The sequence below is a fragment of the Nocardia sp. NPDC004568 genome (genome assembly GCF_040609955.1).
In the GTDB taxonomy this organism is placed as follows: Bacteria; Actinomycetota; Actinomycetes; order Mycobacteriales; family Mycobacteriaceae; genus Nocardia.
Genome location: NZ_JBEXLL010000002.1, coordinates 1 through 215,594, shown reverse-complemented (window position 1 = coordinate 215,594; position 215,594 = coordinate 1). Strand labels below are relative to the sequence as shown.

Annotated in this window: 188 protein-coding genes, 4 pseudogenes and 1 riboswitch; of the genes and pseudogenes, 92 read left to right on the top strand and 100 right to left on the bottom strand. The window is 69.4% G+C overall.

The features are described from left to right. Nucleotides 1-47: 47 nt before the first annotated feature. Together ABZV91_RS01930 and ABZV91_RS01925 are read right to left on the bottom strand one after the other, a co-directional pair. Nucleotides 48-926: a serine hydrolase gene (locus tag ABZV91_RS01930; RefSeq protein WP_355233953.1), complete on the bottom strand. Its 879-nt coding sequence runs from the start codon at nt 924-926 to the stop codon at nt 48-50. Between the two features lie 53 nt (nt 927-979). Further along, nucleotides 980-1,192, bottom strand: a complete 213-nt coding sequence (locus ABZV91_RS01925; RefSeq protein WP_355233951.1) for a hypothetical protein — start codon at nt 1,190-1,192, stop codon at nt 980-982. 322 nt (nt 1,193-1,514) lie between these two features. Here ABZV91_RS01925 and recC point away from each other — a divergent pair, with 322 nt between their 5' ends. The 3 genes from recC to recD are packed head-to-tail and all read left to right on the top strand — an operon-like array spanning nt 1,515 to nt 10,262. Beyond that, complete coding sequence (recC, locus tag ABZV91_RS01920) at nt 1,515-4,943, top strand: exodeoxyribonuclease V subunit gamma (RefSeq protein ID WP_355233949.1); 3,429 nt, start codon at nt 1,515-1,517, stop codon at nt 4,941-4,943. Nucleotides 4,944-4,977: 34 nt separating this feature from the next. Then, entirely contained in the window at nt 4,978-8,337 is a 3,360-nt protein-coding gene (locus ABZV91_RS01915; protein ID WP_355233947.1) for a UvrD-helicase domain-containing protein, read from the top strand. Further along, nucleotides 8,334-10,262, top strand: a complete 1,929-nt coding sequence (gene recD / locus ABZV91_RS01910; protein WP_355233945.1) for an exodeoxyribonuclease V subunit alpha — start codon at nt 8,334-8,336, stop codon at nt 10,260-10,262. Before ABZV91_RS01915 ends, recD begins: the two co-directional genes overlap by 4 nt. A gap of 102 nt (nt 10,263-10,364) precedes the next feature. Here recD and ABZV91_RS01905 read toward each other — a convergent pair whose 3' ends face one another. Next, nucleotides 10,365-11,072: a TetR/AcrR family transcriptional regulator gene (locus ABZV91_RS01905; protein ID WP_355233943.1), complete on the bottom strand. Its 708-nt coding sequence runs from the start codon at nt 11,070-11,072 to the stop codon at nt 10,365-10,367. A gap of 179 nt (nt 11,073-11,251) precedes the next feature. On the opposite strand from ABZV91_RS01905, the gene ABZV91_RS01900 reads away from it, so the two are divergent. Both ABZV91_RS01900 and ABZV91_RS01895 read left to right on the top strand, forming a co-directional pair. Beyond that, the gene (locus ABZV91_RS01900; protein ID WP_355233941.1) at nt 11,252-12,823 is read left to right on the top strand and encodes a succinic semialdehyde dehydrogenase; all 1,572 of its coding nucleotides are present in this window, start codon (nt 11,252-11,254) and stop codon (nt 12,821-12,823) included. Nucleotides 12,824-12,864: 41 nt separating this feature from the next. Continuing rightward, nucleotides 12,865-13,692, top strand: a complete 828-nt coding sequence (locus ABZV91_RS01895; protein WP_355233939.1) for an SDR family NAD(P)-dependent oxidoreductase — start codon at nt 12,865-12,867, stop codon at nt 13,690-13,692. Here ABZV91_RS01895 and ABZV91_RS01890 read toward each other — a convergent pair. Next, nucleotides 13,676-14,473 carry a putative protein N(5)-glutamine methyltransferase gene (locus ABZV91_RS01890; RefSeq protein ID WP_355233937.1) on the bottom strand — a complete coding sequence of 266 codons (798 nt, stop codon included), beginning with the start codon at nt 14,471-14,473 and terminating at the stop codon, nt 13,676-13,678. The genes ABZV91_RS01895 and ABZV91_RS01890 overlap by 17 nt on opposite strands. A 59-nt stretch (nt 14,474-14,532) precedes the next feature. Continuing rightward, nucleotides 14,533-15,156, bottom strand: a complete 624-nt coding sequence (locus ABZV91_RS01885) for an NUDIX hydrolase (RefSeq protein WP_355233971.1) — start codon at nt 15,154-15,156, stop codon at nt 14,533-14,535. A 608-nt stretch (nt 15,157-15,764) separates the two neighbouring features. Between ABZV91_RS01885 and galT the strand changes: the two genes are divergently transcribed. Next, the gene (gene galT / locus ABZV91_RS01880; protein WP_355233935.1) at nt 15,765-16,919 is read left to right on the top strand and encodes a galactose-1-phosphate uridylyltransferase; all 1,155 of its coding nucleotides are present in this window, start codon (nt 15,765-15,767) and stop codon (nt 16,917-16,919) included. 53 nt (nt 16,920-16,972) lie between these two features. On the opposite strand, the gene ABZV91_RS01875 is transcribed toward galT, so the two are convergent. Beyond that, the gene (locus ABZV91_RS01875) at nt 16,973-17,851 is read right to left on the bottom strand and encodes a YdcF family protein (protein ID WP_355233933.1); all 879 of its coding nucleotides are present in this window, start codon (nt 17,849-17,851) and stop codon (nt 16,973-16,975) included. A gap of 264 nt (nt 17,852-18,115) precedes the next feature. On the opposite strand from ABZV91_RS01875, the gene ABZV91_RS01870 reads away from it, so the two are divergent. The 3 genes from ABZV91_RS01870 (at nt 18,116) to ABZV91_RS01860 (ending at nt 20,801) form a co-directional block, all read left to right on the top strand. Next, nucleotides 18,116-18,967, top strand: coding sequence for a bifunctional 5,10-methylenetetrahydrofolate dehydrogenase/5,10-methenyltetrahydrofolate cyclohydrolase (locus tag ABZV91_RS01870; RefSeq protein WP_355233931.1), 852 nt, complete (start codon nt 18,116-18,118; stop codon nt 18,965-18,967). Between the two features lie 150 nt (nt 18,968-19,117). Continuing rightward, nucleotides 19,118-19,600 (top strand): TrkA C-terminal domain-containing protein, encoded by a 483-nt coding sequence (locus ABZV91_RS01865; protein ID WP_355233929.1) that lies wholly within the window; start codon nt 19,118-19,120, stop codon nt 19,598-19,600. A gap of 10 nt (nt 19,601-19,610) precedes the next feature. After that, on the top strand, nt 19,611-20,801 hold the full coding sequence (locus ABZV91_RS01860; RefSeq protein WP_355233927.1) for a cation:proton antiporter: 1,191 nt from the start codon (nt 19,611-19,613) through the stop codon (nt 20,799-20,801). A gap of 13 nt (nt 20,802-20,814) precedes the next feature. Here ABZV91_RS01860 and ABZV91_RS01855 read toward each other — a convergent pair whose 3' ends face one another. Next, on the bottom strand, nt 20,815-21,045 hold the full coding sequence (locus ABZV91_RS01855) for a hypothetical protein (protein WP_355233925.1): 231 nt from the start codon (nt 21,043-21,045) through the stop codon (nt 20,815-20,817). A gap of 1,085 nt (nt 21,046-22,130) precedes the next feature. On the opposite strand from ABZV91_RS01855, the gene ABZV91_RS01850 reads away from it, so the two are divergent. From ABZV91_RS01850 to ABZV91_RS01840, 3 genes are all read left to right on the top strand, one after another. After that, nucleotides 22,131-23,474 carry a cytochrome P450 gene (locus ABZV91_RS01850; protein WP_355233923.1) on the top strand — a complete coding sequence of 448 codons (1,344 nt, stop codon included), beginning with the start codon at nt 22,131-22,133 and terminating at the stop codon, nt 23,472-23,474. A 25-nt stretch (nt 23,475-23,499) separates the two neighbouring features. Continuing rightward, the gene (locus ABZV91_RS01845; protein WP_355233921.1) at nt 23,500-24,600 is read left to right on the top strand and encodes a terpene synthase family protein; all 1,101 of its coding nucleotides are present in this window, start codon (nt 23,500-23,502) and stop codon (nt 24,598-24,600) included. A 110-nt stretch (nt 24,601-24,710) separates the two neighbouring features. Next, on the top strand, nt 24,711-25,160 hold the full coding sequence (locus ABZV91_RS01840) for an SRPBCC family protein (protein ID WP_355233919.1): 450 nt from the start codon (nt 24,711-24,713) through the stop codon (nt 25,158-25,160). Nucleotides 25,161-25,383: 223 nt separating this feature from the next. On the opposite strand, the gene ABZV91_RS01835 is transcribed toward ABZV91_RS01840, so the two are convergent. Beyond that, a complete protein-coding gene (locus tag ABZV91_RS01835; protein ID WP_355233917.1) occupies nt 25,384-25,734 on the bottom strand; it encodes a hypothetical protein in 351 nt (116 codons plus the stop codon). 321 nt (nt 25,735-26,055) lie between these two features. Between ABZV91_RS01835 and ABZV91_RS01830 the strand changes: the two genes are divergently transcribed. From ABZV91_RS01830 to ABZV91_RS01820, 3 genes are all read left to right on the top strand, one after another. Beyond that, entirely contained in the window at nt 26,056-27,624 is a 1,569-nt protein-coding gene (locus ABZV91_RS01830; RefSeq protein WP_355233915.1) for an AIM24 family protein, read from the top strand. Nucleotides 27,625-27,664: 40 nt separating this feature from the next. Next, on the top strand, nt 27,665-29,230 hold the full coding sequence (locus ABZV91_RS01825; RefSeq protein ID WP_355233913.1) for an NAD(P)/FAD-dependent oxidoreductase: 1,566 nt from the start codon (nt 27,665-27,667) through the stop codon (nt 29,228-29,230). A gap of 131 nt (nt 29,231-29,361) precedes the next feature. After that, the gene (locus ABZV91_RS01820) at nt 29,362-30,813 is read left to right on the top strand and encodes a three-helix bundle dimerization domain-containing protein (RefSeq protein WP_355233911.1); all 1,452 of its coding nucleotides are present in this window, start codon (nt 29,362-29,364) and stop codon (nt 30,811-30,813) included. Nucleotides 30,814-30,861: 48 nt separating this feature from the next. On the opposite strand, the gene ABZV91_RS01815 is transcribed toward ABZV91_RS01820, so the two are convergent. Continuing rightward, nucleotides 30,862-31,782, bottom strand: a complete 921-nt coding sequence (locus ABZV91_RS01815) for an LLM class F420-dependent oxidoreductase (RefSeq protein ID WP_355233909.1) — start codon at nt 31,780-31,782, stop codon at nt 30,862-30,864. A 55-nt stretch (nt 31,783-31,837) separates the two neighbouring features. Next, nucleotides 31,838-32,056, bottom strand: coding sequence for a hypothetical protein (locus ABZV91_RS01810; RefSeq protein WP_355233907.1), 219 nt, complete (start codon nt 32,054-32,056; stop codon nt 31,838-31,840). Nucleotides 32,057-32,380: 324 nt separating this feature from the next. Here ABZV91_RS01810 and ABZV91_RS01805 point away from each other — a divergent pair, with 324 nt between their 5' ends. After that, entirely contained in the window at nt 32,381-34,465 is a 2,085-nt protein-coding gene (locus ABZV91_RS01805) for an AMP-binding protein (RefSeq protein ID WP_355233969.1), read from the top strand. A gap of 216 nt (nt 34,466-34,681) precedes the next feature. Beyond that, the gene (locus tag ABZV91_RS01800) at nt 34,682-36,055 is read left to right on the top strand and encodes a metallophosphoesterase (protein WP_355233905.1); all 1,374 of its coding nucleotides are present in this window, start codon (nt 34,682-34,684) and stop codon (nt 36,053-36,055) included. A 90-nt stretch (nt 36,056-36,145) separates the two neighbouring features. Here ABZV91_RS01800 and ABZV91_RS01795 read toward each other — a convergent pair whose 3' ends face one another. Next, complete coding sequence (locus tag ABZV91_RS01795) at nt 36,146-37,387, bottom strand: hypothetical protein (protein ID WP_355233903.1); 1,242 nt, start codon at nt 37,385-37,387, stop codon at nt 36,146-36,148. Nucleotides 37,388-37,538: 151 nt separating this feature from the next. On the opposite strand from ABZV91_RS01795, the gene ABZV91_RS01790 reads away from it, so the two are divergent. Next, nucleotides 37,539-38,315 (top strand): siderophore-interacting protein, encoded by a 777-nt coding sequence (locus ABZV91_RS01790; RefSeq protein WP_355233901.1) that lies wholly within the window; start codon nt 37,539-37,541, stop codon nt 38,313-38,315. A 17-nt stretch (nt 38,316-38,332) separates the two neighbouring features. Here ABZV91_RS01790 and ABZV91_RS01785 read toward each other — a convergent pair whose 3' ends face one another. Next, complete coding sequence (locus tag ABZV91_RS01785; RefSeq protein WP_355233899.1) at nt 38,333-39,109, bottom strand: M50 family metallopeptidase; 777 nt, start codon at nt 39,107-39,109, stop codon at nt 38,333-38,335. Between the two features lie 236 nt (nt 39,110-39,345). On the opposite strand from ABZV91_RS01785, the gene ABZV91_RS01780 reads away from it, so the two are divergent. Next, nucleotides 39,346-39,813, top strand: a complete 468-nt coding sequence (locus ABZV91_RS01780; protein WP_355233897.1) for a hypothetical protein — start codon at nt 39,346-39,348, stop codon at nt 39,811-39,813. Between the two features lie 3 nt (nt 39,814-39,816). Here the strand turns inward: ABZV91_RS01780 and ABZV91_RS01775 are convergent, their stop codons facing one another. Beyond that, complete coding sequence (locus ABZV91_RS01775; protein ID WP_355233895.1) at nt 39,817-41,034, bottom strand: helix-turn-helix domain-containing protein; 1,218 nt, start codon at nt 41,032-41,034, stop codon at nt 39,817-39,819. A 165-nt stretch (nt 41,035-41,199) separates the two neighbouring features. Continuing rightward, nucleotides 41,200-41,724, bottom strand: coding sequence for a DUF3558 family protein (locus tag ABZV91_RS01770; protein ID WP_355233893.1), 525 nt, complete (start codon nt 41,722-41,724; stop codon nt 41,200-41,202). A gap of 426 nt (nt 41,725-42,150) precedes the next feature. Here ABZV91_RS01770 and ABZV91_RS01765 point away from each other — a divergent pair, with 426 nt between their 5' ends. Further along, nucleotides 42,151-43,590: an MDR family MFS transporter gene (locus ABZV91_RS01765; protein ID WP_355233891.1), complete on the top strand. Its 1,440-nt coding sequence runs from the start codon at nt 42,151-42,153 to the stop codon at nt 43,588-43,590. Here ABZV91_RS01765 and ABZV91_RS01760 read toward each other — a convergent pair. The 5 genes from ABZV91_RS01760 to ABZV91_RS01740 form a co-directional block, all read right to left on the bottom strand. Continuing rightward, nucleotides 43,574-44,557: a hypothetical protein gene (locus tag ABZV91_RS01760; RefSeq protein ID WP_355233889.1), complete on the bottom strand. Its 984-nt coding sequence runs from the start codon at nt 44,555-44,557 to the stop codon at nt 43,574-43,576. The genes ABZV91_RS01765 and ABZV91_RS01760 overlap by 17 nt on opposite strands. A gap of 255 nt (nt 44,558-44,812) precedes the next feature. Continuing rightward, nucleotides 44,813-45,364, bottom strand: a complete 552-nt coding sequence (locus ABZV91_RS01755; protein WP_355233887.1) for a hypothetical protein — start codon at nt 45,362-45,364, stop codon at nt 44,813-44,815. Between the two features lie 262 nt (nt 45,365-45,626). Continuing rightward, entirely contained in the window at nt 45,627-47,048 is a 1,422-nt protein-coding gene (locus ABZV91_RS01750) for an FAD-dependent oxidoreductase (protein WP_355233885.1), read from the bottom strand. Then, entirely contained in the window at nt 47,023-47,430 is a 408-nt protein-coding gene (locus ABZV91_RS01745; RefSeq protein ID WP_355233883.1) for an FAD-dependent oxidoreductase, read from the bottom strand. The genes ABZV91_RS01750 and ABZV91_RS01745 overlap by 26 nt, the downstream gene beginning before the upstream one ends. A 13-nt stretch (nt 47,431-47,443) precedes the next feature. Next, nucleotides 47,444-48,829 carry an NAD(P)/FAD-dependent oxidoreductase gene (locus tag ABZV91_RS01740; protein WP_355233881.1) on the bottom strand — a complete coding sequence of 462 codons (1,386 nt, stop codon included), beginning with the start codon at nt 48,827-48,829 and terminating at the stop codon, nt 47,444-47,446. A 268-nt stretch (nt 48,830-49,097) separates the two neighbouring features. Here ABZV91_RS01740 and ABZV91_RS01735 point away from each other — a divergent pair, with 268 nt between their 5' ends. Beyond that, complete coding sequence (locus tag ABZV91_RS01735; protein ID WP_355233879.1) at nt 49,098-49,763, top strand: TetR/AcrR family transcriptional regulator; 666 nt, start codon at nt 49,098-49,100, stop codon at nt 49,761-49,763. Here ABZV91_RS01735 and ABZV91_RS01730 read toward each other — a convergent pair. Continuing rightward, a complete protein-coding gene (locus tag ABZV91_RS01730) occupies nt 49,718-50,338 on the bottom strand; it encodes a TetR family transcriptional regulator (protein ID WP_355233877.1) in 621 nt (206 codons plus the stop codon). The genes ABZV91_RS01735 and ABZV91_RS01730 overlap by 46 nt on opposite strands. A gap of 90 nt (nt 50,339-50,428) precedes the next feature. Between ABZV91_RS01730 and ABZV91_RS01725 the strand changes: the two genes are divergently transcribed. From ABZV91_RS01725 to ABZV91_RS01715, 3 genes are all read left to right on the top strand, one after another. Next, nucleotides 50,429-50,896, top strand: a complete 468-nt coding sequence (locus tag ABZV91_RS01725) for a DUF4334 domain-containing protein (RefSeq protein ID WP_355233875.1) — start codon at nt 50,429-50,431, stop codon at nt 50,894-50,896. A 2-nt stretch (nt 50,897-50,898) separates the two neighbouring features. After that, on the top strand, nt 50,899-51,987 hold the full coding sequence (locus ABZV91_RS01720) for an NAD(P)-dependent alcohol dehydrogenase (RefSeq protein ID WP_355233873.1): 1,089 nt from the start codon (nt 50,899-50,901) through the stop codon (nt 51,985-51,987). Between the two features lie 386 nt (nt 51,988-52,373). Then, entirely contained in the window at nt 52,374-52,679 is a 306-nt protein-coding gene (locus ABZV91_RS01715; protein WP_355233967.1) for a hypothetical protein, read from the top strand. 501 nt (nt 52,680-53,180) lie between these two features. Here ABZV91_RS01715 and ABZV91_RS01710 read toward each other — a convergent pair. From ABZV91_RS01710 to ABZV91_RS01685, 6 genes are all read right to left on the bottom strand, one after another. Continuing rightward, nucleotides 53,181-53,732, bottom strand: coding sequence for a TetR family transcriptional regulator (locus ABZV91_RS01710; protein WP_355233871.1), 552 nt, complete (start codon nt 53,730-53,732; stop codon nt 53,181-53,183). Continuing rightward, nucleotides 53,729-54,052 (bottom strand): multidrug efflux SMR transporter, encoded by a 324-nt coding sequence (locus ABZV91_RS01705; protein ID WP_355233965.1) that lies wholly within the window; start codon nt 54,050-54,052, stop codon nt 53,729-53,731. Before ABZV91_RS01705 ends, ABZV91_RS01710 begins: the two co-directional genes overlap by 4 nt. A gap of 116 nt (nt 54,053-54,168) precedes the next feature. Beyond that, the gene (locus tag ABZV91_RS01700; RefSeq protein WP_355233869.1) at nt 54,169-54,840 is read right to left on the bottom strand and encodes an SRPBCC family protein; all 672 of its coding nucleotides are present in this window, start codon (nt 54,838-54,840) and stop codon (nt 54,169-54,171) included. Beyond that, complete coding sequence (locus ABZV91_RS01695) at nt 54,837-55,361, bottom strand: (2Fe-2S)-binding protein (RefSeq protein ID WP_355233867.1); 525 nt, start codon at nt 55,359-55,361, stop codon at nt 54,837-54,839. Before ABZV91_RS01695 ends, ABZV91_RS01700 begins: the two co-directional genes overlap by 4 nt. Beyond that, complete coding sequence (locus ABZV91_RS01690) at nt 55,354-56,229, bottom strand: xanthine dehydrogenase family protein subunit M (RefSeq protein ID WP_355233865.1); 876 nt, start codon at nt 56,227-56,229, stop codon at nt 55,354-55,356. The genes ABZV91_RS01695 and ABZV91_RS01690 overlap by 8 nt, the downstream gene beginning before the upstream one ends. Then, nucleotides 56,226-58,562 carry a xanthine dehydrogenase family protein molybdopterin-binding subunit gene (locus tag ABZV91_RS01685; protein WP_355233863.1) on the bottom strand — a complete coding sequence of 779 codons (2,337 nt, stop codon included), beginning with the start codon at nt 58,560-58,562 and terminating at the stop codon, nt 56,226-56,228. The genes ABZV91_RS01690 and ABZV91_RS01685 overlap by 4 nt, the downstream gene beginning before the upstream one ends. A gap of 276 nt (nt 58,563-58,838) precedes the next feature. Between ABZV91_RS01685 and ABZV91_RS01680 the strand changes: the two genes are divergently transcribed. Beyond that, complete coding sequence (locus ABZV91_RS01680) at nt 58,839-60,005, top strand: XdhC/CoxI family protein (protein WP_355233861.1); 1,167 nt, start codon at nt 58,839-58,841, stop codon at nt 60,003-60,005. On the opposite strand, the gene ABZV91_RS01675 is transcribed toward ABZV91_RS01680, so the two are convergent. The 4 genes from ABZV91_RS01675 to ABZV91_RS01660 all read right to left on the bottom strand — a co-directional run bounded on the left by ABZV91_RS01675 (nt 59,936) and on the right by ABZV91_RS01660 (nt 62,665). Continuing rightward, nucleotides 59,936-60,496 carry a nucleotidyltransferase family protein gene (locus ABZV91_RS01675; protein ID WP_355233859.1) on the bottom strand — a complete coding sequence of 187 codons (561 nt, stop codon included), beginning with the start codon at nt 60,494-60,496 and terminating at the stop codon, nt 59,936-59,938. The genes ABZV91_RS01680 and ABZV91_RS01675 overlap by 70 nt on opposite strands. Nucleotides 60,497-60,516: 20 nt before the next feature. Beyond that, entirely contained in the window at nt 60,517-61,122 is a 606-nt protein-coding gene (locus tag ABZV91_RS01670; RefSeq protein WP_355233857.1) for a QsdR family transcriptional regulator, read from the bottom strand. 77 nt (nt 61,123-61,199) lie between these two features. Then, nucleotides 61,200-61,997, bottom strand: a complete 798-nt coding sequence (locus ABZV91_RS01665; protein ID WP_355233855.1) for an ATP-binding cassette domain-containing protein — start codon at nt 61,995-61,997, stop codon at nt 61,200-61,202. Beyond that, nucleotides 61,994-62,665 (bottom strand): FCD domain-containing protein, encoded by a 672-nt coding sequence (locus ABZV91_RS01660; protein WP_355233853.1) that lies wholly within the window; start codon nt 62,663-62,665, stop codon nt 61,994-61,996. The genes ABZV91_RS01665 and ABZV91_RS01660 overlap by 4 nt, the downstream gene beginning before the upstream one ends. 176 nt (nt 62,666-62,841) lie before the next feature. On the opposite strand from ABZV91_RS01660, the gene ABZV91_RS01655 reads away from it, so the two are divergent. Continuing rightward, complete coding sequence (locus ABZV91_RS01655) at nt 62,842-64,599, top strand: 2-isopropylmalate synthase (RefSeq protein WP_355233851.1); 1,758 nt, start codon at nt 62,842-62,844, stop codon at nt 64,597-64,599. 12 nt (nt 64,600-64,611) lie between these two features. Here the strand turns inward: ABZV91_RS01655 and ABZV91_RS01650 are convergent, their stop codons facing one another. From ABZV91_RS01650 to ABZV91_RS01630, 5 genes are all read right to left on the bottom strand, one after another. Beyond that, on the bottom strand, nt 64,612-65,130 hold the full coding sequence (locus ABZV91_RS01650) for a DinB family protein (RefSeq protein ID WP_355233849.1): 519 nt from the start codon (nt 65,128-65,130) through the stop codon (nt 64,612-64,614). Between the two features lie 60 nt (nt 65,131-65,190). Next, the gene (locus ABZV91_RS01645; RefSeq protein ID WP_355233847.1) at nt 65,191-66,987 is read right to left on the bottom strand and encodes an acyl-CoA dehydrogenase; all 1,797 of its coding nucleotides are present in this window, start codon (nt 66,985-66,987) and stop codon (nt 65,191-65,193) included. Nucleotides 66,988-67,445: 458 nt separating this feature from the next. Beyond that, nucleotides 67,446-68,411 carry an alpha/beta hydrolase gene (locus tag ABZV91_RS01640; protein ID WP_355233845.1) on the bottom strand — a complete coding sequence of 322 codons (966 nt, stop codon included), beginning with the start codon at nt 68,409-68,411 and terminating at the stop codon, nt 67,446-67,448. 38 nt (nt 68,412-68,449) lie between these two features. Continuing rightward, nucleotides 68,450-69,169 (bottom strand): alpha/beta hydrolase, encoded by a 720-nt coding sequence (locus ABZV91_RS01635; protein WP_355233843.1) that lies wholly within the window; start codon nt 69,167-69,169, stop codon nt 68,450-68,452. A 106-nt stretch (nt 69,170-69,275) separates the two neighbouring features. Beyond that, complete coding sequence (locus ABZV91_RS01630; protein ID WP_355233841.1) at nt 69,276-70,292, bottom strand: GlxA family transcriptional regulator; 1,017 nt, start codon at nt 70,290-70,292, stop codon at nt 69,276-69,278. Between the two features lie 78 nt (nt 70,293-70,370). Here ABZV91_RS01630 and ABZV91_RS01625 point away from each other — a divergent pair, with 78 nt between their 5' ends. Then, nucleotides 70,371-70,964 (top strand): TetR/AcrR family transcriptional regulator, encoded by a 594-nt coding sequence (locus tag ABZV91_RS01625; protein WP_355233839.1) that lies wholly within the window; start codon nt 70,371-70,373, stop codon nt 70,962-70,964. A gap of 379 nt (nt 70,965-71,343) precedes the next feature. On the opposite strand, the gene cysC is transcribed toward ABZV91_RS01625, so the two are convergent. Genes cysC through ABZV91_RS01610 form a run of 3 tightly spaced genes read right to left on the bottom strand, consistent with a single transcriptional unit; the run spans nt 71,344 to nt 75,058 of the window. Next, nucleotides 71,344-73,182 (bottom strand): adenylyl-sulfate kinase, encoded by a 1,839-nt coding sequence (gene cysC, locus ABZV91_RS01620; protein ID WP_355233837.1) that lies wholly within the window; start codon nt 73,180-73,182, stop codon nt 71,344-71,346. Beyond that, on the bottom strand, nt 73,182-74,114 hold the full coding sequence (cysD, locus tag ABZV91_RS01615; protein WP_355233835.1) for a sulfate adenylyltransferase subunit CysD: 933 nt from the start codon (nt 74,112-74,114) through the stop codon (nt 73,182-73,184). The genes cysC and cysD overlap by 1 nt, the downstream gene beginning before the upstream one ends. 32 nt (nt 74,115-74,146) lie before the next feature. Next, nucleotides 74,147-75,058, bottom strand: coding sequence for a helix-turn-helix domain-containing protein (locus ABZV91_RS01610; protein WP_355233833.1), 912 nt, complete (start codon nt 75,056-75,058; stop codon nt 74,147-74,149). Nucleotides 75,059-75,139: 81 nt separating this feature from the next. On the opposite strand from ABZV91_RS01610, the gene ABZV91_RS01605 reads away from it, so the two are divergent. From ABZV91_RS01605 to ABZV91_RS01595, 3 genes are read left to right on the top strand one after another with little or no spacing between them, the layout of a single operon-like run. Then, nucleotides 75,140-76,303, top strand: a complete 1,164-nt coding sequence (locus tag ABZV91_RS01605; RefSeq protein ID WP_355233831.1) for a hypothetical protein — start codon at nt 75,140-75,142, stop codon at nt 76,301-76,303. After that, entirely contained in the window at nt 76,303-77,079 is a 777-nt protein-coding gene (locus ABZV91_RS01600) for an SDR family oxidoreductase (protein WP_355233829.1), read from the top strand. The genes ABZV91_RS01605 and ABZV91_RS01600 overlap by 1 nt, the downstream gene beginning before the upstream one ends. Nucleotides 77,080-77,092: 13 nt before the next feature. Next, nucleotides 77,093-78,265, top strand: a complete 1,173-nt coding sequence (locus ABZV91_RS01595; protein WP_355233827.1) for a sulfotransferase — start codon at nt 77,093-77,095, stop codon at nt 78,263-78,265. Between the two features lie 111 nt (nt 78,266-78,376). Here the strand turns inward: ABZV91_RS01595 and ABZV91_RS01590 are convergent, their stop codons facing one another. Beyond that, nucleotides 78,377-79,045: a PaaI family thioesterase gene (locus ABZV91_RS01590; RefSeq protein ID WP_355233825.1), complete on the bottom strand. Its 669-nt coding sequence runs from the start codon at nt 79,043-79,045 to the stop codon at nt 78,377-78,379. 223 nt (nt 79,046-79,268) lie between these two features. Between ABZV91_RS01590 and ABZV91_RS01585 the strand changes: the two genes are divergently transcribed. From ABZV91_RS01585 to ABZV91_RS01575, 3 genes are all read left to right on the top strand, one after another. Further along, nucleotides 79,269-79,523, top strand: a complete 255-nt coding sequence (locus ABZV91_RS01585) for a hypothetical protein (RefSeq protein WP_355233823.1) — start codon at nt 79,269-79,271, stop codon at nt 79,521-79,523. Then, nucleotides 79,499-80,944 (top strand): serine/threonine-protein kinase, encoded by a 1,446-nt coding sequence (locus ABZV91_RS01580; RefSeq protein ID WP_355233821.1) that lies wholly within the window; start codon nt 79,499-79,501, stop codon nt 80,942-80,944. Before ABZV91_RS01585 ends, ABZV91_RS01580 begins: the two co-directional genes overlap by 25 nt. A 99-nt stretch (nt 80,945-81,043) precedes the next feature. After that, the gene (locus ABZV91_RS01575; RefSeq protein WP_355233819.1) at nt 81,044-81,865 is read left to right on the top strand and encodes an IclR family transcriptional regulator; all 822 of its coding nucleotides are present in this window, start codon (nt 81,044-81,046) and stop codon (nt 81,863-81,865) included. A gap of 33 nt (nt 81,866-81,898) precedes the next feature. Here ABZV91_RS01575 and ABZV91_RS01570 read toward each other — a convergent pair whose 3' ends face one another. The 3 genes from ABZV91_RS01570 to ABZV91_RS01560 form a co-directional block, all read right to left on the bottom strand. Beyond that, nucleotides 81,899-83,599: an FAD-binding dehydrogenase gene (locus ABZV91_RS01570; protein WP_355233817.1), complete on the bottom strand. Its 1,701-nt coding sequence runs from the start codon at nt 83,597-83,599 to the stop codon at nt 81,899-81,901. 68 nt (nt 83,600-83,667) lie between these two features. Then, complete coding sequence (locus ABZV91_RS01565; RefSeq protein ID WP_355233815.1) at nt 83,668-84,354, bottom strand: biliverdin-producing heme oxygenase; 687 nt, start codon at nt 84,352-84,354, stop codon at nt 83,668-83,670. A gap of 137 nt (nt 84,355-84,491) precedes the next feature. Then, nucleotides 84,492-86,543 (bottom strand): threonine/serine exporter family protein, encoded by a 2,052-nt coding sequence (locus ABZV91_RS01560; RefSeq protein ID WP_355233813.1) that lies wholly within the window; start codon nt 86,541-86,543, stop codon nt 84,492-84,494. 249 nt (nt 86,544-86,792) lie between these two features. Between ABZV91_RS01560 and ABZV91_RS01555 the strand changes: the two genes are divergently transcribed. Continuing rightward, on the top strand, nt 86,793-88,724 hold the full coding sequence (locus ABZV91_RS01555; protein ID WP_355233811.1) for an acyl-CoA dehydrogenase: 1,932 nt from the start codon (nt 86,793-86,795) through the stop codon (nt 88,722-88,724). A gap of 21 nt (nt 88,725-88,745) precedes the next feature. On the opposite strand, the gene ABZV91_RS01550 is transcribed toward ABZV91_RS01555, so the two are convergent. From ABZV91_RS01550 to ABZV91_RS01535, 4 genes are all read right to left on the bottom strand, one after another. Beyond that, nucleotides 88,746-89,525, bottom strand: coding sequence for a phosphatase PAP2 family protein (locus ABZV91_RS01550; RefSeq protein WP_355233809.1), 780 nt, complete (start codon nt 89,523-89,525; stop codon nt 88,746-88,748). Between the two features lie 252 nt (nt 89,526-89,777). After that, on the bottom strand, nt 89,778-90,668 hold the full coding sequence (locus ABZV91_RS01545) for an NERD domain-containing protein (protein ID WP_355233807.1): 891 nt from the start codon (nt 90,666-90,668) through the stop codon (nt 89,778-89,780). An 87-nt stretch (nt 90,669-90,755) separates the two neighbouring features. After that, nucleotides 90,756-92,159 (bottom strand): DUF2252 domain-containing protein, encoded by a 1,404-nt coding sequence (locus ABZV91_RS01540; protein ID WP_355233805.1) that lies wholly within the window; start codon nt 92,157-92,159, stop codon nt 90,756-90,758. Between the two features lie 71 nt (nt 92,160-92,230). Beyond that, entirely contained in the window at nt 92,231-93,913 is a 1,683-nt protein-coding gene (locus ABZV91_RS01535) for a GMC family oxidoreductase (RefSeq protein WP_355233803.1), read from the bottom strand. A 112-nt stretch (nt 93,914-94,025) separates the two neighbouring features. On the opposite strand from ABZV91_RS01535, the gene ABZV91_RS01530 reads away from it, so the two are divergent. The 7 genes from ABZV91_RS01530 to gcvP all read left to right on the top strand — a co-directional run bounded on the left by ABZV91_RS01530 (nt 94,026) and on the right by gcvP (nt 101,246). Next, a complete protein-coding gene (locus ABZV91_RS01530; protein WP_355233801.1) occupies nt 94,026-94,727 on the top strand; it encodes a CDP-alcohol phosphatidyltransferase family protein in 702 nt (233 codons plus the stop codon). Nucleotides 94,728-94,770: 43 nt separating this feature from the next. Next, nucleotides 94,771-95,169: a glycine cleavage system protein GcvH gene (gcvH, locus tag ABZV91_RS01525; protein ID WP_355233799.1), complete on the top strand. Its 399-nt coding sequence runs from the start codon at nt 94,771-94,773 to the stop codon at nt 95,167-95,169. Between the two features lie 150 nt (nt 95,170-95,319). Continuing rightward, complete coding sequence (locus ABZV91_RS01520; protein WP_030520553.1) at nt 95,320-95,805, top strand: FHA domain-containing protein; 486 nt, start codon at nt 95,320-95,322, stop codon at nt 95,803-95,805. A gap of 62 nt (nt 95,806-95,867) precedes the next feature. Further along, the gene (locus ABZV91_RS01515; protein WP_355233797.1) at nt 95,868-96,671 is read left to right on the top strand and encodes a MerR family transcriptional regulator; all 804 of its coding nucleotides are present in this window, start codon (nt 95,868-95,870) and stop codon (nt 96,669-96,671) included. A gap of 200 nt (nt 96,672-96,871) precedes the next feature. After that, nucleotides 96,872-97,345: a bifunctional nuclease family protein gene (locus ABZV91_RS01510; RefSeq protein ID WP_355233795.1), complete on the top strand. Its 474-nt coding sequence runs from the start codon at nt 96,872-96,874 to the stop codon at nt 97,343-97,345. Nucleotides 97,346-97,529: 184 nt separating this feature from the next. Continuing rightward, entirely contained in the window at nt 97,530-98,099 is a 570-nt protein-coding gene (locus tag ABZV91_RS01505) for a MerR family transcriptional regulator (protein WP_355233793.1), read from the top strand. Between the two features lie 100 nt (nt 98,100-98,199). After that, nucleotides 98,200-98,299, top strand: a riboswitch (glycine riboswitch). 151 nt (nt 98,300-98,450) lie between these two features. Then, entirely contained in the window at nt 98,451-101,246 is a 2,796-nt protein-coding gene (gcvP, locus tag ABZV91_RS01500; RefSeq protein WP_355233792.1) for an aminomethyl-transferring glycine dehydrogenase, read from the top strand. Between the two features lie 161 nt (nt 101,247-101,407). On the opposite strand, the gene ABZV91_RS01495 is transcribed toward gcvP, so the two are convergent. Further along, nucleotides 101,408-102,760 carry a cation:dicarboxylase symporter family transporter gene (locus ABZV91_RS01495; protein WP_355233790.1) on the bottom strand — a complete coding sequence of 451 codons (1,353 nt, stop codon included), beginning with the start codon at nt 102,758-102,760 and terminating at the stop codon, nt 101,408-101,410. A 125-nt stretch (nt 102,761-102,885) separates the two neighbouring features. On the opposite strand from ABZV91_RS01495, the gene ABZV91_RS01490 reads away from it, so the two are divergent. Both ABZV91_RS01490 and ABZV91_RS01485 read left to right on the top strand, forming a co-directional pair. Next, complete coding sequence (locus tag ABZV91_RS01490; protein WP_355233788.1) at nt 102,886-104,439, top strand: ATP-binding protein; 1,554 nt, start codon at nt 102,886-102,888, stop codon at nt 104,437-104,439. Further along, nucleotides 104,436-105,149: a response regulator gene (locus ABZV91_RS01485; protein ID WP_355233786.1), complete on the top strand. Its 714-nt coding sequence runs from the start codon at nt 104,436-104,438 to the stop codon at nt 105,147-105,149. Before ABZV91_RS01490 ends, ABZV91_RS01485 begins: the two co-directional genes overlap by 4 nt. A gap of 7 nt (nt 105,150-105,156) precedes the next feature. On the opposite strand, the gene ABZV91_RS01480 is transcribed toward ABZV91_RS01485, so the two are convergent. The 3 genes from ABZV91_RS01480 to ABZV91_RS01470 form a co-directional block, all read right to left on the bottom strand. Continuing rightward, complete coding sequence (locus ABZV91_RS01480) at nt 105,157-106,830, bottom strand: VWA domain-containing protein (protein ID WP_355233784.1); 1,674 nt, start codon at nt 106,828-106,830, stop codon at nt 105,157-105,159. Between the two features lie 108 nt (nt 106,831-106,938). Next, nucleotides 106,939-107,187: a WhiB family transcriptional regulator gene (locus ABZV91_RS01475; RefSeq protein ID WP_355233782.1), complete on the bottom strand. Its 249-nt coding sequence runs from the start codon at nt 107,185-107,187 to the stop codon at nt 106,939-106,941. Then, nucleotides 107,184-107,768, bottom strand: coding sequence for an HNH endonuclease (locus tag ABZV91_RS01470; protein ID WP_355233780.1), 585 nt, complete (start codon nt 107,766-107,768; stop codon nt 107,184-107,186). The genes ABZV91_RS01475 and ABZV91_RS01470 overlap by 4 nt, the downstream gene beginning before the upstream one ends. 566 nt (nt 107,769-108,334) lie before the next feature. Between ABZV91_RS01470 and ABZV91_RS01465 the strand changes: the two genes are divergently transcribed. The 4 genes from ABZV91_RS01465 to ABZV91_RS01450 all read left to right on the top strand — a co-directional run bounded on the left by ABZV91_RS01465 (nt 108,335) and on the right by ABZV91_RS01450 (nt 114,247). Further along, nucleotides 108,335-110,524, top strand: a complete 2,190-nt coding sequence (locus ABZV91_RS01465; protein WP_355233778.1) for a malate synthase G — start codon at nt 108,335-108,337, stop codon at nt 110,522-110,524. A gap of 121 nt (nt 110,525-110,645) precedes the next feature. Further along, the gene (locus ABZV91_RS01460) at nt 110,646-111,497 is read left to right on the top strand and encodes an NAD(P)H-dependent oxidoreductase (protein WP_355233776.1); all 852 of its coding nucleotides are present in this window, start codon (nt 110,646-110,648) and stop codon (nt 111,495-111,497) included. Nucleotides 111,498-111,563: 66 nt separating this feature from the next. Beyond that, nucleotides 111,564-113,258, top strand: a complete 1,695-nt coding sequence (locus ABZV91_RS01455; protein ID WP_355233774.1) for a hydrogenase maturation protein — start codon at nt 111,564-111,566, stop codon at nt 113,256-113,258. Nucleotides 113,259-113,413: 155 nt separating this feature from the next. Next, entirely contained in the window at nt 113,414-114,247 is an 834-nt protein-coding gene (locus ABZV91_RS01450) for an MHYT domain-containing protein (protein WP_355233772.1), read from the top strand. Between the two features lie 307 nt (nt 114,248-114,554). On the opposite strand, the gene ABZV91_RS01445 is transcribed toward ABZV91_RS01450, so the two are convergent. Beyond that, nucleotides 114,555-114,989, bottom strand: a complete 435-nt coding sequence (locus tag ABZV91_RS01445; RefSeq protein ID WP_355233963.1) for a PaaI family thioesterase — start codon at nt 114,987-114,989, stop codon at nt 114,555-114,557. A 93-nt stretch (nt 114,990-115,082) separates the two neighbouring features. On the opposite strand from ABZV91_RS01445, the gene ABZV91_RS01440 reads away from it, so the two are divergent. Together ABZV91_RS01440 and ABZV91_RS01435 are read left to right on the top strand one after the other, a co-directional pair. Beyond that, entirely contained in the window at nt 115,083-115,568 is a 486-nt protein-coding gene (locus tag ABZV91_RS01440; protein ID WP_355233770.1) for a helix-turn-helix domain-containing protein, read from the top strand. A 165-nt stretch (nt 115,569-115,733) separates the two neighbouring features. Further along, nucleotides 115,734-116,243: a hypothetical protein gene (locus ABZV91_RS01435; RefSeq protein WP_355233768.1), complete on the top strand. Its 510-nt coding sequence runs from the start codon at nt 115,734-115,736 to the stop codon at nt 116,241-116,243. Nucleotides 116,244-116,277: 34 nt separating this feature from the next. Here the strand turns inward: ABZV91_RS01435 and ABZV91_RS01430 are convergent, their stop codons facing one another. Both ABZV91_RS01430 and ABZV91_RS01425 read right to left on the bottom strand, forming a co-directional pair. Then, the gene (locus ABZV91_RS01430; protein ID WP_355233766.1) at nt 116,278-117,855 is read right to left on the bottom strand and encodes a hypothetical protein; all 1,578 of its coding nucleotides are present in this window, start codon (nt 117,853-117,855) and stop codon (nt 116,278-116,280) included. A gap of 289 nt (nt 117,856-118,144) precedes the next feature. Continuing rightward, a complete protein-coding gene (locus tag ABZV91_RS01425; RefSeq protein ID WP_355233764.1) occupies nt 118,145-119,002 on the bottom strand; it encodes a helix-turn-helix transcriptional regulator in 858 nt (285 codons plus the stop codon). Nucleotides 119,003-119,016: 14 nt separating this feature from the next. On the opposite strand from ABZV91_RS01425, the gene ABZV91_RS01420 reads away from it, so the two are divergent. Both ABZV91_RS01420 and ABZV91_RS01415 read left to right on the top strand, forming a co-directional pair. Further along, the gene (locus ABZV91_RS01420; RefSeq protein WP_355233762.1) at nt 119,017-119,298 is read left to right on the top strand and encodes a hypothetical protein; all 282 of its coding nucleotides are present in this window, start codon (nt 119,017-119,019) and stop codon (nt 119,296-119,298) included. Between the two features lie 398 nt (nt 119,299-119,696). Beyond that, nucleotides 119,697-120,320: a GNAT family N-acetyltransferase gene (locus ABZV91_RS01415; protein ID WP_355233760.1), complete on the top strand. Its 624-nt coding sequence runs from the start codon at nt 119,697-119,699 to the stop codon at nt 120,318-120,320. Nucleotides 120,321-120,357: 37 nt separating this feature from the next. On the opposite strand, the gene ABZV91_RS01410 is transcribed toward ABZV91_RS01415, so the two are convergent. Then, nucleotides 120,358-122,253 carry a hypothetical protein gene (locus ABZV91_RS01410; RefSeq protein ID WP_355233758.1) on the bottom strand — a complete coding sequence of 632 codons (1,896 nt, stop codon included), beginning with the start codon at nt 122,251-122,253 and terminating at the stop codon, nt 120,358-120,360. Nucleotides 122,254-122,645: 392 nt separating this feature from the next. Between ABZV91_RS01410 and ABZV91_RS01405 the strand changes: the two genes are divergently transcribed. Next, nucleotides 122,646-123,290, top strand: coding sequence for a methyltransferase domain-containing protein (locus ABZV91_RS01405; RefSeq protein WP_355233756.1), 645 nt, complete (start codon nt 122,646-122,648; stop codon nt 123,288-123,290). A gap of 181 nt (nt 123,291-123,471) precedes the next feature. Here the strand turns inward: ABZV91_RS01405 and ABZV91_RS01400 are convergent, their stop codons facing one another. The 7 genes from ABZV91_RS01400 to ABZV91_RS01370 form a co-directional block, all read right to left on the bottom strand. Beyond that, nucleotides 123,472-124,371, bottom strand: a complete 900-nt coding sequence (locus tag ABZV91_RS01400) for a 3-methyladenine DNA glycosylase (protein WP_355233754.1) — start codon at nt 124,369-124,371, stop codon at nt 123,472-123,474. Beyond that, nucleotides 124,368-125,432 carry a hemolysin family protein gene (locus ABZV91_RS01395; protein ID WP_355233752.1) on the bottom strand — a complete coding sequence of 355 codons (1,065 nt, stop codon included), beginning with the start codon at nt 125,430-125,432 and terminating at the stop codon, nt 124,368-124,370. Before ABZV91_RS01395 ends, ABZV91_RS01400 begins: the two co-directional genes overlap by 4 nt. After that, nucleotides 125,425-126,819, bottom strand: a complete 1,395-nt coding sequence (locus tag ABZV91_RS01390) for a hemolysin family protein (protein WP_355233750.1) — start codon at nt 126,817-126,819, stop codon at nt 125,425-125,427. Before ABZV91_RS01390 ends, ABZV91_RS01395 begins: the two co-directional genes overlap by 8 nt. Before the next feature lie 260 nt (nt 126,820-127,079). After that, on the bottom strand, nt 127,080-128,516 hold the full coding sequence (locus ABZV91_RS01385; RefSeq protein ID WP_355233748.1) for a GuaB1 family IMP dehydrogenase-related protein: 1,437 nt from the start codon (nt 128,514-128,516) through the stop codon (nt 127,080-127,082). 49 nt (nt 128,517-128,565) lie between these two features. Continuing rightward, nucleotides 128,566-129,840 (bottom strand): DEAD/DEAH box helicase, encoded by a 1,275-nt coding sequence (locus ABZV91_RS01380; RefSeq protein ID WP_355233961.1) that lies wholly within the window; start codon nt 129,838-129,840, stop codon nt 128,566-128,568. Between the two features lie 76 nt (nt 129,841-129,916). Further along, nucleotides 129,917-130,855, bottom strand: a complete 939-nt coding sequence (locus ABZV91_RS01375; protein ID WP_355233746.1) for a M56 family metallopeptidase — start codon at nt 130,853-130,855, stop codon at nt 129,917-129,919. A 55-nt stretch (nt 130,856-130,910) separates the two neighbouring features. Then, a complete protein-coding gene (locus ABZV91_RS01370; protein ID WP_083872702.1) occupies nt 130,911-131,285 on the bottom strand; it encodes a BlaI/MecI/CopY family transcriptional regulator in 375 nt (124 codons plus the stop codon). 268 nt (nt 131,286-131,553) lie between these two features. Here ABZV91_RS01370 and ABZV91_RS01365 point away from each other — a divergent pair, with 268 nt between their 5' ends. Together ABZV91_RS01365 and ABZV91_RS01360 are read left to right on the top strand one after the other, a co-directional pair. Continuing rightward, nucleotides 131,554-132,261, top strand: coding sequence for a hypothetical protein (locus tag ABZV91_RS01365; RefSeq protein WP_355233744.1), 708 nt, complete (start codon nt 131,554-131,556; stop codon nt 132,259-132,261). A 186-nt stretch (nt 132,262-132,447) separates the two neighbouring features. After that, nucleotides 132,448-132,894 (top strand): PaaI family thioesterase, encoded by a 447-nt coding sequence (locus ABZV91_RS01360; protein ID WP_355233742.1) that lies wholly within the window; start codon nt 132,448-132,450, stop codon nt 132,892-132,894. Between the two features lie 81 nt (nt 132,895-132,975). Here ABZV91_RS01360 and ABZV91_RS01355 read toward each other — a convergent pair whose 3' ends face one another. Then, nucleotides 132,976-133,740 (bottom strand): SDR family oxidoreductase, encoded by a 765-nt coding sequence (locus ABZV91_RS01355; protein WP_355233740.1) that lies wholly within the window; start codon nt 133,738-133,740, stop codon nt 132,976-132,978. Nucleotides 133,741-133,931: 191 nt separating this feature from the next. Here ABZV91_RS01355 and ABZV91_RS01350 point away from each other — a divergent pair, with 191 nt between their 5' ends. Both ABZV91_RS01350 and ABZV91_RS01345 read left to right on the top strand, forming a co-directional pair. Then, nucleotides 133,932-135,563 carry an ABC-F family ATP-binding cassette domain-containing protein gene (locus tag ABZV91_RS01350; protein WP_355233738.1) on the top strand — a complete coding sequence of 544 codons (1,632 nt, stop codon included), beginning with the start codon at nt 133,932-133,934 and terminating at the stop codon, nt 135,561-135,563. 82 nt (nt 135,564-135,645) lie between these two features. Next, entirely contained in the window at nt 135,646-135,879 is a 234-nt protein-coding gene (locus tag ABZV91_RS01345) for a helix-turn-helix domain-containing protein (RefSeq protein ID WP_030520514.1), read from the top strand. Nucleotides 135,880-135,962: 83 nt separating this feature from the next. On the opposite strand, the gene ABZV91_RS01340 is transcribed toward ABZV91_RS01345, so the two are convergent. The 4 genes from ABZV91_RS01340 to ABZV91_RS01325 all read right to left on the bottom strand — a co-directional run bounded on the left by ABZV91_RS01340 (nt 135,963) and on the right by ABZV91_RS01325 (nt 138,446). After that, on the bottom strand, nt 135,963-136,925 hold the full coding sequence (locus tag ABZV91_RS01340) for a hypothetical protein (protein ID WP_355233736.1): 963 nt from the start codon (nt 136,923-136,925) through the stop codon (nt 135,963-135,965). A 12-nt stretch (nt 136,926-136,937) separates the two neighbouring features. Further along, a complete protein-coding gene (locus tag ABZV91_RS01335; RefSeq protein ID WP_355233734.1) occupies nt 136,938-137,378 on the bottom strand; it encodes a hypothetical protein in 441 nt (146 codons plus the stop codon). A gap of 198 nt (nt 137,379-137,576) precedes the next feature. Continuing rightward, entirely contained in the window at nt 137,577-137,993 is a 417-nt protein-coding gene (locus tag ABZV91_RS01330; protein ID WP_355233732.1) for an acyl-CoA thioesterase, read from the bottom strand. A gap of 39 nt (nt 137,994-138,032) precedes the next feature. Then, entirely contained in the window at nt 138,033-138,446 is a 414-nt protein-coding gene (locus tag ABZV91_RS01325; RefSeq protein ID WP_355233959.1) for a cupin domain-containing protein, read from the bottom strand. Nucleotides 138,447-138,601: 155 nt separating this feature from the next. On the opposite strand from ABZV91_RS01325, the gene ABZV91_RS01320 reads away from it, so the two are divergent. After that, nucleotides 138,602-139,108 (top strand): MarR family transcriptional regulator, encoded by a 507-nt coding sequence (locus ABZV91_RS01320; RefSeq protein ID WP_355233731.1) that lies wholly within the window; start codon nt 138,602-138,604, stop codon nt 139,106-139,108. Between the two features lie 30 nt (nt 139,109-139,138). Here ABZV91_RS01320 and ABZV91_RS01315 read toward each other — a convergent pair whose 3' ends face one another. Together ABZV91_RS01315 and acnA are read right to left on the bottom strand one after the other, a co-directional pair. Next, nucleotides 139,139-139,705, bottom strand: a complete 567-nt coding sequence (locus tag ABZV91_RS01315) for a helix-turn-helix domain-containing protein (protein ID WP_355233729.1) — start codon at nt 139,703-139,705, stop codon at nt 139,139-139,141. Between the two features lie 235 nt (nt 139,706-139,940). Further along, on the bottom strand, nt 139,941-142,745 hold the full coding sequence (acnA, locus tag ABZV91_RS01310) for an aconitate hydratase AcnA (protein WP_355233727.1): 2,805 nt from the start codon (nt 142,743-142,745) through the stop codon (nt 139,941-139,943). Between the two features lie 348 nt (nt 142,746-143,093). Here acnA and ABZV91_RS01305 point away from each other — a divergent pair, with 348 nt between their 5' ends. From ABZV91_RS01305 to ABZV91_RS01275, 7 genes are all read left to right on the top strand, one after another. Next, on the top strand, nt 143,094-143,693 hold the full coding sequence (locus ABZV91_RS01305; RefSeq protein WP_355233725.1) for a DUF6676 family protein: 600 nt from the start codon (nt 143,094-143,096) through the stop codon (nt 143,691-143,693). A gap of 342 nt (nt 143,694-144,035) precedes the next feature. Continuing rightward, nucleotides 144,036-145,196, top strand: coding sequence for a MoxR family ATPase (locus tag ABZV91_RS01300; protein ID WP_355233723.1), 1,161 nt, complete (start codon nt 144,036-144,038; stop codon nt 145,194-145,196). Nucleotides 145,197-145,228: 32 nt separating this feature from the next. Beyond that, entirely contained in the window at nt 145,229-146,182 is a 954-nt protein-coding gene (locus ABZV91_RS01295) for a DUF58 domain-containing protein (protein ID WP_355233721.1), read from the top strand. Further along, nucleotides 146,179-147,180 carry a VWA domain-containing protein gene (locus tag ABZV91_RS01290; RefSeq protein ID WP_355233719.1) on the top strand — a complete coding sequence of 334 codons (1,002 nt, stop codon included), beginning with the start codon at nt 146,179-146,181 and terminating at the stop codon, nt 147,178-147,180. The genes ABZV91_RS01295 and ABZV91_RS01290 overlap by 4 nt, the downstream gene beginning before the upstream one ends. A gap of 224 nt (nt 147,181-147,404) precedes the next feature. Next, entirely contained in the window at nt 147,405-148,121 is a 717-nt protein-coding gene (gene fabG1 / locus ABZV91_RS01285; protein ID WP_039825413.1) for a 3-oxoacyl-ACP reductase FabG1, read from the top strand. 113 nt (nt 148,122-148,234) lie between these two features. Then, a complete protein-coding gene (inhA, locus tag ABZV91_RS01280) occupies nt 148,235-149,068 on the top strand; it encodes an NADH-dependent enoyl-ACP reductase InhA (protein ID WP_063128790.1) in 834 nt (277 codons plus the stop codon). Nucleotides 149,069-149,092: 24 nt separating this feature from the next. Beyond that, complete coding sequence (locus ABZV91_RS01275; RefSeq protein WP_355233716.1) at nt 149,093-150,151, top strand: ferrochelatase; 1,059 nt, start codon at nt 149,093-149,095, stop codon at nt 150,149-150,151. Nucleotides 150,152-150,414: 263 nt separating this feature from the next. Here the strand turns inward: ABZV91_RS01275 and ABZV91_RS01270 are convergent, their stop codons facing one another. Then, nucleotides 150,415-151,203, bottom strand: coding sequence for a GTP-binding protein (locus ABZV91_RS01270; protein ID WP_355233714.1), 789 nt, complete (start codon nt 151,201-151,203; stop codon nt 150,415-150,417). Nucleotides 151,204-151,308: 105 nt separating this feature from the next. Here ABZV91_RS01270 and ABZV91_RS01265 point away from each other — a divergent pair, with 105 nt between their 5' ends. Together ABZV91_RS01265 and ABZV91_RS01260 are read left to right on the top strand one after the other, a co-directional pair. After that, entirely contained in the window at nt 151,309-151,764 is a 456-nt protein-coding gene (locus tag ABZV91_RS01265) for an OB-fold domain-containing protein (RefSeq protein ID WP_355233713.1), read from the top strand. Continuing rightward, complete coding sequence (locus tag ABZV91_RS01260; protein ID WP_355233712.1) at nt 151,748-152,950, top strand: lipid-transfer protein; 1,203 nt, start codon at nt 151,748-151,750, stop codon at nt 152,948-152,950. Before ABZV91_RS01265 ends, ABZV91_RS01260 begins: the two co-directional genes overlap by 17 nt. A 300-nt stretch (nt 152,951-153,250) precedes the next feature. Here ABZV91_RS01260 and ABZV91_RS01255 read toward each other — a convergent pair whose 3' ends face one another. Together ABZV91_RS01255 and ABZV91_RS01250 are read right to left on the bottom strand one after the other, a co-directional pair. Next, nucleotides 153,251-154,066, bottom strand: coding sequence for a hypothetical protein (locus tag ABZV91_RS01255; RefSeq protein ID WP_355233711.1), 816 nt, complete (start codon nt 154,064-154,066; stop codon nt 153,251-153,253). A gap of 64 nt (nt 154,067-154,130) precedes the next feature. Then, a complete protein-coding gene (locus ABZV91_RS01250; protein ID WP_355233709.1) occupies nt 154,131-154,958 on the bottom strand; it encodes a DUF3097 domain-containing protein in 828 nt (275 codons plus the stop codon). Between the two features lie 102 nt (nt 154,959-155,060). Between ABZV91_RS01250 and ABZV91_RS01245 the strand changes: the two genes are divergently transcribed. From ABZV91_RS01245 to ABZV91_RS01225, 5 genes are all read left to right on the top strand, one after another. Then, entirely contained in the window at nt 155,061-155,492 is a 432-nt protein-coding gene (locus ABZV91_RS01245) for an NfeD family protein (RefSeq protein WP_030520494.1), read from the top strand. Continuing rightward, complete coding sequence (locus ABZV91_RS01240) at nt 155,492-156,724, top strand: SPFH domain-containing protein (RefSeq protein ID WP_355233707.1); 1,233 nt, start codon at nt 155,492-155,494, stop codon at nt 156,722-156,724. Before ABZV91_RS01245 ends, ABZV91_RS01240 begins: the two co-directional genes overlap by 1 nt. 119 nt (nt 156,725-156,843) lie before the next feature. Next, complete coding sequence (locus tag ABZV91_RS01235; protein ID WP_355233705.1) at nt 156,844-158,127, top strand: ABC transporter substrate-binding protein; 1,284 nt, start codon at nt 156,844-156,846, stop codon at nt 158,125-158,127. Further along, nucleotides 158,124-159,926 (top strand): hypothetical protein, encoded by a 1,803-nt coding sequence (locus tag ABZV91_RS01230; RefSeq protein ID WP_355233703.1) that lies wholly within the window; start codon nt 158,124-158,126, stop codon nt 159,924-159,926. Before ABZV91_RS01235 ends, ABZV91_RS01230 begins: the two co-directional genes overlap by 4 nt. After that, nucleotides 159,923-161,608: a tetratricopeptide repeat protein gene (locus tag ABZV91_RS01225; protein ID WP_355233701.1), complete on the top strand. Its 1,686-nt coding sequence runs from the start codon at nt 159,923-159,925 to the stop codon at nt 161,606-161,608. Before ABZV91_RS01230 ends, ABZV91_RS01225 begins: the two co-directional genes overlap by 4 nt. Here ABZV91_RS01225 and ABZV91_RS01220 read toward each other — a convergent pair. The 4 genes from ABZV91_RS01220 to ABZV91_RS01205 form a co-directional block, all read right to left on the bottom strand. After that, nucleotides 161,599-164,277: a glycosyltransferase gene (locus ABZV91_RS01220; protein ID WP_355233699.1), complete on the bottom strand. Its 2,679-nt coding sequence runs from the start codon at nt 164,275-164,277 to the stop codon at nt 161,599-161,601. The two genes, ABZV91_RS01225 and ABZV91_RS01220, sit on opposite strands and share 10 nt — an antisense overlap. Beyond that, a complete protein-coding gene (locus ABZV91_RS01215; RefSeq protein ID WP_355233697.1) occupies nt 164,271-165,047 on the bottom strand; it encodes a hypothetical protein in 777 nt (258 codons plus the stop codon). The genes ABZV91_RS01220 and ABZV91_RS01215 overlap by 7 nt, the downstream gene beginning before the upstream one ends. Before the next feature lie 373 nt (nt 165,048-165,420). Then, the gene (locus ABZV91_RS01210) at nt 165,421-167,397 is read right to left on the bottom strand and encodes a hypothetical protein (protein ID WP_355233695.1); all 1,977 of its coding nucleotides are present in this window, start codon (nt 167,395-167,397) and stop codon (nt 165,421-165,423) included. A gap of 160 nt (nt 167,398-167,557) precedes the next feature. After that, entirely contained in the window at nt 167,558-168,253 is a 696-nt protein-coding gene (locus tag ABZV91_RS01205; RefSeq protein WP_355233693.1) for a TVP38/TMEM64 family protein, read from the bottom strand. A 462-nt stretch (nt 168,254-168,715) separates the two neighbouring features. Here ABZV91_RS01205 and ABZV91_RS01200 point away from each other — a divergent pair, with 462 nt between their 5' ends. The 5 genes from ABZV91_RS01200 to ABZV91_RS01180 are packed head-to-tail and all read left to right on the top strand — an operon-like array spanning nt 168,716 to nt 176,149. Further along, complete coding sequence (locus ABZV91_RS01200) at nt 168,716-170,590, top strand: methylmalonyl-CoA mutase family protein (protein WP_355233691.1); 1,875 nt, start codon at nt 168,716-168,718, stop codon at nt 170,588-170,590. Then, nucleotides 170,590-172,875 (top strand): methylmalonyl-CoA mutase, encoded by a 2,286-nt coding sequence (gene scpA, locus ABZV91_RS01195; protein ID WP_355233689.1) that lies wholly within the window; start codon nt 170,590-170,592, stop codon nt 172,873-172,875. Before ABZV91_RS01200 ends, scpA begins: the two co-directional genes overlap by 1 nt. Continuing rightward, a complete protein-coding gene (gene meaB, locus ABZV91_RS01190) occupies nt 172,872-173,864 on the top strand; it encodes a methylmalonyl Co-A mutase-associated GTPase MeaB (RefSeq protein ID WP_355233687.1) in 993 nt (330 codons plus the stop codon). The genes scpA and meaB overlap by 4 nt, the downstream gene beginning before the upstream one ends. Nucleotides 173,865-173,919: 55 nt before the next feature. Further along, entirely contained in the window at nt 173,920-174,555 is a 636-nt protein-coding gene (locus ABZV91_RS01185) for a TetR/AcrR family transcriptional regulator (RefSeq protein ID WP_355233685.1), read from the top strand. Between the two features lies 1 nt (nt 174,556). Then, on the top strand, nt 174,557-176,149 hold the full coding sequence (locus ABZV91_RS01180; RefSeq protein ID WP_355233683.1) for an FAD-dependent monooxygenase: 1,593 nt from the start codon (nt 174,557-174,559) through the stop codon (nt 176,147-176,149). Between the two features lie 76 nt (nt 176,150-176,225). Here ABZV91_RS01180 and ABZV91_RS01175 read toward each other — a convergent pair whose 3' ends face one another. The 3 genes from ABZV91_RS01175 to ABZV91_RS01165 form a co-directional block, all read right to left on the bottom strand. After that, nucleotides 176,226-177,128, bottom strand: a complete 903-nt coding sequence (locus ABZV91_RS01175; RefSeq protein WP_355233681.1) for an amidohydrolase family protein — start codon at nt 177,126-177,128, stop codon at nt 176,226-176,228. 43 nt (nt 177,129-177,171) lie between these two features. Next, the gene (locus ABZV91_RS01170; protein WP_355233679.1) at nt 177,172-178,239 is read right to left on the bottom strand and encodes a nucleoside hydrolase; all 1,068 of its coding nucleotides are present in this window, start codon (nt 178,237-178,239) and stop codon (nt 177,172-177,174) included. Nucleotides 178,240-178,343: 104 nt separating this feature from the next. Further along, a complete protein-coding gene (locus ABZV91_RS01165; RefSeq protein WP_355233677.1) occupies nt 178,344-179,111 on the bottom strand; it encodes an MHYT domain-containing protein in 768 nt (255 codons plus the stop codon). A gap of 427 nt (nt 179,112-179,538) precedes the next feature. Between ABZV91_RS01165 and ABZV91_RS01160 the strand changes: the two genes are divergently transcribed. The 6 genes from ABZV91_RS01160 (at nt 179,539) to ABZV91_RS01135 (ending at nt 186,055) form a co-directional block, all read left to right on the top strand. After that, complete coding sequence (locus tag ABZV91_RS01160; protein ID WP_355233675.1) at nt 179,539-179,769, top strand: hypothetical protein; 231 nt, start codon at nt 179,539-179,541, stop codon at nt 179,767-179,769. A gap of 56 nt (nt 179,770-179,825) precedes the next feature. Next, nucleotides 179,826-180,728 carry a Sir2 family NAD-dependent protein deacetylase gene (locus ABZV91_RS01155; RefSeq protein WP_355233673.1) on the top strand — a complete coding sequence of 301 codons (903 nt, stop codon included), beginning with the start codon at nt 179,826-179,828 and terminating at the stop codon, nt 180,726-180,728. Nucleotides 180,729-180,739: 11 nt separating this feature from the next. After that, nucleotides 180,740-181,153 (top strand): secondary thiamine-phosphate synthase enzyme YjbQ, encoded by a 414-nt coding sequence (locus tag ABZV91_RS01150; RefSeq protein WP_355233671.1) that lies wholly within the window; start codon nt 180,740-180,742, stop codon nt 181,151-181,153. Between the two features lie 28 nt (nt 181,154-181,181). Continuing rightward, nucleotides 181,182-182,270 (top strand): Gfo/Idh/MocA family oxidoreductase, encoded by a 1,089-nt coding sequence (locus ABZV91_RS01145; protein ID WP_355233669.1) that lies wholly within the window; start codon nt 181,182-181,184, stop codon nt 182,268-182,270. 138 nt (nt 182,271-182,408) lie between these two features. After that, on the top strand, nt 182,409-184,613 hold the full coding sequence (locus ABZV91_RS01140) for a molybdopterin oxidoreductase family protein (RefSeq protein WP_355233667.1): 2,205 nt from the start codon (nt 182,409-182,411) through the stop codon (nt 184,611-184,613). Between the two features lie 449 nt (nt 184,614-185,062). Further along, a complete protein-coding gene (locus tag ABZV91_RS01135; protein WP_355233665.1) occupies nt 185,063-186,055 on the top strand; it encodes an oxygenase MpaB family protein in 993 nt (330 codons plus the stop codon). A gap of 36 nt (nt 186,056-186,091) precedes the next feature. Here ABZV91_RS01135 and ABZV91_RS01130 read toward each other — a convergent pair whose 3' ends face one another. Next, complete coding sequence (locus ABZV91_RS01130; RefSeq protein WP_355233663.1) at nt 186,092-186,715, bottom strand: TetR/AcrR family transcriptional regulator; 624 nt, start codon at nt 186,713-186,715, stop codon at nt 186,092-186,094. Nucleotides 186,716-186,857: 142 nt separating this feature from the next. Between ABZV91_RS01130 and ABZV91_RS01125 the strand changes: the two genes are divergently transcribed. Continuing rightward, a complete protein-coding gene (locus ABZV91_RS01125) occupies nt 186,858-187,814 on the top strand; it encodes an oxygenase MpaB family protein (RefSeq protein WP_355233661.1) in 957 nt (318 codons plus the stop codon). 70 nt (nt 187,815-187,884) lie between these two features. On the opposite strand, the pseudogene ABZV91_RS01120 reads toward ABZV91_RS01125, so the two are convergent. Continuing rightward, a pseudogene (locus ABZV91_RS01120) lies at nt 187,885-188,682 on the bottom strand (hypothetical protein); the annotation flags it as partial. Between the two features lie 122 nt (nt 188,683-188,804). Here ABZV91_RS01120 and ABZV91_RS01115 point away from each other — a divergent pair. Beyond that, nucleotides 188,805-189,026: pseudogene (locus tag ABZV91_RS01115) on the top strand (hypothetical protein); the annotation flags it as partial. Here ABZV91_RS01115 and ABZV91_RS01110 read toward each other — a convergent pair. Together ABZV91_RS01110 and gndA are read right to left on the bottom strand one after the other, a co-directional pair. Next, nucleotides 189,004-189,180, bottom strand: coding sequence for a hypothetical protein (locus ABZV91_RS01110; protein ID WP_355233973.1), 177 nt, complete (start codon nt 189,178-189,180; stop codon nt 189,004-189,006). The pseudogene ABZV91_RS01115 and the gene ABZV91_RS01110 overlap by 23 nt on opposite strands. Nucleotides 189,181-189,261: 81 nt before the next feature. Continuing rightward, nucleotides 189,262-190,707 carry an NADP-dependent phosphogluconate dehydrogenase gene (gndA, locus tag ABZV91_RS01105; protein ID WP_355233659.1) on the bottom strand — a complete coding sequence of 482 codons (1,446 nt, stop codon included), beginning with the start codon at nt 190,705-190,707 and terminating at the stop codon, nt 189,262-189,264. A 360-nt stretch (nt 190,708-191,067) separates the two neighbouring features. Between gndA and ABZV91_RS01100 the strand changes: the two genes are divergently transcribed. The 4 genes from ABZV91_RS01100 to ABZV91_RS01085 all read left to right on the top strand — a co-directional run bounded on the left by ABZV91_RS01100 (nt 191,068) and on the right by ABZV91_RS01085 (nt 194,100). Then, nucleotides 191,068-192,009: an alpha/beta hydrolase family protein gene (locus ABZV91_RS01100; RefSeq protein WP_355233657.1), complete on the top strand. Its 942-nt coding sequence runs from the start codon at nt 191,068-191,070 to the stop codon at nt 192,007-192,009. Nucleotides 192,010-192,169: 160 nt separating this feature from the next. Beyond that, complete coding sequence (locus ABZV91_RS01095; protein WP_355233655.1) at nt 192,170-193,351, top strand: lipase family protein; 1,182 nt, start codon at nt 192,170-192,172, stop codon at nt 193,349-193,351. Nucleotides 193,352-193,484: 133 nt separating this feature from the next. Next, the gene (locus ABZV91_RS01090) at nt 193,485-193,895 is read left to right on the top strand and encodes a hypothetical protein (protein WP_355233653.1); all 411 of its coding nucleotides are present in this window, start codon (nt 193,485-193,487) and stop codon (nt 193,893-193,895) included. Between the two features lie 49 nt (nt 193,896-193,944). Next, nucleotides 193,945-194,100: a DUF6131 family protein gene (locus ABZV91_RS01085; protein WP_085995414.1), complete on the top strand. Its 156-nt coding sequence runs from the start codon at nt 193,945-193,947 to the stop codon at nt 194,098-194,100. Nucleotides 194,101-194,217: 117 nt separating this feature from the next. On the opposite strand, the gene ABZV91_RS01080 is transcribed toward ABZV91_RS01085, so the two are convergent. The 13 genes and pseudogenes from ABZV91_RS01080 to ABZV91_RS01020 form a co-directional block, all read right to left on the bottom strand. Further along, nucleotides 194,218-195,003 carry an MHYT domain-containing protein gene (locus ABZV91_RS01080; protein WP_355233651.1) on the bottom strand — a complete coding sequence of 262 codons (786 nt, stop codon included), beginning with the start codon at nt 195,001-195,003 and terminating at the stop codon, nt 194,218-194,220. 490 nt (nt 195,004-195,493) lie between these two features. Then, complete coding sequence (locus tag ABZV91_RS01075) at nt 195,494-195,727, bottom strand: hypothetical protein (protein ID WP_355233649.1); 234 nt, start codon at nt 195,725-195,727, stop codon at nt 195,494-195,496. A 79-nt stretch (nt 195,728-195,806) separates the two neighbouring features. Beyond that, on the bottom strand, nt 195,807-196,547 hold the full coding sequence (locus ABZV91_RS01070; RefSeq protein WP_355233647.1) for an NAD(P)H-binding protein: 741 nt from the start codon (nt 196,545-196,547) through the stop codon (nt 195,807-195,809). 229 nt (nt 196,548-196,776) lie between these two features. After that, a complete protein-coding gene (locus ABZV91_RS01065) occupies nt 196,777-197,700 on the bottom strand; it encodes a hypothetical protein (protein ID WP_355233645.1) in 924 nt (307 codons plus the stop codon). Continuing rightward, nucleotides 197,697-198,359, bottom strand: coding sequence for a hypothetical protein (locus ABZV91_RS01060; RefSeq protein ID WP_355233643.1), 663 nt, complete (start codon nt 198,357-198,359; stop codon nt 197,697-197,699). Before ABZV91_RS01060 ends, ABZV91_RS01065 begins: the two co-directional genes overlap by 4 nt. 188 nt (nt 198,360-198,547) lie before the next feature. Further along, nucleotides 198,548-199,375 carry an enoyl-CoA hydratase/isomerase family protein gene (locus tag ABZV91_RS01055; RefSeq protein WP_355233957.1) on the bottom strand — a complete coding sequence of 276 codons (828 nt, stop codon included), beginning with the start codon at nt 199,373-199,375 and terminating at the stop codon, nt 198,548-198,550. A gap of 31 nt (nt 199,376-199,406) precedes the next feature. Then, a complete protein-coding gene (locus ABZV91_RS01050; protein WP_355233642.1) occupies nt 199,407-200,177 on the bottom strand; it encodes an SDR family oxidoreductase in 771 nt (256 codons plus the stop codon). Nucleotides 200,178-200,342: 165 nt separating this feature from the next. Continuing rightward, nucleotides 200,343-200,771: pseudogene (locus tag ABZV91_RS01045) on the bottom strand (helix-turn-helix domain-containing protein). 153 nt (nt 200,772-200,924) lie between these two features. Continuing rightward, nucleotides 200,925-201,554, bottom strand: coding sequence for a class I SAM-dependent methyltransferase (locus ABZV91_RS01040; protein ID WP_355233640.1), 630 nt, complete (start codon nt 201,552-201,554; stop codon nt 200,925-200,927). Nucleotides 201,555-201,606: 52 nt separating this feature from the next. Beyond that, entirely contained in the window at nt 201,607-202,323 is a 717-nt protein-coding gene (locus ABZV91_RS01035; protein WP_355233638.1) for an MBL fold metallo-hydrolase, read from the bottom strand. 189 nt (nt 202,324-202,512) lie between these two features. After that, nucleotides 202,513-203,103 (bottom strand): hypothetical protein, encoded by a 591-nt coding sequence (locus ABZV91_RS01030; RefSeq protein ID WP_355233636.1) that lies wholly within the window; start codon nt 203,101-203,103, stop codon nt 202,513-202,515. A gap of 446 nt (nt 203,104-203,549) precedes the next feature. Further along, nucleotides 203,550-204,350, bottom strand: a complete 801-nt coding sequence (locus tag ABZV91_RS01025; protein ID WP_355233634.1) for an SGNH/GDSL hydrolase family protein — start codon at nt 204,348-204,350, stop codon at nt 203,550-203,552. Next, nucleotides 204,347-205,750: an MFS transporter gene (locus tag ABZV91_RS01020; protein WP_355233632.1), complete on the bottom strand. Its 1,404-nt coding sequence runs from the start codon at nt 205,748-205,750 to the stop codon at nt 204,347-204,349. The genes ABZV91_RS01025 and ABZV91_RS01020 overlap by 4 nt, the downstream gene beginning before the upstream one ends. 105 nt (nt 205,751-205,855) lie before the next feature. Here ABZV91_RS01020 and ABZV91_RS01015 point away from each other — a divergent pair, with 105 nt between their 5' ends. Next, nucleotides 205,856-206,455 (top strand): TetR/AcrR family transcriptional regulator, encoded by a 600-nt coding sequence (locus ABZV91_RS01015; protein WP_355233630.1) that lies wholly within the window; start codon nt 205,856-205,858, stop codon nt 206,453-206,455. Between the two features lie 36 nt (nt 206,456-206,491). On the opposite strand, the gene ABZV91_RS01010 is transcribed toward ABZV91_RS01015, so the two are convergent. From ABZV91_RS01010 to ABZV91_RS01000, 3 genes are all read right to left on the bottom strand, one after another. After that, the gene (locus ABZV91_RS01010; protein ID WP_355233628.1) at nt 206,492-207,625 is read right to left on the bottom strand and encodes an NAD(P)-binding domain-containing protein; all 1,134 of its coding nucleotides are present in this window, start codon (nt 207,623-207,625) and stop codon (nt 206,492-206,494) included. A gap of 97 nt (nt 207,626-207,722) precedes the next feature. Further along, nucleotides 207,723-209,369, bottom strand: a complete 1,647-nt coding sequence (locus ABZV91_RS01005; RefSeq protein ID WP_355233626.1) for a HAMP domain-containing sensor histidine kinase — start codon at nt 209,367-209,369, stop codon at nt 207,723-207,725. Then, nucleotides 209,362-210,039, bottom strand: a complete 678-nt coding sequence (locus ABZV91_RS01000; protein ID WP_355233624.1) for a response regulator transcription factor — start codon at nt 210,037-210,039, stop codon at nt 209,362-209,364. The genes ABZV91_RS01005 and ABZV91_RS01000 overlap by 8 nt, the downstream gene beginning before the upstream one ends. 120 nt (nt 210,040-210,159) lie before the next feature. Here ABZV91_RS01000 and ABZV91_RS00995 point away from each other — a divergent pair, with 120 nt between their 5' ends. Both ABZV91_RS00995 and ABZV91_RS00990 read left to right on the top strand, forming a co-directional pair. Next, nucleotides 210,160-210,537: a PepSY domain-containing protein gene (locus ABZV91_RS00995; protein ID WP_355233622.1), complete on the top strand. Its 378-nt coding sequence runs from the start codon at nt 210,160-210,162 to the stop codon at nt 210,535-210,537. Between the two features lie 169 nt (nt 210,538-210,706). Then, the gene (locus ABZV91_RS00990) at nt 210,707-211,408 is read left to right on the top strand and encodes a dienelactone hydrolase family protein (protein ID WP_355233620.1); all 702 of its coding nucleotides are present in this window, start codon (nt 210,707-210,709) and stop codon (nt 211,406-211,408) included. Between the two features lie 565 nt (nt 211,409-211,973). Here the strand turns inward: ABZV91_RS00990 and ABZV91_RS00985 are convergent. Together ABZV91_RS00985 and ABZV91_RS00980 are read right to left on the bottom strand one after the other, a co-directional pair. Then, a complete protein-coding gene (locus ABZV91_RS00985) occupies nt 211,974-212,138 on the bottom strand; it encodes a hypothetical protein (protein ID WP_355233618.1) in 165 nt (54 codons plus the stop codon). 297 nt (nt 212,139-212,435) lie between these two features. After that, a pseudogene (locus tag ABZV91_RS00980) lies at nt 212,436-213,799 on the bottom strand (DUF4158 domain-containing protein); the annotation flags it as partial. Nucleotides 213,800-214,317: 518 nt separating this feature from the next. Between ABZV91_RS00980 and ABZV91_RS00975 the strand changes: the two are divergent. Next, nucleotides 214,318-215,454, top strand: a complete 1,137-nt coding sequence (locus tag ABZV91_RS00975; RefSeq protein WP_355233955.1) for an IS110 family transposase — start codon at nt 214,318-214,320, stop codon at nt 215,452-215,454. Nucleotides 215,455-215,594: the final 140 nt, after the last annotated feature.

Below are 215,594 nucleotides of genomic sequence, written 5' to 3'. Positions count from 1 at the left end.
GCCCCCGGTACGAACCGGGGGCCGGAGCCGTTTCGTTCCTGGCGGGGTCAGCGCCCGGCCAGCAGTTTCTCGGCGATCGTCGTATCGGTTTCGGCGCCCTCCTGGTAGCCGCCCTCACCGTTCATCGCGGTCATGATCGCGAGCGTGTAGCGCTCACCCGGTCCGGCGAAGCCGACCGAGTTCACCACCCAGCCGCCCTGCTCATCCGACCAGCCGTTCTTCAGGCCCGGCCGCATGGCCGAGCCGGCTCCCCACACGCCCCAGTGCTGGTTGGAATCGACCCGGCGCATCAGATCCAGCAGGTAGCCGCGATCGTCGGGGTGCATCCGGTCCAGCACATTGGACATGAGCCGGTCCAGATCGGCCGCGGTGGTCTTCTGGAAACCCCAGTTCGGGCGCCCGTTGGGCGACGGCTCGGGCCGCAGGCTGGTCATTCCGTTCGCGCGGAACGCGTTGTTGAACGCCTGGCCGTCGAGACCGGAGTACTTGTTCCACAGGATGTCGGTGGCCTGGTCGTTGGAGGTCGCCATCATCTGCTCCATGAGCTGACGATCCTCCGGCGGCAGGGCGATGGCCCCGACCCGGGCACGGTTGAGCAGATCCGAGGCGATGGCCAGCTTGATGGTGGACGCGGTGAACACCATGTCCTCCGCGTGCGGGCTGGCGTATACCGCGCCGGTCTGGCGGTCACGGACGACGTAGCCGGTCACGCCGGGGCGGGAGTCCAGATACGCGTTCACGGATTCGATGCGGGCGGCCAGATCGCAGTCGAAGCCGTGCGCGCAACCCTGGGTATGGGCGTGCGGTACGGCGTCGGCTGCGGGCAGGCCGGCGGGCACACCGGCGAACAGGATCGCGGCGGCGGCCAGGACAGTGGCGGGTGCGGCCACGCGGGGAGCCGCACCGGTGAGCAGGGGGTAACGCACGAGGAAACACCTTGTCATATCGGCGCTCCGCGCGCACGTTTTCCCCCGGACCGCTAATGGACCCGCGCGGTGGCCTTCAGTGCCGCGGCGGTACGGCCGTTGAGGCGATAGCAGTGCTCGAATGCTTCGGTATGCGCCTCGCGCGGCCACGAGTGCAGGACGACGGTGCGTCCGTAGTGCCGGGTGTTGACGAGCTCCCACCGGTCACCGGACCGGCGGACAGTGAATCCGTCCTTCGGTATCAAGGGCACAACCAGCGCTTTCATCGACGCGAACCAGCCTTTCGTGCGGTAACCGTTCCTCCCGGGGTTGCACTGTGACACAGCGCGTCCGCGAGATCGCGGCCATACGACCGCGTGTCGGTGACTCATGTGCGCTAAATCACTGTGCGCTGGGTGTCGATATCCGGTAAAAGCCATTGGCGCTAGGGACATTCGGGGATGATCTCCTGTCCCGGGGTTGTCCGCTACGTCGTGGGGCCTTGGCGACGGTGTCGGAGGGCGGGCGTATAAACGGGTGGACGATACGCCCGCCCGAGCAGTGCGGACGTGACGAAGGATGGTGATCGGACCGAGCGAAAGGGCGGAGATGTCGTTGCGCATCCACCGTGCCGAACGCGCGGACGCGCTGGTCACCGCCCTGGCCGGCATGCTCGCCGAACCGCTGCCCGATCCGTTCGACGCCGAGGTGGTGGCGGTCCCCGCCAAGGGCGTGGAACGTTGGCTGACGCAGCAACTCTCGGGGGTGCTGGGCGCTTCGGCGTCCGCCGGTGACGGTGTCGCGGCCAATATCCGGTTCCCCGCTCCGGCCGCACTGGTCGAGGAGATATCCGGCGCGATCAGCGGTTTCGTCCCGGCCGAGGACCCGTGGTCGCCCGATCGGGTGGTATGGACGCTGCTGCGCGTGATCGACGATTCGGTGCGCGAACCGTGGTGTGCCGTGCTCGCCCGCCATCTCGGATCGGACGCCGAAGATCCGGTATCCGCCGGAGCCGAGACCGTGCCCCCCGCCGGCCCCGAACACCGGCGCGGCCGCCGGTACGCGACCGCCGCCCGGCTGGCCGCGCTGTTCGAGAGCTACACGGTGCAGCGCCCGGCTCTGATCACCGAGTGGTCGCGCGGCGACGACACCGACGGCACCGGCCGGCCGCTGCCCGACGATCTGAACTGGCAACCGGCCTTGTGGCGGCGGCTGCGCGAAGCGGTCGGCGCCCCCGACCCGGCCGAGCGGCTGCACACCACCTGCGCGCGGTTACGGGAGGAGCCGGGAGCGGTGGACCTACCCCCGCGCTTGTCCGTCTTCGGCGCGACCCGGCTGCCCGCCGCGCACCTGGCGGTGCTCACCGCCGTGGCCGAGCATCGCGATCTGCATCTCTGGTTGCCCCATCCCAGCCCGGCCATGTGGGAGGCGCTGGCCGGGCTCGACCCGGAACCGCGCCGGGCCCGCGACGATTCGGCCACCCGGGTACGGCACCCGCTGCTGGCGGGCCTGAGCCGCGACCTCCGCGAACTCCAGTTGCGCCTGCCCCCGGCCGCCACCGACGTGCGGTATCCGGCCCGGGTGGGCGCCGGGCCGCGGGCCGGGGCGCCGGCAGTGCCCCCGGACGACGCTCCCGGCCGCGACGATCCGCCGGCGACCCTGCTGGCCCGGGTCCAGCGGCATCTCCGCGACGACCACTGGCCGCCCGCCCCGGGGGATCGAGGTGCGGACGGCAGCGTGCAGGTGCACGCCTGCCACGGTCCGGTCCGGCAGGTGGAAGTACTCCGGGAGTGCCTGCTCGGCCTCTTCGTCGCCGACCCGACGCTGGAACCCCGCGATGTGCTGATCATGTGCCCGGAGGTCGAGACCTTCGCTCCGCTGCTGCGCGCCGCGTTCGGGCACCCGGGCCAGAGCGCGGAACACCGTGCCGAATCCGGGCATCCGGGCCACCGGTTGCGGGTGCGGCTCGCCGATCGCGGCCGGGCCGTCACCAACCCGCTGCTCGGCGTGGTGGTGACGCTGCTGGAACTGGCCCGCAGCCGGGTCACCGTCACCGAGGTGCTGGACCTGGCGGCCGATGAACCGGTCCGCCGCGCCTGCGGTTTCGACGACGACGATATCGAGCGGTTGCGGGAGTGGGCGGTCGAGGCCGGCGCCCGGTGGGGCCTCGGCCGGCGGCAGCGGCAGGCGTTCGGGCTCGGTGATTTCGAGCAGAACACGGTGAACGCGGCGGTGGACCGGATCCTGCTCGGGGTCACCGCCGACGAGACCTCCGGGGGCTGGCTGGACCGGGTGCTGCCGCTCGACGATGTGGACAGCAACGATATCGACCTGGCCGGCCGGTTCGCCGAATACGTCGACCGGCTCGCCTCGGTGCTGCGGGATCTCCAGGGACCCGGCCCCGCGGATCAGTGGTCCGCGGTGCTGGACCGGGCCCTGGATCTGCTGACCGATGTGCCGGAGTCACAGGCCTGGGTCCGCACCGAGGCGCGCCGGGAGCTGACGGCTGCCACCGCCCACGCCGGTGATGTCGAGCTGCGGCTGGCCGATCTCACCGGCCTGCTGCAGGAGCGCCTGGCGTCCGCCCCGTCCCGGGCCAACTTCCGCACCGGCGAGCTCACGGTGTGCGGCCTGTCCCCGATGCGTTCGGTGCCGCACCGGGTGGTGGTGCTGCTCGGCGTGGACGACGAGATCTTCCCGCGCGGTGCCGGTATCGACGGTGACGAGGTGACGGCCCGCGAGCCGCTACTGGGTGAACGCGATCCGCGCTCCGAGGACCGGCAGCTGCTACTGGACGCGATCACCGCCGCCCGCGACACCCTGGTGGTCGTGCACTCCGGCGCCGACCCCGTCACCGGCGCCTACCGGCCGCCCGCCGTGCCCATCGCCGAACTCCTCGATGTGCTGCGTGCCCATGTCGGTGCCGCGGGGATGGCCGAGGTGCTCACCCGCCATCCACTGCAGGCGCACGATCCACGCAATTTCGCCGCCGGGCGGCCGTTCGGTTTCGATACCGTCGCCTTCGCGGGCGCCCGGGCCATGGGCGCGCCACCCACGGCGCCGCCGGAACTGCTCACCCGCACCCTGCCCGGTGCCGAGACCACCGAGATCGGGCTGGCGGAGCTGATCTCTTTCCTGGAGCATCCCGTGCGGGGTTTCCTGTGGCAGCGACTCGGTGTGCGGGTCCCCGACCAGGACGACGATATCGCCGACCGGCTGCCCATCGAGTTCGGCGGACTCGAGACCTGGGCGCTGGGTGAGCGGATGCTCGCCGCGCGGCTGGCCGGCGCCGACCCGGCCGAACTGCGGGCCGCGGAATGGCGGCGCGGGATCCTGCCACCCGCCGAACTCGGCCGGGCCGTACTGAACGACGTGGAACGCACCGTCGAAACCCTGGTGCGGGCAGCCGGTGCCGACTACACCAGACCCCCACGCGATATCGATATCTCGTTCGATCTCGGCGACGGGCGTCGCCTCACCGGCACGGTCGCCGAGGTACGCGGAGACCTGCTGGTGCGCACCACGTATTCGCGGGTGGCACCCAAACATCGGCTCGCGGCCTGGGTGTCGCTCCTGGCGCTGTCGGTCACCGACGAACGGTCGTGGCGGGCGGCGGTCACCGGCCGGGGCCGTTACCCGACGCCGGCCTGGCGCGCCGAACTCACCGCGCCCGGCGCGGCCGAGGCGACGACGATGCTGCGCACCCTGGTCGCACTACGCGATGCCGGTCTCACCGAACCGCTGCCCATCTCCACGGCCACCACCGCGGCCTACGCCGAGGCCCGGTACCGGCGGCTGCCCCCGGAGGAGGCGATCGCCGCCGCCGACCGCGAGTTCGGCGGCGGGGACAGGACCCGGGATTTCGCCGAGCACACCGACCGGAACCTGCGGTATGTCTGGGGTCCGGCACCCGACCTCCGCGACCTCACCGCCGCCCCCGCGCCGGCCGGGGAACCGGTCGAGAACACCCGCTTCGGGTCGATCGCCCGCCGGCTGTGGGTGCCGCTGCTGCGTGCCGAACAGCAGGGGGCACCGTGACCGCCGTCGCGTGCCGCCGTGGAACGGAGCAGTGGTGACCACGACAGCGCCCGCCCCACCGGCCGAGCCGGGCAACGCGTTCGAACTCTGCGGCCCGCTGCCGCAGGGCACCACCGTCCTCGAGGCGAGTGCCGGCACCGGCAAGACCTACGCCATCGTCGGGCTCGCCGTTCGCTATGTCGCCGAGGCCGGGGTGGACATCTCGCGATTGCTCCTGGTCACCTTCAGCCGCGCGGCGACCCAGGAACTCCGCGAACGCACCCGCGACCGGTTCGTCGCCGTGGCCGCCGCGCTGGCCGATCCCGACACGGCCCGGACCGCCTCCGACGAATTGATCCGCCATCTGGCCGACGCGGAACCCGAGCAGGTGCGAGCGCGCCGGACCCGGTTGCGTGCCGCACTTTCGGATTTCGACGCGGGGGTCATCGCCACCACCCACAGCTTCTGCCAGCGCATGCTGGCCGAACTCGGCCTGGCCGGTGATCTCGAGCCCGGCGCGCGCCTGGTGGAGGAGGCCGACGACCTCATCCGCACCGTCGTCGACGATCTGTATCTGAGCCGCTTCGCCCGGACCGCGGCGCCGTTCTCGGTGAAACAGGCGCAGCGGTTCGCGCTCGCGGCGGTACGCGACCGGCAGGCCCGGCTCGCGCCCGATACCGATGAGGCCTCGGCGCAGCGGGTCGCCTTCGCGGCCGCGGTCCGCGCCGAAACCGAACGCCGCAAAAGGCTGGCGGGATTGCGGGACTTCGACGATCTGCTGGTGCTGCTGCGCGATATCCTCGCCGACCCGGCGCGGGGCCCGGCCGCGTGCCGGCGTATCCGGGACCGCTACCAGGTGGTCCTCGTCGACGAATTCCAGGACACCGACCCGCTGCAGTGGGAGATCCTGCGCCGGGCCTTCCACGGTCACCACCCGCTGGTGCTGGTGGGCGACCCGAAACAGGCGATCTACGCGTTCCGGGGCGCCGAGGTGCTGAGTTACCTGGACGCGGTCGGGCATGCCACCGCACGCCGTGAGCTCACCACCAACCGGCGCAGCGACGCGGGGCTGCTCGCCGCGCTCGAACATCTGCTGGGCGGAGCGGCTCTGGGCCACGACGAGATCGTGGTGCCCGCCGTCACACCCACCCAGCCGTGGAGCCGGTTGCGTGGTCCCGCCGAGCTGATCACCCCGCTGCGACTACGCTGCCTGCCGCGGACCGGCGCGGGCCCCCGGGGCGCCTCCGGGTTCCCGAACATCCACCGGCAGCGGGCCCGGGTGGCGGCCGACGTGGCGGCCGATATCGTCGCCCTTCTCGAATCCGGGACGACCATGACGGATTCGCCGGGGACCCGGGCGCGGCCGGCCGGTGCGGATGCCGCGACCGCCGATCTCCGGGAACGAGTGGTCGGCCCCGGGGATATCGCGGTGCTGGTCCGTACCCACACCCAGCTCGAGGTGGTGCGGGCCGCGCTCGAGCGCGCCGGTGTCCCGGTGGTCCTGACCGGCGGCAGCAGTATTTTTGCGACCCGTAGCGCCACCGATTGGCTGTGGGTGTTGCGCGCGCTGGAGCAGCCGCATCGCGCCGACCGGGTCCGGCTGGCCGCGCTCACCCCGTTGTTCGGGTACACCGCCGCCGAGCTCGACACCGGGGGAGCGGATCTCGTGGGCCGGGTCAGTGCCGAACTGCGCGACGCGGCCCGGGTGTTCGCCCGCGCCGGTTTCGCCGCCGTGTTCGACGAACTCGCCACCGGGACCCGGTTGGCGCCGCGGTTGCTCGCGGTTGCACACGGCGAGCGCAGGCTCACCGATATCCGGCATCTCGCCCAGTTGCTCGACGAGATCTCGGTGACCGAGGGCCTCGGTCTCACCGCGCTCACCCGATGGCTGGCCGACCGGGTCCGCGATCCCGCGTCGGGGTCGGTGCCGGGCCGCAGCCGCCGGCTCGACCGGGATATCGCGGCCGTGCAGGTCGCGACCGTCCATGCCAGTAAGGGGCTCGAATTCCCGGTCGTCTATCTCCCGTTCGCCTGGGACAGTTCCGCCGACCCCAAACCCGCCACGTTGCTGATGCACGAGGACGACGCGCGGGTGCTGGATATCGGGGGACCGGACGCCCCGGGGTACGCGGCGCGCAAGGAACGCGCCGACAGCGAATCCGCGGGAGAGGAGCTGCGCCTGTGCTACGTGGCGCTGACCCGGGCGTGCTGCCAGGTGGTCGCCTGGTGGGCGCCCTCGTTCGGCACCGCCACCGCACCGCTGCACCGGTTGCTGTTCGGCCGGGCGCCCGGGACGGCGCGACCGAGCGCGCGGGCCGCGGTCGCCGAGGACGCCGCGGTGATCGAGCTGCTCCGGGCCCGGGCGGCCGGCGCGGGTGAGTCGATCTCGGTGACCGCCGCCGATCCCGCCGCGGACCCCCCGGCCTACCGCCCGCCGGCCGATGCGCTGTCCGCCGCGGTGGCCGTCGCCGCCTTCGATCGTGAGATCGACGAGCACTGGCGGCGTACCTCGTATTCGGCGCTCACCGCGGCCGCTCATCCGCCGGTCCCGGAGTCCGGGCCGGCGGAGGCCCCGGACCCCGGTGACGAACCCGAGACTCCGGCACCGCTGGCCGAACCCGGACCCGGCGCACCGTCGTTGATGAACGAACTGCCCTACGGCGCCGAATTCGGCACCCTGGTGCACGGTGTTCTGGAGCATGTCGACACCGGGGCGCCGGACCTGGTCGCCGAGGTACGGGCGCGGTGCGCCGAAGCGATCGGTGAGATGCTCTCCACCGCCGACCCGGAACTGCTGACCACGGCCTTGGTGGCGGTCCTGCGCACCCCGATCGGTTTCGGCACCCTCGCCGACGTCTCGGGCCGGGACCGGTTGTGCGAACTCGAATTCGAACTACCCCTCGCCGGCGGTGACATCCCGGCCGGCGCGTCCGCCACGCTGTCCCGCATCGCCGCCACCGTGCGCGCGCAACTGCCCGCCGACGACGAATTCCACGCCTACGCGGACGCACTCGACACCCTCGACGACATTCCGCTGCGCGGATACCTCACCGGCAGTATCGATGCGGTGCTGCGCACACCGGACCAGCGGTACGTCATCGTGGACTACAAGACGAACCGGCTGGGTACCGGCGACCTCACCGTCGCCCATTACACCCGCGAACGGATGGCCGCGGAGATGGTCCGCTCCCACTATCCACTGCAGGCGCTGCTGTACTCGGTCGCGCTGCACCGCTATCTGCGCTGGCGGCTGCCCGGTTACGATCCCGCCGTCCACCTCGGCGGTATCCGCTACCTCTTCGTACGCGGCATGATCGGGCCCGCGACACCCGCGGGCGCCGGAGTGTTCGACTGGACGCCGCCACCGGAGTTGATCGTCGCCCTGTCGGATCTACTCGCCGGAGGTGCGCGGTGATCCCCATCCGGGTGGCGCAGCGGGGGACCGGGCTCCTGCGCGAGTTCAACGAGGCGGGGGTGCTCTCGGCGGCCGATGTGCACGTGGCCGAACGACTGGGCAGATTCGGTGGGGAGGACCGGGAACTGGTCCTGTTCGCCGCCGCGCTGGCAGTGCGCGCCGTGCGGTCGGGGTCGGTGTGCCTGGACCTCACCCGGATGCGGGATATCGGTGTGGACGCCGAGGAGGAACGGGCGGAGCTGCTGGTCGCACCCGCGGACCTGCCGTGGCCCGACGAGGCACGAGTCGTCGAGGCATTGCGGGAGAGCCCGCTGGTGCTGGGCGGTCCCGCCGGGCCGTTGCGCCCGCTGCGGATCACCGAGCCGTCCCGGGCGGGTACGGGCCCGCTGCTCTATCTGGATCGGTACTACCAGCAGGAGCAGATCATCCGCCGGGTGCTCACCGCCCGCGCCGCCGACCATCCGCGGACCGATCCGGCGGTGGTGCGACGCGAACTGGATCGGTTGTTCGGCCCGCCCGACGGAATCGTGGACCGGCAGCGCGTCGCCGCCGCGCTCGCCGCCACCCATTGGACCACGGTCGTCGCCGGGGGGCCCGGTACAGGCAAGACGCACACGATCGCCCGTATCCTCGCGTTGCTCGTCGCCCAACACGCGAGTGCCGCACCGCCGCGGATCGCGCTGGCCGCGCCCACGGGGAAGGCGGCTGCCCGGTTGCAGGAGGCCGTCCGGGACCAGGCGCCCGCCCTCGGCCTGCCGGAGCTGTCCGCCGCGACCCTGCACCGGCTGCTCGGCTGGCAACGCGGCCGCACCACCCGATTCCGCTATCACGAACACAACCGGCTGCCCTACGACGTGGTGGTCGTCGATGAGACGTCCATGGTCTCGCTGACCATGATGAGCAGGCTGCTCGCGGCGCTGCGCCCCGATACCCGGCTCGTGTTGGCGGGCGATCCGGATCAACTCGCCTCGGTGGACGCGGGCGCGGTACTGGCCGATATGGTGGCCGCCCCGTTTCCCGGGACCGCCGACCCGACATTCGAGGAGGTGCTCGGTGGCGAACTCGCGGCGGCCCAGGAGTCCGGAACCGCCGGCGCCGACCCGGCCGATGACGAGGCACTCACCGACACGGAACGGAACCGGTTGCGCGGTGGCATCGTCCGGTTGACCCGGGGCCGACGCTTCGGCGGCCGGATCGCCGATCTCGCCGTCGCCGTCCGGGCCGGCGATACCGAGTCCGCGCTCGAGCTGCTGCGGGCCGGCGGCGAGATGCTCGAGCTGGCCGGCCCGGACGATCTCGCCGCTGTTCGCGCCGATACCGTCACCACGGCGCAGCGGGTCACCGCCGCCGCCCGCGCCGGTGACGCGGCGGCCGCGCTCGCGGCCTTCGAATCGCATCGGCTGCTGTGCGCCCACCGTCGCGGTCCGTACGGGGTCGAACACTGGGACCGTTCCGCCGCCGAATGGGCCGCGGCCGCGGGGTCCGGGCCCGAGAACCACTACGGCGCCTGGTATCCGGGGCAGCCTCTGCTGGTGACCGCCAACGATCACGAGGCCCGGATCTACAACGGGGACACCGGGGTGGTGGTGTGCCGGCCGGACGGGTCACTGCGGGTGGCGTTGCAGCGCGGTGACCAGCCGTTCCTGGTGCATCCCACCCAGTTCCCGGCCGTCGTCACGGTTTTCGCCATGACCATTCATCGCAGCCAGGGCAGTCAGTACGACGCGGTGACGATCGTGCTCCCGGAACCGGGTTCGAGTCTGCTCACCCGCGAACTGCTCTATACCGCGATCACCCGTGCCCGCCGGCACGTACGCATCCTGGGTACCGAAGAGGCCATCCGGGCGGCGATCGATCGGCACGTCCTGCGCGCCAGCGGCCTCAGCCTGGACGACGCGAGCGTGGAGTCCGGCCCGCGACTCTGACTCGCCGGCCGCGTCGGCGACCCGGTCGATCGGTCGGCGCCCGGCGCCGGCGAAGCGGGTCGCGGTGGGAAGCCGGGCGCGGGCCGGCCGCCGGTATCGCGGTCAGTTGCCGGGAGAGTCGGCCGGGGCGGATGGGAAGATCCCGGGCAGGCTCATCGCGTAGTGCACATCGTCGGTAGTGCCGAGGGTGGCCAGCACCACGCGGATCATGGTCGTCCGAGCCGCCGCCACGGTGCCGGGGTCCGGTTCGCCGCCCGGTGCGGCCGCGGCCGATATCCGGTAGACCACGTACTCGCACACGTGCAGGGCCGCATCGAGATCGAGCGGTGCGGGAACCGGGCGGCCCAGTTCGGTGAACTTGGTGCGGACGATCGCGCGGATTCCGTCCAGCGCGTGGTTGCGGTACGCCGATACCGGCGATCCGGGGTCGTGCAGTTCGGCGAACAGCGGCCGCAGCATGGGGCCGTGCCCGCGCGCCCAGTCGAGATAGGCGTCGATGAGCCGGATCCCGAGTTCCACGCCCTCGCCGGACGCCTCGAGCGCGGCGGCGATCCCGCCGACGAGTTCGGCATTGGAGATATCGAGGATCGCGTTGAGCGGTTCGGTGGCGTTGGCGAAGTAGCGGTAGAAGGTCGGGCGCGACAGGCCCGCCTGCTCGATGATCTGCGCGACGCTCGACCCGCGCGACCCGTTGCGGGTGAACACCTCGGCGGTGGCCCGCACGATCCGGGCGCGCACTCGATCGGCCTGTTCGGGCGTCTGCGGTGGCCGGCCGCGCCGCGGTGTCCGCTCGGTGTCCGAGCCGCTCACGACGCGGCCTCCCGTGGGTCTGTGAGATCCCACAGCCCCCGAGGGTGCGGGACTGTTGCGCGAAACGGAGCCCTTGACACGGCGTACGGCACGAGGATTACCCTAACACCACTGTTTAATTAATCATTTCCGCTGTGGTTCTGCGGCCGCGGCGCGCGAACACCAGGAGAACGCCGACGATGACGACCGCCCAGCGTCCCACTGCCACCGGCGCGCTGACCCCGGATCTGGTGCAACCGCTGCTCGCGCGGGCCGCGGCCGGCGGCGCCCCGGCCGTCACGGTGCACGCGCCGGCCACCGGGGAGCCGATCACCGAGTTGCCGCAGTCCTCGGTCGCCGATATCGAGGCGGCGTTCGACCGCGCGCGGACCGCGCAGCGGCAGTGGGCGCGGGTCCCGGTCCGCGAACGGGCCGCGGTGCTGCGGCGTTTCCACGATCTGGTGCTGGCCGAACAGGACACCATCCTCGATATCGTCCAGACCGAAACGGGTAAATCGCGGGCGCACGCCTTCGACGAGGTCGGGGATGTCGCGGTCAACTCCCGCTACTACGCCGCCACCGCGCCGAAACTCCTGGCGCGCCGCAATCCGCGCGGCGTGCTGCCGGTGCTCACCGATGTGCAGGTGCATCAGCGGGCCAAGGGCGTGGTCGCGGTGATCTCGCCGTGGAACTATCCCCTCGCGCTGGCCGTTTCCGACGCGCTGCCCGCCCTGGTCGCGGGAAACGCGGTGGTCGGCCGCCCCGACAATCAGACCGCGCTCACCGCGCTGTGGGCGGTGGACGCGGCGGTCCGCGCCGGGCTCCCGGAAGACCTCTGGCAGATCGTGCTGGGCCGTGGGTCGGTGATCGGCGGTGAGGTGATCGACCGTGCCGACTACGTCGACTACACCGGTTCCAGCGCCACCGGCCGCACCATCGGCCGTCAGGCCGGTGAACGTCTCATCGGCTGCTCGCTCGAACTCGGTGGCAAGAACCCGCTGCTGGTGTTGTCGGACGCCGATCCGGTCGCGGCCGCCCGCACGGCGGTCCGGGCCAGTTTCGCCTCGGCCGGCCAACTCTGCGAATCCATGGAACGCATCTACGTCCACGAGGCCGTGCACGATCGTTTCGTGGACGAATTCGTCTCGGCGGTCAAGGCGTTGAAGCTGGGCTCGCCGCTGGACTACTCCACCGATATGGGGTCGCTGACCTTCCCGCGGCAACTCGATACGGTCCGCGCCCATGTCGACGACGCCGTCGCCAAGGGGGCGACGGTGCTCGCCGGCGGTGTCCACCGCCCCGATCTCGGCCCGTACTTCTACGAACCCACCGTGCTCACCGATGTCACCGCCGAGATGACGGTGTACCGCGAGGAGACCTTCGGCCCGGTCGTCTCGATCTACAAGGTGGCCACCGACGACGAGGCCGTGACCCAGGCCAACGACACCCCGTACGGGCTCAATGCCAGTGTCTGGACCCGTAGCGCCGCCCGCGGCCGGGAATTCGCCGCGCGGATCAACGCGGGTTCGGTGAACGTGAACGAGGGTTTCATCGCTGCCTGGGGTAGCGCCGACGCGCCGTCGGGCGGGATGGGTATCTCCGGAACCGGCCGCCGGCACGGCCCGGAAGGGCTGCTGAAGTACGTGGACACCCAGACCATCGCGGTCCAGCGGATGCTGCCGATCGCGCCGTTGCCGGGGATGTCGGAGGCGATGTGGGCGAAGACCATGACACTCTACTTCCGGGTCATGAAGACGCTGCGCCAGAAGTAGGCCACTGCCTCAGCTCACTGCGACGACAAGGATCCGAACCGATGAAACTGGATACGGTGGCCGGTAAGAAGGTGCTGATCACCGGGGCCGCCATGGGCCTGGGCAAACTCTTCGCCGCCCGGGCGGTGCGCGAAGGCGCCGCCGCCGTGGTGCTCTGGGATATCGACGACACCGCTCTGCGCGAGACCGCCGCCGAATTGACCGCCGCCGGCGGCGCCGTGCTCACCTGTACGGTCGACGTCTCCGACAGCGCCGCGGTCGCCGCGGCCGCGGCCTCGGTGCGGGTCGAGATCGGTGATATCGACGTGCTGGTGAACAATGCCGGCATCGTCCGCGGCAATACCTACTTCTGGGAAACGAAGGACCGCGGCGATATCGACCGGACCATGGCGATCAATTCGCTGGCGCCGATGTATGTGACCCTGGAGTTCCTGCCGGCCATGGTCGCCGGGACCACCGAGGCCCGGGTGCTCACCATCGCCTCCTCGGCCGGGCTGGTACACAACCCCCGTATGAGTGTGTACGCGGCCTCGAAATGGGCGGCACTCGGCTGGTCGGATTCGGTGCGCATCGAACTCGAGCAGGCCGGTCACGACCATGTCAAGGTCACCACCGTATGCCCGACCTATATCGACACGGGCATGTTCGAGGGCGCCAAGGGCTTCTGGCTCACCCCGATCCTGGACCGGCACAAGGTTGTCGAGACATCCTGGACCGCGATGAAGAAGGGCACGCCGGTCGTGATCCTGCCGTGGACCTCGCGCCTGAACAAGGCGCTGTCCGGCGTACTGCCGCTCAAGCTGCGGGATCTGTTCCTGAACACCGTGGGCGTGTACCACTCGATGGACGAGTTCACCGGCCGGAAGTGACCGGCCGGCGGCCCACGGCGATGGTGGCGTCGAGGTCCGGCGAGCGCGCGATCCGGGCGGTGAGCCCGCCCGCGGTGAGCAGTTCGATCGCGGCAGGCACCTGATCGACACCTATCTCGATCAGCAGACTTCCGCCCGGCGCCAGCCATCCGGCCGCCGTCGCCGCGGTGCGCCGGGCCAGCGCCAGGCCGTCGGGTCCGCCGTCGAGGGCTACCTGGGGTTCGTGCTCGCGGGCCTCCGGCGGCAGCCGCGCGATCAGGGCGGAGGGTACGTACGGGGTGTTGGCGAGCAGGAGATCGATCCGGCCACGCAGGTCGGCCGGTAACGCGTCGAACAGATCGCCCTGATGAACCCGGCCGCCGACCGCCGCCAGATTGTCGCGGGCGCAGGCCACCGCGACGGGGTCGATATCGGCGGCCACCAATTCCACCGGGTGCGGATCGAGTGCGGTGAGCAGGGCCAGGCCCAGTGCTCCGGAGCCGCAGCACAGGTCGACCACCGTGCGTACCGGATGAGCCGCGGCCAGCGCCAGCGCCTCGTCCACGAGCAGGGCCGAACGCTGTCGCGGGACGAACACGCCGTCCCGGACGCCGATCCGGATCCCGCGGAACCGCACCCACCCGAGCAGGTGCTCCAGCGGGCTGCCCGCGATCCGGCGGGCCAGCAGGCCCGCCAATTCCTCGTCGGAGGCCGCCGCGTCGATCAACAGCTGCGCTTCCTCCTCCGCGAACACGCATCCGGCGGCGCGGAGCTGCCGGGTGATATCGGCGGTGTCGGTCATGGGCACAGTCTGTCGGCTGCGCGCGCGACGCGCACCGGAAATACGGGGCGCGCGGGCGGTCAGCGGTCGGCGAAGGACCAGACGGCGGCCGGCCGGCCGGTGGCCTTGGTCCGGCGACGCTCGTCGGTCTTGTGCAGCCCGGGGATACCGGCGAGGGTGCGGTTCAGGTTCGCCGCGTCGGGCCGGGCGCCCAGTAGGGAGGTGGTGAGATCGACCGCACGGGTCGCCGGGAACTCCTCGCCGAGCAGGGCCCGGGTCAGCGCCGGGTCTTTCCAGAGCAGCCCCGAGAGCAGGCCGCGTGCCGTGGTCACGATGCTGTCGTGATCGAAGGCCAGGGCGGGTGGTTCGTCGAACGACGCCCAGTGCGCGGGACCGTCGTGCCGGCCGGTCACCGCCCACATGACGATGGACAGCGTGGGTCCGCGGGGGTCGCGACTGGGTTCGTCGAAGGTCACCAGCTGGCCGACCGGGCCGATGGCGTCACCGGGTACGCCGAGTTTGGTGTGCACGGCCCGGCGCGCCGCCTGGGCGAGGCGTTCGCCGCGCCCCAGCAGGACACCGGGTAGGGCGACGTGCCCGGCAAAGGGCTCGTGCGGCCGGGCCGCGATTCCGAAGGTGGCCGCGGTGTCGTCGGCCCAGAACCGCAACGCTACGACATCCACCGATACCGCCGATTGGTCCACAACACCCATACTGCCGTATCCACCGCGCGGCCCCGGCGGCGTGATCTTTACATTCTCTGAATAGAGAATCGAATTCTCGCGGAATCGGACAGCGGGTGCGCGGGTCGGGACGCGCCCGGGCCCGCGGGTGGGCGAACCGGCCGATATCGCCGCGTCGGTGGACTTCCCGCTCTCCGGCGACGGTGCCTGAGCCGGCGGACAGGTCATCGCTGTCGACGGAGGCACGATAGCCCCGGCCCGCGCGGTGCGGGATCACGCTGTCCGCGCGGGCGTCGCGGTAGAGGCCGGGGGACCCGACCCGCTCCGGCTCAGCAATGCCTCGAAGGATTGGGTGGCCCGCCGGGCGCGGCGGTCCGGGCCGTCCGCGGTGAGTACCGCCGCGACGCCGAAATGGTGGTGTACCCGATCCGGGCCGTCCGCGGGGAGGTCGGTGTACAGCGGGGTGGCGGCCGCGAGAATCGCGGTCAGATCCCGTTGCTGCCCGAGGCCCTGCCAGGGGCCCGGTCCGGCCCGCGGGCGAACCTCGGCGCACCGTGTGCCGCCGCCGCGACAGGCCCGCCGGCGCCGCGCGGAAGCGGCGCTCGCGCGCGGCTGGTTATCGTGAACGGGTGCCCAGCCGCATCGTGAAGCGCACCGCGAAACTGGCCGACGGCCGCGATCTCATCTACTACGACGACGCCGACACCCGCCTCGGACCCGAACGCCGTATCGACACCCGCCGCCTGGAACCCCGGCCGCCGACCGCGGTGATGCGCCAGGACGTCCTCACCGGCGAATGGATCTCCATCGCCGCGGCCCGGCAGAGCCGGGTGGTGCTACCGCCGGCCGAGCGTGACCCGCTCGCTCCGCAGACCCCGGGTAACCCGTCGGAGATACCCGATCAGTACGACGTCGCGGTGTTCGAGAACCGGTCCCCGTCCTTCGGTCCCACGCTGGCGAACGGGGCGGCCGGCGCGCTGCCGGTCCCGGCCGGACTCGACGATATGGCCGCCCTCGGTTTCGACCGGGAACTGGTGGCGGTCGGGCGCTGCGAGGTCGTGTGCTTCAGCCCGGCGCCCACGGGGTCGTTCGGCGACCTCACCCCCGGCCGGGCCCGCACCGTGATCGAGGCCTGGGCCGATCGCACCGCCGAACTGTCCGCGCTGCCCGGCGTGGAGCAGGTGTTCCCGTTCGAGAACCGCGGCGAGGCCATCGGCGTCACACTGCCGCATCCGCACGGCCAGATCTATGGCTACCCCTATGTGACACCGCGGACCGCCCGGGTGCTCGACTCCGTGCGACGGCTGGGTCCGGACCTGTTCCAGCGCATCCTGGACAGGGAGAGGGCGGGCGGACGCGTCGTCCTGGCCGGGGAGCGGTGGACCGCCTTCGTCCCGTTCGCGGCCCGGTGGCCGATCGAGGTCCATCTGCTCCCGCACCGGCACATCCCGGATTTCGCGGCCACCGACGAGGCGGAGCGGGACGAACTCGCCACCCTGTACCTGCGGCTGCTCCGCGGGATCGACGCCCTCTACGACGATCCGACCCCCTATATCGCCGCGTGGCATCAGGCGCCGGTGCACACCGGCCGCGATACCGTACGCCTGCATCTGCAGCTGACCTCGATCCGACGCGGTCCGGACAAGATCAAATACCTGGCCGGGTCGGAGTCGGCGATGGGTGCCTTCATCGCCGATATCCCCCCGGACGCGGCGGCGGACCGGATCCGGGAGGCCGTGGCGTCGGTCCGAGTGCCCGGTCCTCCGGCCGGACCAGGCGGGTAGCGGGAACCGCCCCTCGGCTCGCCGAACCGAGGGGCGGTGCGCACGCGAGGGGGTCAGCGGCTGGTGCTCAGCTGGAACGTGCGCGTCGCATCGAGGTAGATGCTGTACTGCGCCTGTTTGCCGGGCGGCGGCAGCTGGGAGACCAGCTGGTTCAACGAGGTGGTAGCGCCCACCACCGGGATCCCGGCGACGTACAGATCGGCGACCGCGCGCCGGATATGGTTCGGTGAGGTCACGGCCACCGCGGTCCGAGCGCCCAGACCGTGCAGGATATCGGCACTGAACAGCGCGTTCTGGACCGTCGAACCGGCTCGGTTCTCCACGTGGATCCGTTCGGCCGGGATACCACGGTGGATCAGCCAGCCGGCCATGGCCTGGGCCTCGGTGATTCCGTTGCTCGGATTGTTGCCGCTGACGACGATCGGCGAGAACGGTGAGGCGATGGCCTGCAGCCAGGCGGCCTGCAGGCGGTCGGCGAGTTCGGGGCGGGGCGTACCGTCGGGGAGCAGCCCGAAACCGAAGACCACGATCCCGGTCTGGGGCCCGACCAGGGCCGGCAGTGGGTTCGGGAGGGTGGCGATACCCGCGCCGACCGCGTGCAGGACGCCGTCGGTCCCGGCGGCCATCGCGCTGTCGACGGCGCGCAGGCGGCCCATCGCATCGTGGAGGGCCGGGATATCGCCCGCGTAGTGGGACCAGATCGCCTGAAGGGAGAGCGCCTCGGCATCGGTGGGATCCCGCCCGATCAGATCCTGGAGGGCGGCCCGGCCGGCCACGGAATCGCCGTCGGTGAAATGGCGCTGAGCGGAGTTGTACAGGGCGTCTGTATCAGGACTGGCCTGGGCCGGCGCGCCGGCGAACCCGGCGAGCGCGATACTCGTCGCGGCGGCCGCGGCCGCCACCAGGTACTGCAAACCTCTTCGACTGTGCACTACGGCGACACCTTTCCACGGGTGGAGTGGGGTTCTCGCAGATGATTCGTTCGATGAAATTCGGGTGCGGTATGTGGCAACCCACCATAGGTCCGGTATCGGCCGGAACCCGGTATTTGCGGCTGTCCGATCGGGGACATGTCCCGTGAAACCCCTGGCTACAGCTCTGCGGGGCGTATCGGTGCCATCGACACTCTAATATCCGGCGCTGTGCGGAGCCGCGGGTGGGGTCCCCTCGGCCCACAACCGTTAGGGTGAACATCCGTGGATACCGCATCGCTGACCGGGAAAGACCTCGCTGCCGCCATCAACGCCGACACCACCGCGCGAGCCCAGGCGCTGACCGAGCACGCGGGCCGCGCCCCGCGCCTGGCGTTGGTCGTCGCGAACGACGATCCGGCCAGCGCCTGGTACGTGAACTCGCTGAAGAAATCGGCCGCCAATCGCGGAATAGATTGCGAGACCGTGGATCTCGGCGCGGACGCCTCCGCCGACGCGCTGCGCACCGAGCTCGCCGTGCGCAGCGCCGACCCCGATACCGACGCCATCATGCTGCAGACGCCACTGCCCGCCGGCGTGACACTCGACGAGGTGTCCCCCGCGATCGTGGCGACCAAGGATGTCGACGGGGTGAGCCCGCTGTCGCTCGGACTGCTCACCGCGGGATCTGCCGGGTTCGCGCCGGCCACGGCCGAAGCGGTGGTGGAGCTGCTCGAGCATCACGACATCGCACTGGCCGGGCGGCACGTCGCCATCGTGGGACGGTCCAATGTCGTCGGCAAACCGCTGGCACAACTGCTGCTGGCGAAGAACGCGACGGTCACCGTCTGCCATTCCCGGACCACGAACCTGCCCGCGGTCACCGCGGTCGCCGATGTGGTCGTCGCCGCCGCGGGCCGGATCGGGCTGGTGACCGGCGCGAATGTGCGCGAGGGCGCCGTGGTGATCGATGTGGGCACCAACGAGGCCGCCGACGGCAAGATCGTCGGCGACGTCGACGCGGAATCGGTCCGCGGTATCGCGGCCGGGCTGAGCCCGGTGCCGGGCGGCGTGGGCCCGGTGACCACGGCGCTGCTCATGCGTCATGTCGTGCTCGCCGCCGAACGGGCCCGATGAACGGCGCCTGACGGGCGCGTGGCACCGCGGTCGGAACCTGCCGCTACCGGCCGATCCCGACCGCCGGAAAGGTTCGGGACCGGGCCCTACGGGGTAGCGCTAGTGTGTGCGGCTATCGGTCCGCGCTCGCAGTCGAGTTAAGGTGACATCGTGAACGTCGAAGTGACACCCTTGCCGGGAATAGGCGTCCGCAAGGATTTTCCGCTCACCGCTGTACGCCGGCGGATCGGGGTCGTCGATCACAAGGACGGGACGATCGATCTGATCTTCACCAGGATCGGCGATCCCGACGCCACCACGCAGATTCCGATGACCGAGGCCGAGGCGGGCACGCTGGCCAATCTGCTGGGTGCCCCGCAGCTGGTGGGCCAGCTGCGCAACGAGCACCGGGACATGGACGGTGTGAACACCCGGCAATTGCCGGTCGGTGATAATTCACCCTACGACGGGCGGACCCTGGGCGAGACCCGGATGCGGACCCGGACCAAGGCATCGATCGTGGCGGTGATGCGCGCCGGCCAGGCGATGCCCGCCCCGGGGCCGGACTTCGTGTTCACCGGTGGTGATGTGTTGATCGTGGTGGGCACCTCGGAGGGCCTGGACAGCGCCGCGGATATCTTGAAAGACGGCTGAACCTGTAGCGATGAATGCGACCACGCTGGCGATGATCCAGCTGGGGGCGGTGTTCTTCGGGCTCGGAGTGCTCGGACGCATCGCAGCCCGGATCGGCATGTCCCCGATCCCCCTGTATCTCGTGGGTGGATTGGTGTTCGGGGAAGGAGGTTTCTTCGGACTACACGAAGCCGACGAGTTCATCCATCTCGCCAGCGAGATCGGTGTGGTGCTGCTGCTGTTGCTGCTGGGTCTGGAATACAGTGCGGCCGAATTGTTCACCGGGATGCGAAGATCCTGGATGGCCGGCCTGCTGGACCTGATCCTGAACACCACGCCCGGTGTGGTGGTCGCCCTGCTGCTGGGGCTGGGCCCCACCGGGGCGCTGGCGATGGCCGGTGTCACCTATATCTCGTCGTCCGGGATCATCGCGAAGGTCCTGAACGACCTGGGCCGGCTCGGTAACCGGGAGACCCCGGTGATCTTGTCGATCCTGGTCTTCGAGGATCTCGCGATGGCCGCCTACCTGCCGGTGCTGACCGCGGTACTGGCGGGCCTCGGATTCGTGGCCGGCCTGCAATCGCTGGGCATCGCGCTGCTCGCGGTGACCGTCGTGCTCGTGGTCGCGTTCCGGTACGGCAAATACGTCTCCGCCGTGGTGGCCAGCGACGATCGCGAGATCTTCCTGCTCAAACTGCTCGGTTCGGCGCTGCTGGTGGCCGGCGTGGCCTCCGCGCTACAGGTGTCGGCGGCGGTCGGCGCGTTCCTGCTGGGTATCGCGATCTCCGATACCACCGCGCACAACGCGACCAAGATCCTGGAACCGCTGCGAGATCTGTTCGCGGCCATGTTCTTCGTACTCTTCGGCCTGACCACCGATCCGCGCAGTATCCCGCCGGTGCTGGGCTGGGCGGTCCTGCTCGCCGTGATCACGACGATCACCAAGATCGCCACCGGTTGGTGGGCCGCCGCGCACGCCGGCTCCTCGCGGCTGGGTCGTGCCCGCGCCGGTGCGGCACTGGTGGCACGCGGTGAATTCTCCATCGTCATCGCCGGCCTGGCAGTGGCCGCGGGCGCGGTACCCGATGAATTCGCCGCGCTCGCCACGACTTACGTGCTGCTGATGGCCTCGGTCGGCCCGATCGTGACGCGTGTGGTGGAGCCGGTGCTGCGGATCGTCACCCGGCAGCCGAAACCGGAACCCGATATCGCCGACGAGTAGGCCCGGGATCGGATCAGAGGATGGTGTAGCAGCCGTCGACCAGATATCCGGCCTCCGGGACGAACCAGGCGTCCGCGGACAGCGGGAACGCGACCACCGTGGCGACTTCGTCGGCGGTAAGGCCGTGGCCCTCCCGCTCCCGGATCCCATGCCGGTGACGCCCACCGAGGCGGCATATCCACCATCCAGCTATGGGATCAATCGGCTTTCCGAAGGGCGGGCCGCTCAGGATCCTCAACAGCACGGGGTGGGGATGCCGTACGATCCCGTGCGCAGGTCGAAAGCTCTGTGCCATATAGCGTTTCGGTGACGAGTATTCTGGACGTGTTTTCGAACGAACCACAGGGCAAAGAGAAATATGGGAAGGCGTTGCGGGACAGAGTTTTCGTAGGTGCGGCGACGAAGTGAGTGATCCCTGCAGTCTACGCCGATCGGAAGCAGCAAGGCATCTGCGGTCGAATCTATCGAGTTCGCTACAATATTTCGTTGTTGCGAAACTCCCGATAACTTCGCGGGTGTATTCGCGGCCCGATGCTCTTCGGTCCCGCTCGAAATGTTGATAGCCTGTGCGCATCACGTCGGCGTGCACGAAAATGCCACGCGGTAGCCGATGGCTCCTGGGTCGGGTTCGGCCCCCTCCGCTCCTCGGCAAGAGAACAGAATCGCCCACTCGGACGGCTGTGGAAACGCCAGCGTTGACTGTTCCACGAAGCTGACACGAGACACTGATTCCGTGCGCGCGGGCACGGGTCGGCCAGTTCGACCGATTCGGTTTTCCCCCTGCGGATTCCGAGGATTGAGGTCGTAGGACAGGGGCGCAGTTTATTTCACGGTGGGCCAATGCTGCCGTCGGAACTGCCGGGCCTGCTCTCGAACGCCAGGGCGGCGCGGCTGCGGTCGGGCTGATGGGCGGCCAGGGTGTCGGCCATCGACATCTTCAACCATGCGAACCGATGAGCTGGCACCGGACGGTGTTTCCGTGGCCCCCAGATGACTCTCCCCGCCGGACCTGGAATATTCGGATTCGTCGGCGAAATATTGGTCCAGCACCGCGCCAGTTGGCTTGTTCCTCCGCGTGGAGAGCCACGGAACCGGTATCTCGTTGTCCTGCTTGGATTCTCTGCTATTTTCAGAAGCTCCCAGACGTTCCGGCGGATCGGAAGATCATTGTGGTGGCCACGCCCCGAGCCTTGATCTGAATCGGGATACATTGTCACGTGACACGCGAGGTGCTACTGTCCTAGCGGAGCAAAAATGATCTCGCGGTCGCTATATCGATTCACGAAATAGATATAGGTCGACGGCCCACTTTCGGAATGAAGTTATGCTATGAAAACCTTGACCACCATTCCCGCGGCACCACGAGAATGGTGGATTCTAGGTCATATTCCCGCACTGCTCCGCGAACCTCTGGCTTTCTTCCGACTACTTCCGGCCTGTGGTGATCTGGTGCGAATCCGACTCGGCCCCGCCCAGGCTGTCGTGGTGTGCGATCCAGAGTTGACCTGGCAAGTATTGAGCCACGATCGCCTCTTCGATAAAGGGGGGCTGTTCATCGAGCGCGCACGAGAGGTTTTCGGCGACGGACTCGGAACCTGTCCGCACAGTGTGCACCGGCGGCAGCGACGTCTGGTGCAACCGGCGTTCCATGCGGATCGTCTGCCCCGTTATGCACAGGTCATGAACGACCGGATCGATGAGGTGGTCGGCTCCTGGCGACCAGGTCAGGTACTCGACGTACTCGCCGAGATGACCACGATCACCTCCACAACAACAGCTGCCATGATGTTCACCGACGCCCTGCCCACGCAGCTGCGCCGGCGGGCGCTCGACGATCTCACCACTGTGCTGTCCGGCATCGTCGAACAGATGCTGATACCACCTGCGCTCGGCAAGTTCCCCACACCGAGGTGGCGCCGCTACCGACGAGCCAGAATCCGGCTACGGCGAACTCTTCAGACGATCATCGTCGATCGGCGGACCGAATACTCCGGCCGGGACGATCTACTGTCCGTGCTGCTGTCCACCCGCGACGGAGAAGCGGATAGTCGCGGTCTGAGCGACAGCGAGATCCTCGATCAGGTCGTATCGTTCTTCTTCGCCGGAACCGATACCACGGCCTCCACACTGGCGTGGGCATTTCACCTACTGGCCGGACATACCGAGATACGTGACCGGTTGCACGCGGAAGTCGACGAAGTCCTGGCCGGGCGTCCCGTGACCTATGCCGACCTGCCTCGCCTGGAATTGACCCGCCGCATCATCGCCGAAACCCTACGGCTGTGGCCGGCGGGATGGATGTTCACCCGTACGGTCACCGCCGAAACCCGCCTCGGCAACCATCTCCTTCCTGCCGGTACCACGGTCGTCTACAGCGCCTACCTCCTGCATCATCATCCAGGCATCTTCGAACAGCCCGATCGTTTCGACCCCGACCGCTGGTTACCGGAACGAGCTCGATCGATCTCACGTCACGCCTATATCCCCTTTGGCGGGGAGCCCGGAAATGCCTCGGTGACGCGTTCGCTCTCACCGAGGCTGCTCTCGCCTTGGCCGGTATTTCCGCCCGATGGCAGCTACAGCCCCTGCCGGGTCAGCGAGTTCGTCCCGGAGTGGCCGCGGTCATCCGCCCGAGAGGCTTGCATATGCGTGCCGTGGCGCGTTCGTCCGTGACTCGGTGCTCGGCCGGTGGCGAACGATGAATCGATCCCGTTGTAACGAGGCAGCCGGACCGTCCGCCGTCGACGCGACGGCGAAAATGGCACTGGAAGTGATCGAGTCGTTCGGCGTGCCGTGCGGTCAGGTGTCCAGCGCCCGTAACGGGCACGCCGAGCAGGCACACATGATGACCCGGAACTGGGCGAACCAGTACGGACTGCTCGGCGATCCGCATCGACAGGAGATGTTCGACCAGCTCCGATATGCCGACATGTTGGCCTATGGATGTACCACGGCGCCGCCCGAACGACTGGCACTGTTCGCACAGTGGTTCACCTATTACTTCCTGCTGGACGACCAGCAGGACCTGGCAGTCCTCACCGGACGCACCGAAGACTTCGTCGCCTTGCAGAAGGATCTCCACTACGTCTTCCATTCACGTGGTGTAGATGGTTCCGCTCGAACTCGCAATTTCTCGGCCGCGGTGGCGGATCTGTGCCGCTGCACCGCGCCGCATGTATCGGACGAGTGGTGGGACAGGTACGTCTCTCATGCCGATGAAGTGTTCGCCGCGCAACGCGCGGAGAACGTACTCCGGTTGACGGGTACCTTTCCCGACCCGGAAGAATTCAAGGTCATCCGCCGTCGGGCAGGTGCGGCGGACATGGTGTTCGACATCATCGAAGCGTGCGAAGGTATGGAGATACCGGAATCGATCCGGTACGGTTCCGCATGCTCTCGGTATGCCGATGATCTCAACGACTTCACGACATGGACCAACGATGTGTTGGGCGTCGACCACGATGCCGCCAACGGCGACCCCAACAACTACGTGCTGATCCGCGAGCATGCCGGTGGTCTCGACCGTCGTACGGCGATCGAGACGGTCACCGCCGAAATCGTGGAACTGGTAGCCAACCTACCGATTCGTAGGGAGGACGTTCGCCGCTCCATCGGTAAATTCTCGGTGCCGCAACAGATTCGAATCGAACGGTCGCTTGATGCCTGGTTCGACTGGGCGATGAACGTCCCGATTCACTACATGCGAGCCCATGGCCGTCTCGCCCAGATGGACCGGGCACGCCCAGGCGAGCCACCAGCCTTCACCGAGGATTTGCTGAATCGTCGTTCGACGGCGTAACACGACCGCGGCGGGCTGTTACGACAGCACTTCCGCCGCCACGAGGACCGTACAAGGCCCCGACCGGACGAGTCCGCGGTACCACCGCCACTCCGGTCGGCAACGAGGAAATGGTGATCTATATGAGCCGTGCTTACGTGAGCTCCATCCTGGATGCTCCGGTATCGCGGGTGTGGTCTGTGCTGGGTGATTTCCACAGCCTGGCGAGGTGGGTGGCGATGATCGCCACCTCGGAGCCCGAAGGTGGCGAAGGGATCGGTTCCGTGCGCCGCGTGACCCTGGTCGACGGCCGTGTCGTCGGCGAGCGGCTTGTCGCCTACGACGGACCTCACCGGAGCTACGCCTATGAATTCGACGATGCACAGGCTCCGTTCCCAGTGGGGTCGTACCGGGGTACCGTTCATGTGCTGCCGGTCACCGATTCGGAACGGACATTCGTCGAATGGTACGGCGACTTCGACTGTGAGGCGGACGCCGTCGATCTACTTCGTGAGACGTTCACCGGCATCTACAGCGAGTTCATTGCCGATCTTCGGAAACATCTGAGCACACCCTCATAGAACCGCCCCAGCAATTTCGGCATGTGGGGGCCGTACCTCGACGACCCGTCATACGGGCGGGTCCGCAGCCTCCGTGGCGGTGGCGATCGGGTTCCTTGCTGGTCTGCTCGCTGCCCTGCTGAATACTTGCAGGAACCGTCCGGGGGCGTGACCCATGACTGCCACACAGATCCGCCGGTCGGCCTCGCGCGAAGAGGTCGATCGGCGGATCGGTGGGCCGCCCTCAGGCCGCGGCGGCGTGGCGGAGGGAACCTATCGCGGTGGCGAGGTCGTCGACGTCGACCACCAGGCGGGTGTAATCGTGTCCCCGCAGGTCGATGCGGACGGCATTCCCGCCGAAGAGGGTGTCCCAGTATTCCTTCCGGCCCTTGCCGCGGAAGGTGCCCGCGGCGATCGCGCCGGGGAAGAACACCCCGGGGGCCCGCACCCAGGGGGGCCGGCGGTCGATTTCGGCCGGTTCGACGGCCACGATATTGGTGAGGTCGAAGGTGATGTGGTCACACAGCGACAGCACTCGGTGCGCGCCGCGGACGTGAACAGTGACGGTGGTGCCGGTGATCTCGAAGTCCACCATGGGTTCCTCCCTGATGCCGAGTTCCGCTCGTCTGATTCCAGGATGCCGCCGTGGCCTGGCCGTTGGCTGTGCTGCGGCTGTGAAAATTCTCAGGTTCGGCGGCGGTTCACCGGAGTCATCGTCGCCGGGTGCCGTGGCGTTTCGTCGCAGGTGGTGTGCTCGCGGGCGGCGTGTCGAATACTGCGGTGGCGCGCCGCGGGCGCTATCGGTCAGACTCGTCGGTGTGGATCAGAAGTCATACGGGTGGGCGGCCGGGGGCCGGGTCGCCCGGGAGACCGGGCTATACCCGGTCCGGTACCTATCGGGTCGGGGTGATACGAGGTGACCGCGCTCGCGCCGGGGGAGAACCGGCCCGCGCCGGGTGACCGGCTGACAGTGACGGTGACCTGCTCCGCGCCGGTCGATGTTTCGGCGCTGCTGCTCGCCGCGAACGGAAAGGTCAGGTCCGACGGCGATTTCGTGTTCTTCAACCAGCCCGCCGGGCCGGGGGTGACCTACCGGCACGGGCAGGGCGCCGGCGATGTCGTCGACGTGCAGACTCCGGCCGTTCCCGGTGATATCGACAAGGTGGTGGTCACCGCGAGTCTGGACGGCAGTGGGCCGCCCACCTTCGGTTCGGTGGGGTCGCTCACCGCGACGGTGACCGGGCAGCAGGGCACGCTCACCTTCGCGGTGTCGAAGCTGAGCACCGAGACCGCGGTGATCTGCGTGGAGATCTATCGCCGGGCGGGCGCGTGGAAGGTGCGTGCGGTCGGGCAGGGGTACGACAACGGCCTGGCGGGTATCGCTACCGATTTCGGGGTGAACGTCGACGACGATCCGGTCCCGCCGGCCCCCGCCCCGGCACCGCCCGCGTCTCGTACGGATCCCACCATGGTAGCCAATCCGGTTGCGGCGCAGCCCCCTTCCGCTCCGCAGTATCAGCCCCCGCGGTCTCCGGCGCCGCAGCATCAGGCGCCGCAGTACCCGCAACATCCCGGCCCGCCGCCGGTGCCGCCCTCCGGGTACCCCGCCGCGCCGCCGGCGGCCGGATACCCGCCGGCGCCCGGTTATCCGCCCCAGCAGCCTTATCCACCCGGGCCGGCCCATCCGGTGCCGCCCGCCCCCGCGCACCAGCCCCCCGCATATTCTTCCCAGCAAGGAGCTCAGCCGATGCACAGCGAGCTGTTCGACCCGCGTCATGCCGAAGTGTCCGGGATGGGCATCCAGAAGCAGGGCAGCAAGATGATCAAGGTCGGGGTGAACGGCGAAACGCTGGTCCGCTCCGGATCCATGGTCGCCTATCAGGGCGATCTGCATTTCCAGGCGCTCGGCTCCGGGGGGATCGGGCGGGCGATCCAGCAGCGGCTCACCGGCGAGGGCGTCCCGCTGATGAAAGTATCCGGGCGCGGTGATCTGTTCGTCGCCAACGGCGCGGCCGATGTGCACATCATCGATCTGGACGGTACCGACGGGCTCACCATCAACGGGTCCAATGTGCTCGCCTTCGACCCGACCCTGGGTTACGACATCCGGATGGTGCAGGGCGCGGCCGGTTTCGCCAGTAACGCCGGCCTGTTCAACTGCGTGTTCACCGGCCGCGGCCGGATCGCCATCACCAGCCACGGCGGCCCGGTCGTGCTCAATGTCGATCAGCCCACCTATGCCGATCCGCAGGCGGCCATCGCCTGGTCGTCGAGCCTGCAGACGAGCGTGAAACGCAACGATTCCTTCGGGCTCGGCCGACTGATCGGCCGCAGCACCGGTGAGGGCATCACCTTGTCGTTCGCCGGCCGGGGTTTCGTGATCGTGCAGCCCTCGGAGTTGCCGCCCGGCGGGATGCTCGGCGGGACCGGTGGCGGGCAGGAAGCCGGACAGAGCGGCGGGTTGCTGGGCGGTCTGCTCGGTTAGCCTCACCGCCGAGGCCGCGGGAGTGTGGTATCGACGTCCTATGGCGATGCGGTCCCGGTACGACGTAGTGATCGTGGGCGGCGGGCACAACGGCCTTGTCGCGGCGGCGTATCTGGCCCGCGCCGGGCAGTCGGTGCTCGTGCTGGAACAGGCGGCGGCGACCGGCGGCGCGGCCGTCTCGGCCCGGGTGTTCGACGGTGTCGACGTCCGGTTGTCCCGCTACTCGTATCTGGTCAGCTTGCTGCCGGATCGGATAGTCGGCGATCTGGGCCTGCGCTTCCGCACGCGTAAGCGGCGGATCTCGTCCTACACGCCGGTCGGATCGTCGGGGCTGCTGGTCGACAACCGGTCCCCGGCGGCCACCCGGGACAGTTTCGTGCGAGTCACCGGATCGGACCGTGAGTTCACGGCGTGGCAACGGTTCTACGCGATGACGGGGGAGGTGGCACGGGCGGTTTTCCCGACGCTCACCGAGCCACTGCCGACCGCCGACCGGCTCCGGCAGCGGGTGGGCGGCCGGGTGTGGGCGGACCTGTTCGAGCGGCCCCTCGGCGAGACGATCGAAGAGTATTTCGCCGACGACGTGGTGCGCGGCGTGGTGTTCACCGACGCCCTCATCGGCACGTTCACCCATGCGCACGATCCATCCCTTGCCCAGAACCGCTGTTTCCTCTACCACGTGATCGGCGGCGGCACCGGCGACTGGGATGTGCCGGTGGGCGGTATGGGTGCGCTGACCGACGCGCTGGCCGACGCGGCCCGGGCCGCGGGAGCGGAACTGGTGACCGGTACGGAGGTGACCGGCGTGGCGACCGACGGGCGCACCGCGGCGGTGGAATTCGCCGGGGCGGCGACCGGGACCGTGGCGGCACGGTATGTGCTCGTCAACGCCTCGCCCACCGAGGCGGCGCGGCTGCTGGGCGAATCGGTGGACGGAGAACCCGAAGGCGCGCAGATGAAGATCAATATGGTGCTGGAGCGGTTGCCGCGCCTACGCGACCCCGCGGTGACCGCGCACGACGCGTTCGCCGGGACCTTCCATATCGCTGAAACCTATGAGCAGTTGGCGCGGGCGTACCGGGAGGCGGCGGCGGGACGGCTGCCCGCGATCCCGCCCGCGGAGATCTACTGCCACACCCTGACCGACCCCGGTATCGCCGCCGATTCGTCGCTGCACACCCTCACGCTGTTCGGATTGCACACTCCGAGAAGTCTTTTCGAGTCGGATCCGGAAGCCGCGAAACAGGCCGTGATCACCGCGAGCCTCGACGCGCTCGACGCCGTGCTGGCCGAACCCGTCCGGGACTGCCTGGCCCGCGATGCCCACGGCGCGCCGTGTCTGGAGGCCGCCACACCGGTGGATCTGGAACGCGCGCTGCGATTGCCCGGCGGGCACATATTCCACGGTGATCTGTCTTTCCCCTATCGGACCGGGCCCGCGGACACGCTGGCCCAACGCTGGGGCGTGGCGACCGCGCACGCGAATGTGCTGCGCTGCGGAGCGGGCGCGGTGCGTGGGGGCGGAGTGAGCGGAATCGGCGGGCACAATGCGGCCATGGCCGTTCTCGAGGAAACCGCCGCCCAGCATCCGGGAAATGCCGGATGAATTCTGGTCGGAGAATCGGCGGTCACGCTCACTGGTGGGAGTATCCGAATACTTTGTGGCGGTAGGGTTGTCGGCTGTGGATCGGCCCGGCGGGTCGTTTCGATTCCATGCCCGGCGCCGAGGAGATATACGTGGCACTCGATACCGTCCCGAAAAGCAGGGCCCCCGAGGACAAAACGGCTCGGGAGCAGAAAGCGATACGCGAACTCGCGGGCCGACTGGCCGCCGCCTATTCCGAGGATCATTCACCCGACGAGGTGAACGTCGCGATCCGGACCGCACACGAACGGTTCGCCGCGAGCACGGTCCGTGATTTCGTTCCTATTCTCGTGGAACGGGTGGTGCGCCGGGAATTCGAATCCGCCGAGGAGGCCGGTGCCACCGAGGCGGTCGGCGCCCCGGGCGTCGGCCCGGTCGCGGTGTCCGAGGGCGCACCGGCCGCCGCGACCGAACCGGACGATACCGATCGTCGGCTGCGGACCGACCGTCGCGGACTGTTCGCGCTGGCGGGGGCCGCGGGTGTGGTGGCCGTGGGCGCCACGGCCTGGGCGGTGTCGCGACCCGATTCCACTCGCGCCCCGGCGGTACCGGTCGCCGGGGCGCCGCTGACGAAGGTCACCGGGGTGGTCGGTTCGGAGAAGACGGCGTTCTTCGCCGACGAGCGGGTCGCCCGGGTGTTCGCCGCGCACGGCTACGACGTGCGGGTCGAGGCGGCCGGATCGCGGGAGATCTCCACCTCGGTGAACCTGGACGGCCGGGCTTTCGCGTTCCCGTCCAGCCTGCCGGCGGCCGAACGGCTGAAACGAGAGGTGGGGGTGAGCACCCAGTTCGTACCGTTCTATTCGCCCATGGCGATCGCCACCTTCACCCCCATCGTGCAATTGCTGGACGCGGCCGGTGTGGTGAAGTTCGACGGTCCGGCGCCCAGCCTGGATTTCTCCGCCTATATCGATCTCGTCCAGCGCGGCGTGCGGTGGGACGAGCTTGCCGGTAACACCTCCTACCGGGTGGGTAAGAACATCCTGGTCAGCACCACCGACGCCCGGACTTCGAATTCGGCGGCCATGTACCTGGCGGTGGCCAGTTACGTGGTCAACGATCACGCGGTCGTGCGTGGGGCCACCGCCGAACGGCATGTGCTGCCCACTCTGCAGCGCCTGTTCCTGGCGCAGGGGTACACCGAGGGCTCCAGCACGGGCCCCTTCGAGGAATACCTGACCGCGGGTATGGGGCCGACCCCGATGACCTGGATCTACGAGGCGCAGTATGTGGCGGCCGCGGTCGAGGGCCGCCTGCGGCCCGATTCGGTGTTGCTGTACCCGTCGCCCACCGTGCTGTCCCGGCACACCGTCGTCCCACTCACCCCGGAGGGGGAGGAGATCGGTGCGCTCCTGCACAACGATGCCGAGTTGCAATCGCTGGCCGCCGAACACGGTTTCCGGACCGGGGATGTGGCCCGCTTCGACGAGGTGGTCACCGAACACGACGTCCCGGTGTCCCCGGACCTGGTGGATATCGTCGATATCCCCGCCTACGAGACGCTCGAGCATCTGATCGACGGGGTGGCTGCCGCGTACCGGTGATCCGGCCGCCGGGCGGACGGAGCCCGCGGCCCCGTCCGCCCGCCGGACTCACAACTGTGCGGCGACCTCGCCGGCGATGAGCTCCAGATGGTCGAGGTCGGCGAGGTCCAGGATCTGCAAGTAGATCCGCTGGGTGCCGATCTCCCGGTAGCGCCCGATCTTGTCGACGACTTCCGCGGGGGACCCGGCCAGTCCGTTGGCCCGTAGTTCGTCCACCTCGCGGCCGATCGCGTCGGCGCGGCGCGCGATCTCCGCTTCGTTCGCCCCCACGCAGGCGACCAGCGCATTGGAGTACACCATGCTGTCGGCCGCGCGGCCTCCCGCGGCGACCGCGGCGCGCACCCGGTCGAACTGGGCGGCGCTGTCGTCCACCGAGACGAACGGGGCATTGAACTCGGTCGCGTATCGCGCGGCGAGGCGCGGGGTGCGTTTCGGTCCCTGGCCGCCGACGATCACCGGGACCGGCTGCTGGACAGGCTTGGGCAGGGCGGGGGATTTCACCAGCTCGTAGTACTTGCCGGTGAAGTCGAAGGTGTCACCGAGCCGGGTTTCCCAGAGCCCCGTGATCACGGCCAGCTGTTCTTCGAAGCGGCCGAATTTGTCGTCCGGGAACGGTATCCCATAGGCAGTGTGCTCATCGGCGAACCAGCCGGTGCCGAGTCCGAGCTCCACCCGGCCTCCCGACATCTGATCGACCTGGGCCACCTGGATGGCCAGCGGTCCCGGCAGCCGGAAGGTGGCGGCGGTGACCAGGGTGCCGAGACGGATCCGGCTGGTCTCCCGGGCCAGGCCGGCCAGTGTGATCCAGGCATCGGTGGGGCCGGGCAGTCCGTCGACCGAGCCCATGTGCAGATAGTGATCGGAACGGAAGAATGCCCCGAAGCCGAGGTCCTCGGCGGCGCGGGCCACGCTCAGCAGCGTCGGGTAGTCGGCGCCCTGCTGTGGTTCGGTGAAGATTCGCAGTTCCATGGACCTCATCGTGCCGCACCGGTGTGGCGGCGGCCGCGGGCGGCATACCCGTGGGTCAGGCCGCGGGGCCGGTCATCTTCGTGGGCGATACCCGATCGGACCAGCCGCAGGGTAGCGAGCAACTGGCGATCACGAGTGTCTCGATCTCGCCGTTGTCGAATACGCGCCGGGTGGATTCGGCGCGGGCCGGATATCCGCAGGACGCGCATTTGCCGAAATAGTCGAGAATCTCGTCGATGTGGGTGATGGCCACCCGGCGTCGGCTCTGGTGCATCGTGGTCCTCCGGGTCGCGAGCTGGCGGTACGCGGCCGAATGTAGTTCGCGCACAACAGCTGTGCTGGTGGAGTGCGCGGTCGCTGGGAGTTCTCACACCGGGGCGGCCGTCCGGCTTGGGCAAGCTCCAACAGGCGGGTTCGGCACCTGTGGTGAACGCCGGGCAAACGGCTTCGTGACCTGTCACAGACCATTGCTACTCGCTGGTAACAACTGCGGCGCCGGGCTATTGTGAGAGAGATTACAGATGGGTTACCCCGCCGACCCGGTTGTTCGTTGCGGGCCGACGAGAAGTTGCGGGAGTTGGTTACCGACGTCATAGATATGGTCGCGGAGATTCCCGCGGCGCGTGCCGCTGTCTGGGAACTGCTCCTCGACCCGCAGACCTATCCGCGGGTGTTCACCGGTATCGGTGCCTGCGCCGGGCTGGACCGGCCCGGCGCGGAGCCGGTGTTCGAATTCCGGCTCGGTACGCCGGAAGCCGGTATCCGGGTGCTGCGCGTGCGCGTGGTCACCGGCCGGTGGTACGAGAGCCTGGAACTGCACGCGCCGGAGATCGGCAGTTTCGCGGCCCTGCGAATGTACGGCGAGGGCGACCGCAGCACCGTATCGATCACCTTCTTCGCGCCGGGGCGGGTGCATCGGCACCTCACCGACCTGTCGAATTCGGCGATCCAGGACTGGACCGCCAAGGGTCTGCGCCGGATCGCCGATATCCTGCGCGGCGCGCGGACGTCCACGGTGGTCAACGGGGAGGGTTCGCTGGTACGCCGCCAGCTCGAGGTGCTGCGTCAGGTCACCGTCAGCGGGGTGGTCCGCACCCGGCCCGATACGGTGGTGAAACAGCTGCTGTCCCTGAACAAGTGGGGATTCAATCTGGCGGGCGGGTACGCGGCCGGAGCCGCGTACGCTCCGGCCCGGCTCGCCGTGATCGACGATCAGGGGTCGCGCACGTTCGCCGAGATGGACCGGCGCAGCACCCTCCTGGCCGGTGCGATGGCGGCCGTGGGACTCGGCGCGGGTGACGCGATCGGACTACTGTCCCGCAACCACGCCGGAATGGTCGAAACCATGGTGGCCGCCGGTAAACTCGGCGTGGACGTCGCGCTGCTCAATGCCGGACTGTCCGCGCGCACCATCGAGCAGATCGTACAGCGGCACCGGCTCTCGGCCCTGTTCGTCGACGGCGACCTCGAACAACTGGTGCAGTATCTGCACGACGATCTGCCTCGGTTCACTACCGACCAGCGGCCGCCCTCTCCCGGGCGGTACACCCTCGAGGATCTGATCGAGACGGGGGAGACGGAGTTCCGTCGGCCCGCACATCCCGGTCGGCTGATCGTGCTCACCTCGGGCACCAGCGGCGTGCCGAAAGGCGCGCGGCGGCCACATCCCAAAGGATTCGGCACCATCGCCGCGTTGCTGTCGCGGATCCCGATGGAGATGGAATCGACGATGCTCATCCCGGCGCCGCTGTTCCACACCTGGGGGCTGGCCGGGTTGCAGCTGAGTACCGCGCTGCGGTGCACGGTCGTGTTGCCGGAACGCTTCGATGCCGAGGACTGCCTGCGCGCGGTCGCCGAGCACCGGGTGGCCACTGTGATCGTGGTGCCCACCATGGTGAATCGGATACTGGATCTGCCCCCGGCGGTACGCGCCCGCTACGACACCTCGAGCCTGCGTCAGGTGATCAGTTGCGGGGCACCGCTGGCGGGTGCGACGGTGCTGCGGTTCATGGACGCCTACGGCGACATCCTCTACAACGTCTACGGATCCACCGAGGTCTCCTGGGCGACCATCGCCACCCCCGCCGATCTGCGCTTCGCGCCCACCACCGCCGGGCGGCCGCCGCTGGGCACCCGGGTCTCGGTGCTCGGACCCGACCGCAAACCGGTGCCTGTCGGCGCCACCGGGCATATCTTCGTCGGCAACCACATGCTGTTCGACGGCTACGTCAATTCCGCGCCGCCCGACGAAGCGCACGGCATGCTCGACACCGGGGACCTCGGATACTTCGACGTCAACGGCCGGTTGTTCGTCGCCGGCCGGGACGACGAGATGATCATCTCCGGGGGCGAGAACGTTTTCCCGCGGCCGGTGGAGGAGGCCCTGGCGCATCTGCCCCAGGTCAGCGAAGTGGCGGTGGTGGGTGTCCCGGACCCCGAATTCGGCCAGCGGCTCGCGGCGTTCGTGGTGAAACACGAAGGGGCGGGACTGGATTCGGATATGGTGCGCACCTATATCCGGCATCGACTCAGCCGTTTCTCGGTGCCCCGGGACGTGACCTTCCTGTCGGCGCTGCCGCGCGGAGAAACGGGAAAGATCTTGAAATGGCTGCTGGCCGGACGACAGGACGGGGAGCTTCCACCGTCCGGTCCGTTCGGGCTGGGGGTCACCGGGTCGGTGTGACACCGGCCGCGGGCGCCGCGGCGGCGCGAATGCCGGTGTGATGCCGAAGGACCCGATGATCACGGCGACATGCTGTTATCCGTGGTTGCCGGACCGGTCGCGCCGGCCCGCGTGTGACCGCGGTGCGGGGTAACGGGTGCGGGGGCCACGGAGGACCGGGCGGCGAAGGGTAGATTCATCAGCCGCACAATCAATCGGTCGGGAGAGGCATCCTCCGTGGTAGTAGTTTCCGTGCTCACAGGACTGGCCGTGGCGTGGTTGATCGCCGGGCTGCACTGGTACCTGTGGCGGCGGCTCGTTCGCGACACCACGCGGGACGGATCTCGCTGGCGGATACCCGGCGGTATCGTGCTCGGGGCCGGCGCGATCGCCATGTGTGGTGCTTTCGGCGTGATGTTCGCCGAGGTGGACCGGGCCGACTGGCGCTGGTTGACCTGGCCCGGCTTCCTGTGGGCAGCGCTGTTCCTCTATCTGCTGCTCGGCGTGCTGGCCGGGGAGGTCATCCGGCCGCTGCTGCTGCGCGGCCTGGTCCGGCGCGACGCCGGCACCGCGGCACCGGCCGGGGGGAGCGAAACCCGCGTCGTGGCGGACGCGGCGCCCACGGCCGGGTCGGACGTGACCCCGCAACCGGTCGGCGCCGCGGTAGGGGACGCGTCCGGTACCGGCGCGACACGGTCGGGCCTTCCCGGCGTGGCGGGCCCCGCGGGGTCGGACCCCGCCACCGCGGTATCCGCCGAGGCGCCGCCTCCGGTGGCCCGGACCCTGTCGCGACGCCTGCTGGTTTCCCGGCTGGCCGCCGGGGCCACCGTGATCGCGGCCGGTGCGATCGTGGGGACCGGTACCTACGGAGTCCTGGACGGGCCGGCGGTGCGGCGGGTGACCGTACCGCTGGCGAAACTGCCCGCACAGGCCCACGGTCTGCGGATAGCCCTGGTCAGCGATCTGCATCTGGGGCCGGCGCTGGGCCGCGCGTTCTGCGAACGGGTGGTGCGCACGGTGAACGACACCCGCCCGGACCTCATCGCGGTCGTCGGCGATCTCGCCGACGGGACGGTGGACGATCTGCGGGCCGAAACCGAACCCTTGGCCGGTCTCACCGCACCCCTGGGCGCCTATTACGTACCGGGCAACCACGAATACTTCGCCGACGCCGACGCGTGGCTGGCCCGAGCCGCGGAACTGGGTATGAAGGTGCTGCTCAACGCGCGGGTGTCGCTGCCGTACTTCGATCTCGCCGGGGTCGACGATCCCAGGGGAACCGCTATCGGCCGGGGACCCGATTTCGCGGCGGCGCTGGACGGCCGGGATACCGGGCGAGCCTGTGTCCTGCTGGCCCACCAGCCGGTCGTGGTCCACGAATCCGTGGCCCACGGGGTCGATCTGCAATTGTCCGGGCACACCCACGGGGGACAGTTGTGGCCGGGCAATCTGATCGCGCGCCTGCCCAACCCGACCGTGGCGGGGTTGGAGCTGTACGGGGCGACCGCGCTGTACGTGACCCGCGGGGCCGGCGCCTGGGGGCCGCCGGTGCGGGTGGCGGCTCCGTCGGATATCACGGTGCTCGAGCTGGCCTCGCTCCAGGGAGTCTGAGTCACCGGTCCGTCCGTGCTGCCGGCCGTGCCCGGTCTCGGGGCGGCGATCGCTCGGCCACGGTGTGCCGGGACTTTCGCGCCGGCGAGGTCAGAGGTGGGTGAGCAGGTTCTCCAGCCGTTCGATCCGGGGGGTCTGCACCGGAGTGAACTCGGGGGGATGGTGGATCTCGACGCTGAGACGGTCGTCGTAGGTGGTGATGATGCTGGTGCCGCCGCCGGCCTGTGGGGGGCGGCGTCCGGTCGGATCGGGTTTCGCGATCATGGTGGTGCGGAAGTCGTGGATTCGGAGCGTAGGCACCGACAGCCGGGGTAATCGCCCCCAGTTCGTGGTCATCACCGTGTCGAACGGGTTGGCCGGTGGGGCGGCCAGGGTGTCGGGAAGCTGGAGCGGGGTCTGCTGGATGTAGCCGGAGGCGAGGTCGGTGCGCAGCGCGTGGAAAACGCCGCGGGCCAGCGCCGTGAGAGTGGCCTCGGTACCGGGCACCGGCCGGTACCCGGCGAATCCCAGCACATTCGTTCCCTCGGTCGGGCCGATGGGCGGCCGGACCCGACGCCGCAGATCCACCGAATACGAACACAGCAGTTCGTCGACCGGCAGCTGCCGGGCCTCGGATTCGGTGAGCAGCAGGGCGGCCGCCACCAGACTGTGCACGGTCACTCCCGCCCGGTGCCCGTATGCGACGAGCGCGCCGGTCTGCTCCCGGCTCAGCCGGCAGCGGGTGGTGAGCAGGGGCGGGTACGGGTGTTCGTTCGCGCTCAGCGCATCCGCCGGGGGTAACGGCGGTGCGGCCCGCTGCGGTTCGGTACCGCCCGAGACGGGCCGGCGCACGACTCCCCGGCCGGCCAGCAGATCCTCCACCGGCATCGGCTGCCGGGTGGGCGGGAGTGTGGGGCCTCGCCCGGCCGCGGCGGCCACGTAGCAGTGCCACAGCTGCTCGAGCAGGTGCAGGCCGTGGGTGGCGTCGGCGATACTGTGGTGCACCAGCAGTGTGACGCTCGCGGTATCGCCCGACCGCACCACGTGCAGTGTGCCCAGCGCGCGGCGCTGATCCGGGTCGGCGCCGGTCAGCAACTGTTCCGGGTCGCCGTCGGCGACGGTCAGCACGACCTCGGGCGGTCCGGAGGTGACCAGGGTGTGGCCGACCGGCTCGGTGGGCGCGAGCTGCGCCCCCAGGATGGGGTGGGCCGTGACCAGGACCTCGAAGGCGGCGGCCAGTGCGCTGAGGTCGATCCGCCCCGACATTCGGGCGCAGTATCCGACGAAGACCTCGCTGAATGCGAAGATCTGTTCGCTGGGCGCCAGCGGGCGGATGACGGTTGCCGCGGTCATGATTGGTGCCTTCGTCCGGAAGTTTGTGTGAGATTAACCCAAAAATGGTTCCTTGCCGGATATTTCGGTCGGTACGAGACGGACGCTACACAACCGGTCCGATACGGCTGGTACGTTCGCTTAGGTAAACCTAATTAGTGAAGGAGGCCGGATGGCCAGAAAGCGCACGACCATGACCGTCAGCCGGACGGAGTGGCTCGGCCCACATATCGTGCGGGTGTACCTGGGTGATCCCGGATTCGACGACTTCGACGCGAACGAATTCACCGACGCGTATGTGAAACTGCTGTTCGATCGCCCCGACGGCGAGGTGATGCGCACGTACACGGTCCGTTCGGTGGACACCGCGGCCCGCGAGATCGCCATCGACTTCGTGGTGCACGGCGACGAGGGCGTCGCGGGCCCGTGGGCCGCCGCGGTACGGCCGGGCGAGCAGGTCACGTTCTTCGGCCCCGGCGGAGCCTACGCCCCGCGCGCGGACGCCGATTGGCATCTGCTCGCCGGTGACGAGGCGGCGCTGCCCGCCATCTCCGCCGCCGTGGCGGCGCTGCCCGAGGGGGCGCCGGCGAAGGTGTTCATCGAGGTCGCCAGCCAGGCCGACGAGATCCCCTTGACCTCCGAGGCGCTGGTCGACGTCACCTGGGTACACCGCGGCGGCGGCGCCCACGAGGTCGGCGACGACCGCGCCGGTGACAACGCGCCCCTGATCGGCGCGGTACGGTCGGCGCCGTGGTTGCCGGGCCGGGTGCAGGTCTTCATCCACGGGGAGGCGCAGGCCGTGATGCACAATCTGCGCCCCTACATCCGCAAGGAACGCGGTGTCTCCGCGGAGTTCGCATCCATTTCCGGGTACTGGCGCCGGGGGCGCACCGAGGAGAGCTTCCGGGCCTGGAAGAAGGAACTCGCCGCGGCCGAGAGCGTCGGCTGAGCGCGCGCCCGGCGGGATCAGCTCGCCGGGCAGTCCGCGCCGTTGGGGACCGGCAGGCAGATCCCCGCGGTCGCCGACAGGAGCAGGCCCGCCCCGGCTACGAGTGCGCCGAGGGCGACGGCCAGGAAGACGACCACCCAGAGCAGGCCCGGCAACCGGGTGAGCCGGGCCAGCTGGTCGGCGTCGGTGGTGCCGTCACGCATCCGGGAGCGGGTGCGCTGCAGTTCCAGTACCGGGCGGCTGCCGGCCAGCAACAGCAACCAGGTCGCGAGATAGGCGAACCCGGCCTGCAACGCATCGGAGCCGAACCACGACACCGCGAAAACCAGTGCGCCGGTGGTCACCACGGAGACCACGCCGTACACGTTCCGGATCATCACCAGCATCACGGCCAGCGCGGCGATCGCGATCCACAGCATGAGGGTGATGCGCCCGGCGCCCAGCAGCGCGGCGAATCCGAGTCCGACCAGGGGTGGCGCCGGGTAGCCGGCCAGCGCGGTCAGGATCATGCCGAGCCCGTAGGGTTTTCCGCTGGACACCGTGAGTCCCGAGGTATCCGAATGCAGGGTGATGGCATTGAGCCGACGTCCGCTGAGCAGCGCCACCAGCGCGTGTCCGCCCTCGTGCGCGATGGTGACCACATTGCGGGTGATCCGCCACAGCGGGCCGTAGGCCACCAGGAGCAGCGCCGCCACCGCGGTGGCGAGTACCAGCCACGACGGCGGCGCCGCCTGGGTCGTCGTGAGCCGCTCCGCGATGGAACTGCTGCGGTCTATCAGATCACCGGTATCCACCGCCGCACCTTAACCGGGGGCAGCGGCGTGGCGCTCGTCGTGGTCCGGGCACAGCGACCGGTTCCGCCGGTGGGCGACCGCACGAAACGGAAGTATCTGTTGATGGGACGTCTCACTATCTTTGCCGACCCGAGTTCCGAGGTGGACCGAAGTCCGGGCGATGTGTCGGCCGGAGAAAGGTGGGTAACTATACGTTTGTCCATATCGGTTGCCGGTCGCTGGTGGAGGGAGCACGTATGTGCACGGGTGAGCAGTACGACCGTGAGCCGGAGCAGCCCCGGGACGAGACATTCGAGGTCCCGGATCCGGCGGAGCTGATGTGGATCTGGTCGGCCGACAGCGCCCGTCCGGCCGCGCGCGAACGGCCCGGCTCGGATTTCGAGACGGCCTTCCGAGTGGGACTGGGCATGGCGCTGGCACTGCTCGACGATTCGGATCCGTCCGGACGCCAGGTGCTGGCCCGGCTCGAGGTGGCCGCCGCGCGCTGGGCGCGTGAGGACGTGCCGCTCGAGGTTATTCAGCACGCCCTGCACGAAGGGGTGAAAAGCGGCCTGGGTCTGCGTAGTTCGACAGCACGGCAGACCGTGGGCGCCGCGGCCGAGAGCGTGGACGGATGTTTCGTGGTCGATGTGCTCGATACGCTGACCGCGGCCGTGTCGCGCGCCTATGTGGCTCAGGTACGCAGCGGTCAGGGGCGGGCGTGAGGGTCAGCTCGCCCGGTAGCTGCGCGCCACGAGAGCGGACCGCAGGTACCACAGGCCCGACGGCTGAGTGGGATCGAAGCCGGTGAGCTGGGCGACCCGCTTGAGCCGATAGTCGATGGTATTGGTGTGGATGTGCATCAGCCGGGCGGTGCGCTGCCGGTTCAGGTTGTTGCTGATATGACGCTGCAGAGTTTCCAGCAGCTCCGGATGATCGTCGAGCGGATCCAGAAGCGATCCCAGGTATTCGCGGCCGGGGCCGGGCCGGGTCAGCTGGTATTCCAGGGCCATATCGTCGAACCGGTACAGTCCCGGCACACAGTCGAGCCGCTGCACCATATCCAGCAGTTCGTGGGCCTGATCCGCCGCCGAGGGGACCTCCGCGGTGGGCGCCTCCACCACCGCGGCGCTGATCGGCACCTGGGCCGCCCGCGACAGCTGCGCGACCAGTTCGTCGAGCTGCTCGCCGGTCAGGATCTCGGCGGGGAGCAGGACCGTCCCTCCGTCCACGCTCAGCAGCGACAGCGCCGAATCCTCGCAGCGGGTCGCCAGTTCGGCCTGGACCCGGCGTAGTTTGCGGCGCGCGACCACCTTGCCGTCCAGCGCCGGGACCGCTTCGTCCGGGTGGGCCGGAATGGCCATCGCCAAAACGGTGTAGGCGGGGGCGATCTCGATGCCGCACTCGCGGGCCATGGTGGAGGTGCTGTGCCCGCCGAGCAGCGCGGAGGTCAGGGTGTGCACGGCGGTGTGGTGTTCGCTCACCACCGACCGTAGTTCGCGGACGTAGGCCATGGAGATACAGACGGTCATCGTGTCCAGCATCTCGACGACCAGCTTGGCCCCGTCGACCAGCGCCGAGTAGTCGGTGACGGTCGCATTGGACACCACCAGGTCCAGGCCGAGCCGGAAACCCTCGTGCACGGCATGGTGGATGGTGTCGATCGGGACGCCTTCGCGCGCCCAGCCGGCTGCGGCGTTCTCCAGCCGCCGGGTCTTCTCCGGAATGTCCTTGCCGTCGAGCATGCTGACCGCGAGTTCGAGGCAGGTCCGGGTGATGGTGGTGACATCGCCGTGGATGGCGTCCCCGGGCAGCGTCCCGCAGGGGACCACGTTCTCCACGAAATGGCCCACCATGCGGCGGGACAGTTTGCGCACATCCTGTAATGGGGCGGACATGGGCTGGCCGGATAGCGTCAGCTTGGTTCTGGTCGTGTCGACGGTCATGCTGCTGACTCCTTCTACCCCTGGGTGGCGAGACTGCGGCTCCACAGTAATGATCATGTGTCCTGTTCCGGGTGGCTTTGCGAACTCGATTGGACGACCGTGCAGGCACCGACCTTCCGGCTTGTGACCGGTCACAGTGGTCCGAGTTGTGGTCGAACCCGCTGATCAGGCCGGGAACGCGGGTGCAAGGGCGCTTGCCGCGCGTTCGGCCCGAGGGCAGGCGTTCTCGGTCGCGCCCACGGCGCTGTCGACCCGGACCCGCACCACGCCGCCGTCGGCGGTGGGCAGGGCGACGGTACAGGTCGTCGCGGTCTCGGCGGCGCCGGCGTGCAGTAGCCGGCCGGTGCGGTCCGCGAGGGTGACCTCGGTCCGGGTGTCGCCGGCACCGGCGACCTCGTCCGGCGACCCGTCGGCGGAGAACAGGACGCGCAGCGCCGCCCGCTCACTACTCCATCCGCAGCCCGCCCAACCCGGTTCGGTGGCCACATCGCGCCGAATCGACCCCGGCGCGAACCCCGATGCGGTGAGCAGCCCGGCCGGAAGGCCGCACGGGTCCCAGATCGCCGCGGGGTCCGCCGGTTCCGCCGCACCACCACAACCGGCGGTGAGGATCACGAATGCGGTGGCCGATCCACCGAACAGGATACGGGCGCAAACCCCCGGTCGGCGCGAGCGTGGAAGAGCTGTCATGGCGCGGATGCTAGCCACCGGTTCGGCTGTGCCACAGCCGCTCTGTGCGGGCTCACAGCAGTTCGGGAAGCAGTGTTGCTCTGCGGCACAAGCCACGCACTCCGCGGTGTGCGCCTTCTCGCGATGATCGGTGTTCGTCGTCGGGCACGCCCGGTCTCGGAGCGACCGAGCGTATGCGCGGAGCTGTCCACAGTCCGGCGACCATCAGGACTTGCCGGATGGTGATCCGGTCCGGGCCTGTCGGGCACGCGTCCGCCGATCTCGTCCGTCTACTCCGGAGGGTGGGCCCCGGTCGGCGCCCGAGGCCTCGCGAACAGATCCAGCCGTCTCATCATGTGGAAATGCGGCGGCGCCCGCGGTGGCGCGGGGAATACGGTGACCCGGCGATCGTGTTGACGTGTCCGGTCCGGAGAAAGAGGTGCGACAGTGGTGGCGGAGACGGTGCGAACCGATGTGGGGCTCCGCTCCGAACGAGGCGCGATCCTCGGATCGCTCATGCTGGCCACCGGTCTGATCGCACTCGATTCCACCATCATCGCGACCGCGGTGCTCACCATCACCGAGAGCCTGGGCGGTTTCGCCCAGTTCCCGTGGTTGTTCTCCGTCTATCTGCTCGCCCAGGCCGTCACGGTGCCGGTGTACGGCAAGATCGCCGATACCGTGGGCCGTAAACCGGTGCTGTTGTTCGGGATCGCTGTCTTCGCTGTCGGCTCGCTGCTGTGCGGGCTCGCGGGCAGCATGCTCTGGCTGATCGTGTTCCGGGCGGTGCAGGGTATCGGTGCGGGGGCCATCCAGCCCATGACCATGACGATCGCCGGCGACCTGTACACCCTGGCCGAACGCGCGAAGGTCCAGGGCTATCTCGCGGGTGTCTGGGCCTTCTCCTCGGTCTCGGGTCCGCTGCTGGGTGGTGTCTTCGCCGAATACGTCGGCTGGCGCTGGATCTTCCTGGTCAATCTGCCGTTGTCGGCGTGGGCCGGGTGGATGTTGCTGCGCCATTTCACCGAAACCCCTTCCCGGCGACGCCGTCAGGTGGATTACACCGGTGCGCTGCTGCTGACCTCCGGCGCGGGGGCGATCATCCTGGGGTTGCTCGAGGGCGGCCGCGCCTGGGCCTGGACCTCGCCGACCAGTATCGCGATCTTCGCCGGCGGCGCCGCGGTGCTGGTGGTGTTCGTCCTCGTGGAACGCCGGGCCGCCGATCCGGTACTGCCGCTATGGCTTTTCACCCGGCGCGTGGTGGTCGCCAGTTCGGCGATCTCCGCGCTGGTGGGCGCGTTGTTGCTCGGGCTCACATCCTATGTTCCGACCTTCGCCCAGGGTGTGCTGGGCGCCGGGGCGGTGGTGGGCGGGTTGACGGTCGGCGCGCTGACCCTGGGCTGGCCTGTCTCGGCATCCCAGTCCGGCCGGGTGTATCTGCGCATCGGCTTCCGGCGCACCGCCCTCATCGGCGGCGTCACCGCCACGGTCGGTGCCGTCGGCACCCTGTTCATCGGGCCCTCGACGTCCATCGCGCAGGTCGCCCTCACCTGTTTCGTCATCGGCCTCGGCATGGGGCTGGTGGCGAGTCCGACATTGATCGCCGCCCAGACCAGCGCCACCTGGGGTGAACGGGGCGTGGTGACCTCGGCCAACATGTTCGCCCGGTCCATCGGCAGTGCCGTCGGTGTAGCCGTGTTCGGCGCGCTCGTGAATTCGCGGGTGGGCGATACCGGCACTCCCTCGCCGACGGCGCTGGCCGAGGGAGTGCATCTGGTGTTCGTGGCGGTGGCCGTCATGGCCGTGGCCATCGTGGTCGCCTCCGCGCTGATGCCCGGCCGCGCGGAATCGGCCGGGCATCGGGGGACCGTCACTCCCGAGCGGTGAGCACTTCCACTCGCTCGCCGGCATCGAATTCGATCACCTGGTGGACCCGGGAATCGCCGACCGGCCCGAGGTCGGCGACGACGACCTCACCACGCTGAGCGATCGATTCGACCAGCGCCTCCTGGGGAGTACCGTCCGATCCGGCGATGAGGATCCGGTCCCCGACCGCCAGTGCGTCGGCGCGGACTCCGCTGTCGATCAGGCGCGGGGTGAAAACGCCGCAATAGGTGCGGCCGGCGGCATCACCGACTCCGCGCTGGGCGATCGTCCACCAGACGGGTGCGGTGCTGTCACCCGCCGTCCGGCGGTGCCAGCGCAGCACCCGGTCCCGGCCCGCTTCGGCGGCGGCCCGGCTCTCGTGTACCGAGACATGCCGGCGCACCGGCGCGCTACGCGGCTTCACGGTGCCCGCGGCACCGTCGACCACCAGGATCCAGGTGGCGTACTGCTCCTGATCGCGGGCCGCGTTGACCCGTTTGGCCAGCGCCTGGCCGGGCGTCGCGCCGAGCCGATCGGCGACCTCGGCCAGGTTCTCCGCGAGCCCGAGCGCGCGCAGGAACGCGGCCACTTCGATTTCGGCGGTATCGAGCCGCTGGGCGAGCACCGGCATGGGCGTGCGATCACGCCAGGCGCCGCGGGCGATGTGCTCGTGTTCGGTGAGCCAGAGCGCGGACGGGCCGTGCCGGTGATGGTCCAGTACGACCGCCCACCAGTCCCAGTGCGGATCGGCCGCCATGCGGTCCCGGATCCATCCGGCCCGGTCGTTCGCGCGTACCTTCTCCTCCGGCGGAACGAAGTTCCGCAATGCCGCCTGGACGGCGGACGGGGTCCGGCCGAGCTCCGCGGCGATATCGGGCAATGCTCTACCCGCCCGCAGTTCCGCGGCGATGGCCCGGTATTCCGATTCGCGCCACGATGTCCCGTGCTGACGCGGCGGCAGCAGTCGTTCCTGTCCGATTTCACTCATCACAGAACCCCCGGTTCCGAAGCGCCGGAGGGACTTGCGGTGCGGCCGGTCCGCCGGCCGCACATTACCCCTCCGACTGTGTCCTACCTGCATGATTCTACGTGGGGGGTCCGACAGAAACCGGCCCCGCGCCGCCTGTGCGGGCCGGGGCCGGACGGAGATAGTCGTTCCGGCGCAACGGGTTCGGCGCACCGGGACAACAGGAGAGCCCGGCCCGGCCCACCGGTTCCGATGGGCCGCAGCCGAGTTCGTCGATCAAGGAGTGGAGTAGCCGATCAGCGCGCCGACCCCCGCGCCGATCGGAATGGTGATCAGGGCGCCCACGCCACCCAGGAAGAAGCCGAGTACGGCACCGATACCGCCGCCGATCAGGGCGCCGATCCCGGCATTGTGCAGTTTGCGGGCCTCGGTGTCCGGGTCGGCCACCAGCTGGGCCACGTGCTGCCCCGCCGGTGTGGACGCGTCCGGGGTCAGGGTCAGGGTGCGGCCGTCGGCCGAGATGGCCGATGCCAGCGGCGCGGTCTGCCCGGCGGCCGCGACGCCCAGCGGCAGCGTGGTGAGCACACGGCCCGCCGGATCCGACACGGTGACGGCCGCGCCGTCGGCGGTGAGCGCGAAGCTGCCGGCGTCGAGAGTCGTGACGATCGCGGTGCCCGCGTCGTTCGGCGCCACGACATAGCCGATGCCCTGCTCGGCGCCGCGCACGGCGACCTCGGTGGCCACGGGCTGTGCCTGCGCGGTACCCGCGGCGACGCCCAGGGCGCCGATCGAGATCAGCGCGGTGGCGGCGAGTTGCTTGATTCTCATGGTGTTCCCCACTTGTTCTGCCGGCACTGCGGCGCCGACGGTCCCCAAGAAGCCGGATCTCGGCTCGGAACCCATTCTCACGGAACAAGATCGGGCCGACAATGCTTTGCGCGAATCGGCGCCACGGTGAATCCGGCCCCGCGCGGGTCTTTCGGCCGTATGCGCAGTGTGCCGTGTGAGTTCGGTGGTCGGAGCGGCTTCGCTTTCCGGACAGTACTCGCGGGTGGCGCGACGCCGCCATGCCACCCGCGAGCCCGCCCCGCTACACGTTCAGAATATGGGGGAGTCCGGCCCGGAAACGGTCCGCGTCGATCCTTTTCGCCGCCTCGAACGCGGGCAGGGCGATCAGTGGGAACACCGGTGCGTGCGGTGCGGGATCGTCCGCGGCGTCGATGATCGCATTGGCTGCCTCCCGGCCGGATTCGTTGGCACTCTCCATGGTCGCCAGATCGATATTGCTGCGCACATGATCGCCGCCGAAGAAGAGATTCGGAATGGCGCAGTGCGCGGTCGGCCGATGATCGTAGGAACCGACGGTATTGACCAGTAGCGGCGTTTCGTTGTGGGCGACGCCGCCGGACCAGCTGACACCCGGATCGAGATGCCAGGAGTGGATATCCTCGTCCCGCAGCCAGCCGGTGCCGGTATTCAGCCATGATTTCAGCTGCGCCCAGACCTCGTTCGCGATCTCCTGGGCGCTGCACTGCTTCGCGGGCCGGTGATGGAGAATTCCCGGAGTATCCCAATCGGAGATATCCACCGAGAAACATTCCGCGACCGAACCGTCGCCGTACTGGGTGGCGAAATCCCCGACCCACATCGGTGCCTGCCGCAGCGCGGTCAGGGCCCACGGTGATCCCAGTGCCGCGATATGACCCTCCGGAATATCGGTGGGGCGGCGCAGATAGAACTGGATACCCACCATCCAATCGGTGAGCAGTTCGCGCATACCGGCCAGCCGTGGATCGGCGGCAAGAATCGGATCGTCGAGCAGTGGAACGGTCTTCTCGACCGGCATGGCGCAGACGTAGTGGTCGGCGACCACCGAATTCGCGGCGCCGCCGGCGTCGACGACGGTGACCGATTCGATCCGGCCGTTCCCGTAGCGCAACCGGCTCGCACGCTGACCCATGACGAACTGCACGCCACGGCTCCGCAGATACGCCACCCAGGGATCTATCCAGGCCGCATTGGTCGGGCGGTTCAGGATCCGGTCCACACCACCGGAGAATTCGGGGATCAGGCCGGTTCCCGCCAGCACCAGGGCTTCGCCGATGGTGCCGATGGTGCGTGCCGAACTGAGATGTGGTTTCGCCGCGACGGTGATCCGGGTGAGCGCATTGACCAGATAAGTGCGGTAGGCGGGGGATTTGCCGTCCGCCCGCATGATCTGTTCCCAGGTCAGGTACTCCCACTGGCCGAACCGGCGTTCGGTGCTGGAGGTGAACCACATGAGCATCTGTTTGGCGAAGAACGCCAATTCGTGTGGCGGCAGTTCCGGGATGAAACCGAACGCGCCGACAATGCTGTGTTGCAGGCGTTCCGGGGTGAGCTGATCCAGCGCGCCCACTTCCACCGGGGCGAAGATCGGCGGTGTGTCGCGGAATCCCGCCACCGTCCCCTCCACGCGGATCAGATTGTCGAGCACACCGTTCGGGTTACCGGGGAAGGGGATACGCCGCATGGTGTCGGGAATGTTCTGGTAGCAGCCGGGGAAGAAGCGGAAACCGTGCTCGCCGGGCAGGTCCGCTCGTCCGCACTGCTCCGGTGCCGGGGACCGGCATACTGCGTGCTTTGCCCCCGAGGAAGGCGGGTTCGTAGACGGTCACCTGGAACCCCCGCTCGGCGAGTTCGTGCGCGGCGGACAGGCCGGCCATCCCGCCGCCGAAGACGGCGACCTCTTTGCCGCCGGTGCGTAGGCCCGGGGTCCGGCGGCGGGGGGCGGCGGCGCGCGCGGGCCCGGTGGCCGCCGATCCCGCCGCGAGGATCGCGGCGCCGGCGAAGGCACCGCGCAGGGCGGTGCGGCGGTCGATCGTGGCTGACTTCTTCGGCAGCGGATCCGACATGGTGAACTCCTGGTCAAGCGGTGGCGGTACCGGGGGAAAGCAGGGGTACGGCGGGCGGAGTGCCGCGGAGGGTGGTGCACGAGGTGCGGAATTCGCTTGCGGCGCCACGTATCTCGTGTGCGATATCGGCCAGTACCGGCCTCGGATCGCCGCGGTGGTGCCACAGCGCCCCGGCGGTGAGACGCGCCATGCGGGCCGGGGTGTAGAGCTCGGCGGGACGCCGGGTGCGGGAGAAGACGCCGGTGGTGATCGCCGCCAGGGTCCGATCTCCGGTCGCGGCGCGGTACAGCTCGACTTCGAGCGGACTCATCGCGGTGCCGCGGGCGAGCCGGTTGGTCCAGTGGTAGATCTCGCGGCATTCGCGCACCCGCCGCCGCTCCCACGCGGCGACGGCACGGTCCAGCCGGCCGGGGTCGTCGAGTACCGGTGCGACGGCTTCGGCCAGCAGACGTCCGTAGTGCAGGGCATCGCGGATGCCCTGGGCGGTGACCGGGTCCTTGAAGTGGCCGGAGTCCCCGGGTAGCGCCCAGCCCGGTCCGCTGGAACGCCGGAAATAGGACGAGATATCGGTGGCCGACCGTACCCGGCCCACTTTCTCGCAGTCGCGCAGCCGTTCCCGCAGTGGCGGCAGCCGGTCGAGCGCGGCGGCATAGCGTTGTTCGGCGTCGCCGGGGCGCAAGGGGCCCCCGCCGGCCGGCGGCTGGACCAGGCTCAGCAAGAGGCCGTCGTCGCAGGGGAAGGCGGTGCCGAGATCGGCGCCCACCCGCCACTGGGCGGCGATATCGCGCCGGTCGCCGGACGGGTCGCGCCAGTAGGCGAAGTAGCAGTCGCGCCCGCTGGGTTCGGATTCGTACGGGGTCAGGGCCCCGGTCAGTTTCGCCACGGTGCTGCGGCGGCCGTCCGCGCCGACCACGAGCGCGGCGCGGATCTCGACGAGCCGGCCGTCGGGGTCGGTGTAGCGCACCCCGGCGCAGCGCCGGCCGTCCCAGACGAGCTCGGTCACTCGGCATTTCTCGCGGATCTCGGCCCCGGCCGCGCGTGCGGTGCGCACCAGGGCGTGGTCCAGGCCGGTGCGGCGTACGCACAGGGTGTAGTCGATCCCGTCGACCTGCGGGAACTCACTGGTGATGGCATATCCGGCCGCGGCGGCGTAGGCCCGGGTGAGTCGCGGTGCGCCCAGTTCCTCGACGGCGTCGAGGGCGCCCAGCCGGGACAGTTCGGCGACCCCGGCCGGCCACAGCAGATGGGTGGACAGCGTATCCGAGGGAAATCGGGTGCTGTCCAGTACGACGACCCGGCGGCCTGCCCGGGCGAGGGTGGCCGCGGTGGCGGAACCGGCACACCGGGCGCCGACGACCACGGTATCGGCTTGCTCGACCGCGCGGGGGGAGTCGGCCACGGGCACCGTCCTCGGTCATCGAGTCTCGGACACTATGTCCGATTGATGGTGCGGTGCGCCGGCGCGATTGTCAACCATTCGAGCCGCACTGTCCCGCACAGTTTTTCGTCCGCTGCGACGAATTGCCATTGCTGTCTCGAGAACCGGCTCCGTGTCCCGAGGGGGCTACGACGCGAACCGGCCCGCGCGGACGAAGCGGGCACAATGTCCCCATGGACCTTGCGAGCCGATATCCACTGCACCGTGCGATCGAGCCGGCGGGCGCCGGATGCCCTCGCTGACCCGTACGCCGCGGTCCGCCCGGAAACCGGACGAGGACCGCCGGGCCGAGTTCGAGCAGCGGGTGTTGCGGGCCGTCGAGGACCTGCTGGCCGACGGCACGCCGTTCACCGAGATCGCGGTACAGAAGATCGCCGCCACCGCGCAGATGGCGCGCTCCACCTTCTACCGGTATTTTCCGGACAAGAGCCAGCTGCTGATCCGGACCGCCGATCTGGCCACGGCCGATCTGTTCGAAGCCGCCGAGCGGTGGTGGGGTGCCGAGCACACCGACCGGGAAGCCGGGGTGCGGCGGGCGATGAGCGCGATGATCGCCGGATTCCGCCGCCACCGCTACCTGCTGCTGGCGCTGAGCGAGGTCGCGGCCTACGACCGGGATGTGGGCGCCTATTGGCGGGCCCGGGTGGCCACCTTCGTCGACCTGGTGCGCGCCCGGCTGGAAGCCGATCGCGCGGCGGGCCGGGTCGCCCCGGAACTGGAACCCGCCGCGACCGCACTGGTCCTGGCGGCCATGGTGGAACGCTCCATCACCACCGCGTTCGCGGTGCGGACCGGGATCAGCGACGCCGAACTGGCGCGCGCGCTGGGTCGATCGATCTGGCTGGTGGTCTACGGCGACGCCCCCGGCGGCAGTGCCCCGGCCGCGACGGCGTGATCCCGATCCGCTGACTCCGCCGGGGTCGGCCCGGCCAGGCGCTGCGTCGCGAGCATCACGGCGGATCGCTGGGCGTCGATCCGCGCGGCCGGACCGGCGCCCGCGTGCACGGCGGTGCTGCGGGCCAGCTCGGTGAGCATGCGCAGCAGCATGGGTGCCGCGATATCGGCGGTGACCAGCCCTTCCCGCTGCCCACGGCGGATCTCGGCGAGTTTGGGATCGACGGTGCGGCGCAGCACCTGTTCGATGCGCTCGTCGGCGGGTTCCAATTCGGCCCAGGCCTGGAGGCGGGCATTTTCCGGGTGGGCCAGGAAGTGGTCGAAGAGCCGCCCCACATAGCCGGGCAGGTCGTCGGCGCGCAGCGCGGTCTCCGCCGTGGTCTGCCGGGTCCATTGCTCGGTGACCGCGGCGAAGAGCTCCGATTTACCAGGGAAATAGGCGTAGAGACGGTCCTTGCTGGCGTGCGCGACCGCGGCGATGCGATTGATCCGGGCGCCGGCCGTGCCGTACTCGGCGAATTCCGCCTTGGCGGCAGCGAGAATCCGGTCCCGGGTTGCCTGGCCTGCCGCGCGCATATCCGGGATTCTATCTTGCCGAACCAGATGGTTCGGAACTATGGTCGTTGCCGAACCAGATGGTTCGCCGAATCCGTCGATGGGACAGGTATGAGCGCGGAGAAACCACGGTGGCAGCAACTGCGGGAGTTGACCGATGGTGTTTCGGTGGCGGAGCTCGACGATCTGTGGGCGCGGTTGCGGCCCGCCCGCGCCGAGGAGATCCTCGGCCGGTGGCGCGGTGACGCTTTCGAGACCGGACATCCGCTGTGCCGGGCACTGCCCAGGAGTCGCTGGTACGGCAAGACCTTCCATTCGCTCGGCCATGCCGAACCCCTCATCTGCCGCGCCGAGGACGGCACACTGTTCTCCGATGTCGAACTCGGCCAAGGCGAGGCGACGCTGTGGAACATCGAGTTCCGCGGTGAGGTGACCGCCACCATGGTCTACGACGGCCGCGCCGTATTCGATCACTTCAAATGGCTCGACGACACCACGCTGATGGGCATCATGAACGGCCGCCCGGAACTGGTGCTCGCCGACGGCCAGTTCTTCTACTTCCTGCTGGAACGGGCGTAGCGATGCGGACGACGGCGGTCCTGTCCCGCGATCCCGCGGCACCGTTCTCGGTGGAACCGGTGGATCTCGACGAACCCCGCGACGACGAGATCCTGGTGCGCGTCCTCGCCTCCGGTATCTGCCATACCGACCTGGTCAACCGGGTCCTGGGCAAGCCGGACCGGCCGGTGCTGCTCGGCCACGAGGGTGCCGGGATCGTCGAATCGGTCGGATCGGCGGTGACCTCGGTGGCGCCGGGCGACCACGTGGTCCTCACCTTCCGGCACTGCGGCGCCTGCCCGAACTGCACGGCCGGGCGACCGGCCTACTGCCGGAATTCGACCGCGCTCAACCATTTCGGCCGCCGGCCGGACCGCACTCCGCGGGTGACGGTCGCGGGCCGGCCGGTACGGGACGGGTTCTTCGGTCAATCCAGCTTCGCCGGCTACGTGCTGGCCACCGCGGACAATACGATCGTCGTCGATCCTGCGGTCGATCCGGCCGTCGCCGCGTCGTTCGGCTGCGGCTTCCAGACCGGCGCAGGCGCGGTGCTGAACGCGCTGCGGCCCGACCCGGGGGCCTGGCTGGCGATCTACGGCGCCGGCGCGGTGGGGTCGGCGGCGCTGCTGGCCGCCCGTACGGTGCCCGGGGTCCGGACGATCGTGGTGGAAACCGCGGCGCCCCGCCGCGAACTGGCCCGGGAACTGGGTGCCGACGAGGTGCTGGATCCGGCCGCGGCCGATACGGTCACCGCGATCGGCGAACTCACCGCGGGTGGCGCGACGCATGCCCTGGACACCACCGGGTCGCCGAAGGTGCTGGCCGACGCCTTCGCGGCGCTGGGCACCGGCGCCACTGTCGTCGCGGTCGGGCTCGGCGCGGGCGTCCCGCGGATCGACGTGCGCGATCTGGTGTTGAGCGGGAAAACAGTTCGCGGCTGCCTCGAGGGTGACGCCGAACCGGCCACCTTCATCCCGCGGCTGCTCGATCTGTACACCCGCGGGCTGCTCCCGGTGGACCGGTTGGTAACCCGCTTCTCGTACACCGAGATCGACAAGGCCCTCGCCGCTCAGCGTGCGGGTGCGGTGATCAAACCGGTGCTCACCTGGTAGCGATCGGCCCGCCCTCGGCGTCCACGGAATCGAACTGCCCCAGCGGGAGGTCGCCGCCCGGCCGCCGGCCCACCGCGGCGGTCCCGGGGGAGCACGCCGGAGGGTGGGCGTGTCGAGGCCGTCTTGTGACAGTCCGGTGACCCCGGCGGTGAAGCGCCCGTTCGATCCGCTGAAACGGATGCCGATCGATAGCGGGGAGGTGCGGGACGGTGCGTGTCGCGTGCACGACACGCCGTCTTCTACCGGCCCGACCAGAATATTTCGGTGAGTTCTGTCCCATCGTGCTCCGATTTGCGCTTCAATAACCGGTCGGGTTCGGCTTTACGGAATCGGCATTCGCCGCCACCGCATGTACCGGCATCCGAGAGGGGCACGACCAGATGAGCATGATCCTCACCGCACTGCACGACGGCCTTCCGGCACTGCACGACCACTACGCCGTACTCGCCCAGCTGGGCGATCCCAGCCCGGAAGCGCCTCCACTGTCGGACAAGATCGTCCAGATGACCAGGTACCTCACCTGGTTCGTCCTGCTGTCCGGTGTCACCTCGATAGTGTTCGGCGGCGGCAAGTTCGCCTGGGAGAAGTGGAACGGTGGCACGCTCACGGCCCCGAAGCAGATCGCGGGCGCCATGGCCGGCGGCGCGGTGGCGACCAGCGCGGGGACGATCATGAACGCGATCATGGGTTAGCGCCCGGCGAGTTCGGCCGCCGGGCGAGGGCTCGGAGGGCGTATCGGCCGGCTCCACCGAGGAGTTCGGTTGCGCCGAGAGCCTGCGGTGGGGGCCCGTCCGGCGGCCCGATGTCGGACTCGGGCTGTGGGGTCCGGTCCGCGGGCGTCGGTGCACTGGTTGCCGCCGGTCGCGCCGACGGTGGCCGTCTCGGGTACCCGCCCCGCCCGCTCGCACCGGTGTCTCCGTTCGGCCCGGCACCCGGGCCGGCGCGGTGTCGAAATAGCGGTCGTGCGTCAGGGCCGTACCGAGCGCCCCGGCCGGCCGCGCGGTGTGCCCGCGGTGGTCGCCGAGACCGCCGCACGCGGCGCGAACCTGCGCTGGGTCGACGACGACCATATGGCCGTAGTGTGGCACCGTCCGGTGCAGGTCGGCTCCACCGTGTGTGCCATGCCCTCATGGTGTCTCCGGCACCGCGGCGGCCCGGAGGCCGCGCGGAACCCGCTGTGCCGTGGGCGCGACTCAGGGGGCGGTCCGCGGCGTGAGTCCGGTGAGCGCGGCGATCGGTGCGGTGAGTGCCCCGGCATCCAGGACCGTCCCGATCGTGAGTGCGTGCAGCAGGGTGCCGTCGAGGTATATCGCGACGGCGCGGGCGGCGACGGGCCCGGCGTGCGGGGTGAGGATTTCGACGAGCCCGTCGAACCAGACCCGCGCCGGCGGGCGCAGTTCGGGGAGCCGGGCCGCGGCGAGGTAGAGCTCGTTCACGGTGAGCAACTGCTCGGGCCGGGCCAGACAGTCGGCGGTGAGCGCGGCCAGGGTCGCGGGTAGGTCTTCGCTGTCGCCGAGCGCCTCCGACCAGCCCCGCAGAACTTCGCGGGTGACTTTCGCGGTATCGGCGAGCGCGGCCGCGGTGAGGTCGGCCAGATCGGCGAAGTAGTAGGTCGTCGACCCGACCGGCACCCCGGCCTCGGCGGCGACGAGGCGGTGGGTGAGCCCGGCGATTCCGTGCACCGGTATCAGGACGCGGGCGGCATCGAGAATGCGCTGGCGGCGATGGGGATCGCGGGGGTTCAATGGGCGCCCGCGAGATTGAGGGTGACCACTCCCGCGACCACGAGGGCGACCCCGGCGATCTTGGCGGCACTGAGCGATTCGCCGAGGAACAGCGCACCGATGATGACGATCAGGGTGGTGCCCAGGCCGGACCACACCGCGTAGGCGAAGCCGACGTTCATCCCGCGCGCGATGGCCTGGGCGAGCAGGACGAAGGCGAGCGCGTAGGCGGACAGCGAGGCGATCGTGGGCCACGGTCTGGTGAACCCCTCGGTGGCCTTCAGCAGGCTGGTGCCCACGAGTTCCGCGACGATGGCCGCCCCGAGCAGTGCCAGCGACATGGCCGAAACCTCCATTTGTGTACTTCTGTACATGGACAAAGGTACACAATCGCGGAGTGCGGCGGGCCGGCAGCGGTTTCGGCCGCCTCGGGCCGCCCGGGTCCGACCGCGCGACCTCAGGCGGGGCGGCGGCGCCGGACGAGCAGCAGCAGGAGGACCACGACCGCCGCGCCGAGCCCCAGCAGCAGCTGCCGCTCGGCGGTGACCCCGGCCGCCGCCATCAGATCGATGGGTTCGGCGGACGGGCGGGGCGTGATGCGGGTGACCGGTGCGGGCCCGGGCTCGGGTGCGGTTTCCGCGGGCGCTGCCGGGGCGGACGCTGCGGGCGGCGCGGCGGCCGGCGCCGCGGCGGTGATCTCGGCGGCGAGATTGTCGGCGAAGATGCCGATGAGGCTGCCCGCCACATCGGCGAGTGCACCACGGCCGAACTGGGCCGGTTTGCCGGTGATCGCCAGATCGGTGTCCACGAATACGTCGGTGACACCATCGGATTCGACCAGCCGGCAGGTGATCACGGCCTTGGCGGTGCCGTTGCCGCGGGCTTCCCGGCCGCCGCCCTCGAGCACCGCCACCTTCGCGGACTCGTCCTGGGAGACGACCTTGATGATGCCGTGGTAGGTGAGTCCCACCGGACCCAGTTTGACCTTGATCTTGCCGTGGAAATCGTCGCCGTCCCGGGAGGTGAGGACGGCGCCGGGCACACACGGCGCGATCCGCTCCAGATCCAGCAGGACGGGCCAGGCATCCGCGGCGGGCACGGGAATCCGGAAGGTGTTCTCGAGTTTCATACACGGTCCTCGGCGTCGGCCCCGGCCCGCGGGGTCCCGGGGGCTTCGGTGCGGAGGGTGGTGGCGGCGTCCCGTACCGCGCGGAGGATTCCCTGGTAGCCGGTGCAGCGGCAGATGTTGCCGGACAGTGCCTCCCGGATCTCGTCGTCGCCGGGATCGGGTGTCTCCCGGAGGAAAGCGGTCGCGGAGACCACGAAACCCGGTGTGCAGAATCCGCACTGGAGGCCGTGATGGTCCCGGAAGGCCTGCTGGACGGGAGAGAGGGTGCCGTCGGTATCGGCCAGACCCTCCACGGTGGTCACCTCGGCCCCGTCGGCCTGCACCGCGAAGACCAGGCACGCCCGCACCGCCGCCCCGTCGAGCAGTACCGAACACGCCCCACAGACCCCGTGTTCACAACCCAGGTGGGTGCCGGTGAGGCCGCAGGTCTCGCGGAGATAGTCGGCCAGGGTGCGGCGCGGGGAGATCCGGTCGCGGCGTCTCACCCCGTTCACGACCACCGAGATCTCGATATCAGTCATTGCTCGCCTCCTCTACCGCGCGCTTCCAGGCCCGCGCGACCATGACCGCTCCGATCCGGCGCCGATAGTCGGCGGAGCCGTGGATGTCGGCCGGTATCGAATTCAGGCCCGCGGTCACCGCGTGCCCGAGTTCGGCGGCGTCGACGGCGGTGGCCGGGCGACCGATCAGCTCGGCTTCGGTCGCGGTGGCCCGCATCGGGGTGGCCGCCAGGCCGATGAGTCCCAGAGCGGCTTGTTCGATCCGGGAATCGGCATCGAGCCGCACCGCGACCACCGCTCCGGCCATGGCGAAATCACCGGCGCGACGGGCGAACTCCTCGATCGCGAAGCCGGTCCGGCCCCGCCAGACCGGAAAGCTCACCCCGGTGAGCAGTTCGTCGGATTCCATGGCAGTGGTCCACATGCCGGTGAAGTACTCCGTGGCCGCAATTGTGCGTTGCCCGCGAGGGGACAGGGTGTGCATCCGCGCGCCGAGCGTGAGCGCCACGGCCGGGTACTCGCCGGCGGCGTCGGCGTGGGCGATCGCACCGCCGAGGGTGCCGCGATTGCGGATCTGGAAATGACCGATCAGCGGAGTCGCCCGGTGCAGCAGGGGGACGTCTCGGCGGATCACGGCGTCGCGGCCGACCGCGGCGTGCGTGGTGCCCGCCCCGATCCACACCGTGTCGCCGCGGGGTTCGATACCCCGTAACTCCTCCAGTTTCCGCAGATCGACCAGATGGTCGAAGACGGCGAGCCGCAGCGCCAGCATCGGCACCAGACTCTGGCCGCCCGCGAGGATCTTGGCTTCGTCGCCGAGCTCGGCGAGCAGGGCCACGGTCTCGGCCGCGGTGGCGGGCGCGTGGTATTCGAAGGCGGCGGGTTTCATGCGGTGACCTCCGGTGTGCCGCTCGCCTCGATCATCGCGACGATGCGGGCGGGGGAGAGGGGCAGCCGGTCGATCTCGACACCGAACGGTGCGAGCGCGTCGGCGACCGCGTTGAGTACCGCCGGTGTCGACCCGATGGCGCCGCCCTCGCCGACACCTTTGAACCCGCCGGGCCCGGTGCTCGGTGTCTCGATATGGCCGAGCTCGATCTCGGGCACCTCGGTCGCGGTGGGCAGCAGGTAGTCCAGGAACGTGGTGGCCACGGGGTTGCCGGCGTCGTCGTAGGCGAGGTGTTCGTAGAGGGCGCCGCCGATGCCCTGGACGGTGCCGCCGTAGATCTGGCCCTCCACGACATTCGGGTTGATCATCGGCCCGACGTCCTCGCTGACGACGAAGCGCAGCAGTCGCACGTGCCCGGTCTCGATATCGACCTCGCAGGTGCACACATGGGTGGCGTTGGCCCAGATCATCAGCTGATCGGCGCGGTGGCGGCCGGTGGCCTCCAGTCCCGGTGGTACGCCGGGCGGGAGCAATTCGGTCCGGTAGTAGGCGATCTGCGCGATCTCGGCCAGCGACAGGGAGTTCCCGGAATCCGGGACGCCGGCCCGGCCGTCGGCGAACTCCACCTCTTCGACGGCGACACCGAGCTGTTTCGCCGCGATCGCGACGATCCGTTCGCGCAGCACCTGTGCGGTCTGCCCGATGGCACCCGCCGCCATCGAACCCGACCGGCTGCCGTTGGTTCCGCCACCCTGCGGGGCGACCGCGGTGTCACCCTGGATCGTCTGCACATCGGCGATATCGATACCGAGCGCGTCCGCGGTGAGCTGGATCGCGGTGGTCTCCAGGCTGTTACCGGCCGACCCGCCCGACAGGTAGACGTTCACCTTGCCGGTCGGCGCGATCCGGATGGTGGCGCCCTCGGTGCTCAGGAACGGGGTGGCACCGGTGGTGGGCTCCACATAGGTGCAGGTGCCGACGCCCAGGTAGCGGCCCTCGGCGCGGGCGGCGGCCTGTTCGGCCCGGAAGGCGTCGTAGTCGAGAATCTGCAGCGCCTGCTCGAAGGTCTCGCGCGGTGAGGCGTCGGAGTAGGGCATCCCGTTCGGGTTGGCCACCGGCATCTCGCTGTGGCCGAGCATGTTCCGGCGGCGCAGCTCGACCGGGTCCAGACCGAGGCGGCGGGCGGCGGTGTCCAGCAGCAGTTCCCGGGAGACCGATTCGAACTGCCACGGACCACGATAGGCCACCCGGCCCACCGTGTTCGAGTAGTAGGAAGCCGTACTGAAACCGGCTTCCGGTACCCGGTAGGGCCCCGGGAAGAGCATGCCCACCGCGATCGAGGAGGTCAGCGGCGAGGGGATCGGATAGGCCCCGACATTCTGGACGTGCTCGAGGGTGGCGGCGAGAATATGGCCCTCCTCGTCGAAGGCCATGGCGACCTCACCGTGTTCGTGGCGGGCCATACCGGCCGCCATCAGGCTCTCCTGCCGGTCCTCGATCCATTTCACCGCGTGCCGGACGGTGCGGGCGGCCAGCATCACGCACGTCTCCTCGCGCTGCGGCGCGACCTTCTGGCCGAAACCGCCACCGGTATCGCGCACGATGACCCGGACCCGGTGCTCGTCGATCCCGAGCAGCCGGGAGCAGAAGCCGCGGACCTCGTGCGGTGACTGGGTGGAGATCCAGATCGTCATCTCCCCGGTGGGCGCGGTCCATTCCGCCACCACGCCGCGGGTTTCCAGCGGCACCGGCGCGTAGGCCTGCTGATGGATGGTCTGGCGGACCACGTGCGGGGCGGCGTCCATGACGGCGGCCAGGTCGGCGGGTGCCCGTCCGGCCAGGCCGCCCGCCGAATTACCGGCGTGCTCGGCGTGCACGAGTTCGCCCGTGGTGGCGGCGGTTTCGTAGTCGACCACGGGTTCGAGCGGGTCGTAGTCGACGATCACCATTTCGGCGGCATCCTCGGCGAGGTACCGGTCGGTCGCCAGGACCAGCACCACCGGATCGCCGACGAAGCGCACCTCGCCCTCGGCCAGCGGCGGGCGGGGTACCTCCGGGAAACCCGGAGTATCCAGTGCGTAGGAGATCTCGCCGACCCGCGGATTGAGATCCGCCGCGGTGTAGACGGCGACGACTCCGTCGAGCGCGGCGGCCTCGGCGGTATCGATCGCGGTGATCCGGGCCCGGGGCAATGGGCTGCGGACGAAGCAGGCGTGCACCATACCGGGGCGGGTGATGTCGTCGACGAAGGTTCCGGCGCCGGTCAGCAGCCGCAGATCTTCGACTCGGGGTACCCGGGCGCCGACGGCCGTCGTTTTCTCGGTGGTGCTCATCGTCGGCTCCGTCGCGTCGGAATGTGGTGGGGGGCGCTGCGAGACAGCCTGATTAGACCCATCCGGCCGTTCCTCCGTTCGCGGGATGTCACGGGCACCGGCCACGGGGCGGCCGGGTGTCGGCACGCCGATGCTGAGCACTTGTTTAGCATCGGCTTTCCAGCAGTGTCAATACAGGATATGTCGTTTTCAAGAATTGCAATATCGATTTGCGGAAGTGATATTCTTGCATGGTGATCCCGGTCGTACGTCACGCTGCCGAGCGGAGGTAGAGCTATGCGCGACCTGGCCGCGCACCTGGCCCGATGGCATGCCGAGGGTGCCACCTACGCGGTGGCGACCGTGGTGGCGGTCCGGGGGAGCGCCCCGCTGCCGCCGGGGGCGGCCATGGCGGTCGATGGGGCGGGCGCGGTCCGCGGCAGTCTGTCGGGTGGCTGTGTGGAGGGCGCGGTATACGAATTGTGCACGCGGGTCCTGGCCGCAGGGGAGCCGGCGCGACAGACCTTCGGCTACAGCGATGCCGACGCGTTCGCGGTCGGTCTGACCTGTGGGGGTGAGCTCGATGTCTTCGTACAGCGGATCACGCCCCCGCAGTACCCGGTGGTCGAGGCCGCGCTCGACCCGTCCCGGCCCGTGGCGTTGGTCCGCGACCTCACCACCGCGGCACTGGCGGCGGTGACCGCCGAATCGGTGCTCACCGACGGCGGGGGCTGGCCCGATCCGGCGGTGGAGCAGGCGCGCGCGCTGCTCCACCGCGGAGCGAGTGGCCTGCGGACGATCGGGTGCGGCCCGGCGGCCCGGGACATTCTCGTCACCGCGTACGCCGCGCCCCCGCGGCTGATCGTCTTCGGCGCGAATGTCTTCGCGGCCGCGCTCTGCCGGGTCGGGAAGCTGCTGGGCTATCACGTCACGGTCTGCGAAGGGCGGGCGGCCTTCGCGGAGCGGGCCCGGCTACCGGAGGCCGACGAGGTGGTCGCCGACTGGCCGCACCGCTATCTCCGGGCCACCCCGGTGGATTCCCGGACCGTCCTGTGTGTGCTCACCCATGACCCGAAGTTCGATATTCCGGTGCTGGTCGAGGCGCTGCGCCGACCGGTCGCCTATATCGGCGCCATGGGTTCGCGCCGCGCGGACATCGAGCGGCGCGCCCGGCTGCGCGAGGCCGGTGTCACCGCGGAACAGCTCGCGCGGCTGCGCTCGCCGATCGGGCTGCAACTGGGCGGCCGGACGCCGGAGGAGACCGCCCTGGCCATCGGCGCGGAGATCGTCGCGCTGCGCCACGGCGGGTCGGCGCGCGCGCTGTCGGGCACCGGGCGGCCGATCCACGCCGTCGCGCCGGAGCGGCGGGAAACCGACGCGGTGCCTGCCGCCGATCAACGTGTGAGATCCGCTGGGGTGTCGACATCGTCGGGCGAACCGGTTCCGTCACACGGTACCTGCTGAACGAGTGCGGAATGGGCGGCCAGGAATCCACGCGCGCCGATATCGCCGACCGCTTCGGCCGTCACCGCCGCGAAATGTTCGGCGCCGAGCAGCACCGGATGTCCGGGGCGGCCGGCGTAGGTGGCGGTCGCCAGCCGGGCGCCGCAGGTGAGCAACCGGCGGACGGCTTCGGCGCCGAGCCACGGCATATCGACCGGGACGACCACGGCCGCGGTCTCGTGGACGGCCGCCAGGCCGGTGGTCAGCGAGGACCCCATCCCGGTCGCCCATCGCGGGTTGTGCACCACCGTGGCCCCGCGCACTCGCAGCTCCACCGCGCCGGATACCACGACCACCCGGGCGCAACCCCCGTCACGCAACAGGCGCACCGCCCGGTCGACCAGCCGTTCGCCCTCGAACAGCACCTCGGCTTTGGGCCTTCCGAAACGCCGTCCGGCGCCCGCGGCGAGTACCAGTCCCGCGGCGCCGATTCCTGCGGTCACATCGTCCATTCCGAGAGCCTCACCGATGATCAGTTGCCGGGGGGATCGATACCCAGCAGGGCCGTCTGTACCTGGTGCAGCCGGTCCACGTCACCGCGCAGGCCGGTCACATTGTCCTGGTATAGGAATGCCTCGCCCAGGCGCACCAGGGAGTAGGCGAGCAGCGACCGTTCCAGCTGGGGTGTATATCCGTCCTGTTCCTCGGCCCGGGTGATGAGCTGCTCCACCGCCGCGAGGATGCGCGGCTGGACCGGGCCGTAACTCGAGGTGAGGATGCGCAGGCCGGCCAGCGGTTCGTTCTCGAAGTACTGGCGGAACGGTTCGTTGCCGGCCATCCAGCGGTTGACCCGGTCGAGCACGCTGAGGATGCGCCGGGCGCCCGATTCGCGCCGGCGAGCGTCCGCGCGTTCGATGAGGGATTCGAATTCCCCGGCCAGTACGGCGCCGAGGACGCCGTCGCGAGATCCGAACCAGCGGTAGATGGAGGCGCGGCTCAGTTTGAGCTGGGCGGCGATCGCCTGGATATCGACCCGTTCCCCGGCCAGGAAAGCCTGCCGGGCCAGTGCTACTACTTCTTCCCGGGTGGCCGAGGCCGGGCGGCCGGGAGGTCGGGAAGTGCGGCTCACGGTGGTCACCACGTTATGGTACACACAATGATCCGTGTATCTAAAACGGTGACGGCCCGGCCGTGCGGTATCGAGTGTAGAGCGGGTCAGACCGGCTGGGTCAGTGGGGATCGCGCCGACCACCGGCCGTCCTCCCGGATGACCCGCACCGGATGATCGAACGCCGCGGAAATATGTGCGGTGGTGATGGTTTCGTCCGCCGGGCCCGCCGCGACGGTCCGTCCGTTCGCGATCAGCAGCGCATGGCCGGTCGTCGTCGGCAGCTCCTCGAGATGGTGGGTCACCAGTACCGACGCGAGTTCGGGGTAGGTCCGGTCCAATGCGTCGATCGTGTGCAGCAACTGTTCGCGGGCCGCCACATCCAGCCCGGTGGTCGGTTCGTCGAGCAGCAGCAGGCGTGGCGCGGTGATCAGCGCGCGAGCGATGAGCGTCCGTCCGCGTTCCCCCTGGGAGAGGGTGAACCACGAGCGTTCGGCTTTCGCGGCCATCCCCACCGCGTCGAGGGCGTCCGTCGCCGCCGCGATCTGGTCGGCGGTAGGTGTCCAGCGCAACGGGGTGTCCACCGTCCCGGTGAGTCCGGTCAGCACCACATCGCGCACCGGGAGCGGTGAGCGCAGCGGATGCCGCGGGTCGACGTGTCCGATGGAGCGCCGCAGCCGCTGGAGTTCGACGCGGCCGAGCTGCTCCCCGAGGACGCGTACGGTGCCGGTGGTCGGATGGGTGACTGCTCCGCAGAAACCCAGCAACGTACTCTTCCCCGCGCCGTTCGGCCCGAGCAGGGCCCAGTGTTCACCGGCGCGCACCGTCAGCGAGATCCCGTCGATGATCTGGTTGCCGTCGCGCCGGAAAGTGACCTCGGTCAGTTCCAGAACGGGGGTGGTCACGAGAAGGCCTCCTTGATGGCGCGCAGATGGTCCCGGCTGAGCGCGGCCGCGGCGTCCGGGTCGCGGGCGGCGATGGCGGCGGCGAGCCGCTCGTGCGCCGCGTGGTCGGCGGGTGGGGACGGCACCGGGCGGATGTGCAGCATATCGATCATCGCGACCCGCAGCCGAGGCAGGAAGGTGTCGAAAAGCTGGATGAGTATGTCGTTGTGCGCGGCCACGATCACGGCGCGGTGGAACGCCGTATCGGCATCGACATGCTCGGGAACCGACAGGCCCGGGGCCGTGCGGCCGGCCAGAGTGCGGCGGATCGTCCGCAGGTCGGCGGGAGTGCGCCGATGGGCGGCCAGGGCGGCGGCCTCGGTCTCGATGGCCATCCGGGCTTCTATCACCGCGGCGATGGTCGCGCGCCGCACGACGATATCCCAGTCCTCGGCGATATCCAGGGCGGTGACGAAAACGCCGGCGCCCTGCCGGCTGCTGAGCACCCCGCGGCCCGCGAGTTCGCGAATCGCCTCGCGCAGTGTCGAACGCCCGACTCCGAGCTGGGCCGCGAGGGTGGTCTCGCCCGGGAGCCGATGGCCGAGCGGCCACTCGCCGGCCCGGATGCGTGCCAGCAGCAGATCGGCCGTCTGTTCGGCCAGCGGGTGCCGTCGCACCTGGGAAACCATATCGAACCTCGCTACTTGTCTGAGGAGTCGTGTACAGTCTGCCACATGTCGCACCCGGAGCTTCTCCTCGACCGCCACGGCGGGGCCTGAACGATCGGCCACCCCGCCGTGGGGTTGTCGTCGGCCGGTCACCGTCACGGAACGGCCGCACGCACAGGAAGACCGGGCAACGCCCCATGTCCACACAGACCCACCCCACCATCGACACTCCCGCCGGCGCGGTGCCCCGCGACGCGCCGCAGTGGTACCGGCAGCGGCACTCCCGGCTGCCCTCGTATCGGTACCGCGACATCTACGACCGGGTGGACGTCCCCGTCACCGAACGCCACTGGCCGCAGGCCCGGATCGAGCGCGCGCCGCTCTGGGTCCCGGTGGACCTGCGCGACGGTAATCAGGCCCTGGCCGAGCCGATGGACCCGGAACGCAAGATGCGGTTCTTCACCATGCTCGTCGCCATGGGGTACAAGGAGATCGAGGTCGGCTACCCGTCGGCCTCCAAGGCCGATTTCGATTTCGTCCGGATGCTCGCCGATACCGGTGCGGTTCCCCAGGATGTGACCCCGGTGGTGTTCACTCCCGCTCGGCGCGATCTCATCGCGCGGACCGTCGATTCGGTACGCGGGATGGACAACGAGGTGGTGATCCACCTGTACACCGCCACCGCGCCGATATGGCGCGACACCGTGCTCGGCAAGGACGCCGGTGCCGTCCGCGAGCTGATCCTGGCCGGCGCGCGGGATGTCCTCGAATTCGCCGCCGACCTGCCCCGTGTGCGCTTCCAGTTCTCCCCGGAGGTGTTCAACCAGACCGAACCCGGATATGTGCTGGAACTCTGCGACAGCGTCACCGAACTGTGGGACGCCACCCCGCAGCGGCCGGTGACCCTGAACCTGCCGGCCACCGTGGAGATCGCGACTCCCAATGTCTACGCCGATCAGATCGAGTACATGCACCGCTCGCTCGGCCGCCGCGACAGCGTGATCCTGTCGGTGCACCCGCACAACGATCGCGGTACCGGCGTGGCCTGTGCCGAACTGGCGGTGCTGGCCGGCGCGCAGCGGGTGGAAGGGTGTGTGTTCGGCAACGGCGAACGCACCGGCAATGTCGATATCGCCACGCTCGCGTTGAATCTGCACGCCCAGGGCGTGGACCCGATGATCGATTTCTCCGATATCGACGAGATCCGCCGCACGGTCGAGTACTGCACCCGGCTGCCGGTCCACCCGCGCCATCCCTACGTCGGCGACCTGGTGCACACCGCGTTCTCCGGTACCCACCAGGACGCGATCAAGAAGGGGTTCGCCGAGCACCGGGCCCGGGCGGCCGCGACCGGACGCCCCGAACGCGAGATCGAATGGCGGGTACCGTATCTGCCCATCGATCCGGCCGATATCGGCCGCAGTTACGACGCCGTGGTCCGGGTCAACTCGCAGTCCGGAAAAGGCGGTATCGCCTACCTGCTCGCCACCGAACACGGGCTGGACCTGCCGCGCCGGTTGCAGATCGATTTCGCCGGCCGGGTGCAGGGCCATGCCGACGGGACCGGGGGTGAGGTGAGTGCCGCCGAACTGCGCGCTCTCTTCGACGAGGCCTATATCGATGCCACCGAGCCGCCGGAGGTGCAACTGAAGGATCTGCGCGTGGCGGGTGCGGAGGACAGGCCGACCGTCGCGGTCGGTCTGATGGTCGGTGGGCTGGCCTACGACAGTGAGTACGCGGGCGCCGACCGGTTGGCGGCGGTGGTCGCGGCTCTCGCGGCGGCGGGGCGGGAGATCGAGGTACTGAGCCTGACCGGGCACCCCGTCGCCGGTCACGCGATCGCCTATCTCGAGTACCGGCGCGGCGGGTGGACCGGATGGTCCTGCGCGTACGGCGATTCGGTGGAAGCGGCCGCAGTGGCGGCGGTGCTGCGCGCGGCCGGCAGCCCCGCCTGAGACCGGCGGGGGTCAGTCGCCGGTACGCCCGTCGATCCGTTCGCGCAGCAGGTCGGCGTGCCCGTTGTGGCGGGCGTACTCCTCGATGAGATGCAGATATACCCAGCGCAGGCTGTATTCGGTGCCATTGGGGTGACGACAGCGGTGGTCGAGCCCGAGCTCGGCCACCGCCGCGTCGGCCAGCTGTGTCTCCCGGTGGTAGACGGCGAAATCGGCGGCCGGGTCGGCGGATCCGGCATTGTCGATATCGCCGTCGGGGTCGGCGGCCGAACAGTAGAGGTAGTCCAGCTGTTCACCGGCCGCGGCCATCCGCAGCCAGCCGCGTTCCACCTCGGCCAGATGCCGCACCAGGCCGAGCAGGGACAGCGCGGACGGGGGCGCGCTGCGGTAGGCGAGCCGGGTGGCGTCCAGACCGGCGCATTTGCCGAGCAGTGTCTGCCGGTGGTGATCCAGCCAGGACTGCAGCATCGGGCGTTCCGGTCCGGTGGACACGGTCGTGGCGCGGTGCACGGCGGGTGCGATCCAGCTCATGTGGTCACCGTATCGGCGGGCGCCACTTCTTTTCCGATGTGGCGGGCGGCCCGCCCGGACTCAGAACCAGTTCTCGCGCATATCGAGGGTGGTGGTGTCGAGGTCGGCGAGGAGGTCCAGTTGCGGGGCGGTGCGCGGCAGCTCGTGCCGGAAGAAATAGCGGGCGGCGTGCCGTTTCCCGTCGTAGAAGTCACCGTCGCGACCGTGCGCGGCGACCGCCTGCGCCAGCCAGATCCAGGCCACCACATGATGGCCGAACGCCTCCAGGTAGACCGAACTGTTGGCCAGCGCGACCTCGATATCACCGGCGGCGAACAGCCCGCCGGTGACCGTGACCAGCCGGCTCCAGGACTTGTCGAGCCGGTCGGCGAGGTCGGCGGTCTCGCCGCCGAGTTCGCGGGCGGCCGCGAGGGTTTCCCGGATTCTGGTGTCGAGTTCGCGCAGGCTCGCACCCGACTGCTGGGTCACTTTGCGGCCCAGTAGGTCCAGGCCCTGGATGCCGTGGGTGCCCTCGTGGATGGGGTTGAGCCGGTTGTCGCGATAGTGCTGTTCGACGTTGTATTCGCGGGTGTAGCCGTAACCGCCGAGGACCTGGATGGCGAGATCGTTGGCGGCCAGGCACCACTGGGACGGCCAGCTCTTGGCGATCGGAGTGAGGATGTCCAGCAGCAGGGTGAGCGCGCGGCGTTCGTCGTCGGACCCGGCGGTCCGCTGTTCGTCGATGAGCCGTGCGCAGTACAGCACCAGCGCCAAGCCGCCCTCGGCGTAACTCTTCTGCGCCAGCAACATCCGTTTCACATCGGCGTGTTCGATGATCGGGCGCTGCGGGGCGCCCGGGTCGGCGGCGCCCTTGGTGCGGCCCTGGGGACGGTCCCGGGCGTACTCGAGCGATTCGAGGTAGCCGGTGTAACCGAGGGCCGCGGCGACCAGCCCGACTCCGCAGCGGGCTTCGTTCATCATGTGGAACATGTACTTCAGCCCCTGGTGCGGTGCGCCGACCAGGTAACCGACCGCACCTGCGGAGCCGTCGGGAGTCCAGCGGCCCTCGCCGAAGTTGAGCACGGTGTTGACGGTGCCGCGGAAACCCATCTTGTGGTTGAGCCCGGCCAGCGCCACATCGTTGCGCTCGCCGCGGGTACCGTCCTCGTTCACCAGATACCGGGGCACCACGAACAGCGAGATGCCCTTGGTGCCCACCGGCCCACCCGGGATCTTGGCGAGTACCAGATGCACGATGTTGTCGCCGAGTTCGTGATCGCCGCCGGAGATCCACATCTTGGTGCCGAAAACCCGGTAGGTGCCGTCGTCGCGCGGTTCGGCCCGGGTGACGATATCGGCGAGCGAGGAACCGGCCTGCGGTTCGGACAGGCACATGGTGCCGAAGTAGCGCCCTTCCAGCATCGGCGGGACGAAACGCCGCACCAGTTCTTCCTCGGCGTGCGCGATGAGCAGATTGGCGTTGCCGATGGTGAGCAGCGGGTAGGCGCTGGTGCCGGGGTTGGCGGCGTGGAACCAGGCGAAGGCCGCCTGGGCCACCGCGGCCGGGAGTTGCGCGCCGCCCAGTTCCGCGTCCATGGTGGCTCCGACCATGCCCGCGTCGGCGAACGCGGTCAGGGCGCTGCGCACTTCCGGGATGATGGTGACCGTCTCGCCGTCGAAGGTGGGTTCGTGGGCGTCGTTGAGCTTGTTGTGGGTGGCGAAGTACCGGGTGGCCAGCTGTTCGCTCAGGTCGAGGACGGCGTCGAAGGTCTCGCGCGAGTGGTCGGCGAAGCGCGGCCGCCCGGTCAGGTCCTGCACCGCGAGCCATTCGTAGAGCAGGAACTCGAGGTCGCGCCGGGACAGCAGAGTAGACCGCATAACCACCCTTTCGGTACAAGTTCTCGCCAGAGTATCAAATACCGGGCGGCGGCCGGTGCCCGCGGACTACGCCTCACCAGCGCCGCCGAACGGCTCGGAGGGTAGTCGTCCCGGCCGGGGAGCGGTCCGGAAACGTAAATGTGCCCGATCATTCCTCGGCGCCTCGGGCCGAACGGGACGAGATGGCGGTAGGCAGGGCCGGGTTACGCGGCGGTCTCCGCGATGAGGTCGGCTCGATGTCGCCGGGGCGCTCGCCCCGCGGGCCGGCACTCGCGCGGTGCCGGAAAACGACCGGCCGAGATCCCGCCCCGGCCGGTGCGGGATGACGATGTCATCCCGCACCGGGCCGCCGATCCGGCTCGCCGGAACTCCGGAGCCGCCGCGCGAAGTCCGCGTGGTTGCCTTCGTGCCGGGTCCGGCGGCCCAGCGGTTGGTCCTCCTCGAGTGAGGATGTGATGTCAGGCGGTGTGCAGCGCCTCGCGCAGGACCGCGACGGCCTGGGCGATCGCGGCCCGGGCGGCCTGGGTCCCGTGCATCGAGTTGACCATGACGAAATCGTGCACGATGCCGCCGTAACGGGTCTGGGTCACCGGAACCCCCGCGTCCCGGAGCTTGCCCGCGAACGCCTCACCCTCGTCGCGCAGGACATCGGCCTCGGCGGTGATCACCAGGGCGGGCGGCAGACCGGTGAGCTGCTCGCGGGTGGCGCGCAGCGGGGAAGCGGTGATCTGCGCCCGGTCGTCCTCGCTGGTGGTGTATTGGTCCCAGAACCATTTCATGCCCTCGCGGGTGAGGAAGTAGCCCTCGGCGAACTGCCGGTAGGAGCCGGTATCGAACGCGGCATCGGTCACGGGATAGAACAGCACCTGCTGGACGAAGGAGATATCCCCGCGCTCCTTGGCCATCAGGGTCAGCGCGATGGCCATATTGCCGCCGACCGAATCACCCGCGATCGCGATCCGCGCGGGGTCGAGGCCCTTCTCCGCGCCGTGCGTGCTCACCCACTGGGCGACCCGGTAGGACTGCTCGTTGGCGACCGGATAGCGCACGTCGGGGGAGCGGTCGTACTCGGGGAAGACGACGGCCGCGCCGACTCCGACCGCGAGATCGCGGACCAGGCGGTCATGGGTGTGGGCGTCGCCGAAAACCCACCCGGCGCCGTGCGTGTAGACGATCACGGGCAGGGGTCCGGTCGATCCGGGCGGGGTGACGATCCGGGCGCGCACCGAACCGGTCGGCCCGCCCTCGACGGTGATCCACTCCTCGTCGATCTCGGGTTTGTCGATCGGTGAATCCTGGACCGAATCGACGGCCTTACGTCCCTCCTCCGGCGGCAACTGATAGAGGAACGGCGGCTCCGAGGTCGCGTCGACGAACTCCTGCGCGGCCTGTTCGAGGGAGATGTTCAGTGGGTTTCCGGCCATGGTGGACAAACCTTTCGATCGATGGAGTGGTGTGGGAGTCAGGACAGTTCGGTGAGTGCGCCGGTGATGACGCCGGCGACCTCGGCGGGATGGGTGTGCATGACCAGATGCGGTGCGTCGATCTCCACGATCGAGCGCAGTGCGGCGCGGCGGTACCCGAATCGTTCGACCTCGGGATTGATGGTGTGGTCGGCCGCGGAGACGATGCCCCAGCCCGGTCTGGTCTTCCAGGCGGCGACGGTGGCCGGCTCGCCGAACGCGGCCGCCGACAGCGGACGCTGGGAGACCGCCAGCGCCCGCGCGGTGCGTGGCTCCACGCCCGCCGCGAAGATCTCCGGGAAGGCCGCGGTGTCGACCCACACATCGGTGCCCGGTTCTGTGCCGGGTTCGGCGGGAGCGGGGGTGTAGACGAGGTGGGCGGCCAGCGCGGAATCGGGGAAGCCGCCCTGCAACTGCCCGAGGCTCTCTCCTTCCTCGAGGGCGTATCCGGAGACATAGACCAGGCCGATGACATTGTCGGCCGTCCCCGCGACCGTGATGACCGCGCCGCCGTAGGAGTGCCCGGCCAGCAGGACCGGTCCGTCGATCCGTTCGACGAAGGCGCGGACCGCGTCCGCGTCGGCGGTCAGGCTGCGTCCGGCCACCGGCGGGGCGTAGACCCGGTGACCGTCGGCGAGCAAGTGCTCGATGACCGGATGCCAGCTGGACGCGTCGGCGAAAGCGCCGTGCACGAGGACGATGGTCGGTGCGAGGGGCATCGGGGTTCTCTCTGTCGCGGTGACGGCGCCGAGGATGCGCGCCGTATCGAGCTTCGACCGGACGACCCCGTTCCCGCCCCTCGCTACCGGCCGGGAAACCCCCCGATCAGGACGCGGCCGCGGTGAGTTCGGGCGCGGGAGGCGCGATCGTGCCCGTGGACCGGAACTGCTGCTGGTATTTGCGCGGCGAGATGCCGAGGCGGGCGACGAACGCGCGCCGCAGGGCTTCACTGCTGCCGTAACCCGCCGCCATGGCGGCCTCGGTGACCGTATGACCGGCGTGCAACATATCGCGCGCCACCCCGAACCGGATGAAGGCCACGTATTCGGCGGGGGAGTGCTCGAGTTCGGCGCGGAAGAGCCGGGTCAGGTGGCGGACGCTGACCCGGGCGTGGTCGGCCAGGGTGCGGACCGTATGGGGGAAGGCGGGATCCGCGCAGATCAGGTCGACGACGGTACGCACCAGCGGACTCCGGGGCAGGGGCCCGCTCAGTGAGGCCGAGAACTGCGATTGGCCGCCGGCGCGCTGCATCGGGACCACCATGAGTTGGGCGATCCGGCGGGCGATATCCGCGCCGTGATCCTCCTCCACGATCGCCAGCGCCAGGTCGATACCCGCCGCCACACCGGCCGAGCTGTACATATTTCCGTCGCGGACGAAGATCGCGTCCGGTTCCACCCTGGCCGCCGGATAACGCCGGGCCAGATCGGCCGCGTACTTCCAGTGGGTGGTGGCCCGGCGGCCGTCGAGAACCCCGAGCTCGGCCAGCACGAACGCGCCGCTGCAGATGGAGGCGAGGCGGCGGGTCTGCCAGGACAGCCGGCGGGCCGCCGCGAGGACCTCGGGCGTGACGAACCGCGAGGGCGGCAGTTCGCTCCCGGGGATGACCACGGTGTCGAAGCGACCGGCGTCGGCGGCCGCGGCGCTCACCTCGATCCGCGCGCCCAGCGAGGTCTGCACGCTGTTGCCGGCCGGGGAGACCAGCACCACCTCGTACCCGGCCACGGCCTGGTTGGCCTCGATGAACACCTCCGCCGGACCGACGAAGTCGAGGGCTTTCACCCCGTCGAAGACCAGGATGCCCATCCGCCGTCGAGGGGATTCCGCCGCGTCACACACCATGGGCGTGAGTATTCTGGAGCCACGCCTCCAGAACAAGGGATGTGGGCGATATCGCAGCAGGATTGGTACGGTGAGCGCATGGGACGGCCGCGACAGTTCGACGAGCCGCGCCTCCTGGAAGCGGCCACGGAACTGTTCTGGTCGCGGGGGTTCGACGACACTTCGGTCGGGGATGTCTCGGCGGCGACCGGTATCGGCAACGGGAGCATCTACGCGGCCTACGGCAGCAAACGCGGGCTGTTCCTGGCCGCCTTCGAGCAGTACTGCGATCGGCGCGCCCGGTTCGTCCGCGACGCGATCGTCGCCGCCCCCGGTTCCGCCCGCAATGCGGTCCGCACGCTGCTGCGCGCGGTGATCGACGACTGCGCCGGGCAGCCGGACCGGCGCGGCTGCCTGATGCTCAACAGCATCGCGCAACTGGGCCGGCGGATGCCGGAGGTCGTCGCCATCGGCAGTCGTACGACCGCGGCGATGGAAGCGGGCGTCGCCGAAGGGCTGGCCACGCGTCCGGGGGGCGATATGGACGCGGCGACTCTCTCCACGCATTGCGCCGGTGTGGTGGTGATGGCCCAGGGCCTCATCCAGCTCAGCCGGCTGGGTACCCCCGTGGAACGGCTCCGGGAGATCGCCGAGATCGCGGGCCCGACGCTGCTGGTGGCAGTGCCCGAATAATCTGTCGGGTGGAGCGCCTGTCGTGACTCATACGGTCCGCTGCAAAGCTGATTGCCGAGGAAGTGGCCAAGGACCGGTTCATCGCCGACCACCGGCAACATGACGGCGAGATCGTCGGTGTCTACCGGGTTGCGACGGTTCCCGAGCAACGGTCACAAGGCAACGCGGTCTCATGGGCACGGCGCCGGCGGCTCATCCGGACCGTCTGGCGACCTTGCTCGCCACCGCGGCCGGACCGTTGTACGAGTCGATGCATTTCGAAACAGATCGCGAAGTCACCTCGGTCCGCGCTGCGTCCTGAATCGAGCTCTGGGCGTCGCGGGTTAGTACCGGCGCGATCGCCTGCGCCTACGGCGCGCCGGTCCTCATGCGGTGCGGGTCAGGCACTCTCCTCCCGGGCGAGCAGCGCCAGGATCGCGGCGGCCATCGCGGCCGGGTCGCCGTCCTCCGGGCGCAGCACCAGCGCCGGTGCGGTCGGCGCCTCGTAGGGATCGTCGATACCGGTGAAACCACGAACCTCCCCGGCCCGGGCTTTCGCGTAGAGGCCCTTGGGGTCACGGGCCTCACACACCTCCAGCGGGGTGTCCACGAAAATCTCGACGAAGGGGATTCCCGCGGTGGCGTGGGTATCCCGTGCCCGGTCGCGGTCTGCTCGGTAAGGGCTGATGAGCGAGACGATGGCGACGGTCCCGGATTCGGCGAACAGCCGGGCGACCTCGCCCACCCGGCGGATGTTCTCGGTGCGATCGGCCGCGCTGAAACCCAGATCCGCGTTGAGGCCGTGGCGCAGGTTGTCGCCGTCGAGCAGGAACGCCGGCCGCCCCGCGGCCACCAGGCGGCGCTCGAGCTCCACGGCCACCGAGGATTTCCCGGACCCCGACAGCCCCGTGAGCCAGACGGTCAGCCCCCGGGTGGCGCGCTCGGACCGCTCCACCGCGCTCGCATGCCACACCACCCGGGAGGAGGGCAGGCTCGGCCCGGTGATCATCCCGGCGCCCACGGTATCGCCGGTGGTGTCGTCGACCAGGAGGAAACTGCCGGTAGTGCGATTGCGGCGGTAGGGGTCGAACTGCAGCGGCTGCCGGGTGCGCAACTGCACCCGGCCGATCTCGTTGAGCGACAGCGCGGTCGCGTTCTCGTCCCGGTGCAGCGTGTTCACGTCGAGCCGGTAGTCCAGCGAGCGGATCTGCGCGGGCACACTGCGGGTGGTGTGGCGGACGGTATAGGACGCGCCGGGGCGCAGCTGGGCTTCGTCGCTGAACCAGCACACCATGGTGTCCAGATCGCGGCCGACCTGCGGGCGGTTGGCGGGGCGGCAGAGCATATCGCCGCGACCGATATCGAGCTGATCGGCGAGGGCGACCGTGACCGCCTGCGGGGGGAATGCCTGCTCGAGCGGAACCCCGCCCGGACCCCAGATCCCGGTCACGGTGGTCGTGAGACCCGAGGGCAGCACGGTGATCTCGTCACCGGCCGACCAGACGCCGCTGGCGACGGTGCCCGCGTAACCGCGGAAATCCGGTGTGTGGCTGCGGATCACATACTGCACCGGCAGGCGCGCGTCGATGAGGTTGCGGTCCGAGGCGATATGCACTTCTTCCAGGTGGTGTAGCAGCGGAGTGCCCTCGTACCAGTCCATGGTGGCGCTGCGGTGCACGATATTGTCGCCGTGCAGCGCCGACATCGGGATGAAGGTCAGGTCCGCGATCTGCAAGCGGGAGGCGAACCCGGCGAATTCCTCCCGGATCTCGGCGAACCGCTGGGCCGAGTAGTCCACCAGGTCCATCTTGTTCACACACAGCACCAGGTGCGGGACGCCCAGCAGCGAGGCCAGGAAGGCGTGCCGCCGGGTCTGTTCGACCACCCCGTGCCGGGCGTCGACCAGGATGAGCGCGAGGTCGGCGGTGGAGGCGCCGGTGACCATATTGCGGGTGTACTGCACATGCCCCGGGGTGTCGGCGATGATGAATTTGCGCCGCGGGGTCGCGAAATAACGGTGGGCGACATCGATGGTGATGCCCTGTTCGCGTTCGGCGCGCAGCCCGTCGGTGAGCAGCGCGAGATCGGGGTAGTCCTGGCCACGCTCCCGGCTGGTGCGTTCCACCGCGTCGAGCTGGTCGGTGAACAGGGTCTTGGAGTCGAAGAGGAGCCGTCCGATCAGCGTGGACTTACCGTCGTCGACGCTGCCCGCGGTGGCCAGGCGCAGCAGGGTGCTCATCAGAAGTAGCCCTCTCGTTTACGGTCTTCCATCCCGGCCTCGGAGATCCGGTCGTCGGCGCGGGTCGCGCCTCGTTCGGTGACCCGCGCGGTCGCCACTTCCTCGACGACCTCGGCGGGGGTGGCGGCGGTCGATTCCACGCAGCCGGTGCAGGTGGCATCGCCCACGGTGCGGAAGCGCACCAGCGCCTCCTGGGGTTCCTCGCCGTCGAGCAGGGGCAAGAACCTGGTGTGCGCCAGCAGCATGCCGTCGCGCTGGACGACCGGGCGGCGGTGCGCGTAGTACAGCGACGGCAGGTCGATACCTTCGCTCGCGATATAGGTCCAGATATCGAGTTCGGTCCAGTTGGACAGCGGGAACACCCGGATGTGTTCGCCGGGACGGTGTTTGCCGTTGTAGAGGTTCCACAGTTCGGGGCGCTGCCGGCGTGGGTCCCACTGGCCGTACTCGTCGCGGAAACTGAAGACCCGTTCCTTGGCGCGCGCCTTCTCCTCGTCCCGCCGGGCGCCCCCGAAGACCGCGTCGAACCGGCCTTCGCGCAGGGTGCGCAGCAGGGTGGCGGTCTGCAACCGGTTGCGACTGGCGCGGGGACCGGTGTCCTCGGTGACCCGTCCGGCGTCGATATCGTCCTGGACCCGGCCGACGAGCAGGCGTAATCCGTACTTCGCGACAGCGGCGTCGCGATAGTCGATCACCTCGTCGAAATTGTGCCCGGTATCGATGTGCAGGATCGGGAAGGGGACCGGGGCCGGCCAGAACGCCTTGGTGGCCAGATGCAGCATCACCACCGAATCCTTGCCGCCGGAGAACAGCAGGACGGGACGTTCGAAGGTGGCGGCCACCTCCCGGAGGATATGGACCGATTCGGCCTCGAGTGCGGCCTGATGCGAGAGCTCGTAGGTACTCGCCGCCGACTTCGTGTGCTGGCTCACGCCTAAAAACTAGAACACGTTTCTATGCGCGGTCAACGGTTTGCCGGATGCCGCCCGCCCGCCGCGGCGGTGACCGCGTCGGCGGCGGCCACGAGCGCGGCGCCCCGGCGGGCGATCTCCGCGCCGGTGATCGGTTTTCCGACGTACATGGTGAGCACCAGTTGCTGGCGGCCGTCCGCGTCGTAGGTCGGCGCGGCGAGCAGGCTCACCGGGTGTTCTTTGCGCGGCCGCAGGTCGGAGCCCAGATAGACCCGTTCGCCGAGGGTGCTGACCAGCTCGGCGACCGCGGTGCGCAGCTCCTCGGGCAGATCCTGCCCGGCCACTCCGGCGAGCAGTGAATACAACCGGCGGCCCGCGCCGGTCATGCTCTCGACCAGATAGCCGCGCTCGCGGCATTCGGCCACGATATGGCGGAGCAGGGCCTCGTCCTGGTGTAGCGGGACGGTGGGCGCGGTGCCGCGCCAGGCGTCGAAGGCGGCCTCGGTGTCCCAGAGCACGTACATGAGCCCGACCGGCGGGGCGAACCGATAGGTGGCCCCGACCTGGACCATTGCCGGACCGGCGCTGTCCAGGACGCTGATCCGTTCGCCGACGACCGCGGAGGCGGTGCAGGTGGTGCCGTAGGCCGCGCTCAGTCGTTCCAGTTCGGGATGGGCGAGCGCGGCGATGGAGAAACTCTCCTGGGCCACCCGGCCGGCGGCGATCAGGGCCGGGCCCGGGCCGTATTCGCGGGTGCGCGGATCCCGGGTGAGGTAGCCGGCCGCGGTGAGCTCGGTGAGGATGCCCAGGCAGGTGGGCTTGGCCAGGCCCAGGCCGCGGGCCATTTCGGAGAGTCCGGTCCGGCGGCCGCGCCGGGCGACGACATAGTCGATCACCTGGACCACGCGCTGGGTGGGAGCCGACCGGCGCCCGACCTCCCGCACCTCCGAAACCTCTGCCGTCATTGACCACTCCTAGAACAGGTTCTAATCTTCTCGGTATCACAATGTACCAGGGCGGTACATATATGGAACACCGGGAGTATCGTGCTGACCCAGCCGTTCGCGGAATCGATCGCCGCCGCCGAGGAAATCATCAAGAGTGCCCCGCATATCCGCACCGCACAGGATCTCGCCGAGGGCTACGACTACCTCGCGGGCAGCATCCGCGCCGCCATCCAGATGTCGTGGGCCTTCGAACGGGACTTCCCCTTCTTCGTCCAGTCCACCGGGCCCTACACCAAGATGGGCCTGGACAACCCGGACACGCTCTACTGGCACGCCAACCTGCGGCCCGACGCCGAGTACGTGGTCACCGGCACCCGCGGCACCACCCGCGACCTGAGCTTCCAGGTACTCAACGGCAACTACTCGCCGACCGAGGTCCCCGGCGGCGAGACCGCCTTCGACGACCGATCCATCGATATCGCCGCCGACGGCAGCTACGAACTGACCCTGGGCCCCGGCCCGGGCGGCCGCAACCACATCCAGCTCGCCGCGGATTCCACCATGCTCGCGGTCCGCGAGGTCTACGGCGACTGGGCGAACGAGAAGGCCGGCACCGTCCGTATCGCCCGGGTCGACACCGTGGGCTCCGCCCCGCCCGCGATCACCTCCGACCTCATGGCGAAGCGTTACGAGGTCGCGGGCAAGATGCTGGTGTCCCGGCTGAAGACCTTCCTGGCCTTCCCCGAATGGTTCTATCTGAACCTGCCGGTCAATACGATGACCGAACCGCGGCGCACCCCGGGCGGCCTGTCCACCCAATTCTCCTCGGTCGGTCACTACGAGCTCACCGACGACCAGGTGATGATCTTGACGGTGCCGAAGTCCGACGCCCCCTACCAGGGCTTCCAGCTCGGCAGTATGTGGTATCTCTCGCTGGACTACATCAACCACCAGACCAGCCTCAATGCCGACCAGGCCAATGCCGATCCCGACGGGATGATCCGGCTGGTGATCAGCGAACGCGATCCGGGCCTGATCAACTGGATCGAGCGCACCGGCCACGATCGCGCCTATCTGCAATTCCGCTGGCAGCGGTTGTCCCGTGAGATGACGCCGGAGGACGGGCCGACCGTGGAACTGGTGTCCTTCGACGAACTGCCCGACCGGCTGCCCTATTACAAGGAATCGCGCATCTCCCCGGAGGACTGGAAGGCCCGGATCGCCGGCCGGCAGGCCGCGGTGGCGGAGAGGATGCTCGGCTGATGCTGTTGCAGGACAAGGTCGTCGTCGTCTCCGGGATCGGCCCGGGGCTGGGGCAGTCGATCGCGTTGCAGAGCGCGAAAGCCGGTGCCGATGTGGTGCTGGTATCGCGCACCGAGAAGCGGTTGCGCAAGGTCGCGGCCCAGGTCGAGGAACTCGGCCGGCGCGCGCTGGTGGTGCCCACCGATATCACCGACGATGCCGCCGCACAGAACCTCGTCGATGTCACGCGGGCGGAGTTCGGCCGGGTCGACGCGCTGGTGAACAATGCTTTCGCCATGCCGCCGATGGTCGATCTCGCCGAGGTGGCCTTCGACGACCTGCGGGCGAACCTGGAGACCAATGTCTTCGCCGCGCTACGGTTGACCCGCCTGTTCGCCCCCGCTCTCGCCGAGAGTGAGGGCTCGGTGGTGATGATCAATTCGGCGGTACTGCGGCACTCCCGGCAGCCCTACGGCCCGTACAAGATGGCCAAGACCACGCTGCTGGCACTCGCGCAGAGCCTGGCCACCGAACTTGGACCGCGCGGAATCCGGGTCAATTCCGTGGCGCCGGGCTGGATCTGGGCCGACACGCTGAAGTGGTACTTCGACTATCTGGCCCAGCAACGCGGGGTGAGCGCGGACGATATCTACACCGAGACCGCCGCCGATATCGACCTGCGCCGGCTACCCGAACCCGACGAGATCGCCGACGCGGTCGTCTTCTTCGCCTCCGCGATGTCGCGGGCGATCACCGGCACCTGTCTCGACGTGAACTGCGGCGAATTCCACCACTGAGGAGTAAGAGAAGATGATCGGCAGGGATGACGTCGGGACCATCGACGATCTGCACGCCTCCGCCACCAAGGTGGTCGGGCTCGACGATTTCGGCGACGACGACTACCGCACCGGCCTGTCGGTGCTGCTGGAGTCCTATGCACGCGACGCCGAACTCACCCCGTTCGGCAACAAGGTCAACCGCGCGATGGTGCGCGGCGCCCTGATCGCCCGGGCCCTGAGTGAAGCCGGGTGGAAGCAGTACCCTCAGCACGCCGAGCTCGCGATCGAACGACCGATCTTCGTGACCGGGCTACCGCGCTCGGGCACCACGGCGGTGCACCGCCTGCTCACGGCCGACCCCCGCCACCAGGGCCTGGAGATGTGGCTGACCGAGATGCCGCAACCCCGCCCGCCCCGGGAGACCTGGGAGCAGAATCCGGTGTTCGCGCGCCTGCAGGCCGGCTACGAGAAACATCATGTGGAGCATCCCGAATTCATGGGCGTGCACCACATCTCCGCCGATCAGGTGGAGGAGTGCTGGCAGTTGCTACGGCAGTCGGCGATGTCGGTCTCCTACGAGTGTCTGGGCTACCTGCCCCGCTACTCCGAATGGCTGCGCGAGCAGGACTGGACACCGGCCTACGCCAGGCATCGCCGGAATCTGCAACTGATCGGCCTCAACGACCCCGATCGGCGGTGGGTGCTGAAGAATCCGAGCCATCTGTTCGCCCTCGACGCATTGCTCACCGTCTATCCGGATGCCCTGGTGATCCAGATGCACCGGGTGCCGCGCACCATCGTCGCCTCGGTGTGCAGCCTGAACGAACAGGCGACGGCGGGCTGGTCGGAGAAGTTCCGCGGACCCGTGCTGGGGGCCGCGCAGCTGGACCTGTGGTCGCGCGGCGCGACAACCTTCCTCGAAGACCGGAAGAAATATCCGGCGGCGCAGTTCTGCGATGTGTACTACGAGGATTTCGTGACCGACCCGATCGGCACGGTCGAGAAGATCTACACGCAGTTCGGCATCGAGTTCACCGACGCGGCCCGGACGGAGATGACCGCTCTGCACGGCGAATCCACCTCCGGTGCGGCGCGGCCGGTCCACAAGTACTCGCTGGACGATTTCGGGTTGACGCCGGAGCAAGTGGACGCCGCGTTCGCGCCCTACCTCGACGTGCACTACCCGGGAGACGACCGGGCCTGAGCGGTTACGGCGGGCGGCGCCACGGGAAATCGAAGCCGCCGCCCGCCTGTCCGCCGTGTCCTCCGGCCGGCCGCCACCGGTCTTCCACGGCGGTGTCCGGCCGGTCCGGGATCAGGGCTGACCGGGCTTCAAGACGATGAACAGGCCGTGGGCCTCGGCGCAGAGCCGGTCCCCGTCGTGCAGGGTGGCCTTGATCCAGACCTTGCGGCCCTCTTGGCGTTCGGCCCAGGCGTGCAGCGCCAGTTCCTTGTTCAACGGTGTGATCGACCGGTAGTCCACGGTGAGCGATGCCGTCCGGGTCACCGACCCGGAGTGCGCCGATCCGGCCAGCCCCATCAGATCGTCGAAGCCCAGCGAGATGTACCCACCGTGGACGGCGGCGTTACCGCCGAGGTGGAAGGTGCGATAGGTGATCCGGGCCTGGACACCGTCGCGGTTCACCCGATCGACCCGATACGGCGGCAGGGTCACGTTTCCGCGGGAAGGCAGATCGAACCGGGTCCAGCCGGGCGCGTCCCATTCCTCGCCGACATAGGCGCCCAGCCGGTCGTTCAGTTTCTCCAGGATGCCGGCCGCTTCCTGCACCAGTTCGTCCGGCGGCACCGCCAGCCGGGCCCGGTCCATGAGCGTACGCACCTGTTCCACGAAGTCGCCGTAGTGCGGGCCGCCGCGACTGGTGTCGACAGTGCGGACCGCCTCCATCAACTCCGACATCGGCCGGAATCCGCCCTCGTGATGCTCGGCATCGGGGAGGATGTTCCCGGCCTCGTGTTCGCTCATGAGAACACGTTATCGTCACAGGTACGGCCGGGTCGCTGCCGGGGCCGCCGGACCGGGCGCGCGACCGGGCTGCTCGACGCCGCCCCGGCCGCGTAGGCTGCCGGATATCGGCGGTCGGGGAGTGCGGCTTCTTCCCGTCGGCCGCATCCCGTTCGTCCCAGGATTCCGGACGGGGTCAGTACGCACGCGGGGCGGTCCGGGGTCGGGCCGCGGGAGGACGACCATGCCGACGACACCACTGACGCAGCAGAGTTTTCAGACGGTGGTGTCCACCGATCACATAGTGCTGGTGGACTTCTGTGACCGACTCGAAGAGCTCGTCCAGCAGGTGCGCTGGATGGATATCGACGAGTTCCGGCGCGAGCGCAACATCCAGCAGCCCACGGCCGCCGCGCCCTCGGCGCCGGCCACCGTCGGCCGGATGGGTCCCGCGCCCGGACCGCAGGCCCACGGGTGGCCCGGTCCGCGCAGCGCGTGAAGGGCGGCCTGGAACCGGGTCGGCTCTTCGCCGGGTACCGGATAGACCGCCTGCTGGGCGCCGGTGGAATGGGCGAGGTCTATCTCGCCCGCGACCGTGACCTGCCGCGGCCCGTGGCCTTGAAGTTGCTGACCCCGATCGCCGGTGACGACCGCGACATCCGCGCCCGGTTCCTGCGCGAGGCCGATACCGCGGCGCGACTGTCCCATCCCAATATCGTCGCCGTGTACGCCCGCGGCGAGGAACAGGGCCGGTTGTGGATGGCGATCCAGTACATCGAAGGCACGGATGTGGCGGCGGTACTGCGGCGCGGGCCGGTGCGGCCCGATCACGCCGTGCGGATCACCGAGGAGACCGCGCGCGCACTGGATCACGCCCACGCGGCGGGTGTCCTGCATCGGGACGTGAAACCCGCGAACATCCTGCTGGCCTGGGGCGAACAGCAGCAGGTGTACCTGTCCGATTTCGGTATCGCCAAGGCGCTGGACCGAACCGACGGCCTGACCCGGACCGGAGAGTTGTACGCGAGTTTCCACTACGCCGCGCCCGAACAGTTCGAGATGCGCCCCGATATCGACCGGCGCGCCGATGTGTACTCACTCGGCTGCACCCTCTACTACCTGCTGACCGGACGCCTGCCTTATCCGGCCGCGACCACCGGGGCACTCGTCAACGCCCATCTCAACGCGCCGGTACCGCGGCCCTCGGCGGTGAACCCACGGCTGCCGTCGGGATTCGACGGCGTGATCGCCCGCGCGATGGCCAAGAACCGGGACGAACGGTTCTCCGGCTGTGGTGAATTGGCGCTGGCCGCGCGTCGCGCGCTCACCGAACCCGCGGTGACCGTGCCGGGGGCCGCGCTCGCCGCGCCGGTTCCGGCGCCGCCCGCTCCGGTAGCGCGGGCCGGGCCGCGTCGCACCCGCCGACTGCCGGCGGTGCTCGCGGCCGTCGTCGTGGTCGCGGTGCTCGGTGCGACTGCCTGGCTCACCGGCCTCGTGCGCGGTGGGGACGGTGAGTCCGCCGCGCCGCCGCCCACCGATGCGAAAACCGCCGCCGAACAGGCGGCCTGTGAGTACACCGCGCTCGTCGCCGGCTACGACTACGACGATCCGGCGGGCTGGGAGCAGAAGGTGCAGGCCGGTGCCACCGGACCGTGGAAGAGTCAGGCCGCGACCGTGCTGCCGATGGCCCGGGTCCTGATCTCCGCGGACCCGGAGCGGTCACGGGCGGGGGACACCCGCTGTAGTGCGACCATGGGCGACGGGGATACTCGCGCCGACGTCCAGGTACAGATCACCGTTCTCGACCAGGTTCCGGGCGAGGCGGAGACGACCCGTGACCTGTCGGTGTCCACGGTGATGGAACTGGTGGAGGGACGGTGGCTGTGCAGTGTTTTCAACGCGCCCTTCCTGCCGAGCTGAGTGGCCTGTGATGGTTTGCACAGGTACGGAAAAGGGCATCGTCGGTACCGTGCGGTTCGCTGCGCATATGCTGGCCGGGCTGCACGATGGAGGTAAGTCTTGACGGTCGAGGTGCTGGCCGACCCGGAGCCGGGCGGGTCGTGGCGGGGTGCGCAATCCCCGGCCCGGCCCACGCCACCGGTGTCGATGATCGAGCGGATGACATTGATCCTGGACGCTTTCGAGCCGGCGACGCCCGTGCTCACGCTGCAGGATCTGGTGGAACGTACCGGGTTGCCGCGGTCCACGGTCCATCGCATTCTGGACCAGATGATCCGGTTGCGCTGGCTGGCGCACTATCCGGGTGGTTACCGGCTGGGTCTGCGCACCCTGGAGCTGGGTGGCCTGGCCGCGGGCCACAACGAACTCCGGGCGGTGATCGGCCCGCTGCTGCACGAGTTGTGCCAGCGCACTCTGTCGGTCGGGCATCTGGGCGTGCTCGACGGCCGCGACGTCGTCTATCTGGACAAGACCGGCGGCCGGCAGAGCGCGGCCGTGCCGACCCGGGTCGGCGGTCGATTGCCGGCGCACAGCACCGCCCTCGGTAAGGCGCTGCTGGCCGGCCTGGATCCCGGAGTGGTGGAAACCTCGCTGCGCGAGCAACTTCCCCGGCTGACCCCGCGCACCATCGGCGATCGGCTGGAACTGCACCGGGAGCTGGCGCGGATCCGCAGCCGGCAGGGTGTCGCCGTCGACAACGAGGAAGCGGTCACCGGGATCGGCTGTGTGGGTGTGCCGGTACGCCGCCGCGGGGTCACGGTGGCGGCGCTGTCGCTGGCCACCCGGATCGGTTCCGGCCGCCCGGCCATCGATACCGCGCGGCAGGCCCGGCAGCTGTCGGCGCTGGCCGCCGAGGCGGGCCGGCTGCTCTCGCAGGACTAGACCGGTCCGGCCGTGGTCGGCCGGACCGTCTGTTCAGGCGCGGTCCAGCACAGTGGCGAGTGCGCGCCCGGCGGTCCGGCCGGAGAAGATGCAGCCGCCCAGGAAGGTACCTTCCAGGGCGTTGTAACCGTGTACGCCGCCGCCGCCGAATCCGGCGACCTCACCGGCGGCGTAGAGGCCCGGCAGTGGGGTGCCGTCGGGGCGCATCACCCGCGAGTGCAGATCGGTCTGCAGCCCGCCGAGGGTTTTGCGGGTCAGGATATTGAGCCGGACAGCGATGAGCGGGCCGGCGGCCGGATCGAGAATCCGATGCGGTTTGGCGACCCGGGCGGTGCGGTCGCCGAAGAAGGTGCGCGCGTTGCGGATCGCGGTCACCTGGGCGTCCTTGCTGAACTTGTTCGTGATCTCGCGATCGCGGGCCACGATCTGCCGTTCCATCGCGGCGTAGTCCAGTTGCGGGCCGCGCGCGAGCCCGTTCATCCCGTCGACGAGTTCGCGCAGCGTATCGGCCACCACGAAGTCGACACCGTGCTCCTTGAACGCCTCCACCGGCTGCGGAGCGCCCTTGGTGAAGCGGCTGCGGACCGTGGTCAGCCGGTCCTTGCCGGTGATATCCGGGTTCTGCTCGGATCCCGAGAGCGCGAATTCCTTCTCGATGATGGACTGGGTCAGCACGAACCACGAATAGTCGTAGCCGGTCGCCAGGATCGCCTTCATGGTCGAATTCGTATCGAACCCCGGGAAACACGGCGCCGGCAGCCGTCGACCGTTCGCGTCGAACCACAGTGACGACGGGCCGGGAATGATCCGGATGGCGTGATCGGGCCAGATCGGGTCCCAGTTGTTGACGCCCTCGGTGTAGTGCCACATGCGGTCCCGGTTCACCAGGGCGGCGCCGGCCGATTCGGAGATGCCGAGCATCCGCCCGTCCACATGGGCGGGCACCCCCGAGATCATGGTGCGCGGTGCGGGGCCGAGCCGGTCCGTCGGCCAGTTCTGCCGGATGAGGTCGTGATTGTGGCCGATGCCGCCGGAGGTGACCAGTACGGCCTGGGCGTGGAACTCGAAATCGCCCACCACCGTGCGCGCGGACGCGACACCGCGGGCGAGTTCGGTGGGTTCGAGCACGCTGCCGCGCACTCCGGTGACCGCGCCCTCCTGGACGAGCAGTTCGTCCACCCGGTGGCGGAACGCGAAGCGCACCAGACCCTTGCGCTCGGCTTCCAGCACGGGATTCAGGAACACCTCGAGGACACCCGGCCCGGTACCCCAGGAGATGTGGAAACGCGGCACCGAGTTACCGTGCCCGTCGGCGAGGGCGCCGCCGCGTTCGGCCCAGCCGACCAGCGGAGTCACCCGCAGACCGAGCTCGTAGAGATAGTCGCGCTTCTCGGTGGCGGCGAACCGGACGTAGGCCTCGGCCCACTGCCTGGCCCAATGGTCCTCGTCGTCGCGGTCGAACCCGGCCGAACCCAGCCAGTCCTGCAGCGCCAGCTCGTAGGAGTCCTTGATACCGAGGCGCCGCTGCTCCGGGCTGTCCACGAAGAACAAGCCGCCCAACGACCAGAACGCCTGGCCGCCCAGATTGTTGCGGTTCTCCTGATCGAGTACGAGCACCCGGTGTCCGGCCCTGGTCAGCTCATAGGTGGCGACGAGACCGGCCAGCCCGGCCCCGACGACGATCACGGGGTACTCGTCGGCCGGTACCGGGTCGGCGGCAGAGGTTTCGGACACGGTTCACCCTTCGCTCACGGTGGCTACGGGCCGGAATGTATCAGACGACCAGGTCGGCCGGTCGACGATCAGGAGGGGCGCCGGGCCGGGAATTCGGCGGCCAGTTCGGTGAACACCGCGCGGTTGAGGACGAAGGCGCGTTTGCCCTCGTCGAGGATGCGGCGCTGTTCTAGTTCGTCCACGCCGATCCGGTCGAGCAGCGTCCGGTACTCGCGTTTGAACGCCGCGGGATTGCCGATCCCCTCGAATACGTAGAACCGCACCCCATCACCCCGATGGGGTAGGTCCCAGAGTTTCTCGGCGTTGCCGCGGATCACCTGGCCGCCGGACAGATCACCGAGGTAGCGGGTGTAGTGGTGGGCGATATAGCCCCCCGGCCAGGTCCGGGCGCATTCCTCGATGCGCGCCGCGTAGGCGGCCGTGGCGGGCAGTGGCGTGAGGTCCGCGCGCCAGTCCGGCCCGGCGAGATGGGCGAGATCCCGCTCCAGCTCGGCGGTGCGGGCCAGCTCCGGTTTGATGAACGGGCCGGCCACCGGGTCGGTGGCGAGCGCGTCGGCATGCGCCTCCAGGGCGCGGTAGATGAACCAGAGCTGACCGGTATAGCGACGGTACGACTCGATTCCCAGCGACCCGTCCAGCATCTCGGTGATGAAGGTCGAGTTCTCCGCGTCCTCGTGTTCGCGGGCGGTGGCCTCCCGGATCCGGGTGGAGAACGAGTGCACGGCCGGTTCGGCGGTTTCGGGGGCGTCCGGCATCGAGTGAACCTTCCTGCGAATACGGTCCGGGCACCTCGCCCGATTGCGCCGGTCACGCGATGTGCTGGGCGCACCGCGTGACCGGGCGGTCGACACCCCGACGATACCGGCTCCGGTGCCGGATCAGGGTTTCTCCGTCAGCGGCCGTCGGGGCGCAGCGCGGCGGGCAGCGGTTCGGTCGGCGCGAGCCGCGCGTCCGCCGCGCCGACGCCCACCGGATCGCCCGCCCCGGCCCCCGCCGGGTCGTCGGGAACGAGGATCGGCATCGCCACGGTGGGCGAGAGATCCTCGATGACGCTCAGCGGCTCGGCGGACAGTCCCACCGGATCGGCCGCCAGGGCCGGCATTTCCAGCATGTCGGCGGGCAGGGCCGCGGGTGTGGCCTCGGGTAGTGCCACGGGCGCGGCCAGCGGTGCCGGATCCAGATCGTGGCTCCAGACCCCACGATCGAAATCGGGGACCGGGGAGGCACCGCGTTCGGCGAGTTTGGGCACCTGGGGCAACTGCCCGGCCGCCGGCAGGCTGAGGGACAGGTCCCGCGAGGCCTCGGTGGTGGGAACCGAGTGCTGCACGGGGACGCGCACCGGATGGCGGCCCGGCACCGTGCCGCTTAGCTTGCCGAGATTCACGGTGGGCCGGCGTTTGCCGAGGTTCACGGTCGGGCGGCGTTTGCCGAGGTTCACCGCGGGCCGCCGCATGCGCTTGACGACCGGACGACGCAGCGTGCCGAACTTGCGCAGGACCGTCGGGCGGTTCACCGTCCGGTCGAACCACTCACCGAGCGTGACGCCGCCGGCCAGCGCGCAACCGATACCGAAGGCGGCCAGCAGCTGGTTCGCGCCGCGCGCCAATTCGTCGTTGAGCAGGCCGTACAGGCCCCGGTAGATGCTCAGGCCGGGCAGCAGTGGAGTGATCCCGGCGAGTGCCACGACCAGCGGCGGGGTGAGTGCGCGGCGGGCCAGCAGACCACCGACGAGACCGATCACGATGGCGGCCGCACCCGCGGCGACCACCGGCCCGAAACCGGCGGTGATCACCAGCAGGTAGCAGATGGTGCCCATCGCGCCGCTGCCCGCGGCGGCTGCCAGCGCGCGCCGTTCGGCATAGCAGGCCAGGGCGAAGGCCGCTGCCGCGGCGGCACCGGCCACCACCTGTACCGGCAGATTGGTCAGTCCGTGGCCGGGGCTGAGGTCCAAGGGCACCGTGGCATCGAACATTTCGCCGACGCGCAGGGTCAGGGCGATGCCGGCGATGATTCCGCCGGTCATCATCAGCAGTTCGAGCATGCGCGCGGCCGCCGTGATCGGCGCCCCGGTGATCGCGTCCTGGACCGAGCCCACCAGGCTCAGCCCACTGAGGAGCACGGTGATCCCGGCCGCGATGATCAGGGTCGGACTGACCGAGATCCCCAGCGGTCCGGCGAAGGCGGCGAGCACCACCGCCGGGACGGCGGCGATGGCACCGCCCACCAGATGCTGGAAGAAGAAGGGCAGGCCGTGCCGGTTGAGCGCGCGGTTGGTCCGGTCGATCACCGCCGTGGTGACGAAGCTGAGCGCCGCGACCAGGAACCCGCCGCCGAGCAGCAGCGAGATCGCGGCGGCCATGAGCGACCAGCCGAAGGTGGCCGTCCACCGCTTGTACGGGTGGGGTGCCGTGGTAATGGCGTCCAGGGCCCGGCGCGCTTCGTCGGGCGGCACGACATCGCGGCGGATGCGGCGGGTGAGCCGGTCCACCGCGGCCAGCCGGGTGAAGTCGAGCGAGCGGTACTGCACGACGCGCATCGAGCTCGCCGAGGGCAGCCGCGCGCCGCGATGCGCGTAGATACGGATGGAGTTGTAGGTGACCTCGACATCACAGGCCGACAGACCGTACGTGGCGGCGATGAAGCGCACCGTGGTCTCGGTATCGGTGACGGCCGAACCCGAAGCCAGCACGACCTCACCCATCCGCACCGCGAGATCCAGCACCTCGGCGACCGCGGCGTCATCGGAGAGATCGATGGGCTGCAGTGGTGCCGGCGCGGACACGATCGTGTCGGCGGTGGCGGGGCGATCGGCGACCAGCTTGCTGATGGCGCCGGTGAGGACGGGCAGGCGCAGGGGGTTACGCCGAGAGTCGGCATACCCGGTGGGGTCCGGGGAGATCGGGGGCGGAAAGGTCGCTCCTTCCAGAATTCCTTGCGCAGCCATAGCCGCGAAGGTAGTGGCCGGAGGGGCCTCTTTTCCACCACAAACAGGGTCCCGGAAATGTGACGTTTGTTACGTACCGGTTTATTTGACACAACGAATGGAGAAAACGGTCCGATCACCCCGCTGAGCTGGGCCGTCTTCCCGAGCGCCATACCCGGTTCCGGGGGCGTTACACGGTGGGTGTTCCGCGTTACACCGCCGCGTGTCCATCGACCCGGCCCCCACCGCAACCCGGCTAGGGTCGGAAGTATGAGCACCGGCAGCACTTCGACAGCGCAACGTTTACGTGAGGCACTGGACGGGCCGTGGGGCGAGGTCCGGGAACAGGCCCGCACTCAGCTCGCGGGACCGGAGTACAGCGGCGATCCCGACCTGGATCTGCCCGAGGCCCGGGCCCGGGTGCTGGAGCAGATGCGGTCGCTGGCGAAACTCGATTACGCCGAGCGGAGTTTCCGGCGGGAGAACGGGGGCACCGGGGAACCCGGCGCGGCCGTCGTCGGGTTGGAGATGCTCGCCTACGCCGACCTGTCGCTGTGGGTGAAGTCCGGAGTCCAGTGGGGGCTGTTCGGGGGCGCGGTGGAGAACCTGGGCACCGAACGGCACCGCGAGCACATCCGGCGGTTGATCTCGCTGGATCTGCTCGGCTGTTTCGCGATGACCGAATCCGGGCACGGCAGCGATGTCGCGAATCTGGAGACGACCGCGACCTACGACCCGGCCACCGAGGAATTCGTGATCCACACGCCGACCCCCTCGGCGCGCAAGGACTACATCGGCGGCGCCGCCGAGCACGCGCGGATGGCTGCCGTTTTCGCGCAGCTGCGCACCCCGTCGGGTGAGCACGGGGTGCACTGCCTGCTGGTCCCGATCCGGGACGAGCAGGGCAACGATCTGCCCGGTGTCACCACCTCCGATTGCGGGCGCAAGGGCGGGCTGCCCGGTGTGGACAACGGCCGCATCGTCTTCGACCAGGTGCGGATCCCACGGGAGAACCTGCTCAACCGTTATGCCGATGTGGATCCGGACGGCACCTACCACTCCGAGATCGACAACCCCAGCCGCCGCTTCTTCACCACGCTCGGCACGCTGGTCCGCGGCCGGGTCAGCGTCGGCGGTGCCGCGGCGGCCGGTGCCCGGGTCGCGCTGAGCATCGCGCTGCGCTACGCGCTGAAGCGCCGCCAGTTCGGCGATCCGGACAACGGTAACGAGACCCTGCTGCTGGACTACCGGATGCATCAGCGCCGGCTGCTGCCGCTGCTCGCGCATTCCTACGCGCTGGCGTTCGCGCAGAACGACCTGGTGCGCCGGATGCATCTGGTGCAGACCGGTCAGGATCTGGCGCCGGGGGCGCAGCGGGCGCTGGAGAAGCGGGCCGCCGGCCTGAAGGTGGCGCAGACCCGCCACGCCACCCGCGCCATCCAGGAATGCCGCGAAGCGTGCGGCGGCGCCGGGTACCTGACGGAGAACCGGCTGGTGACCCTGAAGGCCGATACCGATGTGTTCACCACCTTCGAAGGCGACAATGTGGTGCTCACCCAGCTCGTCGCCAAGGAGATCCTGACCTCCTACGCCGACGAGATCCGTGATCTGGACGCGCTGGGCTGGGTCCGGTTCGCCGCGACCATGGCCGGCGACGTGGTGCGCAAACGGTCGGGAGTGCGTCAGCTCATCCAGAACCTGCGCGACCGCGGTGGCGAAACCGTCGACGAGGGCGATCTCGGCCGCCGCGATACCCAGCTGGCCCTGTTCGCCGATCGTGAGGACTATCTGACCCGTACGGCCGCGCACCGGTTGCGTGCGCGCGCCGAGGAGACCGAACCGTTCGAGGCGTTCAACAACGCCCAGGACCATATCCTCGCCGCGGGCGCCGCCCATATCGACCGGCTCGTCCTGGAGGCCTTCATCGAGGGCATCGCCGATATCGAGGAGGAGGAGCCCCGCCGGCTGGCCGAGACCGTCTGCGATCTGTACGTGTACTCGATCCTCGAGGAGAACTCGGCCTGGTTCATCATGCACCGGTTCATCTCGGTGGAACGGGCCAAGGCGATCCGGCGCGGAGTGAACGAACTCGTCGACCGGCTCCGCCCGGACGCGCTCACCCTCGTCGAGGGTCTGGGTGTACCGGAGTCCATGTTGGGCGCCACGATGTTGGACGACGCGAGCGTGTACGAGCGGCAGTAGCGGGCCGCGGGCCCGGGCCGGTCACCCGGAACGGGCCCGCGGGACGCGGGCGAGGTGGACCGCCACCCAGTAGAGGCCGATGGCCAGCGCGATACCGGCCGCCGCGCCGCCGAGTACGTCGGTGGCGAGATGGTAGTCGAGGGCGAGCATGCCGACGGCGGCCCCGCACCAGGCCGCGGTCGTGAGCGCGATGATCACCACCCGGGCGCGAATCGAGCGCAGCAACAGCACCAGCGTGGTCACCACCGCGACCAGATGCACGGTGTGGCCACTGGGGTAGGCGAGATAGTCGTGCAGGGGGCGCGACCAGAGCGGTTTCAACACCCAGGCGTTGATCGCGACGGCGGCCTCGGGCACCAGCACCATGGTGGCGGTCTCCCACCATCTGCGCTGCCAGGCGAACCACGCCGCGCCGGCACACAGGATCGCGAGGACCACCCCGGTATTGGTCGCCAGGGTGAGCACTTCGGCGATCCAGGGGCGCGGGTCCAGTCGCGGATCGACCCGCTCGTCCACCGCGAGATCGAATGTGGTGGGTCCGCCGCCGGGTGGGAACGACAGCGGGAGGGTGGCGGCGACGGTGGCGCCGACCGCCGCGGTCGCCGCGGTGACGCGGGGGTTCGCGGTGTGGCCGGGGATGCCCGCTGTCCGGCGCACCGCCGGATCCACGGATGCGGCGTACTCGGGTGGGGGTGCGCCGGGAGTTTCCGATGTCTCCGGATGGCGCGTATCCGGGCGGCGGTTACGGTCGGGAAACCGGTCCGCCCCGGACGGATCCGGCGCGCCGGATGCTGTGCTCACGGTCCGACCCTAACGGGCATGCCCGACCGACGCCGCTGCGCAGTCGACGCACGGTGGTCGCGAAGACCTGGGGTGCGCCGGTGCGCGGCGGTGAAGCGGTAGGCGGAGCAGCGCGCCCGTGACGCAAGCCCGAGGAGGCCGGTGCGGTGCCGGGCCGGACCGACCGCGGGGGACCCGGGCCGGCACGACCGGAGCCGAGGAGGAGGTACGACGTACTCCCCGCCGTCCGGCTCGCACCGGACGGGAGATGTCTCACCCCGGGCCGTAGGTGAGGAAGGCGGTGATCACGAACCACAGCATCCAGGCGATGGCGATGAACATGCCGAGCGCGAAGCCCGCGCGCATGACGGCGCGGCCGAAATCGATATCACCGACCTCGCGCGGGTACAGCCGCCACGGGCTGTACCAGGGGGAGCGGAACCGTCGCGCCCCGGCCGCGCGTTCCCATTCGGCGAGATCCTCGGCGTACTGTTCGGCCTCCGCCTGCGCCGGTCCGCCGTGCCACAGGGTGACATCGATGGGGCCGAGGAATCCCTCTTCGAGCAGACGCTGGGGTGCCGGGAGGTACGGCAGCATCCCCATCCCGCGGAAGGACACCGCCACATCGTTGGCGGTCCAGCGGTGCGATTCCCGTTCGGCGAGCACGCCGAAGTAGTGCCGCAGCGCGTTCCCGTCGTCACCGAGGATCACGTCGAAACTCGGGTCGTGCACTTTCTGCTCGATCTGCACGGGCGCGTTCTGCAGGGGCACGATCAGTGCGACACCGTGTACCGCGCGCTGTCCCAGCCCGCGGGCGGCCAGCCAGGTCTGCAGGGCGAAGGTGTGCTCGCGGGAACGGTCCAGCGGTGAACGGTTGTCGCTCGTCTCGAGTTCGGCGCGCACACCGTTGAGGGTCCAGTCGCCCGTCAGTGGGACCCGCAGGGTGCCTCCGTGCGGTGAACGCAGTCCCGCGACGTCGATGACCACACAGCTGGTGGGCGTCCACACGATGGCGTCGAACCGGTAGACCTCCCCCTGGTGGACGAGGCCGCAGTTCACCGTCGCGACCCCCTGCGGGCTGCCCGCGCCGTCCCAGCCGCTGAGCCAATCGACCAGGGCCCGTTCGGCAACGCTGTCGGTGCTGTTCTGTACCTGCACGAGCATGGTGACCGCCCTTCGCGTCCGAGCCGAGGCAATGGAGTCCGAGCCGAGGCTGTGGCGGCGCCGACTGCCCGGCGCACCCCTTCGAAACTACCGGTCCGGCTCCTGCGCGGGAAGTTCACCGGCGCGAACCGCCGCGACGAGTTCGGCGTGATCGGCCTCGGCGCGGTCGGCGTACCGCACCGCGAACGCGGCGATCGCCACGTCGAATTCCTCTTTGTCGCCGAGATAACCGCTGATCAGGCGGGGGTCCAGGGAGCGGGCGTGGGCGCGGGCGAGCAGCGCTCCGGCCAGCCGCCCGTAGTCGTCGAGGTCGTGCGGTTCGAGTTCCTCGGGAGCGATCCCGCCCTTGAGATTGCGGAACTGACGGACGATGAACGGCAGCTCGCGGATCCCGTCGGGGGTGGGCACGGACATGGTGGTCCAACCGAGGAGGATATCGGTCTCGGTCTGAACCAGCCTGGCGCCCTGCACGATTCGCTTGCCCTCGTGCTTCGGGGCGGCGATGCCGAGTACGCGCGCCAGCGACGAGGGCGCTGCCTGTTTGAGCTGCAGCACCAGGACCTCACCCGAATTGCCGTGCAGCAGTGCGACATAACTGTGCAGGCCGACACTGCCGGTGCCGACGACGCGGAACGCGATATCGGCCACCGCGAACCGGGCCAGCAGTCCCTGCCGTGACTCCCGCAGCGTCGTCCCGTACCGCTCCAGGGCGTCGACGGCCGCGTCCTCGACTTCCTGGGTGACCGTGGTGAGGAGCGGGGGATCGGCGACGAAACGGTGACTGTCGATTCCGGTTTCGTGGTCGTCGATATGGGTCCACTTCCGCACGACCTTGTCGCTGTTGTTCTTCCGGGCCTTCTTGGCCGCCTTCTTGAAGTTGTCCAGGAGATCCTCGGCCTCGACCCGGTCGAGGACGGATTCGTCGGCGAGCGCGGACCAGGTGGTGAGGAACGGCCGTTCGGCGAGGACGCCGGCGACGCGGCGATAGCTGCGCGCGGCGTCCGCGGCGGCGGTCCGGCATTCCTCCTCACCCGCGCCACCGACCCGTCCCGCCAGGACCAGGCTTGCCGCCAGCCGCTCCAGGTCCCATTCCCACGGACCCGGCACGGTGTCGTCGAAATCATTGATATCCATGACGATCTCGCCGCGCGAGGTGCCGTAGAGGCCGAAGTTTCCGGCGTGTGCGTCCCCGCAGAGCTGGGCGGTGAAGCCGGTGTCGGGGCTGCCCGCCAGATCGGTGGCCATCAGCCCGGCGGCGCCACGATAGAACGCGAACGGGGAGGCGATCATCCGGCCGACGCGCAGCGGGATCAGCTCCTCGATCCGGCCGGAATTGGACGCCTCGACGAATTCCACCACCGACGGCCGTCGGTCTGTGCGTACGGCACGGTCCCTGGCCGTGTGCGGTACCCGGTCGCGGACGGCCCGGCCGCGGGCGAGGACGTCCTCGGCGGGAGTGTAGGAGCGCAGCGGGATACGACCGGTCGACACGCGGTAACGGTACCGACCCGGCGGTACGCCCGGATACCAGGTGCTCGCGCGGGTTCGCGGTCCGGTGCCGCTCAGCTCGCCCGTGGCGGCGTGAGGGGCAGGTGCAGAGCCCCGGGCGCCGCGGCGGGAACCGCCGGCCGCGCCGGCGCCACGGGGGCGATCCGCTGATACGGGGTGCCCAGCCCGGGCCGGGTGTCCTCCTGGTTCTTGTTCGGCCAGAACGCCATCGCGCGTTCGGCCTGCGCGGTGATCGTCAGCGACGGATTCACCCCGAGGTTGGCGGTGACCGCGGACCCGTCGGCGATGTGCAGGCCCGGATGCCCGTAGACCCGCTGGTAGGGGTCCACCACGCCCGTCTCGGGCCGGTCACCGATCACACAGCCGCCGATGTAGTGCGCGGTCGCCGGGATATCGAGGACGTCGGTGTAGAGCCCATGGGTGTCCCCGTCGATCTTGGCCGCGAACCGCCGCCCGACCTCGTGCGCCAGTGGGATCCAGGTCGGGTTCGGCTCACCCGTTCCCTGTTTCGTCGTCAATCCGCCGCGCCGCAGGAACGAGGTCAGCGAATTGTCCAGCGACTGCATGACCAGCAGGATCACCGAGCGCTCCGAGGCGTGCCGGGCGTCGAAACTGCGCAGGAACACCACCGGATGCCGGACCGCGGCCAACAGGAAGCGCACAAATCGGAATGCCCCGCCGTCGACCACCGGCGCCGAGAGCGGGAACAGCGCGTTCTGCCCCTTGCCGTAATGGCACACCTCGATGTGGGTGTTCGCCTCGGGATGGATGGAGGAGGTGATGGCGACTCCCGCGGCGAAGTCCCGGCGGGAGCGGCTCACCACGGCCAGGATGGCCTCGGAATTGCTCCGGGTGAGTTCACCCAGCCGCGGGGAGAGTCGGGGCAGGACGCCCCGGTCCCGCATCCGGTGCAGCAGTTGCTGGGTGCCCAGCGCCGCACCCGCGAACACCACCTGCTCGGCGGTGAAGGTCCGTTTGCGCTTGCGGACCCAGCGGTCGGGCCGGGCGGTATCCACGGCGTAGCCGCCCTCGGGCAGCGGCCGCACCGCGGTGGCGGCGGTGAGCGGGTGCACGGTGGCGCCGGCCTGTTCGGCCAGGAACAGATAGTTGGTGGTGGTCGTGTTCTTGGCGTTGTGCGGGCAGCCGGTCAGGCAGCGGGCGCAGTGCACACAGCCGCGGCGGCGCGGGCCCGCGCCGCCGAAGTAGGGATCGTCGACCTCGGTGCCGGGGTCGTCCTCGTTGAAGAACACGCCGACGTCGGTGGGGTGGAAAGTCTCGCCCACCCCCATATCCGTGGCGACCTCGCGGATGACCTCGTCGGCCGGGGTCGTCCGGGGGTTGGTCGTCACGCCGAGCATGCGGCGCGCCTGGTCGTAGTAGGGCGCGAGTTCGGCCTGCCAGTCGGTGATGTGCGCCCACTGCCGGTCGGTGAAGAAGTCGGTGAGCGGTTCGTAGAGTGTGTTGCCGTAGATGAGCGAGCCGCCGCCCACGCCGACTCCGGAGAACACCGCGCAGGTGCCGAGCAGGCTGATCCGCTGCGGTCCGGTCCAGCCGAGTTTCGGCGCCCAGAGGGATTTGCGGAGGTTCCAGTTGCTGCGCGGCAGCGTCTCGGCGTCCCAGCGCCGCCCGGCCTCGAGCACGCCGACCCGGTAGCCCTTCTCGGTGAGTCGCAGGGCGCTCACGCTTCCGCCGAACCCCGATCCGATGACCACGACGTCGTAGTCGAACTCTGGCATGATCTTCCTCTCACCCGAATCGATGATGAGATGTTTCCATACTCATTCATTCATCGAATGACGCGGCGGGGTGTGCTGGCGCGGGTGGGCCCCATGCGGTATGCACACCCATGTGATGAGCGATTCGGGAACCGGCGGATCCGAGACCGCGGACCGGGATCCCGGCGGTGCGCTCGCGGCGGTCCTGTCCGACCGGCTGCTCACCGTCCCCAACGTCCTCAGTGTGCTGCGGTTGATCGGTGTGCCGCTGTTCCTGTGGTTGCTCCTGGTGGAACACGCCGACGGCTGGGCGTTCGTCCTGCTGGTCCTGAGCGGTCTCACCGATTTCCTCGACGGCAAACTCGCCCGGCTGCTGGACCAGTCCTCACGGCTGGGAGCCCTGCTCGACCCCTTCGTCGACCGGCTGTACCTGGTGACCACGCTGGTCGCCTTCGTCGTCCGCGGGCTGATCCCCTGGTGGGTGGCCGCCCTGCTGATCGGCCGCGACGCGGTACTGACCCTGACCCTCACGATCTATCGCAGGCGTGATCTGGACCCGCCCGAGGTCATCTATCTGGGCAAGGCGGCCACCTTCGCGCTCATGTCGGCGCTGCCGTGGTTGCTGGCCGGGCAGATGGACTGGTTCGGCGCTGGTTTCGGCGCGGCGTTCGGTGGGGCACTACTGATCTGGGGTACGGCCGTCTATGTCTGGACCGGTCTGCTCTACCTGGGCCGCGCCGTCGCCGTCGCGCGCCGGATTCCGCCGGCGCCCGCCGGGGGCCGTGCCACACATGGCGGGGATACCGGCGCGGCGGAGGGCGGCGGGCTCGCATAGAGTTGCGGGCATCGTGCACGACGACACGAGGAGAGGACATCACGTGAACCGGGCTCCGGAGGATCTGCGTTACACCGCGGAACATGAATGGGTGCGTCGGATCGAGCCCACCCGTGTCCGGGTCGGGATCACCGATTACGCCCAGTCGCAACTCGGTGACGTCGTGTTCGTGCAGTTGCCGGAGGCCGGCGCCGATGTTGCCGCCGGCGACAGCATCGCCGAGGTCGAATCGACCAAGAGCGTTTCCGATATCTACGCTCCACTGAGCGCGAAAGTCGTTGCGGTGAACCAGGAATTGGAGGCCCAGCCGGAAACGCTGAATACCGATCCCTACGGTGCCGGGTGGTTGTTCGAACTCGAGGTGGGCGACGCGTCCACGCTGGACTCGAGTGTCGCCGAACTGCTCGATGCCGCGGGTTATCAAGGAGTTATCGGGGGCTGATCCAGCCTTCCCGGTTCTACCTGCACGGGTACGGCCCGGCAGGGTACGGTCAATGCCAACGGATGTGCCGCCCGGAGTCGTGGCCGCCCAGCCACGTCTTATCGCGGCATCTGCCTGCATGGTTTATGAGGTTCGAGGAGGAGAGAAACGGTGAGCGAGAACAAAGACCCGGGTTACGGGGAGACCGCGGCCGAGACGACGTCGGTCTTCCGCGCGGATTTCCTGAACGAGGTCGACGCGTCGCGCTCCGGCGAGCCGACCGGTGAACAGCCGGTGCAGGGTGTCGAGGGTCTTCCGGTCGGGGCGGCGCTGCTCGTCGTCAAACGCGGCCCGAACGCGGGTTCGCGTTTCCTGCTGGACCAGCCCACCACTTCGGCCGGCCGGCATCCCGACAGCGATATCTTTCTCGACGATGTCACCGTCAGCCGTCGCCATGCCGAGTTCCGGCAGGACGAGGATTCCTTCCAGGTCGTCGACGTGGGCAGCCTGAACGGCACCTACGTCAATCGCGAGCCGGTGGATTCGTCGGAGCTGCAGAACGGTGACGAGGTACAGATCGGTAAATTCCGGCTGGTGTTCCTCACGGGTCCGCGGACCCAGGAGGCCGGTTCGGCGGCCGGTGCGGGAAGTCTGTGAACAGCTGACGATCGGTGCGCCGGTCCGGGTGATCGGCGCCTCGGCATGAAAGACTCGAGATCATGACAGGCGCGGCGCAGCAGTGGGCGCACGGAGGGATGTCGATCGGCTCCGTGCTCGATCTGCTGCGACCGGATTTTCCGGATATCACCATTTCCAAGATCCGCTTCCTGGAAGCGGAGGGCCTGATCCGGCCGGAGCGGACGCCGTCCGGTTACCGCCGGTTCTCGGTCGCGGACTGCGAGCGGTTGCGTTTCGTCCTGACGGCGCAGCGGGACCAGTACCTGCCGTTGAAGGTGATCAAGGAACAACTCGAGGCGATCGACAGCGGTGCCGCGACGCTCGGGGTGCGGGAAGCCCGCGCCCGAGCGCGGACCGCTCGTCCGGAGGCGGGGCATGCGGTGCCGGACGACAGTACCGGTGTGCCGCGCCCACCACGCCGGCTGGGTGTGCCGCCGGGTCGCGTCACGCCCGACGATTTCGAGTTCGATCAGCAGATCCGGGTGACCCGAGCGGACCTGCTGGACCGGGCCGGGATCGATGAGACGTTCCTCAACGACCTGATCCGGGCGAACCTGATCACCCCGGGTCCGGCCGGGTTCTTCGACGCCGATGCGGTGACCCTGGCGACGACCGCCAAGGCGATGGCCGAATTCGGTTTGGAGGCGCGGCATCTGCGCGCGTTCAAGCTCGCCGCGGACCGGGAGGCGGCACTGGTGGCGCAGATCGCGGCACCGATCGCCAAGAGCCGCGACGCCGGCGCCCGGGCGCGGGCCGAGGAAACGGTCCGCGAGCTTGCCGCGCTGTCGCTGACGCTGCACGCGAGCCTCGTGAAGGCGTCGGTGCGCAACTCGCTCGGCGGATGAACCGAGCGTCCGTTTCCCGCCGTCATCGGCGGAATCCGGTCTGACCTGCGGCCGAGCGGCCGGTGGGTAGACCGGTGGCAACACACCGATTCCGGTGTCCGTCAGCGATCGCGGCGCCGCGCCGAATTCGCCTAGACTCGTGGTACGGCGAGCCCTGCATCGGCGAGGGCGGGCAGCCGGGGAGTATGGGAGGCAGTGCGATGAGCGAAATGCGCGTGATCGGCATCCGGGTCGAGCAGCCACAAAACCAGCCCGTCCTGCTGCTGCGGGAGGCGGAGGGGGAGCGGTATCTGCCGATCTGGATAGGACAGGCGGAGGCCACGGCCATTGTGCTCGAACAGGAGGGCGTCACACCGATCCGGCCGCTCACCCACGATCTGATCAAGATCTTGATCGCGGATCTCGGGCACACCCTCGAGGAGGTTCATATCGTGGACCTGAAGGAAGGCACGTTCTACGCCGATCTCGTCTTCGACAACGAAGTGCGGATCTCGGCGCGGCCGTCGGATTCGGTGGCCATCGCCCTGCGTGTGGGCTGCCCGATCTACGCGGCGGAATCCGTGCTCGAGGAAGCCGGTCTGGTGATGCCGGACGAACGCGAGGACGAGGTCGAAAAGTTCAAGGAGTTCCTCGAGTCGGTATCGCCCGACGATTTCAAAGCGACCGATAGTTGAGAACTCGCCCTTTTTTCTAGACCTCAACTACAGGTCGAGACTGTTACCGCGCGTCGCGTTTGGTTCGGCACTGCTGCGGCCGAGAGAATGGGAAGAGTAGCCTCGTAGTCGGCGCCGGGCCGTCGGCCAGAGGCACTGATCGGCGGAGCAAGGGAGTAGTTCAGTGGCAGAGAATATGCGGGATATGCGATCGGAAGAGGGCCCGCCTCGGCGCTACGAAATACAACCCGGATTGTTCCCCGACGATTCGGTCCCCGACGACCTGGTGGGATACCGGGTGCCGACAGCCTGTCAGGTCGCCGGTATCAGTTACCGGCAACTGGACTACTGGGCGCGGACCGGTCTGGTGGTGCCGTCCATTCGCGGGGCGGCGGGCTCGGGCAGCCAGCGGCTGTATTCGTTCAAGGACATCCTGGTCCTGAAAATCGTCAAGCGGCTGCTCGACGCCGGTATTTCGCTGCAGAACATCCGTATCGCCGTCGATCATCTGCGTAGTCGCGGAGTAGAGGATCTGGCGAATATCACTCTGTTCTCCGACGGAACCTCGGTATACGAGTGCACCTCACCGGAAGAAGTCGTCGATTTACTGCAGGGCGGCCAAGGGGTATTCGGTATCGCGGTGAACAGCGCCATGCGAGAGCTCACCGGTGCCATCGCCGCATTCCCCGCCGAACGCGCCTCGGAGACCAGTGAACGCCCCGAGGACGAATTGTCCTACCGCCGCAAGGCGCGACTGACCCGGAAAACCGGCTGATCCGCTCCCGCCGGTGACGACGTGCCGAGTGAGGGCCACGCCACTTACCGGCGGGTGAGTCCCGGCCGTTGTCGCGCACCGGGCTAGAATCAGCGGGCGTCGTAGCCGTGCGGGAGAGTCCCGGATCCTCGCCGGATCCGGGCGCCGAAGGAGCAGCACCTCCCCGTCAATCTCTCAGGCACCAGGACCGTGCGGGAACCGGCGCCTCTGGAAAGTGGTGGCTGCGGGCCACCCGCCCAAGGTGAAAGGTGGCCGAGCGAGATCCGGCCGCCGAAGCTCTCAGGCGCCGCGACAGAGGGGGAGGGCCCCGAGCCGACCGTGCCGGTCGGCCGTCCCACCCAGGGAGCCGCGGTGACCCAGACCTTCGCAGATCGTCATATCGGACCGGACGACCACGAGTTCGCGCGGATTCTCGCGGCGATCGGCGTCGGTTCGGCCGACGAGCTGGCGGCTGCCGCCTTGCCCGCCGGGATTCGCGATGACGATCCGCTGGCCGGGCTGCCCGCACCGGGCACCGAACACGACGTGCTCGCCGAACTCGGGGTGCTCGCCGAATCCGATCGCGTCGCCACGTCGATGATCGGCCTGGGCTACTACGACACCCTGACGCCGCCGGTGCTGGTGCGTAATCTGCTGGAGAATCCGGCCTGGTACACCGCGTACACGCCCTACCAGCCGGAGATCAGTCAGGGCCGGCTCGAGGCGCTGCTCAATTTCCAGACCATGGTGACCGATCTGACCGGCACCGATGTCGCCAATGCGTCCATGCTCGACGAGGCCACCGCGGCCGCCGAGGCGATGACTCTGCTGCGCCGGGTCAACCGCCGGGCTCCCGCCCGGCTGGTGGTCGACCGCGATCTGTTCCCGCAGACCCGTACGGTGCTGGCCACGCGGGCCGAACCGCTGGGGATCGAGATCGTGGAGGCCGACCTCGCCGGGGACGGCCTGCCCGAGGGGGAGTTCTTCGGCGTGATGGTGCAGGTTCCGGGTGCCTCGGGCCGGATCGTGGACTGGTCGACGACCATCGCCGCTGCCCACGAGCGCGGCGCGCTGGTGGCGGCCGGAGCGGATCTGCTCGCGCTCACCCTGGTCACGCCACCGGGTGAGCAGGGCGCGGATGTCTGTTTCGGGACGACCCAGCGGTTCGGAGTCCCGATGGGCTTCGGCGGCCCGCATGCCGGATACCTGGCGGTACGCGCCGACTACGCGCGTCAGCTGCCGGGCCGGCTGGTCGGAGTGTCCAAGGACGCGGACGGCGCCCTGGCCTACCGGCTCGCCCTGCAGACCCGCGAACAGCATATTCGCCGGGAGAAGGCCACCTCCAATATCTGTACGGCCCAGGTGCTGCTGGCCATCGTGGCCGGGATGTACGCCTGCTACCACGGCGCGGACGGACTGCGGGCCATCGCCCGGCGGGTCCACGGGCACGCCGCGCGGCTGGCCGGGTCGCTCGGCACGGCCCTGGTGCACGACCGTTATTTCGACACCGTGCTGGCCCGGGTGCCGGGCCAGGCGGAGACAGTGGTCGCCAAGGCGGCCGCGCGCGGGGTGAATCTGCGCTGGGTGGACGACGACCATGTGGCCGTGGCCTGCGACGAGGCCACCACCGCCGACCACCTCGCCATCGTGCTCGAGGCCTTCGGTATCGCCCCCGCCGAGCCGGCCGTCACCGCGATCGAGGACCGGGCCTCGGAGTATCTCACCCATCCCGCGTTCACCCGGTACCACACCGAAACGGCGATGCTGCGGTATCTGCGCGCGTTGTCGGACAAGGACATCGCCCTGGACCGCAGCATGATCCCGCTCGGTTCCTGCACGATGAAGCTCAATGCCACCGCGGAGATGGAGCCGATCACCTGGCCCGGATTCGCGCGGTTGCATCCCTACGCACCGGCCGCCGATACGCCGGGTCTGCGGCGGGTGATCCACGATCTGGAACGCTGGCTGGCCGAGATCACCGGGTACGACGCGGTGAGCCTGCAGCCGAACGCAGGTAGCCAGGGCGAATACGCGGGACTGCTGGCCATCCGCCGCTATCACATGGACCGGGGTGATGCCCGCCGGGACACCTGCCTGATCCCGTCCAGCGCGCACGGCACCAATGCCGCGTCCGCCGCGATGGCGGGCCTGCGGGTCGAGGTGGTGAAGTGCCGGGCCAACGGCGATGTGGATCTCGACGATCTGCGCGCCAAGATCGCCGATCACGCCGAACGCCTGGCCTGCATCATGATCACCTACCCGTCCACGCACGGCGTGTACGAGAACGAGGTCGCCGAACTGTGCGCGCTGGTGCACGATGCCGGCGGCCAGGTCTACGTCGACGGCGCGAACCTGAACGCACTGGTCGGCCTGGCCCGGCCGGGCCGGTTCGGCGGCGACGTCAGCCATCTGAACCTGCACAAGACGTTCTGTATCCCGCACGGTGGTGGTGGTCCGGGAATCGGTCCGGTCGCGGTCCGTTCCCATCTGACGCCCTACCTGCCCGGCGATCCGCTGGTCGCCGGGTCGCACGCGGTGTCGGCGGCGGAGTACGGGTCGGCCTCGATCCTGCCGATCACCTGGGCCTACATCCGGATGATGGGAGCCGAGGGTCTGCGCCGGGCCACCCTCACCGCGATCGCGTCGGCCAACTATCTGGCCCGCCGTCTCGGCGAGTACTACCCCGTTCTCTACACCGGCGACAACGATATGGTCGCCCACGAATGCATCCTGGATCTGCGTGAGATCACCAAGCGCACCGGGGTCACCGTCGACGATGTGGCCAAACGGCTCGCCGACTACGGGTTCCACGCGCCGACCATGAGCTTCCCGGTGGCCGGCACCCTGATGGTGGAACCGACCGAGAGCGAGAATCTGGCCGAACTCGACGCGTTCGCCGCGGCCATGATCGCCATCCGGGGTGAGATCGATCGGGTCGGCGCGGGAGAGTGGCCGGCCGAGGACAACCCGCTGCGTAATGCCCCGCACACCGCGGCGAGCCTGGTCCGCGACTGGGATCATCCGTACAGCCGGGAGGTCGCGGTGTACCCGCTCGGCCTCGGGCACGACCGGCCGAAGGTGTGGCCCGCTGTGCGCCGGATCGACGGGGCTTTCGGCGACCGCAACCTGGTCTGCACCTGCCCGCCGCTCGAGGCCTACACGGACTGACGCGCGTACGGCGCCGGAAGAGTCGGTGCACCCGCTCGGCCGATGCAGGTGACGACCGGCGCGGTGTTCCGGAGGCACCGGAAGCATGGTCAGCGGTGTGGCGCGGTCAGTACGCCGGAGGCCGGGCAGCGCCCGGCCGGGTGCCGTTCCAGAGAACGGCGTCAGGCGGGAACGGGCACCTTCGCGGTGTCCGCCTCGACGGGCGGCGAGTCGTGGTCGTCCACCATGGTCTCCTCGTCGAACGGCAGTTTCCGGTCCAGGACATCGCGCACCTGCCCGGGGTCCACGGTCCTGGTCCAGGTGCCGATCAGCAGCGTGGCGACCGCGTTACCGGAGAAGTTGGTGAGCGCGCGCGCCTCCGACATGAAGCGATCGATCCCGACGATCAGACCCACACCGTCGAGGAGTTCGGGCCGGTGGCTCTGCAGTCCGCCGGCCAGCGTGGCCAGGCCCGCGCCGGTGACACCGGCCGCACCCTTGGACGCCACGATCATGAACACCAGCAGGCCGAGCTGTTCGCCCAGGTTCAGCGGTTGTCCCATCGCATCGGCGATGAAGAGGGAGGCCATGGTCAGGTAGATGGCGGTGCCGTCCAGGTTGAACGAATAACCGGTCGGCACGACCACGCCCACCGTGGTGCGCTGGACCCCCATGTGCTCCATCTTCGCGATCAGTCGCGGCAGCGCCGATTCGGAGGAGGAGGTGGCCACGATGAGCAGGTACTCGCGCGCCAGATAACGGCACAGTTTGAAGATCGACACCCGCGCCACGAGCCGCAGCAGCACGCCGAGAACCCCGAAGACGAACAGTAGGCAGGTCAGGTAGAAGGCGATCATCAGGGTGGCCAGCTGGACCACGGCGTCGAGCCCGGTGCGGCCGACCACATTGGCGATCGCGCCGAAGGCGCCGATCGGGGCCAGCCACAGGATCATCGACAGGATCCGGAAGACCAGCTTCTGGAGGAGCGTGACCCCGCGCAGGATCGGCTCCCCGGCCGAACCCATGGCCTGTACCGCGAATCCGACCAGCAGCGCCACGAACAGTGCCTGCAGCACACTCCCCGCGGTCAGCGAGGAGACCAGAGTCGTAGGAATGATGCTGTGCAGGAATTCCACGGTGCCACCGGCCCCGTGCGCCTCCTCGGCGTACTTGGCGCCCTGGCCCGCCGACTCGGTGATGTTCAGCCCGGTGCCCGGGTCGAGCAGATTGCCGACCACCAGTCCGATACCCAGTGCCACGGTGGACATGACCAGGAAGTAGCCGATCGCCAGCCCACCGACCTTGCCGACGGTGGCGGCCGCGCGCACCGATCCGATACCGAGGACGATGGTGCAGAAGATGACCGGCGCGATCATCATCTTGATCAGATCGACGAACATCGTGCCCAGCGGCGCCAGCGCGCGGCCGGCGTCCGGGGCGAGCCAGCCGACCAGTATGCCCGCCAGGACGGCGGCGACGACCGCCAGATACAGCCAGTGGGTGCGATCCCGCCGTGTTCGAGTCCGGTCCTCCATGACCAGGCCTCCTCCCGAGTCGTAGTGCACGGGCGGGTGAACCCGGCCACCACGCCCCTGTGTAATGGTGGACTGGTACGTGACGTCGGTCACGCTTTTGTGCATTTCGTTCAGCGGAGGAACTCGTGCGAACCGGTCGATGGTCCCTGGCGGGACAGGTCTTCGTCCTGCAATTGGTGCTGTTGGCGCTGGTCACGGCTCTCTGGGCGGGGTACGCGGTACTGGACGCCCGACGCGAGGGCGACCGCACGGTCACCCGCGAGGTCACCGATATCGCGGTGAGTGTCGCGGCGGCGCCGTCCACCGCGGCGGCGGTGCGTTCCCCGGATCCGACCACGCTGCTGCAACCGGTGACCGAAAGGATCCGGCAGGAGACCGGGGTGGATTTCATCGTGGTGATGGCTCCCGACCGCACCCGGTTCACCCACACCGATCCGGCGCGGATCGGCAAACCGTTCAGCGGGAACATCGACCGGGCGTTGGCCGGTGCCACCTTCACCGAGATCTACACCGGTAGCCTGGGCCCCTCCATCCGCGCGGTGACCCCCGTCTACGCCGATGGGCGGGTGATCGCGCTGGTCTCCGCGGGCGTCACCCGGGCCGTGATCGGGGCACGCTTCACCGCCCAGCTGCCCGCCATCCTCGGGGTCACGGCCGTGGGTCTTTTCGTCGCCGCCGCCGGATCGCTGCTGCTGAACCGCCGCTTGCGCAGGCAGACCCGGGGGCTGGCACCCGCGCAGCTGTGGGCGATGTACGAACACCACAACGCGGTCCTGCACGCCGTCCACGAAGGGCTGCTGGTCTTCGGGCCCACGGGCGAGCGGGCGGAGGTGGTCAACGACGAGGCCCGCCGGTTGCTGGAACTGCCTGCGGGGCCGGTGACCCGGGCCGACCTGCCGACCTCACTGCGTGACCTGGACGGCCGGACCGTACGTGACGAAACGCATGTGACCGCCGACCGGGTGCTGCTGGTCAACCAGGACGTCGTGGATCTGGGCCGCCGAGCGCACGGCACGGTGACCACCATCCGCGACCACACCGAGTTGCGGACGGTCATGGGCGAACTCGATACCGTCCGGGGTTTCGCCGAATCCCTGCGGGCTCAGGCGCACGAATCGGCCAACCGGCTGCATACCGTCGTCACCATGGTGGAGCTGGGCCGTTATGCCGAGGCGGTGCAATTCGCGACCGCGGAACTGGAGCTGTCCCAGGTACTGATCGATCGGCTGCTGGCCGAGGTGGGTGATCCGGTCCTGGCGGCCCTGCTGCTGGGCAAGGTGAATCAGGCCGCCGAACGTGATGTCGAACTGACCGTGACCGCCGATACCGCCATGGATTCGGCGGCGCCGCTGACCACCCGGGAGGCGGTCACCCTGATGGGGAATCTGATCGACAACGCGATCGACGCCGCCGCCGGCAGCCCCGACGCCTGGGTCGAGGTGACCGCCCGCGCGGACGCGACGGCACTGACGGTCCGGGTTGCCGACAGCGGTCCCGGCATTCCACCGGACAGTTTCACCCGAGCTGCGGAACGCGGATACTCCACCAAGGCCCGGCACCACGGTCTGGGCTTGGCGCTGGTGCTCGGGCTGGTCACTCGCCACGGGGGTGCCATCGGCACCGAAACCGTTCCGGAGAGTGCCGTCACGGTACGTATTCCACGGGAGCGGCGCGCATGATCCGGGTGCTCATCGTGGAAGACGAGCCGCTGATCGCCGACGCCCACGCGGCCTACCTCGGTCGGATGTCCGGATTCCGCGCGGTGGGGCACGCCCGCACCGGCCGCGACGCGCTGCGGTCGGTCGCCGCCTCCGCCGCCGCCGGTACGCCCATCGATCTGGTGCTGCTCGATATCGGTCTGCCGGATATGAGCGGCCTCGAGGTGGCGGCGACGCTCGTCGGGCAGCGGCCGCGACCGGATGTCATCGCGATCACCTCGGCCCGGGATCTCGCCATGGTCCGGGCCGCCGTCTCCCACGGCGTGGTGCTCTATCTGCTGAAACCCTTCACCTTCGCGGCGTTCCGGGAGAAACTCGAACGGTACCGCGAGTTCCACGGTGCGCTGCCCACCGGTGCGGCCGCCGCGACCCAGGACGATATCGATCAGGCCCTGGCGGTGCTGAGGACGCCCGCGCGGCAGGCCGGCACCCCGAAGGGGGTCGCGCCGAATACGCTCGCGGAGATCACCCGCGTGGTCCGCGCCGCGCCGGACGGGCTCACCGCCGCCGACGCCGCGACCTCGGTCGGGGTCTCCCGGATCACCGCCTGGCGCTATCTGGAGCGGCTCGCCGAAGACGGTGTGCTGGACCGGCGTTCCGACTACGGCCGGACCGGCCGGCCCCGCACCCGCTATCGCTGGCGGGAATCCGGCGCGGGGCGGTCCGGATGATTGCCGGTCAGGGCGTGGTGAGCGCCCCGACCATGGCGGTACCGAACTCGAGGTCGTTACTGCTCGGCAGTACGGCGTAGCTGCCGCCGGTGCGCTGGGCGAGCGTGCGCAGCGTATCGGTGCCCTGGCCACCGCCGACGACGATGACGTCCACCCGGACCGGTGTCGCGGGATCACCCGCGTCCTGGATGGCCGACAGGAGGTCTTCTCCGCTCAGCGTGGACTCGTCCTCGGGTCCGTCGGTGACGAGCAGGATCGAATTGGTGCGGTCGGCGGCGTAGGTCTCGACGGCGCCGCGGTATGCGGCGAGCAGGGCCGGATAGCATTCGTCGGCGCTGTCCGCGCTGGCCTCGATCTTCCCGAGCGAGCCCATCAGGGTGCCGCGATGCTCGTCGTCGAGGCGGGCGGTCCCGGCGATGACCCGGTACGGATTGTCGCCGTCGACGTTCTTGCCGAAGGTCCAGATCCCCAGGCCGAAATCGGGCGGCATCACGTTCAGGGTGGAGGCCAGCGCGCCCACGGTGTTGGCCAGGCGGGTCAGCTCACCTTCGGTGGTGCTCATGGAGGAGGACACGTCCAGCAGCGCGGTGGCCTGCACCCCGAGTACCGGGTGGGTGATCGCCTTCCGGAGCCGGTCCAGCGCGGCGCGCGGCGGGGCGGCGACCTGCTGGGCCGGCGGCGCGGCGAAGCCGGCGGCGATCAGCTCGCGCTGCTGTTCGGGCCGGCGCAGGTAATCGGCGAACAGACCGGCGATGAGATTCTGTGTCTCGTCCACCCAGGGACCGGACATGATGGCGGCGGGGTAGTCGGCCACCGGTGCCGCCCCGACGGGGACATAGGCGGTGGCGCTGCCGTTGGCCGTCAGTTGCCGCTGGGTGACGGGTACGGCGTGCACCGCCGCCTCGGCCGGCGCGGCGGCCGACAGGGTGGTCAGCGCGGCGGAGACATCGGTGGCCTCGGGCGCGGCGGCGGCCAGACCGGATACCGCGGAAATCGCCTGGCCGGATTTCGCGGCCTCCTCGGTGAGCGGTTCGGTGCCGGAGATCGCGCCCGCCACGGCCGCGGCGACGGCCAGCGTGCTGTCGCCCGGCGGCAGGGCCAGCTCCAGGCCGGCCCATCCGGGCAGGCCGATCTGATCGAGTGAACCCTGTTGCAGCCGGGGCAGATCCGCCCACGAGGTCTGGGTGGCGGCCAGCGCGTGCCGCAGGATCTCCGGTACGGCCAGCACGATGGGGCTGGACGCGATCGACTGCGGGGTTCCTTCGATGAGGCCGGGTACCCGCATCGACTCGATATCGCGGCTGGACACGGGAATCCACAGGCCCGGCCGGGGCCCGAGGACGGGATTCCAGGTGGCGTTGGAGGTGAAGGCGGCCACCATATCGGCGGACGGTCGCTCGGTGACGACGACCTTCGCGCAGTGGTCACGGACCACCGGCCGGGTCTCGTTGTATCGTGCCGCGATGGTGCGGACCGGGTCGGCGACCTCCGGGTCGGCCGTGACGTCGAGGACGGCCTCGCCTTCCACGCACGTGCCCGCGGAGGCCGATCGGTCCGCGGAATCCGTGCCCAGTCGAGAACATCCGAAAACCAGTGCGACCAGGACCACCACGATAACCGCCGCGATCACCGGTCCCTTGCTCGATCTCCGGGAAGAACCGGTGCTGCGATGGGTACCCACGGACAGTCAGTCTATGGTCCTGAACCGCCTCGTGACGCACCACGGTCACGACTGTGGGGCCGTGCTCGCCGCACGGCCCCACAGTGCCTCCGACCAGCTTCGATCCGGCTACTCCCGGATCATCGTGCCTCGGTCGAATTCCTGCCCGCCCCACACGCCGGATTGTCCGGTGCGCTCGGCGAACCTCCGGCATTCGGGCCGGATCGGGCAGCGCCCGCACACTTCCCGCGCATAGGCGAAGTCCTGGGACGGGTAGGGAAACCACGCCTCGTGGTTCGGGTCGCCACGGCAGGCTGCCCGATGCCATGCGCGGCTGTCGGAGACGGGCAGCAGGTCTGCCAGAATCTCGACGGTCATCTCGATCCCCTCCTCTCGTGGATCGCCTCGGTGGTGGTCGTTGTCGCGAGGTGTCGCCAGACCCGGCGCTGGGCCCGGGCGAGCGGGTCCGGCGGCCGGGGCTGCCAGAGCAGCCGCATCCCGGCCTCTTCCGGAGTGCGGTCGGCTTTGCCGGTATTGCAGGTCACGCAGCACGCGATCAGGTTCTCCCAGGTGTTGGGCCCGCCCCGGCTGCGCGGCCGGATGTGGTCGACGGTGTGCGCCCCGGCGCCGCAGTATCCGCACCGGTTCCCGTCCCGCCGCAGGATCGCGGCATGGGTGGCGCGGCCCTCGGGCCGGCGGACCGCGAGATGGGCCAGGTACCGGTAGCGGACCAAGCGGATCGTCTCCGGCAGCATGATCTCGGTGTGCTGGGACCGGATCGGGAAATGCGGCTGCCGGATCACGATGGACTCGGCGATTCCGCTGGTCAGCAGGACCACCGCCCGGTCGGCCGGAATCCGGGCCAGCGCCTCGTAGCTGGCATTGAGCACCAGGACCCGGGTGTGTATCCAGTTGTCCGGAGTGAGGGTCGCCGGTTCGGCGACAGCGATGGTCGGCATGGGAATCACCAGGTTTCGACGGCCCGGGACAGCCGGGACTACAACGGATGCGGGAGAAGGCGGGCGGTCAGCGCCGCTGCGGGAGGAGCCGGTCGATCGCGAGATCGCCGACGGCGGAACCCGGCTGTCGCGACGGTTCGCCGCGGACGCCCATCGGCCGGTTCGGTGCGCTGGTGTGCGCTGCCGACTCGGCGTTCGACCGGGGATCACCGGCCGGTGCGACTGGATACAAGACCACTCCTCCCTTCGCTGTGTCGTAGCCCTGCCGGGGTGGCGGACCGGATGGAATACATGGTGGCACAGGGCGGTAGCGGTTGTCGGCTCATTTTTCCGGCGCCGATTCGGGGCGCGCTCGCCCGGCCCGCCGGAGTCCGGAAAAGGGGCGTCGCGGCCGCCGGGATGTCCGCGCGGCGGAGCCCGGGCGGTCGTATCGGTCCGGAGTAGAGTCCGGACCGGGACCTCTGCGCCCCCGTCCACGTGATCACCCGGCGATCGGAGCGCCGCTACCGGTCGGTAACATAAACATCGACTTTCCACCCGGTATTTCGCGGAAGTGAGGCACGTAGATGACAGAGCGGAAAAAGGTCGGCGGGCTCGAGGTTGCCACCGTTCTCCACGACTTCGTAGAGAACGAGGCGCTCCCCGGTACCGGCGTCGATTCCGCCGCGTTCTGGGCCGGCGCCGAGCGGATCATCACCGAGTTCGCGCCGCGCAACCGGGCCCTGCTGGCCGAACGCGACGAGATCCAGGGCAAGCTGGACGCCTGGCACAGCGAACACCCGGGTGCCAACTACGACAAGTCGGCCTATAAGCAGTTCCTGGTGGAGATCGGCTACCTGCAGCCCGAGCCCGCCGATTTCAGCATCGGCACCACCGGCGTCGACGACGAGATCAGCAGTACCGCCGGTCCGCAGCTGGTGGTTCCGGTGAGCAACGCGCGGTTCGCCGTCAACGCCGCCAACGCCCGCTGGGGCTCGCTCTACGACGCGCTCTACGGCACCGACGCCATTCCCGAGACCGGGGGCGCCGAGAAGGGCACCGGCTACAACCGGGTGCGCGGGGACAAGGTCATCGAGTGGGCCCGCAATTTCCTCGACGACGCGGTCACCCTGATCACCGGCTCGCATATCGGCTCCACCTCCTACGCCATCGTCGACGGTGAGCTCGAGGTGGGCCTGGAGGACGGCACCACCATCGGCCTGGCCGATGCCGGTCAGCTGGTCGGCTATATCGGCGACCCGGCCGCGCCGCGGTCGATCCTGCTGAAGAACAACGGACTGCACATCGAGATCCAGATCGATCCGGAGTCGCCGATCGGCAGCACCGATACCGCCGGGATCAAGGACGTCGTCCTCGAATCCGCGGTCACCACGATCATGGACTTCGAGGACTCCGTGGCCGCGGTGGACGCCGAGGACAAAACCCTCTGCTACCGCAATTGGCTGGGCCTGATGAAGGGCGATCTGGCCGAAGAGGTCACCAAGGGCGGTAAAACCTTCACCCGGACCATGAACCCGGACCGGGTCTACACAGCCCTCGACGGGTCCGAACTGACCGTGCACGGCCGGTCGCTGCTGTTCGTCCGCAATGTCGGCCATCTGATGACCAGCGACGCGATCCTGGACGCCGAGGGCAACGAGGTTCCCGAGGGCATCCTCGACGGCATCATCACCTCCTTGATCGCCAAGCATTCCCTCCGCGACGACGTGGCGCTGACCAACAGCCGTACGGGTTCGGTCTACATCGTGAAGCCGAAGATGCACGGTCCGGACGAGGTGGCCTTCACCAACGACCTGTTCGCCGCGGTCGAGGATGTGCTGGACCTGCCGCGCAACACCCTCAAGGTCGGCATCATGGACGAGGAGCGCCGCACCACGGTGAACCTGAAGGCGTGTATCAACGCCGCCGCCGATCGCGTGGTGTTCATCAACACCGGCTTCCTGGACCGCACCGGCGACGAGATCCACACCTCCATGGAGGCGGGTCCCATGATCCGCAAGGCCGAGATGAAGACCCAGCGCTGGATCCTGGCCTACGAGGACTGGAACGTCGATACCGGTATCGCGGCCGGTCTGCCGCACAAGGCGCAGATCGGCAAGGGGATGTGGGCCATGCCGGATCTGATGGCCGGCATGCTCGAGCAGAAGATCGGTCATCCCAAGGCGGGTGCCACCACCGCGTGGGTGCCCTCGCCGACGGCGGCCACCCTGCACGCCACCCATTACCACCTGGTGGATGTGTTCAAGCGGCAGGCCGAGATCGCCAAGGGCGGGGCGCGCGCGAGTGTCGACGATATCCTCGAGATCCCGCTGGCCGCGGATACGACCTGGTCCGAGGCCGACAAGCAGCAGGAACTCGACAACAACTCGCAGTCCATCCTGGGCTACGTGGTGCGCTGGATCGACCATGGTGTGGGGTGCTCCAAGGTGCCCGACATCTCCGATATCGCGCTGATGGAGGACCGCGCCACCCTGCGGATCTCGAGTCAGCTGATGGCCAACTGGTTGCGTCACGGTGTGGTCACCACCGATGAGGTGGTGGCGAGTCTCGAGCGGATGGCGCCCGTGGTGGACCGGCAGAACGCCGGTGACCCCGGCTATCGTCCGATGGCGCCCGATTTCGCGGGCAGTGTCGCGTTCCAGGCCGCGAAGGACCTGATCCTGGAGGGGACCGCGCAGCCCAACGGCTACACCGAGCCGATCCTGCACCGCCGCCGCCGCGAGGCCAAGGCGCTGGCGGGTAAGAACGAGGCGTAACAGCCTCCGGTACGACAGCACGCAGTCCCGGCCTCGCGCGCGGCCGGGACTGCGTGCCGCCTGGCTCGGCGTTCCCGCGGGGGCAGGAATGTCTCCGCCGGGTCCCGGTGTTGCCCGGGACATGAAGGTTTTGATCGTCTACGCGCACCCGGAACCCGATTCGCTCACCGGAGCCCTGAAAGATGTAGCCGTCGAACAGTTGCGGGCCGACGGCCACGAGGTGCGGGTGAGCGACCTCTACGCCATGGGCTGGAAGGCCCACGCCGACTCCGCCGATTTCGGGGCCGTCGAGGAGACGAACTTCATGCTGGCATCGGGCGAGGCCTTCGCGAACGGCACGCTGAGCGCGGATATCCGTGCCGAACAGGAGAAACTTCTGTGGGCCGATACCGTGCTGCTGCACTTCCCGCTGTGGTGGTTCGCCATGCCTGCCATCCTCAAGGGTTGGGTGGACCGGGTGTTCACCTGCGGGTTCGCCTACGGCGCGGGCGGTACCGCCATCCCGCGCTACGGTGACGGCGTACTCGCCGGACGGCGGGCGATGCTCGTGGTGGCCGTCGGCGGCCGCGAACCGGCGTACTCCGATCGCGGAATCAACGGTCCGATAGCGGATCTGCTGTTCCCCATCCACCACGGCATGCTCTACTACCCGGGGATGGCTGTGCTGCCGCCGTTCGTCGTACACGGCGCGATGCGGGTGGACGACGAACGCTTCGAGCGGCTGGCCATCGATCTGCGCAAGCGGCTGGCCGAGCTGGACAGCGCCGAACCGATCCGGTACCGGCGTCAGGCCGGCGGCGACTACGATCGCGGACTCCGGCTCGAACCGGGACGCGAGGAGCCGGGAGCCACCGGATTCGGGTTGCACATCGCCTCCCAGGAGGGTGCGGCGGCCGCCTTCCGCCGCGAATCCGATTCGCGCAGTGGGCGGTTGCGGAGGGCTCGGGCTGCGGACGTTCCGGCGCAGGACTAGCTTGGTCGAGTCGAGACCGTATCCGGGGAACGAGTGGATCGGTTCCCTGTTCGATGGAGGAGAATTTTGCGAGTCCTGCTGGTCGCGAGCGCTTTCAACAGCCTGACACAGCGTGTGCACACCGAACTGCGTTATCGCGGGCACGAGGTAGCGGTCGAATTGGCGCTCGGCGACGACCTGCTGCGGGCCCGGGTCGCGGCGTTCCGCCCCGATCTCATCGTGGCGCCCATGCTGACCACCGCTGTCCCGGAGGATATCTGGACCGAGCACACCGTGCTGATCGTGCATCCCGGCCCCACGGGTGATCGCGGCCCCTCCTCGCTCGACTGGGCGATCAGTGATGGCGCGTCCGAGTGGGGTGTCACGGTGCTCCAGGCGGTCGAAGAGATGGACGCCGGGCCGATCTGGGCTTCGGTGCCCTTCCCGGTCCCCGCGTGCGGGAAGAGCGAGCTGTACCGTAACGAGATGTCGGATGCCGCCGTGGCCGCGGTGCTGCTGGCCGTCGAACGTTTCGGCGCCGGGGATTTCGTGCCCGAACCGCTGGACTACGACCGGCCCGATGTCCGGGGGCGGTTGCGGCCCTATCACTCCCAGCAGTACCGCCGGATCCACTGGGCGACCGAAAGCACCGCCGAGGTGCTGCGCAAACTCCGTGCGGCCGATTCGCAACCCGGGGTGCTCGACGAGCTCTACGGCCGTGAGTATTTCGTGCACGGCGGTCACAACGAGGATCAATTGCGCGGTACGCCGGGTGCGGTGATAGCCACCCGTGACGGGGCCATCTGCCGGGCCACCGTCGACGGCGCGGTCTGGTTGCCGCAGTTGCGGCGCCGTCGGACACCGGGCGGACCGGCGACGTTCAAACGGCCCGCGGTGGCGGCGCTGGGCGCCGACCTGCCCCCTGCCACCCCGGAGGTGCCGGTCTCGGCCGCCGCGGCGGCCGTCCGCGACACCTGGTCGGAGGTGCGCTACCGCGAGGCAGGGTCGGTGGGCTACCTCGAGTTCGCCTACGCGGGCGGGGCGATGAGTACCGCGCAGTGCCGCCGGCTGCTCGCCGCCTATCGCGAGGCGTGCGCGCGGCCGACCCGAGCCCTGGTCTTCGGCCCGGCCCGCGACTTCTTCTCGAACGGCATCCACTTGCACGTCATCGAGTCGGCCGAGGATCCGGCCCGGGAGTCCTGGCACAACATCAACGCCATGAACGATCTCGTGGAGGCGATCCTGACCACCACGGACAAACTCGTCATCTCCACGCTGCCCGGTAACGCCGCCGCGGGCGGGGTGATGCTGGCGCTGGCCGCCGACGAAGTATGGGCCCGCGAGGCCGCAGTGCTCAATCCCCACTACCGCCTGATGGGCCTGTACGGCTCGGAGTACTGGACCTATTCGCTACCGCGGCGTGTGGGCGCGGCCGAGGCCGCGCGGCTCACCCGGGAGACGCTGCCGGTGGGTGCGAAAGCGGCCGCGGAGCTCGGCCTGGTGGATCGGGTGGGTTCCGGGGACACCGCCGAATTCGCCGCCTGGGTGCGCCGGGAGGCGGAGGCGCTGGCCGATTCGCCCGAGCTGGAGAACCGCCTGACCGCCAAGAAACAACTGCGGGAGGCCGACGAGGCCGCCAAACCGCTGGCGGAGTACCGTGCCGAGGAACTGGCGCAGATGCGCCGGAATTTCTTCGAGGAGGGCGAGCCCTATCACGAACTGCGGCGGAACTTCGTGTACAACGTGGTGCCGCCTGCCACTCCGGCGTACCTGCAGAGCTGATCCGGACATTCCGGCCTTAGCTCAGTTGTGACATCAAGTGGCGAACGTACACCCCCGTGGGGTGAAATTTTTACTCTGCGGGCCCCTTCGGGGTGTGTCGAACTACTGTCCAGGTGGCCGCAGTTCGGAAATCGACTAGTACATCGGAGTTACGCGTGCAGCTCGAGCACTTCAGCAATGGGTGGGTGACACCTGTCCTCGCCTATTTCATGTCGTTCATCGGGTCGGTGCTCGGTCTCCGCTGCGCGGTCCGCGCGCGGTCGTCGGAGCAGGCCGGCGGCTGGCTGGTCGCGGCGGCCATCGCGCTCGGCGGCGCGGGTATCTGGGTCATGCACTTCACCGCCATGCTCGGTTTCTCCATCGGCGGGATGACCATCCGCTACGACATGCCGATGACGCTGCTCAGTGCCGGGATCGCGATCGTGGTCGTCCTGATCGGACTGGCGATCGTCGTGCGCGGGCACCGGGAGGCCATCGCGTTGCCGCTGGGTGGAGCGATCACCGGCATCGGGGTCGTGGGGATGCACTATCTGGGCATGGCCGCGATGAACTCCGGCGCCGAGATGGAGTACAACACCGGCCTGGTGCTGCTGTCCATCCTGATCGCGGTGGTCGCGGCGACCGCCGCGCTGTGGTTCATGCTGCACGTGAAGGGCTGGGGCAACACCATCGGCGCGGGCCTGATCATGGGTGTCGCGGTGTGTGGCATGCACTACACCGGTATGGCCGCCATGAGTTCCCAGCACGGTGACCACACCGCGGTGCCGGAGGGTGTCGCTCCGGTGGAGTTGCTCACTCCGCTGCTCACCACCGTCGCGCTGGTCGTGGTGGGTCTCGTCGTCCTGGTCGGCGTGGCCGAGCTCGAAGTACGGTCCACGGCCGCGGCGAAGCAGGAGTACGAATCCGACGAGGTCGCGACCCTCACCACCGATCCCGCGACGCTCGCCGTCAGCGGCCGGGAGTGGCCGCGGATGCCGGTGGACCGCTAGTCTGCCGCCTGTCGCAGTGGTGACATCGGGGCAGGGCCCGGGTGTTGTCCGCGGCCGGGCGACCTGATCTGGGCCGCCGTATCTGCAAGCCGAAGTGAGGATTGTTCGAATGGGTAGTACCGTCATCGATATCTTCGCGTTGATCATCACGCGAATCGGGGACTTCTGGACCTGGGCGTCGACCGGCTCGGCGGGTTTCCCGCCCCTGTGACCCGGTAGCGATCGCCGATACGGAGCCCGGACGCTGTGTGCGTCCGGGCTCCGTCGTGTTCGCGCCGGGGCGGGCGGCGGGAGCGGCCCGGCGGGTTCAGGCGGGTAGCGGGATGTTCTGGAGCCGGACCTGTCCTCGGGCGAGCGTCTTACCGCTGTCGCCGTCGGCGATGACCACCTGCCACAGCTGCTGGGTCCGTCCCTGGTGTAGCGGCTCGGCGGTGACCGTGGCCCGTACCGCGGTGGCCGGTCGCAGGAAATCGGTCGCGTTGTGGACGCCGACCGCGAACTCGCCGCGATCGACCACGGCGGCGCTGGCGCCGATACTGGCCGCGCTCTCCACGATGGTCGCGTAGACGCCGCCGTGGACCACGCCCCAGGGGGTGTGGTGGTCGGGGCCGAGTTCGACGTGGCCGCGAACACCGGTCCCGGAGAAGTGGTCCACCACGAAGCCGCTCGCGGCGACGAATCGCCCGGCGTCGGCGAGATCCACGCTCGGTAGTCGGTCGGGCGGGTCCGAGATCTCCGGCATGTGGTGCTCCCTGGTCGTGGTCTGACTTTCGATATACAAGCTAGCCATGGTAGGGCACTGACTGTCAAGTCCGCAGTCAGATACGCTGGCCGCATGGAGTGGCTCGAATACAGCACCGCCAACTGCTCGGTCCAGCGCACCCTGGATATCGTCGGAGATCGCTGGACGATGATCGTGCTGCGTGAACTGTTCAACGGTGTCCATCGTTTCGAGCAGATGCGTCAGCACTCCGGGATCTCGGAATCGGTGCTGTCCAACCGGCTGGGCAAACTCGTCGACGCGGGCATTCTCGACGTGGTGCCCTATCGGGAGGCCGGTAGCCGGACCCGTCGCGAATACCGGCTCACCGGTAGAGGCCGCGCTCTGTATCCGATCCTGATCGCCCTGCTGCACTGGGGTGACGAGTACTGCGCCGATCCCGAAGGGCCCGCGCTCACTGTCGCGCATCGCGACTGTGGCGCCCCGGTGGACGTGGTCATTCGGTGCCGGGCCGGCCATGATCTGGACGGACCCCGGGAGGCGGAGACGCACGCGGGCCCGGCGGCCCGGCGGCTGCCGGAGGTGAGCTCGGACTCGTGACGCGCTGTGGCCCGCGCACCCCGTACCGGGGCTCTTTCGCGTGGTCCGTGAGCGGTGGGCGCGTGCGCTGTACGGTTCGCCGCGCCGCGGCCGCATAGAGTGGGGTCCGTGATCTCCGGGGGTGTATCAGGGACGGCGCGGCGGCCCGTGGCGACATGGTGGTCGATGACCACGGTGGTGGTGGCGGTCCTGGTCGAAATCTGCTGTGTGGCGGTGATCTGGTTCGTCGCCTCGGACGGCGATGTGGGGTACCTGCTGCTCCTCACCGGTGCGCTGCTGGGTCTGGCCGTGCTGTGGGCGATCTGTGCGGTATTCGGGCTGATCAGGTATCGGGCCTGGCTGCTGAGCGTCGTCGCTCCGGTCCTGGTGCTGGCGGCCGTCGCCGCGGTGTACTCGGGCGCCGCCGAACAGGTGGGCTGGCGAGTATCCAAGGCGGCGTTGGACGAAGCCGCGGCGCAGTGCGTCGCGCGCTCCGAGCCCGGCCGGATCGGCGTATACGCGATCGAGTGGGTGGACCGGACGGCCGACGGGTGCCATTTCTACACCGGCGGCGGCTTCCTCGATCCGGTCGGGTTCGCCTACCTCCCCGAGGGGCCTCCCCCCGAGCGCCGGAGCAGTGAGACCATCTACCGGCAGTACGACGGTTCGTGGTACCGCTTCGTCGTCTCGTGGTGACCGGTCGAGTCCTTCGCGTCGACCCGGACGCAGATCACGACCCCACGACCGACTGCTGGTCCGCGGGTGGCGAATACACCGATTCGTCCACACGCAGCACCATGAAACCGTTGTCCGAGCAGGTGACGTACAGGTCGTTGCCGCGCCACTCCGGCGGCGACAGGCACCAATCGGTGGAGACATCGCCGAAGGCGAGTTTCCCGGTCCGCGAACTCAGCGCCTGCGAGGGGTCGAACCGGCCCTCCAGGACCGCACGGGCCGCGCTGGGCGCGGTCATCGCCGGGATGCCGAGCAGCGATGCCAGCGCGTGCGGCGAATTGACGAGTTCCAGATTGCGGCCGGTGCGGGCCGGCGGATTGAAGTAGGCGATCTCCCGGATGGCCCGTGGATCCCGGATATCGAAAACCCTTATGCCGGAGGAGATCCAGCCGCAGGCGAGGGCGGTCGGATCCACCGGCCGGTCGGCCGCGCAGTAGTGCGATTCGTAGGCGAAGATCGAACCGCCCATGGACGACGCGATATTGCTGTCCAGATTCTGTGGCAGATTGATCTCGAGTTTGATCTTCGCCACGACCCGCGGATCGGCGTCGTCGGAGATATCGATGAGTTTCACACCGCCGGAACCCCCTTCGTCCACGGTGTAGACGTGCGGCCTGCCGCCGTAGGTGACCGGAATGCTGTGCTGAGTGGCCCATCCGTCCGACCAGAACATCCGCCCGAGATGGTGGACCTGCGGGTTCGGGTCGCGCCGCTGGACCGCGCTGATATCCAGCACGGTGATACCGCTCAGCGCCGAAAGGTACATGCGGTTACCGTCCGGGCTCACCCCGAAGCCGTGCGCGGTGAGTCCGGTCAACCCCTGCCAGACGACCCGCGGATTCGCCGGATCGGTGAGATCGACGGCGCTGAGGAATCCGGGTGTGATTCCGGAGGCCCAGTAGGTGCGGCCGTCGGGGGAGAAGCCGCCCTCGTGTGTGGTGATCGGCAGCGGCATACCCAGATTCGTGCCCGGACCGGGGTTGAGCAACCGCGGATGCGCGCAGTCGGAGATATCGTAGACCGACAGATATCCGGCGCCGACCAGTAGCGGGACGCCGGTGCCCACGAGCAGTTTCCGCTCCCGGTTGACCTTCAGGCTCTCCCAGGTGCCGGCCACCATGGCGGGCTCGTTCAGAGTCGCCGTCGGCCGCGGATGCGCCGGATCGGAGACGTCGAGCACCTGCACGCCGCCGTTCTGGTGCAGCAGGTTGCCGGGGAAGAACGTGCCCATATAGGCGCAGTGCTCGAAGCTGGTGGAAGTGATGCCGGCGCCACGCCCGGCGAACCGGCCGACCAACGACATATTGCACCGATAGCCCTGCGTACTGCGGCCGCTGTCCCGGTCGGCCGCCGGTACATCGCCCTGGAAACCCGGCTCGGGCATCGAGCCGGGTCCGCACTCGGCCCGGGGCACCGAGGTCCGGCCGACATCGAGGAATTCCCGCACCTGGTTCTGGATATCGGATCGGAGATCCGCCGACGCGCTGCCCGGCAGCATGACCGCGGCGACCACACCCACCGCCCCCAGGACCAGCGCTCTGGTCCGGCGGAACCTTCCGAAGGGACGCTCCATTGCATCCTCACGCTTCCCGAGCTCCGTTGCTCGACCCGGTCATCCGGGAGGGTTCGGTACACATCCCGGGATTTGTTCAGTAATGGTAGCGATCGGGGAGTGGCGGAATAAGGGTTTTCACGGAATACGCGACCGGGTGAAGAACCGCTTCCGGTGAGCGCTCGGCCGGTGCGTGCCTCCGAGTGCACCGCGGCGTGGGACGGTAACGCCTCCACGGCAGCGCGAGCTGCGGTGGAGGCGTGGGTGGACAACGGGTGCCGTCAGTCGAACTTGCCGGCCTTCGCCGCGTTCAGGAAGGTGTCCCATTCGGAAGGGGTGAAGACAGCGCGGGACCCGACTCCGCCCCGGACAACGCTACATGGCGGATCTGCCGCGCCTTTTCGGAAAATCGCGCGACCTCGATGTCCCGTTCCATGTACAGATCTCCGGCAAGGATCTCCTTGTATGCCGCCGGCGGCTCCTGAAGTCTGGAAGTCGGCAACGGCGGAAAGCTGAACAGGACAAAGGACCCGGCGATCAGTCCCACGGGGTACTGCGTCGTGGCCGGGACGATACGGATCTCCACACCGCGATCCTCCGAACGCTCCAGCAGACGCCGGATCTGATCGGCCATCACCGCGGGTCCGCCCACGCAATAGCGCAGTACTGCTTCCGACAAGAGGGCTTCGAATCGATAGCCCTCTCGATCCAGGAGGCCTTGTCTGGGCATGACGACATCGAGAATTCGCTCCACCTCCTCCGACGATCGTTTGGGCGAGGCGGCCCAGGTGAGAGCCCTTCGATACTCTCTGGTCTGAAGTAATCCCGGGACCACGGCGGTCTGCCAGGACGTCACCCAGTTCGCGGCCTCTTCGAGTGCGAGGTAGTGGTCGAAACCCTGGGCGATCGCGTCCGCATAGGAGCGCCACCACCCCGATCCGGAGGCCGAAGCCGCCCGGATCTCCTGGGCCAGGCCGAGCAGCAGCCGGCGTTCGGAGTCGGAGGCGCCATAGGCATTCGCCAGGGCATTGAGCGCGAGGTCGGTGACCTTGGTCCGGCGGCCGTCTTCGAGGCGCCCGTAGGACTGCGGACTGGTCTCGGCGATCCGGGACGCCGCCGATTGCGTGATGTTGTTGCGTTCCCGCAATTTTCGCAGCTGGCGGCGCACTGGTCCGCAGTGATATGCCGCCGTCGGGCATCGATCTGCGCCGGATGGCCGAACGGCATGGATATCGCCTGGTGTACACGGTCCGCACCGATGCCGGCGCGGTGGTGACCACGCTGGCGGTGGTGCAGCACGTCCGGGAGTGGGAGGCCGGCGCCGTCGTCGTCCCGGGCTTCGAACACGCCTTCGCGATCCGTCAGGTGATCACCGGGTACGCCGCGCTCATCACCCCGTCCCGGCTCTACCCGTGTGGGCATCGCTGGCCGTCCGATGCCCTTCGGTGCGAGCGCACGAAGTGATCGTGGGGCGTGGTGCGGTGTGGTGTGGTCCAGCCGAGTTCCGGTGAACTGTTTCGGGCCCGATCCTCGTGCGAACTACCGGGGGAACGGCGCGCGGCCGGCCGGACATGGCAGTCGGCGCAGGCGAACAGGCCGCGTGCCCGCCGCGCCGGGCGCCGACCGAGCCGGGGCGGTCGGCCGTGGACACTCCGGTGCCACCGGGAGCGGCGAGAGCGGCAGCACGGAATGTCGGCGTCGCGAACTATTGTTCGCTACTGGTATCTCGGCGACACGAGGGTCGTGGCCCGATCGATTCGACCGGGCCGCACCGTCCGGTCGCGCCCCGCCCGCGTTCACGCGCCGCTGCACGGCGTGCCCGCGGAACTGCTTGTACCCCGACGAGAGTGAGGACCGTAGTCATGCCGACCCGGCCCGAAGTGCGCTCGGCGCGCCGTGACGAGATCGGCGCTCTGGCGCGCACACTGGGCGCTGCCTTCCACGACGATCCGGTGATGGAATGGCTGTGGCCCGATCCGTACCGGCGCGCCCTCGGGCTGCCCCGGCTGTTCGCCACCCAGACCCGGCACCAGCATTTCGCCACCGGCGCGGTCGATATCGCGCGGGATCCCGCCGGCGCGATCGGCGGGGCCGCCCTGTGGGACGCGCCCGGGGCGTGGAAACCGTCCCCCTGGCGCGCACTCCGCATGCTCCCTCGGCTCGCCCGGGCATTCGGCGGGCGGTTGCGGAAAGGGAAGGCACTGATGGACCTCATGACCGAGATGCACCCGGACGAACCGCATTGGTATCTCGCGACCGTCGGCACCGATCCGGAGCGGCGCGGGCACGGTTTCGGGCAGGCCCTGCTGGGTGCCAGGCTCGAACACTGCGACCGCGAGGGCATCCCGGCCTATCTCGAATCCAGCAAATACGCGAATATCGCCTACTACGAACGCTTCGGCTTCGACGTGACCGGGACCATCACGCTGCCCGGCGGCGGGCCGGACATGTGGCTCATGTGGCGCACGCCCCGGCCGCGTGGTTGACCCGCGCGCTGCGCTGTGACCGCCCGCCCTGGCGAGGTCAGTCCTCGGCGACCACGATCACGCTGTCCAGCGCGGACAGGGTGATCGTGGTGTCCTTGGGCGGGTTGAGGGTGACGCCGTAGGCCGGCGGCCGGCCCGCGTGGCGGTGGAGCCGGTAGCCGATCGCGGCTTCGCCGCGCAACCGCGCCGCATGGACGAGGGTGGCGAAGTTGATCTCCCTCTCGGTGGTGACGTAGTCCGGCGCGGGTTTGAGGTAGATCTCGGATCCGCTCGGATCGAACAGATCGGTGAACACCGCGTGCAGGTGGCGGTTCTCGGCGAGCTGGGTCAGCAGCAGGCTGATCAGCTTGCTACTGACTATGAAGTCGTCGGCCTTGGTGACCTGGGCGATCTCCCGGTTGGCATCGTCGTTCATCTCGGTGACGATCGAGTACGGGTCACCGAGCCGGACTTCGATATCCCGCAGGTGTAGCAGGGTCACCAGGGTGCGGTCGTCGGCGTGGTGCTCGTCGAGCGTGTCATCCGTGAGCACGACCACGTGTTGATAGCTGCCCGGGTTCAGCGCTTCCAGCGAGCGTCGGCTGGTCGGCTCGCAGTGCCGGTAGCCGACGGTCACATTGGCCCGCGGACTACCGGTGACCTCCTCGGGCGGCGGGTGCGGGGAAGCGATGTCGAGCACCGAGCCGGGGGCGACGTACTCGTCGAGCAGGCCGAGAATGCGGGGACCGCGGGAGTTCCATCCGATCAGCAGGGTCCGGTCGGGTGCGGGGCCGGTGACGTCGTCCGGGACCTTCACCAAGGCCTCGCTGACCACGGGCACCGGCTCGGTCGCCAGTTCCACCAGTGGATCGTCCTCGGCGATCACGATGATCTGGTCGTCCTCGGCGATCACGGTGTCCATCGGCGGGTTCACCGCCACCGTTCCGTCGCCGTGTCGCACACCCACCGGGCAGCTCGTGTTGTAGGCCGTCAGCGCATCACCGTAGGTCCGGCCGGCCAGCGCGGGCTCGGCCCGCAGGTAGAGCCCGTTACCGGCGAAGTCGAGCAGGTCCGTGCACACCGTGGACAGGCCGGACTGGCGATGCGACTGAACCACGATCCGCACCGTGATGTCCTCGGCATCGATCACCAATGTGTCCGGGTCGGTGGCCAATCGGGCCGCGGCCACATCCTCCGACTGACGCACCGCGGTGACGATATGCGGTCGCCGGGCCGGCCACGGTCGGTTGTTCAGCAGCAGGAGGGCTTTGATCACGTCGATATCGGCGTTGTCACCCGGCCGCGGCAGCACAATGATCGACTTGGCGGTGTCCAGGCTGACCAACTCCAGATCGGCGCGCTCGAGCGGGCTGCCCGACCGACAGGTCACGCGCGTACGGCCGGTATTGCCGACCCGGGCACGGATCTGGTCCTCCATATCGACCTTGTCCCGGTCGGCCAGGACCACCACGCTCGAGCGGCGAGTCCGCTGGTTCGCGGCGGCCAGCTCGGCCACCACGGTGAACACCTGATCCGACCAGCCCAACACGACCGTGTGCCCGGACTCGATCAGCGGGGCCCGGCCCTTGCGCAGCTCCGCGATCCGGTGTTCCATCCCGGTCACGAGCACACCGATCAACGAACTGACGATGAAGATCCCGCCGAGCGTCACCACCAGCATCAGCAGCAGAAACGGCACGCTGAACACGGTCGCGTCGTCGCTGCCCATGGTCCCGGGGTCGAGCGTGCGCAGCAGACTCATCCACGCCACACCCACCCAGCCGCCCTTGACTCCCGCGACATCGGCCGGCGCCAGCAGCGCGGCCAGGGTGGTGGTCACCGCGATCAGCACCGCCGACGCCAGACCGAGCCAGCCGATCAATGCCGGAGTGCCGCGATCCATCGTCCGGTCGAACCAGAATCGCAACCGGTCACGCACTTTGATCCTGGCCACACACACCCCTGCTCACACTCACACCCACCGCAATTCGTCGCTGACGAACCTAGCTTTTCACAGCGAATGACGCACCCCTGAAACAGTATTCACGTCCCGCCGCACTCGCAGCCGGTGGCGACCGCTCTCGACGATGCGGCCGGTATCGCTCGAGTCCGGCTGATCCGCTGATACGAGGTACGGGGGCGAACAAGATCATCACCAGCCCCGTCGATGCGGTGGCGAGCCCGGTGCAGTCGACGACGTCGGCGAGTGAACGTTGCATGTCGATCCTTCCCGCAAGCCCCGCGCCGCTGACCCCGGCGATTCGGTCGCCGGTTCCGGCGCCGGCCGCGGCCGATTCGGGGGTTTCCCCGATGTACCGGCGCGGGCCGGGCTGGTTTGCTGGATGCATGTCCGGCAACACAGCCCGCGGTGAATCGGACCGCGTGGAACAGTTCTTCGACCGTATCGCCGACGGATACGACCGGCAGATCGGTTGGTCCGAACGGGTACTGCTCGGTGACGCGCGCCGATGGGCGATCGATCGGGCCCGCGGGACCGTGCTGGAGATCGGGGTGGGCAGCGGGTTGAACCTGCCGCTATACGGCGCCGGAGTCGAGCGGGTGATCGGGGTGGATCTGTCCGAGCGCATGCTCGATCTCGCGCGCGCCCGTTCGGCGCCGGTGCCGGTGGAGTTGCGGCACGGAGATGTCCAGCAGCTGGATCTACCTGCCGAATCGGTGGATACGGTGGTCTCCACCTACACCTTCTGCACGATTCCGGACCCGGCCGCCGCCGCGGCGGCGGCGTGGCGGGCGCTGCGCCCGGGCGGGGTGTTCGTCGCGGTCGAGCACGGCCCGGCCCGCGCGCGCCCGATGGCGGCGCTCATGCGCCTGCTCGAGCCACTCGCGGTGCGGTTCGCCGCGGACCATCTCACCCGGGAACCGGTCGGCTACCTCACCGGCGCCGGGTTCACCCTCGAACAGTTCGCCCGCACCGGTCGCGGCGGGGTGGTGTTCCGGGTGGTGGCCCGGAAGCCGGAACAGTCCGGCTGATCACACCACGGATCCGATCGGTACCAGCGGCGGCCCGTACGCGGGTGGAGCCTGCCGAGGCGACGGATCGCGGACTGCGGACGGCGCGGAGCGAGAAGAATTCCGGCGGGGCACAGAGTATCCGGCCGCGCGCCGAGCGGACCGCTGTCGACCTGCCCGGCCACCGGCGCGAGTAGGCGAGCTATTCGGCAAGTTGTGCCAGCAGGAAGTCCAGGTTCGCGAGCAACCGGGTGCGCAGCAGTGCTGCCCGGTTCGTGATCTCGGCTTGGCGGCGCACGTATTCGGCTCGCCCGGCCGGGGTTTCGATCCGCACCGGCTCGTATCCGTGTTCGCGGAGATCGTACGGGCTCGCTCGCATATCCAGCGTCCGGGCATCCAATGCCAGCTCGAAACAGTCGAGCAGCAGATCCGAGGCGAGCAGCGGAGTCGCCTTGAAAGCCCATTTGTACAGATCCATATTGGCGTGCAGGCACCCCGGCTGCTCGGCGTGGAGCTGGTCGTCGCGGGTCAGCTGCCGGTTGTTGCGGGGGACCGCGGCCGGGGTGAAGAACCGGAAGGCGTCGAAATGCGTGCAGCGCACCGGCATCGACTCGACCACCGCGTCGGTACCGGCCGCGCCGAGCCGCAGCGGCACCGCGTCGTGGCGGACCTCCTCGGTGCGGTACACCATCGCCCACTCGTGCAGGCCGAAACAGGACAGCTGTGCGGGCCGGGACGCGGTCGCCCGCAGCAGGTCCGCGATATAGGTGAGGGTGTCGGCGCGGGACCGCAGGAACGCCGGATCGGCGGTCATCACCGGCCCGGCTTCGGTGCCCGGCTCGTCCATCCGCTGATATCCCCGCAGACCGGAGTACTCGGCGGCGCCGGCCAGCGCCACCCCGAATCCGGGATGCCAGCGCCGTAACCGGGCCGGTTTGTGACCGTAGTAGGTGAACAGGAAATCCAGTACCGGATGCTTCGCCCCGGCGGCCCGCGCCCGCAGGTACGGGCCGGCCAGGGCGTCGAGGCGGTCGCGGTGCGCGGCGGCGCGCCGGCGCCATTCGGCCGCGCCGAGCACCGATCCGAGGGCCGCAACCGTCATTCGGCGACCCGGTGCGTGGTGTCGCGGACGGTACCGACGAACTCCTCGACGAGATCCTCGAGTGCGACGATGCCGACCGTATTGCCCCGCGCGTCCACCACCCGGCCCAGATGGCTGCTGGTGCGGCGCAGGCGGGCCAGTGCCTCGTAGAGGGTGGTGCCCATCAGCACGGTGGGCAGCGGCCTGATATCGGTGCGCGGGATCTCGGTGCCGGGGCCCGCGGTCTCGTCGGAGACCTTGTCCAGCACATCCTTGACGTGCAGATATCCGACCAGCGAACCGTCGGAGGCGCGGACCGGGTAGCGGGAGAAACCGGTTTCGGCGACCGCGTTCTCGATATCGCCGAGAGTGGTGCCGCGGGCGCGCAGCGGAATCGTGCGCACTTGCGTCAGCGGCACCATGACCTCGGCGACGAATCGCTCCCCGGTACCCAGCGCCTGGGTGAGGCGGCGGTGTTCCTCCTCGTCGAGCAGGCCCTCGGACCGGGATTCGCCGATCATCTCCGCCAGTTCGTCGCTCGACACCGTGGCCTCGAGTTCGTCCTTGGGTTCGATGCGCAGCATCCGCAGCGACACGTTGGCCGCGAAGTTGTAGATCGCGATGAGCGGCCGGGCGATGCGCAGCCAGGCCAGATGCAGCGGCACGAGCAGCAGGGCACTGCGTTCCGGGCCGGCCAGCGCGATGTTCTTCGGGATCATCTCGCCCAGCAGGATGTGCAGAATCACCACGATGGCCAGCGCCAGGACGAACGACACCGGATGCAGCAGTGCTTCCGGCAGTCCGGCCAGCTCGAACGGGCGCTCCAGCAGATGGGCCACCGCCGGCTCGCCGACCCGGCCGAGCAGGATCGAGCAGATCGTGATGCCCAGCTGTGCGGCGGCCAGCATCATCGACAGGTTCTGCCCGGCCCGGATCACCGTGTCGGCATTGCGTTTGCCCTGTGCGGCCAGCGCTTCGAGCCGGTCGCGGCGGGCGGAGATGAGCGCGAACTCGGCGCCGACGAAGAAGGCGTTACCCGCCAGCAGGACCACGGTCAGCGCCACGCCGAAGAGGTCACCCATGGCGGACCTCCCGGCCGGTGGGCTGCTGGTCGCGCCGGTCGATGGCCTCGGCATCGGCCGGGACCAGGCGGATCCGGTCGATGCGGCGTCCGTCCATCCGCTCCACCCGGGCCAGCCAGCCACCCTGGCCGTCGCCGTGGCGGCGTTCGTGGCCGCGCTCCGGGAGCACCACGGTATCGCCGGCCACCGGGATCCGGCCCAGGCGCGTGAGCACCAGTCCGCCGAGGGTTTCGTACTCGCCCTCGGGAGCGATATACCCGGTCGCCCGGCTCACCTCGTCGATCCGTAGCAGACCCGAACAATCCCAGCCGTCGGAGACCCGGCGCACCTCGCGTTCCTCTTCGTCGTGCTCGTCGCGCACATCGCCGAGGATCTCCTCGATGATGTCCTCCATGGTGACCAGGCCCGCGGTGCCGCCGTACTCGTCGACGACCAGCGCGACCTGCATACCGTCGGCGCGGACCCGTTCCAGCACCTCGTCACCGTCGAGGCTGGCCGGGAGTACCTGCACCGGCTGCGCGATCTGTGCGAGCCCCACAGCGGCACGCGTGCGCGCGGGATGGGTGAACGCCTGTTTCACGTGCACGACACCCAGGGTGTTGTCCAGGTCGCCGTCGATCACCGGAAATCGTGAGTAGCCGGTGCGGGCGGCCGCGGCGAGCAGATCGCCGATGGTATCGGTACGGTCCAGGGCTTCGATCTTCACGCGCGGGGTCATCAGCTCCTCGGCGCTGCGCTCGCCGAACTGCAGGGAGCGGTCCAGTAGTTGCGCGGTGCGCTGATCGAGAGCGCCGTGCTGAGCCGAAGTGCGCACCAGCGAACCGAGTTCCTGCGGCGACCGTGCCGAGCGCAGTTCCTCCGCGGGTTCCACCCCGAATCGGCGGACCGCCCAGTTGGCGGTGCCGTTGAGGAACTGGATCATCGGCTTGAACACCGCCGAGAACGCCACCATCGGCCCGGCGGTGGCCCGCGCGGTGGCCAAGGGCGCGGCGATGGCGATGTTCTTGGGAACCAGTTCGCCGTAGATCATCGACAGTGAGGTCGCCAGGATCAGCGCCAGGACCAGGGCGATACCCGTCGCGGCGGAATCCGGGACCCCGAGCACCGTGAACAGCGGTTCGAGCAACCGCGCCAGCACGGGTTCGGCGATATAACCGGTGATCAGTGTGGTGATGGTGATACCGAGCTGAGCGCCGGACAGCTGGAAGGACAGGGTGCGGTGCGCCTGCCGGACCGCCCGCGCCCGGACATCACCGTCGCGCGCGTGCGCCTCGACGGTGCTGCGTTCCAGAGCGGTGAGCGAGAATTCGGCGGCCACGAACAACGCGGTGCCGGCGGTGAGCGCCACGAACCCGATGAGGCTGAGGACGGTGAGTGCGACGGCCATCTCACCACCCCCCGGCGGGCATCGGCATCAGCGATGGGGAAAGGGCCGGAGAGGGGAGGGTCGTGCAGCGGAGGACGCCGGGTCTGTCACCCGGCTCGATAGATGAGCCCTCCTGAGTGGCGCCCTCGGACGCGGGTGACAACTGGATCCTTTCGTCCTGACGATCGCGGCCGGCGGTCGCCGGCGTTTCTCATGCTACCGCGACCGTGTGCGCGGGTGCACGGTCGCGGTAGCGGCGACGCGCGGCGGTGTGGCCGGGGTCACCACCCACCCGGCAGCGGACGGCCCTCGGCGAATCCGGCGGTCGACTGCACCCCGACCACCGCGCGCTCACGGAATTCCGTGAGATCACGGGCGCCGGCGTAGGTGCAGGCGCTGCGCACCCCGGAACAGATGTGATCGATGAGGTCCTCGACACCGGGACGTTCCGGATCCAGCAGCATCCGGGAACTGGAGATGCCCTCTTCGAACAGCGCCTTACGGGCCCGGTCGTAGCCGCGATCGGCGGCGGTCCGCGCGGCGACCGCGCGTTTGGAGGCCATGCCGAAGCTCTCCTTGTACGCGCGGCCGTCCCGGTCGACGCGCAGGTCACCGGGTGATTCGTAGGTGCCGGCGAACCACGAGCCGATCATGACGTTGGACGCGCCCGCCGCGAGAGCCAGGGCGACATCGCGGGGATGACGGACACCGCCGTCGGCCCAGACATGGGCGCCCAGATCGGCGGCCGCCGCCGCGCATTCGGCGACCGCGGAGAACTGCGGCCGGCCGACTCCGGTCATCATCCGGGTGGTGCACATGGCGCCGGGCCCGACGCCGACCTTGACGATATCGGCGCCGGCGGCGACCAGATCCCGGGTGCCCTCGGCCGAGACCGTGTTCCCGGCGACCAGCGGCACACCGAGGCCGAGGTCCCGGATCGCGTTCAGGGTCTCCAGCATCTTCACCTGATGCCCGTGCGCGGTGTCGACCACCAGGACATCGGCGCCGGCGTCTACCAGAGCCTTGGCCTTCGCGGGCACATCCCCGTTGATCCCGACGGCGGCCGCGATCCGCAACCGGCCCTCGTCGTCGACGGCGGGGGTGTAGATACCGTGCCGGACCGCGCCGGTGCGGGTGAGTACGCCGGCCAGGGTGCCGTCCGGGGCGAGGAGTACGGCGGGCCCGGAATGCGCGGCTTCGAGGCGGTCGAAGATATAGGACGCCTCGGCGGTCGCCGGAACGGAGACGAAATCGGTGGTGGCGACCTCGTGCAACCGGGCGAACCGATCCACATCGGCACAGGCCTCCTCGGTGACCAGCCCGACCGGTCGTCCGTTGTCGACCACCACGACCGCGCCGTGCGCGCGCTTGTGGATCAGCGCCAGCGCGTCGGAGACGGAGTGGTCGGCGGTGAGCGTGACCGGGGTATCGGCGATCAGCGAACGGCTCTTGACGAAGGCGATGGTCTCGGCGACGGCGCTGTTGGGCAGATCCTGCGGTAACACCACGATTCCGCCGCGCCGGGCCACGGTCTCGGCCATCCGGCGGCCCGCGACCGCGGTCATATTGGCGACGACCAGCGGGATGGTGGTGCCCGAGCCGTCGGCCGTCGCGAGGTCGACGTCGAACCGGGACGCGATATCGGTGCGGTTCGGGACCAGGAAGACGTCGTTGTAGGTCAGGTCGTTCGGCGGATGTTGTCCGGGGAGAAACTGCACTGCGCCCATGGTAATCGGGACGGCTCTCCCGCGTGGGTCCCTGCCGGATTCACTTGGCCCGGCGCGGGCGATGCGGCCGGCGGCTCGGTGCCGGTTTCCCGGAGCCGCTCCGGCCCCGGGCGCCCGGTCCGCGGAAGTGGCCGCGCGCGGTCGCGGGCGGTGCCTCGGGTGCCTTCGCCGCCTCGGGGCCCGGCGGGGTGCGGGCGCCGGTGAGCCGGCGGACCTCCCGGTCGCCCGGCCGCACGGTGTGTTCCACCACGGGAACCTCCGCCGCTCGGGTGAGTGCCGCCACCTCGGCACGCTGGTCCGGGGTGACCACGGTGATCACCGTGCCGCTCGCCCCCGCCCGGGCCGTGCGGCCCGCCCGGTGGACGTAGTCCTTCGCATCGGCGGGCGGATCGGCGTGCACCACCAGGGAGACCGCGTCCACATGGATCCCGCGCGCGGCGATATCGGTGGCGACCAGGACGGAGATACCGCCGTCGGCGAAGGCGGCCAGCGTCCGGATCCGGCGGTTCTGTGCCTTGCCGCCGTGCAGCGCCGCGACCGGGATGCCCTGGTCGCGCAGCCGGCGGGTGAGCTTCTCCGCCCCGTACTGGGTGCGGGTGAACAGCAGGGTGCGGCCGTCGCGGGCGGCGATCTCGGCGAGGACGGCCGGTTTGTCCGCCGGCTCGACGTGGAGGATGTGATGGGTCGCGGGGGTGCTCTCCGGTTCCGGCGCCACGGCGTGGGTGACGGGATCACGCAGATACCGGCGCACCAGATCCTGGACGGATTCGTCGTCGAGAGTCGCGGAGAACAGCAGTCGCTGCCCGTCGCCGGGTACCAGGTCGAGCAGTCGCCGTACCTGCGGCAGGAAACCGAAATCGGCCATATGGTCGGCCTCGTCGACCGCGGTGATCCGGACCGCGTCGAGTACGGCCGCACCCTGGTCGACGAGATCGGCCAAGCGGCCGGGGGTGGCGATCAGCAGGTCCACCCCGCGCTGGAGCTTGTCGGCCTGCCGGGACACGGGCATCCCGCCCACCGCGGTGCCGAGCCGCAGACCCAGGGCGAACGGTTCCAGCGCGTGCTCGATCTGCAGGGCCAGCTCCCGGGTCGGGGCGAGGATCACACCGCGCGGGGCGCGCGCGATGGCCGGCGCCCCGGCCAGGCGGGCGAGCATGGGCAGGCCGAACGCCAGCGTCTTCCCGGACCCGGTGGGCGCCCGGCCGAGCACATCGCGCCCGGCCAGCGCGTCGGGGACGGCCGCCGCCTGGATGGGCCGCGGATCGGTCAACCCCTCCCGGCGCAGCGCCTGCACCGTGAGTACGGGCAGGCCCAGCGCGGCGAAGGGCGGGGGAGTGCGGGGGCCGCCCGCGTGCGGATCGGTCGAGCGCGCGGTCTGCGCCGCTGGGTGATCAGGCACGGAACAACCGGCTCAGCTCGACCAGCCAGGGAATAGCGACGGCCAGCGTCGGCACCACCAGGATGGCGATCGAGGCGAGGTAGGCGGCACCGGCGATCCGCAGATCACCGAGTGGACCGGCCAGGCGCTGGATACGGATCAGGGTGCTCGGCCCGCCCACCGCGAGCGCGCCCTGCGGCGCGGTCGATTTCGAGCAGGCCACCAGGGCCCGGGCCAGCGGTTTCGGGCCGGTGACCTTGACCGCGGAATCGTCGGCGAGCAGTTCGATCAGCAGTTTCACCGAATCCAGGGCGGATTTGCTGCGCACGAACCGCGGGAAGGCCTCGTGCGCGACGGTGAATGCCTCGAGGACCAGATCGTGGCGGGCCCGCAGATGCGAGCGCTCATGGCTGAGGATGGCGGTGAGCTCCTGCTCGGCGAGTGTGTCGAGGGTGCCCGCGCTGACCACCACCCGGCGTCGCAGTCCGGGTAGGCAGTAGGCGATCGGTTCGGTGGAGGACAGGACCCGGATATCGGCGGCGCGCCGGAACGGGCCGCTCTGGTCGAGCAGGTCGACCAGCATGCGGTGGTGGGCGCGGCGGCGCCGGGTGTGCACCCCCACCCGGAGGGAGGCGTAGACCAGCCGGGCGCCGATCAGCAGCGTGAGCATGAACACCGAGACATAGGCCAGCCACAGCGGCAGGCCCAGTGCGTCGATCTCATCGGTGGGTTTGGTGGTGGGCCGGCCGTCCGGGCCCGGGACCAGCAGTTCGGCCGCGATGGCGAGCCCGGAACTGAACGCGCTGAGCACTGCGGCCAGCGCGATCGCCTGCCAGAGCACGAGGGCGGCACGCGGGACGCGATAGGTCCAGGTCGCCCGGCTGAGTGATTCCGGGACGGGACCGGCGAGAAGCAAGGCAAGTACGGCGAAGGCCGGTGCTGCTGCGTTCATCGACTCTGCTCACTGCGTTGTGGGGCCAGGGTCCGAGGTGGTCGCGGCGGGGCTGTCAGTCCTCGGTTGCTTCGAGCTTAGCGAGTGCGTCCCGTAGGGCCGCGGCCTCGTCCTTGCCGACCTGCTCCACGAAGTGCACCAGGGCCGCGGCCCGGCTACCGGCCTCGTCGGCTTGCTGGAGCGCGTCCATCATGAGACCGGCCACCAGCTCGTCGCGGGTGTGTACCGGAGCGTACCGGTGGGCACGGTCGTCGCGCCGCTGTACCACCAGATTCTTCTTCGCGAGGCGCTGCAACACGGTCATCACCGTGGTGTACGCGAGTTCGCGGCGCGCCGACAGGGCCTCGTGCACCTGCCGGACCGTTTGCGGTTCGTCGGCCGACCACAGTTGGTCCATAACCGCTTTCTCGAGTTCACCAAGTCCAGCCATCTCTCGATTTTACGACGCCAACGACACTGTGGCGTACTACGGGGTGTCGTAACCGCGTGGGAATTGTCATAGGCCGTCGAGCACCGGAAATGCCGCGGTTGTGGTGGGAGGCGGGAGCGGCTCGGCGTCCGTGTGCGGCGCGCGCCGGGGGCGCCGGGCGTCACGGATCCGTTACTTCCTGCGCGAGGGAAACACTTGCTAGGTCTGGTAAGGCTAACCTATCTTTCGATCAAGTCGTTGCTGCGACGCCGATCTCGAGGAGGTTCGAATGTCCGAACTCGCTACTGTGCGCATCCCCCGTCCGTACGAGGCGGCATTCGGGTCGGCGTGTGCCCGGTTACGGTCCCTGCAGCCGGAACATCCCCGGGTGTATGCCGCCGCGGCCATGTCCGAACAGGGCAAACGGCGCTGGTGGGCGCTGTCCACGGGCCTGCGGGAGGGCCGGATCGACCTGATGTACCGGCGGCACGCCGCCGAGATGCTCAGTGCGACCGCCGCGTCGGAGGTTGTGGCCACCGCGTTCATCCACGCTGTGCTCGGCCGGGTCGCCGCGTTATGGGTCGCCGACGGCCGGGCCTGGGATCCCGGGCTGGAGAACGTCTGGATCCACACCGACAACGACGGCGGTATCGACTGGGCGGGCCTGGCCGACACCAGCATCCGGGTGGTGGCCGGTGACCCGCTGGAGGGATCGCCCGGGGTGGTCTCCCTGCCGTGCGAGCGGGCGATGTGGGTGTGGCTCGCCTACCGTTGCGAGCCCTCGCTGCTGCTGATCCAGGGGGCGCTGGCGCGGTGCGCGGGGCTGAGTCCGCGCCGTTTCTGGGCGCTGGTGGCCGAATCCGTTTCCGGGGCCACCACCTATGTCCCGGAACTGGCCCGTACCGACCCGGTGGCGGGCGCGCGCCGGGGGCAGGGCCTGCTGATGGCGCTCGAGGAGCGCGGTATGGCTATCAGGCGAGCCCAGCGTGTTGCCTAGTTAGGTAAGCCTGCCCTATAGTCAGAGGCGGCGTACGGATCGCGCGAGAGTCCCGAGGGCTGCGGTGACCCCCGATCCAATGCCTGCGGCGGGCCCCATCTCCGGGATGGGGCCCGCCGCTCTCTTCTCCCCGTCGACCACCGGCCCGTGCTCCCCGCCGCGGACCCACATGCGATCGTGGAGCCCATGACCGAACAGCAGACCCGCCCCCCGATGTCGATGGCCGATCTGAGTGCCGAACAACTCAATGAGATCAGCAAGGGGACTTTCGCGGATCTGATGGGTCTGCGGGTGACCGAATTGGGACCGGACCGGGTCCGCGGCGAATGGACGGTCACGCCGCAGCTGCACCAGCCGGCCGGGATCCAGAACGGCGGGGTCCTGTGCACCGTGGTGGAAACATTGGCCAGCACCGGCGGCGCCGCCTGGTACGGCGAGCGCGGCGTGGTGGTCGGGGTCAACAACAACACCGACTTCCTGCGTGCGGTGCGCGACGGGAAACTGACCGCCGAGGCCACTCCGCTGCACCGCGGCGGTATGCAGCAGCTGTGGCAGGTGGTGATCACCGACGAGGACGGGCGGCTGGTCGCGCGCGGTCAGGTCCGGTTGCAGAATCTGCCGCATCGCTCCTGAGTCTCGGCCGGCGGCGGAGCCGGTGGAACACCGAGGGCCGGAGCAGTGCGCGCACCGTCCCGGCCCTCCTCGATCGACTACTCAGAGACCGCCGGTCGACAGCAGCCCGCCGTCGACCCGTACCGTCTCGCCCGTGATCCACGCCGCCTGATCGGAGGCCAGGAACGCGATCAGCCGCGCCACGTCCTCCGGCGAACCGAGCCGCTTCATCGGGTACGCCCGTGCGGCGGCTTCCTCGTCCGCCGAGTACAGCGCGTCGGCGAAGCTGGTCTTCACCACCCCGGGCGCCACCGCGTTGACGCGGATCTTCGGTCCGAGCTGCCAGGCCAGTTCGTCGGTGAGCCGGATCAACGCGGCCTTGGAGGCGCCGTAGGCCGCGATGACCCCGGTGGAGCGGATACCGGCCACACTGGCCACATTCACCACGGCGCCGCCGTGCTCACCCATCCACGCCTTGTAGGCCTGCTGGATATAGCCGAGCGCGGCCACGACGTTCACGTCGAAGATCTTGCGCACCGCGTCGAGGTCGGCTTCCATCAGCGCGCCGTACACCGGGTTGATCCCGGTGTTGTTGATCAGGATGTCCAGCGATCCGAACTCCGTGACCGCGCGCTGCACCGCGGCGGCACGTGCCTCGTCGTCGCCGGAGTTACCGGCCAGCGCGACGACCTCGCCCTGGTGTCCCAGCGCCCGCAGTTCGGCGGCCGCCTTCTCCAGCGGCTCGGCCTTGCGCGCGGTGATCAGCACATTCGCGCCCCGGCTCAGCAGCTCGGCGGCCACCGCGTAGCCGATGCCGCGGCTGGCTCCGGAGACCAGCGCGCTCTTGCCCAACAGATCGGTGCTCATATCCGGGCACGTTACCGTGCGCACCGGTGACCCCGGTGGGCGCGGATCACCCCGGCCGCCGGGGCGGGGCAGTGTCGCGGTCCGGGTAAAATCGGTGGTTCCGTGTCCGGAGACATCCGATGATCGGTGGATGGGCCCACTGTCGGGCGTGCCGGGCCGCTGCCCCCAACCCTGTTTCCTAGGAGATATCTGTGATCACCGCGACCGACCTCGAGGTCCGGGCCGGCGTCCGTACCCTGCTGTCCGCGCCCGGACCGGCGTTGCGGGTACAGGCCGGCGACCGGATCGGCCTGGTCGGGCGTAACGGCGCCGGGAAGACCACGACGTTGCGCATCCTCGCCGGAGAAGGCGAGCCGTATGCCGGGACGATCACACGGTCCAGCGATATCGGCTACCTCCCGCAGGATCCCCGCGAGGGGAATCTGGACGTGCTGGCCCGCGACCGGGTGCTCTCGGCCCGCGGACTGGACGCGCTGATCCGGGATATGGAGAAGCAGCAGGCGCTGATGGCCGAACTGGCCGACGAGACCGAACGGGAACGCGCCGTCCGCAAATACGGCCGCCTGGAGGATCGTTTCTCCGCGCTCGGCGGCTATGTGGCCGAGAGCGAGGCCGCGCGGATCTGCAACAGCCTCGGGCTGCCGGATCGAGTGCTGGACCAGGCGCTGCGTACCCTTTCCGGCGGTCAGCGCCGGCGAATCGAACTGGCGCGCATCCTCTTCGCCGCCTCCGACGGTAGCGGCGGCCGTTCCGACACCACCCTGCTCCTCGACGAGCCCACCAACCACCTCGACGCCGATTCCATCACCTGGTTGCGCGGTTTCCTGCAGAACCACGACGGTGGCCTGATCGTGATCAGCCACGATGTCGAGCTGCTCGCCGATGTGGTGAACAAGGTGTGGTTCCTGGACGCGGTGCGCGGCGAGGCCGATGTCTACAACATGGGCTGGCAGAAATACCTGGATGCCCGCGCGACCGACGAACAGCGCCGCCGCCGTGAGCGGGCCAATGCCGAGAAGAAGGCGTCGGCGCTGCGGGCCCAGGCCGCCAAACTCGGCGCCAAGGCCACCAAAGCCGTTGCCGCGCAGAACATGGCCAAACGCGCCGACCGGCTGATGGCGGAACTGGACGAGGTGCGCGTGGCCGACAAGGTCGCCCGGATCAAGTTCCCCGAACCGGCCGCCTGCGGGAAGACGCCGCTGATGGCGGAGAACCTCACCAAGGTCTACGGGTCGCTGGAGATCTTCACCGGCGTGGACCTGGCCATCGACCGGGGCAGCCGGGTGGTGGTGCTGGGCCTCAACGGCGCCGGCAAGACCACGCTGCTGCGCCTGCTGGCCGGCGCCGAGGAGCCGACCGCCGGGGGGCTCGTGCCCGGTCACGGCCTCAAGGTGGGCTACTTCGCGCAGGAACACGACACCCTCGACGATACGGCCACGGTCTGGGAGAACATCCGGCACGCGGCGCCGGACGCGGGCGAACAGGAGCTCCGCGGCCTGCTCGGCGCCTTCATGTTCACCGGTCCGCAGCTGGAACAGCCCGCCGGGACGCTGTCGGGCGGTGAGAAGACCCGGCTCGCGCTCGCCGGCCTGGTCTCCTCGGCGGCCAATGTGCTGCTGCTCGACGAACCCACCAACAACCTCGACCCCGTCTCCCGCGAACAGGTCCTCGACGCACTGCGTACCTATGCGGGCGCGGTGGTGCTGGTGACCCACGATCCGGGCGCCGCCGAGGCCCTGAACCCGGAGCGGGTGATCTTGCTGCCGGACGGCACCGAGGACCACTGGTCGGCCGAGTACCTGGAATTGATTCAGCTCGCGTGAGTTTCATCACAAGAACTCATTGCCGGATGGTCGCCGAGTGCTTAGCCTGAGAGTGACGCTGCTCGGCGACTCGGAGGAAGCCATGGGCGACAGGCCGGTACAGAGCAAGAGCACATTGGGCAAGGGCACCCGGGTCACGGGTAAGTCACGGGATCGCCTACAGACCCAGTTGAAGAAGCAATACGAGGCGGGGGCGAGTATCCGGTCGCTGGCACGTGCGACCGGGCGCTCCTACGGGTTCATCCACAATGTGCTGACGGAGTCGCATGTGCAACTCCGCAGCCGCGGCGGCGCCAACCGCCGTAAATCCCGCTAGCCGCACCGTATCCGCAGGCTCCGCCGCCGGGACGACGTGCCCGGCGGCGAGTGGCCGCCTGGGAGTCGTGCGGTGGGCGGATTTCACCAGCCGGATACGGCGCCGTCTCCGTACACCAGGAGATTGGCGAGACTGGTGAAGATCGGCAGCCCGGTCTTGATCTCGAGATAGGCGAACTGGCCCTGCGGGTTGACCTCGAGGAAGTAGTACTCACCGTCGAGGCCCACCCGCAGATCCAGGACGCCGAAACTCAGGCCCAGCGTGCCCATCAGCGTCGCCAGTGATTTGCTGACGGCGGCCGGTAGCAGGGTGGGGGCGAAATCGACCGAGGTATCCAACCGGGAGTCGACACGCCCGGCACCGGCCCGGGAATCGATGCGCACCGCCCATTCCTGCCCATCCACCCACACCACCCGCAGATCGCAGTCCGGATCGATATAGCGCTGGAAGGTGGTGGGCGCCCAGCGGATACTGCCGAGCCGGTCCAGATCGGCGGTTCCGATCATCCGGGTTTCGGAGAATTCGGCGCGGGAGGTGCCGGTGCGTTTGAAAACAACACGGCTACCGCAGGTTTCGATGAACTCCCGGGCCTCGTCCGGATCGTTGGTGACCAGTGTGTCCGGGACCGCGCAGCCGGCCCGGCGCGCGGTGTCGAGTTGGACTATCTTGCGATGGGCGATCCGGTCGTTGCCCGGATCGTTGATCCACTGGGCGCCCAGCGACCACAGCAATCCCTGCACGAAAGCGTCGCATTCGGCTTGGCGGTAGGCGTTGTCGTCGGCGCGGACCCCGGCCGGTACCGAACTCGGATGCGGCCGCCGCCACCAGACCGACCCGACCTCGTCCAGTCCGGCCAGACCCGCCAGCGACCGCTCGACGCCGGCCACGCCGAGCCGGAAACTACCGGGCTCGCGCGGGAAATCCCGCAGATCCAACCGTAGGGGCGTCATGGCGTGCTGTTCGCGCAGCGTCGCCACCATGGCCGCGGCGTGCAGATCGTCGGCTTCGGAGACGATGAGGACCACGCGGGCCTCCCGGGTGCTCATCGCGCCCGCCGGTCAGTCGAAGCTGTCGCTGTGGACGCCGTCGTCGCTGGTGTTGCGCGACCTGGTCTGGGCACAGGTGAACGTCGCGGGGAAGTCCGGGTCGCCGGCGAGGTCGAGCCGCCGGGCCCAGGATTCGGTGAGCCGACGCAGCCGGCGGTCACCGAAGGCCTCGGACGGCGGCGCCGCCAGGGTCATCGGCCGCTCCGCGACCTCGATGCGCAGGCGGCGGGTGAAATCGGCCGTGGCCCCGGGCCGGATGTCCACGTGCACCCGCCGGCCGGTGGGGTGTTCGTCATCGAACCGGATGGCCAGTACGTCGGCGCGGCAGAAGGTCCACGTCCCGTCCGCCACCCGAACCCGGATCTCACGGTCGGATTCGCCGACCAGCACACCGGTCAGAGTGGCGACCGCACCACGTCCCGGCGTATCGAGGAGGTGGAGGGCATCGGTCATCTGGGTTCTCCGATCTTGCCGGCGGTATGCCATGACCCGAGCGCGTCCGGATCATAACGCCGCGCGGTGCCTCCAGAAGCCGATATGGCCGGATTGCCCCTGTTCGGATACCCCGACCTCGATGTCGCAGAACGCCCTGTCGCGGCGGCTTTCCGGATGCCGGGTGTTCGTCGGCGCCCGAATGCGTTCCGCCGGCGATCAGAGTCCGAGCATGTCCGGATGCGTGGCCAGTTCGCGGAACCGGCCGGGTGGATCGGCGACCAAGCGGCGCGCGTCCAGATCCAGCAGGCCGCCGACCACCGACACCTCGGCCGAGAGCGTGCCGTCGGCGCGGATCATCTCCTGCCGGATGCGATAGGTTTTGCCGCTGCCCCACTCGAATGCGCAGGTGACCCGGAAATCGTCGCCGCCGCGCAGTTCCCGGCGGTACTTGATGGTGCTCTCCAGCACCACCGGACCCACCCGGGCGGCCGTCAGTTTGTCCGCCTGCAGCCCCGCGGCGAGCAGGCACTCCCACCGGGCGTGTTCGGCGTACTGCAGGTAGACCGCCTGGTTGACATGGCCTTGGACATCGAGTTCGTAACCGCGGACGGTGACGGGGACGGAGAAGGTCATAGCGGTGCGAACCCGCCGGGAAGCACGGTTGTTCCCGGTTCAGCGCCGCTGTGCGGCGCGTTCCTGCCACCATCGGGGTGCGTCGACGAAGTGGTTGTCGTATTCGTCCTGGGACGCGGCGAGTTCGTCCATGGTGGCCTCGCCGCGGGCGATGCGCTCGAGCAGCCGGAAGTAACCGAAGCGCTGGACGCCGGGCATCAGGGCGATCAGGATGCGGGCGCCGCTGTCGGGGGTGGCGCCGAAGGCGTGGGTGGTGGTCTTCGGTACGACGGCCGAGCCGCCCGCGCCGAGGGTGAGGATACGGTCTCCGGCCATCAGCTGCAGTTCGCCGTCGGCGACGTAGAAGAGCTCGTCGGACCGGGTGTGGAAGTGCGGCGCCGCGCCGTCGGCGCCGCGGTCCAGGGTCACCTCCAGGGTGCTCACCGCACCGTGGGCCTGGTCGGCGTCGATCAGCAGCCGCATGGTGACCGATTCGGTGCGCAGCGTCTCGGCGTCGCCGGGCTGCCGGACGGCGAGGGGTTGGGGCGTGGTGTGCATGATCGCTCCTCAGTGATTCGCTATCGAATAATTCGCTACCGAACTATATGCCAGCGAATAGAATCGTGTCCATGTCCGATACCGAATCAGACGCGATCGCCGCCATCGAACAGCAGTGGCGACGGGAACGACCCGACCTGGACCTGGCGGCCATGGTGGTCTTCGGCCGGCTCGGCCGGCTGGCGGTAGTCGCCGAACGCGAGATCGAGGCGGTGTTCCTGGGCCACGGACTACGGCGCGGGGAATTCGATGTGCTGGCCGCCTTGCGGCGGGCGGGGGAGCCGTTCGAGCTCAACCCCTCCGCGCTCGCGGACACCCTGATGCTCTCGCGGGCGGGGATGACGGGACGGCTGGATCGCCTGGAGTCGGCCGGTTACGTCCGGCGCATCGCGGACGCGGGCGACCGGCGGGCCGTGCGGGTGGCATTGACCGAGGTGGGCCGGGAACTGGTCGATACCGTGGTCACCGAACACACGGCCAACGAGACGCGGCTGCTCGCGGCGTTGACCGCGGCCGAACGCCGGGAACTGGACCGGATCGCCGCAAAGCTGCTCACCGCACTGGAATCGGGGAACTGAACGCGCCCGCGGGCAGCGGGCGCGGCGAGTTCAGGGGCGGCGACGCACCGACGCCTCCACCAGGTCCAGGACGGCGGTGAGGTTTTCGTTGGTGTGGCCGGAAGCGATCCGGGCGATGAGACCGTCGAGTACCAGATCGAGATAGCCGAGCAGAACATCGGTGGGCACATCGTCGCGCAGCGCGCCGGCCGCCTTACGGCGCTCGAGGCGGGCCAGGGTGGCCGCGGTGAGTTCGGCCGACCGCTGGGTCCAGCCGGCGCGGAACTCCGGATCGGTGCGTAGCCGCCGGGCGATCTCGAGCCGGGTACCCAGCCAGTTGTACTCCTGGGGGTCGGCGAGCATATCCCGCATCACCTGTACCAGACCCTGATTGGCCGCGACCTCGGCCATCCGCTCGGCATCCGCCTGGGCGAGGGCGAAGAAGAGCGCGTCCTTGTCGCGGAAGTGGTGGAAGATCGCGCCGCGGGACAGGCCGATGGCGTCCTCCAGGCGCCGGACGGTGGCGCCGTCGTAGCCGAACTCGGCGAAACAGCGGCGTGCCCCGTCGAGTATCTGTGAACGCCGGGCAGCCAGATGATCGTCGCTGACCTTGGGCATCGTGCTCCTTCAACGGATATACGAACCCCGCGCGGCCGAACCACCGCGCGGGGCCCTCAGATTACGAGCGAACGAACAAGTGATCTCCCGGCGCCCTCACGGGGAAGCGAGTCCGCCGAGCGGCGCCCGTCTCGTCGCCCGCGAATCCGCGGGGCGCCTGCCCCGGGCCCGCGGACGACGAGATATCAGGGGCGCGAACGCGTGCCGCCGACGGCGGCACGCTCCGGCCCCGTGATCAGCCGCGGATCATATTTCGCAGGACATACTGCAGGATGCCGCCGTTGCGGTAGTAATCGGCTTCACCGGGGGTGTCGATCCGGACCACCGCGTCGAACTCGATCGTCGAGCCGTCGTCCTTGGTGGCGGTGACGTGGACGGTCGACGGCGTGGTGCCCGCGTTGAGCTCCTCGATGCCCGCGATATCGAAGACCTCGGTGCCCGTGAGCCCCAGCGACTTCGCCGACTCACCCTCCGGGAACTGCAGCGGGATCACACCCATGCCGATCAGGTTCGAGCGGTGGATGCGCTCGAACGATTCCACGATCACGGCGCGCACACCCAGCAGGCGGGTGCCCTTGGCGGCCCAGTCGCGGGAGGAGCCGGAACCGTACTCCTTACCGCCCAGCACGACCAGCGGGATACCGGCCTTCTGGTAGTTCTGCGAGGCGTCGTAGATGAACGCCTGCGGAGCGCCGTCCTGGGTGAAGTCGCGGGTGTAACCGCCCGAGACGTCGTCGAGGAGCTGGTTGCGCAGCCGGATGTTGGCGAAGGTGCCGCGGATCATCACCTCGTGGTTACCGCGCCGCGAGCCCAGGGAGTTGTAGTCCTTGCGCGCCACACCGTGCGCGTCGAGGTAATCGGCCGCCGGAGTGCCCGGCTTGATGGCACCGGCCGGGGAGATGTGGTCGGTGGTGACCGAATCGCCCAGCAGGGCCAGTACCCGCGCGCCCTTGATATCGGACACGGGTTCGGGGTCCAGGCCCATCCCGTCGAAGTACGGCGCCTTGCGGACGTAGGTGGAGTCGTCCTTCCATTCGAAGGTGTTGCCCTCCGGGGTGGGCAGGCTGCGCCACCGCTCGTCGCCCTTGAAGACGTCGGCGTAGGACTTGGTGAACATCTCCTGGTTGATCGCCGACTTGATGGTGTCGTCGATCTCCTGGGCCGAGGGCCAGATGTCCTTCAGGAACACCGGGTTGCCCTGCTGATCCTTGCCCAGCGGGTCGTTTTCGAAATCGAAGTCCATGGTGCCCGCTAGCGCGTAGGCGATGACCAGCGGCGGCGAGGCCAGGTAGTTCATCTTCACATCGGGGGAGATGCGGCCCTCGAAGTTGCGGTTACCGGACAGCACCGCGGTGACGGTGAGGTCGTTGTCGTTGACCGCCTTGGAGATCTCCTCCGGCAGCGGGCCGGTGTTGCCGATGCAGGTGGTGCAGCCGTAACCACCCAGATAGAAGCCCAGCTTCTCCAGGTAGGGCCACAGACCGGCCTTCTCGTAGTAGTCGGTGACGACCTGTGAACCGGGGGCCATATTGGTCTTGACCCACGGCTTGCTGGACAGCCCCTTCTCGACGGCGTTACGGGCCAGCAGGGCGGCACCGATCATGACCGACGGGTTCGAGGTGTTGGTGCAGGAGGTGATACCCGCGACCGCGACCGCGCCGTGGTCGAGGATGAACTCGCCGCGCTCCTCGGAGACGACCTTGATCGGCTTGGACGGCCGGCCGTCGGCGTTGTTCGCCGCGGACTGCACATTCACCGCGCCGTCGTCGGCGAAGGACAGGGTGGCCGGGTCGGAGGCCGGGAAGGTCTCCTCCACCGCCTCGTCCAGCTTCGAATGCGGCGTCGGGTGCTGGTCCTCCACGTAGTTGTGGATGTCCTTGCGGAAGGCGATCTTGGATTCGCTGAGCAGGATGCGGTCCTGCGGGCGCTTCGGGCCGGCGATGGAGGGCACCACGGTGCTCAGATCGAGTTCCAGGTACTCGGAGTAGGCGGGCTCCGACGCGGGGTCGTGCCACATGCCCTGTTCCTTGGCGTAGGCCTCGACGAGCGCCAGCTGCTCCTCGGTGCGGCCGGTCAGGCGCAGGTAGCTGATGGTCTCCTCGTCGATCGGGAAGATCGCCGCGGTGGAGCCGAACTCGGGGCTCATATTGCCCAGGGTGGCGCGGTTGGCCAGCGGGACCTCGGCCACGCCCTGGCCGTAGAATTCGACGAACTTGCCGACCACGCCGTGCTTGCGCAGCATATCGGTGACGGTCAGCACGACGTCGGTGGCGGTGACGCCGGGCTGGATCTCACCGGTGAGCTTGAAGCCGACCACGCGCGGGATCAGCATGGAGACCGGCTGGCCCAGCATGGCGGCCTCGGCCTCGATACCGCCGACGCCCCAGCCCAGTACGCCCAGGCCGTTGACCATGGTGGTGTGCGAGTCGGTGCCGACGCAGGTGTCCGGGTAGGCCTGACCGTTGCGGACCATGATGGTGCGGGCCAGGTACTCGATATTGACCTGGTGCACGATGCCGGTGCCCGGGGGGACGACCTTGAAATCGTCGAACGCGCCCTGGCCCCAGCGCAGGAACTGGTAGCGCTCACCGTTGCGCTCGTATTCCAGCTCGACATTGCGTTCGAAGGCGTCGGCGCGGCCGAAGACGTCGAGGATGACCGAGTGGTCGATGACCATCTCGGCGGGGGAGAGCGGGTTGACCTTCTCCGGGTCGCCGCCGAGGGCCGCCACGGCCTCGCGCATGGTGGCGAGGTCGACCACGCAGGGCACGCCGGTGAAGTCCTGCATCACCACGCGGGCCGGGGTGAACTGGATCTCGATACTGGGCTGGGCATCGGGATCCCAGTCCGCCAGCGCGCGGATGTGGTCGGCGGTGATGTTCGCGCCGTCCTCGGTGCGCAGCAGGTTCTCGGCGAGAACTTTCAGTGCGTACGGGAGTTTCTCGGTGCCGGGTACGGCCGAGAGCCGGAAGATCTCGTAGGAGTTGCTTCCGACCTCGAGGTTGCCCTTGGCGCCGAAAGTATCGATACTTTTCGTCACGTCAGCTCCACTTGTCGGGTGTGCGGACGCCGTCGGCGGGGCTGTGCCGGCGGCGGTACGTCTCTGGCATGAGGTGCCGGCCCGGGAAGGCGCCGGTTCCCCGCGGTTCCCAACCCTAACAGTACGCTTGTCCTATGAAAATCGCGGGGCGGTATGTCGAGGCGGTCGGGCGGCACGCCCGCCGTCGGGCGTGCCGGGTGTCGGGTAACCGCTCACGCGTCGCGTAATCTGCTCTCGAGCTGGTCCGAGTTAGCCGGGCGGTACCTACGGGTACCCCGGCAGTTCGTGCCAGTAGCGGATTCCCCGTCGCGTCGTCGGACGATGCGGCTCGACCAGACCGGATGGAAGATGACCGTCACCCACACCTCGGCCTTCTCCCTCAAGGCCACCAAACTGCCGGACGGGTTCGATTCGAAGACCCTCGAAGAGCTTCGGACCGATCTCGCCGACAACGGGGTGGCCACGCCCGAGGGCGACGACCAGAGCGAACTGGCCGCCATTGTGGCGGATGCGCGGGCACATGGCATCGATCTGAGCGTCGTGGTGCTCGACGGCAATCCGGGACACGACTCCGAACTGCGTGACCTGGCCACGGAGGTGGCCGGATTCCAGCACGGCACCGTCGCCGTCTTCAGCGACGACTGGATCGGCACCACCAGCGATTCGATCAGCCGGGTGCGGTTGGAGTGGGCCGAGGACAAAGCCAAGTTCACCGGCGGAAAGTCCGAGCAGGCCGCCCAGACCCTGGTGCACCGCCTCGAACAGACGCCGACGGTGAGCTGGACCGAGATCACGATCGTGCTCCTGGCCGGGCTGGTGCTGGCGGTGGGTGGTCTGTACTGGATCAAGGCCCGCCGCGCGGAGGGCTCGCCACCGCCCGCGGAGGCCGCGTCGGGCCGGCGCACCGAGACCACCGAAGATCCGGAACTCGAACCGGCCGCACGCTAGCCGCGGCCCGTCGTTCACCGATCACTCCGGGCTCCGTGCGTCACGTTTGCATCGGGTCCGGCGGTCGGGCTGCCCGGTGCGATGAAGCGTCCGCGGCCGCGCGGGGCCCCGGGCGGGTAGGTTTCGGCGGCCGCTCCGGCGGGCACCATGCCGTATCGGTACGTATGGTCGGACTGGAGCGGGTGAGGGCGCCCGCTGTAGCACCGGAAGCCCGGTCGGCAACACCGGGGAAATCGTCGGCGAACGACGGCGAATTTCCCGACAGTGGAGCCGGTTGCGGCATCCGCGGCCATCACCTGGAATAGTTGTGACAGCACGCACAGGACCAAGGCGAAAGCGGGGATGTTGGTGACTTCGACGGACGGTGTCAGCGGGGCAGATTTGGCGAAACAACCGCCGACGCCTGCTTCGAGCACCCTCGAGCGTGACGTCCAGACCCTGGAAAAGGCGATCTACGAGGTCAAGCGGGTCATCGTCGGGCAGGACCGCCTCGTCGAGCGGTTGCTCGTCGGGGTGCTCGCCAAAGGGCACGTACTGCTGGAGGGTGTCCCCGGTATCGCCAAGACGCTCGCGGTCGAGACCTTCGCCACAGTGGTCGGCGGGTCGTTCTCCCGCGTCCAGTTCACCCCGGACCTGGTCCCGACCGACCTCGTCGGTACCCGCATCTACCGGCAGGGCCGCGAGGAGTTCGATACCGAACTCGGCCCCGTGGTCGCGAACTTCGTCCTCGCCGACGAGATCAACCGCGCCCCGGCCAAGGTGCAGTCGGCGCTGCTCGAGGTGATGGCCGAGCGGCACGTGTCGATCGGCGGCAAGACCTACCCGATGCCCGACCCGTTCCTGGTGATGGCCACCCAGAACCCGATCGAGAGCGAGGGCGTGTACCCGCTGCCGGAAGCGCAGCGTGACCGCTTCCTGTTCAAGGTCGTCGTCGACTACCCCTCGGTCGAGGAGGAGCGCGAGATCATCTACCGGATGGGCGTGACCCCGCCGGAGCCGAACCGGATCCTGGAGCCGACCGAACTGATCCGCCTCCAGAAACTGGCCGCGAACACCTTCGTGCATCACGCGCTGGTCGACTACGTGGTCCGGGTCATCTCCGCGACCCGCGCGCCGGCCGAATTCGGGATGCACGATGTGGCCAACTGGGTGGCCTACGGCGCGTCGCCGCGGGCCAGCCTCGGCATCATCGCCGCCGCCCGCGCCGTGGCGCTGATCCGCGGCCGCGACTACGTGGTCCCGCAGGATGTCATCGAGGTCGTGCCCGATGTGCTGCGGCACCGGCTGGTGCTGTCCTACGACGCCCTCGCCGACGAGATCAGCCCCGAGGACGTGATCCAGCGGGTCCTGCAGACCGTCGGGCTCCCGCAGGTCGCGCCGCAGGCCGTGGCACCGGGCGGCGCCCCGCCCGTCGCGGAGAACGGCAACCGGCCGCCCGCGCCGCCGCAACAGACCCCGGCGCCGCAGGTGCCCCAGACCGCCGGCACGAACCAGCCCCAGTGACGCGACCGCCGGATCCCCGCGCCCGAGAGACCGTGCCCGACCCCCACGCACCACCGTCGTTCCGTTCGGGCGAGCTGACCGATCCGCATCTGACGGCCGCCCTCAAAACCCTGGAGCTCACGGTGCGCCGCCGCCTCGACGGCGTGCTGCACGGTGATCACCTCGGTCTCATCCCCGGCCCCGGCTCGGAACCGGGGGAGGCGCGGGCCTATCAGCCCGGTGACGACGTCCGGCAGATGGACTGGTCGGTGACCGCGCGGACCACCCACCCGCACGTCCGCCAGATGATCGCCGACCGCGAACTGGAGACCTGGATGGTGGTGGATCTGTCCGCCAGCCTCGACTTCGGCACCGGCACCTGCCAGAAACGCGATCTGGCGGTGGCCGCGGCGGCCGCGGTGACCCATCTGACGATGGGCGGCGGAAACCGGATCGGCGCCGTGGTCGCGACCGGTGAGCAGATGCAGCGCATCCCCGCCCGCAGCGGCCGGGTCCACGCGCAGTCGCTGCTGCGCAGTATCGCCACCACCCCGCACCCGCGCGACGGTGTGCGCGGTGATCTCCGCGGCGCCGTCGAATCCTTGCGCCGGCCGCAGCGCAAACGCGGCCTGGCGGTCGTGATCAGCGACTTCCTCGGGGATATCGACTGGCAGCGGTCGCTGCGTGCCATCTCCGCGCGCCACGATCTGCTGGCGGTCGAAGTCCTCGACCCGCGCGATACCGAGCTACCGGATATCGGTGACGTGGTGCTGCACGATCCCGAGACCGGGCGTACGCGCGAGTTCACCGTCACCCCGCAACTGCGCGCCGATTACGCGGCGGCCGCACAGCGGCACCGGGACGAGGTCGAACAGACCCTGCGCAGTTGCGGCGCCCCGGTGCTCACCCTGCAGACCGACCGGGACTGGATCGCCGACGTGGTCCGGTTCGTCTCCACCCGGCGCCACAGCCTCGGCGCCTCGACCCCACGGGTGCCACGCCAGTGAGTATTTCGAATTTCGCCGCACCGATCTGGCTCGGATTTCTTGCTGTCGTTCTTCTGCTCGCGCTCGGCTATCTGCTGGTGCAGCGCAGCAAGCATCGCCATATGCTGCGGTTCAGCAATATGGAGCAGCTCGAGAAGGTCGCTCCCAACCGGCCCGGTTCCTGGCGCCACCTGCCGATCGTGCTCGTGATCGTCGGCATGGTGTTCGCCACGATCGGCGCGGCCGGACCGACCGCCGAGAAGAAGGTGCCCCGCAACCGGGCGACCGTGGTGCTGGTCATGGACGTTTCGCTGTCCATGGAGGCCACCGACGTCTCGCCGAACCGGCTGCAGGTGGCACAGGAGGCGGCCAAGAACTTCGCCGATGGTCTCACCCCGGGTATCAACCTGGGCCTGGTGACCTATGCCGGCACCGCGTCGGTGCTCGTCTCGCCGACCACGGACCGGGGTTCGGTGAAGGCCGCCATCGACAACATCAAACTCGCCGAGCGGACCGCCACCGGTGAGGGGATCTTCACCGCACTGCAGTCCATCGAGACCCTCGCCTCGGTGCTCGGCGGCTCCGAGACCCCGCCGCCGGCCCGTATCGTGCTGATGTCCGACGGCAAGCAGACCGTGCCCGATTTCGAGGACGTGGACAATCCGCGGCACGAATTCGTCGCCGCGCGGCTGGCGGAGACGAAGAAGATCCCGGTCTCCACGATCTCGTTCGGCACCAAATGGGGTGTGGTCGAGATCCCGCGTGAGGACGGCGGCACGGACCAGGTCGATGTGCCGGTGGACGACGAGGCGATGCAGGAGATCGCGCGATTGTCCGGCGGTGAGTTCTATACCGCCTCCAGCCTGCAGGAACTGTCCAGTGTCTACGACACCCTGGAGGAGCAGATCGGCTACGAGGTCACCCGGGGCGACGCCAGCCGTCCGTGGTGGCTGCTCGGCCTGCTGACCACGGTGGCGGGCGTGGTGGCGGCGCTGGTGCTGCGCCAGCGGCTGCCCTGACGGCTTCTCGACAAGCATTGGCGCCGTGCGGTTTCCACCGAGTTCCGCACGGCCGGCATCTCGTCGCCGACCCCGCCGGGATGTGTCGATATCGCCCTGCGGGCCGGAGGGAATCCGGCCCGCGGGGCGGTGTCCGCGTTGTACGACCTGCACAAGTTCGCGGGCGAAATCTCGGTGGACGTCCCATGAGAGCATCACCGAGGCAGCCAGGTAGGTTTGTCCCCATGTCGAACTTCACAGCACGCTCGGTCCTGGTGACCGGCGGTAACCGCGGAATCGGGCTCGCGGTGGCGCAGCGTCTGCACGCCGACGGTCACAAGGTGGCCGTCACCCATCGCGGTTCGGGCGCCCCCGAGGGCCTGCTCGGGGTGAAATGCGATGTCACCGACAGTGATTCGGTGGACCGGGCGTTCGCCGAGGTGGAGGCCGCGCAGGGGCCGGTGGAGGTGCTGGTCGCCAATGCCGGGATCACCGACGACACGCTGCTCATGCGGATGAGCGAAGAGCAGTTCACCAAGGTGGTGGATGCCAATCTGGCCGGTGCCTTCCGGTGCGCCAAGCGGGCCAACCGCGCGATGCTCCGCGCGCGCTGGGGCCGGATGATCTTCCTCGGCTCGGTGGTCGGGTTCTCCGGTCAGGCCGGGCAGATCAACTACGCGGCCTCGAAGGCCGGTGTCGTGGGCCTGGCCCGTTCCATCACCCGCGAGCTCGGCTCCCGGTCGATCACCGCCAATGTCGTCGCGCCCGGCTTCATCGAGACCGATATGACCAAGGATCTCCCCGAGGACATGCGGGATATGGCGAAGAAGTTCATTCCGCTCCAGCGACTCGGCGCTCCGGAGGACGTCGCCGCGGTGGTCAGCTTCCTCGCCTCCGAGGACTCCGCCTACGTCTCGGGCGCGGTGATCCCGGTGGACGGCGGTATGGGCATGGGGCACTGACACCCCGCATCCCTTCAGAACAGATCGAAAGCCGCGCCGATTCCGGGTACCGGGTCGGCACCTCGACCGGGCGCGGCGGTACACGACACCACACTCAGGAGAATCGACAACTCATGGGCGGATTGCTCGAAGGCAAGACGATCCTCGTCACCGGCATCATCACCGATGCCTCCATCGCGTTCCACGCGGCGGCCATCGCGCAGAAGGAAGGGGCCAAGGTGATCATCACCGGCCTCACCGAGCGGTTGCGGCTGATCGACCGGATCGCCAAGCGGCTGCCGGAGGAGGTGCCGCCGGCCATCGGTCTCGACGTCACCAACGACGAGGACCTGCGCAAACTGCCCGACGAGATCCGCCGCCTCGCGCCCGAGGGCATCGACGGGGTCCTGCACTCGATCGCTTTCGCCCCGAAGACCCTCATGGGCCCCGCCGCGCTGCCGTTCCTGGACGGCCCGAGCGCGGACGCGGCGAAGTCGTTCGAGATCTCGGCGTGGAGCTACGCGGCGCTGGCCCGCGCCGTTCTGCCGGTGATGAACGAGCGCGGCTCGATCGTCGGCATGGACTTCGACCCCCGCACCGCCATGCCGTATTACAACTGGATGGGTGTGGCCAAGGCGGCGCTGGAATCGGTGAACCGGTATGTGGCGCGCGAGGTCGGTTACGCGAAGAAGATCCGCTCCAACCTCATCGCGGCCGGCCCGGTCAAGACCCTGGCCGCCAAGGCGATCGCCGGCACCGCCACCGACGACGCGAAGCAGCTGAAGCAGCTCGACACCTACTGGGACGGCGCCTCCCCGATCGGCTGGGACGGCGGCGCCGAAGTCGTCGGTAAATCGATCGTGGCGCTGCTGTCGGACTGGCTGCCCGCGACGACCGGATCGATCATCTACGTCGACGGCGGCGCCAGCCACAACACCTGGTTCCCCGAGAACATGCCGCAGGACTGACGACCCGGCCGGAGAGGAGACACCGTGGCCCGCGCGGCCGACGCACTGCTGCTGCTGTCCTTCGGAGGTCCGGAGGGTCCCGACGATGTGCTGCCGTTCCTGGAGAACGTGACCCGCGGCCGCGGTGTCCCCCCGGAACGGCTCGCCGAGGTCGCGCAGCACTATCTGCACTTCGGTGGGGTGTCGCCGATCAACGCCCTCAACCGCGACATCATCGCCGCGGTGGAACGGGAACTGGCCGCCACCGGCTCGCGGCTACCGGTGTACTTCGGTAACCGCAACTGGCATCCGATGGTGGAGGACACGCTGACGCGGATGACCGCGGACGGTGTCCGGTCGGCTCTGGTGTTCCCCACCTCCGCATGGGGCGGCTACTCCGGTTGCCGTCAGTACGACGAGGACATCGTCCGGGCCCGCACCGCGGTGGGCCCGGACGCCCCGCAGCTGGTGAAACTGCGCCAGTACTTCGACCATCCGCTGTTCGTCGCCGCCTTCGCCGACGCCGTACGCGCGGCCCGGGACACCCTGCCCGCCGCGCACCGGGAGGTCGCCCGGCTCGTCTTCACCGCGCATTCGGTGCCGGTGAGTGCCGATGCCGCGGCCGGGCCGCCGGCCGACGGCGGGCGCCTCTACAGCCGGCAGGTCGCCGAAGCGGCCCGCTTGTGCGCCGCCGCAACAGGTTTCGCCGAGTACGACGTGGTCTGGCAATCGCGTTCGGGCCCGCCGCATATCCCGTGGCTGGAGCCGGATATCGTCGATCACCTGGAGACGCTGGCGGACAAGGGATTCGAGTCCGTGATCGTCTGTCCGGTCGGCTTCGTCTCCGACCACCTCGAGGTGATCTGGGACCTGGACAACGAGGCCGCCGAGAAGGCCGGCGAACTCGGTCTGTCCTTCGCACGGGCCGCGACACCCGGCACCGATCCACGATTCGCCCAGATGGTGGTCGAGTTGATCGGTGAACATCTGAGCGCGGTCACACCGCGCCGGCTCGGCACCGTGCCCGGATACGGGTGCACGGTCGACGGCGACCTCTGCGCCGTCGACTGTTGCGCGCCGCCGCGTCGCCCCGCCGGTCGGTGAGTCGGCGGGCGGTCGCGGGCGGCGTGCAGAGCGCGGTGCGGGACCGGTGGTAGGGCAGCGGCCTCTCTTCTGGAGATCGAGCGGCACCGGGGTATTCGGCGATGCCGGTCCCGGCGGCCGGAAGCATCGCCATCACCGCTGATCGTCGTCGACCGGTCGCCGGCCGACCGCCGAACCGCTCGGCGAATTCGCCGCCGGGTACTGCGCGGTGGTCGGCGATATCTTCGGTCGGGGCCGGAAGACGTGCTCCGCAGCGGTCGGGTTCAGTAGTCGAGGGCGTGTTCCGGTTGGCAGACGAGCGTGGGCGAGGGCAGATAGCGGACGATGGCGTCCGGGAGCGCGGCGATATCGTCGCCGTGCCGCGCCGTATCGCACAGCACGGGGACGGCCTCACCGAGGCGCGTGGCGGAGCGGATGCGGTCGTGCAACTCCTCGGGCGGGATTCCGCGCGGCCCGCGGGCGGCTTCCGGATCCCCGTCGTCCTGTTCGGTCACCGCGGAAACCAGGTCGCGGTACCACTGTTCGGCGACTTGCCAACGGTCGCCGTAGAATTCGGCGGCCATCGGTTCGAGCGCCCACATCGGGACGAGGTCGATGACACCGCCGAACCCGGGGCCGACACCGAGCGGGAGGTGCAGCGGCAGTGGCCGCGCCCCGCGCGTAGCGGCGATCGCGCGAACACAACGGTCGAAGTCGGCGGCGGGATGATCGAGACCGGTCACCAGGCACAGCCGCGCTACCTGGTGGTCGTCGGCCATCCGCAAGACCGTATCGAGTCGCGAGGCGCTCGCCGTCGCGGCGTTCAGGACCACGACGGCCCCGTCGGCCACCCGGATGGACCGTTCCAGATCCGCGATGGGTGCGTGACTCCCCAACTCGGCGACGCGAATCATGAATGTGCCGCCGGCGCCCGGCACCCGATGGGGCACGGTGCCCGACCGCGCTCCCGAACCCTCGGAGAGCAGACGCCGGGCCACCCGCGTCGTCTCGGCGGGCTCTCCGACGATCGTGACGTTACGGATCGACTGCGGGTCGACGGCTCTGCTTCCCATCGCGCTTCACGGTACCGCTGCCGATGCCTCGGCGGAGGCGGATTCCGCGTAGAAATAGAACGTGTTCCTGTCCGGAATAGAACGTGTTCCTATAGTGTCGGACTTGTGCAGAAGGAACAACGCCCGGCGGTACCGGACTGGTTCACCGCGGACGACGGCACGCCACGTCTGGTGGGAAGTCGCTGCGATGTGTGCGGCACGCCGTATTTCCCGCGGAACACACTGGCCTGCCGCAACCCGCAGTGCGCGAGCCCCAAGGACGGCTCGGAACTGTCCGAATACCTGTTCTCCACCCGGGGCCGGATCTGGTCCTACGCGGATGCCCGGTACAAGCCGCCCCCGCCCTACGTCTCACCCGAGCCGTTCGTGCCGTACGTCGTCGCGGCGGTGGAGCTCGAGGTCGAGCAGATGGTGATCCTGGGACAGGTCGTGCGCGGACTCACGGTGGACGACCTCGCCGTCGGAATGCCCGTAGAGCTCACCCTCGGTGTGCTCTACACCGACGAGGAAGCCGATCACACGGTATGGATGTGGAGGCCGGTCGATGACCGACAGGAATGACCGCGATATCGCCGTCCTCGGTGCCGGTATGCACCAGTGGGGCAAATGGGGACGCAATTTCGTCGAATACGGCCTGGTCGCGGCCCGCGCGGCACTGGCCGACGCCGGGGTCGACCACCGGGACGTCGGCTATATCGCCGGCGCGGACACCATCCGCAACGGCTACCCCGGGTTCGTGTCCGGCGCGACCTTCGCCCAGGCGCTGGGTTGGTCGGGCGCGCGGATCTCGAGTAGCTACGCCGCCTGTGCCTCCGGTGCGCAGGCCATAGCCAACGCCCGCGCCCAGATCCTGGCCGGGCTGACGGATGTGGCGCTGGTGGTCGGGGCGGATGCCGCCCCCAAAGGCTTTTTCCAGCCGGTCGGCGGCGAACGTCGCGACGATCCGGACTGGTTGCGTTTCCACCTGCTCGGCGCCACCAACCCGATCTATTTCGCGCTCTACGCCCGCCGCCGGATGGCGCTGCACGGTGCCACCCTCGACGACTTCGCCGCGGTGAAGGTGAAGAACGCCAAGCACGGACTGAACAACCCGTACGCCCGTTATCGCAAGGAGGTCTCGGCCGAGGAGGTCGCGGCCTCGGCCATCGTCTCCGACCCGCTGCGCCTGCTGGATATCTGCGCGACCAGCGACGGCGGCGCGGCACTCGTCCTGACATCGGTGGAGTACGCCCGCCGTCACGGGATCAGCGATCCGGTACGTATCCGGGCATTGTCGACGGTGACGCCCACCTTCCCGAAAACGGTCCTCGACCTGCCGGACTTCGCGACGGACTCGGCCGTGGCCGTCGAACCCTCGCCGCACACGTTCCGGTCCGCCCTCGCGCAGGCCGCGTACGAGGAAGCCGGCCTCGGCCCCGCCGACCTGTCCTTCGCGGAGGTCTACGACCTCTCGACCGCGCTGGAGCTGGACTGGTACGAGGAGATCGGCCTGTGCGAGCCGGGCGGCGCCGAGGAACTGCTCCGCAGCGGCGCCACGACACTGGGTGGACGGGTGCCGGTGAACCCGAGTGGCGGGCTGGCCTGCTTCGGTGAGGCGATCCCCGCCCAGGCGATCGCCCAGGTCTGCGAACTCACCTGGCAGCTGCGTGGACAAGCCGACGATCGTCAGGTCGAGAACGCGCGTGCGGGTATCGCGGTGAATCAGGGTCTGTTCGGTCACGGCTCGGCGATCATCGCCGCCCGCTGACTCTCGGCTCGGGCGGTCGCGGCGGCGGAGGCCAGGAGAGCGAGTGCCGCGCTTCCGGGGCGGAGCGGGTCGTGGCCGGAGGCCGGACTCCCGCCGCGATCTGCTCGGGCCGATGGAAGCGGGCCGGCGCCGCGATGACCGGAGCGGCGGCCCTCCGGTCGTTTCCCGCGCGGCAGGTGCCCGCCACTGCGCGAGTTCGGTGGTGCGACCGGTGGGCCGTGCGAGCGGGTGGCTCGAAACCCGGCCTGGATCGTCCTCGCCCGGGGGCTCGCCGTGCGCGGCGGCGATCCCGGCCCGGCGTCAGCGCGATTGCGGCGCGGCGGTGTGCACCGCGACGAGGCGGGCCGCGCGGAGGGCGTCCCACAGCGGCCGCAGCAGGGTCTCGTGCGCGGTGGCGGCGCTGGCCGAGGTCGGCGCGGAAGCCGGCTCACGCTGGGCCACGGTCAGGATCGCCGCCACATGGTCGGCCGAATCCAGGATCCGCTTGGCGCGCAACGGGACGTATTCGGGATAGGTATGCCGCGAGTAGGCAGCGAGTTCGGCCTCGATGAGTTCGCGCGGGTCGGCGTCACCGGCGCCGAGGCCGGTGGTGTGCAGGCGCATCAGCGCGTCCGCCGCGTCCCGGACGGCTTCGCGCATCGCGTATTCGGCCTCGCCGAGTGACATATCGGGTCCGGCGGCGCGTGGCATCGGCACGCTGTAGACGGTCCACTGCAGCGTGTTCTCGTCCACCGGGCAGGGGATGAGCCCGGTGCCCTCGGCGCCCGGCACGCCCAGCAGGATTCCCTCCCCGGATTCCACGGCGTCGGCGGCGAAAGCCGTCCCGGCCGGCAGGCCGCGGACATCGCCGGGCACCGGCAGCACCAGTCGCAGTTCCGCACCGGGGACGGCCAGTTCCTCGCGAATCAGCTTGAGCAGCGGCATGACTCCGGTGCCGTTCGCGTTCCCGTGCGCGGACCACGGCAGGTCGGTGCGCCCGCCGGTGACCGGATCCCCGGCCGCGAGCGTATGCCGCGGCGCCCAGGCGTGCAGCGCCTCCAGCACGTCGTCGGGCGCGCTGCGACCCGCGAGCCACGATCCGGCCCACAGTGTGAGGGTGGCACTGGGAGAGCACATAATCATCGAGCATAAAGGGTCTCGGCTACCGGCGGGCAGCCTCTGCGCAGGCCGTTTCCGCGGGTTAGAATGGTTCGCCCGGTTCGGTCACGAAGTCGATCAACCGTTCCACCGCGCCGAGCAGCGGAGCCTCCAGATCGCGGAACGAGTTCACCGCCGAATACACCCGGCGCCAGCCCTCCTGCGGTGTGCCCCAGCCGAGCCGCCGGCACACTCCGGTCTTCCAGTCCTCGCCGCGCGGCACCCGCGGCCACTCCGGGATGCCCAGCACCGCCGGTTTCACCGCCTGCCAGACGTCCACATACGGGTGCCCGGTGACCAGCACGTGCTCGCCCAGCCCGGTGGTGAGCCGGTTCTCCTTGGATCCGGTGACCAGATGGTCGACCAGTACGCCGACCCGTCGCCCCGGACCGGGTCCGAAATCGGTGAGCCGGGCACCGAGATTGTCCAGCCCCTCCAGATGTTCGACCACCACACCCTCGACCCGCAGGTCGTGCCCCCAGACCCGTTCCACCAGCGCCGCGTCGTGGACGCCCTCGACCCAGATCCGGCTGGGCGCGGCCACTTTCGCTCGCAACCCCTCCACCCGGGTGGAACCCGACGCGGAGCGGGTGGTCCGGGCCGGCGCGGTCGCCTTCGGCCGGACGAGCGTGACCGGCCTCCCGTCGATGAGGAACGCGGCTTCCCGGAGCGCGAACAGTCGTACCGCGCCCCGGGCGTCCTCCAGCTTCACGAAATCACCGTCGTAACTGCGGTCGAATCCGACCACTGCGCCGCAGAACCCGCTGGCCGCGTCCTCGACCACCAGATCGTGGTCGGCGTCCACCCGCGGGACGGTGCGCCGGGCGGTGCGCGGATGGCCGGAGAAGATGTCACCGTATCGATCGCTCACCGGCCCGAACGTAGTGCACTCGCCGCCGTCGTGGCGGTCTCCGGGGCGGGGGTGTCGCCGGTCCGGCCCCGGGACAGCGGGTATCGCACTAAGGTGGGCGGTGTGGCCGCACTTGTCTGGTTGGTCGCCGGCATATTGCTGGCGGCCGCGGAGATGTTCGTCGGCGAACTGACTCTGCTGATGCTCGGTTCCGCCGCACTGCTCACCGCGGGCGTGAGTTTCCTCGGCGACACCGCGCCGGTGGTCGACGCGGTGGTGTTCGCCGTGTCGGCGGTGGTGCTGTTGCTGGGCGTCCGGCCGGTCCTGTTGCGGCGCTTCGGTACTCCGCCGCCGACGCTGACCAATGCCGACGCGCTGCCGGGCAAGACCGCGCTGGTGCTGGAACCGGTGGGTGAGCACGCCGGGCTGGTCAAATTGGGCGGCGAGGTGTGGACCGCGCGTTCGCTGGATCCGGGGGAGCAGTATCCGGAGGGCGCGACCGTGTACGTGATGAAGATCGACGGCGCGACCGCCGTCGTCTGGAAAGGGCCGTAATGGCTGCACTGATAATCGTCCTGGCGCTGGTACTGCTCGTGGCGGTGGTCGTGTTCAAATCCATCGCGCTGGTGCCCCAGGCCGAGGCGGCGGTGATCGAACGGCTCGGCCGGTACTCCCGGACGGTCTCGGGACAGCTGACCTTCCTGATCCCGTTCGTCGACCGGATCCGTGCCAAGGTCGATCTGCGTGAACGGGTGGTGTCCTTCCCGCCGCAGCCGGTCATCACCCAGGACAACCTGACCCTGCAGATCGACTCGGTGGTGTATTTCCAGGTCACGCAGCCGCAGGCGGCGGTCTACGAGATCTCCAACTACATCGCCGCCGTCGAGCAGCTGACTGTCACCACCCTGCGCAATGTGGTCGGCGGGATGACGCTGGAGGAGACGCTGACCTCCCGCGACCAGATCAACAACCAGCTGCGCGGGGTACTCGACGAAGCCACCGGACGCTGGGGCCTGCGGGTGGCGCGGGTCGAGCTCAAATCCATCGATCCGCCGCCGTCGATCCAGGAATCGATGGAGAAGCAGATGAAGGCGGACCGGGAGAAGCGGGCCATGATCCTCACGGCCGAGGGCACCCGGGAATCGCAGATCAAAACCGCCGAGGGTGCCAAACAGGCGCAGATCCTGTCGGCCGAGGGCGCGAAGCAGTCGGCGATCCTGTCGGCCGAGGGCGAGCGGCAGAGCCGCATTCTGCGCGCGCAGGGTGAACGTGCCGCCTCCTACCTGCAGGCCCAGGGGCAGGCCAAGGCCATCGAGAAGGTGTTCGCGGCGATCAAGTCCGGTAAACCGACGCCCGAGCTGCTGGCCTACCAGTACATGCAGACTCTGCCCATGGTCGCGCGCGGCGACGCGAACAAGGTCTGGCTCGTTCCCAGCGACTTCGGTAAGGCACTGGAAGGCTTCGCGAAGAACTTCGCGACGCAGGGTGAGGACGGAGTGTTCCGGTACGAGCCGCCCGCCGACGCGGAAGCCCCCGGGAAGCCCGCCGACGATGCCGACGAGGTGGCCGATTGGTTCGATACCAGCACCGATCCGGCGGTGGAGCGGGCGGTCCGCGCCGCCGAGTCGGTCGCGCGGACCCCGGTCGATACCGCGGCACCGGTGACGACCACCAAACCGGGGCAGCCCGCCGGCCCGGCGGCCCTGCCGCCGCAGCAGCCCGCCCCGCAGCCCGGGATCGAGCCGCAGCAACCCGGCGTCCCGCCGCAGCAGCAGCCGGACCGGTAGCCCCGTCGCCGGGGCCGACCGCTCCGGTGCCGATTCCGTAGGTTCGCCGAACAGCACGCGCCGGACCGGCGGCTGGGTCATAATCGGAACCCACTGCCGGACAAGCGCATCGGGGGATCGTGAGAACACGTCGTGCCGTACTCCGGACGGCCGCGCTCGCGCCGCTGCTGGTTGCCTGCTCACCGGATGTACTGCTCGGCGATCGGGTAGCGGTGCGGGTCGCGGTCTCCTGGAGCGGTCTGGAATTGACGGCCTTCCGGTCGGTGCTCGACAGCGCGGCCCTCCCCGCACCGGTCGAGGTGGTGCCGCTGGGCGACGAGATCGGCACCGCGCTCACCGCGCGCGGCAGGTCGGCCCCCGATATCGTCATGCTGCCGCAGGCCGGGCAGGTACGGGATCTGGTCACCGGCGGGCGGTTGCGGGAGGCGCCGGCGGATCTGTGGTCCGGCCCGGACGGGCCGCGCTACGGCGAGCAGTGGCGGCAGCTGTGTCACTACGAGGGCCGGGCCTACGGGGTCCCGTTCAAGGCGAGCGGTAAATCGTTGATCTGGTACGACCGGGACGGTTTCGCGGCGTCCGGCCTGGGCGATCCGGCCGGCTGGACGGTCGACGACTGGCTCGCGGGAGTCCGCGAAACCGCGGGGGCGTCCCGGCGCCTGCTCGCCCTGGGCGCCGCGGACGGCTGGGTGCTCACCGACCTGTTCGAGAATCTGCTGCTGGCCGAATCGCCGGAGGTGTATCGCGATCTGGGCGCCGGCTTGCGGACCTGGGACGCGGCGGCGGTGTACAAAACCTTCACCCGGCTGGGCGGACTGTGGGGTATCCGGGACGGGTTGCCGGGTGGGGTGGGCACCGCGCTGACCGAACAGTTCGCCGACGCGGTCCGCGATGTCTTCGAACACCGGCGGGCGCTGGCGGTGGCGGCGCCGGATTTCGCCGAGCCGGTGGTGCGCGACGCGCTGCGGCGATCCGGGCGGATCGACGAAGCGGCCACGGTGATGCCCTTCCCGGGCGTGCGGCCGGGCGGGGAGAATCCGCGCATCGTGGGTGGTGATGTGATGGTGCTGACCCGGTCGGCGGATCCCCGGGCGGACGCGGTGGTGGCCGCGCTGGCGGCCGAACAGGTACCGATACCGTGGATCGAACAGGTCGGCGGGTTTCTCGGGCCCAACCTGCACACCCGGGCCCGTTATTCGCGCTGGGCAGCGCCCACGGCCGCCGCGTTGGCCGAGTGGCCGGATTTCGATCTCTCCGACCGCATCGGCGCGGTAGGGGGCCGGGACGGATTGTGGCGGGTGCTCACCGAATTCCTGATCACCGTCGGCGATACCGGCGGTGATGTCGCCGCCGCCGCCGCGACCGCGGTCACGACCCTGGGGCGCTTCGAAAGAGGGTGGCGATGACCGCGGCACCGGAATTCGAAGCACACGGACTGCGGGTAGAACTGCCTCTCGGGCCGATGCACGGGCCGCTGGAGCCCGGGCGGCCGCCGCAACGCGGGATCACCCTGATCGCCTGCCTGCCCGCCGTGCTGCTCCTGACACTGCTGCTGATGCCGACCGCCGGAACCGCCGTGCTGGCTGTGCGTACCCGGGTGTGGCCGGTGGTGGGTTGCGTGGTGGCGGCCGTCGCGTTCGTGGCCGCGACGGAGGCGGCCCGCCGCGGGGCGAGTCGGCGTCTGTGGGCGGTTCCGGCGCTGGTGGCAGCGGTGTCGATCGCCGTGCTGTGCTGGTCGGACGACTCGTACGGGCGCAGCCTGTACTGGATGGGGTTCGCGGCCGCGCTGCTGGTCACGGCGATGCTGCTGGCCTGGTGGAGCCGGCGTAGCCGGGGACTGTGGCTGCCGCTCATCGTGCCGTTCGGTATCTCGGCGATCGTATCCGGGGTCGCGTTCCGTCTGATCTTCCAGTACACCGGCGCACGGCTGGGTTTCGACGGCTTCCCGGGGTACCGCGCGTGGTTCGTGGTGATGCTGGGCTCGGCGTTTCTGTGGACCTGGCTCGGATTCCTGATCGGGGTGTTCCGGGCGGGTATCCGGGCTCTCGAGCGCGATCCCGTGCGCTGGACCCGGCTCCAGGAGAAGGCCGGGCCGATGCTGATATGGCGGCTGTTCACCCTGCAACGATCGATAGTCCTGGTGGCCGGACTGGTGGTGGGTGTGGCCGCGGCGCGCGTATTCGACGTGGTGCTCATCGGTGTACCGGGCTCGGTCCAATACCAGGTGGACAGCGCCACCGTATCGTGGTGGCGGCTGGCCACCGACCCCGCCACCGCGGGCGAGGCCGCCGCCTACGCCCTCCCCCTGGCCGCACTGCTGGGAGCGGCGGCCTGGGCGCTGCAGACCGACCTGCGGGACCGTCGCGCCGGGTTCCCGCCCGCCGCCCATCCCGCCGACCGGATGCCCGCCGCGCCCGCCGACGGTACGGTCGCCGGGTGGGCCCGGGGTGTGCTGATCGGCGCGGTGTCGGTGGCCGCGGTGATACCGCTGGTGGTGCTCGCGGTGGTGGCGTTCCGCGGACCGGACGGCTGGTCGGCGGCCGCGTTCACCGATGTCTGGCGCGACCGGTGGCTGCTGCATTCGGTGGAGGCGACCTTCTGGGTGGCCCTGCTCGCGACGATCATCGTGGTGGCCGCCGCCGCGCCACTGGCCTACCGTCTCGCGGTGGCACCCGCCGGATGGGTGACCCGGTCCCTCGTCACCGTGCTGGTCGTGCTGGCGGTCCTGCCGGTCCAGGCGTATCTGGGTCCGCTCGACATCTTCATCGACGACCACGGCCTGTCCGGGACGCGGGTGCCGCTCGTGCTCGTGCACGCCGCGGCCGGCCTGCCGATCGCGGTACTGATCCTGCGCGGCGCGGTCGCGGCACCGCCCGGTAGCCCGGCGGCGGACGCGTTACGCGGGCTGGCGGCCCCGGGCACGATCAGCCGCCGGCTGTTCGATTCGGCGGGCCCGGCGCTGGGTGCGGTGGCCGTACTCGAATTCGTCCAGGTCTGGAACGATTTCATCGTCGGGCTGCTGATCAGCGGTGCCGGCGCCTCGCCCTGGTCGCTGCTGCTGTGGGGGGAGGCGCGCCAGTTCGGTGAGAACGCCGCCCAGTTGGCGGCCGGGTCGCTCATCGCGGCCCTGCTGCCGGTGGCGCTGGTGCTGGCGACCTGGCGGCGCTGGATTGTGCCCGGCCTCACCGGCGGGGTGCTGCGATGAGGGAACCGCTACCGCGGACCTCGGTCGTCTCGGGGGTGCTGAGCGGTCTGTCGGTGCTGGCCTCGGCCCTGCTGCTGGAACTGGGCCGCAACCTGGTGATGAACTCGTTCGGCGACAGCGCCGAGGTGCAGCTGGTGGCCTCCGGTTTGCGCTGGCTGGCGGTGCTCCTCGTCGTTCTGGCGCTTCTCTACACCGGTTTCCGGCTGACCGCCGAACGGCGGGACCGGCGCAGGTTGCAGCGCCGCCGCGAGCTACTCGCCGATCTGGACGGACCACCGCTCACCGGACCGTCGGCCCCGCAGCCACTGCCGTCGTCCCCGGCACTCGGCGGCGAGCCGGACATCGAGCCCGACCCGGCACTCGGCGACCACCCGGTCGCGGCCGCGTTGCACGCACTACCGGTCACCGAGTACGACGCCGCCACCGTGCACGCGATCCTGACCGCGGTCGGAATGGAATCGGCCGTCGTCCCGGACGCCGCCGGGGAGCAGCCGATCGTCTCGGACGAACGCTGGACCGCGACCGGTCTGCTGGCACAGCTGATCTCGGACGGGGTGCTGGTCTGCCACCAAACCCAGCGCTACCGGCTCGTGAGATACCCGGCGGTGCCGGACCGGCGGACCGTGATCGCGGGGGCGGTGTGGCAGGCGGCCCTTTTCGCGCTGCTGCGCCACAGCGCCGACCGGGCCGCCAGCTGGGCCATCGGGATCACCACGGTGCCGTTCGGGCCGCGCGCCCGCCGCTGGTTCGCCGTGGAGGAGCCGCGACTGCGCGCGCTGGTGCGCCAGTGCTGCCGCGGGGATTTCGCCGCGGCCATCCCACCGGCCACGGCCGCCCAGCTGGTGCGTATCGGTGACGCGCTCGGCACCTGGTATGCCGTCGGTCCGGCCGACAACAGCGAAATACGTTCGGTCGCGGAGGATCTCATCGAACTGGGACCGGCGGCGCTGGGTGGCCACCACCGGGCGATCGCGCTACGCGCGGGAACGGCCGGCGAACCACCACCGTGGCGCTGGCGGCCGTGGTGGCGCCGGGCCACCGGGTTCGGTGCCCGGGCCGAACACGCCGCCGGACTGGCGCTGCTCGACTCGGCGGACTCTCCCGAGACACTGGCGGCCGCGGTGGACCGGTTGCGGGCGGCCTGGTGGCGGTTACCGCGCGAAGACCTGGCGAACCAGGTGCGCGTGCTGGCCGACCTGGCGGTGGCGCATATCCATCAGGGCCGTCTCGACGCCGCCCAGGATCGGCTGGAGCTGGCGGCACTGCGCGCCCGCGAGGACGAGAACGCCGACGGCTGGGCCCGGGTACACGAGATCGCGGGAGCGGTCGCCTGGGCGCGCGGTGAACCGCGCAGCGCCCTGCGCTGCTGGCAGCGCGCGTTGACCGTCTACCGGGAGCTGGCCGACGACAACGGTATCGGGCGGTGCCTGCAGCACCTCGGCGCCGCGGTACTGGTCGCACCCGAGCACGGTGATCTGGTCCTGGACATCGACCCGGCCGACGATGTCGCCGAGGTACTGCGCTGGGCGCACAGCTGGCTCGCCGAAGCCGGTCGGCGCAATCCCGACGCGGCCCATGTGGGCTACTACACCGATCACGCCGCCACGATCCGCGATACGGCCGAACCGCCGGATTTCGAGCGGTGGCCGCTGGAGGCGCGCGAGGAGACCGATCAGCCCTGACCCGCCGCCGGTGCGGACAGCACGCGATACAGCCGCCAGGTCGGTTGGTCGTCGCCGTCGTTGGGTATCTCGAGTTCGACGTCGACGGTGGCGATCTCCGCGCCGGTCTCGTAGAGCGTCGGATAACGCACATTGATCGCGTCCGAGGTGCCGCGGCCGGTGTTCGGTACGGCCAGGATGTACCGCACTCCGTGTGCGGCGGGGTCGTTGAGGACGGTGATGAAATCCTGGTCCGACGGAATGATGTAGGTATGCGGCCGGGCGGTCGCGGTGTATACGGCGAACCCGTACACCGTATCCATCAGCACCGAGGAATCCGGCAGGTCGAGAGCGTCGAGATAGCCGGCCACAGCGCGCTCGTTGTCGAACGAGGCGATGATGCGGCGTTGCTCCGAGCGGGTCGCCGAGGTGTCGCCGGGCTCGGGGAACACGATCTCCCGCAGGGCGTGCTGCTGGACCGACAGCGTCGGTGACAACATCAGCGCACCCGTGACCATCGGCGTCACGAGCACCAGGACCGTGGCGCCCACCGCCGGAACCCGGCGCGGGCCCGGGACGGTGGGCCGCGGCCGCCGGTGCCGGCCGGGTCGGCGCGCGGGTATCGTGCCGCGGGCCGGGACGAGCTGGCAGGCCAGCACGACCATCAGCGGTATCGCGCTGACGTAGAACCGCAGGAACGGAAAGGTGGTGCCCGTCATGTAATTACGGGTCGCGAACACCAGAACCGCACCGAAGACGATTCCCGCGGCGAGGACCTCCGGGTCGCGCCGCCGCCACGACAACACCAGGCAGACCGGTATCAGTATCGGCAGCACCGGCCCGAGCACCATGATCTCGGCGATCGAGAAGGCCAGCCCGTACATCGGCCCGACCGCGGCGCCGCCCCCGCTGCTCTGTTCCACGATGCTGGTGTTGCCGTAGTCGGAGGTGAACTGCTGGAACGGTTCCCCGGTGATGAGCCAGCTGGTCACCGTCCAGACCACGAACGCGACCGCGGTGGGCGCCGCGACCAGCAGCGCGTCCATCGCGGTATCGGTGATCCGGATGCGCCGCGGTCCCCGCGCCCGCAGCCAGGTGGTCACGGCGACGAACACCGTGACCCCCGCGGCCGCGGGCAGGGCGTCGTAGCGGGTCAGATAGGCCAGCGCCAGCGCGACGCCGGCCAGGCACAGATCGTGGACGTCGTCGGTGTGCAGCCAGCGGATCAACCGGCGGGCGGTCCAGCACAGCAGGAACAGGAACGGTGCCTCGCTCATCCCGTTGGCGGCGTAGAAGACGACCGTCGGGTTCAGGGCGAAAACCGAGGTCAGCACCCACACCAGCCAGTCCGGTATGCCGCGGTCCACACAGATACCGCGGATCTGGACCACCGCACCGGCCATGAACGGCGCCGAGACCAGTACGCCGGTGATGTTCCAGGATGTCAGAACCGGCCACCAGTGGCTCAGCAGCACCAGCGGCAGTTGGACGACGGTGGTGAGCGGGGTGAAGATGAACCCGATGGCCGCCAGATGCGGATCGCGACTGAACAGAACGCTGCGCGCGGCCGAGGCGCGGCTCAGCGAATCGCCGAGGATGTAGTGGGGTTCGATCGCCAGGTACAGTCCGACGGCGAGGTAGCCCAGCGTGGCCAGGGCGAACAACCACCGCGCGGTCTTCATCGCGGCGCGCCCGTCGTCTCCGTTCACGGGGTCGCTGTTGGCCTCCTCCCAGGTGACCGAATCCAGCACCGCGGTGCGGTAGCCGCTCTCGGCGATGCGCACGCCCAGGTCGGCGTCTTCGGTCACATTGAACGGGTCCCAGGCGCCGATCTCGTCCAGGACCGCGCGACGCAGATGATTGGAGGTGCCGCCCAGCGGGATGGGCGCGTCGCCGCGCATGAGCCCGGGCAGGACGAAACCGAACCAGAGCGCGTAGTCCGCGGTGAACCACGCGGTCAGCAGATTCTGGCCGCCGTTGTGGAACGCCAGCCGTGCCTGGACACACGCGGTGTCGGCCGGTAGCCGATCGAAGGCCACCGCGGCGCGGCGTAATTGCAGGGGGTCGGGTCGGTCCTCGGCGTCGTAGATGGTGACGAGGTCGCCGGTGGCGAAGTGCAGGCCGAAATTGCACGCTTTGGGTTTGGTCCGGGGCTGCGCCGGTGGCACTTCGATGATCCGCAGGGACGGCGGGGCGGGAACGGCGCGGGCCGCATCGAGCGTGGCCTCGTCGTCGGCCTCGAGCAATAGCAGGATCTCCATTTTGTCCGCCGGATAGCGGAAGGCGGCCAGGTTCTCGATCACCGTGGCGATCACCTCGGGTTCCCGGAAGGCGGGGACCAGGATCGTATAGGTCGGCAGGGCGGTATCGGGGACGGCCTCGGCGTCGGCGGCGTCGACCGTGATGATGCTGCGGCCGTCCAGTCCCCGGAAGAACAGGATCAGACGATCGACCAGCGTCCACACGTAGGCGGCCGTGCACACCACGGTGAGGGCCACCAGCGTCGGCGTCCGCGCGAAGACCGCGCCCGTCACCAGGATGACGACCACACCGATCAGGACCCGCCGCTGCCAGGGCACCACCACCGTGGCGGCGGAGACCTCGGGTCGCCGCTCCCGCAGGCCGTGCACGGCATCGTGCAGGGCCGCGGCCACCGGGTCCGCCCGGCCGCCCCCTTCCTCGTTCACCACGGCTGCACCTCCACGAGCTGCCGGCCCAGGGTTTCGAGCAGATCGGCGTCCTTGAACTCCGGATCGCTGTCGGTCACCGCCGAGACGCCGCGGGCGAGCAGGGCGACCATGGCCGACGCGGTACCCGCCACTGACGGCGCCGGGGGCAGGAAATAGGCGTCGGGTTCGTGGTTGTCCACGGTGAGCACGATGACCCGCTGGATATGGGCGGAGTCGCGACGCCAGGTGAAGGTGAGGTAGTTCCAGGTGAGATGTATCCGCTCGTCGACGATCGAATACATGGTTCCGGTGAGACCACGCCCGAGGTCTACCGACCGGGGCGGATTGCTCACCCGCGCGTAGCGCAGATCATAGGTGAGCAGGCTGGGCGTGACATCGAGCGCGGCGCCGTACCGCACGGTGAGCAGGTCGATCTGGGCGGTGCGGTTGCGTCCGAGAGCGTCCCAGGCGGGGTGGGGTTCGCGGGTCCGGAGGGTTTGGCGCACGAAGGTCGATTCGGTGTGGAAATAGTGTGCGGGCCAGTCCAGTGGCCGCAGCTCGGTCTGCCGCCATCCCGGTGGTACCGCCAGCCCGGTCGTGCCCTGATACGGCGGGCCGGCCGCGACCTCGTCGCTGGTCATCGCGGGCATCGGGGAGAACGCCACCACCAGGGCCGCCACCGACAGCGCCACCAGTACGTACACCGGATTGTCAGGCCCGCCGCCGATCCGCGGTGGGTCGCCGGCGGGCAGCAGTGGTTCGCGCAGCAGCAGGGCGGCACCGCCCGCCACCAGGGCAGGATCGACCCCGACAGGGCGAACAGGGTCATCGCGAGCACATCGAAGTGGAACAGTTCGTAGAACGGCGAATACCGGGGAAGCAGCAACCGCTGGACGAACAGCGTGACGAACAGGCCGATGACGCCGACGATGACATCGGTCTCGCGATCGTGGATCGGCAGTACCGGTTTGCCGCGGCGCCGCACCCCCAGCATCAGTGCCGCGGCCAGGACCGGGAGCAGGAGAACATAGCCGATCGAGGTGCCCTCGCCCGCGCCGATCCAGAGATCGACGAGGGTGCGCCGGAACGCCACCGCCGTGAGCACGGCCAACAGGACCCAGCGCACGGCGGTCCGGGTCGTCCGGTCCGCGACGCCGTACAGCATCACGGGCGGTGCCGGTTCGCCGGGCGACGGGCGCGCACCGCGAACCACAGTGCCACGATCAGTCCGACGACCACCAGCACAGCGGCCGCGACGAGCACTTTCCGCAGTGTCGTCGAGACCGGGCCCGCCGTGGTGACCGGCGATTCGGTGGTGGGCAGCGAGTAATCGACGGGCTCCCGGCCGGCGGCGGCGAACAGGACGTCCCCGGACAGTGCGGACCAGCCGCCGGGCCGGGCGCTCAGCCAGTCCAGGGTGCGGTTCAGTTCGTCCGGACCGGCATTGCTGGTGGCGACCAGCAACTGCCGGCCGTCGGTGTAGTAACTCTGCAGCGAGGCGAAGCGTAGTTCCGGGTCGAGCTGCAGATGGGTGGTGGTCCCGGTCGCGTCGGTCAGGGCGATACGGGTCTCGTCGGTTTTGTTCAGCGGTGGGGCGATGCCGGCGGGGAGTTCGCCTCCGGCCGCGATCAACACGGTGGGCCGTGTGCTGCCGACCGCCTTCGCCACCGGTGTCCAGCGCGGGTCGAGCCGGACCGAGGTCAGCGACTGCAATCCGGTCGTCACGGTGATCGCCCGCGCCAGGTCGGCGAAGTCGCCGGTGGTCGCGGTGACATCGAAGGCCGGGAGGAAAGCCTGGGGCAGGGCTTGGAAGCCCCGTGGTGGCCCACCCGCGGTGGGTTCGCCGGTGATCTCACTGCCCGGCAGGATCGTCAGGCCCAGCGGCTGATCGGTGCCGCAGCGGCCGGTGTCGCCGGTGCTGCGGAGGGTGACGTTCACCGTGGTATCGCGCTGCAGAACCTCGTCGGGAATATCGATCCAGCGGTCGATCTGCCCGGTGGGGTCGGCGGCCCAGTTCGTCAGTTCGCGGTCGCCCGCGGTGACGGTCAGCAGCCCGGCCTGGCTCGGCGGCAGGGGCGTGTAGTGGCCCTGCAGTTTCACCCTGATACCGCCGGAGGGCCTGCCGAGGTGGGTCTGATCGACGGTGAACCGGACGCTGACCTGTGCATGTGAGCTCGCACTGAGTGTCCCGGCGCCGAGCTGGCCGAGTGTGGTGGTGTCGGGCGCGAGGACCGGCGGCTGATCCAGGGACCCCGCCACCGCCCGCCCGGCCACCGCGAACTCCGCCACCCGGCTGGTGATCAGCCGGACCTGATCCAGCAGCGCGTCGCCCACGCCGGTGACGAGCAGGGTGGGCGGCCCGGCGGCCGGAGTGAGCGTGGTGGCGGCGTCACCACCGGACCGGATGGCTACCGAGCGAGTGAAATCGGTATCCGGTTCGGCGATCGTGGCGTCGCCGGACAGTCTGCGCAATGTCACCCGGACCGGTTGGCTGCCGTAGAAGGCCACGATCGCCGTGGCCAGCGACAACGCGGCGTTCGATTCGGCCTCCGAGGGCCGGTCCGGCACGTGGATCCGCAGCTCCTGGAGGACGGGCGGCAGGAAATCCGAGATCACCGTGGGCGTCTGCGGTGTGCCCGAGTAGCCGACGCGTACCTCACGCAGGACCGCTTCGTGCTCGAACCAGTCGTCCGGGCAGCGGCCCACATCCGGGTACAAGTTCACGTGCAGAGTGATCGCGGCGGCCTGCTGTTCGATCTCGGCGTCGTCCAGCGGCACTGTGACCGGTACCCCGGTGGCGGGCCCGGCGGGTAGCTCGGCACGACCGATGAATCGGTTCCCCGACTCGACGTCGATCGTTCCCCGGGCCATATCGTTCGGGAGATCGACGGTCGCGGCGAGCTGTGCGGGAGCCGTTCCCGGGGGCACCGGGATCGTGAGGTCCACCTGGTCGTCGTCGCCGCGCAGGACGATCTGCTCGCCGAGACCCAGGTCGCGGCCGGAGAATTCGGTCGATCCATCCTGGCCGGAGGGTCGCGGTGCCGCCGTATCCGCCGGTTGTGGAGTTCCGAGACCGGCCGTGAGTACCACCACCGCCAGCGTCGCCGAGCAGGTGCACAACATCCGAGCGACAATCCGCATGCGCAGGACCCCTCAGTTGTCCGGCGGCGATCCCGCGCTGGTGCGGTAACGAACTGACTGCGGGGGATCCCAGGTCACGAGAATGGTACCCAGGACGCCATCAGCTATCGGTCAGCAACGATTTTGGGCGTGGTGTCGCTCATCGCCGCCGGTCGAGGGGTTATGGGCGCGGTGTGGCTTCCGACGGCCGGTCGAAAACGGTTACCGGATCCGCCACCGCCGGTTTCCATCGCTGATCGATCACCAGACCCAGCAGTCCGGCGGCGATACAGGCGATCGAGACCGCCACCATCACCGGATGGGTGCCTCCGGTCAGCGCGTCGGCCAGAATGACGGTGGCGGCCGTACCGGGCAGGATCCCGATGACCGTCGCGCCCAGATACGGCCAGAAACGGATCGACGACAGAGCGCAGGAATAGTTGACCACCGAGAACGGTGCGAAGGCGAGGAGCCGGAGCGCGCCCACGGCGAGCCAGCCCCGGCGGTGCAGGCGCTCGTCCACGAGCCGCACGGTGGGATGGTCCAGATACACACCCACCCGCTCGCGACCGTAGGCGCGGGTCAGCAGGAAGGCCGCGGCGGCGCTGAGCACGGTGGCGCTCACAGCCACCGCGAGCCCGACCACGGGACCGAACAGCAGACCCGAGGCCACCGTGAACACGGTGCGCGGGACCGGGGCGATGGTGATCAGCGTATGCGCCACGAAAAACAGCACCGGGAAATAAGGGCCGGCTTCCCCGGCCCACTGCTGGATCTGCGCGGGGCTCGGCAACGGGGTCAGCAGTGCCGCCGCGCAGACGAGCGCGGCGCAGCACAGCAGCAGGACCAACCGTCGGTCGCGGAGGATTCGGGACACCGGCCGAGGCTACCGGTCGGCCGGTGGGGGCTCGCCGAGCGGTGCGGGTGCGATCGGGCCGGGCCGTCGCGCTTCTCGGGCGGCGGCCGGACCGTCCGCGACGTGAGGTCGGCGGGTGGAAAGTGTCCGAGGCGCACCTCGGCGCAGAAGGTCGATTTCGCGGTACGGCGCCGCGCACACCACGATCGAAATCGGCACGCCGCTGTGCCGCCCGCCCGCCGGGGGCTCCGGTGGGGGCGGCCGTGCCCCGGGTGCCGGTGAACAGGCGCGACGAGGTTCTTCGCCGCGAGGTTACTCGCTGGTAGTGGTAGCCACGGACGATGCCGTACGGGCATCCCGCTAGCATCGGAGGAGCGGGCTGAATGCTCGTTAACCAAAGTATTCGCTGAGCTGGGCGGATGCCAAGGTACCCGCGCACACCTGTGGTGCGCTTGTACTGGAACGACAATGAGGGAACAGGGTATGCCGATTGCTGCAGAGCCCGCGGCCGGAGCTGATCCGTCCTCGTCCGCGGTGCCCGAATATCCCGCCTGGCGCAAGGGTGTGGCGGGAGTGCTGGCCAAGACCCGCAAGGTCGACGCGGCCGAACTCGGTGCGGAACCCGAAAAGCTACTGAACCAGTCCACCTACGACGGGCTGAGTATCGCGCCGCTGTACACGCGCCGAGACGAACTGCCCGAGCAGCCGCTGCCCGGCGCCTATCCGTTCGTCCGCGGCGGCGACGCCAGCCGCGATGTCCACCGCGGCTGGTTCGTCAGTGCCCGGATCGGTGCCGCCGATGCCGCGTCCGCCCACCGGGAGATCACCGGCGGGCTGGAAAGCGGCCTGAGCGCCGTGGAACTCGGGGTCGGTGCGCACGGGGTGCCGGTGGCCGATCTCGCCGCCGCGCTCGACGGTCTGCTCTTCGAGCTGGCGCCGCTGGCCCTGCGCGCTGGGACCGAGACCGCGGCGGCAGCCACAGCGGTCTACGAGGTGCTCGATCGGTACTCGGCGCCCGACCGTGCCGCTATCCGGGTCTCCCTGGGGGCGGCACCCCTCACCAGCGCGTTCGCCGGAATCGAGGATATCGGCGTCGCCGAGACCACGGCCTTGGCCGTCGCCGCCGGGCAGCGGTCCGAAACCGTCCGGGCGATCACCGTGGACGGCACCGTCTTCCACGATGCCGGCGGCTCCGACGCCCAGGAACTGGGTGCGGCCGTCGCCGCCGGACTCGAATACCTGCGCGTGCTGGCCGGGGAGATGCCGATCCCGGAAGCGCTGCGGCAGTTGGAGTTCCGGTTCGCCGCCACCGACGACCAGTTCGCCACCATCGCCAAGTTCCGGGCCGCGCGGCGCCTGTGGGCGCGGGTCGCCCACGCGCTGGGCGCGCCGTCGGAGGGCGCGGCCCCGCAGCACGGGGTGACCTCGGCGGCCATGATGAGCCGGCGTGACCCCTGGGTGAACCTGCTCCGTACCACCCTCGCCGCGTTCGGCGCCGGGGTGGGCGGCGCCGATACCGTCACCGTGCTGCCGTTCGATTCCGCGCTGCCCGCCGGTGAACTCGGGGTCTCCGCGTCGTTCTCCGAACGGATGGCCCGCAACACCCAGCTGCTGCTGCTCGAGGAGTCCCATCTCGGACACGTCCAGGACCCCGGCGCGGGTTCCTGGTACGTCGAGCGTTACACCGACGAACTGGCCACCACCGCATGGGAGTTCATGCAGGAGCTGGAATCCGCCGGGGGCTACCGCGCCGCGCTGGATTCGGGTCTGGTGGCCACCCGGATCGCCGAGACACACACCCGCCGGGAAAGCGATATAGCCCATCGCCGGACCGCCGTGACCGGGGTGAACGAATTCCCCAATCTCGCCGAGGCGCCCTTGTCGGAGGCCGCTCGTACGGCCGGCCCCGGCCGGCGGTACGGCGCCGCTTTCGACGCGCTGCGGGATCGCTCCGATGCCTACCTCGCGACACACGGCCGTCGTCCGCAGGCGTTGCTGGTGCCGTTGGGCACGGTGGCCGAGCACAATGTGCGGGTCACCTTCATCGCCAACCTGCTGGCGTCCGGCGGTATCGAATCCATCAACCCCGGCCCGCTCACCGAGAGCGATATCGCCGCGGCGGCGAAGGAATCCGGAGCGTCGATCGCGGTGCTCTGCGGTACCGACGCGCGCTACGGCACCGATGCGGCCGGTGCGGTGGAACAACTGCGCGGCGCCGGAGTCGGAACCGTCCTGCTGGCCGGCCCGGAGAAGGTCGTGGCCGGTATCGAGGAGGCCCGGCGTCCGGACGGGTTCCTGGCGGCCCGGATCGACGCGGTCGCCGCCCTGACCGCCCTGCTGGAGAAGGTGGGAGCCTGATGACGACACAGCGAATCGAGCAGGAGGTCGGCAGTTTCGCCGACGTACCGCTCACCGAGCCGGGTTTCACGCCCGACAAGGCCGACCGCAGCGCCCGTGACTCCTTCGTGCGGGAGGCGGCCGCGGCGAACAACTACGCTCCCGAGCAGCTGGTGTGGTCGACCCCGGAGGGTATCGATGTCCCACCGGTGTTCACCAAGGCCGATCGTGATGCCGTGGCCGAAGCCGGTTTCCCGCTCGACAGCGTGCCCGGCGTCGCGCCCTTCGTGCGCGGGCCGTACCCGACGATGTACGTGAACCAGCCGTGGACCATTCGCCAGTACGCGGGCTTCTCCACGGCCGCCGATTCCAATGCCTTCTACCGCCGCAACCTGCAGGCCGGCCAGAAGGGTCTGTCGGTGGCCTTCGACCTGGCCACCCACCGCGGTTACGACTCCGACCATCCGCGGGTGCAGGGCGACGTCGGGATGGCCGGCGTGGCCATCGATTCCATCCTGGACATGCGCCAGCTCTTCGACCAGATCCCGCTGGATCAGGTCAGTGTATCGATGACCATGAACGGCGCGGTGCTGCCGATTCTGGCGCTGTACGTCGTGGCCGCCGAAGAGCAGGGCGTGGCGCCCGAACAGCTGGCCGGAACCATTCAGAACGATATTCTGAAAGAGTTCATGGTCCGCAACACCTACATCTATCCGCCCAAGCCCTCGATGCGGATCATCTCCGATATCTTCGCCTACACCAGCGCGAAGATGCCGAAGTTCAACTCCATCTCGATCTCCGGCTACCACATCCAGGAAGCCGGGGCGACTGCCGATCTGGAACTCGCCTACACCCTCGCCGACGGCGTGGAGTATCTGCGGGCCGGGATCGACGCGGGCATGGAGATCGATGAGTTCGCGCCGCGGCTGTCGTTCTTCTGGGCCATCGGCATGAACTTCTTCATGGAGGTGGCCAAACTCCGGGCGGGCCGGTTGCTGTGGAGCGAACTGGTCGCGAAGTTCGATCCGAAGAACCCGAAATCGCTGTCGCTGCGCACCCATTCGCAGACCTCGGGCTGGTCGCTGACCGCGCAGGACGCCTACAACAATGTGGCCCGCACCTGCATCGAGGCCATGGCCGCGACCCAGGGGCACACCCAGTCGCTGCACACCAACGCGCTCGACGAGGCGCTCGCGCTGCCGACCGATTTCTCGGCCCGGATCGCGCGCAACACCCAGCTGCTGATCCAGCAGGAGTCCAACACCACGCGGCCGATCGACCCGTGGGGCGGTTCCTACTACGTCGAATGGCTGACCCATCAGCTCGCGGAACGGGCGCGGGCGCATATCGCCGAGGTGGAGGCGCACGGCGGGATGGCCCAGGCCATCGGCCAGGGCATTCCCAAGCTGCGTATCGAGGAGGCCGCGGCCCGGACCCAGGCCCGGATCGACACCGGTCAGCAGCCGGTGATCGGCGTCAACAAATACCAGGTCGCCGAGGACCACGAGGTCGAGGTCCTCAAGGTCGAGAACTCCCGGGTGCGCGCCGAGCAGATCGAGAAGCTGCGGCAGTTGCGGGCCGGCCGTGATCAGGACGCGGTGGACCGGGCGCTGGGTGAGCTCAGCCGGGCCGCCGCCTCGTCCCAGGGCGGGATGGAGAACAATCTGCTGGCCCTGGCCATCGACGCCGCGCGCGCGAAGGCCACCGTCGGCGAGATCTCCGACGCGCTGGAGAAGGTCTACGGCCGGCACCAGGCGGAGATCCGTACGCTGTCCGGTGTGTATCGCGACGAAGCCGGCAAGGTCACCAACATCACCACCGCCGGGGACCTGGTGGACGAGTTCGCCGAGGCCGAAGGCCGGCGTCCGCGCATCCTGGTCGCGAAGATGGGCCAGGACGGGCACGACCGCGGCCAGAAGGTGATCGCCACGGCCTTCGCCGATCTCGGGTTCGACGTCGATGTGGGCCCGCTGTTCCAGACCCCCGAAGAGGTGGCCCGCCAGGCGGCGGACAACGACGTGCACGTCGTCGGTGTGTCCTCGCTGGCCGCCGGCCACCTCACGCTGGTGCCCGCCCTGCGGCAGGCACTGGCCGATGTCGGCCGGCCCGACATCATGGTCATCGTCGGCGGGGTCATCCCGCCCGGTGACTTCGACGAGCTGTACGAGGCGGGGGCGGCGGCGATCTTCCCGCCGGGCACCGTCATCGCCGACGCGGCGATCGACCTGCTGCGCAAGCTCGGTGCCGCGCTCGGGCACGAACTCGGTTCCGGCGACAGTGGATCCGGGGTCGAAGCCCAGGGATGAGCGCACGTGTCGTCGACGTGGAAGCACTCGCGCAGGCGGTCCGCTCCGGTGAGCGGGCCGCCCTCGCGCGGGCGATCACCCTGGTGGAGTCCACCAGGTCCGACCATCGGGACCAGGCCCAGCAGCTCCTGCTGCGACTGACCCCGGAAGCCGGTGCGGCACTGTCGAACCGGGTCGGAATCACCGGGGTGCCCGGAGTGGGGAAGTCGACCTTCATCGACTCCCTCGGTATGCAGCTGATCGGGCAGGGGCACCGGGTCGCCGTGCTGGCGGTGGACCCGTCGTCCACACGCACCGGCGGGTCGATCCTCGGTGACAAGACCCGGATGGCGCGGCTGTCGGTGGAGGAGAACGCCTTCATCCGCCCGTCCCCGACCGCGGGCACGCTCGGCGGGGTGGCGAAGGCGACCCGCGAGACGATCGTGCTGCTCGAGGCGGCGGGGTACGACGTCATCCTCGTCGAGACCGTCGGGGTCGGGCAGTCCGAGGTGACCGTGGCGAATATGGTCGATGTCTTCTGCTTCCTCACCCTCGCGCGTACCGGCGATCAGTTGCAGGGCATCAAGAAGGGTGTGCTGGAGCTGGCCGATCTGGTCGCGGTGAACAAGGCCGATGGTAAGCACGAGATCGAGGCGAAGTCGGCGGCCCGGGAACTGTCCGGGGCGCTGCGGCTGATCCATCCGCACGATGCGCTGTGGCGGCCGCCGGTGCTGACCATGAGCGGTCTGGAGGGGGTCGGGCTGGAGGAGTTCTGGCGGACCGTGCTGGAACACCGCCGGGTGCTGACCGACGCGGGCGAGTTCGCCGAGAAGCGCCGTCGTCAGCAGGTCGACTGGACCTGGACCATGGTGCACGACCAATTGCTCCGCCGGCTGGCCGACAATCCGAAGGTGAAGGCGCTGCGAGGCGCAGTGGAGCGCGACGTCCGAGACGGGACCCTGACCGCGGCGCTGGCCGCGGAGAAACTGCTGGACGCCTTCGACAGCTAAAAGTTTCCGCTATGGAAATCTTTCCATTTCGGAAATTATATGTACCCTGGGTGGCATGGACGATGCCGAACCCGGGCTCCGGGCACGCAAGAAACGGGAGACGCGACTCGCGCTGAGTCTCGCCACCATCCGGCTGTCGATCGAGAAGGGCTGGGACGCGGTCACCGTCGAGGAGATCGCGGCCGCGGTCGGTGTCTCCGATCGCACCTTCCGCAACTATTTCGGGAGCAAGGCCGAAGCCGTGGCCTCACGGCACCTGGACCGGATGTACGAGATCGGCCGGCTGCTGGGGGCCCGCCCGTCGGCGGAACCGCTCTGGACCGCGATCACCACGGCGGTCCTGCACGGGTTCGGGGTGGGCGAGGGCGATACGCAGGAGGCCTGGTCGGGCGATACCCGCTGGGCCGAGGGTGTGGGGGAGATCCTGTCGCAGCCGGCGGTACGCGGAGCGGTCCTGGAGGCCGACGCGCTCGCGCAGCGCGAGCTGGCCGCGGCCGTCGCCGGACGGGTCGGTGCGGATCCCGACCGGGATATGTATCCCAAACTGGTGGCCGCGGTGGTGGGTTCGGCCTGCGCGGTGGCCACCGAGCATTCCCGGACCACCCGGCCCCCCGAATCCCTCGCCGCCACCTTGCGGGCGGCGCTGACCCAGGTGGCCGTCGGGCTGCCCGTACCGAATGCCGGGAGCTGAGATGGGCTACGACGTGATCATCGCCGGGGCCGGCCCGGTCGGGCTGCTGGTGGCCTGCGAACTCGGCCGGGCCGGGGTCCGGCCGCTCGTCCTGGAACGCCACGCCGAGGCCGAGACCGAACCCCGGGCCAACGGCCTGGTGGGCCAGGTGGTGCCGCTGATGGACCGGCGCGGACTGTACGAGCGGCTCAGCGGCACCTCCGGTCCACCCCGGCCCAACGACCGGTATTTCATGTTCGGCGGGCTGGCCCTCGATCTGAGTCTGCTCGACGACGGGCCGATCTACACCCTGCCGATCCCGCAGCGCGAACTGGTCGCCGTGCTGGGCGAATACGCCGCGGAACTCGGTATCGAGGTCCGCCGTGGCATCACCGTCGAGGCTGTCGCCGGCGACGACGACGAGGTCGCGGTGGAGATCTCGGGTCCGGACGGTGCGGCGTCTGTGCGTGGCCGCTACCTGGTCGGCGCCGATGGCGCGCACAGCATTGTCCGCAAACAGCGGGGCATCGGCTTCCCCGGTATCGGCTATGACCGCACAACCGCGCGCACGGTCCACGCCTCGATCCCCGCCGACTGGGTGGACCCGGTCTCCGGTGCGCTGCGGGTGCCCGGCTTCGGCCCGGTCCGGCCGTTCCTGTCGCTGCGTACCGAGCACGGTGGTTTCACCTACGCCCCCTTCGCCGGCCGTCCGCCGATGCTGTCCACGGTCGAATGGGACGAGCCCCCGACGGAAGAACCGATGACGCTGGCGGAGATGCGGGGCAGTATCACCCGGGTCCTCGGTGCCGAGATCCCACTCGACGAGCCCGTGGGGCCGGGCCCACATCTGCTGCGCCGGCTGCGCGGCGGGCACACCCGGGTGGCCGAACGGTTCCGCGACGGACCGGTCCTGCTGGCCGGTGACGCGGCGCACGTGTACACCGGCGGTGGCGGCCCGGGACTGAATGTGGGACTCACGGACGCGGTGGAACTCGGCTGGAAACTGGCCGCCGAGGTCCAGGGCTGGGCGCCGCCCGGTCTGCTCGACAGCTACGACCGGGAACGGCGGCAGGCGGCCACCCGGACGGAACTGGCCGCCCGGGCCCAATCGGCGCTGCTCGCACCGGGCGGGGATACGACCGCCCTGCGTACGGTGTTCGGGGAGCTGCTGACCGACGAGTCCGCGGTCGCGCGGGTGGCCGCGGTGATCGCCGGGACGGATGTGCGCTACGACATGGGTATCGCGGACCCGCATCCGCTCGTCGGCTACAGCGCTCCGGACCTCACGCTACGCCTCGGGGACTCGACAGTGCGGCTGGCCGAGCTGCTCCGGGAGTATCGGCCGTTACTGCTGGATCTCGGTGCCGACCGAGCGTGGTCGGCCGCGCTCACCGGTGTGCCGGACCGGGTCGGGGTGGTATGCGCGCAGACCGAGGGAACCACGGCGGCGGCCCTGCTGGTGCGCCCCGATGGCCGCGTGGCCTGGGCCACCGATTCCGTGCCCGGGCCCGGACAGATCGCCGAATGCCGGGCCGCGCTGGCCCGCTGGGCGGGGGCCGCGACGCCGGACGAACGGGTCGCCTCGGCCGGGGCCGCGGGGGAATCCGCACCGTGACACCGGACGGCAACTCGATCGCCGGCGGGTGCGCGGTCACGGGCCGCCTGGTGAGCGGCCCGCCGCGTGCTCGCCGTCAGTCGAGGCCGAACCGCTCCGCGGCGGTGCGGTAACAGACGCGGCGCAACCAGTCCTCGCCCAGGTCGAGCCGCTCCAGTGCCTGAACCGCGTGCCGGTACGGGTACGGGATGTTCGGGAAATCGCTGCCGAACATGATCCGGTCGCCGTGGTCGAGCAGACGGTGCCGGTCGCCCGCCGGGAACGGGACATCATCCTCGGCGAAATCGGTGAACGCCATGGTGGTGTCCAGGTACACCCCGGAATACCGGTCCGCCAGGTCCAGGAAATCCCGGTACTCCGGCATACCCATATGCGCCACGATCAAGGGCAGGCGGGGAAATCGCCGCAGGACGTCGGCGACCGGTCCGGGACCGGTGAACGCGCCGGGCGCCGGACCGGAACCGCAGTGGATCACGGTGGGGACACCGGCGTCCTCGAGCAGGCCCCAGACGGGATTCAGCAGGGGGTCGCGGGGATCGTAGGCGCCCACCTGGATATGGGCCTTGAAGACCTGGGCGCCCTGCTCGACCGCGGCCGCCACGTATCCGGCCGCGCCCGCTTCGGGATAGAACGTGGCGGTGTGCAGGCACTCCGGGACGTCGGCGGCGAATTCCGCGGTCCACTCGTTGAGCCACGCCGCCATGTCCGGCCGGTGCGGATACACGAGTGCGGTGAACGCGCCGATCCCGAAGCGGCGCAGGGTGTTCAGCCGGACCGATTCGTCGGCGCGATAGGTGATCGGCCAGGGCCGCCCGGTGAGCGGGCCGACATCGTCGAAATACGCCCAGACCTTGCGCAGTACCCGGTGCGGCATGAAATGGGTGTGCACATCGATCAGTGCGGGCAATCCGAGCCGCTGCCGGAACTGCGCCAGGTATGCCTCGTCGGCCGGGACCTCGGCCACTCCGGAGGTGTTCACGTTCCTCCCTCTCGATGCGGTCGGACAGGGGGCGGCGGAAACGTCATCGCGTCCGGGTGACGGGTTCGCCGACCGTATCCCGGGGGTACAGGGCGCGGGCATGGTCGCCGATGCGGGCGATCATCCGGTCGAAGAACCGCACGGGGTCGGTGCCGACGACGATATCGGCGTTGGGCGGTCGCCCCCACATCCCGGCCCAATCGGCGATGGTGGCGCCCCGGGTGAGGGTGCCCGTGAGCTCGACGTCCACGGTGGCGGGCCGGGTGCGTGCCAGCGCCGGGTCCAGAGTCACCGCGGCGGCGAACGGGTCGTGCATATGGGCCAGATAGCCGAGGTCGTATCCGTGGTGGAAATCGAAGTAGAAGCGCACCGCGTCGGTGAGGTGCCGGACGATCGGATTGCTCGCCGCCGAACGCGCCGCGGGCGGATCGGCCGGCGAGACCGTTTCGGCCGGGAAGCTGCCGGCCCGCTCGGCCAGCCGGACCAGGTGCGCCGGCCTCATCTCGATGGTCTCGGTGATGTCGAGGGCGCAGATCAGCGGCCGGCGGTCCGGCGGGGCGGCGGAGAAGGCGTCGAAGACGATCTTCGCGGCCTCGGGGTCGACGTGGATGTTCCACTCGTTGGTCGGCGTGGTGTTGCCGGGGTGGGAGAACGCTCCGCCCATGATCACCAGCCGGCGCAGCAGCCGGGGGAGTTCGGGTTCCTCGCGGAGCGCGAGGGCGAGATTGGTCAGCGGCCCGGTGCACAGCCCGGTCAGCTCGCCGGGATGGCGCCGTACCAGGTCCACCCACATCCGCGCCGCGCTGCGGTCGGAGATACGCCGGGTCGGGGCGGGGAGTTCGGCGTATCCGACCCCGTGCGGACCGTGGGTGTCCTCGGTGGTGCGCAGGGGGATCTCGAGCGGTTCGGCCGCTCCGAGTGTCACCTCGATCTGCGGGGCCCGGGCCAGCTCGAGCCAGGCCAGATTGTTGATCGCGACCTGGGCCGCGGGCACATTGCCGGCAGTGGAGGCGATCCCCATGATCTCGGCGTCCGGGCTGGCGAGGAGATAGAGCAGGGCGAGGGAATCGTCCACGCCGGTGTCCACGTCCAGGATGATCCGCTGCCGCACCCCCTGACCCTATCGGGGAGTGCGGCGGCGGATTCGGAGCGGGTCGTGTCACAGTGACGCATTCCGGTCGGCCAGCCGAAATGTGTCACTGTGGCCGAGTCCGGTCAGTCCCGGGTGGGCCAGTAATTGTCGGTGGCGGGGCGGCGGCTGAGGGCCGCGCCGCCGCTCACCTCGGTCAGGCCCAGGTGGAACAGCATGCCCACGGTCAGCAGACTGACACCGACGATCAGCGGGGTCAGCAGCTGCGCGGCGCCGGCGCCGGAGGGCGTCATATGGTGTTGTTCGCCCAAGTGCATGGCGTACATGCCGGTGTAGTGCATACCCGCCACGGCCACGCCCATCACCAGTGCGGCGCCGACGGTGGCCAGGGTGCCGCGCACATTGAGGGTGAACCAGAGCGCGGCGGTCGCGGCGATCACCGCGATCACCATGGACAACGCGACGGTCGACCACTCGTAACCGATCTCCACATCGGTCTTCATGGCGTACATGCCGGCGTAGTGCATCGCGCCCACGCCGATCCCGGTGACCACGCCGCCGACCAGCAGGCTCTGGCGGCCCAGCCGTCGCTGCTGGGCCAGGCACAGTCCGAGCCAGACCACGACCATGGCGATCACCGCGCTGATCAGCGTGACGGGTACGTCGTATCGGATGGCGGCGCCGTCGATCCGGAAACCCAGCATGGCGATGAAGTGCATCACCCAGATACCCGTGCCGCCGAGGGCGACCGACGCCGCGATGAGCCAGCCGTCGAACGGTGAGCTGCTGCGCACGCGGCTCATGCACCGTAGTGCGAGCAACGATCCGGTGAACGACATGACGTACGCGACCACGGGGGTGAGCCAGCCATGGCTGAAGTGGTCGATCTCCACCGGTGAACCTCCTCGCTGGCGTGGAATCCCGCCCCCGCAACAGCGGAACACGAGCATTCCAAATTGGTGAACGTGCAGGAGGTGAATTTAGAGGAGTTGTGTCGTAAAAAACAAGGGCCGTATTGATGACATCGGCGCACCTGTGACACGGATTCGGTGCGCCGCCGTTCTCGCGATCGCACTATGACGTGGGACACACTACTCGATGTCCGGGTATCGATCCCGGGCAATCCTCCGGCATGTCGTTTCCGGCACCCGGTGCCGCCCAACCGTTCCCGGTTCCGCGGTCCGCCGTGGGGGCCGTGATGCCTGGTCGGTGCGGGTGATACGCGGCCGGTCGAAGGGCTGCGCGGGGTGCTCCGAGTTTCCGGTTGTGCTGTGCGTCACCGGTCCTGGGCGTAGGCTTCGGGCAACTCGAAGGAGACCCATGCCTGGCATATCCAGCCGTCCCACCGCCGTCGATCACGCTCTTCCCGAGGCCGATCTGGCCGAATTCGCCGAAATCCGCAGTGCCGAACGCGCCGAGGCCGCCCGCCGCAGTGCTGTCGCGGCCCGGATCGTGGCCGGCCACGCCACCGATGCCGCCGACTGCCGCAATCTGCTGGCCATGCTCGGTCTGGACGCGGAGGCGGGCAAACTCGCGGGCGTCCAGACCTGAGGCGGTGAATTCCGGCCCCGGGTGGGCGGGGCCGGACCGGCACGTACCCTCGGGGTATGCCCGAAACGGCACTGCTCACCGCGCCGCACCCGGACTCCTGGTCCGCCGCCCTCGACGATCTCGTCGACCTGATCGGCGACCGGCCCACGGTGGTACTCACCGGCGCGGGTATCTCCACCGACAGCGGTATCCCCGATTACCGGGGGCCCGACACGCCACCGCGAACACCGATGACCTACCAGCAGTTCGTCGGCGATCCGGTGTTCCGGCAGCGCTATTGGGCGCGTAATCACGTGGGCTGGCGGTACATGGACGCCGCCCGCCCCAATGCCGGCCACCGTGCCCTGGCCGAACTGGAGCGCGGGGGCGCGGTCACCGGCGTGATCACCCAGAACGTCGATCTGCTGCACACCAAGGCGGGTAGCCGCCGGGTGATCGACCTGCACGGCAGTTATGCGCAGGTGCGCTGTCTGGGCTGCGGGGCGCGCATTTCCCGCATGGCGCTGGCCGAGCAGTTGGAACAGGCGAATCCCGATTTCGCCACCGCGACGGTCACCGGACTCGAAGTGGCCCCCGACGCCGACGCCGTGGTCGAGGACACCAGCGGATTCCGCATGGTGGATTGCCCGCGGTGCGGCGGAATGTGGAAGCCCGACATCGTCTACTTCGGAGAGAGCGTGCCGCCCGAACGGGTGGCGGCCGCCTACGAACTGGTGGACGCGGCGGAAGTGATCCTGGTGGCAGGCTCCAGTTTGACGGTGTTGTCTGGCCGTCGTTTCGTGCACCGGGTCGCCCGCAACGGCGGCACGGTGGTGATCGTGAATCGCGGCGCCACCCGCAGCGACGGACTCGCCGACCGGCGGCTGGACGCCGGATGCTCACCGGCGCTGTCCGGGTTGGCCGAGCTGTACCGGATCCGTGGCGCGCGCCCGGCGGACGGCCCGCCCGGCGCCGCGTAGGCTGCCCCGATATGCGCAGCACAGTCATCGCGGTGCACACCGGCCGCAGCGAAGTGGTCCACGACATCACCCCGCAGTGCCGGGCGTTCGCGCGGGACGCCGCCGGCGACGGGCTCCTGCACATCTTCGTGCCGCACGCCACCGCCGGAGTCGCGATCATGGAGCTGGGCGCCCACAGCGACGAGGATCTGCTGGCCGCCCTGCGTGACCTGCTCCCGGCCGACGACCGGTGGCGGCACGCGCACGGATCGCCCGGCCACGGCCGCTCTCATGTGATGCCCGCGCTCATCGCCCCGTACGCGACCGTTCCGGTCCTCGACGGCGAACCGGCGCTAGGCACCTGGCAGTCCATCGCGCTGGTCGATCTCAATATCGACAATCCCGACCGCGAGGTGCGGTTGTCGTTCCTCACCTCTGCGGGGTGACCGTGTTCGCCGGGTAACGTCGGCGGGTATGAGCAGCCTCGGAGTCGCCATCATCGGGTACGGGCTGGCCGGGGCGGTGTTCCACGCACCGCTCGTCGCCGCCGATCCCCGGCTTCGCCTGGCCGCGGTGGTGACCGGTTCGGCGCAGCGGGCGGAGCAGGCGCGACGGGAACACCCCGGGGTGCGGGTGCTGCCCGATGCCGACAGTCTTTTCGCGGAGATGTCCGGAATCGATCTGGTCGTGATCGCCGCACCCAACCGCGTGCACGCCGATCTGGCCCGGCGGGCGCTCGCGGCGGGGGCGGCGGTGGTGGTCGACAAACCCTTCGCGGTGACCGCCGCGGAAGCCGAGGATCTGCTGCGCTGTGCCCGGGATGCCGGGCGGATGCTGACCGTTTTCCAGAACCGACGCTGGGACGGCGATTTCCGGACGGTGCGCCGGCTGGTGGCCGAGGACGCGCTGGGCCCGGTGCGTCGCTTCGAGTCACGGTTCGAGCGCTGGCGTCCGGTGTCCAAGGGTGGTTGGCGCGAGCTGGGCGGTCCGGCCGATGCCGCCGGGATCCTCTACGACCTGGGCAGTCACCTTGTCGATCAGGCGCTCACTCTGTTCGGTCCGGTCGCGAGCGTCTACTCCGAGCTTGCCCGGCGCCGCGCCGGGGTCGGTACCGACGACGACATGCTCCTCGCCCTGACCCATACCGGCGGCGTGCGCTCCCATCTGTGGGCGAGCGCGGTGGCCCCACTACCGGGCCCCCGGTTCCGGGTGCTCGGGGAACGGGCGGGCTACGAAGTGCACGGACTGGACCCGCAGGAGTCGGCGTTGCGTGCCGGACGGCGGCCGGGCGACGGGACACCGTGGGGAGAGGTCGGCGAAGCCGAGTACGGCGTCCTCGGCGCCGGTGACGACACGGCGCGGTATCCCACTCTGCCCGGTGATTACCCCGCGTTCTACCGGGCCACGGCCGCCGCCGTCCTGGACGGTGCGCCGATACCCGTAGACCCCGTCGACGCGCTGGCGGGCCTGCGGATCCTCGAGGCAGCCCGTGAATCGGCAGCGAAAGGTGTTGTCGTAACCCTCGGCGGCGCCTCCGGAGCGGCGGGCCCGGGGCTCTGGTGACCTCGGCCCGCGCGCCGCGTTCCTTCCGTTCCGTCACCAGGGGCCCGGTCGCAGCGGCCGGCAATTCGGTGCGACAGCTCTCATCGAATTCTCTCAATACACCTTCTGCCCAGTGTCTCAAAGGGCGATGATGGTGGCATGGCCGCACCGAACCCCGCCGCATCCGATACCGCTGTCCGGAACCTGCTGCGCACCTGCCCGCTGTGCGAGGCGGCCTGCGGCCTGGAGCTGACCGTCGACACTCACGACCGGGTGACCGGTGCGCGCGGTGACAAGCTGGATCCGTTCAGCAAAGGATTCCTCTGCCCCAAGGGGGCCGGTTTCGGGCAGCTGGACGGCGACCCCGATCGTCTCACCGAGCCGATGGTCCGGGACCGTGCCACCGGCTCGTGGCGGACCGTGGGCTGGGCGGAGGCATTCGACCTGGTCGCGGCGCGCATTCCGGCGATCCGGGCCGAATACGGCACGCAGGCGATAGCGCTGTACCTGGGCAACCCCAATGCGCATACCGTCGCCGGCACCCTGTACGCGCCGGCGCTCATTCGGGCACTGGGCACGAAGAACGTGTTCTCCGCCAGCACCGCCGACCAGATGCCCAAGCAGGTGGCCTGCGGGCTGATGTTCGGGGATCCGCTCGCTGTCCCGGTTCCGGACCTGGACCGTACCGATTACGTGCTGATGCTGGGCGCCAACCCCCTGGAGTCGAACGGTTCGCTGTGCACCGCGCCGGACTTCCCGGGCCGGTTGCAGGCACTGCGGGCGCGCGGTGGTCGCCTGGTGGTGGTGGATCCGCGCCGGACCCGCACGGCCGCCCGCGCCGACGAGCACCTCTTCGTGCGGCCGGGCACCGACGCGTATCTGCTGTTCGGAATCGTGCACACGCTCTTCGCCGAGGGGCTGACCGAGGTCGGGGTCGAGGTCACGGGTTTGGACGAAGTGCGGGCCGCGGCAGCGGAATTCGATTCGGAGACCGTGGCCGCGCGCACCGGGGTGCCCGCCGCGACCGTACGCAGGCTCGCGCGTGAACTCGCGGCCGCGCCGACCGCGGTGGTGTACGCCCGGATCGGCACCTGCACCGCTGAATTCGGCACGGTGACCCAGTGGCTGGTGGACGTGATCAACGTGCTCACCGGCAATCTCGACAGACCGGGCGGCGCCATGTTCGCGACGGCGGCGGTCCGCGGAATCGTGCGCACCAAACCCTTCCGTCCGGGCCGCTGGCGCAGCCGCGTCCGCGACCTGCCGGAGTCGATGGGCGAACTGCCGGTGGCCACCCTCGTCGACGAGATCACCACGCCCGGTGACGGGCAGGTGCGGGCCCTGATCACCGCGGCCGGTAATCCGGTGCTGTCGGCGCCCAGCGGCGCCCGGCTCGACGGCGCGCTGGCCGGGTTGGACTTCATGGTGAGCCTGGACTGCTATCTCAACGAGACCACCCGGCATGCCGATGTGATCCTGCCGCCGCCGCGCCCGGTGCAGTCTCCGCACTACGACTTCGCCCTCTTGCAGTTCGCGGTCCGCAACTACGCCCGGTTCTCGCCGCCGCTGGTGCCGCTGGGGGGCCGGCCGTCGGAGGCCGAGGTCTATGTCCGGCTGGCGGCGGCGGTGAGCGGGCAACCGCACAACCCGGCCACGGCCTACGATCCGCTGGCCGCGTTCGACGAGCTCGTCATCGGTACGACGCTGCGACAGGCCGGTTTCGACCAGCGACGGCACGAACTCGCGGGCAGGACCAGTACCGAACAGCGGCTGGACCTCATGCTGCGGCTGGGACCCTACGGCGAATGGAACGGTGGGAACCTGAGCCTGCGAACCCTTCTGGACAACCCGCACGGTCTCGACCTGGGTCCGCTGCGTCCTCGACTGTCCGAAATTCTGCGTACCGCCTCGGGGGTCGTGGAGCTGGCACCGGCGGCGCTCCTGGCCGATCTCGGCCGCCTGCGTGCCCGGTCCGCGGCCGCACCGGCGGACATGGTGCTCATCGGCCGCCGGCACCTGCGGTCCAACAACAGCTGGATGCACAATGTGCCCAGGTTGGTGGGCGGGACGAATCGCTGCACCCTGCAGATCCATCCCGACGATATCGCCCGGCTCGGACTCGGTGAGCGGGCACTGGTGAAATCCGCGGCCGGGTCGGTGACGGTGCCGGTGGAGCCGACCGATTCGATCATGCCGGGAGTGGTGAGTCTGCCGCACGGCTGGGGGCACGCGACCAGTTCACAGCAGGTGGCGCGACAGCACGCCGGTGTCAACGCCAATGTGCTGACCGATAATTCGGTGCTGGACGTCCCCTCCGGTAACGCCGTGTTCAACGGAGTCCCGGTGTCGGTGACGCCCGCCTGAGCCGTACCGCCGCGGTCGTGGATCGGTAGACCGGCCACTACAGGAAACTCTCACCCTGTTTCATCGATCGGATCTCGTTGATCCGCGCCGGTATACGAGACGAATTGATAGCCTAGTGCTGGATTCACTATCACTGCGGATTTCGGTTCGCCGATACGGTCCCCTCGATGACGCGGGGCCGCTCGCTAGGAGTCGCCATGTCCCACGCTCACGTTGCCCCCGGCCGGTGGACCGGTCGCGGCCGTCGCGGATCGCCTCGCCTCCAGCACCCGCACGTTCGGCAGGCCGGGCACCGGAGAGCGTCACCGCCACCTGTGCCCTGCTCTGCACCGCATCGCGCCCTGGAGCGTCACAGGCGAGCGGTCCGGGTGCGTCAGGAACGGGGGAGACCGCACCCGCCCCGGGACTCCCGCCCCGCCGAACGTCGCATTCACCACCCAGGAGACAGAATGACCACCGCATCCGCGTCCGATACCCCGCGTACCGGCGGCCGACCGGCCGCCGAGGATCATCCCATCGAGTTGGTTCCGCTGGACTCGCTGACCGCCGAGATGGTCGGGCACTGGACGTATCTCGTGATGGAGGGCGCTGCCTTCGCGATGCAGGGGCTGCACCCGGTGATCCGAGAGGTCACCGACAAGTACTCGGTCGCCAAGACCGATCCGGTCGGTCGCGCCATCCGCTCGGTCGACTCCGTGCTGCGCTGGACATACGGTGGGATCGAGGCCGTGCAGGACGGCCGGCGGCTCCGGTCGCTACACGCGCCGCTGCGTATGAAGGGTAGCGAGGGCAAACAGCTCAGTGCCCTGCACCCGGGCGCCTACCAGTGGGTGATCGCCACCGCCTACGTGACCACCGCGAAGGCCGGACCGCTGCTGATGGGCCGGGAGTTCACCGACGACGAACTCGAGCAGTTGCTGCGCGACAACATCCGGATAGCCCGCATCCTGCAGGTCCCGATGAAGGGGTATCCGCAGACCCGCGCCGAGTTCGACGAGTATTACGAACACATCGTGACCGAGGTGCTCTCCGCCGACGAGGAGGTGCGCGAACAGTACCGGCAGTTGCGGACCGGTGATCTGGATCAGTTCCGGGCCCTGGGTTTTCCCGCGGGCGGTATCGCGCGACTGCTCGGGTATCCGATGATCCGATTCAACTACCTGTCCATCGTCGGGCTGCTCGATCCGCGCCTGCGCACCATGATCGGCGCCGAGTGGACCGACGCGGACCAGCGCGCGCTGAAGCGCGCCTACGCGGTGATCCGGTTCGCCTATCGGGTGCTCCCGGACCGGCTGACCTACTTCCCCATCGCTTACCACGCCCGGAAACACCATCAGCAGATCCAGAAGATGAAGCAGCGGGAGCTGAAATCGGCCGCGTACGCCGTGCGCCCGCGGCAGGAGACCTCGCGCGAGCCGATCACGATCGTGCCCGGCGGCTGATCCGCACCGCCGGTGCCGCGCGGCACCGGCGCTCGATCAGTCGCTGCCGGGATGGGGATACATCAGCGGCGCGAGATAGCGGCGCGCGAAGGCCCGGGCCGCTTCGGTGTCCCCGAGCGGTAGCACCCCGCGCGGGTTGGAGATGAACGAGACGGTGAGCCGGACGAACAGTTCGGCGACCACCTCCCGGTCGAAACTGCCGAGTTCGCCGCGTTCCTGCCAGTAGGTGAGGAACTGCGCGACCAGCCCGCGCCCCTGTTCGATGACGTCGTCGTCGGTGAGGAAATCGGTGAGCTGGCCCGCAGCACCGGACATGCGCAGACTGCGGGTCAGCAGTTCGGGCTCGGTGGCCTCGCCGACGAACGCGGCGAACATCTCCGCCAGCGCGCCGACCGGGCCCGCGGATCGGTGCATGGCGTCGGCGACGATCGTCGCCAGCCGCTGCGATTCGGCCATGAGCGCGTACCGCACGATCGTGGACTTCGTGCCGAAACGACGATAGACAGTGGCCACGCCGACGCCCGCTACTTCGGCGATCCGCACCATGGTCGTCTCCTCGAACCCGTGTGCGGCGAAACATTCGCGCGCGGCGTCGACGATCATGCGGGACTTGGTATCCAACTGCTGCAGCTCCGTCCACTGCGCAGCCGTCGTTTCCATTCCGATCAGCCTACCGCCTTGCCATCGCACCCGGTGTGGACGCTGGATCCGCGCCCTGAACCATGGTTTCCGCGCCGACCGAATGATAGAATGATGGCGTTTGAACTATCATTCTGTTCTTCTTCCCGCCCGAGGTGACGAGATGGCGACCCACGCAACGGAGCGCACCGCCGAACAGTCGACCGACCCCCGCGTCCGGCCCGAGGTCCTGCGCGAATTCCGCAAACATTCCGGCAGCGTTCTGGCGGGCGCTTTCGCCGGCGCCGCGTTCGATCAGGTGGCCCTGGTCCCGGTGGCCGCGGCGGTGGACCGGACCGGCCGGTTCGAAGAGAACTTCGCCGATCGCGGTGTCCGCAGCGGTGTTTCGGCGATGATCGCGCTGTGGGGCGATTCCGACGACCGTCGCGCCGAAGCCGAATGGCTCAAACTCCGGCACCGCGACGTTCGCGGATCCGGCAGCGCGGCGTTCGGTGAGGTCGCATACAGCGCACTGAATCCGTTCACCTGGAAATGGATCGCGGTGAGCGGCATCTTCGTCGTACTGAACACCTTCACGTACTGCACCGGGACCCCGCTGCGGCCGGCAGAAGAGGAGGCGGCCTATCAGCAGTTGCGGGCCGCCTTCGCCGATCTCGAACTGCCCAGCGCCGCCGGGAAACTCCCGGCCGATCTCGCCGAGGCGCGCACCTACTACGACCAGATGGCGACCCAGGAACTGGCCGAGAACCCGTTTCTCGTCCAGAAATTCGCCGACCTGACGAAACTGCCGCTGCCGACCCTCGGCCTGCCGCCGCTGGCCCGCCGGGCCCTGACCCCGATGTGGCCGGTGCTGCGACCGGTGGCCGGGCACGTGATCCAGGTGTGCTCGTCCAAGGCCATGCATCCGGCCGTGCAGCAGCTCACCGGTTTCGAGCTCACACCGCGCCACGACAGGGAATTCGCGCTCTACATGTGGCTGTTGCGGCTCGCCTGGCGAGTACTGCCCGATCGGTTGCTCATGCAACCTCTGGCCTACAACCGCTTCCGATACGAGAAGCTCGTGGCCGCTTACCGCAGCTACGGTCTCGAATCCTTCGCGGTACCCGCCGACCGGCGCTGAGCGCTTCCCGATGCCCCGGTTCGTCTGGCGCGACCCCGACGTACCGGTGGACGGCCCGACCGGGACTGTCTCAGCGCTGCCCGGCCCGCAGGAAGCGTCCGGTGCGTATGCTGCCCAGGGCCGGGTCCGCGGCGCCGTGACCGAACACGTACCGCCCGCCGACATACACCGCCGCGACGGCGGCGTCGTTGCGGTTCACCATCCGTTCCAGTCCGCCGTACTGGGCCACCGGGCTCTCGGCGTAGGCGTCGAGTGAATCGTCGAGGCCCGCCGGGTCGACGACCACCAGGTCGGCGCGGTCGCCCTCGCGCAGGTGGCCGGCGTCGATGTCGTACCAGTCGGCGAGTTCGCCGGTGAGCCGGTGCACCGCGCGCTCCAGCGGAATCACCGGAGCGCCTTCCTGCTCGGCCCGGTACATCCGGCGCAGGAAGCGGAGCCCGAAATTGTAGAAGGCCATATTCCGCAGATGGGCGCCCGCGTCGGAGAAGCCCAGCTGGATGCCGGGATCGGCGGCGAAACGGTCCAGGATCTCCGGCCGATGGTTGGAAATGGTAGTGCGCCAGCGCAGTTTGGTGCCGTGTTCGAGTACCAAGTCGAGGAAGGCGTCCACCGGGTGCAGACCGCCCCGGTCCACGCCGGCCTGCCCGAATGTCTTACCGACGACCGTCTCGTCCGGGCAGCTCACGATCTCGGCGTCGAAGAAGTCGCGGTGCCAGACCCGTAGTCCGAATTTCGCGTCGTAGTCCTTGCGGAAGCGGCGGCGGTAGTCCTCGTCGGCGAGCAGCGCGTCGCGCTCCACCCGGTCGGCCAGGTGCAGGGCCGCCGCCCCGGATCCGAACTCCTCGAAGATGCCGCCGATATCAAGGCCAACCCGTACGCTGTCGTGCTCATCGGCTCGCTGGCGCGGCTGGTGAACGCGTTCGGCGCGAATTCCGCTGGCAGCATCTGCCGGTCCCGTTCGAGGTGTACGCCGACGGTATCGATCTGGTACTGCTGTTCGACAAGGTCGACGGCGAGACCTGCCGTTCCCGCACCCTGCCGTCCATCTATGCGCGGGCGAAGGAGCGCCGCCGCCTCAACGCCATCCTGCGCCGGCGCGGCCGGGTGCTGCAGGGCGGGCCGGACATCACCTCGCCGCGCAGTCTCGGCGCGATGATCTTCAGCAGTCCGGGTATCGGGCGCCGCAAGCTCAAGACCAGCCTGCTGTCCGCGCCGCGTCGACCACGTCCGGACAGTCGGCCTCGTCGAGCGGTTCGGCGGAAACGGTCACGACCCGGTCGCCGCGTAGTCCGAGATGGCGAATCGCGGAGGCCGCACCGGTGCCGTCGAACCAGCGGCCACCCTTGATGATCGTGTCGTAGCTCACACCTCCTTGCAACTGGTCGAATGATCCGGAGTCAAGAGGCGGGTGGGTCGCCAGGCGGAGATCCGCCCGGCGATCGGGCGTTCAGCCGGCCGAAACCTCGGAACGGTCCTCGCTCCACAGCGTGTGGAACTTACCTTCGGCATCGACCCGCTCGTAGGTGTGCGCACCGAAGTAATCACGCTGGGCCTGGGTGAGCGCGGCGGGCAGTCGTTCGGCGCGCAGCGCGTCGTAGTAGGACAGCGAGGAGGCGAACGCCGGCACCGGGATCCCGAGCAGCGTGGCGGTGGAGACCACCCGCCGCCAGCTGTCGATCGCTGTCTCGATCGCGTTCCGGAAGTAGGGCGCGAGGATCAGGCTCGGCAATGCCGGATCGGTTTCGTAGGCCTCTTTGATGCGGTTCAGGAAGCGGGCGCGGATGATGCAGCCGCCACGCCAGATGGTGGCCAGATCACCCGGCGTGAGATTCCAGCCGTATTCGGCACTGCCGGCGGCGATCTGGTCGAACCCCTGGGCGTAGGCCACCACCTTGGACGCGTACAGGGCCTGCCGGATGTCCTCGGTGAACTGCGCGATATCGGTGGGTTTGGCGCCGAGTTCGCCGGCGGCGAGGCCCGTGGCCGCGGCGCGTTGCCCCCGGGCTCCCGACAGCGCCCGGGCGAACACGGCCTCGGCGATACCGGTCACCGGAACGCCGAGGTCGAGCGCGGACTTCACGGTCCAGCGGCCGGTGCCCTTCTGCTCGGCCGCGTCCACGATCACATCGACCAGCGGCTTGCCGGTTTTCGCGTCGACCTGGTTCAGTACTTCGGCGGTGATCTCCACCAGGTAGCTCTCCAGATCGCCGGAGTTCCACTGGGTGAAGATATCGGCGATCTGCTTCGGATCCAGGTCGAGCGCGGCCCGGAACAGGTGATACGCCTCGCCGATGAGCTGCATATCGGCGTATTCGATACCGTTGTGCACCATTTTCACGAAATGGCCGGACCCGTCCGGGCCGATATGGGTGCAGCACGGGGTGCCGTCCACCTGGGCGGCGATGGACTCCAGCAGCGGTCCCAGCGATTCGTAGGATTCCGCGGGTCCGCCCGGCATGATCGACGGGCCGTTGAGGGCACCTTCCTCGCCGCCGGAGATCCCGGCGCCGACGAAGTTGAGGCCGCGGGCCCGCAGTGCGGCCTCGCGCCGGATGGTGTCGGTGTAGAGGGCGTTGCCGCCGTCGATGATGATGTCGCCGGTTTCCATGGCGCCCGCGAGTTCTTCGATCACCGCGTCGGTGGCGTCGCCGGCCTTCACCATGATGAGCACCCGGCGGGGCTTCTCCAGCGCGGCGACGAACTCGGCGATGGTCTCGGTACGGACGAAATCACCGTCGTCGCCGTGCGCGGCGAGCAGCGCGTCGGTTTTGGCGACACTGCGATTGTGCAATGCCACGGTGTAGCCGTGCTTGGCGAAGTTGCGGGCGATATTGCTGCCCATCACCGCCAGGCCGGTGACCCCGATCTGTGCACGCGCTGCGGAGGAAGCCATGAACCAGCTCTTTCGTTCGACTGTTCCAACATTTCGGCGGGTCCACCGGGCCGCGATGATCGTGGAGACCGGCCGCGCGCCCGGCGTATGCCCTGTCTTCTTTCTACCGGGTGGCCCGGCCGGGCCGTGCGCGGACCCGCCGACAACCGATCCGTGCGGCCGGGCCGGGACCGATGTCGGCGGGGTGGCCGTACCGGCGCGTCCCGGCCACGCGGCCCGGCGCGCTCGTATCGAGCGGCACCCGAGGTAGCCGGACCGAGCAGCGGTTTTCCGTAGCGGGCCACGAGACATACCGGCGCACAACGGTTGAACTCTGGAATTCCGGCGGCGATTCGGCGCGGGAATGGGTACACCGGAGGGGTGCGGTACAAATTCTTGCTCACGATGTCGACCGCGGTACTGACTGTCGCGGCGTCCCTGTTCACCGTCCAGCCCGCCGCGGCCGCTCCGGGGCCGCGGGTCGACGCGGAGAAGCCGATCGACGGTCGCGCGATCCTGCTCGACGTGTACTCACCCGCCATGGACACCGTGGTGACCAACCGGGTCATTCCCGCGCCGGGTGGGGGGCCGGCGCCCACGGTGTACCTGCTGACCGGTATCGGCGGCGGTGCCGACGGCATCTCCTGGTGGGACGATACCGATGTCCGGCAGTTCTTCGGAGACAAGAACGTGAACGTGGTGATGCCGATCGGCGGCGCCTACTCGATGTACACCGACTGGCACACCGACGATCCCGTGGTCGGACGCGCCCGCTGGCAGACCTACCTCACCCGCGAGCTGCCCTCGGTCGTGGACGCCCGGTTCGGCACCACCGGTCGGAATGCGATCGCCGGGGTGTCGATGAGCGGTGGTTCGGCCGTGGACCTCGCCATCCAGGCGCCGGAGCGCTACCAGGCGGTCGCCTCCTACAGCGGGTGCCCGTGGTCCGCCGACGCCGCGGGTATCGCGATGGTCAGTGCGCAGGTGGTGCGGGGCGGCGCGAATCCGGGCAATATGTGGGGTGCGCCGGGGGCGGCGGGCTGGCAGGTCCACGACGCGTTCGCGCAGGCTGCCCGGCTGGCCGGAAAGACCGTGTATCTGTCCGCCGCGTCGGGGATGCCCGGCGAGATCGACCGGGGCTGGGGATTCCCCCCGGTCGAAGCCATTGCCGCCGCCTGCACCTCGGCCTTCGCCGCCCGCTTGGGCCGACTCGGGATCGGGGCGGTGCACATCGACCGCCCGGCGGGCGCCCATACCTGGGGCCAGTTCGAATACGACCTGCACGATTCGTGGCCGCACCTGGCGCGGGCCATCGGCGCCTGACCACCGCCCGTCCGCGCTGACGGTCGGTTGCCGCGGCGGGTGGGCGACTGCGAGGGCCGGAAAATCGCCGACGGCCCGCTCGGCCGAGTGTTCCGGGCCGGACGGCATGCCGAGGTGATCGGTCGCCTGTCCGGCTGCAAGACTGACCGTGCATCGCACGATGCGGCGCAGCACCGGTGGGCGATCCGGTGAGAGGAGCATCATACGGAAATTCGGTACGGCCGCGGTCACCGCGCTGCTCGCGGCCGCCATATCCGGGCTGTCCGGTGGGCATGCGGTGGCGGCACCGGGCGCCGGCGTCGTCGAATCCGTCGAACCGCTGGCCGCGCAGGCCGTGCTGCCCGGCTCGGTGGACTCCCAGCGCATGCTCTACACGACCACCACGGTCGGTGGCGCGCCGACGGTGGCCAGTGCCGCCGTGTACTTCCCGGTCGGCGCGCCCCCGGCCGGTGGATGGCCGGTCATCGCCTGGGCGCACGGCACCGTCGGGCTCGGTGACTCCTGCGCATACAGTGTGGCCGGCCCGGGTGCCGTGGAGCGGGACTGGGCATACCTGGGCCGATGGCTCGAAGAGGGCTACGCCATCGTCGCCGCCGACTACGCCGGGCTGGGCACGCCCGGTGAGCATCCGTATCTGAACGGGATGGTCGAGGCGCACAATGTCGTCGACGCGGTACGGGCCGCGGCGGGGCACTATTCCGCGGTATCGAACAAATGGGTCGTGGTAGGGCAGTCGCAGGGCGGGGGAGCGGCGGTCACCACCGCCCGGTACGCCACCGAATTCGGCGGCCCGGAACTGGACTATCGGGGCGCGGTGGCCACCGGCGTCCCCGCCTATATCGAGAACATCCTCGCGCTCATGGGTCCGGGCGTGCCGCCGGTGGAACTGGGCGCGCACACCACCGGCTACGCGCTGTATCTGCTCAATGGTCTGCGCACCACCTATCCCGAGTTGGACATCGACTCCTTCCTCACCGATTCCGGCCGGTACTGGCTGGAACGCGCCCGCACCGAATGCCTGTCGCCCCTCGGGGACGAACTGGTGGCCCACGGTGTGGTGATCGGCGACCTGTTCACCCGGCCGTTGGCCGATATCCCGGATCTCCGTGGGTTGCTCACCCGCTACCTCGGCCTGCCCGAATCCGGCTACGGCGAACCGCTCTTCCTCGGGCAGGGGTTGCTCGACACCGATGTGATCACCCCGGAGACGCTGCGGTTCGCGGCCGTGCTCGCGGCGAACCGGCAGCCGGTCACACTGAAGGTGTACCCCACCGATCACGACGGCGCCGTGAACGATTCGCTACCCGATTCGGTGCCGTTCGTCCGCGGTCTCTTCGCCTGAGTTCCGGGCCGTCCGAGCCCACGGGCCCACCCCGCCGGTGAATCCGGCTGGCGGACATGGTCTTCCCCCCGTTTGACATCGTCGTCGCCGGGAATAGCGGGAGCATAGTGTTCCTCGACCCTTGGGAATTGCCATGATCATTGTTCTCGGGCTCGTGATCGCCGTCGCGGCGGTTGCCGCCGGTGTCGCCGGCGTCGCGGCCAATACCAGTGATGTCAATCGACTGACCAGCGACTTCTCGGTCTTCGATTACCACTTCGCCGGTACCACCGGCGAACTGTTCCTCATCGGCATCATCGTCGGTGCGGTCGGTGGCCTGGGGGTGGGCCTCGTCTCCGCCGGTGCGTGGCGCTCCACTCGCCGAAGCATGGAGACCCGCCGTGAACTGCGGCGGTCGCGTAAGGAGATCGCCGCGGCTCAGCGGGATCTCGCTAAGACCAAGGAGCCGGCGACGAAGCCCGCGCCCGCCCCTGCCGCGGCTCCGGCCTGGTCGATGAGCAAGTTGCTGCGCAAGCCGGGCAAGAGCGCGGCGACCGCGAAGTGATCCCCGGCCCTCGCCCGGACATCGGATAGAGAATCAGGAAGTCAGTGTCATGATCGTTCTCGGACTCGTTCTGCTCATCGTCGGTTACCTGCTCGGTATCGGCGTGCTCACCACCATCGGCCTCGTCCTGCTCGTGGTCGGCGCGGTACTGGCCATCGCCGGATCGGTGGGCCGGCCCGTCGGTGGCCGTCGGCATTATTACTGACCTCGTCCACCATCGACCTCGTGCACCGGCCGCGGCGGTGCGGACGATCCACACGGATCGTCCGCACCGCCGCGGCCCCGCGCCCCGGAATGCGGCGGTATCGACCGGTGCAGCCGTTCAGCGTACCGGCGTCTGTTCCCGCTGCGGGGGGCTCGCCGCCGCTCGGGCGCCAGCGCCGTGGGGGTTGGTCAGCGCCATGCTCACTCCGATGAGCAGCACCACGGTGACCACGCTGATGGCGCCGAGTAGCGGGCCCAGGACATCCAAGGGCTCGGCGCCTTCGGGCATCGCGGCGCCGGGCACCGCGTGCGCGTGCATGGCGGACATGCCCGTGTAGTGCATCGTCGCCACCGCCGCGGCCATGATGAACGCCGCGCCCAGAGTGGACGGTATTCCCCACGAGCGCATGCTGAACCACAGGGTCGCGGTGGCCGCGACCGCGGCGATGACCAGTGACAGTGCCACGCGTGCGGGGTCGTACTCGATATGCGCGTCGGTGCGCATCGCGTACATACCGGTGTAGTGCATGGCCGAGATGCCGAGTCCGGTGACGACACCGCCGGTCAGCAGGGCCGGAAGGCCCGAGCCCGGTGTGGTCACCAGATACAGGCCCACGGCGACCACACCGATCGAGGTCGCCGCGCTCAGCAGGGTGAGCGGGACGTCGAATCGTATCTGTGCGCCGTCTATGGAAAACCCCAGCATCGCCACGAAATGCATGACCCAGATACCGGTTCCGCCGATGGTGATGGAGGCGAGGACGAGCCAGAACAGCCGGCGTCGTCCGTGACGTGCCTGCTTGGTGCACTGCAATCCGATCGCGCATCCGGTGGCCGAGAGGAAATACGCGAGGGCGGGCGTCAGCCAGCCGAACGCGAAGTGTTCGAGGTGAAGCATGTCCATCCAACGTTCCGCCGGGAAGCCCGGAGATTCTGTGTAGGGGTAAACAGTACGATGCCCACCTCGGCGGCGTGTGCTGATCATTTGCCTGAAACCTTGTGGCATCAATCACATTCGAAATCGGCGATGGGTTGATTCCGCAATATTGCATTGTCTATCTTGCGGATTCGCTCCCGCGGGTGTCGACGGCCGGGTGCACGCCCGCGTGCCGGAAAGGCCGAGACTGCCGCACTGTTGGAGCGTGCCCGCTGTGGATCCGAGCGAAACGTCCTTTCCGGAAAGCGTGCGGTTCTGATTCGTTGCCCGCCGTGACTTCGTCTTTCTCGATCGTGGATAACTGCTCTATAACTGGCGTATAACTTCTCGGCGGCAGTTACGTAGTCGGTGAAACGTTCTCGGGCCGTGGCCGGGGAGACAGGGGACATACCCCGTGGCCTGGATCCGGCCGCCGGGCGCGGCGGCCGGATCAGGGTCGGCGATCCCGGCCCAGCCCTTACCGCCGTGGTGGGCCCGCCCATTTGATCAGTTCCGACGCGGACGTGACCCGGGAGTCGAACACCGTCCACAGCGACCCGTCGGTCAGCCGCCGGAGGACGAACCGGTACTTGCCGTAGCACGCCCGCGAGGCTGTCGTCAGACGAGTCCTTCCCACCACCCGGTAGGGATGTCCGTCGATGTGCACTGTCGGGTTCATGATCTGATCTCCCCTTTCGCCGTTGTCGGTCATCGGCGGCCACTGTGGCAGGGGAGTGCTGAAGCCACGCTGAAGCGACCTGAAGAGGGCCTCAGGAAGCGGGCTGCCGAGGTCAGCGGTGTGCGCCCAGCCAGTCGCGATAGTGGGTGGGAGCCAGGTGCGCGTCGGGCCCGGCGAGGAGTTCGTCGCCGGTGATCGCGGCGAACATGCCGGCCGTCTCGTCGGTGACGACGACCCGGTCGTCGTGCCGGGCGAGCAGAGTCATTCGCCCGAGTTCGTCGAGGGGTAGGACATCGGGCCCGGCGACATTGCGGATACCCTGCAGCGGGGCGCCCAGCGCGACGCCGACCACCGCGTCGACCACGTCCGCGGCCGCCATCGGCTGCAACCGGGTCGCGGGCAGCCGGACGACGCTGTCGTCGGCGGACCAGGACATCACCGCGTCCATGAACTCGAAGAACTGGGTGGCGCGCACGATCGAATACGGTGTGGGGCCCTGCCGGAGCAATTGCTCCTGCAGGGCCTTGGCCCGGTAGTAGTCCACTTGCGGCACCCGGTCCACACCCACGATCGACAGCACCACCTGGTGCTTCACTCCGGCACGGTCGCCGGCGCCGAGCAGGTTGTCCATCGTGGTGCGGAAGAAATCCACTGCGGCATCGTCGAAGGTCGGGGAGTTGGCCAGGCCGACCACCACGTCGGCACCCGCCACCGCCTGGTCCAGGCCTTCGCCGCTGACCAAGTCCACGCCGGTGGACGGTGCGGCGGGAACGGCGTCGTGGCCGGCCGCCCGGAGCTTGCGGACGACCTGCGAGCCGATCCGACCGGTACCGCCGATGACTGTCAGCTTCATGTTGCCCACCTTTCACCGCCTGCCGCCGGGCAGGCCGGGTTCGGAGAGGTCGATGTGCACTGAAACTTCGAGAGGCGCTCTACTGCGGCGGTCCGCGACCGGCCGGGAGACGGTCGGTGGCGTGAACCGGGTGATCACTGTGCTGCCGTTCCAGGATCGCATCGGTGATCCCGGCGGCCCCGGCCCGGCCGCCGGAATAGATGAATTCGAGACCTGCGCGCCGCCCGGATCAGGTGGTGAGCCGCGCGTCCGGCATCAGGCGGGTGGTCGACAGATCCCGATGGGCGATGCCGGGACCGTGCTCGTGCACCGGGCGCACCGCCTCGATAATGTTGACGCAGGTCAGGTGGTCGGCCGGGTGCAGCCCGTCGGTGAAGCGGAAGCGGACGTTGGCGGTCCCCCGCGCCGTATCGGTGGTGGTGATCAGCTGATACCGCAGTGGCGCCCGATCCTCGGTGGTGGTCGTCCAGATGGAGCGGTAACTCGATCCGGGACCCAGCTCGCGGTCGACGACGACCTTCTGGACGGCCCCGGACGCGTCGGTCATCACCTCGACGGTGCTGCTGGGGGTCGCGGCCGTGCCGGCGGCGCTGTGGAACACCGCGTCGTCGAGAACGCGCAGACCCGCTGTGTAGTAGCCCTCGACCGCGGCGGCGCCGGCGATGGCGGTCTCGGGCCCGATGTTCCCGATCCCGATATCGCGCCGGTCACCCCACGGGTAGACCCCGGTTTCGGGGAAATCGAGTTCCTCGACCAGCTCCACTCGCCGGATCCCCCGGGTAACCTCGGTCAGCGATCGGATGAGCCGGGCGGGGATAGTGGCCTGGAATGCCCCGGTGGCGTGAAAAGTGGACTGTCCGGTGCGGCAGGCATCCAGCAGTGCGGCGGGCGGAAGGTGGCCGTCCAGCGGTGCCGTGGAGATCACGTCGTAGCCGTCGCTCAGCAGCTCCGGTAGCACCCTGCTCGGTGTGTCCGCGGCGATCTCGGCGAACGTCGGCACGTAGACGACGCACGCCGTGCCCTCCGGGGGCGGCTGCGCGGTCTCGGTGCGCGCGGATACCTCGAGCTGCGGCCGCGCGCGAATCCGGTCGGCGATCCGGTCGGCGAAGGGGCCGGCGCCGAGCACCGCGACCGCGAGCGTGGGTGAACTCATGACGACTCCAGAAGGTAGTGCGGACGTAGGTCCGGCATGACCACACCGGGTGGTGGGGCACACAACTCGGCAACCACGCCCAGCATTGCGGCGACCGAGATATCGGTAACAGCGAACCAATCTCGGCTATAGCCTTCGCCGTCCATTTCGTTACGCGTCCCGGCGACACCCGGCGTGCCGTCGAGGCCGATCACACGGGCGTCGGCCGGGCTGCTCGGATTATCCTGTCCCAGAGGGGCATTGCCGACCCCGATCGGCCGGCACATCTCGTCGGTCCCGAACAGATCGTCGCCGATGAATCCCCGGCTGGTCATCGTGAGCGCGCCGACCGTGCCGGGTTCGACGACGGTGCCGCCGGCCCGCACCCGGACGCGCGCCGGAACCGGGGAGAGGTGGCGAACGACGCGGACCGCGTCCGAGGCGTTGCGGGTGACCTTCCTATCCGCCACCGTCCGCGGCACCGAGAGCGGGGACCGCGTGGGCGACAACCAGGTCGCCATGGACGGATCGCGGTACTGGGCCGCCGACATCACCTTCTTGTGCGCACTGAACACCTGGGCTCCGACGACCTCGAAGTCGGACGATTCGAGGGAGCTGAGCAGGGCGCGCCCGCCCATGTCGCCGGGGCCCCGGAGGATCAGCCGATACGGACCGGTCACAACCGTCTCCTTGCCGCCGTTCGCGGACTTTCTAACACACGGTCGGCGGTGACACGCGAGTTCTGTGCGGCACAGGCGCGGTAATACCGAAACGGTCCACGGTACGAACGGATTCCGCGCGATGTGGACACCGGATGTGACCTGTCGTTCACCATGTGCGGGACGGCCGCCACGCGGTGGGCACGCGGTCAGAGCGGGTCCGCGGTGGTGTGTGTTCCGGCGCGGAAGGCCGCGAAGGAAGCGTCGAGTTCGCCGGTAGCGGTGCACATCACCTGGGTGCGGTTCTCCAGGTCGAGCGCGTGCCGCAGACTCGGCGCGTCCACGGTCTGCCACATCGTCTCTTTCGTCATCCACACCGCGAGCGGGGAATTGCGGGCGATCTCCTCGGCTTTGGCGACGGCGCGCGCGAGTAGTTCGCCGGAGTCGACGACCTCGAGCACCAGTCCGATCCGCTCGGCCTCCGCGGCGTCGAAAACACGGCCGGTGAGCAGCAGTTCGGCCGAGCGGGCGGCGCCGACGAGCCGGGGCAGGTGGTAACTGGTGCCCATATCGCATGCCGAGATCCCGTGCCGGATGAATACCGCGCCGAAGCCGGCGCCACGGGCGGCGTAGCGAATATCGCAGGCCAGCGCCAGCGCGAACCCGCCGCCGACAGCCGCCCCGTCGACGGCGGCGATCACCGGCTGGCGCAGCCGGTGGATCTTCTCGAACGCCGAAGCCATCAGTTCCTGCGCGGCGTAGGTCCGGGCGATCGGGGAGTGGACCGCGCCCAGCAGCGCCGCGGCCGGGGCGGCCCCGGTCGCGGTGAAGTCCGCCGGCTGTGCTTTCAGGTCGGCGCCTGCGCAGAACGCGCCACCGGCCCCGGTGACCACGAGTGCGCGGACCGCCGGGTCGCCGTTGATCTCGTCGAGCACGGTGTGCAGTTCGGCGACGGTCTGATTGTCGAGCGCATTGCGCCGGTGCGGGCGGTCGATCGTCAGCACGACGACCCCGGAGGGCAGGTATTCGGTGGTCAGCGCGGACACGGAAACTCCTTCGGCTCGGGATTCAGCGGGCGACGGTACCGCCGTCGACCAGGAAGGTCTGACCGGTGACGAAACTGCCCGCGTCCGAACACAGCAGCAGTGCGGTGCCGACCATCTCGTCGGGTACGGCGATCCGGCCCAGCAGCGTGGCCCCGGCCATGGCCGCGACGAATTCCGGTGGGTTCTTGCGGACCATATCGGTGTCGACGGCGCCGGGGGCCATGGCGTTCACCCGGATCCCGTCGGCGGCGAATTCGGCGGCCATGGAGCGGGTGAACGACAGCAGGGCCGCCTTGCCCGCCGCGTACATCGACAGGGCGGGTGCGAACTGCAGGGCCGCGACCGAGCCGAGATTCAACACCGCCGCGTGGTCGCTGGCCCGCAGATACGGCAGGGCCGCCTGGACCAGGAACAGTGGTCCCTGCACATTGACGCCGAAGGACTTCTCGACCGCCGCGGGTTCCATGGTCGCCAACGGCTGGGCGAGGGCGTTGGCCGCGTTGTTGACGACGATATCGATGCCGCCGAAAGTGTCGGCGGCGGTCCGCACCAGCTCGCGCAGGGCTTCCACGTCCCCCAGGTGGGTGGGTACGCCGATCGCTTCCGCGCCGAGTTCCCTCAGCCGTGCCGCTGCCTGCTCGCACGCGTCCGGCTTACGGCTGGCCACCACGAGACGGGCGCCCGCGCAGGCGAATCCTTCGGCGATGGCGAGCCCGATACCCCGGGTGCCCCCGGTGACGATCGCGGTCCGCCCGCTCAGGTCGAACAACTTCTGAAAGGAGTTGCTGTCCACTGGGTCAACCTTTCGCTCGGCGGGCGGTGACCCGCTCGGCCATAGGGTGCGCTACGGCCGCAGGCATTTGTATCAGTACTCGGATCGCCCCCGGGCGAGTGGTCCCGGTCGGCGCGACCGCGCGACGTCCGGGTGCCGCCGCGGTCCCGCGGTGCCGTCTCCGGTTCACCACACGAGCCGCGCGAGATCGCGGCGGGAATACGCACGGACCGCGTCCGGATCCGAGATGCCCAGCTGCCCTTCGGGATCGAGCAGCAACGACACTGTGAGGCGGACCGGAAGTTCGGAGACCGCCCGGAGGTCCGCCTCCGGCATCGTCATACCGCTCCGGCGCGGCGTTCCCGCGACCCGGACACCCGCCTCCGCGATGGGCAGCCCGCGCGGCCGTCCGGTGGGCCCCATGAGCAGCTCCGGTTCGCCGGTCACGATGCGCCGGGCCGGCGGTGAGTGTTCCAGGAGCTCGAACAACGCGTCCCTGGTCGGGAATCGCCGCTAGAGCGTCCGGCGGCCGATCCCGGCGCGCAGAGCGATATCGTCCATGGTGGCGCGCCGGACTCCGTACTGCTCGAACTCCGATCGGGCGGCGGCCAGGATCCGCTGGACCTGGGGATCGGTCCGGCTCTCGACGGACCCGGGGAAGTCCCGCACCCGTCGGCCCCGGTCGTGCGGATCCTCGCTGTAGACGGTCTGCAACCCGCCAATTTCTCCGGTCGGCGATCTTCTCCGCCTCGTCGAGATCGCAGGAGCTCAGTCCGCGCGGGAGAACACCGCGACCAGGAACTCCGAGGAGTCGGTGAAGGGCCGCAGATCCCAGGTCGACAGCAAGAGATCCGCGGTGAGGCCCTGCGCGGCGGCATCGGCGCGGAATTCCGCGAAGTCGTAGCCGCGGTCGGCGCCGAAACCGGTGACCACACGGCCCCGCGGTGCGAGGTGCCGGGCGAAACCGGCCAGCACCGCCGGCCGGGTCGACGGCGCCAGGAAGGTCATCACATTGCCCGCGCAGACGATCACATCGAAATCGGCGGCGACACCCCGGGCCGGTAGGTCCAGTTCGGCGAGATCGCCGACCAGCCAGGTGGGGCCGGGGTAGTCCGCCTCGGCGGCCGCGATCAGCACCGGATCGATATCGAGGCCGACCACGGTGTGCCCGGCATTGTGCAGATGGCCGCCCAGGCGGCCCGGTCCGCAGCCCGCGTCGAGTACTCGTCCGCCTCGGCCCAGCATCGCGTCGATCAGCCGCGCCTCGCCGAATATGTCGTGGCCTTCCGCCACGAGCGTCCGGAACCGCCGCACATACCACTCGGAATGTGCGGGGTCGGCCGCGGTGAGTTCCTCCCAGCGGCTCGGCGTGCGGTCCGGCGGGGTGTTGGCGCTCATCCGGTTCCTCTCGCGTCGGCGCGCCGCCCGGTGCGGGGCGCCTGTCGGAACCCTACGGGCCCAGTCGGTTCTCGTAGACCGCCGCGAGGTCGCGCAGGGCGGCGGACCCGTCCCCGGTGAAGCTGGAGCCGTGCATCACCGCCAGTGTGGTCGGTCGCAACTCGGCGAGCCGGCGCAGTGTCGCGGGTACCGCCGGGCCCAGCGACGTGGCATGGAAGACGTCCTCGGCCACCTCGGCCGGTCCCACCAGATCGGCGCCGGTGAGGGCCGGTCCGTCGCCGAGTTGAGTCATCAGGTCACCGCAGAACAACACGCCGGTGGACTTCTCGTAGAGCACCCGCGCCTCCCAGTTGTGCGGCGCGTGCGGTGTATCGAAGTGCTGGATCCGGCGGTCACCGAGATCGATGATCTCGCCGTCGGTCAGGCGGCGCGGCCGCCGATCGGCCAGATCGTCCAGCGATACCTGGCATCCCACGACACCGTGGGCCACCTGGGCATACGGTGCCGCGTCCAGGAACAGGTTCATCGCCCCGCTCTCGTCGGCCTCCACATGGCCGAAAGTGATCCAGCGGAGTTCCGCCACGGGTCGGATTCGCGCGATCGCCGCCGACACCGCAGGGAACAGCGCCCGCATCCCGGTGTGGAACAGCAGGGGTTCCGCGGCATCGACGAAGAATTGATTGAACGTGAAACCGGTGGGGCCTACCTCGGGAACGAAAGTGGAGAAGCGGTAGACGCCGTCGGCGATCTCGTCTGTTCGGATATCCATCACAGCAGTCCTGGTAGCGCCAACCCCCGCCGAGTATCGGACAGAACGCGTATTCGAGCAGCGGGTCCCAGTGTATCTCCGCTGGTCGGCGCCGAACAGAGCGGTGATATCCGGTCGATGCCGGGCAGGGGCGCGCGTGGCCCCACGCCGAGGTGAGGCCACGCATGCCGGTACCCGGACGCGGTGCTGTTACACCTCGGCGACGCAGGTGACGAGCTGGCGCTCGTCGTAGGTGTAGTAGCTGGTGGCCTCGGCGGGGCACCCGGATTCGTCGGTGGTACCGGTGAGGATCTTCAGCACATGCACGGTATCGGGCTTACCCGGCGTGCACGGGCTGTGGGTCGGGCTGTCGCTTCCCGACGGCACCGTCATGCACTGACCTTCGACCCAGTCGATGTCCAGGCACAGCGCGCCCTGTTCCTGGCCGGCCAGGGTCACGTAGTAGGTCTGGTCGACATCGGAGGCGCAGCCGTCCTGGGTGGGGGCCTTGGCGACCACCTTGTAGTTCGAATTCTCCGAACCGCACTCGGCGTGGTCGATCTCCGCGTCCATCATCGTCCCCGACAACGTGACACAGTCACCGATGGCGGCGTCGAAATCGACATCCCCGCCCTCGTCGGACCCGTTCTGTCCGGGCACGGTGGATACCGCGCTCGCCGACGAACTCTGCCCCGAGTCGTTCCCGCTGGTACACGCCGACAGGGTCAGCACCGCACAGCCGAGTACAACGAGGCCGGCCAGCACCCCGGGAATCCGGAACAGGGGCGAACGTCTGGACATATGAACTCCTCCATGAAAATACGTGAGTGAATGATGTTCGGGCAGTGCATGATTCGAGGCATGAACCTGGGAATGCGGCGCAGGCGGGAACGAAGCCGGGCAGGCTTCGGCCCGCTGACCGCCGCCGGAAGTGCCGGCCGCGCAGGAATTGCCCGGGCATCGCGATCCGCCCCCGCGACCTGTGACGGTCCACGGGGGCCTGTTACTCAAGTGACGTACCGCCGGATGACCGTGGTACGGGCGAGGCCCGGCCGGTGCGGCCGAATATGGCGACGACGAGATCGACCGTGACGGTGCCCCGTTGTCCCGGTGGACCGGCCACGTGCGAATGCTCGTGTGAGCTTATCGGTCGACCCCCCGACCCGCGGTGATCGCGGGGACGGTTGCCCATGCCCCGAATCCCCGCCGCGCCCGTGACCTACGGCCGTAGCTTCCCACGTCGGTACCTACTCCTCCTCGCTGGTGCCCGGCGCAGATCTTAACCGCTCGCGCCGACAAAGTGGATCCTTCGGGCAGGTTTGCCCGTCCGTGGCCGGAGGGAGGAAGGCCGGTCGACGGGTCGATCCGGCGGCGGCCGGGATCCGTGCTGCCAGAGCGCGGATCATCTCCGTCGCGACGACCGCGTGCCCGCTGGTCGTGAAGTGGATGAGGTCCGCGCTCATGAGATCCGGGCGCAGCCGCAGCGGATGGTCCCAGAACTCGACCAGCACCGCGTCGTACCGGCCGGCCACGTCACGGACGATCTCGTTGAGCTCGGCCATCCGCGGCCGCATCGGCCGCATCGGCGCCATCCGCTCGGTCTCCCAGACATCGGCCACGGTGAACGCGCACAGCTGGGCGCCGGTGGCGGCCAGCGCGGAGAACGCGGTCTCGAGATTCGCGCGCAATCGATCGATATCACCGCCGGGATGGAACAGATCGTTGCCGCCGCACGATATGTGCACGAGGTCGGGCCGGAATTCCAGTACCGAGGCCAGTTGTTCGGCGAGCATCTGATCCGAGGTCGCGCCGATTCGCCCGGTGTTCAGGTATCTCACCTCCGGGTTCACGGAGGTGAGAACCTCCGCGACCCGGTCGGCCCAGCCGATCTCGCGGTAGCCCGCGGACGCGTCGCCCACCCCTCGGGCGATGGAATCGCCGAGCACGGCGTAGCGCTGCCAGGGCGCATCGCGTAAGAGGGCGCGGGCGCGGCCGGTGGAGATCAGCATCGGGTCGTCGGATTCGGTACGGCCGTGGTGGTGTGTCATATCGACTTCTCTCGGGACGGAACGGCGATCAGGCCCGCCGATACGGCCGCGAAGCCCGCGCACACCAGGAACAAGGTGTGGAACCCGGTGAGGGGGTCGCCGGGGTGGGCGGCGAGCACCGCCGCCAGGACCGCGATACCGAGCGCGCCGCCGAGCTGGCGCGCGGTCAGATTCATCCCGGTACCGGCCGCGAAACGGTGCGGCGGCAGCGCGTTCGCCGCGGTGGCGCCCAGTACGGTCACCACGATTCCGACGCCCCCGCCGCCGAGTATTCCGGCCGGAATCCAGGCCGACCAGAACGCGGGAGTGGGGCCGAACATGTCGGTGCTCATCCAGGCGAGCGTGGCGAGGAACATCAGCACCCCGAAGACCCCGGTCCAGCGCCGGGGGCCGGCTGCGGTCACGCGGCCGGTGAGTGTCGCGCTCACCATCGAGGCCACCGCGCCCACGCTCAGCGCCGCGGCCGAACCCAGGACGGAGTATTCCCACATCGCGTCGAGGAACATCGGCCCGGCCAGCAGCCACGCGAACATGGCGGCGCCGAACGCGAAGGAGGCGGCATTGGTGAGCGCGAACGATCGGCTTCGCCAGAGATCGACGGCGAGCGCGGGATTCGGGTGCCGGAGTGAGCGACGCAGGGCGGCGCAGGTGAGGACAGCGCCCACGGCCAGGGCGGTGAGTGTGCCGGGCGCGGTCCAGCCCCAGCGCTGCCCCTCGGTGAGTCCCGCGACGAGCCCGCCCAGGCCCGTGGCGACCATGACCGTACCCACCGGGTCCGGCAAGGCACCGCGCGTCTGCTCGGTGTCCGGGGCCAGGATGCGGAAGGCGAGCGCGGCCAGGGCGAGCGCGATCGGTACGTTGATCAGGAAAATGGCGCGCCAGCCGAACAACTCGACCAGTGCGCCGCCGAGTGCGGGACCCACGACCGCGGCGAACCCACCGGCCGCCGACCAGGCCGCGATGGCGCCACCGATACGTGCGCGCGGCGTGACGGCGAGGAGGGCGGCGAGGGCCGCCGGCACCATCAGTGCGGCCGTCGCCCCCTGGGTCACCCGGGCGACGATGAGCAGGCCCGCGGTCGGCGCCACCCCGCACAGCAGCGAAGTGAGCGCGAAACCGACCACAGCGCCGAGGAAGACCGTGCGTCGCCCCACCGCGTCGGCGATCCGGCCGCCCGGGGTGAGCAGTGCCGCGAACGCGACCGCGTAGCCGCTGATCACCCAGGTGAGGGTGGTCGGCGAGGTGGCCGGATGGTCGCGGGCGAGGGAGGGGAAGGCGATATTGACTACCGATAGGTCGAGGAAGGCGAGGAAGGCCGCGCCGGCGGCGACGAGAAGTGCGCCGGAGCCGCGCGCGGGGGTGGATTGCGGGTCGGTGGCCTGCACGGACGATTCGGTCATGGGAATCCTGGGAAGCGTAGGAAGGAACAAAACGTACGAACGTTCGTAAAGAAAAATACGACCGATCGTTCGTATTGACAAGAGGAAGATGTCAGAATGGGCGGTATGGCAGAGGCGATCACGGACCAACGGCTGGTCAAAGGAGCCCGGTCCCGGGCCGCGATCGCCCGGCACGCTGCCGACGTGGCGTCGGTGGAGGGGCTCGCGGGGGTCAGCCTGGGCAGGCTGGCGGCCGATCTGGGTATCAGCAAGAGCGGGATCGCCACCCTGTTCAAGAACAAAGAGGCGCTCCAACTCGCGGCCGTCCGGGCCGGGCGTGACGTGTTCGTCGAACAGATCGTCACGCCGGCGCTGGCCGTACCGCGCGGTCTGTCCAGGGTGCGCGCGCTGGTCGACCGCTGGCTCGACTACATCGCCGACCCGGTGTTCCCGGGCGGCTGCTTCCGGGCCGCGGTGCTCGCCGAGTTCGACAGCCGGCCGGGGCCGGTCCGCGACGCCGTCGCCGCGGACCACGCGGAGTGGACGACATTCCTGACCGGCGAGATCCGCAAGGCCCAGGAGTCGGGCGAGCTGACGGGACGGGACGCGGCGGCACTGGCCTTCGAGATCGACGCGATCGTCGGCGCCGCCAATACCGCGCGCCAGCTCGGTGACCACGAACGGGTCGCGACCGCGCGCCGGATCCTGGCGGATCTGCTGCGCTGACCACGCGGGGACGGCTGCCGCGCCGGCGTGGGGCGCCTACCCGCGGAGAGCGCCCCGCTCCAGGCCCAGATGGTCGATGAGCTCCGCCGCCGCCGCCCGCCCGGCCCTGTTCGCGCCGATCGTGCTGGCCGACGGGCCGTATCCGATCAAATGGATCCGCGGATCCACCGCGACCCGGGTGGCGAGCGCGCCGTTCATGGTGATTCCACCGCCCGGACCGCGGAGCCGCAGCGGGGCCAGATGATCCAGCGCACTGCGAAAACCCGTGGCCCACAGGATGACCTGCGCGGCCTGGAAACCACCGTCGGCCCAGCGCACCCCCGCTGGCTCGATATGGTCGAACATCGGCCGCCGCCGGAGCACGCCGCGGTCCCGGGCGGCGCGGAGCCGCTCGTCCAGCGGGAGGCCGGTCACCGAGACCACCGAGCCGGGCGGAAGTCCCCGGCGTACCCGATCCTCCACGATCGCCACCGCCCGCCGGCCCGCGTCCGCGCCGAACGGAGTATCCCGGAAGGCGGGTTCCGACCGCGTCACCCAGGTGGTGCCGGTGACCCGGGAGATCTCGTCGAGCAGTTGTACCGCGGAGATCCCACCCCCGACGACCACCACGTGCTGTCCGGCGAATTCGGCCGGATCGTGGTAATCACGGGTGTGCAGCTGCCGTCCGGCGAAGGTCTCGGCGCCGCGATAGTGCGGTACGAAAGGGTGCTCCCACGTTCCGGTGCCGTTGATCAATCCGCGCACCCGGAGCGTGCCGGCGTGGTCGGTCTCGGCGTGCAGCAGACCGTCGTCTCCGGCGCGATCGCACACCACCCGCACGCTCACCGGACGGCGTACCCGGAGCTGGAAATGCTCCTCGTAGCGCTGGTAGTAGCGCGGTACCGCGGTCGCTGCCGGAACGTCGGCCCCGGCGGCGCCCGGCTCGATGTTCTCGGCGAAGGACATGCCGGGCAGGTCGTGTACCCGGTTCACGGTGCTGAGGGTCAGGGACGGCCAGCGGAACTGCCAGGCGCCGCCGGGGCCGGGCGCATGGTCGACGATGAGGAAATCCTGTCCGGGCACGAGCCCGTGCCGCCGCAGGTGGTACCCGGCCGACAGACCGGACTGCCCGGCCCCGATCACCAGTATCGGGAAATCCGGTTCCGCCGGGTGCACTGCCTGCTGCGCCATGATCGCCGATGCTAGTGCGCGCGCCGCACCGGAAACCGCCGGCCACGTGTCCGGCGGTCCGTCCCGCTCCGGCGCCGGCCGCTCGCCGCCGGGGCGGTCACCCGGCCACCCGGCGGGCCACGGGAAGTTCCACCACGAATCGCGCACCACCGGAGTCCGCGGGCTCGACCCGGATCGTCCCCTCGTGGCGTCCGACCACATCGCGCACGATCGCCAGGCCCAGGCCCGCGCCTCCTTCGTCTCGGCTGCGGGCGTCGTCGAGGCGCACGAAACGCTGGAATATGCGCTCCCGGTCGGCCTCCGGCACGCCCGGGCCGTCGTCGGTCACCGCCAGCACCGCCCGGTCGCCCTGCCGCTCCAGCGTCACCCGCACCGTCGCCGCGGCGTGCCGTTGCGCGTTGTCGACGAGATTGCCCAGGACACGTGCCAATTGGGTCCGGCTACCGGTGACCACGAGCTCGTCGGCGCCGCTGTCGGCGCCGACCGGTAGGCGATCGCCGACCCGGTGGGCGAGTTCCTCACGGACCAGTGCCGGGAGATCGATCCGGTCGGCCCGGGGCTGTTCGCCCGCGTCGAGGCGGGCCAGCAGCAGCAGATCGGCCGCGAGGTGTTCCAGTCGCACGGTGTCGCCGAGGAGCCCGTCGAGTTCGAGCAACCCCGGATGTGCCTGCGACACTTCGAGCTGGGTCCGCAGACTGGCGATCGGGCTGCGCAGTTCGTGTGCGGCGTCGGCGATGAACCGGCGCTGACGTTCCGCGGACTGCTCCAGTGCCGCCAGTGTGTCGTTGGTGGTGACCGCCAGCCGGGCGATCTCGTCGCGGGCGGCGGGTTCGGGAACCCGCCGCGACAGGTCACCGTGCATGATCTCGGCCAGCTCGGACCGGATGGACTCCACCGGCCGCAACGCCCACCGGGTGACCAGCCAGGTCACCGCGGCGACCACGGCGAGCAGCACCGGCAGGCCGATCAGCATCGCCCGCCGCAGGTCGGCGACCGCGCTGTCGGCGGTATCCAGCGACGCGCCCGCGTACACCGTGACGGGTTGCCCGTCGGGGGCCGTGCTGCCGAGCGCGGCGACACGATAGCTGTCGGGCCCGGAATCGCCGACCGTGAGTTCGGTCTGCCCGAATACCGGTTCGCCGGCCGTGGGAGCGCCGACGGCCTGCGCGGTTCCCGTGCCGATTCCGCTGCCCTCGCCGGCCCTGCTGCCGAGGCCCGCCGCGCTGTTCCCGGCGCCGGGCGCCTCGTCCGTGGACTCCGACCCGGTGTCGGAGTCTTCGTCGTCGTCCTCGGAGTCCTCGTCCCGGGTCTCCTCGGATTCGTCGTCGTCCTCGGAGTCCTCGCCCCGGCTCTCCTCGGATTCGTCGTCGGCGGCGGTCCGGTCGTCTCCGGACCGAGCGTCCGCGGACGCATTCGGCCCGAGATCGGCCATCGGACCCCGGCCACGCAGTTCTTCGTCGGCGGCGAGTACCCGCCCGTCCACCGAAACGACCTGCACCGGTTCATCATCGGGATCGGGCAGTCGGAGTTGCGCGAGTGGCGTTCCGGCATCCAGCTGACCGGCGATATCGCGCGCCGTGTTCGCGGCCTGCAGATCCGCGCTCTCGACCAGATTGCCGCGCAGGGCCGCGAGGAGGATGAGCCCGGTGGCGGTCAGGGCGATCGCGACGACCACGGTCGCCGCGGCCGTGGTACGCGCCCGGACCGAATTCCACCAGGGGCGCCGGCGCCTCCGCTCACCCACGTTCGGCCGCCAGCCGGTAACCCGCGCCGCGTACGGTCAGAATGGTCCGGCAACCGAAGGGCGTATCGATCTTGCGGCGCAGCGTGCTGATGTAGACCTCGACGATATTCGGGTCGCCGTCGTAGGCGGAATCCCAGACATGATGCAGGATATCGGCTTTGGACACGACCTCCCCGGCGCGAACGGCCAGATGCTCCAACACCGCGAATTCCTTCGCGGTCAGCACGATCTCGCGATCGCCGCGCCGGCAGCCGTGGGTGGCGGGGTCGACGACCAGATCGCCGACCCGCAGGACGCGCACACCGCCGCGGGTGCGGCGACGCAACAGCGCCCGGATCCGGGCCACCAGCACGACATAGGAGAACGGTTTGCTGAGGTAGTCGTCGGCGCCGGTGTCCAGGCCCTCGGCCTCGTCGTACTCTCCGTCCTTGGCCGTGAGCATCAGCACCGGTGTTTCGTCGCCCGCCGCGCGCAGGGTCGCGCACACCCGGTAGCCGTTCATACCGGGCAGCATGATGTCCAGGATGATCAGGTCGTACTCGGTGGTGGTGGCGCGGTGCAGTCCCTCGGCGCCGTCGTGTACGACGTCGACCGCGAAACCCTCGGCCGACAACCCTTTCGCCAGTGCGAGGGCGAGCCGTTTCTCGTCCTCGACGATCAGCAGACGCATCCACCCAGAGTGACAGATACTTCCTGAAATGTTCTTCAGGTGACTTCAGGTCACCTTCAGCATCGGCTTGCGACAGTGATGACCGTCTTCGAGACGTACACCCACTCAGGAGGTTTCACCATGGCAAGCGTCATTCGTCACGCGGTCGCCGGTCTGCGTTGGATTCTGATCGGCGCCGCGGTCGTGGCCGTGGTCGCCGGTGCCGCCGTCGGCGTCGCCACCGTTGCCCTCGGGCACACCCCACCACACGGCACCGTGGCCCTCGATCGCCCCATCGCCGAGTGGTCCCTCGTCGCCGATCCCGGGGTCGATCGCATCGCGGCCATGGACGCCGCCGTGGCCGCGGTCCCCGACAGCCGGGCCGTTTCGGCAGAGTTCGAGACCGAGCGCCGCGGACCGGTCTGGGAGGTCGAAGTCGTGACCTCGGCGGGCGTCGAGTACGAGGTGACGGTGGACGCGAACACCGGTGAGATCATCGGTGCGGCCGAACGCGATTGATCCGCGCCGTGCGTGTCCGGGCGCCGGGTCCGGGCCGGCTGCCGCCGCGGGCGGCGGCCGGCCCCGCCGCGTCGGCGAGGTGCGCGAGCGGGCGGCGCGGCGATGCGACACTGGATGCGCTGTCGCGGTCTGCTGCGAGAGTTCCGGATCGAACAGGAGGTGACCGCCGATGACGGAGATCGAGGTGCCCGCGCCCGACGGCGACATCGACGCCATATGGGAGACGCCCGAGGGCCCGGGACCGTGGCCCGCGGTGGTACTGCTGCACGACGCGGTGGGGCAGACCGCCGATCTGCGCCGCAATGCCCGCATGCTGGCCGACCACGGCTATCTGGTGATCGCGCCGAATCTGTTCTCCCGCGGGCCGCGCTGTGTGCCCGGCGTATTCCGCGATCTGCTGTTCACCGGTGAGGGCCGGGCGGTGCGCGATATCCTCGCCGCGTTGCGGCGGATACGCGACGATTCCTCGTGCACCGGCCGGGTCGCGGTGGCCGGTTTCTGTATGGGTGGGGGTTTCGCCTTGCTCACCGCGCCGCGCGGCTTCGACGCCGCCGCGCCGTTCTATCCGACCAGCCGGGGCAACTACGCGGAGATGTTGCGGGGCAGCTGCCCGATCGTCGCCAGCTACGGCCGGTTGGATCCGATCAATATCGGCCGAGCGCACCGGCTGGAACGAGTACTCGACGACTACGGCGTCGCCCACGACATCAAGACCTATTCCGGGGTCACCCACGCCTTCGCCAACCGGCTACCCACCGAGCCCGTACTGCGGGTAGCCGGTCTCGGTTACGACGAGGAGGCCACCGCGGACGCCTGGCGACGTGTTTTCGCCTTTTTCGACGTCTACCTGAAAAGTCCTTCGCCACACTGACCGCGGCCACCGCGGGGGAGGCGGATCGGGTGTCCCGCAGCCGGATTCGTGTTCCCGGTGACGGGAAGCCGTCGGCCGAAAACTGAAGCCGTTGAATATCGTACCGTTCAACAACGGCATAGTTGCCGCTGTTGCGTCCGGCGTCGTGTCCGGGCGGTTCGGTTCGACGGAAGCAGGTCCGACATGTCCAACAACTTCTTTCTCAAATTCATGATGATGATGATCATGATGTCGATGTTCTGAGGTTCTTGCGTCGCCGGCCGGGCTCGATGGCCGGCGAGGCTCGAGGTTCGATCGGCCGGGCCGCCGGAGCGCTTTCGTCCCGGCGCACCATCGCCCCGGCGGTGGGCGAGGCCGCCCGGTAGACGGATGAGCAGGTCACCCGGAGCGGCGACCTGCTCATCCCGGCGCACGCTCCTCGACGAGCAACGTGCGCTCTTCCGGTTGGCTCGATGATCGCGATCAGGGCGACGCCCGCCGGCCATCCGGGGGCCGTGCCTCGGCGGATGCTCCCGCCGACGGCAGAACCGCCCAGTCGGTAGAAGTGCTGTGGAGTTGGGGGCGCTCAGATACAGACTGTGGCGCTTCCGAGGGGGATACACAGGATGATGGCGGAGCCGGTGACCGGGCCGGCGGTCGGGGTGGCGGCCGAGGCCAGCGGGGCTCCGAAGGCGCCGAGGGACAGAGTGATCGCGGTTGCGGCGAAAATCTTGGTGATTCTGGTAGACATTGCATATCCTTCGGTCGGGGTGAAACCAGGACGTTTTTCGCGCAGCATCATCAGTTTTCGCTGCTCGCAAGGCCGACACCAGACAAGAAATCATCAAATTTCCCGGGACCTGATTACGACAGGGTCACCGATCCTGCGCGACAGGTCGCGCCACGATCGCGATGTGCGCGGGAATGCCCGTCGCCGAATTCTGCACGGCGGCCCGCGATATCCGGCCGGCCCGCACGTGCGGCGATCGTCCACAGCATCCACCGTGACCGCGCCGGGTCGGCGTAGCGGCGACCGACGAGCTGCCACACTGCCGGACTTCCGGGCCTCGTCGAGGTAGCCGCGCCATTTGGTCGGCACGAAACCGTCCGGGGCCTCGTCGAACACCTTCCGACGGCCGGTGGCGTTCAGCTCTCGCAGCATGTCCACCGCAACCAGCAGCTCGGTCGCCGCGGTCCCGCCGGCGAACCGCACCGCCGGCAACACCGCCGGAGTGAACTGCCGCAGATAGTTGTAGGACAAATCCAGCGCGGCCAGATGCCCGTGATCACGCGGAAGACGGGGTTTGGCCTGCGCGATCGCAGCCCGCAACCGATCCCACCCGATCGCATCACCCCGGATCAGGCCACCGATTTCCTCATCGGCGATCTGCGGATCGGTGACGATTTCCAATAGCTCGTCCAGCAGAGCTTGGCGGTCCTCACCGGATTTTCCGCGTTCGGCCAGCTGCTGCTGCATGCGCCGCTCCGCCTGGCCGAATTTCGCCGAGATCGCCTGATCGAACAGCGCCACCACCTCATCGAGCACGTCGGTCGCCGATTGCGCCAGCACCGTCAACAGGATCGGATACCGGCGCTGCGGCTCTCGCCGCTCCAAGGCCTGCGGGGTCATGCGGCGGCCCATCGTAGCCAGGAACCGGCGCCGCTCGGCGGGCAGCACCGACATATCGAGCCGGTCCGCGCTCATCCCGCGCAGGAACCCCAGCTTCTCGACCTCGGCCTTCACCGCCTGCGCCGACGCCTCCACCGGCCCCGTCGACAGCCACCGCAACCGCGACACCCCGAGCGAGGCATCGGTGACCAGCAGCGCGTCCAACTCCGCGCACCGCTCAGGTGTGAACTCGTGCGCGAGCCGGTCGTAGGTCTCGGTCTGCGCCTGGTGACGGGCATGTGCGACCCGTTCCACCACCGTGACCGGGCCCGGCCGGATCACCCGCGCCGAGATCAAATACTCACACGCGAGCCGGAACAGCAGCGTTGGGGGATCGTGCTCCATCGCCCGCGCAAGCAAGAACTCGTCCAGTTCCTTCGATTCCAGCGGCCGGCCTCCAGCCCAGATACTGAGCGGCCAGCCGCGCATGCTCGGTACGGGTCTTGGCGCGTCTGCCATACGAACCGATCTCCACCGGATCCACCCCCAAGCTGCTCAGCGAGCCGGGCCACGGCCACCGGCGGTGCCGTCGTCAACCGGCCCGGCACGAACCCCAGCCACGGCAGCGTGCACAACGCGATCGCCAGCCCCAACCGATCCGCCGGGCCCCGGCCACGACCCGGATCCACGAACGCCAGATCAGCCGGGGTCAGCGTGAAATACCGGAACAACTCTTCGCGGCTGATCTCCGGGAACCCCCGCAGACGCTCCAACTCCTCGTCCGCGAACACCCTCGTCGCCACGAACCCCGACCTCCAGCACGCCGATCAAACCTCATCGGCAGCCAAGCCAAGCACCAACCACCCAGCCCCGCACCCCGAACACGAGAACCCTGCCCTACCAGGCCGCTACGCCATATCCGCCCGAAATTCGGCCGATACTACGGCGACGCCGATATCGCCGCCCACGGATTCCGGGCGGCAAGGGCCGCAGGCCCGCGGCAGTACCTCTCGAACCCAGCCCCGCTGGAAGCAAGCTCCGATACTTCGCAGATAGTGACGTCTGAGGCTCCCGGCTTATATGGGTGTCACCGGTTGGCTGGCTGGATGATCACCGGCCGTAGTCTGCCGGAGGTGTCGAGTCGGGGCTGGCTCGTGAGGTTCCTGCCGCCCGTTCGGGCTGGCTCACCGGGGGTTTGCGCCCCGGCCCGACACCGACCGCGGGTCTGACTCAACAGAGGTGTGGGACACACAGGCCGAAAGCCGGAATGTCGCCCGCGGCTCCCTATATCTCGACGAGGAGTCAGGAGACGTGGTTGACGGTGCTGATCGGGGTCGACCCGCACAAAACCACTCATACGGCGGCGGCGCTGAATGCCGCAACGAACAAGACGATCGAAACGATACGCATCGACGCCACATTGCCCGAGTATCGGCGACTTCTGGCTTGGGCAAAACGATTTACTGAACGGTGCTGGGCCGTGGAGAACGCGTGGGGCCTGGGCCGACACCTGGCCCAATGGCTGATCGCTCACGGCGAGACGGTCACCGACGTCCCGTCCACCGCCACCGCGCGAGTCCGGGAATTGTCGCGGGGCGGGCGGCGCAAAAATGACAATATCGACGCGGCCGCGGCTGCCAGCGTGGCGGCGTTGCACGGCGATGCAGCGCCCGTCGAGGCGGAGGGCGCGAGCACAGTGCTGCGGATGCTCGATGAGCGACGCACGAATCTGACCAGGCAGCGCACCCGGACCGTCAACCAGCTGCACGCGGTGATGCGGGAGTTGCTGCCCGGCGGCGTGTCCACCGATCTGACCGCGAACCAGGCCACCGAGGTGTTACGGGGGGTCCGCCCGTCCTCGCCGGTGGAACGCGCCCGCAAAGAACTGGCCCGCGAACTTGTCGCCGATGTGCGGGCACTGGACGCCCGGCTCAAGGCCAATCAGCAGCGGATGCACGACACTGTTGCCGATTCCGGCAGCAGTCTTCTCCACGTGGTCGGCGTCGGACCGGTCGTCGCGGCCCGGCTGCTGGGCCGAACCGGACGCGCGTCACGGTTCCGCACCGCGGGAGCCTTCGCAGTCCACACCGGCACCGCGCCGATAGAAATCGCCAGCGCGGGCAAGTCTCGGCATCGGCTGTCTCGCCACGGCGATCGCCAGCTCAACAACGCCCTGCACACCATCGCCTTGACGCAAGTACGCATGCCGGGCACCAGAGGACGGATCTACTACGACGGCAAAGTCGCCGAGGGCAAAGGACACAAGGAGGCGATGCGCTGCCTCAAACGACGTCTCTGCGACTATGTTTGGCGCATCATGACAGCAGATGAACAACGCCACACCAGCGGGGCGGGTTCCGGAGGACACTCGGGGGCGACTACGAAATCCTGCGCGGCCGGCTCAACCCCACATGCCAGCTCTTCGGATCAGTCACTTCCGGAACCCGCCATCGACTAGCCTACGACCCAACCCGCCCCGGCTGCTTGACAAAACACAGAGGAACCCCCGGGTAGTGGACATCGAGTTAGCAGGATCGTTGATCCTGCGGAAGGATGTCCCTGTGTCTCGGAAGCGTCGGTCGTTCACGACCGAGTACA

What these genes read in the sequence shown, in the direction of transcription:
- ABZV91_RS01445 (WP_355233963.1), bottom strand. Translation starts at nt 114,989, where the DNA reads ATGCCGGAGATCTCGGACCCGCCCGACCGACTACCGAGCGTGGATCTC.
- ABZV91_RS01010 (WP_355233628.1), bottom strand. Translation starts at nt 207,625, where the DNA reads ATGGCGCAGCAGGCAGTGCACCCGGCGGAACCGGATTTCCCGATACTG.
- ABZV91_RS01835 (WP_355233917.1), bottom strand. Translation starts at nt 25,734, where the DNA reads ATGGTGGACTTCGAGATCACCGGCACCACCGTCACTGTTCACGTCCGC.
- ABZV91_RS01505 (WP_355233793.1), top strand. Translation starts at nt 97,530, where the DNA reads ATGCGATCGGAAGAGGGCCCGCCTCGGCGCTACGAAATACAACCCGGA.
- ABZV91_RS01015 (WP_355233630.1), top strand. Translation starts at nt 205,856, where the DNA reads ATGGCAGAGGCGATCACGGACCAACGGCTGGTCAAAGGAGCCCGGTCC.
- ABZV91_RS01420 (WP_355233762.1), top strand. Translation starts at nt 119,017, where the DNA reads ATGCCGCCGTCGGGCATCGATCTGCGCCGGATGGCCGAACGGCATGGA.
- ABZV91_RS01690 (WP_355233865.1), bottom strand. Translation starts at nt 56,229, where the DNA reads ATGAAACCCGCCGCCTTCGAATACCACGCGCCCGCCACCGCGGCCGAG.
- ABZV91_RS01840 (WP_355233919.1), top strand. Translation starts at nt 24,711, where the DNA reads ATGGTGATCTATATGAGCCGTGCTTACGTGAGCTCCATCCTGGATGCT.
- ABZV91_RS00990 (WP_355233620.1), top strand. Translation starts at nt 210,707, where the DNA reads ATGACGGAGATCGAGGTGCCCGCGCCCGACGGCGACATCGACGCCATA.
- ABZV91_RS01095 (WP_355233655.1), top strand. Translation starts at nt 192,170, where the DNA reads ATGCGGCGCAGCACCGGTGGGCGATCCGGTGAGAGGAGCATCATACGG.
- ABZV91_RS01600 (WP_355233829.1), top strand. Translation starts at nt 76,303, where the DNA reads ATGCTGTTGCAGGACAAGGTCGTCGTCGTCTCCGGGATCGGCCCGGGG.
- inhA (WP_063128790.1), top strand. Translation starts at nt 148,235, where the DNA reads ATGGGCGGATTGCTCGAAGGCAAGACGATCCTCGTCACCGGCATCATC.
- ABZV91_RS01315 (WP_355233729.1), bottom strand. Translation starts at nt 139,705, where the DNA reads ATGCCCAAGGTCAGCGACGATCATCTGGCTGCCCGGCGTTCACAGATA.
- ABZV91_RS01300 (WP_355233723.1), top strand. Translation starts at nt 144,036, where the DNA reads ATGTTGGTGACTTCGACGGACGGTGTCAGCGGGGCAGATTTGGCGAAA.
- ABZV91_RS01160 (WP_355233675.1), top strand. Translation starts at nt 179,539, where the DNA reads ATGCCTGGCATATCCAGCCGTCCCACCGCCGTCGATCACGCTCTTCCC.
- ABZV91_RS01355 (WP_355233740.1), bottom strand. Translation starts at nt 133,740, where the DNA reads ATGAGCACCGATCTGTTGGGCAAGAGCGCGCTGGTCTCCGGAGCCAGC.
- ABZV91_RS01660 (WP_355233853.1), bottom strand. Translation starts at nt 62,665, where the DNA reads ATGGTTTCCCAGGTGCGACGGCACCCGCTGGCCGAACAGACGGCCGAT.
- ABZV91_RS01760 (WP_355233889.1), bottom strand. Translation starts at nt 44,557, where the DNA reads ATGAGTGAAATCGGACAGGAACGACTGCTGCCGCCGCGTCAGCACGGG.
- fabG1 (WP_039825413.1), top strand. Translation starts at nt 147,405, where the DNA reads ATGTCGAACTTCACAGCACGCTCGGTCCTGGTGACCGGCGGTAACCGC.
- ABZV91_RS01415 (WP_355233760.1), top strand. Translation starts at nt 119,697, where the DNA reads ATGCCGACCCGGCCCGAAGTGCGCTCGGCGCGCCGTGACGAGATCGGC.
- ABZV91_RS01130 (WP_355233663.1), bottom strand. Translation starts at nt 186,715, where the DNA reads ATGGAAACGACGGCTGCGCAGTGGACGGAGCTGCAGCAGTTGGATACC.
- ABZV91_RS01240 (WP_355233707.1), top strand. Translation starts at nt 155,492, where the DNA reads ATGGCTGCACTGATAATCGTCCTGGCGCTGGTACTGCTCGTGGCGGTG.
- ABZV91_RS01020 (WP_355233632.1), bottom strand. Translation starts at nt 205,750, where the DNA reads ATGACCGAATCGTCCGTGCAGGCCACCGACCCGCAATCCACCCCCGCG.
- ABZV91_RS01890 (WP_355233937.1), bottom strand. Translation starts at nt 14,473, where the DNA reads ATGACCGACACCGCCGATATCACCCGGCAGCTCCGCGCCGCCGGATGC.
- ABZV91_RS01545 (WP_355233807.1), bottom strand. Translation starts at nt 90,668, where the DNA reads ATGCTCGTGCAGGTACAGAACAGCACCGACAGCGTTGCCGAACGGGCC.
- ABZV91_RS01555 (WP_355233811.1), top strand. Translation starts at nt 86,793, where the DNA reads ATGAGCACCGGCAGCACTTCGACAGCGCAACGTTTACGTGAGGCACTG.
- ABZV91_RS01795 (WP_355233903.1), bottom strand. Translation starts at nt 37,387, where the DNA reads ATGACCGCGGCAACCGTCATCCGCCCGCTGGCGCCCAGCGAACAGATC.
- ABZV91_RS01925 (WP_355233951.1), bottom strand. Translation starts at nt 1,192, where the DNA reads ATGAAAGCGCTGGTTGTGCCCTTGATACCGAAGGACGGATTCACTGTC.
- ABZV91_RS01125 (WP_355233661.1), top strand. Translation starts at nt 186,858, where the DNA reads ATGGCGACCCACGCAACGGAGCGCACCGCCGAACAGTCGACCGACCCC.
- ABZV91_RS01770 (WP_355233893.1), bottom strand. Translation starts at nt 41,724, where the DNA reads ATGACAGCTCTTCCACGCTCGCGCCGACCGGGGGTTTGCGCCCGTATC.
- ABZV91_RS01375 (WP_355233746.1), bottom strand. Translation starts at nt 130,855, where the DNA reads ATGAACGCAGCAGCACCGGCCTTCGCCGTACTTGCCTTGCTTCTCGCC.
- ABZV91_RS01685 (WP_355233863.1), bottom strand. Translation starts at nt 58,562, where the DNA reads ATGAGCACCACCGAGAAAACGACGGCCGTCGGCGCCCGGGTACCCCGA.
- ABZV91_RS01305 (WP_355233725.1), top strand. Translation starts at nt 143,094, where the DNA reads ATGACCGTCACCCACACCTCGGCCTTCTCCCTCAAGGCCACCAAACTG.
- ABZV91_RS01335 (WP_355233734.1), bottom strand. Translation starts at nt 137,378, where the DNA reads ATGACCGATGCCCTCCACCTCCTCGATACGCCGGGACGTGGTGCGGTC.
- ABZV91_RS01330 (WP_355233732.1), bottom strand. Translation starts at nt 137,993, where the DNA reads ATGACCTTCTCCGTCCCCGTCACCGTCCGCGGTTACGAACTCGATGTC.
- ABZV91_RS01080 (WP_355233651.1), bottom strand. Translation starts at nt 195,003, where the DNA reads ATGGACATGCTTCACCTCGAACACTTCGCGTTCGGCTGGCTGACGCCC.
- ABZV91_RS01495 (WP_355233790.1), bottom strand. Translation starts at nt 102,760, where the DNA reads ATGGAGGACCGGACTCGAACACGGCGGGATCGCACCCACTGGCTGTAT.
- cysC (WP_355233837.1), bottom strand. Translation starts at nt 73,182, where the DNA reads ATGAGCACCCTGCTGCGCCTGGCCACCGCGGGCAGCGTCGACGACGGT.
- ABZV91_RS01405 (WP_355233756.1), top strand. Translation starts at nt 122,646, where the DNA reads ATGTCCGGCAACACAGCCCGCGGTGAATCGGACCGCGTGGAACAGTTC.
- gndA (WP_355233659.1), bottom strand. Translation starts at nt 190,707, where the DNA reads ATGGCTTCCTCCGCAGCGCGTGCACAGATCGGGGTCACCGGCCTGGCG.
- ABZV91_RS01395 (WP_355233752.1), bottom strand. Translation starts at nt 125,432, where the DNA reads ATGGGTGACCTCTTCGGCGTGGCGCTGACCGTGGTCCTGCTGGCGGGT.
- ABZV91_RS01085 (WP_085995414.1), top strand. Translation starts at nt 193,945, where the DNA reads ATGATCGTTCTCGGACTCGTTCTGCTCATCGTCGGTTACCTGCTCGGT.
- ABZV91_RS01440 (WP_355233770.1), top strand. Translation starts at nt 115,083, where the DNA reads ATGGAGTGGCTCGAATACAGCACCGCCAACTGCTCGGTCCAGCGCACC.
- ABZV91_RS00995 (WP_355233622.1), top strand. Translation starts at nt 210,160, where the DNA reads ATGGCAAGCGTCATTCGTCACGCGGTCGCCGGTCTGCGTTGGATTCTG.
- scpA (WP_355233689.1), top strand. Translation starts at nt 170,590, where the DNA reads ATGACGACACAGCGAATCGAGCAGGAGGTCGGCAGTTTCGCCGACGTA.
- ABZV91_RS01715 (WP_355233967.1), top strand. Translation starts at nt 52,374, where the DNA reads ATGATCCTCACCGCACTGCACGACGGCCTTCCGGCACTGCACGACCAC.
- ABZV91_RS01610 (WP_355233833.1), bottom strand. Translation starts at nt 75,058, where the DNA reads ATGACGGCAGAGGTTTCGGAGGTGCGGGAGGTCGGGCGCCGGTCGGCT.
- ABZV91_RS01645 (WP_355233847.1), bottom strand. Translation starts at nt 66,987, where the DNA reads ATGCGGTCTACTCTGCTGTCCCGGCGCGACCTCGAGTTCCTGCTCTAC.
- ABZV91_RS01320 (WP_355233731.1), top strand. Translation starts at nt 138,602, where the DNA reads ATGTCCGATACCGAATCAGACGCGATCGCCGCCATCGAACAGCAGTGG.
- ABZV91_RS01210 (WP_355233695.1), bottom strand. Translation starts at nt 167,397, where the DNA reads ATGCGGATTGTCGCTCGGATGTTGTGCACCTGCTCGGCGACGCTGGCG.
- ABZV91_RS01705 (WP_355233965.1), bottom strand. Translation starts at nt 54,052, where the DNA reads ATGTCGCTGGCACTGCTCGGGGCGGCCATCGTCGCGGAACTCGTGGGC.
- ABZV91_RS01630 (WP_355233841.1), bottom strand. Translation starts at nt 70,292, where the DNA reads ATGGTGTGTGACGCGGCGGAATCCCCTCGACGGCGGATGGGCATCCTG.
- ABZV91_RS01775 (WP_355233895.1), bottom strand. Translation starts at nt 41,034, where the DNA reads ATGACCGTCGACACGACCAGAACCAAGCTGACGCTATCCGGCCAGCCC.
- ABZV91_RS01535 (WP_355233803.1), bottom strand. Translation starts at nt 93,913, where the DNA reads ATGCCAGAGTTCGACTACGACGTCGTGGTCATCGGATCGGGGTTCGGC.
- ABZV91_RS01340 (WP_355233736.1), bottom strand. Translation starts at nt 136,925, where the DNA reads ATGAGCACCCGGGAGGCCCGCGTGGTCCTCATCGTCTCCGAAGCCGAC.
- ABZV91_RS01640 (WP_355233845.1), bottom strand. Translation starts at nt 68,411, where the DNA reads ATGGCCGGAAACCCACTGAACATCTCCCTCGAACAGGCCGCGCAGGAG.
- ABZV91_RS01655 (WP_355233851.1), top strand. Translation starts at nt 62,842, where the DNA reads ATGTCCACACAGACCCACCCCACCATCGACACTCCCGCCGGCGCGGTG.
- ABZV91_RS01345 (WP_030520514.1), top strand. Translation starts at nt 135,646, where the DNA reads ATGGGCGACAGGCCGGTACAGAGCAAGAGCACATTGGGCAAGGGCACC.
- ABZV91_RS01460 (WP_355233776.1), top strand. Translation starts at nt 110,646, where the DNA reads ATGAAGGTTTTGATCGTCTACGCGCACCCGGAACCCGATTCGCTCACC.
- ABZV91_RS01900 (WP_355233941.1), top strand. Translation starts at nt 11,252, where the DNA reads ATGACGACCGCCCAGCGTCCCACTGCCACCGGCGCGCTGACCCCGGAT.
- ABZV91_RS01135 (WP_355233665.1), top strand. Translation starts at nt 185,063, where the DNA reads ATGACCACCGCATCCGCGTCCGATACCCCGCGTACCGGCGGCCGACCG.
- recC (WP_355233949.1), top strand. Translation starts at nt 1,515, where the DNA reads ATGTCGTTGCGCATCCACCGTGCCGAACGCGCGGACGCGCTGGTCACC.
- ABZV91_RS01590 (WP_355233825.1), bottom strand. Translation starts at nt 79,045, where the DNA reads ATGAGCGAACACGAGGCCGGGAACATCCTCCCCGATGCCGAGCATCAC.
- ABZV91_RS01475 (WP_355233782.1), bottom strand. Translation starts at nt 107,187, where the DNA reads ATGACCGTCGAGATTCTGGCAGACCTGCTGCCCGTCTCCGACAGCCGC.
- ABZV91_RS01200 (WP_355233691.1), top strand. Translation starts at nt 168,716, where the DNA reads ATGCCGATTGCTGCAGAGCCCGCGGCCGGAGCTGATCCGTCCTCGTCC.
- ABZV91_RS01155 (WP_355233673.1), top strand. Translation starts at nt 179,826, where the DNA reads ATGCCCGAAACGGCACTGCTCACCGCGCCGCACCCGGACTCCTGGTCC.
- ABZV91_RS01025 (WP_355233634.1), bottom strand. Translation starts at nt 204,350, where the DNA reads ATGACACACCACCACGGCCGTACCGAATCCGACGACCCGATGCTGATC.
- ABZV91_RS01755 (WP_355233887.1), bottom strand. Translation starts at nt 45,364, where the DNA reads ATGAGAATCAAGCAACTCGCCGCCACCGCGCTGATCTCGATCGGCGCC.
- ABZV91_RS01000 (WP_355233624.1), bottom strand. Translation starts at nt 210,039, where the DNA reads ATGCGTCTGCTGATCGTCGAGGACGAGAAACGGCTCGCCCTCGCACTG.
- ABZV91_RS01040 (WP_355233640.1), bottom strand. Translation starts at nt 201,554, where the DNA reads ATGAGCGCCAACACCCCGCCGGACCGCACGCCGAGCCGCTGGGAGGAA.
- ABZV91_RS01735 (WP_355233879.1), top strand. Translation starts at nt 49,098, where the DNA reads ATGCCCTCGCTGACCCGTACGCCGCGGTCCGCCCGGAAACCGGACGAG.
- ABZV91_RS01075 (WP_355233649.1), bottom strand. Translation starts at nt 195,727, where the DNA reads ATGACCGACAACGGCGAAAGGGGAGATCAGATCATGAACCCGACAGTG.
- ABZV91_RS01845 (WP_355233921.1), top strand. Translation starts at nt 23,500, where the DNA reads ATGAATCGATCCCGTTGTAACGAGGCAGCCGGACCGTCCGCCGTCGAC.
- meaB (WP_355233687.1), top strand. Translation starts at nt 172,872, where the DNA reads ATGAGCGCACGTGTCGTCGACGTGGAAGCACTCGCGCAGGCGGTCCGC.
- ABZV91_RS01585 (WP_355233823.1), top strand. Translation starts at nt 79,269, where the DNA reads ATGCCGACGACACCACTGACGCAGCAGAGTTTTCAGACGGTGGTGTCC.
- ABZV91_RS01255 (WP_355233711.1), bottom strand. Translation starts at nt 154,066, where the DNA reads ATGTGCTCTCCCAGTGCCACCCTCACACTGTGGGCCGGATCGTGGCTC.
- ABZV91_RS01390 (WP_355233750.1), bottom strand. Translation starts at nt 126,819, where the DNA reads ATGGCCGTCGCACTCACCGTCCTCAGCCTCATCGGGTTCGTGGCGCTC.
- ABZV91_RS01850 (WP_355233923.1), top strand. Translation starts at nt 22,131, where the DNA reads ATGAAAACCTTGACCACCATTCCCGCGGCACCACGAGAATGGTGGATT.
- ABZV91_RS01180 (WP_355233683.1), top strand. Translation starts at nt 174,557, where the DNA reads ATGGGCTACGACGTGATCATCGCCGGGGCCGGCCCGGTCGGGCTGCTG.
- ABZV91_RS01225 (WP_355233701.1), top strand. Translation starts at nt 159,923, where the DNA reads ATGAGGGAACCGCTACCGCGGACCTCGGTCGTCTCGGGGGTGCTGAGC.
- ABZV91_RS01695 (WP_355233867.1), bottom strand. Translation starts at nt 55,361, where the DNA reads ATGACTGATATCGAGATCTCGGTGGTCGTGAACGGGGTGAGACGCCGC.
- ABZV91_RS01465 (WP_355233778.1), top strand. Translation starts at nt 108,335, where the DNA reads ATGACAGAGCGGAAAAAGGTCGGCGGGCTCGAGGTTGCCACCGTTCTC.
- ABZV91_RS01485 (WP_355233786.1), top strand. Translation starts at nt 104,436, where the DNA reads ATGATCCGGGTGCTCATCGTGGAAGACGAGCCGCTGATCGCCGACGCC.
- ABZV91_RS01635 (WP_355233843.1), bottom strand. Translation starts at nt 69,169, where the DNA reads ATGCCCCTCGCACCGACCATCGTCCTCGTGCACGGCGCTTTCGCCGAC.
- ABZV91_RS00985 (WP_355233618.1), bottom strand. Translation starts at nt 212,138, where the DNA reads ATGTCTACCAGAATCACCAAGATTTTCGCCGCAACCGCGATCACTCTG.
- ABZV91_RS01825 (WP_355233913.1), top strand. Translation starts at nt 27,665, where the DNA reads ATGGCGATGCGGTCCCGGTACGACGTAGTGATCGTGGGCGGCGGGCAC.
- ABZV91_RS01510 (WP_355233795.1), top strand. Translation starts at nt 96,872, where the DNA reads ATGAGCGAAATGCGCGTGATCGGCATCCGGGTCGAGCAGCCACAAAAC.
- ABZV91_RS01515 (WP_355233797.1), top strand. Translation starts at nt 95,868, where the DNA reads ATGACAGGCGCGGCGCAGCAGTGGGCGCACGGAGGGATGTCGATCGGC.
- ABZV91_RS01780 (WP_355233897.1), top strand. Translation starts at nt 39,346, where the DNA reads ATGTGCACGGGTGAGCAGTACGACCGTGAGCCGGAGCAGCCCCGGGAC.
- ABZV91_RS01185 (WP_355233685.1), top strand. Translation starts at nt 173,920, where the DNA reads ATGGACGATGCCGAACCCGGGCTCCGGGCACGCAAGAAACGGGAGACG.
- ABZV91_RS01565 (WP_355233815.1), bottom strand. Translation starts at nt 84,354, where the DNA reads ATGCCGGACGCCCCCGAAACCGCCGAACCGGCCGTGCACTCGTTCTCC.
- ABZV91_RS01730 (WP_355233877.1), bottom strand. Translation starts at nt 50,338, where the DNA reads ATGCGCGCGGCAGGCCAGGCAACCCGGGACCGGATTCTCGCTGCCGCC.
- ABZV91_RS01400 (WP_355233754.1), bottom strand. Translation starts at nt 124,371, where the DNA reads ATGACGGTTGCGGCCCTCGGATCGGTGCTCGGCGCGGCCGAATGGCGC.
- ABZV91_RS01650 (WP_355233849.1), bottom strand. Translation starts at nt 65,130, where the DNA reads ATGAGCTGGATCGCACCCGCCGTGCACCGCGCCACGACCGTGTCCACC.
- ABZV91_RS01745 (WP_355233883.1), bottom strand. Translation starts at nt 47,430, where the DNA reads ATGTCGGATCCGCTGCCGAAGAAGTCAGCCACGATCGACCGCCGCACC.
- ABZV91_RS01065 (WP_355233645.1), bottom strand. Translation starts at nt 197,700, where the DNA reads ATGAGTTCACCCACGCTCGCGGTCGCGGTGCTCGGCGCCGGCCCCTTC.
- ABZV91_RS01790 (WP_355233901.1), top strand. Translation starts at nt 37,539, where the DNA reads ATGGCCAGAAAGCGCACGACCATGACCGTCAGCCGGACGGAGTGGCTC.
- ABZV91_RS01675 (WP_355233859.1), bottom strand. Translation starts at nt 60,496, where the DNA reads ATGGACGATGTGACCGCAGGAATCGGCGCCGCGGGACTGGTACTCGCC.
- ABZV91_RS01260 (WP_355233712.1), top strand. Translation starts at nt 151,748, where the DNA reads ATGACCGACAGGAATGACCGCGATATCGCCGTCCTCGGTGCCGGTATG.
- ABZV91_RS01860 (WP_355233927.1), top strand. Translation starts at nt 19,611, where the DNA reads ATGAATGCGACCACGCTGGCGATGATCCAGCTGGGGGCGGTGTTCTTC.
- ABZV91_RS01270 (WP_355233714.1), bottom strand. Translation starts at nt 151,203, where the DNA reads ATGGGAAGCAGAGCCGTCGACCCGCAGTCGATCCGTAACGTCACGATC.
- ABZV91_RS01595 (WP_355233827.1), top strand. Translation starts at nt 77,093, where the DNA reads ATGATCGGCAGGGATGACGTCGGGACCATCGACGATCTGCACGCCTCC.
- ABZV91_RS01070 (WP_355233647.1), bottom strand. Translation starts at nt 196,547, where the DNA reads ATGAAGCTGACAGTCATCGGCGGTACCGGTCGGATCGGCTCGCAGGTC.
- ABZV91_RS01370 (WP_083872702.1), bottom strand. Translation starts at nt 131,285, where the DNA reads ATGGCTGGACTTGGTGAACTCGAGAAAGCGGTTATGGACCAACTGTGG.
- ABZV91_RS01360 (WP_355233742.1), top strand. Translation starts at nt 132,448, where the DNA reads ATGACCGAACAGCAGACCCGCCCCCCGATGTCGATGGCCGATCTGAGT.
- ABZV91_RS01750 (WP_355233885.1), bottom strand. Translation starts at nt 47,048, where the DNA reads ATGCGGCGTATCCCCTTCCCCGGTAACCCGAACGGTGTGCTCGACAAT.
- ABZV91_RS01145 (WP_355233669.1), top strand. Translation starts at nt 181,182, where the DNA reads ATGAGCAGCCTCGGAGTCGCCATCATCGGGTACGGGCTGGCCGGGGCG.
- ABZV91_RS01680 (WP_355233861.1), top strand. Translation starts at nt 58,839, where the DNA reads ATGCGCGACCTGGCCGCGCACCTGGCCCGATGGCATGCCGAGGGTGCC.
- ABZV91_RS01560 (WP_355233813.1), bottom strand. Translation starts at nt 86,543, where the DNA reads ATGGCTGCGCAAGGAATTCTGGAAGGAGCGACCTTTCCGCCCCCGATC.
- ABZV91_RS01030 (WP_355233636.1), bottom strand. Translation starts at nt 203,103, where the DNA reads ATGTCCAGACGTTCGCCCCTGTTCCGGATTCCCGGGGTGCTGGCCGGC.
- ABZV91_RS01720 (WP_355233873.1), top strand. Translation starts at nt 50,899, where the DNA reads ATGCGGACGACGGCGGTCCTGTCCCGCGATCCCGCGGCACCGTTCTCG.
- ABZV91_RS01895 (WP_355233939.1), top strand. Translation starts at nt 12,865, where the DNA reads ATGAAACTGGATACGGTGGCCGGTAAGAAGGTGCTGATCACCGGGGCC.
- ABZV91_RS01090 (WP_355233653.1), top strand. Translation starts at nt 193,485, where the DNA reads ATGATCATTGTTCTCGGGCTCGTGATCGCCGTCGCGGCGGTTGCCGCC.
- ABZV91_RS01150 (WP_355233671.1), top strand. Translation starts at nt 180,740, where the DNA reads ATGCGCAGCACAGTCATCGCGGTGCACACCGGCCGCAGCGAAGTGGTC.
- ABZV91_RS01435 (WP_355233768.1), top strand. Translation starts at nt 115,734, where the DNA reads ATGACCACGGTGGTGGTGGCGGTCCTGGTCGAAATCTGCTGTGTGGCG.
- ABZV91_RS01625 (WP_355233839.1), top strand. Translation starts at nt 70,371, where the DNA reads ATGGGACGGCCGCGACAGTTCGACGAGCCGCGCCTCCTGGAAGCGGCC.
- ABZV91_RS01810 (WP_355233907.1), bottom strand. Translation starts at nt 32,056, where the DNA reads ATGCACCAGAGCCGACGCCGGGTGGCCATCACCCACATCGACGAGATT.
- ABZV91_RS01805 (WP_355233969.1), top strand. Translation starts at nt 32,381, where the DNA reads ATGGTCGCGGAGATTCCCGCGGCGCGTGCCGCTGTCTGGGAACTGCTC.
- ABZV91_RS01725 (WP_355233875.1), top strand. Translation starts at nt 50,429, where the DNA reads ATGAGCGCGGAGAAACCACGGTGGCAGCAACTGCGGGAGTTGACCGAT.
- ABZV91_RS01815 (WP_355233909.1), bottom strand. Translation starts at nt 31,782, where the DNA reads ATGGAACTGCGAATCTTCACCGAACCACAGCAGGGCGCCGACTACCCG.
- ABZV91_RS01430 (WP_355233766.1), bottom strand. Translation starts at nt 117,855, where the DNA reads ATGGAGCGTCCCTTCGGAAGGTTCCGCCGGACCAGAGCGCTGGTCCTG.
- ABZV91_RS01140 (WP_355233667.1), top strand. Translation starts at nt 182,409, where the DNA reads ATGGCCGCACCGAACCCCGCCGCATCCGATACCGCTGTCCGGAACCTG.
- ABZV91_RS01035 (WP_355233638.1), bottom strand. Translation starts at nt 202,323, where the DNA reads ATGGATATCCGAACAGACGAGATCGCCGACGGCGTCTACCGCTTCTCC.
- ABZV91_RS01365 (WP_355233744.1), top strand. Translation starts at nt 131,554, where the DNA reads ATGTCCGAACTCGCTACTGTGCGCATCCCCCGTCCGTACGAGGCGGCA.
- ABZV91_RS01470 (WP_355233780.1), bottom strand. Translation starts at nt 107,768, where the DNA reads ATGCCGACCATCGCTGTCGCCGAACCGGCGACCCTCACTCCGGACAAC.
- ABZV91_RS01700 (WP_355233869.1), bottom strand. Translation starts at nt 54,840, where the DNA reads ATGAAACTCGAGAACACCTTCCGGATTCCCGTGCCCGCCGCGGATGCC.
- ABZV91_RS01230 (WP_355233703.1), top strand. Translation starts at nt 158,124, where the DNA reads ATGACCGCGGCACCGGAATTCGAAGCACACGGACTGCGGGTAGAACTG.